The sequence below is a fragment of the Xanthomonas sp. AC360 genome (assembly GCF_979258225.1).
In genome coordinates, this window is sequence record NZ_OZ409846.1 from 1 (window position 1) to 230,686 (window position 230,686).

At 64.4% G+C, this 230,686-nt stretch carries 176 protein-coding genes, 1 tRNA gene, 13 other RNA genes and 1 pseudogene (1 of these 191 cut by a window edge); 84 read left to right on the forward strand and 107 right to left on the reverse strand.

The annotated features are described in order from the left end of the window. Positions 1–20: 20 nt before the first annotated feature. Positions 21–941, reverse strand: a complete 921-nt coding sequence (locus tag ACZZ0O_RS00005; RefSeq protein WP_463591885.1) for an IS110 family transposase — start codon at positions 939–941, stop codon at positions 21–23. 397 nt (positions 942–1,338) lie between these two features. Here ACZZ0O_RS00005 and otsB point away from each other — a divergent pair, with 397 nt between their 5' ends. The 5 genes from otsB (at position 1,339) to ACZZ0O_RS00030 (ending at position 11,068) form a co-directional block, all read left to right on the forward strand. Then, positions 1,339–2,103: a trehalose-phosphatase gene (gene otsB / locus ACZZ0O_RS00010; RefSeq protein WP_463591886.1), complete on the forward strand. Its 765-nt coding sequence runs from the start codon at positions 1,339–1,341 to the stop codon at positions 2,101–2,103. A 40-nt stretch (positions 2,104–2,143) separates the two neighbouring features. Then, complete coding sequence (locus ACZZ0O_RS00015) at positions 2,144–3,922, forward strand: glycoside hydrolase family 15 protein (protein WP_463591887.1); 1,779 nt, start codon at positions 2,144–2,146, stop codon at positions 3,920–3,922. Then, complete coding sequence (gene otsA, locus ACZZ0O_RS00020) at positions 3,919–5,286, forward strand: alpha,alpha-trehalose-phosphate synthase (UDP-forming) (RefSeq protein ID WP_055848926.1); 1,368 nt, start codon at positions 3,919–3,921, stop codon at positions 5,284–5,286. The genes ACZZ0O_RS00015 and otsA overlap by 4 nt, the downstream gene beginning before the upstream one ends. 730 nt (positions 5,287–6,016) lie before the next feature. Further along, positions 6,017–8,455: a membrane-bound PQQ-dependent dehydrogenase, glucose/quinate/shikimate family gene (locus ACZZ0O_RS00025; RefSeq protein WP_463592516.1), complete on the forward strand. Its 2,439-nt coding sequence runs from the start codon at positions 6,017–6,019 to the stop codon at positions 8,453–8,455. Positions 8,456–9,199: 744 nt separating this feature from the next. Further along, complete coding sequence (locus tag ACZZ0O_RS00030) at positions 9,200–11,068, forward strand: methyl-accepting chemotaxis protein (protein WP_463591888.1); 1,869 nt, start codon at positions 9,200–9,202, stop codon at positions 11,066–11,068. A 262-nt stretch (positions 11,069–11,330) separates the two neighbouring features. Here ACZZ0O_RS00030 and ACZZ0O_RS00035 read toward each other — a convergent pair whose 3' ends face one another. Genes ACZZ0O_RS00035 through rluD form a run of 4 tightly spaced genes read right to left on the reverse strand, consistent with a single transcriptional unit; the run spans position 11,331 to position 14,091 of the window. Beyond that, positions 11,331–11,765 (reverse strand): thiol-disulfide oxidoreductase DCC family protein, encoded by a 435-nt coding sequence (locus ACZZ0O_RS00035; RefSeq protein ID WP_463591889.1) that lies wholly within the window; start codon positions 11,763–11,765, stop codon positions 11,331–11,333. Beyond that, complete coding sequence (locus tag ACZZ0O_RS00040) at positions 11,752–12,282, reverse strand: DUF4166 domain-containing protein (RefSeq protein WP_463592517.1); 531 nt, start codon at positions 12,280–12,282, stop codon at positions 11,752–11,754. Before ACZZ0O_RS00040 ends, ACZZ0O_RS00035 begins: the two co-directional genes overlap by 14 nt. Then, a complete protein-coding gene (gene pgeF, locus ACZZ0O_RS00045; protein ID WP_463592518.1) occupies positions 12,279–13,094 on the reverse strand; it encodes a peptidoglycan editing factor PgeF in 816 nt (271 codons plus the stop codon). The genes ACZZ0O_RS00040 and pgeF overlap by 4 nt, the downstream gene beginning before the upstream one ends. Before the next feature lies 1 nt (position 13,095). Then, positions 13,096–14,091 carry a 23S rRNA pseudouridine(1911/1915/1917) synthase RluD gene (gene rluD / locus ACZZ0O_RS00050; protein ID WP_463591890.1) on the reverse strand — a complete coding sequence of 332 codons (996 nt, stop codon included), beginning with the start codon at positions 14,089–14,091 and terminating at the stop codon, positions 13,096–13,098. 120 nt (positions 14,092–14,211) lie between these two features. On the opposite strand from rluD, the gene ACZZ0O_RS00055 reads away from it, so the two are divergent. The 3 genes from ACZZ0O_RS00055 (at position 14,212) to ACZZ0O_RS00065 (ending at position 16,477) form a co-directional block, all read left to right on the forward strand. Then, a complete protein-coding gene (locus ACZZ0O_RS00055; protein WP_055848912.1) occupies positions 14,212–15,093 on the forward strand; it encodes an outer membrane protein assembly factor BamD in 882 nt (293 codons plus the stop codon). 282 nt (positions 15,094–15,375) lie between these two features. Next, a non-coding RNA gene (locus tag ACZZ0O_RS00060) (sX9 sRNA) lies at positions 15,376–15,451 on the forward strand. Between the two features lie 48 nt (positions 15,452–15,499). Further along, positions 15,500–16,477, forward strand: a complete 978-nt coding sequence (locus ACZZ0O_RS00065; protein WP_463591891.1) for a hypothetical protein — start codon at positions 15,500–15,502, stop codon at positions 16,475–16,477. Here the strand turns inward: ACZZ0O_RS00065 and ACZZ0O_RS00070 are convergent. The 4 genes from ACZZ0O_RS00070 to sucC form a co-directional block, all read right to left on the reverse strand. After that, positions 16,471–18,111, reverse strand: coding sequence for an NAD+ synthase (locus ACZZ0O_RS00070; RefSeq protein ID WP_463591892.1), 1,641 nt, complete (start codon positions 18,109–18,111; stop codon positions 16,471–16,473). The genes ACZZ0O_RS00065 and ACZZ0O_RS00070 overlap by 7 nt on opposite strands. Positions 18,112–18,132: 21 nt before the next feature. Continuing rightward, entirely contained in the window at positions 18,133–18,504 is a 372-nt protein-coding gene (locus ACZZ0O_RS00075) for an endonuclease domain-containing protein (RefSeq protein ID WP_115562715.1), read from the reverse strand. A gap of 419 nt (positions 18,505–18,923) precedes the next feature. Continuing rightward, a complete protein-coding gene (gene sucD, locus ACZZ0O_RS00080; protein ID WP_055848897.1) occupies positions 18,924–19,799 on the reverse strand; it encodes a succinate--CoA ligase subunit alpha in 876 nt (291 codons plus the stop codon). Between the two features lie 24 nt (positions 19,800–19,823). Beyond that, on the reverse strand, positions 19,824–20,993 hold the full coding sequence (gene sucC, locus ACZZ0O_RS00085; protein WP_055848894.1) for an ADP-forming succinate--CoA ligase subunit beta: 1,170 nt from the start codon (positions 20,991–20,993) through the stop codon (positions 19,824–19,826). Between the two features lie 232 nt (positions 20,994–21,225). Between sucC and ACZZ0O_RS00090 the strand changes: the two genes are divergently transcribed. The 3 genes from ACZZ0O_RS00090 (at position 21,226) to ACZZ0O_RS00100 (ending at position 24,735) form a co-directional block, all read left to right on the forward strand. After that, a complete protein-coding gene (locus ACZZ0O_RS00090) occupies positions 21,226–22,842 on the forward strand; it encodes a sensor histidine kinase (protein WP_055848891.1) in 1,617 nt (538 codons plus the stop codon). Between the two features lie 51 nt (positions 22,843–22,893). After that, positions 22,894–22,970: non-coding RNA, sX9 sRNA (locus ACZZ0O_RS00095), on the forward strand. Positions 22,971–23,340: 370 nt separating this feature from the next. Further along, positions 23,341–24,735: a sigma-54-dependent transcriptional regulator gene (locus ACZZ0O_RS00100; RefSeq protein WP_323514582.1), complete on the forward strand. Its 1,395-nt coding sequence runs from the start codon at positions 23,341–23,343 to the stop codon at positions 24,733–24,735. A 546-nt stretch (positions 24,736–25,281) separates the two neighbouring features. Here ACZZ0O_RS00100 and pilB read toward each other — a convergent pair. The 6 genes from pilB to ACZZ0O_RS00130 all read right to left on the reverse strand — a co-directional run bounded on the left by pilB (position 25,282) and on the right by ACZZ0O_RS00130 (position 32,598). Then, complete coding sequence (gene pilB, locus ACZZ0O_RS00105) at positions 25,282–27,015, reverse strand: type IV-A pilus assembly ATPase PilB (protein WP_463591893.1); 1,734 nt, start codon at positions 27,013–27,015, stop codon at positions 25,282–25,284. Between the two features lie 119 nt (positions 27,016–27,134). Next, complete coding sequence (gene galE / locus ACZZ0O_RS00110; protein ID WP_115513684.1) at positions 27,135–28,112, reverse strand: UDP-glucose 4-epimerase GalE; 978 nt, start codon at positions 28,110–28,112, stop codon at positions 27,135–27,137. A 96-nt stretch (positions 28,113–28,208) separates the two neighbouring features. Continuing rightward, the gene (locus ACZZ0O_RS00115) at positions 28,209–29,753 is read right to left on the reverse strand and encodes an NAD(P)/FAD-dependent oxidoreductase (RefSeq protein ID WP_463591894.1); all 1,545 of its coding nucleotides are present in this window, start codon (positions 29,751–29,753) and stop codon (positions 28,209–28,211) included. 5 nt (positions 29,754–29,758) lie between these two features. Continuing rightward, positions 29,759–30,217 (reverse strand): GtrA family protein, encoded by a 459-nt coding sequence (locus ACZZ0O_RS00120; RefSeq protein ID WP_323537601.1) that lies wholly within the window; start codon positions 30,215–30,217, stop codon positions 29,759–29,761. Beyond that, positions 30,214–32,115, reverse strand: coding sequence for a hypothetical protein (locus tag ACZZ0O_RS00125; protein WP_463591895.1), 1,902 nt, complete (start codon positions 32,113–32,115; stop codon positions 30,214–30,216). Before ACZZ0O_RS00125 ends, ACZZ0O_RS00120 begins: the two co-directional genes overlap by 4 nt. 78 nt (positions 32,116–32,193) lie before the next feature. Next, positions 32,194–32,598 (reverse strand): pilin, encoded by a 405-nt coding sequence (locus ACZZ0O_RS00130; protein WP_323537603.1) that lies wholly within the window; start codon positions 32,596–32,598, stop codon positions 32,194–32,196. Positions 32,599–32,952: 354 nt separating this feature from the next. On the opposite strand from ACZZ0O_RS00130, the gene ACZZ0O_RS00135 reads away from it, so the two are divergent. Genes ACZZ0O_RS00135 through coaE form a run of 3 tightly spaced genes read left to right on the forward strand, consistent with a single transcriptional unit; the run spans position 32,953 to position 35,710 of the window. After that, the gene (locus ACZZ0O_RS00135) at positions 32,953–34,212 is read left to right on the forward strand and encodes a type II secretion system F family protein (protein WP_463591896.1); all 1,260 of its coding nucleotides are present in this window, start codon (positions 32,953–32,955) and stop codon (positions 34,210–34,212) included. A gap of 6 nt (positions 34,213–34,218) precedes the next feature. Beyond that, on the forward strand, positions 34,219–35,082 hold the full coding sequence (locus ACZZ0O_RS00140) for a prepilin peptidase (RefSeq protein WP_104616296.1): 864 nt from the start codon (positions 34,219–34,221) through the stop codon (positions 35,080–35,082). Positions 35,083–35,095: 13 nt separating this feature from the next. After that, complete coding sequence (gene coaE / locus ACZZ0O_RS00145; RefSeq protein WP_463591897.1) at positions 35,096–35,710, forward strand: dephospho-CoA kinase; 615 nt, start codon at positions 35,096–35,098, stop codon at positions 35,708–35,710. Between the two features lie 419 nt (positions 35,711–36,129). On the opposite strand, the gene ACZZ0O_RS00150 is transcribed toward coaE, so the two are convergent. The 5 genes from ACZZ0O_RS00150 to rimK all read right to left on the reverse strand — a co-directional run bounded on the left by ACZZ0O_RS00150 (position 36,130) and on the right by rimK (position 40,052). Beyond that, positions 36,130–36,211: non-coding RNA, sX9 sRNA (locus ACZZ0O_RS00150), on the reverse strand. A 254-nt stretch (positions 36,212–36,465) separates the two neighbouring features. Continuing rightward, positions 36,466–37,800, reverse strand: a complete 1,335-nt coding sequence (locus ACZZ0O_RS00155) for a sensor histidine kinase (protein ID WP_463591898.1) — start codon at positions 37,798–37,800, stop codon at positions 36,466–36,468. Beyond that, positions 37,793–38,470, reverse strand: a complete 678-nt coding sequence (locus ACZZ0O_RS00160; RefSeq protein ID WP_003490678.1) for a response regulator transcription factor — start codon at positions 38,468–38,470, stop codon at positions 37,793–37,795. Before ACZZ0O_RS00160 ends, ACZZ0O_RS00155 begins: the two co-directional genes overlap by 8 nt. Positions 38,471–38,488: 18 nt before the next feature. Continuing rightward, complete coding sequence (locus ACZZ0O_RS00165; protein WP_323537605.1) at positions 38,489–39,073, reverse strand: hypothetical protein; 585 nt, start codon at positions 39,071–39,073, stop codon at positions 38,489–38,491. Between the two features lie 103 nt (positions 39,074–39,176). Next, positions 39,177–40,052: a 30S ribosomal protein S6--L-glutamate ligase gene (rimK, locus tag ACZZ0O_RS00170; RefSeq protein WP_055848862.1), complete on the reverse strand. Its 876-nt coding sequence runs from the start codon at positions 40,050–40,052 to the stop codon at positions 39,177–39,179. 498 nt (positions 40,053–40,550) lie between these two features. Here rimK and glgX point away from each other — a divergent pair, with 498 nt between their 5' ends. After that, positions 40,551–42,683: a glycogen debranching protein GlgX gene (gene glgX, locus ACZZ0O_RS00175; RefSeq protein ID WP_463591899.1), complete on the forward strand. Its 2,133-nt coding sequence runs from the start codon at positions 40,551–40,553 to the stop codon at positions 42,681–42,683. A gap of 558 nt (positions 42,684–43,241) precedes the next feature. Here the strand turns inward: glgX and ACZZ0O_RS00180 are convergent. The 4 genes from ACZZ0O_RS00180 to ACZZ0O_RS00195 all read right to left on the reverse strand — a co-directional run bounded on the left by ACZZ0O_RS00180 (position 43,242) and on the right by ACZZ0O_RS00195 (position 46,871). Then, positions 43,242–43,634, reverse strand: coding sequence for an H-NS histone family protein (locus ACZZ0O_RS00180; protein ID WP_055848856.1), 393 nt, complete (start codon positions 43,632–43,634; stop codon positions 43,242–43,244). A gap of 88 nt (positions 43,635–43,722) precedes the next feature. Continuing rightward, positions 43,723–44,115, reverse strand: a complete 393-nt coding sequence (locus tag ACZZ0O_RS00185; RefSeq protein ID WP_055848853.1) for a hypothetical protein — start codon at positions 44,113–44,115, stop codon at positions 43,723–43,725. A gap of 566 nt (positions 44,116–44,681) precedes the next feature. Next, positions 44,682–45,293: an STN domain-containing protein gene (locus tag ACZZ0O_RS00190; RefSeq protein WP_323539621.1), complete on the reverse strand. Its 612-nt coding sequence runs from the start codon at positions 45,291–45,293 to the stop codon at positions 44,682–44,684. A gap of 285 nt (positions 45,294–45,578) precedes the next feature. Then, positions 45,579–46,871 (reverse strand): acetamidase/formamidase family protein, encoded by a 1,293-nt coding sequence (locus ACZZ0O_RS00195; RefSeq protein WP_463591900.1) that lies wholly within the window; start codon positions 46,869–46,871, stop codon positions 45,579–45,581. Between the two features lie 293 nt (positions 46,872–47,164). Here ACZZ0O_RS00195 and ACZZ0O_RS00200 point away from each other — a divergent pair, with 293 nt between their 5' ends. Continuing rightward, on the forward strand, positions 47,165–47,569 hold the full coding sequence (locus tag ACZZ0O_RS00200) for a hypothetical protein (protein ID WP_463591901.1): 405 nt from the start codon (positions 47,165–47,167) through the stop codon (positions 47,567–47,569). 189 nt (positions 47,570–47,758) lie between these two features. Here ACZZ0O_RS00200 and ACZZ0O_RS00205 read toward each other — a convergent pair whose 3' ends face one another. Further along, positions 47,759–49,015, reverse strand: a complete 1,257-nt coding sequence (locus ACZZ0O_RS00205) for an MFS transporter (protein WP_463591902.1) — start codon at positions 49,013–49,015, stop codon at positions 47,759–47,761. 98 nt (positions 49,016–49,113) lie between these two features. Between ACZZ0O_RS00205 and ACZZ0O_RS00210 the strand changes: the two genes are divergently transcribed. After that, positions 49,114–49,560 carry a winged helix-turn-helix transcriptional regulator gene (locus tag ACZZ0O_RS00210; RefSeq protein ID WP_115562730.1) on the forward strand — a complete coding sequence of 149 codons (447 nt, stop codon included), beginning with the start codon at positions 49,114–49,116 and terminating at the stop codon, positions 49,558–49,560. Positions 49,561–49,946: 386 nt separating this feature from the next. Here the strand turns inward: ACZZ0O_RS00210 and ACZZ0O_RS00215 are convergent. Both ACZZ0O_RS00215 and ACZZ0O_RS00220 read right to left on the reverse strand, forming a co-directional pair. Further along, positions 49,947–50,020, reverse strand: a tRNA-Gly gene (locus tag ACZZ0O_RS00215). A 116-nt stretch (positions 50,021–50,136) separates the two neighbouring features. Next, on the reverse strand, positions 50,137–51,921 hold the full coding sequence (locus tag ACZZ0O_RS00220) for an autotransporter domain-containing esterase (RefSeq protein ID WP_055848836.1): 1,785 nt from the start codon (positions 51,919–51,921) through the stop codon (positions 50,137–50,139). Positions 51,922–52,109: 188 nt separating this feature from the next. On the opposite strand from ACZZ0O_RS00220, the gene thiS reads away from it, so the two are divergent. The 4 genes from thiS (at position 52,110) to ACZZ0O_RS00240 (ending at position 56,120) form a co-directional block, all read left to right on the forward strand. Beyond that, positions 52,110–52,310, forward strand: coding sequence for a sulfur carrier protein ThiS (thiS, locus tag ACZZ0O_RS00225; RefSeq protein WP_055848833.1), 201 nt, complete (start codon positions 52,110–52,112; stop codon positions 52,308–52,310). Positions 52,311–52,358: 48 nt separating this feature from the next. Next, complete coding sequence (locus ACZZ0O_RS00230) at positions 52,359–53,153, forward strand: thiazole synthase (RefSeq protein WP_055848831.1); 795 nt, start codon at positions 52,359–52,361, stop codon at positions 53,151–53,153. Between the two features lie 253 nt (positions 53,154–53,406). Then, positions 53,407–54,192 carry a tRNA (guanosine(46)-N7)-methyltransferase TrmB gene (trmB, locus tag ACZZ0O_RS00235; RefSeq protein ID WP_115513712.1) on the forward strand — a complete coding sequence of 262 codons (786 nt, stop codon included), beginning with the start codon at positions 53,407–53,409 and terminating at the stop codon, positions 54,190–54,192. A gap of 65 nt (positions 54,193–54,257) precedes the next feature. Further along, positions 54,258–56,120, forward strand: coding sequence for an SLC13 family permease (locus ACZZ0O_RS00240; protein ID WP_055848825.1), 1,863 nt, complete (start codon positions 54,258–54,260; stop codon positions 56,118–56,120). A 162-nt stretch (positions 56,121–56,282) separates the two neighbouring features. Here the strand turns inward: ACZZ0O_RS00240 and ACZZ0O_RS00245 are convergent, their stop codons facing one another. Continuing rightward, on the reverse strand, positions 56,283–56,624 hold the full coding sequence (locus ACZZ0O_RS00245) for a Rieske (2Fe-2S) protein (RefSeq protein ID WP_463591903.1): 342 nt from the start codon (positions 56,622–56,624) through the stop codon (positions 56,283–56,285). Positions 56,625–56,887: 263 nt separating this feature from the next. On the opposite strand from ACZZ0O_RS00245, the gene ACZZ0O_RS00250 reads away from it, so the two are divergent. From ACZZ0O_RS00250 to ACZZ0O_RS00265, 4 genes are all read left to right on the forward strand, one after another. Continuing rightward, a complete protein-coding gene (locus ACZZ0O_RS00250; RefSeq protein WP_055848822.1) occupies positions 56,888–57,163 on the forward strand; it encodes a hypothetical protein in 276 nt (91 codons plus the stop codon). A 226-nt stretch (positions 57,164–57,389) separates the two neighbouring features. Then, positions 57,390–58,103, forward strand: a complete 714-nt coding sequence (locus tag ACZZ0O_RS00255) for a fumarylacetoacetate hydrolase family protein (RefSeq protein ID WP_055848820.1) — start codon at positions 57,390–57,392, stop codon at positions 58,101–58,103. 61 nt (positions 58,104–58,164) lie between these two features. Next, positions 58,165–58,596, forward strand: coding sequence for a large-conductance mechanosensitive channel protein MscL (gene mscL / locus ACZZ0O_RS00260; RefSeq protein ID WP_055848817.1), 432 nt, complete (start codon positions 58,165–58,167; stop codon positions 58,594–58,596). A 109-nt stretch (positions 58,597–58,705) separates the two neighbouring features. Beyond that, positions 58,706–60,124, forward strand: a complete 1,419-nt coding sequence (locus ACZZ0O_RS00265; protein WP_115562734.1) for a M20/M25/M40 family metallo-hydrolase — start codon at positions 58,706–58,708, stop codon at positions 60,122–60,124. A gap of 37 nt (positions 60,125–60,161) precedes the next feature. Here ACZZ0O_RS00265 and ACZZ0O_RS00270 read toward each other — a convergent pair. Further along, positions 60,162–60,239: non-coding RNA, sX9 sRNA (locus tag ACZZ0O_RS00270), on the reverse strand. Between the two features lie 83 nt (positions 60,240–60,322). Here ACZZ0O_RS00270 and ACZZ0O_RS00275 point away from each other — a divergent pair. Then, positions 60,323–61,375, forward strand: a complete 1,053-nt coding sequence (locus ACZZ0O_RS00275; protein WP_115562735.1) for a LacI family DNA-binding transcriptional regulator — start codon at positions 60,323–60,325, stop codon at positions 61,373–61,375. Between the two features lie 144 nt (positions 61,376–61,519). Here the strand turns inward: ACZZ0O_RS00275 and ACZZ0O_RS00280 are convergent, their stop codons facing one another. The 5 genes from ACZZ0O_RS00280 to ACZZ0O_RS00300 all read right to left on the reverse strand — a co-directional run bounded on the left by ACZZ0O_RS00280 (position 61,520) and on the right by ACZZ0O_RS00300 (position 72,039). Then, positions 61,520–62,560, reverse strand: a complete 1,041-nt coding sequence (locus ACZZ0O_RS00280; RefSeq protein ID WP_463591904.1) for a cytochrome P450 — start codon at positions 62,558–62,560, stop codon at positions 61,520–61,522. 117 nt (positions 62,561–62,677) lie between these two features. Further along, positions 62,678–62,767 carry a tryptorubin family RiPP precursor gene (locus ACZZ0O_RS00285; RefSeq protein WP_064629343.1) on the reverse strand — a complete coding sequence of 30 codons (90 nt, stop codon included), beginning with the start codon at positions 62,765–62,767 and terminating at the stop codon, positions 62,678–62,680. A 331-nt stretch (positions 62,768–63,098) separates the two neighbouring features. Continuing rightward, entirely contained in the window at positions 63,099–64,742 is a 1,644-nt protein-coding gene (locus tag ACZZ0O_RS00290; protein ID WP_115560161.1) for a glycoside hydrolase family 6 protein, read from the reverse strand. Between the two features lie 748 nt (positions 64,743–65,490). After that, positions 65,491–68,427 carry a TonB-dependent receptor gene (locus ACZZ0O_RS00295; RefSeq protein WP_463591905.1) on the reverse strand — a complete coding sequence of 979 codons (2,937 nt, stop codon included), beginning with the start codon at positions 68,425–68,427 and terminating at the stop codon, positions 65,491–65,493. A 141-nt stretch (positions 68,428–68,568) separates the two neighbouring features. After that, on the reverse strand, positions 68,569–72,039 hold the full coding sequence (locus ACZZ0O_RS00300; RefSeq protein ID WP_463591906.1) for a glycosyl hydrolase 2 galactose-binding domain-containing protein: 3,471 nt from the start codon (positions 72,037–72,039) through the stop codon (positions 68,569–68,571). A gap of 217 nt (positions 72,040–72,256) precedes the next feature. Between ACZZ0O_RS00300 and ACZZ0O_RS00305 the strand changes: the two genes are divergently transcribed. After that, positions 72,257–74,221, forward strand: a complete 1,965-nt coding sequence (locus ACZZ0O_RS00305; RefSeq protein ID WP_463591907.1) for a glycoside hydrolase family 97 protein — start codon at positions 72,257–72,259, stop codon at positions 74,219–74,221. A 596-nt stretch (positions 74,222–74,817) separates the two neighbouring features. Further along, complete coding sequence (locus tag ACZZ0O_RS00310; RefSeq protein ID WP_463591908.1) at positions 74,818–76,164, forward strand: neprosin family prolyl endopeptidase; 1,347 nt, start codon at positions 74,818–74,820, stop codon at positions 76,162–76,164. 273 nt (positions 76,165–76,437) lie between these two features. On the opposite strand, the gene ACZZ0O_RS00315 is transcribed toward ACZZ0O_RS00310, so the two are convergent. The 9 genes from ACZZ0O_RS00315 to cysD all read right to left on the reverse strand — a co-directional run bounded on the left by ACZZ0O_RS00315 (position 76,438) and on the right by cysD (position 91,191). Continuing rightward, positions 76,438–77,949, reverse strand: coding sequence for a carboxylesterase/lipase family protein (locus tag ACZZ0O_RS00315; protein WP_463591909.1), 1,512 nt, complete (start codon positions 77,947–77,949; stop codon positions 76,438–76,440). Then, positions 77,949–78,854, reverse strand: coding sequence for a TrmH family RNA methyltransferase (locus ACZZ0O_RS00320; protein ID WP_463591910.1), 906 nt, complete (start codon positions 78,852–78,854; stop codon positions 77,949–77,951). Before ACZZ0O_RS00320 ends, ACZZ0O_RS00315 begins: the two co-directional genes overlap by 1 nt. After that, a complete protein-coding gene (locus ACZZ0O_RS00325) occupies positions 78,851–80,344 on the reverse strand; it encodes an alanine/glycine:cation symporter family protein (protein ID WP_115554452.1) in 1,494 nt (497 codons plus the stop codon). The genes ACZZ0O_RS00320 and ACZZ0O_RS00325 overlap by 4 nt, the downstream gene beginning before the upstream one ends. A 216-nt stretch (positions 80,345–80,560) precedes the next feature. After that, a non-coding RNA gene (locus ACZZ0O_RS00330) (sX9 sRNA) lies at positions 80,561–80,643 on the reverse strand. A gap of 68 nt (positions 80,644–80,711) precedes the next feature. Further along, complete coding sequence (locus ACZZ0O_RS00335) at positions 80,712–83,387, reverse strand: M1 family metallopeptidase (protein ID WP_463591911.1); 2,676 nt, start codon at positions 83,385–83,387, stop codon at positions 80,712–80,714. 474 nt (positions 83,388–83,861) lie between these two features. Next, on the reverse strand, positions 83,862–86,987 hold the full coding sequence (locus tag ACZZ0O_RS00340; protein ID WP_463602857.1) for an efflux RND transporter permease subunit: 3,126 nt from the start codon (positions 86,985–86,987) through the stop codon (positions 83,862–83,864). Then, entirely contained in the window at positions 86,984–88,054 is a 1,071-nt protein-coding gene (locus ACZZ0O_RS00345; protein WP_463591912.1) for an efflux RND transporter periplasmic adaptor subunit, read from the reverse strand. Before ACZZ0O_RS00345 ends, ACZZ0O_RS00340 begins: the two co-directional genes overlap by 4 nt. Positions 88,055–88,306: 252 nt before the next feature. After that, positions 88,307–90,220 (reverse strand): sulfate adenylyltransferase subunit CysN, encoded by a 1,914-nt coding sequence (cysN, locus tag ACZZ0O_RS00350; RefSeq protein ID WP_463592519.1) that lies wholly within the window; start codon positions 90,218–90,220, stop codon positions 88,307–88,309. A 62-nt stretch (positions 90,221–90,282) separates the two neighbouring features. Beyond that, entirely contained in the window at positions 90,283–91,191 is a 909-nt protein-coding gene (gene cysD, locus ACZZ0O_RS00355; protein ID WP_463591913.1) for a sulfate adenylyltransferase subunit CysD, read from the reverse strand. A 180-nt stretch (positions 91,192–91,371) separates the two neighbouring features. On the opposite strand from cysD, the gene ACZZ0O_RS00360 reads away from it, so the two are divergent. From ACZZ0O_RS00360 to ACZZ0O_RS00370, 3 genes are all read left to right on the forward strand, one after another. Further along, entirely contained in the window at positions 91,372–93,219 is a 1,848-nt protein-coding gene (locus ACZZ0O_RS00360; protein ID WP_463591914.1) for an assimilatory sulfite reductase (NADPH) flavoprotein subunit, read from the forward strand. 108 nt (positions 93,220–93,327) lie between these two features. Further along, a complete protein-coding gene (gene cysI / locus ACZZ0O_RS00365; protein WP_463591915.1) occupies positions 93,328–95,034 on the forward strand; it encodes an assimilatory sulfite reductase (NADPH) hemoprotein subunit in 1,707 nt (568 codons plus the stop codon). Further along, complete coding sequence (locus tag ACZZ0O_RS00370) at positions 95,031–95,756, forward strand: phosphoadenylyl-sulfate reductase (protein ID WP_055848769.1); 726 nt, start codon at positions 95,031–95,033, stop codon at positions 95,754–95,756. Before cysI ends, ACZZ0O_RS00370 begins: the two co-directional genes overlap by 4 nt. Positions 95,757–95,774: 18 nt before the next feature. Here the strand turns inward: ACZZ0O_RS00370 and ACZZ0O_RS00375 are convergent, their stop codons facing one another. The 3 genes from ACZZ0O_RS00375 to ACZZ0O_RS00385 form a co-directional block, all read right to left on the reverse strand. Beyond that, positions 95,775–97,586: a PepSY-associated TM helix domain-containing protein gene (locus tag ACZZ0O_RS00375; protein ID WP_463591916.1), complete on the reverse strand. Its 1,812-nt coding sequence runs from the start codon at positions 97,584–97,586 to the stop codon at positions 95,775–95,777. Then, positions 97,586–99,589 carry a TonB-dependent receptor gene (locus ACZZ0O_RS00380; RefSeq protein WP_463602890.1) on the reverse strand — a complete coding sequence of 668 codons (2,004 nt, stop codon included), beginning with the start codon at positions 99,587–99,589 and terminating at the stop codon, positions 97,586–97,588. The genes ACZZ0O_RS00375 and ACZZ0O_RS00380 overlap by 1 nt, the downstream gene beginning before the upstream one ends. A 193-nt stretch (positions 99,590–99,782) precedes the next feature. Then, positions 99,783–100,217 (reverse strand): DUF2946 family protein, encoded by a 435-nt coding sequence (locus tag ACZZ0O_RS00385; RefSeq protein WP_463592520.1) that lies wholly within the window; start codon positions 100,215–100,217, stop codon positions 99,783–99,785. A 304-nt stretch (positions 100,218–100,521) separates the two neighbouring features. On the opposite strand from ACZZ0O_RS00385, the gene ACZZ0O_RS00390 reads away from it, so the two are divergent. Further along, entirely contained in the window at positions 100,522–101,718 is a 1,197-nt protein-coding gene (locus ACZZ0O_RS00390) for a sensor histidine kinase (protein ID WP_463591917.1), read from the forward strand. 678 nt (positions 101,719–102,396) lie between these two features. Here the strand turns inward: ACZZ0O_RS00390 and ACZZ0O_RS00395 are convergent. After that, positions 102,397–102,681: a hypothetical protein gene (locus ACZZ0O_RS00395; protein ID WP_463591918.1), complete on the reverse strand. Its 285-nt coding sequence runs from the start codon at positions 102,679–102,681 to the stop codon at positions 102,397–102,399. A gap of 10 nt (positions 102,682–102,691) precedes the next feature. Then, complete coding sequence (locus ACZZ0O_RS00400; RefSeq protein ID WP_055848759.1) at positions 102,692–103,672, reverse strand: LysR family transcriptional regulator; 981 nt, start codon at positions 103,670–103,672, stop codon at positions 102,692–102,694. Positions 103,673–103,835: 163 nt separating this feature from the next. Here ACZZ0O_RS00400 and cobA point away from each other — a divergent pair, with 163 nt between their 5' ends. The 4 genes from cobA to ACZZ0O_RS00420 all read left to right on the forward strand — a co-directional run bounded on the left by cobA (position 103,836) and on the right by ACZZ0O_RS00420 (position 108,006). Continuing rightward, complete coding sequence (gene cobA, locus ACZZ0O_RS00405; RefSeq protein ID WP_463591919.1) at positions 103,836–105,038, forward strand: uroporphyrinogen-III C-methyltransferase; 1,203 nt, start codon at positions 103,836–103,838, stop codon at positions 105,036–105,038. A gap of 16 nt (positions 105,039–105,054) precedes the next feature. Continuing rightward, a complete protein-coding gene (gene cysK, locus ACZZ0O_RS00410) occupies positions 105,055–106,014 on the forward strand; it encodes a cysteine synthase A (RefSeq protein ID WP_055848757.1) in 960 nt (319 codons plus the stop codon). Between the two features lie 677 nt (positions 106,015–106,691). Beyond that, a complete protein-coding gene (locus ACZZ0O_RS00415; protein WP_055850303.1) occupies positions 106,692–107,198 on the forward strand; it encodes a methyltransferase family protein in 507 nt (168 codons plus the stop codon). A 268-nt stretch (positions 107,199–107,466) separates the two neighbouring features. Further along, the gene (locus ACZZ0O_RS00420) at positions 107,467–108,006 is read left to right on the forward strand and encodes an O-acetyl-ADP-ribose deacetylase (RefSeq protein ID WP_055848754.1); all 540 of its coding nucleotides are present in this window, start codon (positions 107,467–107,469) and stop codon (positions 108,004–108,006) included. A 442-nt stretch (positions 108,007–108,448) separates the two neighbouring features. Here the strand turns inward: ACZZ0O_RS00420 and ACZZ0O_RS00425 are convergent, their stop codons facing one another. From ACZZ0O_RS00425 to gap, 7 genes are all read right to left on the reverse strand, one after another. Next, positions 108,449–109,453: a class I fructose-bisphosphate aldolase gene (locus ACZZ0O_RS00425; RefSeq protein ID WP_055848751.1), complete on the reverse strand. Its 1,005-nt coding sequence runs from the start codon at positions 109,451–109,453 to the stop codon at positions 108,449–108,451. 698 nt (positions 109,454–110,151) lie between these two features. Continuing rightward, the gene (gene pyk, locus ACZZ0O_RS00430; RefSeq protein WP_055848745.1) at positions 110,152–111,618 is read right to left on the reverse strand and encodes a pyruvate kinase; all 1,467 of its coding nucleotides are present in this window, start codon (positions 111,616–111,618) and stop codon (positions 110,152–110,154) included. 256 nt (positions 111,619–111,874) lie between these two features. Continuing rightward, the gene (locus ACZZ0O_RS00435; RefSeq protein ID WP_323516436.1) at positions 111,875–112,522 is read right to left on the reverse strand and encodes an HAD family hydrolase; all 648 of its coding nucleotides are present in this window, start codon (positions 112,520–112,522) and stop codon (positions 111,875–111,877) included. Continuing rightward, positions 112,519–113,694 (reverse strand): phosphoglycerate kinase, encoded by a 1,176-nt coding sequence (locus ACZZ0O_RS00440; protein WP_463591920.1) that lies wholly within the window; start codon positions 113,692–113,694, stop codon positions 112,519–112,521. Before ACZZ0O_RS00440 ends, ACZZ0O_RS00435 begins: the two co-directional genes overlap by 4 nt. A 442-nt stretch (positions 113,695–114,136) precedes the next feature. Next, positions 114,137–115,483 carry a DUF3999 domain-containing protein gene (locus ACZZ0O_RS00445; protein ID WP_463591921.1) on the reverse strand — a complete coding sequence of 449 codons (1,347 nt, stop codon included), beginning with the start codon at positions 115,481–115,483 and terminating at the stop codon, positions 114,137–114,139. Beyond that, positions 115,480–118,278 (reverse strand): DUF2339 domain-containing protein, encoded by a 2,799-nt coding sequence (locus ACZZ0O_RS00450; protein WP_463591922.1) that lies wholly within the window; start codon positions 118,276–118,278, stop codon positions 115,480–115,482. The genes ACZZ0O_RS00445 and ACZZ0O_RS00450 overlap by 4 nt, the downstream gene beginning before the upstream one ends. Before the next feature lie 340 nt (positions 118,279–118,618). Continuing rightward, positions 118,619–119,620, reverse strand: coding sequence for a type I glyceraldehyde-3-phosphate dehydrogenase (gene gap / locus ACZZ0O_RS00455; protein ID WP_005988872.1), 1,002 nt, complete (start codon positions 119,618–119,620; stop codon positions 118,619–118,621). A gap of 451 nt (positions 119,621–120,071) precedes the next feature. Here gap and ACZZ0O_RS00460 point away from each other — a divergent pair, with 451 nt between their 5' ends. The 9 genes from ACZZ0O_RS00460 to ACZZ0O_RS00500 all read left to right on the forward strand — a co-directional run bounded on the left by ACZZ0O_RS00460 (position 120,072) and on the right by ACZZ0O_RS00500 (position 126,295). Beyond that, a complete protein-coding gene (locus ACZZ0O_RS00460) occupies positions 120,072–120,584 on the forward strand; it encodes a calcium/calmodulin-dependent protein kinase type II (protein WP_311260603.1) in 513 nt (170 codons plus the stop codon). Positions 120,585–120,886: 302 nt separating this feature from the next. Beyond that, the gene (locus ACZZ0O_RS00465; protein WP_055848732.1) at positions 120,887–121,510 is read left to right on the forward strand and encodes an OmpW/AlkL family protein; all 624 of its coding nucleotides are present in this window, start codon (positions 120,887–120,889) and stop codon (positions 121,508–121,510) included. A 61-nt stretch (positions 121,511–121,571) separates the two neighbouring features. Continuing rightward, positions 121,572–121,648, forward strand: a non-coding RNA gene (locus ACZZ0O_RS00470) — sX9 sRNA. A gap of 126 nt (positions 121,649–121,774) precedes the next feature. Continuing rightward, positions 121,775–122,389: an OmpW/AlkL family protein gene (locus ACZZ0O_RS00475; protein ID WP_463591923.1), complete on the forward strand. Its 615-nt coding sequence runs from the start codon at positions 121,775–121,777 to the stop codon at positions 122,387–122,389. Between the two features lie 22 nt (positions 122,390–122,411). Further along, a complete protein-coding gene (locus tag ACZZ0O_RS00480) occupies positions 122,412–123,290 on the forward strand; it encodes a S1/P1 nuclease (RefSeq protein WP_463591924.1) in 879 nt (292 codons plus the stop codon). Positions 123,291–123,303: 13 nt separating this feature from the next. Continuing rightward, on the forward strand, positions 123,304–124,128 hold the full coding sequence (locus ACZZ0O_RS00485; RefSeq protein WP_463591925.1) for an MBL fold metallo-hydrolase: 825 nt from the start codon (positions 123,304–123,306) through the stop codon (positions 124,126–124,128). Between the two features lie 73 nt (positions 124,129–124,201). Next, positions 124,202–124,978 carry a molybdate ABC transporter substrate-binding protein gene (gene modA, locus ACZZ0O_RS00490; RefSeq protein ID WP_463591926.1) on the forward strand — a complete coding sequence of 259 codons (777 nt, stop codon included), beginning with the start codon at positions 124,202–124,204 and terminating at the stop codon, positions 124,976–124,978. A gap of 16 nt (positions 124,979–124,994) precedes the next feature. After that, the gene (gene modB / locus ACZZ0O_RS00495) at positions 124,995–125,681 is read left to right on the forward strand and encodes a molybdate ABC transporter permease subunit (RefSeq protein ID WP_463591927.1); all 687 of its coding nucleotides are present in this window, start codon (positions 124,995–124,997) and stop codon (positions 125,679–125,681) included. Further along, positions 125,681–126,295: a molybdenum ABC transporter ATP-binding protein gene (locus ACZZ0O_RS00500; protein ID WP_463591928.1), complete on the forward strand. Its 615-nt coding sequence runs from the start codon at positions 125,681–125,683 to the stop codon at positions 126,293–126,295. Before modB ends, ACZZ0O_RS00500 begins: the two co-directional genes overlap by 1 nt. 134 nt (positions 126,296–126,429) lie before the next feature. Here ACZZ0O_RS00500 and ACZZ0O_RS00505 read toward each other — a convergent pair. The 11 genes and pseudogenes from ACZZ0O_RS00505 to ACZZ0O_RS00555 form a co-directional block, all read right to left on the reverse strand. Next, positions 126,430–126,505, reverse strand: a non-coding RNA gene (locus ACZZ0O_RS00505) — sX9 sRNA. A 158-nt stretch (positions 126,506–126,663) separates the two neighbouring features. Continuing rightward, positions 126,664–127,248, reverse strand: coding sequence for a hypothetical protein (locus ACZZ0O_RS00510; RefSeq protein ID WP_463592521.1), 585 nt, complete (start codon positions 127,246–127,248; stop codon positions 126,664–126,666). Further along, positions 127,245–128,534, reverse strand: a complete 1,290-nt coding sequence (locus ACZZ0O_RS00515) for a TonB family protein (RefSeq protein ID WP_463591929.1) — start codon at positions 128,532–128,534, stop codon at positions 127,245–127,247. Before ACZZ0O_RS00515 ends, ACZZ0O_RS00510 begins: the two co-directional genes overlap by 4 nt. Further along, positions 128,524–128,889 (reverse strand): BlaI/MecI/CopY family transcriptional regulator, encoded by a 366-nt coding sequence (locus tag ACZZ0O_RS00520; protein ID WP_463591930.1) that lies wholly within the window; start codon positions 128,887–128,889, stop codon positions 128,524–128,526. Before ACZZ0O_RS00520 ends, ACZZ0O_RS00515 begins: the two co-directional genes overlap by 11 nt. A gap of 273 nt (positions 128,890–129,162) precedes the next feature. Beyond that, positions 129,163–130,524 carry an ATP-binding protein gene (locus ACZZ0O_RS00525; RefSeq protein WP_463592522.1) on the reverse strand — a complete coding sequence of 454 codons (1,362 nt, stop codon included), beginning with the start codon at positions 130,522–130,524 and terminating at the stop codon, positions 129,163–129,165. Positions 130,525–130,541: 17 nt separating this feature from the next. After that, positions 130,542–131,231: a response regulator transcription factor gene (locus ACZZ0O_RS00530; RefSeq protein ID WP_323522269.1), complete on the reverse strand. Its 690-nt coding sequence runs from the start codon at positions 131,229–131,231 to the stop codon at positions 130,542–130,544. Positions 131,232–131,253: 22 nt separating this feature from the next. Continuing rightward, complete coding sequence (locus ACZZ0O_RS00535) at positions 131,254–131,916, reverse strand: hypothetical protein (protein ID WP_463591931.1); 663 nt, start codon at positions 131,914–131,916, stop codon at positions 131,254–131,256. After that, positions 131,903–132,736: an SDR family oxidoreductase gene (locus ACZZ0O_RS00540; protein WP_463592523.1), complete on the reverse strand. Its 834-nt coding sequence runs from the start codon at positions 132,734–132,736 to the stop codon at positions 131,903–131,905. The genes ACZZ0O_RS00535 and ACZZ0O_RS00540 overlap by 14 nt, the downstream gene beginning before the upstream one ends. Continuing rightward, entirely contained in the window at positions 132,736–133,410 is a 675-nt protein-coding gene (locus ACZZ0O_RS00545; RefSeq protein WP_463591932.1) for a TenA family transcriptional regulator, read from the reverse strand. Before ACZZ0O_RS00545 ends, ACZZ0O_RS00540 begins: the two co-directional genes overlap by 1 nt. Further along, entirely contained in the window at positions 133,407–134,903 is a 1,497-nt protein-coding gene (locus ACZZ0O_RS00550) for an AMP-binding protein (RefSeq protein WP_463591933.1), read from the reverse strand. Before ACZZ0O_RS00550 ends, ACZZ0O_RS00545 begins: the two co-directional genes overlap by 4 nt. Then, positions 134,900–135,582 (reverse strand): annotated as a pseudogene (locus tag ACZZ0O_RS00555) (thermostable hemolysin). Before ACZZ0O_RS00555 ends, ACZZ0O_RS00550 begins: the two are co-directional and overlap by 4 nt. A gap of 142 nt (positions 135,583–135,724) precedes the next feature. Between ACZZ0O_RS00555 and ACZZ0O_RS00560 the strand changes: the two are divergent. From ACZZ0O_RS00560 to ACZZ0O_RS00570, 3 genes are all read left to right on the forward strand, one after another. Then, the gene (locus ACZZ0O_RS00560) at positions 135,725–137,683 is read left to right on the forward strand and encodes an acetyl-CoA hydrolase/transferase C-terminal domain-containing protein (RefSeq protein WP_463591934.1); all 1,959 of its coding nucleotides are present in this window, start codon (positions 135,725–135,727) and stop codon (positions 137,681–137,683) included. An 80-nt stretch (positions 137,684–137,763) separates the two neighbouring features. Further along, positions 137,764–137,840, forward strand: a non-coding RNA gene (locus tag ACZZ0O_RS00565) — sX9 sRNA. A gap of 128 nt (positions 137,841–137,968) precedes the next feature. Beyond that, entirely contained in the window at positions 137,969–139,144 is a 1,176-nt protein-coding gene (locus ACZZ0O_RS00570) for a phosphatidylinositol-specific phospholipase C1-like protein (RefSeq protein WP_463591935.1), read from the forward strand. A 118-nt stretch (positions 139,145–139,262) separates the two neighbouring features. Here the strand turns inward: ACZZ0O_RS00570 and ACZZ0O_RS00575 are convergent. Further along, positions 139,263–139,338, reverse strand: a non-coding RNA gene (locus ACZZ0O_RS00575) — sX9 sRNA. Positions 139,339–139,415: 77 nt separating this feature from the next. Between ACZZ0O_RS00575 and ACZZ0O_RS00580 the strand changes: the two genes are divergently transcribed. From ACZZ0O_RS00580 to ACZZ0O_RS00590, 3 genes are all read left to right on the forward strand, one after another. Next, a complete protein-coding gene (locus tag ACZZ0O_RS00580; RefSeq protein WP_463591936.1) occupies positions 139,416–142,130 on the forward strand; it encodes a TonB-dependent receptor in 2,715 nt (904 codons plus the stop codon). A gap of 317 nt (positions 142,131–142,447) precedes the next feature. After that, on the forward strand, positions 142,448–143,434 hold the full coding sequence (locus ACZZ0O_RS00585; protein WP_463591937.1) for a L,D-transpeptidase family protein: 987 nt from the start codon (positions 142,448–142,450) through the stop codon (positions 143,432–143,434). A gap of 2 nt (positions 143,435–143,436) precedes the next feature. Further along, positions 143,437–144,147, forward strand: a complete 711-nt coding sequence (locus tag ACZZ0O_RS00590; RefSeq protein WP_463591938.1) for a M23 family metallopeptidase — start codon at positions 143,437–143,439, stop codon at positions 144,145–144,147. Between the two features lie 119 nt (positions 144,148–144,266). Here the strand turns inward: ACZZ0O_RS00590 and ACZZ0O_RS00595 are convergent, their stop codons facing one another. Next, positions 144,267–145,031, reverse strand: a complete 765-nt coding sequence (locus tag ACZZ0O_RS00595; RefSeq protein WP_463591939.1) for an SDR family NAD(P)-dependent oxidoreductase — start codon at positions 145,029–145,031, stop codon at positions 144,267–144,269. A 33-nt stretch (positions 145,032–145,064) separates the two neighbouring features. Here ACZZ0O_RS00595 and ACZZ0O_RS00600 point away from each other — a divergent pair, with 33 nt between their 5' ends. After that, positions 145,065–146,042, forward strand: a complete 978-nt coding sequence (locus tag ACZZ0O_RS00600; RefSeq protein WP_463592524.1) for a LysR family transcriptional regulator — start codon at positions 145,065–145,067, stop codon at positions 146,040–146,042. A 283-nt stretch (positions 146,043–146,325) separates the two neighbouring features. Here the strand turns inward: ACZZ0O_RS00600 and fhuE are convergent, their stop codons facing one another. Beyond that, the gene (fhuE, locus tag ACZZ0O_RS00605; RefSeq protein WP_463591940.1) at positions 146,326–148,509 is read right to left on the reverse strand and encodes a ferric-rhodotorulic acid/ferric-coprogen receptor FhuE; all 2,184 of its coding nucleotides are present in this window, start codon (positions 148,507–148,509) and stop codon (positions 146,326–146,328) included. Between the two features lie 737 nt (positions 148,510–149,246). Here fhuE and ACZZ0O_RS00610 point away from each other — a divergent pair. Further along, on the forward strand, positions 149,247–150,188 hold the full coding sequence (locus ACZZ0O_RS00610; RefSeq protein WP_463592525.1) for an alpha/beta fold hydrolase: 942 nt from the start codon (positions 149,247–149,249) through the stop codon (positions 150,186–150,188). A 278-nt stretch (positions 150,189–150,466) separates the two neighbouring features. Here ACZZ0O_RS00610 and tkt read toward each other — a convergent pair whose 3' ends face one another. From tkt to ACZZ0O_RS00675, 13 genes are all read right to left on the reverse strand, one after another. After that, positions 150,467–152,467 (reverse strand): transketolase, encoded by a 2,001-nt coding sequence (gene tkt, locus ACZZ0O_RS00615; RefSeq protein WP_055848685.1) that lies wholly within the window; start codon positions 152,465–152,467, stop codon positions 150,467–150,469. A gap of 236 nt (positions 152,468–152,703) precedes the next feature. Beyond that, positions 152,704–153,984: a dicarboxylate/amino acid:cation symporter gene (locus tag ACZZ0O_RS00620; RefSeq protein ID WP_323522257.1), complete on the reverse strand. Its 1,281-nt coding sequence runs from the start codon at positions 153,982–153,984 to the stop codon at positions 152,704–152,706. A gap of 1,322 nt (positions 153,985–155,306) precedes the next feature. Then, a complete protein-coding gene (locus ACZZ0O_RS00625; protein WP_463591941.1) occupies positions 155,307–157,073 on the reverse strand; it encodes a BatD family protein in 1,767 nt (588 codons plus the stop codon). Beyond that, a complete protein-coding gene (locus ACZZ0O_RS00630; RefSeq protein WP_463591942.1) occupies positions 157,070–158,899 on the reverse strand; it encodes a VWA domain-containing protein in 1,830 nt (609 codons plus the stop codon). Before ACZZ0O_RS00630 ends, ACZZ0O_RS00625 begins: the two co-directional genes overlap by 4 nt. Continuing rightward, positions 158,896–159,903 (reverse strand): vWA domain-containing protein, encoded by a 1,008-nt coding sequence (locus ACZZ0O_RS00635; RefSeq protein ID WP_115513757.1) that lies wholly within the window; start codon positions 159,901–159,903, stop codon positions 158,896–158,898. The genes ACZZ0O_RS00630 and ACZZ0O_RS00635 overlap by 4 nt, the downstream gene beginning before the upstream one ends. Beyond that, the gene (locus ACZZ0O_RS00640; RefSeq protein ID WP_463592526.1) at positions 159,900–160,361 is read right to left on the reverse strand and encodes a DUF4381 domain-containing protein; all 462 of its coding nucleotides are present in this window, start codon (positions 160,359–160,361) and stop codon (positions 159,900–159,902) included. The genes ACZZ0O_RS00635 and ACZZ0O_RS00640 overlap by 4 nt, the downstream gene beginning before the upstream one ends. 2 nt (positions 160,362–160,363) lie before the next feature. Further along, on the reverse strand, positions 160,364–161,326 hold the full coding sequence (locus ACZZ0O_RS00645; protein ID WP_463591943.1) for a DUF58 domain-containing protein: 963 nt from the start codon (positions 161,324–161,326) through the stop codon (positions 160,364–160,366). Positions 161,327–161,348: 22 nt separating this feature from the next. Further along, positions 161,349–162,368, reverse strand: coding sequence for an AAA family ATPase (locus ACZZ0O_RS00650; protein ID WP_463591944.1), 1,020 nt, complete (start codon positions 162,366–162,368; stop codon positions 161,349–161,351). 288 nt (positions 162,369–162,656) lie between these two features. After that, complete coding sequence (locus tag ACZZ0O_RS00655) at positions 162,657–164,624, reverse strand: type IV pilus secretin PilQ (RefSeq protein ID WP_463591945.1); 1,968 nt, start codon at positions 164,622–164,624, stop codon at positions 162,657–162,659. A 19-nt stretch (positions 164,625–164,643) separates the two neighbouring features. Next, the gene (locus ACZZ0O_RS00660; RefSeq protein ID WP_055848662.1) at positions 164,644–165,177 is read right to left on the reverse strand and encodes a pilus assembly protein PilP; all 534 of its coding nucleotides are present in this window, start codon (positions 165,175–165,177) and stop codon (positions 164,644–164,646) included. After that, a complete protein-coding gene (locus tag ACZZ0O_RS00665; protein WP_115528798.1) occupies positions 165,174–165,839 on the reverse strand; it encodes a type IV pilus inner membrane component PilO in 666 nt (221 codons plus the stop codon). Before ACZZ0O_RS00665 ends, ACZZ0O_RS00660 begins: the two co-directional genes overlap by 4 nt. Then, a complete protein-coding gene (locus ACZZ0O_RS00670; RefSeq protein WP_115528799.1) occupies positions 165,836–166,621 on the reverse strand; it encodes a PilN domain-containing protein in 786 nt (261 codons plus the stop codon). Before ACZZ0O_RS00670 ends, ACZZ0O_RS00665 begins: the two co-directional genes overlap by 4 nt. Next, positions 166,621–167,679 carry a pilus assembly protein PilM gene (locus tag ACZZ0O_RS00675; RefSeq protein WP_055848653.1) on the reverse strand — a complete coding sequence of 353 codons (1,059 nt, stop codon included), beginning with the start codon at positions 167,677–167,679 and terminating at the stop codon, positions 166,621–166,623. The genes ACZZ0O_RS00670 and ACZZ0O_RS00675 overlap by 1 nt, the downstream gene beginning before the upstream one ends. A gap of 215 nt (positions 167,680–167,894) precedes the next feature. Here ACZZ0O_RS00675 and ACZZ0O_RS00680 point away from each other — a divergent pair, with 215 nt between their 5' ends. Further along, positions 167,895–170,324: a penicillin-binding protein 1A gene (locus ACZZ0O_RS00680; RefSeq protein ID WP_055848650.1), complete on the forward strand. Its 2,430-nt coding sequence runs from the start codon at positions 167,895–167,897 to the stop codon at positions 170,322–170,324. Between the two features lie 516 nt (positions 170,325–170,840). Next, on the forward strand, positions 170,841–171,488 hold the full coding sequence (locus ACZZ0O_RS00685) for a hypothetical protein (RefSeq protein ID WP_463591946.1): 648 nt from the start codon (positions 170,841–170,843) through the stop codon (positions 171,486–171,488). Between the two features lie 171 nt (positions 171,489–171,659). Here the strand turns inward: ACZZ0O_RS00685 and ACZZ0O_RS00690 are convergent, their stop codons facing one another. The 11 genes from ACZZ0O_RS00690 to kdgD all read right to left on the reverse strand — a co-directional run bounded on the left by ACZZ0O_RS00690 (position 171,660) and on the right by kdgD (position 186,080). Beyond that, positions 171,660–172,949 (reverse strand): citrate synthase, encoded by a 1,290-nt coding sequence (locus ACZZ0O_RS00690; RefSeq protein ID WP_039409911.1) that lies wholly within the window; start codon positions 172,947–172,949, stop codon positions 171,660–171,662. A gap of 229 nt (positions 172,950–173,178) precedes the next feature. After that, positions 173,179–173,421: a type B 50S ribosomal protein L31 gene (locus ACZZ0O_RS00695; RefSeq protein ID WP_010364531.1), complete on the reverse strand. Its 243-nt coding sequence runs from the start codon at positions 173,419–173,421 to the stop codon at positions 173,179–173,181. 71 nt (positions 173,422–173,492) lie between these two features. Then, on the reverse strand, positions 173,493–174,431 hold the full coding sequence (locus tag ACZZ0O_RS00700) for a nucleoside hydrolase (RefSeq protein WP_463591947.1): 939 nt from the start codon (positions 174,429–174,431) through the stop codon (positions 173,493–173,495). A 139-nt stretch (positions 174,432–174,570) separates the two neighbouring features. Beyond that, positions 174,571–176,715 (reverse strand): ATP-dependent DNA helicase RecG, encoded by a 2,145-nt coding sequence (recG, locus tag ACZZ0O_RS00705; protein WP_463591948.1) that lies wholly within the window; start codon positions 176,713–176,715, stop codon positions 174,571–174,573. A 39-nt stretch (positions 176,716–176,754) separates the two neighbouring features. Next, entirely contained in the window at positions 176,755–177,135 is a 381-nt protein-coding gene (locus ACZZ0O_RS00710; RefSeq protein WP_022972872.1) for a RidA family protein, read from the reverse strand. 651 nt (positions 177,136–177,786) lie between these two features. Next, on the reverse strand, positions 177,787–179,328 hold the full coding sequence (gene garD, locus ACZZ0O_RS00715) for a galactarate dehydratase (RefSeq protein ID WP_463591949.1): 1,542 nt from the start codon (positions 179,326–179,328) through the stop codon (positions 177,787–177,789). A gap of 35 nt (positions 179,329–179,363) precedes the next feature. After that, positions 179,364–180,635, reverse strand: a complete 1,272-nt coding sequence (locus ACZZ0O_RS00720) for an OprD family porin (protein WP_463591950.1) — start codon at positions 180,633–180,635, stop codon at positions 179,364–179,366. A gap of 76 nt (positions 180,636–180,711) precedes the next feature. Next, positions 180,712–182,067, reverse strand: coding sequence for a glucarate dehydratase (gudD, locus tag ACZZ0O_RS00725; protein ID WP_463591951.1), 1,356 nt, complete (start codon positions 182,065–182,067; stop codon positions 180,712–180,714). A gap of 19 nt (positions 182,068–182,086) precedes the next feature. Further along, positions 182,087–183,466 carry an MFS transporter gene (locus ACZZ0O_RS00730; protein WP_115513770.1) on the reverse strand — a complete coding sequence of 460 codons (1,380 nt, stop codon included), beginning with the start codon at positions 183,464–183,466 and terminating at the stop codon, positions 182,087–182,089. A gap of 116 nt (positions 183,467–183,582) precedes the next feature. Beyond that, entirely contained in the window at positions 183,583–185,163 is a 1,581-nt protein-coding gene (locus tag ACZZ0O_RS00735; protein WP_463591952.1) for an aldehyde dehydrogenase (NADP(+)), read from the reverse strand. Continuing rightward, positions 185,163–186,080, reverse strand: a complete 918-nt coding sequence (kdgD, locus tag ACZZ0O_RS00740) for a 5-dehydro-4-deoxyglucarate dehydratase (protein ID WP_463591953.1) — start codon at positions 186,078–186,080, stop codon at positions 185,163–185,165. The genes ACZZ0O_RS00735 and kdgD overlap by 1 nt, the downstream gene beginning before the upstream one ends. A gap of 298 nt (positions 186,081–186,378) precedes the next feature. Here kdgD and ACZZ0O_RS00745 point away from each other — a divergent pair, with 298 nt between their 5' ends. Then, positions 186,379–187,248, forward strand: coding sequence for a LysR family transcriptional regulator (locus tag ACZZ0O_RS00745; RefSeq protein ID WP_055848622.1), 870 nt, complete (start codon positions 186,379–186,381; stop codon positions 187,246–187,248). Between the two features lie 84 nt (positions 187,249–187,332). On the opposite strand, the gene ACZZ0O_RS00750 is transcribed toward ACZZ0O_RS00745, so the two are convergent. Both ACZZ0O_RS00750 and ACZZ0O_RS00755 read right to left on the reverse strand, forming a co-directional pair. Further along, a non-coding RNA gene (locus tag ACZZ0O_RS00750) (sX9 sRNA) lies at positions 187,333–187,409 on the reverse strand. Positions 187,410–187,470: 61 nt separating this feature from the next. Continuing rightward, positions 187,471–189,642 (reverse strand): RelA/SpoT family protein, encoded by a 2,172-nt coding sequence (locus ACZZ0O_RS00755; RefSeq protein WP_055848620.1) that lies wholly within the window; start codon positions 189,640–189,642, stop codon positions 187,471–187,473. A 199-nt stretch (positions 189,643–189,841) separates the two neighbouring features. Between ACZZ0O_RS00755 and ACZZ0O_RS00760 the strand changes: the two genes are divergently transcribed. From ACZZ0O_RS00760 to ACZZ0O_RS00800, 9 genes are all read left to right on the forward strand, one after another. Continuing rightward, positions 189,842–190,540: an HAD family hydrolase gene (locus ACZZ0O_RS00760; protein WP_463591954.1), complete on the forward strand. Its 699-nt coding sequence runs from the start codon at positions 189,842–189,844 to the stop codon at positions 190,538–190,540. Positions 190,541–190,565: 25 nt separating this feature from the next. Continuing rightward, entirely contained in the window at positions 190,566–191,519 is a 954-nt protein-coding gene (locus tag ACZZ0O_RS00765; RefSeq protein ID WP_055848614.1) for a sugar-binding transcriptional regulator, read from the forward strand. Between the two features lie 185 nt (positions 191,520–191,704). After that, a complete protein-coding gene (locus tag ACZZ0O_RS00770; protein WP_082473468.1) occupies positions 191,705–193,048 on the forward strand; it encodes an ABC transporter substrate-binding protein in 1,344 nt (447 codons plus the stop codon). 130 nt (positions 193,049–193,178) lie between these two features. Beyond that, positions 193,179–194,474: a carbohydrate porin gene (locus tag ACZZ0O_RS00775; RefSeq protein ID WP_463591955.1), complete on the forward strand. Its 1,296-nt coding sequence runs from the start codon at positions 193,179–193,181 to the stop codon at positions 194,472–194,474. Positions 194,475–194,576: 102 nt separating this feature from the next. Beyond that, entirely contained in the window at positions 194,577–195,446 is an 870-nt protein-coding gene (locus ACZZ0O_RS00780; RefSeq protein WP_055848611.1) for a carbohydrate ABC transporter permease, read from the forward strand. A 1-nt stretch (position 195,447) separates the two neighbouring features. Further along, a complete protein-coding gene (locus tag ACZZ0O_RS00785) occupies positions 195,448–196,278 on the forward strand; it encodes a carbohydrate ABC transporter permease (RefSeq protein ID WP_228324605.1) in 831 nt (276 codons plus the stop codon). 25 nt (positions 196,279–196,303) lie between these two features. After that, positions 196,304–197,323, forward strand: a complete 1,020-nt coding sequence (locus ACZZ0O_RS00790; RefSeq protein WP_463591956.1) for an ABC transporter ATP-binding protein — start codon at positions 196,304–196,306, stop codon at positions 197,321–197,323. Between the two features lie 82 nt (positions 197,324–197,405). Next, positions 197,406–198,185 carry an SDR family NAD(P)-dependent oxidoreductase gene (locus tag ACZZ0O_RS00795; RefSeq protein WP_202974316.1) on the forward strand — a complete coding sequence of 260 codons (780 nt, stop codon included), beginning with the start codon at positions 197,406–197,408 and terminating at the stop codon, positions 198,183–198,185. 3 nt (positions 198,186–198,188) lie between these two features. After that, positions 198,189–199,850: an FGGY-family carbohydrate kinase gene (locus ACZZ0O_RS00800; protein WP_463591957.1), complete on the forward strand. Its 1,662-nt coding sequence runs from the start codon at positions 198,189–198,191 to the stop codon at positions 199,848–199,850. A 529-nt stretch (positions 199,851–200,379) separates the two neighbouring features. On the opposite strand, the gene rpoZ is transcribed toward ACZZ0O_RS00800, so the two are convergent. From rpoZ to ACZZ0O_RS00815, 3 genes are all read right to left on the reverse strand, one after another. Further along, positions 200,380–200,679, reverse strand: a complete 300-nt coding sequence (rpoZ, locus tag ACZZ0O_RS00805) for a DNA-directed RNA polymerase subunit omega (protein WP_002812428.1) — start codon at positions 200,677–200,679, stop codon at positions 200,380–200,382. 308 nt (positions 200,680–200,987) lie between these two features. Then, positions 200,988–201,599: a guanylate kinase gene (gene gmk, locus ACZZ0O_RS00810; protein WP_055848600.1), complete on the reverse strand. Its 612-nt coding sequence runs from the start codon at positions 201,597–201,599 to the stop codon at positions 200,988–200,990. A 111-nt stretch (positions 201,600–201,710) separates the two neighbouring features. After that, entirely contained in the window at positions 201,711–202,571 is an 861-nt protein-coding gene (locus tag ACZZ0O_RS00815) for a YicC/YloC family endoribonuclease (RefSeq protein WP_115513780.1), read from the reverse strand. 113 nt (positions 202,572–202,684) lie between these two features. Here ACZZ0O_RS00815 and rph point away from each other — a divergent pair, with 113 nt between their 5' ends. The 7 genes from rph (at position 202,685) to pepQ (ending at position 209,935) form a co-directional block, all read left to right on the forward strand. Then, a complete protein-coding gene (gene rph, locus ACZZ0O_RS00820) occupies positions 202,685–203,410 on the forward strand; it encodes a ribonuclease PH (RefSeq protein ID WP_055848595.1) in 726 nt (241 codons plus the stop codon). Next, positions 203,407–203,799 carry a VOC family protein gene (locus tag ACZZ0O_RS00825; RefSeq protein WP_055848592.1) on the forward strand — a complete coding sequence of 131 codons (393 nt, stop codon included), beginning with the start codon at positions 203,407–203,409 and terminating at the stop codon, positions 203,797–203,799. Before rph ends, ACZZ0O_RS00825 begins: the two co-directional genes overlap by 4 nt. Next, positions 203,796–204,395 carry an RdgB/HAM1 family non-canonical purine NTP pyrophosphatase gene (rdgB, locus tag ACZZ0O_RS00830; RefSeq protein WP_055848588.1) on the forward strand — a complete coding sequence of 200 codons (600 nt, stop codon included), beginning with the start codon at positions 203,796–203,798 and terminating at the stop codon, positions 204,393–204,395. Before ACZZ0O_RS00825 ends, rdgB begins: the two co-directional genes overlap by 4 nt. Before the next feature lie 16 nt (positions 204,396–204,411). Next, positions 204,412–205,569, forward strand: coding sequence for a radical SAM family heme chaperone HemW (gene hemW, locus ACZZ0O_RS00835; RefSeq protein ID WP_115513781.1), 1,158 nt, complete (start codon positions 204,412–204,414; stop codon positions 205,567–205,569). A gap of 285 nt (positions 205,570–205,854) precedes the next feature. After that, entirely contained in the window at positions 205,855–208,203 is a 2,349-nt protein-coding gene (locus tag ACZZ0O_RS00840; RefSeq protein ID WP_463592527.1) for a DUF1631 domain-containing protein, read from the forward strand. Further along, complete coding sequence (locus ACZZ0O_RS00845) at positions 208,200–208,547, forward strand: PilZ domain-containing protein (protein ID WP_055848580.1); 348 nt, start codon at positions 208,200–208,202, stop codon at positions 208,545–208,547. The genes ACZZ0O_RS00840 and ACZZ0O_RS00845 overlap by 4 nt, the downstream gene beginning before the upstream one ends. A gap of 59 nt (positions 208,548–208,606) precedes the next feature. Beyond that, positions 208,607–209,935, forward strand: coding sequence for a Xaa-Pro dipeptidase (gene pepQ, locus ACZZ0O_RS00850; protein ID WP_463591958.1), 1,329 nt, complete (start codon positions 208,607–208,609; stop codon positions 209,933–209,935). A 260-nt stretch (positions 209,936–210,195) separates the two neighbouring features. Here pepQ and ACZZ0O_RS00855 read toward each other — a convergent pair whose 3' ends face one another. The 3 genes from ACZZ0O_RS00855 to ACZZ0O_RS00865 form a co-directional block, all read right to left on the reverse strand. Next, positions 210,196–210,552: a hypothetical protein gene (locus tag ACZZ0O_RS00855; protein ID WP_463591959.1), complete on the reverse strand. Its 357-nt coding sequence runs from the start codon at positions 210,550–210,552 to the stop codon at positions 210,196–210,198. 433 nt (positions 210,553–210,985) lie between these two features. After that, complete coding sequence (locus ACZZ0O_RS00860; protein WP_463591960.1) at positions 210,986–212,329, reverse strand: aminopeptidase P N-terminal domain-containing protein; 1,344 nt, start codon at positions 212,327–212,329, stop codon at positions 210,986–210,988. A gap of 13 nt (positions 212,330–212,342) precedes the next feature. Then, the gene (locus ACZZ0O_RS00865; RefSeq protein ID WP_115513786.1) at positions 212,343–212,885 is read right to left on the reverse strand and encodes a YecA/YgfB family protein; all 543 of its coding nucleotides are present in this window, start codon (positions 212,883–212,885) and stop codon (positions 212,343–212,345) included. 237 nt (positions 212,886–213,122) lie between these two features. Here ACZZ0O_RS00865 and ACZZ0O_RS00870 point away from each other — a divergent pair, with 237 nt between their 5' ends. From ACZZ0O_RS00870 to ACZZ0O_RS00905, 8 genes are all read left to right on the forward strand, one after another. Next, positions 213,123–213,344 (forward strand): TIGR02449 family protein, encoded by a 222-nt coding sequence (locus ACZZ0O_RS00870; protein ID WP_055850286.1) that lies wholly within the window; start codon positions 213,123–213,125, stop codon positions 213,342–213,344. Further along, the gene (locus ACZZ0O_RS00875; RefSeq protein WP_055848567.1) at positions 213,341–213,640 is read left to right on the forward strand and encodes a cell division protein ZapA; all 300 of its coding nucleotides are present in this window, start codon (positions 213,341–213,343) and stop codon (positions 213,638–213,640) included. Before ACZZ0O_RS00870 ends, ACZZ0O_RS00875 begins: the two co-directional genes overlap by 4 nt. A gap of 96 nt (positions 213,641–213,736) precedes the next feature. Beyond that, positions 213,737–213,920: non-coding RNA, 6S RNA (ssrS, locus tag ACZZ0O_RS00880), on the forward strand. 840 nt (positions 213,921–214,760) lie between these two features. After that, positions 214,761–215,351: a 5-formyltetrahydrofolate cyclo-ligase gene (locus ACZZ0O_RS00885; protein WP_323514656.1), complete on the forward strand. Its 591-nt coding sequence runs from the start codon at positions 214,761–214,763 to the stop codon at positions 215,349–215,351. Continuing rightward, entirely contained in the window at positions 215,348–215,818 is a 471-nt protein-coding gene (locus ACZZ0O_RS00890; RefSeq protein WP_161961678.1) for an EVE domain-containing protein, read from the forward strand. The genes ACZZ0O_RS00885 and ACZZ0O_RS00890 overlap by 4 nt, the downstream gene beginning before the upstream one ends. Before the next feature lie 106 nt (positions 215,819–215,924). Next, a complete protein-coding gene (gene rpiA, locus ACZZ0O_RS00895) occupies positions 215,925–216,572 on the forward strand; it encodes a ribose-5-phosphate isomerase RpiA (protein WP_055848559.1) in 648 nt (215 codons plus the stop codon). A 240-nt stretch (positions 216,573–216,812) separates the two neighbouring features. After that, the gene (locus ACZZ0O_RS00900; protein WP_055848557.1) at positions 216,813–217,259 is read left to right on the forward strand and encodes a DUF192 domain-containing protein; all 447 of its coding nucleotides are present in this window, start codon (positions 216,813–216,815) and stop codon (positions 217,257–217,259) included. Positions 217,260–217,299: 40 nt separating this feature from the next. Further along, positions 217,300–218,181, forward strand: a complete 882-nt coding sequence (locus tag ACZZ0O_RS00905; protein WP_055848554.1) for a SirB1 family protein — start codon at positions 217,300–217,302, stop codon at positions 218,179–218,181. A 29-nt stretch (positions 218,182–218,210) separates the two neighbouring features. Here ACZZ0O_RS00905 and ACZZ0O_RS00910 read toward each other — a convergent pair whose 3' ends face one another. Continuing rightward, positions 218,211–218,666 carry a hypothetical protein gene (locus tag ACZZ0O_RS00910; protein WP_463591961.1) on the reverse strand — a complete coding sequence of 152 codons (456 nt, stop codon included), beginning with the start codon at positions 218,664–218,666 and terminating at the stop codon, positions 218,211–218,213. Between the two features lie 213 nt (positions 218,667–218,879). Beyond that, positions 218,880–219,092: a rubredoxin gene (locus ACZZ0O_RS00915; RefSeq protein ID WP_372365861.1), complete on the reverse strand. Its 213-nt coding sequence runs from the start codon at positions 219,090–219,092 to the stop codon at positions 218,880–218,882. 51 nt (positions 219,093–219,143) lie between these two features. Between ACZZ0O_RS00915 and thiE the strand changes: the two genes are divergently transcribed. Together thiE and ACZZ0O_RS00925 are read left to right on the forward strand one after the other, a co-directional pair. Continuing rightward, positions 219,144–219,767: a thiamine phosphate synthase gene (gene thiE, locus ACZZ0O_RS00920; RefSeq protein WP_463591962.1), complete on the forward strand. Its 624-nt coding sequence runs from the start codon at positions 219,144–219,146 to the stop codon at positions 219,765–219,767. Positions 219,768–221,069: 1,302 nt separating this feature from the next. After that, a non-coding RNA gene (locus ACZZ0O_RS00925) (sX9 sRNA) lies at positions 221,070–221,144 on the forward strand. A gap of 4 nt (positions 221,145–221,148) precedes the next feature. Here ACZZ0O_RS00925 and ACZZ0O_RS00930 read toward each other — a convergent pair. Then, positions 221,149–224,331, reverse strand: a complete 3,183-nt coding sequence (locus ACZZ0O_RS00930) for an outer membrane beta-barrel protein (protein WP_463591963.1) — start codon at positions 224,329–224,331, stop codon at positions 221,149–221,151. Positions 224,332–224,636: 305 nt separating this feature from the next. Here ACZZ0O_RS00930 and hemL point away from each other — a divergent pair, with 305 nt between their 5' ends. Further along, positions 224,637–225,926, forward strand: coding sequence for a glutamate-1-semialdehyde 2,1-aminomutase (gene hemL, locus ACZZ0O_RS00935; RefSeq protein WP_055848541.1), 1,290 nt, complete (start codon positions 224,637–224,639; stop codon positions 225,924–225,926). Between the two features lie 739 nt (positions 225,927–226,665). Then, complete coding sequence (locus ACZZ0O_RS00940) at positions 226,666–229,434, forward strand: LuxR C-terminal-related transcriptional regulator (RefSeq protein ID WP_463591964.1); 2,769 nt, start codon at positions 226,666–226,668, stop codon at positions 229,432–229,434. Positions 229,435–229,587: 153 nt separating this feature from the next. Here ACZZ0O_RS00940 and azu read toward each other — a convergent pair whose 3' ends face one another. From azu to ACZZ0O_RS00955, 3 genes are all read right to left on the reverse strand, one after another. Further along, positions 229,588–230,037, reverse strand: coding sequence for an azurin (azu, locus tag ACZZ0O_RS00945; protein WP_055848532.1), 450 nt, complete (start codon positions 230,035–230,037; stop codon positions 229,588–229,590). A gap of 158 nt (positions 230,038–230,195) precedes the next feature. Next, a non-coding RNA gene (locus ACZZ0O_RS00950) (sX9 sRNA) lies at positions 230,196–230,272 on the reverse strand. A 128-nt stretch (positions 230,273–230,400) separates the two neighbouring features. Beyond that, positions 230,401–230,686 carry the 3' end of a pyridoxal phosphate-dependent aminotransferase gene (locus ACZZ0O_RS00955; RefSeq protein WP_463591965.1) on the reverse strand. The gene runs 917 nt beyond the window's last position, so only the last 286 of its 1,203 coding nucleotides appear in the window; its start codon lies off the right edge, out of view — the gene reads right to left on this strand; the stop codon is at positions 230,401–230,403.

Genomic DNA, 230,686 nt, shown 5'->3' on the forward strand with positions numbered 1-230,686 from the left:
CGGGAGAGCAACTGTCTTGATCAATTGGCGGCGCCAGCCGCCAATTGATCTCGTAGCTTTGCGTTGAGGATCACCAGCAGTTTGCGCATGGCCGCCACCAGCGCCACCTTGCTCGCTTTGCCTTGCGCGCGTAGCCGCTGGTAAAACGCGCGCAGTGATTCGTTGAAACGCACTGCCGTCAGGGTCGCCATGTACAGCACCTGGCGCACGCAAGCCCGCCCGCCCCAGATGCAGCGGGCGCCGCGCATCGTGCCACTATCTCGGGCAAGCGGCGCCACCCCGACCAGCTTGGCGATCGCCTTGCCGGTGAGTTTGCCCAGTTCCGGTAGCTGCGCCGCCAGGCTCGCCAACAGCACCGGGCCGACGCCTTTGACCTGGCTCAGCACCGCCAGCTCGGCGCGCGCGCCCACTTGCTGCGCAATACGCTTGTCCAGCTCGGCAAGCTGCTGCTGCAAGTGCCGCAGGCTGCTCTGCGCCTGGCTGCACAGCCAAGCGTCGGTCAGGTGGGACTGGCGCTGCCGTTCCTGCTGCACCATCGCCACCACCTGCGTGCGGCGCTGCTGGTAGGCGCGCAGCTGCGCGCGCCAGCCTTCTACCGGCTGGTAGCGCGTCAGCGGCAACAGCGCGGCCATCTGCGCCAGCACGCGTGCATCCAGTCGATCGGTCTTGGCCAGCTGACCGGTGGCCTTGGCAAAGTCCCGTGCCTGCCGAGAATTGACACGCGCCACCGGCATCCCAGCCGCATACAAGCTCTCCAACGCCAGCTGCTCATAGCCGCCGGTCGCCTCCACCACCACTTGATGCAGGTCCGCCGGCCCCAGCCAGGTGCACATCTGCTGCAGGCCCGACACGCTGTTGGCAAACCGCCGACCGTCGCGTTGGCCGTGCATCTGCACATCCAGCCACCGCTTGCTGACATCGATTCCGACACTCTCGCTCATGGACAACTCCCGCTATGCTCGAAGGGTCGAGAGTTCTCCTGTGCGGCCCAGCCTTAGCATTACGAGCGCCTACTCGAGCAACTGTTCGGGCGTTTGCAAGGAGATTCCGGCGTGGCGACCTCGCTCTCCCGCGGTCGCTTAGACCCATGGGTTATCGGTCGACCACGCCGGCTCTCGACACCTAATCTGGCAGATGCCCAAGAACTAAGGGGTTGGGGTGAGGGTACGGGCCAAGCTCCCGTGTCCTTCCAACTGCACGAGGCTTCGCACGTAGCCTAAGCCGGCGCCACACGCCATTTTCTCCCGAGGGGAGAAGGATAGGCAGTTGCATGTATCTACCAGCACCCACTGCCGTTCCATAACCTGAATCTCACACCGGTTTGCGCACACTAGCGCAATGGCAGACGCGCATTCCCCCCTTCCGTCGCCGCCATTGCTGGACGATGCCTGCGCATTGTTTCTGGACGTGGACGGCACCCTGATCGACTTTGCCGACAGCCCCGAGGCCGTACGGCTATTGCCCGAGGTACGCGAGGCGATCGTCCTGCTGAGCGAGCGCCTCAACGGCGCCATCGCCTTGGTCAGCGGACGTCCGCTCGCACAGCTCGATGCCTTGTTCGCACCACTGCTACTGCCGGCCGCCGGCCTGCATGGGCATGAGTTGCGCAGCGATGTTGCCGCACGTGCCGCCATGCCGCAGGACACTTCTGCATTCCTGCATGGCCTGCATCAACGCGCTGCGGCGCTGACGCACAAGCACACAGGCGTGCTGGTCGAAGACAAAGGCGTCAGCGTTGCGCTGCATTGGCGCGCGCAACCGGATGCCGGCCCTGATGTGTTGGCCTTCGCGCAGGACGAAATCGCCCAGCTCTCCGGCTATCGCCTGCAGCCGGGCGACCACGTGGTCGAATTCGTGCCCGAAGGCAGCAACAAGGGCCTGGCCGTCGAACAGCTGATGCAGACCGCCGCATTTGCAGGCCGCACGCCGGTGTTCGTCGGCGACGACCTTACCGACGAATTCGGCTTCGACGCGGCCAATCGCTTAGGCGGCTGGAGCATTCTGGTCGGCGATCGCGCACAGACCAGCGCGCGTTTTCGTGTCGACGGCACTGCCGCTGTGCACGCGTGGCTGCAACACAACGCGCGCCACGCATCACCGTAGGCGCGCTTCCTTTCGCTACTTACAGGATCGTTTGCACCTCATGACCGAGCCAAACCTGGATCTGGGCGTCATCGGCAATTGCAGCTTTGGCGCTTTGGTCGATCGGCAGGCACGCGTGGTGTGGAGCTGTCTGCCCGCCTTCGACGGCGACCCGGCCTTTTGCAGCTTGCTGTCGCCCAAGACCGAAGGCGGCGATTTTGCGGTGGAGCTGGAAGACTTCGTCAGCAGTGAGCAGCACTACCTGCCCAACACTGCCGTGCTGCGCACCGTCTTGCGCGATAGCCACGGTGGCGAAGTGGAAGTCATCGACTTCGCACCGCGCTGGCGCAATAACGGCCGTTTTTACCGGCCTGTCAGCATCATCCGGCAGATTCGCCCGCTCGCTGGCAACCCGCGCATCGTGGTGCGCGCACGCCCGCTCGCCGACTGGGGTGGCCGCACGCCCGATACCACCTGGGGCAGCAACCATATCCGTTGGGTGTTGCCGGAATTCACCTTGCGCCTGACCACCGACGTGCCGGTGCGCTTCGTGCGCGACGGCTTGCCGTTCGTACTCAGCCACCCGGTGAGTCTGGTGCTGGGCGTGGACGAATCGCTGACCCGCTCCCTCACCGGTTACGTGCAGGAAGCGCAGGAACGCACCGAAGAATATTGGCGCGAATGGGTGCGCTATCTGTCCATTCCGCTGGACTGGCAGGAGGCGGTGATCCGTAGCGCGATCACGCTCAAGCTGTGCCAGTACGAAGATAGCGGCGCCATCATCGCCGCGATGACCACGTCTATTCCGGAAGCGCCGAATACGCCGCGCAACTGGGATTACCGGTATTGCTGGCTGCGCGACGCCGCGTTCGTGGTGCGCGCGCTCAACCGGCTGGGCGCCACGCGCACGATGGAGCAATTCATCGGCTACATCTTCAACATCGCCACTGCCGACGGCACCCTGCAGCCGCTGTACGGCATTGGCTTCGAATCGCAGCTGGAAGAGCACGAAGTCGACACGATGGACGGCTACCGCGGCATGGGCCCGGTGCGGCGCGGCAACCTGGCGTGGATCCAGCAGCAGCACGATGTCTATGGCAGCGTGGTGTTGGCCTCGACGCAATTGTTCTTCGATCTGCGCCTGAAGGATCAGGGCGACGCCGACACCTTCCGCCGGCTCGAACCACTGGGCGAGCGCGCCTATGCGCTGCACAACGTGCCTGACGCCGGCCTGTGGGAATTCCGCGGCCGTGCCGAAGTGCACACCTACACTGCCGCGATGTGCTGGGCCGCGTGCGATCGCTTGTCGAAGATCGCCGACCGCCTGGCGCTGCCCGAGCGCAGCGTGTACTGGCAGCAGCGCGCAGACAGCATTCGCGAGCGCGTGTTGGCCGAAGCCTGGAGCGAAGAATGCGGCCATTTCACCGACACGTTCGGTGGCCATCGTCTGGATGCGTCGCTGCTGTTGCTGGCCGACATCGGCATCGTGGATGCCGACGACAGCCGCTTCGTGCGCACGGTCGAAGCGGTCGGCCGGGTGCTCAAACATGGCGATGCGCTGTATCGCTACATCGCGCCCGACGACTTCGGCGAGCCGGAAACCAGCTTCACCATCTGCACGTTCTGGTACATCGATGCGCTGGCCTCCATCGGCCGCAAGGACGAGGCACGTGAATTGTTCGAGCGCATCCTGTCGCGCCGCAATCACCTCGGCTTGCTTTCGGAAGACCTATCGTTCGAAGACGGCGAAGCCTGGGGCAATTTCCCTCAGACCTATTCGCATGTCGGTTTGATCATCGCAGCGATGCGCTTGTCGCGGAGCTGGCAGGAGGCGTCATGAGTCGTTTGGTGGTGGTATCCAATCGTGTTGCAGTGCCCGGCGAAAACCGCGCGGGCGGCCTTGCAGTCGGGTTGTTGGCGGCGCTCAAGGAGCGCGGCGGCATGTGGTTCGGCTGGAGCGGCAAGACCGCGCGTGGCGACAGCGGCGGCATGCACGAGCAAACCGAAGGCGACATCACCTTCGTCACCATGGACCTCAACAAGCGCGACATCGACTCGTACTACAACGGCTTTGCCAATCGCACGTTGTGGCCGTTGCTGCACTTCCGTCTGGACCTGGTCGATTACGACCGCGCCAAGCGCGAAGGCTATCTGCGCGTCAATCGCCTGTTCGCGGAAAAACTCGCGCCACTGCTGAAAGATAGCGACACCTTGTGGATTCACGATTACCACATGATCCCGCTGGGCGCGATGCTGCGCGAGCTGGGGGTGGGCTGCAAGATGGGCTTCTTCCTGCATGTGCCGATGCCATCGGCCGATTTGATGCAGGCGATGCCCGATCACGCGCGCTTGTTCAGTACCTTTTATGCCTACGATCTGGTCGGCTTCCAGACCCAACGCGATGCCGAGCGCTTCAAGGCGTATGTACGCCTGTTCGGTGGCGGCCGCATTCTGGACGGCGATCTGGTCGAAGGCCCGGGTGGACGGCGCTTCACCGCCTCGTCGTTCCCGATCGGGATCGACACCGATCTGATTGCCAATCAGGCAAAAGCATCCGTCAGCAAGCAAGCCGTGCGCGATCTGCGCGAGAGTCTGCGCGGGCGGCAGCTGGCCATCGGTGTGGACCGGTTGGATTACTCCAAAGGTCTGCCGGAACGCTTCCAGGGCTTCGAGCGTTATCTGGAGCGCTACCCGGATCAATCCGGCAGCCTGACCTATCTGCAGATCGCACCGGTATCGCGCGGCGATGTCACCGAATATCGTCAATTACGCGGGCAGCTGGAACAGATCGCCGGCCACATCAATGGTGGACATGCGGGGCCGGACTGGACGCCGCTGCGCTACGTCAACCAGAACTTCAGCCATGCAACATTGACTGGTTTCTATCGGGCCGCATCGGTGGGCCTGGTAACGCCATTGCGCGATGGCATGAATCTGGTCGCCAAAGAATTTGTGGCCGCGCAGGACCCTGAAAATCCCGGTGTCCTGGTACTGTCGTTGCTGGCCGGCGCGGCGGACGAAATGAAGGAAGCGCTACTGGTCAATCCGCACGATCTGGACGGTGTGGCCGATGCTATTGCAACGGCAGCAAGCATGCCGTTGGCAACACGTATCGAGCGGTGGCGGGCGATGATGGATCATCTGCGCAAGAACAACATCAACCACTGGCGCCAGCGGTATCTGCAGGCGCTCGCAGATGCCTAAGCTTTCCTCGGTGAGGGGGAATGTACGCAGACTGCTGCGTGCATTGCCTTCTTCCTGCGGGAGGCTGGATAAATTCCCTTCTCCCTCCGGGAGAAGGTGCCCGAAGGGCGGATGAGGGTACGGTTACAAGGGATTTCCGGCAGATGCGCTTGTAGCCATTCGGGAATTTCAAGCACAGCTTTAAGCCACAGCGCTCTAGGGCACAGCGAAGTCAAAGGCTTCCACGCCCTTCAGGCGCGGGTGGCCTCTTCGGCCACGCATGACTGTGGTGCTCGGCTTGCTTTAAGGCGACTGGGTGAGTCAAAAGCAAAAACTGAGCTAAGCAACTGCAAGACCAATGCAGAGCAAGCCGAACAAAAAAAGCAATTCGCAAGCGACAGCGATTCTCGCGTGCATCACTCGTCAGGTATCACCGCGCATCAACCGAAAATGTCAGCGCCCTTCGCTGCACTGCTCAAATTCCACGCAAATTCGGTACATCCGAGCTGCAGGTTGGAACAATGGTTCCTATTCCGTCACGGACAGGCGGCGCTCAGAGGTCTAAAATATTCACATGAGTAGCGCTGAGGACCCTGGGAGGGGCTGCGCGTTCATATCCAAGGTCGCCGGCAGCCTTTGCCAACGGGTGACCTCTCTCCCTCCACGACTTGTCGCCGGTGCATGCCGCCCAAGTCCTTCCTGATATCTCAAAATGACTGATCAATCCTCAAAACGTGGGCTAGGCACCTGGTTGCTGGTGGCCTATGCAGTGGTGATCGCCGTGCTCGGTGCGGTGCTCGCCTACGAAGGCGGCCGCCTGGTCGCCGTCGGCGGTTCCTGGTACTACCTGCTCGCGGGCATTGCGCTGCTGCTGGCCGGCGTGTTGCTGGCGCTGGGCAAGCGTGCCGGCCTGTGGCTGTTTGGCGCCACGCTGGCCGCCACCATCGCGTGGGCGCTGTGGGAAGTGGGTATGGATGGCTGGGGCCTGGTCCCGCGTCTGGCCTGGATGTCGGTGCTGGGCCTGGTACTGCTGCCGTTCTGGGGCGTGGCGCGTCGGCGCATGCAGCCCTTGTCCGGCGCCGGCTATGTCGTGGTGACCGGTGTGCTGCCGATCCTGGGCGCAGCGCTGATCCTGTGGCCGCTGTTTATGCCGCGCAATGTGGAGCTGGCCGACGCATCCAAGCAGGCGGCCGACAACGCCACTGCCTTCAGTCGCGGCAGCGTGCCCAGCCCGGACGGCAATGTCGCGGCCAATCACGACGCCAGCAACTGGACCGCGTATGCCGGTTCCAACCTGTCCAATCACTACACCCCCGGCGCGCAGGTCACCCCGGACAACGTGAAGAACCTCAAGGTGGCCTGGGAATTCCATACCGGCGATCTGAAGCCGGCCGGCTCCAAGCTGGGCTACGCCTTCCAGAACACCCCGCTCAAGATCGGCGACCTGCTGTACATCTGCACCCCGACCCAGAAGGTGATCGCGGTGGAAGCGGCCAACGGCAAGGAGCGCTGGCGCTTCGACCCGCAGACCAACCCCAAGGCGATGGCCGGTGTGGCCGCCACCACCTGCCGTGGCGTGTCGTACTACCAGGCGCCGGAAGGCACTGCCGACTGCCCGACGCGAATCTTCTGGCCGATGGTCGATGGTCGCCTCGGCGCGCTGGACGCGCAGACCGGCAAGCTGTGCGCCAGCTTCGGCAACAACGGCTATGTGGACCTCAATGCCGGCACCGGCAATACCAAGCCTGGCTTCGTCGGCCCGACCTCGCCGCCGGTGGTGATGCGCGGCGTGGTGATCCAGCCGACCGGCCAGGTGCGTGACGGCCAGGAAGGCGATGCGCCGTCCGGCGTGGTGCGCGGCTTCGATGCCCTCACCGGCCAGCTGCGCTGGGCCTGGGATCTGGGCAACCCGGCGATCACCGCCGAACCGCCCGCTGGCCAGACCTACACGCGTTCGACCCCGAACGTGTGGTCGCTGATGGCGGCCGACGATGAGCTGGGCCTGGTGTATCTGCCCACCGGCAATGCGGCCGGCGACTTCTTCGGGAAGGGCCGTACCCCGCAGGATGAGGAATACACCGCCTCGTTGGTCGCCGTGGACGCGGCCACCGGCAAGGAGCGCTGGCATTTCCGTACCGTCAACCACGACCTGTGGGATTACGACATCGGCCCGCAGCCGAACCTGGTCGATTGGCCGGTCGCCGGCGGCGGCACCCGTCCTGCGGTGATCCAGGCTACCAAGTCCGGCCAGGTGTTCGTGCTGGATCGTGCCACCGGCGCGCCGTTGATGCCGGTCAAACAGATGGCCGTGCCGCAAGGCACCGACCATGGCGACTGGACCGCTGCCACCCAGCCGATCTCGCCGGGCATGCCCAACACCGTGGGCGCGCCCAGCCGCGAGGTCGAGACCATCATCGAATCCGATGCCTGGGGCATGACCCCGTTCGATCAGCTGGCCTGCCGTATCCAGTTCAAGCAGCTGCGCTACGAAGGCATGTTCACCCCGCCGACGCTGCAAGGCTCACTGGCGTTCACCGGCAACCACGGCGGCATCAACTGGGGCGGCGTCTCGGTCGATCTGCAGCGCGGCATCATGGTGATGAACAGCAATCGCCTGCCCTACACCTTGCAGGTCTATACCCGCGAGAAAATGAACGAACTCGGCGTCGTGTCGGTGTTCGACGGCAAGAGCAAGACCCCCGGCTACATGGCGCAGAAGGGCCTGGCCTATGGCGCGCGCAAGGAGCCGTGGATGTCGCCGCTCAACACCCCGTGCGTCGCCCCGCCGTGGGGCTACATCTCCGGTGTGGATCTGCGCACGCAGCAGGTGCTGTGGCGCCGTCCGCTGGGTACCGGCTACGACCAGGGTCCGATGGGCATCCCGTCCAAGACCAAGTTCGAGATCGGCACGCCCAACAACAGCGGCTCACTGGCCACCGCCGGTGGCGTGACCTTCATCGGCGCAACCCTGGACGACTTCATGCGCGGCTTCGACACCCGCACCGGCAAGCAGGTCTGGGAGACGCGCGTGCCGGCCGGCCCGCAGGCTGCCCCGTTGAGCTACACCATCGACGGCAAGCAGTACATCGTGGCAGCCGTGGGTGGGCACGACCGCATGGAAACCAAGTCCGGCGACAGCGTCATCGCCTGGGCCTTGCCGGACGCTGCACCAGCGGCGCCGGCGAAGTAATCGCCAGCCCTTTTGGGCAGTGACACAACAGACCGGCCGTCGCGAGACGGCCGGTTTTTTTATGGGCGCGGCCTGTCGATTGGGCGAATCGTCGTTGTCCGGATGCGGCGGAGCATGTGGTGTGCGGTCGGAATCCGTGGTTCCGGCAGCACGCCTGAATTGCACTGGGTTGCGTCCGCTCATGACAGGTGTGCCGGAACTGCGGTTTGACCGACGGGCCATCGGCGTCGCACCGAGCCGTGTCGGATGGAGGTCTTTCCGAAGTTCTTCGGGTCGCTGCTTTTCAAGTTCTCCTGCTGCGATTTCCCGACACCCGGTGCACTGCCATGGCGGTGGTTTGTGCCCGCTCTGATTTCAGAGCAAACCCGACACCGACACCGGCACCGGCACCGGCAACAGTGCAACGCGCGCTAGTAGCCGCTGCCAGATCAGGGGAAGCGAACCGCCCATCTGCATTCCATCGGAGCGTGGAATTGCCCGACCTCACGACAGCCCAATTTCACGCGGAATTTACAACCAGGAACACCGATTCCGGGCAGCCGAGAGCTGCTCAAAACATACGCACCGCAATTGAAAACGCTTCCAAATCAACCACATCAGCTTTTTGTGGGTTCGGCAGCACGCATTCCGACAAACGGTCCTTTCACACCATCATGATTCGGGCTCGGCCGCCGATACCCCATTGCAGCCCACTCCTGCCGCACACCGTTCCCCCTTTCCCAGAACACTAGTCGGACTCAGCCTATGTTGCCTTCACACGATGCCGCACCCGTTTCCCGCCCACCCGCGGACGCAAACGTTGCGCGTACCACCTGGACTGCATGGATGCCCGCTGCCGCAAACCTCGGGCTGCTGGCCTTGCTGACGCTCTATGCCGCAACGCTGGTGCCCGGCGGCGTCGGTAGCGCGTTCGCGAAGCTGTTCCCGGCCCTGCTGGTGCTCGGCGCGGCCAGCGTCGGCCTGTGGTGGTGGGCGCGTCGTCGCAGCAGTGCGCAGCTGCAGCAGGCAGTGAGTGCCGTCGCTGCGCTGGGCGAAGGCCGCTTTCAGCGCCTGGACGCGCGTACCGCCTCCGGTGAACTGGCACCGCTGCTGCGCACGTTGCAGGCGACCCAGGACAAGCTGGCCATCCGCATCGACGTGATGGAACAAGGCCTTCGCCATGGGCAGTTCGTGATCAAGGCACTCGACGATCTGGACACCATGATCCGCATCGCCGACGACGACGGCCAGGTGCTGTTCGCCAACCGCAAGCTGCTCGCGATGCTCAAGCTGATCGAGCCGGATGTGCAGAGCTTCCGCCCCAGCTTCCATGCCGAAGGATTCGTCGGCGGCAGCATCGGCGACATCTACCCGGACAGCCAGGCCGCCATCGACCGCATGCGCGCGTTGAATGCGTCCAAGGCCGTGCGCGCGCCGTTCTTCGGGCGCCAGATCGACTTTGTATACAGCCCGATCATCGCCGCCGACGGCACCAAGCTGGGCACCATCGCGCAGTGGATGGACGTCACCGCGCAGGTCAACGCCGAGCAGGCGCTGATCCAGATCATCGACGCGGCATCGGCCGGCGATTTCAGTCGCCGCATGCAGGTCGACGGCATGGATGGCGTGCTGCTGTCGCTGGCGCAAGGCATCAACCGCATCTACGACTCGGTGGAAACCCACCTGGCCGCGTTGGCACGCGTCATCAGCGCGATGGCCGAAGGCGACCTCACCCAGCGCGTGGACGGCGATGCGCACGGCATCTTTGCGCGTCTGCGCGACGACACCAACCAGACCGTCGCCCGTCTGACCGAAATCATCGGCGGCATCCAGACTGCATCGGACACCATCCGCCAGGCTGCGGTGGAAATCGCCGCTGGCAATACCGATCTGTCCGAACGCACCGAGCAGCAGGCGGCGAATCTGGAAGAAACCGCAAGCTCCATGGAAGAACTCACCTCGACCGTGAAGCAGAATGCCGACAGCGCGCTGCAGGCCAACCGCCTGGTGGTGGGCACCGGTGAAGTGGCGCAAAGCGGCGGCCAGGTGATGGATGATGTGGTCGCCACCATGAGCCAGATCAGTACCGCCTCGCGCAAGATCGGCGAGATCATCGGCGTCATCGACGGCATCGCGTTTCAGACCAATATCCTGGCGCTCAATGCCGCGGTGGAAGCAGCACGTGCCGGCGAACAGGGCCGCGGTTTTGCGGTCGTCGCCTCGGAAGTGCGCGCATTGGCGCGGCGCTCTGCCGATGCGGCAAAAGAGATCAAGACGCTGATCGCCGACTCCACCGACAAGGTGGAGCTGGGCTCGGGGCTGGTGCATCGTGCCGGCGCGACCATGCGCGAGATCGTCGGCTCGGTCAAACACGTCACCGACATCATGAGCGAGATCACCTCGGCCAGCGCCGAGCAGTCCAGCGGCATCGAACAGGTCAATCGCACCGTCGCACAACTGGATGAGGTCACCCAACGCAACGCCGCGTTGGTGGAAGAAGCCACGGCCGCCGCACGTAGCCTGGAAGAACAGGCGGTGGAACTGGCCGATGCGGTCTCGATCTTCCGCCTGCAGCCCGCGCACAGCGGCAACTCGAACGTCGTGCGCGCAAGTTTCGGAAACGCGGCGGCATAAACCGTAGGAGCGCACCCGGGCGCGACGAAGCATCACCGGTAATGCCCCATCGCGCCCAGGTTCGCCTACGCCAAGCAAGCGTGCGTGTCTGCCATCGTTGGTCCGGCACGCAAAGCCACAAACAACACGCCAAATCGAAGCGCCACCCCACAGATGAACCAATCTTCGTAGGAGCGCACCTGGGCGCGACGAAGCTTTATCGGTAACGCCCCATCGCGCCCATGTGCGCTCCTACGCCAAGCTGGTTTGGCGGCAGCGAGGGCTAATCCAGGAACCGCGCACGCTGCTCGGGTGTTGGCAGCATGCAGTGCTCGGTACGCCCGAACCAGCGATAGCGATTGCGCGCGATCAGGCGATAGCCGATGTCGCGCAAGCCACGTGGGACCACGCGCAACACTGCAAACAAGCGCCAAACGCCACCCAAACCGGCCAGCACGCGCACGATCGCATCGCTGTCGGTCCATGCACCGGTGCCGTCCACCAGCAAAAACGACAGCGGATCATCGGGATCCAGCCCGTGCTGCTGCAACAGCGCGCGCCCGGCGTGCCCCTGCATCGCGGCAAAGCGATAACGCCCACGTCGATCGTGGCGCAGCAGCAACGTGACCCAGCCATTGCACAGCAGACACACGCCATCGAACACGATGGTTGCCGGCGCACTGCGCGCATCAACCTGCGGCGATTCAACCTGGCGCAAGCCAACCCTCGTAGCGAATGAACGGCCCGACCAGCGGCAGGTGCACGTCGACGAAAAATCCATAGCGGCCAGCGTCGACATGTTCCCGGCAACGCACCTGCTCGAACCAGCGCGCAGGCAGCGGGATCCAGCCGAATGCCCACACGCGCGTGGCCTGCCAGTACAACGCGTCGGCATCGGCACGCAGCGCGAATTCGAAGCGCACCGCGCCCAGGTGCTCGCGCAGTGCATCGCCGTGGCGCCATAACCGTGAATACATCGGCAACCCGGCAAACCGCCGATGCCAACGCTCGCCGTGCGCATCGACCAGAAACTCCACTTCGACATCCACCTCGCCAGTGCGCGGCAAGCGGCTCAGCAACGCCAGCAATGGCACCAAGGCATGACGACCGCGCTGGATCTGCGCCCTTCCGCCAAAGGTCTGGCGCTGCTGCACCGAGTGCAGCGCGCGCACCGGCGCAGGCAGCTGCGCGAACGCATCCTGGCCGAGTACCTGCGCGAACAATGGCGTGTTCAGGGCGCGATCCAGGCCAGCGTGGCCATGCGTCCGCTGCGACGGTCGCGGCGGTGCGAGAAGAAGCGTTGCGGATCGGAAATGGTGCACAGCCCGCCGCCATGGATCGCGCTGGCCGGCACGCCGGCACGCTGCAAGCGCTGGCGCGCCAGTGCATACAGATCCACCCGCCAATGCCCCGGCCGCGTGGCGCTGAAGGCGTCCTGCGCCTGCGCATCGTCGGAGACGAAGGCATCGAAGACGTCCTGCCCGATTTCATATGCCTGCGGTCCCGCTGCCGGCCCCAGCCATGCGATCAACCGCGACGCAGGCGTACGCATGGCGGCCACGCTGCGCTCGAGCATGCCGTCGGCGAGCCCGCGCCAACCGGCATGCGCGGCCGCCACTTCGCTGCCATCGGCCGCCGCCAGCACCACGGGCAGGCAATCGGCAGTGAGGATCGCCAGCACCACGCCAGGCACAGCGGTCACAGCCGCATCGGCAATAGGTTCAGACGCAGCTGGCGCGAGATCGCCCGCGCCATCCGACCGCGCATCGGATGCAGGCAGCGGCGCCTCGACGCGCACGACCTCGACGCCGTGCACCTGCCGCAACCAATGCGGCGCGCTCGGCAACGCCAACGCCTCGACCAGCAGTGCCCGGTTGCGCTCCACCTGCTCGGGCGTATCGCCCTCGGGGCTGTTGCGGTTGCCCAGATTGAGTGTGTCGAACGGCGGCAGCGAGCCGCCCAGCCCGTAGCGCAATGTAGTCAGCGCCTGGATGCGTGGCGGCGCAGGCCAGTCGGCCGGCAGGATGCAAGGCGCGGCCACTGTCACTTCAGCGGCGTGCCAGCTCGGCGGCACGTGCGCTGTCTTCACGCAGCGCGGTCATCAGCCGCTGCAGGTCGGCCGGCACCGGTGCGGTGGCGCGCACCGGCTCGCCGCTGACCGGATGCAGGAATTCCAGCGTTTCGGCATGCAGCGCCTGGCGCTTGAAGGTGCGCAGCTCGTGCACCAGCTCGTCGGTGGCGCCCTTGGGCAGCTTGAGCGCGCCGCCGTACAGCGGGTCGCCAACGATCGGCGACTTCAGATGCGCCATATGCACGCGGATCTGATGGGTGCGCCCGGTTTCCAGGCGGCATTCCAGCGCGGTATGCGCACGGAAGCGTTCGCGCAGCCGGTAATGGGTGACCGCGTCGCGGCCGTCGTCGCGCACCGCCATCTTCAGGCGATCACGTGGATGGCGGTCGATCGGCGCATTGGCGGTGCCGCCGGACACCAGCGCACCGACCACCACCGCCAGATACTGGCGATGCACATCGCGCGCGGACAGCTGTTCCACCAGCGCCGTCTGCGCCTGCACGGTCCGCGCGACCACCATGACGCCGCTGGTTTCCTTGTCCAGACGATGCACCACGCCGGCGCGTGGCACCGCCGACAACGCGGGGTCGCGGAACAGCAGCGCATTGACCAGGGTGCCGTCCGGATTGCCCGCGCCTGGGTGTACGACCAGTCCGGCCGGCTTGTCGATTACCAGCACCTGGTCGTCTTCGTACAACACGTTCAGCGGGATGTCCTGCGGGGCGGCATGGGTCTGGGTTTCCAGCACCACTTGCAGCTGCACGCTCTCGCCGCCGCGCAAGGTGTCGCGCGGTCGCGCCATTTCGCCATCCAGCAGCGCATCGCCGGACTTGATCCATTCCGACAGCCGCGAGCGCGAGAATTCAGGGAACAGCTCGGCCAGCACCGCGTCGAAACGGCGCCCTGCGGCGTTATCGGGCACGATGGCCTGACGGATGGACGGGTGGATAGGGTCGGCAGATGGGTCGGACATGGACACTGGCACTCAGGCAAAAACGGGAATTTGGCGGTCCGGGCGGCAGGAGTCAGTCGCCGGACAGGCCACTAGGCTATCATCGCGCTTTCGTTTTCCTGACGCGTCCTTCCCAGACCCATGATCCGACGGTCCACGTTTTCCGCGCCTGCGCGCCTGATTGCCCTCATGCTGGTCATGGCGTTCGTCGTCACCGGCTGCCACCGCGGCGCCAAGGACAAGAATCCCGATGAGGGCATGCCGGTCGAGCAGCTCTATGGCAAAGGCCACGGCCTGATGGAGAAAGGCAACTGGGCTGGCGCCGAAGCCAGCTACAAGCGCCTGATTGCCCAGTACCCGTATGGTCCGTACACCGAGCAGGCGATGATCGAAAGCGCCTACGCCCAGTACAAGGCCGGCAAGCACGACGACACGGTGTCCAGCGTCGACCGCTTCATCCGGACCTATCCCACGCACCGCAACATCTCGTACCTGTACTACCTGCGCGGGCTGGCCAACAGTAACCGCGACACGGTGTTCCTGCGTCGGGTGTGGTCGCTGGACCCAAGCCGCCGCGATCTGTCGTCGCCGCAGCAGGCCTACAACGACTTCAATACGGTCACCGACCGCTATCCCAACAGCCGCTACGCGCCCGACGCGCGCAAGCGGATGATCGAGCTGCGCGACGTGTTCGCCCAGCACGAGCTGGATAACGCGCTGTACTACCTGCGCCGCAACGCCTGGGTGTCAGCAGCCGGCCGCGCCAACTATCTGCTGGAAACCTACCCGCAGAGCGCCTATCAGTACGACGCCGTTGCCGTGCTGGCGGAGGCCTACACACACCTGGGCAACAAGACCCTGGCCGCAGACGCACGCCGCGTGCTCGAACTCAACAGCCCGCAGCACCCGTGGCTGACCGGCAATTGGCCGAAGTACCCCTGGGCGATCCGCAAGCTCAACCCGTTTGCCGGCGAGAAGTCCGCCGCTACCGGTCAGCGCAATGCACAGATGAGCCGCGACTAAGACTGCAGTCGCTGCCGAATACACAAGGGGCCGAAAGGCCCCTTTTTCATGCCTGAGAGGTCGGTGCGGCAAGCCGCCGCCGCAGTGAGCGCTCCCCACTGCGGTCGCGTCTGTGCGCGCGTGCTCGCTCCCTGTGCCGGCTACCGCAAGCCTGCGCGCGTCCCGTAACCGGCGCCAGATCACCTAACCGGCGGGCTGGCCTGCCTATACTCAAACCTTAGAGCAGCTAACAAAACGACTGTGCTCATCGCCAGGCGGGCGCGGCCGGTTCTCGGAGTCGGCATCTACCACGCATACACTCCGGTTCCTCCGCGCCATCCACACCCACCTGACGATTGCTCGCGACGGTTTGTTAGCCGCTCTTAGGAAGATCCGACTCCCCGCCGGCGCCAGCCAAGGAGGCCGCATGTCTCGTCTCATCGCCCTATTTTTGCTCGCGGTGTCGCTGGCAACACTGAGCACGGTCTCAGTCGCGGCCCCGATCGTCTACGGCGTCAACGCCCACGACAATCGCCCCGGCTACCCCATGAACCAGGCCGAGGCACGCTTCAAACTGCTGGCCGCGCGCAATCTGCGCAGCTACCGCTTCGATGTGGATCCGCGCGATTACGCAACGCTGGATGCCCTGGTGCCACTGGCGCGTCAGTACGGCATCACGCTACGCCCGATGGTCTACCCGATGTCGCGCGAGATCGGTTACCAACTGGCACGTCGCTACGCGGCCGACATCAAGGTCTGGGAGATCGGCAACGAACAGGACCTGGTGCGCGCCGAAGCCGATGCCCGCATCGCCGCGATGACCACCATGTATCTGGGCATGCGCCAGGCCTCCAACGAACTAGGCGCGGGCCTGCGTTTCACCATCAACATCACCGCCTGCAACAGCGACGACCGCAGCGCCAACGCGCGTTGCCCAGGCGACCGCAATGGCTCGCTGTGGTTTCTTGCCAAGGCCAAGGCCGCCGGTTTCGACTTCGACCACATCAGCTTCCACTACTACGCCTTCCACCACGATGCCGGCTACTGGACGGACTTGTACCTGGGCCAGCTACGCTCCGCCGCGCAGACCTACAACACGCCGGTGTTCTTCAACGAGCTGAACTGCGCCGAGGTCTACACCGGCAACACCACCGGCGGCGCGGAAGGCGATCGGGGTTGCTTCGACAGCCTGGCGCAGCTGCTGCGCAACGTGCGCGCCAACTATGCCGACGTCGTGTCTGAGATCAATGTCTACGAGTTGCTGGACCAGACCACCATCCAGGGCGCAGAAGGCCACTTCGGCCTGATGTACGACCTGACGCGACCCAAGCCGACTCTTGATTTGCTCACCCGCTTCGCGCAACCGCCGGCCACCGCAGCGATGGCCGACGCGCCGGGTTACTGACCGGAATACCCGTTGGTGATCGGGTAACGCCGCTCGCGACCAAACGCGCGCCGCGAGATCTTCGGCCCGGGCGCGGCCTGATGGCGCTTCCATTCGTTGATCCGCACCAGGCGCAGCACGTGTTCGACGGTGTCGGCTGCATAACCGGCGGCGACGATCTCGTCGCGCGACTGCTCCTGGTCGACATAGCGATACAGGATGCCGTCGAGCACATCGTAGGGCGGCAGCGAATCCTGGTCGGTCTGGTTGTCGCGTAGCTCGGCCGATGGCGGGCGCGAGATCACCGCCGGTGGAATGACCGGCGCACCGCCGACGGTATTACGCCATTTCGCCAGGCCGAACACTTCGGTCTTGTAGAGATCCTTCAGCGGCGCGTAGCCACCGCACATGTCGCCGTAAATGGTGGCGTAGCCCACTGCGTATTCGCTCTTGTTGCCAGTGGTCAGCAGCAACCCGCCGAATTTGTTGGACAGCGCCATCAAGATCACGCCACGGCTGCGCGACTGCAGATTCTCTTCGGTGACATCCGGCTGGGTGCCTTCGAACATTGGACCCAACGCGGCGAGCAAGCCTTCGAAGGCCGGCTCGATCGCGATGGTTTCCAGCTTCACGCCCATCGCGCGGCATTGCTCCTCGGCCAGATCGTTGGACAGACCGGCGGTATAGCGCGACGGCAGCCGCACCGCGGTGACGTTATCGCCGCCCAGCGCATCGACCGCCATCGCCAGCACCAGCGCCGAATCGATGCCGCCGGACAGGCCCAGCCACACCTTGCTGAAGCCGTTCTTGCGGCAGTAATCCTGCAGGCCACGCACCACCGCGCGCCAGGCGAGCGCGTCCATGCTCTCGTCGCCATCGTCCACCCAGACCACCGGGGTGAAGCGGCGTTCGCCGGCGGCGTAGTTCACCACCAGCCATTGATCGACAAAGGCGGCGGCGGCCGGATGCACGGTGCCGTCGCCATCAGCCACCACCGACGCGCCGTCGAACACCAGCGCGTCCTGGCCGCCAACCACGTTGAGATACGCAATCGCCGCCCCGCTCTCGCGCGTGCGCTCTGCCAATAGCGCATCGCGCTGCGCGTGCTTGCCGCGCTCGTACGGCGAGGCATTGGGGACCAGCACCAGCTCGGCGCCGGCATGCACGGTTTTGGCCAGCGGCTCGGCGAACCACAGGTCTTCGCAGATCACCACGCCCACCTGCACGCCCTTGACCGTGACCACGCAATTGTCGCCATCCGGGTCCACATCGAAGTAACGACGCTCGTCGAACACCGCGTAGTTGGGCAGCTCGCGCTTGCGGTAGGTCGCTTCGATGCGGCCATCGCGCAACACGCTGGCGGCGTTGTAGACCACGCTACCGGCGCTTTGCGGCCAGCCGACCACGGCGACGATACCGCGCGTACTCGCCGCAATGCGCGTCAATGCTTGTTCGCAGTGCGCCAAGAACCCCGGACGCAGCAGCAGATCTTCCGGCGGGTAGCCGCTGATCGCCAGTTCGGGAAACAGCACGATGTCCGCCTCGAACTCATCGCGTGCCGTGGCAATGAACTCGATGATGCGATCGGTATTTTTTGCCACCGCCCCAACCGGGAAGTCGAACTGGGCCATGGCGATGCGGAGGATCTGGGACATATCGGCAGCCTTTTGCGGTTCCTACCGGATGCCGGAAGGAGGGGAAGAAGAACGGGCAACGCACAAACCTTGCGCAATCGCGTTGCACACATCGTCAGTGCGCGCCAGCACCGCATTATTCCAGAAGCGCAGCAGCTGGAAGCCCTCGCGCTGCAGGAAGGCGTCGCGTACTGCATCGGAGCAGGCGTTCAGATGCTGGCTGCCATCAAGTTCGATGATCAATGCGCAGTCAAGGCAGGCGAAATCGGCGATGTACGGCCCGACCGGACACTGCCTGCGAAACTTGAAGCCCAGCAAGCGCCGATCACGCAGCCGGTACCAAAGCGCGCGCTCGGCGTTGGTCATCTCGCGTCGCAAGATTTTCGCAAATCGAATTTTTTCGCCAGCGCGCATTGGATGCATCGGGTTTTTGTCAGATCACAGCGTGTTATGGAACTGCCGGTGCCAGCTATCGGTTGCGATCGATTTGGGGTGTAGGGGAAAGCTGCCCTCACCCCTACCCCTCTCCCGCAAGCGGGAGAGGGGAAATCCGACGCGCGAAGCTAAAGCAGTCCGCTTCTGCTGCAACTGCTGCTGCAACTGCAACTGCAACTGCTGCTCCTGCTCCTGCTCCCGCCCCTGCTACTGCACCTGCTCCCGCTCCCGCTCCCGCTCCCACCATCTATCAGCCACGCAACTGCCTGCGTCACTCCCTTCTCCCGCATGCGGGAGAAGGTGCCCGAAGGGCGGATGAGGGAAGCACTATCGAGCCATAAAAAAAGGCCACCCGAAGGTGGCCTCTCTCAACTCGCCGACTAGCGCGCAGCGCGTACTTACTTCACCAGCGCAGCAATCGCCGCACCCAGATCGCCCGGCGAACGGACGGTCTTGACGCCAGCGGCTTCCATCGCCGCGAACTTGCCTTCGGCGGTGCCCTTGCCACCCGATGCGATCGCACCGGCGTGGCCCATGCGCTTGCCGGCCGGAGCCGACGCACCGGCGATGAAGCCGACCACCGGCTTCTTCACGAACTGCTTGATGTACTCGGCACCTGCTTCTTCGGCGTCGCCGCCGATCTCGCCGACCATGATGATGCCTTCGGTCTGCGGGTCTTCGTTGAACAGCTTGAGGCAGTCGACGAAGTTCAGGCCGTTGATCGGGTCGCCGCCGATACCGATACAGGTGCTCTGGCCCAGGCCCACTTCGGTGGTCTGCTTGACCGCTTCATAGGTCAGGGTGCCCGAACGCGACACGATGCCGATCTTGCCCGGCTTGTGGATGTGGCCCGGCATGATGCCGATCTTGCACTCGCCCGGGGTGATCACGCCGGGGCAGTTCGGCCCGATCAGCACGGTGTCCGGATGCGAGCGGGTCAGCACGTTCTTGACGCGCAGCATGTCCAGCACCGGGATGCCTTCGGTGATGCAGACGATGACCTTGATGCCGGCCGCAGCCGCTTCCAGGATCGCGTCGGCCGCATACGGCGGCGGCACGTAGATCACCGACGCATCGGCGCCGGTGTTCTGCACGGCGTCGGCCACGGTGTTGAACACCGGCAGATCGATATGCGTGGTGCCGCCCTTGCCGGGGGTCACGCCGCCGACGACCTGGGTGCCGTACTCGATCATCTGAGTGGCGTGGAAGGTGCCCTGCTGGCCGGTGAAGCCCTGCACGATCACCTTGGTGTTCTTGTTAATCAAAACGGACATGGATAGTTCCTTCGGTGTCGTGAATCAGGCGGCGTTCTTGACAGCTTCAACGACCTTCTTGGCACCGTCGTTGATGTTGTCGGCCGGGATGATGGCCATGCCGCTGTCGCGCAGCAGCTGCTTGCCTTCTTCCACGTTGGTGCCTTCCAGGCGCACCACAACCGGAACCTTGACGCCCACTTCCTTGACCGCAGCGATGATGCCTTCGGCAATCATGTCGCAGCGGACGATGCCGCCGAAGATGTTGACGAAGATGCCTTCGACCTTGGCCGAGGACAGGATCAGCTTGAACGCCTCGATGACGCGCTGCTTGTTCGCACCGCCGCCCACGTCCAGGAAGTTCGCCGGCTCGCCGCCATTGAGCTTGATGACGTCCATGGTGGCCATGGCCAGGCCTGCGCCGTTGACCATGCAACCGATGTTGCCGTCCATGGTGACGTAGTTGATGTCCAGCTCCGAAGCGGTCACTTCGGTCTCGTCTTCCTGCGTCTTGTCGCGCATGGCGATCAGCTGCTTCTGACGGAATGCGGCGTTGTCGTCGCTGTCGAACTTGCCGTCCAGCGCGTACAGGTTGCCGTCGTCCAGGATCGCCAGCGGGTTGATTTCAACCAGCGCCAGGTCCTTTTCGTTGAACAGGCGGTACAGGTTCACCATGATGCTGGCGAACTGGCCGGCCTGCTTGGCGTTGAGGCCGAGCTTGAAGCCGAAATCGCGACCGTGGTAGCCCTGCACACCTTCGACGAAATCGACGTTGAGCGAGTGGATCAGCTCCGGCGTTTCGGCAGCGACCTGCTCGATCTCCACGCCGCCTTCGGACGAGGCGATGTAGGTGATGGTCTTGGTGCCGCGGTCGACCAGGATCGACAGATACAGCTCCTTGACGATCTCGCCGGCGGTGGTCACCAGCACCAGGTTGATCGGCAGCTCGACGCCGGCGGTCTGGTAGGTCGACATCTTGGTGCCGAGCATCTTGGCCGCTGCGGCCTTCACATCGTCGGTGGTCTTGCAGAACTTGACGCCGCCAGCCTTGCCGCGGCCGCCCGCGTGGATCTGCGCTTTCACCATCCAGGGGCCCTTGCCCAGGGAATTGGCGACTTCAACCGCTTCGTCCGGGGTCGCCGCGACCTTGCCGGCCGGAACGGGGATGCCGTACTCGGCAAGCAGCTGTTTTGACTGGTATTCGTGGAAATTCATGCGTCACCGTGGGAAAAGGAAACGACCGCTGCGTGTAACGCAGACCGCCGGGGCGGCACGTCGAAAGACGCGAACGGGCCGCCTATTGTGGCCGACCACGCCGTGCGGCGCAAAATTCGCCGGCATTGCCTGTCCGATCGCCGCGCTTGCGCGCCGCCCGACAATGTGCGCACGCGCTGTGCCCAGGACCGCACCTGCCTATACTCGCGGCTTGTTACGGCGGGGAATCGGCTTGACCTCCATTGCATCGCTCATCGCCCGGGTGCAGTCCGCGCCGCAGCGCGAGCTGTACTTCTTTTCGTTGTACCGGGTGCTGGTGGCCGGGCTGATCGCCGCATTGGTGTTCAGTCCCCTGTCCGACGCCATTCCCGAGCCGCGCTACCCGCGCCTGGCTGCCGGAGTGGCGATCGGCTACCTGTGCATGGCCATCCCGCTGTTGTTCTGGGGCCGCAGCGAACGCCGGCTGACCGCCACCGTGTTGTGCGCGGTGGTGGCCGACATCCTCGCCGCCACCCTGGCCACCCACGCCCTGCCCGGCGCCAGCGCCGGCATCGCGATGATGCTGCTATTCAATGTCGCCGCCGCCTCGATTCTGCTGCGGCTGCGGTACGGCATGAGCGTGGCGGTGCTCGCCAGCATCGCCATCGTGCTCGAATATCTATGGACGCTGCTCGAAGGCGGCGCCACCCGCCCGCTGGCCGAGCTGGCGATGTTTGCCACCAGCTACGTGGCGGTGGCCTACATCTGCCAGCAGATCGCCGCGCGCGCGCGCAGCAACCAAGTGCTGGCCGAAGAACGCGGCGCGCAGGTCGCCAATCTGTACGAGATCAACGAGCTGATCATCCGGCGCATGCGCACCGGCGTACTGGTGGTCGACACGCACAACCGCATCACCCTGGCCAACGAAGCGGCACTGGCACTGCTTGGCGATGGCGACCAACGCAATGCGCCGGCGGATCTGTCGCTGGCCGCGCTCACCCCGGAACTGGCGCGCAGACTGCAGCGCTGGCGCAGCGGCTGGCGACAGGAAGAAGCGCCGCTGCAACTCGGTGCCGACCGTCCGGAAGTGCAGCCGCGCTTTGTGCGCCTGCTCGCCGACAGCGACCTGGTGCTGGTGTTTCTGGACGATGCCACGGTGGTCTCGCGCCGCGCCGAATCGCTGACCTTGTCGGCCATGGGGCGGTTTTCGGCCAGCCTGGCCCACGAGATCCGCAACCCGCTGGCCGCGATCAGCTACGCCTCGCAATTGCTGGAAGAATCCCCCGACATCGGCGATGCCGACCGCCGCCTGCTGCAGATCATCCATCAGCAGTGCCAGCGCACCAATGGCATCGTCGAAAGCGTGCTCGGCCTGGCCCGCCGCGAACGCGCCAGCCCGGAAAACCTGGATCTGGCCGCGTTCGTGCGTCGCTTCGTGGTCGAATATCGGCAGACCCTGTCGATGGAAACCGACATCCTGGAGGCCAGCATCCAGGGCAGCTCGGTACACGCCCTGGTCGACCCTAAGCACCTGTATCAAATTCTCACCGCCCTGGTCCATAACGCGCTCAAGTACGGCCGCGTCATGGACGAACCGGCTCGGGTAAAACTGCGCGTGGAGCGGCAGGAGCGCATGGCGGTGATCGATGTCGTCGATCGTGGCCCCGGCATCCCGGAGACAGTGGCCGCGCAACTGTTCCGCCCGTTCTACACCACCTCCGAACACGGCACCGGGCTCGGCCTGTACATCGCCCAGGAGCTGTGCCGTGCCAACCAGGCGCAACTGGACTATGTCCCGGTTCCCGGTGGTGGGGCGTGTTTCCGGATTGCCTTGCAGGGGCCTAATAACTTGCAGGGTAAGAGCAACTAACAGAAGGACTGTGCACCCGCCAGGCAGACGCGGCCGGTGCTCGAAGTCGGCATGTATCACTACTCGTACGCGCCGTTTCCCCCGCGCCTTCCGCGCCCACCTGACGTGCTCGCTATGTTTTGTGAGCCGCTCTAAGTGAGTTTGCCGATTCGGGCGTTTCGCGATTGCGTGTGTGGGCAGCATTGGTTCACCGCTGCTGTATTGCGCGTGGGCATGCGTCCGATGTGCGGCGACGTCCACGCTGTAGTTGGTCTATGACCGATGCTTTCGAGAACAGCATGCCGATGATCAAACGCTTGAAAACGGCTGAAAAAGCAGCTGCCACTCGAACAAAGGGCCGCGTGTGAATCAGATCGCATGTGCCCGGGAAGCGCGCCGAGGCCTTGATGGCCGTCCGACACCTCTGGCCCGCGTCCCGCCCGATCCGTTGAGCCACCCTGCCACGCCATCGTTGCAGGCAATTGTCGATTGTCATCACGCTGGGCTATCGTGCGCACCATGAGCGAACCCAAAAGTGCCCTGGTTGTCGATGACGAGCGTGATATCCGCGAGTTGCTTGTTCTCACCCTGGGCCGCATGGGCCTGCGCATCAGCACCGCCGCCAATCTGGCCGAGGCGCGCGAGCTGCTGGCCAGCAATCCCTACGACCTGTGCCTGACCGATATGCGGCTGCCCGACGGCAACGGCATCGAACTGGTCACCGAAATCGCAAAGCACTATCCGCAAACCCCGGTCGCCATGATCACCGCGTTCGGCAGCATGGATCTGGCGGTGGAGGCGCTGAAGGCCGGCGCCTTCGACTTCGTCAGCAAGCCGGTGGACATCAGTGTGCTGCGCGGCCTGGTCAAGCACGCGCTGGAATTGAACAACCGCGACCGCCCTGCACCGCCCCCGCCGCCGCCCGAACAGGCCAGCCGCCTGCTTGGCGATTCGACCGCGATGGAGAGCCTGCGCGCCACCATCGGCAAGGTCGCGCGTAGCCAGGCGCCGGTGTATATCGTCGGCGAATCCGGCGTGGGCAAGGAGCTGGTGGCACGCACCATCCACGAGCAAGGCGCCCGCGCCGCCGGCCCCTTCGTTCCGGTGAACTGCGGCGCCATTCCCGCCGAACTGATGGAAAGCGAGTTCTTCGGCCACAAGAAGGGCAGCTTCACCGGCGCGCATGCCGACAAACCCGGCCTGTTCCAGGCCGCGCACGGTGGCACGCTGTTCCTGGACGAAGTGGCCGAGCTGCCGCTGCAGATGCAGGTCAAGTTGCTGCGCGCGATCCAGGAAAAATCGGTGCGCCCGGTCGGCGCCGCCGGCGAAACGCTGGTGGACGTGCGCATCCTCTCGGCCACACACAAGGACCTCGGCGACCTGGTCTCCGACGGCCGCTTCCGCCATGACCTGTATTACCGCATCAACGTGATCGAACTGCGTGTGCCGCCGCTGCGCGAGCGCAGCGGCGACCTGCCGCAACTGGCCGCCGCCATCATTGCGCGCCTGGCGCGCAGCCACGGCCGGCCAATTCCGCTACTGACCCAGTCGGCCCTGGACGCGCTGGACACGTACGGTTTTCCGGGCAACGTGCGCGAGCTGGAAAACATCCTCGAGCGCGCCCTGGCCCTGGCCGAAGACGACCAGATCAGTGCCACCGACCTGCGCCTACCCGCTCACGGCGGCCACCGTCTGGCCGCGACGCCGGGCAGCGCAGCGGTCGAACCACGCGAAGCCGTGGTCGATATCGACCCCGCCTCCTCCGCGCTGCCCTCCTACATCGAGCAACTCGAGCGCGCCGCGATCCAGAAGGCACTGGAAGAAAACCGCTGGAACAAGACCAAGACTGCCGCGCAGCTGGGCATCACGTTTCGTGCGTTGCGCTATAAGCTGAAAAAGTTAGGGATGGAGTAGCTGAAAGGCCGGGATTGGGGATTCGGCAGCGGGATTCGTAAAAGCGGGCAGCCGGCTTCGATCATGCTTGCCGGCGAGGTCGCGATGACTGAAGCGTCGAAAGCCCTGCATTCGAGCCTGATCGCTGCTAGTGATGGCTACGACAGAAAGCCTGGAACGTCTAGGCCCCATGCTGTTCCAGTTACCCAACCTGATTTTCGGTCCTTGACCATAAGGTTGATCTCGGCCTGGGTCGTTACCCAATGCGCGGGCTTCCTCACTGCCAGCAAGCACAAGCACCGGTACCAATCTAAGGCTCGCATCTAGCCTCCCATTGAGCGGTTAGCGGTAGCAGGTAGCGCTCGGCGCTTCTGCGAATTCCTGATGCTGACTCCCGAATTCCCGCTCAATCAGTCCTTGGTCACCAAACTAAAATCAACCAGGCTGGTCACATGACGCGAAGCCTTCAATGCCACCTGACTCAGGCAGAAGCAGCAGATCTGGGGCTATCCGCGAAGATCGGGGTTCTTGCGAATCCCCAATCACGACTCCCAAATCCCCACTCACTCAGTCCTTCGTCACGCGATTGATCTCGGCCAGGCTGGTCACGCCATGCGACGCCTTCATCAACGCCGACTGGCGCAGATCGCGGATGCCAACCCTCTGTGCGGCCTCAGCAATCTGCATCGCATTGCCGCCTTCCAGCACGATCGCGCCGATCTCGTCGGTCATCGGCATGACCTGATAGATACCGGTACGGCCCTTGTACCCCTCGGTACACTCATCGCAGCCGACCGCCTCATACAGCTCGATGTTCGCGATCTGCTCGGGCGTGAAGCCTTCCGCCAGCAGCGCATGCTCCGGCAGCGTCGACTTGCGCTTGCAGTTGTTGCACAGCCGCCGCGCCAGACGCTGCGCGATGACCAGCGTGACCGACGAGGTTATGTTGTACGGCGCGATGCCCATATTCATCAGACGCGCGATGGTCTGCGGCGCATCGTTGGTATGCAGCGTCGACAGCACCATATGGCCGGTCTGCGCCGCCTTGATCGCGATCTCGGCTGTCTCAAGGTCGCGGATTTCGCCGACCATGATGATGTCCGGATCCTGGCGAAGAAACGAGCGTAGCGCCGCCGCAAACGTCATGCCGCGCTTGACGTTCTGCTGCACCTGATTCACGCCGGGCAAGCGGATTTCTACCGGATCCTCGGCCGTGGAAATATTGCGTGTCTCGTCGTTGAGGATGCCTAGCGCGGTATACAACGACACCGTCTTGCCCGAACCGGTCGGCCCGGTCACCAGCACCATGCCGTAGGGCTTATGGATCGCATCCAGGAACAGCTTCTGCTGGTCCGCCTCGTAGCCCAGCTTCTCGATACCCAGCTTGGCTGCACTGGCGTCCAAAATACGCAGCACCACCTTCTCGCCGAACAGCGTCGGCAAGGTACTCACACGGAAGTCGATCTGCTTGGTCTTGGAAAGGTTGAGCTTGATGCGCCCATCCTGCGGCACCCGCTTCTCGGCAATGTCCAGCTGCGACATCACCTTCAGGCGCGCCGCAATGCGCTGACTCAACTTCACTGGTGCCTTGGCCACATTCTTCAACAAGCCGTCGATGCGCAAGCGCACTCGGTAGTCGTCTTCATACGGCTCGAAATGGATGTCGGACGCTCCCCGCCTGATCGCATCCACCAGCATTTTGTTGACGAACTTCACCACCGGCGTATCGTCCCCCTTGGCATCGACCCCAGAATCCCCGCCGGCGCCCATGTCTTCGTCACCGGCGGATACGTCGAGATCCCCCATCTCCTCGTCATCATCACCGAGCGAAGAACCAAAGGAAGCGTTTCCAGCCTGCCACTGCTCCAGAGTCCGACGGATCTGATCCTCATCGACCAAAATCGGCTCGACCACCAAATTCGTGTGGAACTTGATGTCATCCAGCGCGCGAGTCTGGGTCGGGTTGCTTACCCCCACGAACAACCGGTTGCCGCGCTTGAACAGCGGCAGTACCTGATGTTTCTGCAGCAACTCTTCACTGACCAATTTGACTGCGTTCTGGCTAGCGTCGAACACAGACACATCCATCAAAGGCATGCCGAACTCCACGGCATTTGCGGCCGCCAGCTGCGCAGCCGATACGAGCTTCTTTTCGGCAAACCACTGAGGAAGCGGAACCTTGGCCGCAGCAGCTTGGTCCATAGCGCCGCGAGCGGTGGATTCGTCAAGCGCACCATCTTGAACCAAGCGACGGGCCAAGCCGGTAATACCGATAAGGTTGGCAGTGGTAACGGCGTTCATGCGCTTCCTCTATTGAACCCGACGCTCCGCCGAAGGCGGACGCCATGTGGTAATTCGAACCAGGATACTAACCGTAGGACGCCCGTACGCGCATCGTTCTAGCATGACAACCAACGCATTCAGAATGACTGGGCACGGTGCCAGTGCCAAGCACTCTCGATAATTCCGAACATATCCTGCCAGCTACGCTCCCAACCAAGCACCTCACGCGCCTTGGCACTGGAGGCCACCAGTCGCGCAGGGTCGCCGGGGCGTCTACCAACCAACTCGAACGGTACCGGCCGACCAACCACCTTCTCAGCAGCCGCGACGATATCCATCACCGAGTAGCCCTGCTCACTGCCCAGGTTGAAATCGTGGGCACCCGGACTGGACTCAAGCAGAGAAACTGCCAGCGCATGGGCCCTGGCAATATCCTGCACGTGCACATAATCCCGAATACAGGTGCCGTCGACCGTGGGATAGTCTGCACCAAACACTTTCAGCGGTGGTGCTTGCCCAGCTGCCGCCCTGAGTGCGTTGGGAATCAAATGAGTCTCGAACGCATGCGCCTCACCGATGCCATGCTCGGCAAGGGCGCCGGCAGCATTGAAGTAGCGAAGCACAACTGAAGACAGTCCATAGGCTGCCCACGCGTCGGCGAGGATACGCTCGACCATCAACTTACTAGCACCATAGGGTGTAATCGGGTGCATCGGCTGATGCTCATCGATCAGCGCCACCGGCGACTGTCCGAACACAGCCGCAGTGGAAGAAAACACCAATTTATCCACTCCCCGGCGACGCATTTGCGCCAATAGGTTCAATGTACCGATGACGTTGTTCTGATAAGTGGGTAGCGGATCGCACACCGATGCAGCTACCAGCGAAGTCGCAGCAAAATGCATGACTACGTCGTAGCGGCGCATATTGAAGGCACGGGCTAGCGACGCCTCATCCAGCAGGTCGGCTTGGATAAGCTCACCCCACTTGACCGCTTGACGGTGTCCGGTCGACAGATTGTCCAATACAGTCACCGCATGACCCTGTTCGGCTAACCACTGTGCCATGTGACTGCCGATGTATCCCGCCCCTCCACAGACAAGGATGTTCCACATCTACTTGACTCCACGTCCGATCAAACATCATTACGATCCGGTGCTCCTTCACCCAAGCAACCCTTGGAAGGTAAAGAGCTTAGGGCTGGATAATGCTCAGGCCTTCGCCTCTTCGTGATATTCATCATCCACGTTGATCGACCACAGGCGACTCTTATCCACATTGCCGGTCAGGATCTGCTCGGCTGCTTCCTTAGCCGTTAGCATAGAATGGTCCTGGTTGTTGTAGCGATGCATGCCATTGCGGCCCACTAGAAACAGATTGGGCACCGCATCCAGCGCCGTGCGTAACTGATCGAATTTTGCATACGCATCGCCAAAATAGCCGGGGTAGGCCTTGGGGACACGAATCACCACCGCGTCCTGCGCGACAGCTGAGGAAACCAGACCGATCTTCAGCATTTCGCGCTGTGCTAGCTCCTGCAAATCGGTATCACGCATTTTCCAAAGATCGTCGGTTTCGCGACAGAAGAACTCTAGCCCCATCCACACCATGGACGCGTCCTTGACCATGTACGGGCTCCAGTTGTTGAAGATTTGTACGCGCCCCACGTTCACGCCCGGCTCCTGGATGTATATCCAGTTGTCGCCCAATACACGCGGCAACTCACTGGCTCGATACAGCAGTCCCACCGTAATGAAGTCTCGATACTGCAGCTTGTCAGCGATTGCAAGGATGTCCTCGCTCCAGCTCTGTCTCGACGCAGCGACCAAGTCACGTACAGGCATCGTCGATATAATGTGGCTGCAGTCAATAGTTACCGCCTCGCCCGCAGCATTCTGCACAGTCACACTCCGCACTTGCCCCTTATCTAGGTCAAGGCCCACAGCCTTGTGTTTCATCAGTAGCGTACCGCCGCGCGTCTGGAACACTTGCGCCGCGGTCTCCCACATCTCACCGGGGCCGTGTTTAGGGTAAAGAAAATTCTCGATCAGCGAGGTCTGCGTCACTTTGCCGTTTAGGCCCAGCATGCCACGCAATGCGTGGAGTACCGCCTTGGTGATCGACAGACTCTTGATGCGCTGCGCTCCCCATTCAGCACTGATCTGGTTGCAGGGAACTCCCCACACTTTCTCTGTGTATTCCTTGAAGAACTGGCCGTACAGGCGTCGACCGAAACGATTGATCAGGAAATCTTCCAGGCTAAGTTCCGGCTCAATCTTGCTGAGCTGCGCGCGCAGGTAGCTGAAACCGAACAACACGGACTTGCCAATCCCAAGATTACGAAAACTATCCAAGTTCAACTTCAACGGATACGAGAAAAAACGCCGATTGAAATAGATCCGTGACAGGCGATTACGAATCAGCATTGCGGCTGGTTCGGCTCCATTGGCCATGGCAACTCCGGCCGGCAGACCATCACGCGTCTGGCCCTGGTACCGTAGATTCAAAGGAACATCGCCTGCGTGTTCGATCGGCATCAAATTGGTCCACCACTGCATCACCCAATCCGACTTCGAGAAGAAACGGTGCCCACCAATATCGATGCGATTGCCATTGTGTTTGACCGTACGCGATATTCCACCGACGCAATCGTCTGCCTCCAATACCGTTACTTTCACTCCAGGCTGGCCAATCAATTCCAGCGCCGCCGTCAGCCCTGCCGGTCCGGCACCGATAATGACTACATGCTTACTCATGCAACTTACCCTTCCCCAATAACCCGCCCACGCGTGCGTGGCCGGAAAAGAATCAATTTGCGCAGTACAAAGTTCGAGGTGAATGAAAAACCTACCGCGACCAGCCTAGCAATGCCCCCCGGCATGCCAAGCAACTCGATACTCAACCACATTACTCCCTGCACTACTAGCAAGCCTAGGCATCCGATCAGCACGAAGGTTGTTATTTCCGCTAAGCGCGAATGAAAGCTGCGTGCGACGAACACCCAGCGCACGCTAATAATGTAGGCCACCAAGCTGCCAACCAAGAAGCCAGCGGTGGCAGCACCGTACCAGCCCCAGCCGCATCGGGCGAACCACCCAAAAACAAAAAGGTCAGCCAACAACGCAACAGCCGAAGCCAGAACATAACCGCCACCTTCGGCTGACCATCTACGCCCCGTGGCGATGGGCACAGCAACCTTCGCTGCAGGTTGCTTGCTCATGCCTTTCCGTCCTCGGACTTCACCCAGTCAGAGCACTTGTACAAGTACTCCGTGGCAATCACTTTGCCTGTGCGTGGGTGACGCACCTGCCAACTGCTGCGCACGTGCGTTTCCTGGTCGAACGGCAATACGAAGTAATCAGGCGGCACCAGATCACCATGGCGCGTACACATATATTCCAGACCAGGCTCGCTGATCTTGCAAGGCTCTGCGTCCACCTGCACGTTCGCCATCACCTCGCAAATCTCGGACTGCAGCGTCACCGGTTCTACTTGGGCGCTCAACTGCCTGCCCAGTAGCGCCGTCTGCCGGTTGAACATCTGCCCCGACAACTGCTGTGGGCTGTAGTAATTAGCACGCCGGAGTACCAGCCAGGCCGCACGCGGGGAGGCCTCGCTGGCAAACCAGAACACACTGGCATTACGCGGGATGTCTTCACTGAACACCGCAGTGCCATGGGCGGACTCTTGGACGCGGGTCCACGGGCTGCGCGAATCCCACGCGCTAAGCGCGCCCACCAAGGCAACTAAGGACAGCACACCCATCAACGCCTGCACCTTCGGCCCGCTGGTGCGGTAACCCCAGACGGCCAACGCGACCAACCCGCCGCAGATCAGCGGGTAGGCGAAGATCATTACGTCTTGGCGAACCACTTCCGGATTGCGCCCAGTCATCTCGTACACCGCCCACATCTGCAGCTGGTAGCGCACGGTGGCCACGACCATCGCTACGCTCAATCCTGCCAGCAGCAGGTAGCGAATGGGGGAGCTCACTCGATCAGCCACATGCGGCCAGACCATATGCAGCGGGATCAGTCCCAGCACCGCCCATGGCAAAGTGCTGCGTGGCACGCTGGCACCGATCACGGCAATGGTGACCACCAGCAAGGGAGCAATCCAGTGGCGCCCCCCTCGCTGCCACTGATCCCAGACCAGGAACGGGATCGACGCCGCCGCCAACCAATGCACTATCCACAGCACGCGCCATAGTTGCAGACCGATGGGCAGGATCAGCCTCAAGACATCAGCCAGCAGGAAGCTCAGGCCCAGGCCAAGCACAGTGGCGAGCAGTACTGCCTTGGCAAGCCGGCCCAACATCGCGTTGGGACCACTCCACTGGGCCAGCAGGCTCAGCAAATAGACATCCGCCAGCACGATGCACCAGTCGCGCGGCGTCCAGGCGCCCAGAAACACCTGGTCGCCCACATCATCGATCATGCTGCGCCATTGCGTGTCCATCACCAGCAACAGGCCAGCCAGGGGCCCGGCCTTCAATGCTGCCAGGACCAGCACAGGTACTACCAGCAGCAATGACCACAGCCAGCGGCGGTCGCCCAAAACGAGCCAACACCAAGCGACCAGCACAGCGACGATGGCCTGCAGGGGATGCAGCAACCCCGCAGCAGCGAACAAGGCAACTGCCCAAGCCATCCGATCGCGCACCAGCGCCGCAATGGCCAGCAGGCATAGGGCTTCGGCAACAGGTCGCGCGGTCAGGAAAGGCTCCGCATACGAAAACATGCTGAATGCGCCATAGCCGGCGGGCATGACGATCAACGCCAACAGTGCGGGCCAGCGCCAGCGTGCCGGGAACAGCACATGCACGCCCCAGGCGCTGGCAGCATAGAAGAGCAAGCGACTGACGAAGGTCAGCACCAAGAAGGCCTTGCCCGGCTCTACGTGAGCTAGTAGCAGCGCCAGCAGCTGGGGGAACAGCGTGAAGCTGGCTTGGCTGCCCGCGACGAAGAACAGGTCACGGTTGAAGATGTCCGGCGAAATCAGGCGCAAAGCTTGCGCCAGGTAGAGCGTCGCGTCGTGGCGAATGCCGGTGTAGGGCCTTAGATAGACGATCAACGCCAGCGCAAAGCACCAGGGCGCGATCCTGCGCAGCGTCAACATGTGCAAGGTTCACATCCAAAAAAGAACCCCGCAAAAGCGGGGTTCTTGTGTAGCATCTAAAGCGTCATTCTTGCGAGATTACTGGCAGGTAGCAGGACGGTACTTAGCCGGGATTGAGCCGCTGCATGTCCAGACGACCTGGCCATTTGCGCTCTTCGCACCAGTCAGGGTGATATTGCCCGTTGCTGTGCCGCCTAAAGCTTGCCCGGTCGCAGTAATCACGCCAGATGCATAGGTGACGCCAGAGACGTACTTGGAAGACTGGGTTTCAATAGAAACGGTCGCCGGCATTGCGGTAGCGGTATCCGAAGCAGCAGCTTCGGCGACAGTGGTACGGGCCGACGAAGCCGCCAGCATGACTTCAGAGACGCGCGCCTTGATCAGGTAGTCCTGGTAAGCCGGCAGAGCGATTGCAGCCAAGATGGCGATGATCGCGACAACGATCATCAATTCAATAAGTGTAAAGCCTTGCTGCTTCTTCATGAGTACATCCCCTAGAGGTTTATGGAACTGCCGAAATCTCCGGCCTGGACGCTCAGTGCGTTCAGGCAGGGCGTGTTGTGCGAATTGATACATGCAGGTTGTATGCCAACCATCAATGATCAGCTCGTTTCGCTCCCCGGAGCAGATGATGCCAGGCATTTCCGCAGATGGAAGCACACTTTTTTGCAACTGCGACGGCAAATACGATGTGACGCGTCAGGTCACATTCTGACCGCCATGTGGCCCCGAACAGGTCAATCGACTGGCGGCGACTCGCAGTGATGTCCTTCTCAATCAAACACGCTACCATCAACACAAATTCCGGCCTGGGGATGGCTGGATGGGGAGCTAAATATGTCAGTCGCGCGTAGCGCCATCAAGAAGCAACCGGTCGACCGGAACACCAGCCTGCTGCAGACCTTCATCTGGGAAGGGGCTGACAAACGTGGCGTGAAGATGAAGGGAGAGCAGACAGCCCGCAACGCCAATATGTTGCGAGCAGAGCTGCGCCGTCAGGGCATCGTGCCCAGCATGGTGAAGCAAAAGCCAAAGCCGCTGTTCGGAGCGGCAGGCAAGAAAATTACCGCAAAAGATATCGCGTTCTTCAGCCGTCAGATGGCGACGATGATGAAGTCAGGCGTGCCGATCGTGAGTTCGCTTGAGATCATCGGCGAGGGGCACAAGAACCCACGCATGAAGAAAATGGTGGGCCAAGTCCGGACTGACATTGAGGGCGGCTCGTCGCTCTATGAGTCAATCAGCAAGCATCCAGTTCAATTTGACGAGCTCTACCGCAACCTTGTCCGCGCGGGCGAAGGGGCCGGCGTATTGGAGACAGTCCTCGATACGGTCGCCACGTACAAAGAAAACATCGAAGCCCTCAAGGGAAAGATCAAAAAGGCAATGTTTTACCCTGCCATGGTGATTGCCGTGGCAATCATTGTGAGTGCGATTTTGCTTATTTTCGTGGTCCCTCAGTTCGAAGAGGTATTCAAGAATTTCGGCGCTGAACTACCGGCGTTCACTCAGCTCCTCGTCAATGCCTCGCGCTTCATGGTCAGCTATTGGTGGTTGATGCTGATAGTGACAGTTGGGTCCATCGTTGGCTTCATCTTTGCTTACAAGCGCTCTCCGGGCATGCAGCATAGACTTGATCGATTGATCCTCAAGGTTCCCGTGATCGGGCAGATCATGCACAACAGTGCGATTGCCCGTTTTGCGCGGACTACTGCTGTGACATTCAAGGCAGGTGTTCCACTCGTGGAGGCGCTGGGCATCGTTGCTGGCGCAACCGGCAACAAGGTCTATGAAGAGGCAGTAATGCGGATGCGCGATGACGTATCAGTCGGCTATCCGGTCAACATGGCGATGAAACAGGTGAATCTGTTTCCACACATGGTGGTGCAAATGACCGCAATCGGTGAGGAAGCTGGCGCCCTGGACACGATGCTGTTCAAAGTAGCCGACTACTTCGAACAAGAAGTCAACAACTCCGTGGACGCTCTTAGCAGCCTTCTCGAACCACTGATCATGGTGTTTATTGGCACGATCGTAGGCGGCATGGTCATCGGCATGTATCTTCCGATCTTCAAACTCGGCGCAGTGGTTGGATAAGACGTAATGGCATTTCTCGACCAGCATCCCGGTCTCGGCTTTCCCGCCGCGGCCGGACTGGGACTGCTGATCGGCAGCTTCCTGAACGTGGTGATCCTGCGCTTGCCCAAGCGCATGGAGTGGCAGTGGCGGCGCGATGCGCGCGAGATCCTGGAGCTGCCGGAGCTATACGAGCCGCCACCGCCGGGGATCGTGGTGGAGCCGTCCCATGATCCGGTCACCGGCGACAAGCTCAAGTGGTGGGAGAACGTTCCGCTCGTCAGCTGGTTGATGCTGCGCGGTAAGTCGCGTTACAGCGGCAAGCCGATTTCCATTCAGTACCCGCTGGTCGAGCTGCTCACCTCTATCCTTTGCGTGGCCAGCGTCTGGCGCTTCGGCTTCGGCTGGCAGGGCTTCGGTGCGATCGTGCTGAGCTGCTTCCTGGTGGCGATGTCCGGCATCGACCTGCGCCACAAACTGCTGCCGGACCAGCTGACCTTGCCGCTGATGTGGCTGGGCCTGGTCGGCTCGATGGACAACCTCTACATGCCGGCCAAGCCCGCCCTGCTGGGTGCGGCGGTCGGCTATGTGTCGCTGTGGACGGTGTGGTGGCTGTTCAAGCAGCTCACCGGCAAGGAAGGCATGGGCCACGGGGATTTCAAGCTGCTGGCCGCGCTAGGTGCCTGGTGCGGGTTGAAAGGCATCCTGCCGATCATCCTGATCTCCTCGCTGGTCGGCGCCATCCTGGGCTCGATCTGGCTGGCGGCCAAGGGTCGCGACCGCGCCACGCCGATCCCGTTCGGCCCCTACCTAGCCATCGCCGGCTGGGTGGTGTTCTTCTGGGGCAATGATCTAGTGGACGGCTACCTGCACTTCGCGGGCCTGCGTTGACCCGAGCACGACGATGAGCGACTTCATCGTCGGCCTCACCGGTGGCATTGCCTCTGGCAAGAGTGCGCTCGCGGCCGAGTTCGAGAAGCTGGGCGTGCCGGTGATCGATGCCGATGTCGTTGCGCGGCAGGTCGTTGCGCCCGGCCCGCTCCTCAATGCAATCGTCGACCGCTTTGGTCCAGGCGTTGTGCTGCCCAACGGCACGCTGGACCGGCTGGCCTTGCGCAACATCGTCTTCTCCGATCCAGCCCAACGCAAGGCGCTTGAGGCAATCACCCATCCCGCCATTCGTGCGGAGCTACAGCGCGCGGCACAGGCAGCGTACGGCGCTTATTCCATCGTTGCCATCCCTCTTTTGGCCGAAGCGGGCGGCCGGGCGGCCTATTCGTGGCTTGACCGCGTCCTCGTTGTCGATGCACCGGTCGAGCTGCAACACGCACGGCTGATGCAACGCGACGGCAGCACGCCGACATTGGCCGATCAAATGATTGCCGCACAAGCGTCTCGCACCCAACGTCTGGCGATTGCCGATGATGTCGTATGCAATAGCGATCAGCTGGAGCAACTTGCGGCGGCAGCGGCCAGGCTGGATGCGGACTATCGGGCGCTATGCTCGAGGTCACCTTAGTCAGCTTGATCTCTGCTAGCTGCAGTAGGTCGTTACGTTGGGCATGGCGGCAGTTACGCTCTGTCGTGTGCTGCAGCTAAAGCTGTCCGCGCACTGGCCGTGGCTGCCTTGGCGCTTTTGCTGGCTTATTCGCTATACAACTTCGCAGTAAACGCCAGCTCAGCTCATCAACACCACGATAAGCGGCGATGGAGCGACTACATCGATACGGAGCGCCACTGAGATCTCGACGGCCATCTGCAGATAACCAAATAAATCCGTCGACACGGAACAGAGCCACGACTAGCTTTGGCGTGCGGTTGCTTCGGAGAACTCGCGCCAGAGATCGCCGGCCACATGAGGTAAAGAACCCAACTCCGCCCAACACTGCAATTTATTAACCTGCGAATTGCCGGTTTTCAGAGCATGTGGCTAAGAGCGGCCAACAAATCGTAGCGAGCAGTCGTACGGTGGGTGTGGACGGCGCGGAGGAACCAGAGTGTACGTGTACGCGCGGGACATGCCGATTCCGAGCAACGGCCGTGCCAGTGTGGCGGCTGCGCAGTACTTTCGTTAGATGCCTTGAAGTAAATGCAAGCTTGTAAATTACCACGCGCGAGCGTAGTCCCACTGAAGAAAAAACTACATGTTCTGTCTAGCATTGATTGCTGGTGTAGGCATTACTGATGAGGCTCTGGGTAAAGCCCTCGCGCCCAGGTGCGCTCCTACACAAGATTTCACTTGACGGTATCGTTAGCGCGCTTTTAGCGGTGGACTTAGCGATGGAACGCCAGCGTTGCGATGACGCCGCGCTCCTGGCCTGGGCGTACGCTCACGCGCCAGCCGTACAGGTCGCACAGGCGGCTGACAATTGACAGGCCGATGCCGCCGCCTTGCGAGTGGCCGGCGTGAGTACCACGGTAGCCGCGCTGGAAGAGTTTGGCTGCGTCTTCTTCGCTCAGGCCGGGGCCAGAGTCGATGACTTCCACGCAGTCGCCGCGCACACGCACGCGCACCTGGCCGTCCTGGGTGTACTTGACGGCATTGCCGATGAGGTTGCCCAGCGCCACCGACAGGGCGGATTCCGGTGCTTCGATGACCAGGTCGCGCTCGCCTTCCAGTAGTAGCTCCAGCGGTTTGCCGCCGAGCTGGGCGCGATGCGAATCAATCAGTTGTTCGGCGACCTTGGCCACATTGCTGCTGCCCTGCCCGCGTTCGTTGCGCGAGAGCAGCAGCAGCGAGCCGATCAGATCGCTGCACTGCAGTTCGGCGCGCTGGATACGTTGCAGCCGCTGCAGCACCTTCTCATCCAGATTGGGCTTGGTCAGCAGTAGTTCGGTGGCACCGCGGATCACCGCCAGCGGAGTGCGTAGCTCATGGCTGACGTCGGCGTTAAATTCGCGGTCGCGCTGCACGACTTCGGTCAGGCGCGCCGAGTAGTCGTCCAATGCTTCGGCGAGCTGGCCGACCTCATCGTCCGGAAAGTGCGCTGCCAACGGTTTGGGCTCGCTGGTGCCGCCACGGTAGGCGCGCAGGCGGGCCGCCAGATCCGACACCGGGCGCATGACCTTGGACGCCGACCACCAGCCGATCACCAACGAAAACCCGCTGAAGACGAGCACCGACAACATCAAGGTGCGCTTGAGTTGAATCTCGCCGCGCAGCGTCTGCGTCATGTCGTAAGCGAGGAAGAACCACTCGCTGGGCGTCTTGCGCACCGCCAGTTTGTACGAGTACGCGTTGCCACTTTCGTCAACACCGGAGATGGTGTGGATGCCATCCGGAAACTGGTACCACTCCGGCTGCTCAAGGCGCAGCGCTTCGAACTTGTCGCTTTTGACCACACGCCCGCGCATCTGCTGCACGGGCAGATCGGGATTGCGCAGCGGGTCGGAATAGAACCGCTGCGCAAAGGCGTCGATGTTGCGATTCATCACGTCTTCGACCAACTGGTTTTCCACGCGCGCGCGTGCCCAGTTGGTGGCGAAGGCGAACAGTGTTGTCAGGCAAAAGCCCAACAACACGAACGACAGGATGATGCGGCTGCGCAGGCGCCGCCGGTAACGGCCACGCCTACGGGCGGGCCGCACGCTGCTGTTACTTTCAGGCATCAGGCGAAGCGATGCGATAACCGATGCCATGACGGGTCTGGATCATCGGCACGTCGAACGGCTTGTCGACCACTGCACGCAGGCCATGGATATGCACGCGCAGCGAGTCGGAATCGGGCAGTTCTTCGCCCCAGACACGGGTTTCCAGCTCTTGCCGCGTCACCACCGCCGGGGATGCTTCCATCAGCGCCTGCAGGATTTTCAGCGCCGTCGGATTGAGCTGCAGCAGCTTGCCGCGGCGACGCACTTCCAGGGTGTCCAGGTTGTATTCCAGATCGCCGGTTTCCAGTACGCGGGTGTGCACACCCTTGCCGCGACGCGACAACGCGTTGAGGCGCACTTCCACTTCCTGCAGCGCGAACGGCTTGATCAGGTAGTCGTCGGCACCGGAATCGAAGCCGGCCAGCTTGTTGTCCAGCGAGTCGCGGGCGGTCAGCATCAGCACCGGCGTCTGCTTGCGCGCTTCGTTGCGCAGCTTGCGACACACCTCGATGCCGTCCATGCCGGGCAGGTTGAGGTCGAGCACGATGGCGTCGAACTCGTGCACAACTGCCAAATGCAGCCCGGTCACACCATCGGCTGCGAAGTCCACGGTGTGACCCCGGTCTTCAAGATAGTCGCCCAGATTGGCGGCGATATCGCTGTTGTCTTCAATTACTAGAATTCGCACTGGAACCTCGTTGTTTGGTCACGTACCCGGCTGCCTCTGGACAGTTTGCCGTTGCATCCGCGTCAATTCGTCTTTGTTGTTTTCTCGAAGCCGGCGCCGTTCGGCCGCCGTCATGCATTGCGTCGTAGAGAGATTTGAGCCCACTGCACGCACACGCTGACAGATCATCCGGCTCTCTTCGCCTGCCTTACTCAACAGTGCGTTGACTAAAGCCTGGTCATTGAACACCGCCATCTTTGACTCAGGCGTGAGTTCCGCCGGGGCGGGCCGGGACTGCAGTGCAGTTTCTATACGCTGCAAGGCCGAAAGCACCCTGCTGCGATCGTCGGTGCCAAGCTCCGAATACTTCTCGCCGCTCCTCAGATCCAGACGCACCTGTTCTGCCTGCTCGGCAAAGGGAGGCTGAGCCTCAACGTCTACAGCCTTCTTGCCCGCGGCAAATGCAGGCAGCGCTGCGCACATCAATATCAGTAGTAGTCCTTTCATGACTTTGCAGGCCGTTCCATCGATGGTAGGTAGCTGAATGTAGACGTGAACCTCAAAAGCGGCAAGCCATCCATAAAAAGGCCCAAGTGCGACACCGCACTTGGGCCAAAAGTTCATCCCGATCACCGTCACTGCCGAGAGCGGAGCTACGGTCGACAGAGGCTAGCGAGCAAAGGATTAGAGTTCCGTTAATTTTTCGCTAAAAACAGTTGATCTCCGATCAACGGGCCGATTCCTCGAGATGCTGAATGATGCTGGCGGCCACATCCACGCCGCAAACGCCTTCCACACCCTCGAGTCCAGGGGTCGAATTGACCTCCAGGACCAGCGGCCCGCGCTTGGAGCGGATGAGGTCGACGCCGGCCACCGCCAGGCCCAGCGCGCGCGCCGAACGGACCGCCACCTGCTGCTCCTGCTCGGTGGCCTGGGCCACCGCAGCGGTGCCGCCAAGATGCAGGTTGGAACGGAAATCGCCTTCGGCCGCCTGGCGCCGCATCGCCGCGACGACGCGGTCGCCGACCACGAAGCAACGCAGATCTGCGCCTTCGGCTTCGCCAATGAATTCCTGCACGATGAAATTGGCATACAGCCCGCGCAGTGCCTCGACCACGCCGCGCGACGCGCTGGCCTTTTCGGTCAGGATCACCCCGGCGCCTTGCGCCCCCTCGTTCAACTTCACCACATGCGGTGGCGGGCCGAGCATGGAGAGCAGGTCCTGGGTGTCGTCCGGGTTATCGCCGAACACGGTGACCGGCATGTCGATGCCCTGCGCCGCCAGCAATTGATGCGCACGCAGTTTGTCGCGCGAACGCAGGATGGCGTCCGAGGGATTGGGCGTATAGGTGCCCATGAATTCGAGTTGGCGCAGCACGGCGGTGGCATAGCGGGTGACCGAAGCGCCGATGCGTGGAATCACCGCATCGAAGCCGGTGATCGGCTTGCCCTTGTAGTGCAGGCTGAAGCCATCGGCGGCGATGCGCATATAGCACCGCAGCGGATCGAGGATACGTACGGTGTGGCCACGCTTGCGACCGGCCTCGATAAGCCGTCGGGTCGAATACAGCTTGCTGTTGCGCGAAAGAATCGCGATTTTCATCGCAGCAGGGACACGGCGCGGCCTGGACATGGTCGGAGTCTGATGACGAGGTGACCCAAGCCCGTACGTTCTGCCGGCCGACCGCGCGGGCGCGTTGTGCGCTGCTCGCAACGGTTGAACTGGTGTGCGACGGCCCCGAGGATGGAGACGCGATAGCGCCTCGGCACGTGTTGCAATCACGCATGGATGCGCAGCTCCAACCGGATCGATGCTAGCAGGGCGCACGCGCAGCGCTCAAGCAGCGGGAAGCCGCGCTGCATCCACCACTGCACATTGTCATGCCGACGCGGCATCGCAGTACTCGTCCATGATCGATAGGACCGCGTTCGCCACAAGCGAACGCCGCCGGTGTGCCAGATCACAGCGCGCTGCATGGTGCGAAGCCTCGGCGGCGCGCCATCACGCCATACCCGTGTCGCCGTAACGCGTTTTGCACAGCAACAACCGCAATGCTTGCGTCCCCTCAATGCCGGCATGCCGGCGCACCCGAGACTCTCCATGCGACGTCCAGCAAGCGCGGCCTATGCCAACCCCTCCCGCATCCGCCAAGGACGCCCGTTTCCCCGCGGCGCCGTCTTCGATGGCAAAGGCATCAATTTCGCGCTGTTTTCCGCGCATGCCACACGGGTGGAACTGTGCCTGTTCGACGAACAGGGCAACGAAACCCGCGTCGACCTTCCCGAATACACCAACGAAATCTGGCACGGCTATCTGCCCGATGCCAAGCCGGGCCAGCGCTATGGTTACCGTGTGCACGGCCCTTACGCGCCGACCGAAGGTCACCGCTTCAATCACAACAAGCTGCTGCTGGACCCGTATGCCCGCGAGCTCGAAGGCGATCTGATCTGGGCCGACGAACTGTATGGCTACACCGTCGGTCATCCGGATGGCGACCTGAGCTTCGACGAGCGCGACAGTGCGCCGTTCATGCCCAAGTGCGTGGTGGTCGAAGACACCTACGACTGGGGCGACGATGCGCGCCTGCTCAAGCCGTGGAACGAGACAGTCATCTACGAAACCCACGTGCGCGGCTACACCATGCGCAACCCGCAGGTGCCTGAAGCGGTGCGCGGCACCTTCGCAGGTCTCGCCCAGCCGCAGGTACTGCAGTACATCAAGGACCTGGGCATCACTGCCGTCGAACTATTGCCGGTACATGCGTATCTGGATGATCAGCATCTGCTGGACAAGGGCCTGCGCAATTACTGGGGCTACAACACCATCGGCTTTTTTGCGTTGAAGTCGCGTTACCTGTCCAGCGGACACCGCGACGAGTTCCGCGACATGGTCAAGGCCATGCACAAGCAGGGTCTGGAAGTGATTCTGGATGTGGTCTACAACCACACCGCCGAAGGCAGCGAGCTGGGGCCGACCCTGTCGTTCAAGGGCATCGACAATGCCAGTTACTACCGGCTTGCCGAGGACAAGCGCTATTACATCAACGACACCGGCACCGGTAATACGCTCAATCTGAGCAATTCGCGGGTGATCCAGTTCGTCAACGATTCGCTGCGTTACTGGGCCGGCGAAATGCACGTGGACGGTTTCCGCTTCGATCTGGCCACCATCCTGGGACGTGAGCCGAGCGGTTTCGACCAGCGTGGCGGCTTCCTGGATGCCTGCAATCAGGATCCGCTGCTGTCGGAAGTCAAACTCATTGCCGAGCCGTGGGACTGCGGCCCGGGCGGCTATCAGGTGGGGCATTTCCCGCCGGGCTGGTCGGAATGGAACGACCAGTTCCGCGACAACGCGCGCGAGTTCTGGAAGGGTGAGGATGGCAAGCTTGCAGAGTTCGCAACCCGGTTCACCGGCTCTGCCGATCTGTTCGATCGCCGCGGCCGCCGTCCGTGGGCTTCGGTCAACTTCATCACCGCGCATGACGGTTTCACCCTGCGCGACTTGGTGAGCTACAACGAAAAGCACAACATCGACAACGGCGAAGACAACCGCGACGGATCGTCCAACGATGGCTCCTGCAATTACGGCGAAGAAGGCGAGACCGACAACGCCGACATCCTGCAACTTCGCGAGCGGCAAATGAAGAATCTGCTTGCGACGCTGCTGCTGTCGCAAGGCACGCCGATGATGCTCAGCGGCGACGAACGTGCGCAGTCCCAGGGCGGCAACAACAACACCTATTGTCAGGACAACGAGATCACCTGGCTGGATTGGGAAAACGATCCGACCGATGGCCGGCTCACCGATTTCGTCAAGGCATTGACCGCGCTGCGCAAGCGCTACCCGATTCTGTCGCGTGGCCGCTTTCTCAATGGGCAATACAACGAAGAGGCTGGCCTGCGCGATCTCACCTGGCTCAATCCAGGCGGCACCGAAATGGAAGACGCGCATTGGACCGATGCGGGCGCGCGCTCGGTTGGTCTGCTGCTCGAAGGTAAGGCGCAGACCTCCGGGGTCAAGGAGCTGGCCAACGACGACACCTTGCTGATCGTCATCAACGCCTACCACGAGGGTGTGACCTTCACCCTGCCGGCCGCTGATGAACCGGTGCATTGGAAGCTGGTGCTGTCGACCGATGAAGCGCTGGAGGTAGACATGATGCCGGCTGGCGCCAGCGAATTCCTGGCCCCGCCGCGCAGCGTGTCGGTCTTCGAGTGCAAAAGCGATCAGTAACGATTGAGCAGTAATCAGGCTCGCTGTCCGCCGGCATGGCAGGCGGCGAGCTTTTTGGTGTGCAGCGGTGTTTCATTCGCGAGGCAAGAGGAGGTGGGACGTGTCGGCGAGCAGCCGTGTCATGCCGGCCGTGATCGCGCTGGCACCAACTCGCGGGCGCGCTTGCAATCTTGCTGCGCGACATACGTCGACTCGGCGATGCCGTGTCTCGTCTGAATCCGGGTATTTCCTCGGACGCTTGCAGATCTCCGGCGATCAGCACAACGATCTACAGCGCATGACCTATATGCTGATTGGCGCTTAGCGATCAAGACATCGAACGCGCCGTCTCACTCCCGGCCAACGCCCGCACACATTCTGATTGCGTCATCAGCTCGCGCCCACAGCGACGCTTATCGCAAGCCGGTCAGCTCACACATTCAGTGCAACGGCTCAAACGAAAGGCCGAATCGGCAGCCGCGCCCAGCGCAACACTGCACGCATCGAGTAGGCGAGCGCGCGGCTAACCGACGCGGCTCGCATTGAGAACGCCTCAAGAACGCCAAATCCGTGAAAAACTCACCCCGGATAGAGCGGGAAACGCTTGTCCGGATGCTTGGACTTCCATTCCTTGTAGGAACTGGTGCCTTCCCAGGCCTTGAAGACACGTGGCGTGCGGCCACGGCCGGACCAGGTCTCACCAGAATGCGGAATCCAGTATTTGGCCACCACCTCGCCGGTGGACGACAGCGGTCCCTTGGACTTGCCGGTCATGGCGAGCGAGGCGATCTGGGATTTCTGCTTTGCGTTGAATCGGCCGCCGAACTGGGTCAGCACCTCGACGACCTGGTCAAAGGCTTCCAGGGTCTGGGCATATTTGAGCTGCGCCTCTTCCTGCTCAAGCTTGCGCAGCTCTTCCAGCAATTGGGCTTTGGCGGCGGCAGAGGGTGAAGCGGGCGGAACCTGGCGCATTGACGAAACTAAGGTTGGACGGGTCAGCGAGTATTGCCCCTACGCCGTCTAGCGTAAAGCGCCCAGCCCACACCGGGTCTGCTGGCGCTCAGCGATGACGCAGCAAGGCGTGCTCCCGGGCCATGGTCAGCACCGGTCCAATGCGGCCTGCCCGGATCAGCTCGCTGCAGTGTTTTCCGACAAATTCCACCCTGGGGGCGGTGAACCACTGCACCACCCGGTCTAGCTGCCCGGCGTTGATCGACCACGCGTGACAGACCGCCTCGCCCAGCTCCTCGACCCCAACCAATCCGATCTGGCGGACCTGGTCGGCATCGAGCTTGAACATCTCAATCACCTTGCTGGCATCGTCCGGCGTGCCACACACATGCGTCTGATCCGCCCCCCCGGTGCGATAGGCAATCGAGGCGACACGCGCAGATTCGGCGCGACGCATGCCTTTGATCAACGCACCAACCAGCTGGGAGTGAGTAGTCTTCATGGTGTCCGCTCAATGATGCAGTCACTATGGCCGTCATGGGACGCGTTCTCAATCAGGAGGTTCCTGACCCTTCGGAAGAAAAAGACGAAGCTGTGGCGTACTTTTCGTATCGATTGCAAGCCTGCAATCGATGTCATTGACACCACATATCGAAGCGATAGGAAAGAACTGCCTGGGATCACCCGCAGCGCGGCACGCCTACGACACGGGTTGAAAAGGTCCCATCAGGGTGCGCCGAACCGATCGCCACCCATCTTGAAATCAGGCTGGATCCGCCATCGTGCTGGCAGAGACTGCGCCTGCGCCTACGCCTGCACATGCACATGCACATGCAATAGATCTCACCCATCCCTGAATCAAATGCGGCAAATCGGCCCGACGAAAGCCGCCACATCACGTCTCATCGTTGCAATGAATCACCGCACCAAGGCACCTCTGAACAACTCTTCAATGCGCGTTCGACCAACAACCTAGGCCACCGTGACTAAGCGGAAGTGGTTGATTTTCAGCAGGGTGAGCGCCTGGATCCAGCAAAGTTTCATTTCACTCGCCACGCCGTAAGTTTTTCACACCTTCTCTAACGATTGCTCCACATCCTTCAGCATGCGCCCATACGAGGCCCGCTCTGCCGCACTGAGAAAGCCTTGCTCGCGTACAAGCTTGGGAACGTCCGCAGCAATCTTCGACAGGTACGCCGTCAGTTTTTTTGCGCGCACGGGCGTCATCGACTTGCTCTTGCGTGCATCCGCAATCGCGCTGCGCAAGGTCTCCACCCGCTCGGCAAAATACAGTTGCTGCGCCTGATTGACCCGCCAATGGTCATCGGCCGGCCCGGCTTCGAGGCCGCTGCCACGCACCGATTCAATGAAGGCCTGATCGGCGGTCAAGGACCCGGTCAGTCCAGCGGCACGCTTGCCTTGCAACAGTGACGGATCCACTTCCACCGCGCATCCGGTGACGTGGGCCAACTCCTGCAAACGCTCGTCGAGCCGCTGCGCAGGCAGCGAGACAGCAAACGGCCCGGGCTGGCAGGCCGCAAATACCGGCGCCGCACAAATGATGGCACCCAATGCAACGATGATCGAAGGCAAACGATTGCGTGCGACAGACATGACAGCATCCGGAATACACGGACATCCGTGCGCTACGAACGCTAGACCGCCGATCCCGAACGGCACTGAAATCGGCGTCGGGCGGCGCCCTTATCGCCAAGGCGTCCGCATCAAGGCATCGGAATAGTGCCGAGCACCTATCTGGTGCTCTCCATCAGCACATCCTGAAATGCAACGACGCCGTCGGCCAGCGCTGTCGCAACTAAACCGAACCACATGCATCGCCGCGGCCCGTGCGCGATGACGTTGCGAGGCCCCGATACACACAACACGCAGCGCAACCAACAGCGCAGCGCGGCCATCTCAGCTAAGTGTGTTCAATGGGGACGGAACTTCACCCTGCCCATCGGTTCATGGCTTGGCCGGCAACAGGGCCTTGTCGATCTTTGCCGCTACTCCCACGCTGCGGCCGGCCAGGTTGGGGATGCTGTAGTGCAGCGATGTGCCCAGCACCTGCGCGCTCTGCGAAAGCGTCAGCCCGTAATCCTGCTGGAGCCACTGGACCATGCCGGTACTAGCGGACTTCAACGCCTCGTCGAGCGATCCTGCCTGACCCAGCACCATAATCTGGGTTGGCGACTCGACCCGTGGCATCGACACGCTGCGCCCCTTGATAAGGTCGACCGTGACGGTCACGTCCATCGACGTTTCCAGCGCATATTGCGTCGTCTCGCCGTCCCCCTGAAGCGCATGGGCGTCGCCGAAATAGAGCAGCGCGCCGGGTTGCTGCACGGGCAGGTAGACGGTGTTGCCTTCCACCACTTCGTTGAAGTCCATATTCCCTCCGAAGCGTCCGGTGTCCCCGGTCGAGATTGCCGGCATCCCGAAGCCCGGCGCGACCGCCATGCCGCCGAGCATCGGCTTCACCGGCACCGAGTAGCCGGCGAGCGGACCGGTCGCGTTTTCAGGACGTGCACGCCCCGTCTCGCGATCGAGCCGCCACTTGATCGGCTTACCGAGGGCAGCGGCTTCCGGCACCAACGCTGCACCGAGCGCACGCCCAACGATCGAGTCGAGGCTGTCTGCCCAGTCGCGGTTGAGCTTCAGGCGGCGGATATGCACCGCCAGCGTATCGCCGGGCTGTGCGCCTGCGACGAAGAACGGGCCGGTCTGCGGATTTCCGAACAGCGCCCTGGTTTTGCCCTGCGCGTCGACTCCGCCGGAATCGACCGTCGTCGTGTGGATCGTATCCCCCGGCCAGACGATCAGCACCGGTCTCCGATCGGCATCCCACGTGTTGGAATAGTCGGTCGGGCTGAACTCCACCGTGCGCGGTCCGCCATCGCGATCGGGCACACGCCAGCCCGTCACCGCATGGGTGGCGCGCGCGGCGGGGTCGTTCGTGTCCGGCCCCTCCGTCGTGCCGGTCAGCTCCTTGCCCTTGAGGCGCAGGACGTAGCGCGAGGTGCGCTGCTGGCGATCGGTCGCAGTCAGCGTCAATCGATCGCCGCTAGCGCCACCGTCAATCGTGTCGCCATCCAGGTCGCCGCTGATCCGGTTTCCCGTTCGATCGATCGACAGGGTCGAAAACACGGGATTTCCCCACAGATCGGTGCGGACGATCCACGTCTCTGCGTGCGTCGTGCCCGCTATCGCAGCGGTCGATGCGGCGAGGAACACAGCGGTAAGACGGGAGATCGGCATGAGATGTTTTCAGTGGACGAGACATCGCGATACTAGCGGACACCGTGCCTGGTAACTCGATAACAACGTGTCCCTGAACTTGGGCACCCTGCAAAGCGACCAGACCCTTGAGGTCAACGCGCAGCTTGCAACATTGAACACGCCTGGCGGACGATGAGTTCAAGCACTCCACGCATGCAATGCCCCTCCTGATTCCGAGCGGCGCGCTAACTGGAGCTCTATTGCCCTACCCCGCAGATGACGATCCAGGGCAGGCGTCTGCGCCTCCAAGCCACGTGAGCAGGAACATCGCCATGAAACATAGTCGCCCCCTCCGCGCTTTGACGCTTGCACCACTGCTTGTCCTCTCACTTGCTGGGTGCATGGCGTCGGGCGCCGGTACTAATCACCCCATTGAAGGGCCTGTGCGACTGGGAGAGATTGCAGCCGTCGATGGTCCCAGGGTGCGCCCCGACCGCGTCATTGAGGACAGCCGTTGCCCTGCCAACGTTCAATGCATCCACGCTGGACGGATGATTGTCAGGGCGACCGTGTTTGGCGGCGGCTGGTCCACGCAAGTCGACCTTACGTTGGGTATTCCGGTCCCTGTGGCCGATGGCATGTTGACGCTGGTGGACGCAACACCTTTGCCCATCAGTGGGAAGGCCGTCCCAGCATCCGTTGCTCGTTTCACATTCAAGTTTCAGGGCGGCCGTTAGACAAGCACACTCAACTGCCAGCGCCGTGGACGTTTTCGCTTTTAGCTTGGTTCGTCAGTGCTGATGGGCCCGTGCCAAGCCAAGATCACGTCGAGACATCGTCCGGCGAACCCAGCATCTTTCGACATGCGTGCTCTCGATTCCATGCGCTGCGCCATGCCCGCGAACGTGCGCGAGAAATGGCCCCGATCAGGACTCGACGCCCGCAATGTTGGTATCGCCCCGCCTTGTCGCCCACCAGAACAGCAGTGCAAAAAGACTGACTGCCGCGCCTAGCACACACACACCCTGCCAACCTGCTCGGGCATAGGTGACCGTCGCGCCGATTGCACCCAGTCCGCTACCGACGGCATAGAACAGCATATAGAGGCCAACCAACCGACTGTGCGCCTCAGGCCTGGTGCGGAAGATCAAGCTTTGGTTCGTGACATGTAGCGCTTGCCCGCCCATGTCGAGCAGCACGATGCCAATGACCAGCGCCCACAATGACCACTCCATCAGCGATAGAGGCCACCAAGCCAGCAGCAGCACCGTGAGCGCTACTGCACTGGTGCGCTGCGCATGGCCCTGGTCCGCCCATTGTCCAGCGCGCGCAGCGACCAAGGCACCTGCCACACCGACCAGACCGAATGCACCGATGACCGTATGAGAGAAGCGGTAAGGCGGCATGCTCAACGGCAGCACCAGCGCGCTCCAGAAGATGTTGAATGCGGCGAACATCAACAGCGCCAGCATGCCGCGCACTTGCAAGATCCTTTCCCGGCGCAGCAGCGTCAGCATCGAAGCGATCAAACGCGGGTACGTCATCGTCTGGGACGTCGACGGCAAAGCTGGCAGCGACCGCCGCAACGGAAGTGCAATCGCAACCATCAGCAAAGCAGCGCAGAAATACACCCCGCGCCAGCCTGCCAAATCGCTTACACCACCGGCAAATACCCGCGCCAACAGCAGGCCGATGAACACACCGCCTTGCGCTGCGCCGACCACGCGGCCCCGCTCATGGGGCGCGGCGGCAGTGGCCGCATAGGCAATCAGTCCCTGCGTCATCGCTGTGCCCAATAAGCCTACGACGAGCATGCCTACCAGCAGTGCAGGCGCAGATCGCGCCATGCTCACAACGGCAAGTGCGATCACCAGCGCCAGGAGCTGCATCGACATCAGGCGACGACGATTGACCAAGTCGCCTAGCGGCACGAGCAGCAACAATGCCAGCGCACAACCGATTTGGGTGGCTGTAATGACCCCGCCAATCGCCGCATAGCTGATGCCAAAGTCTCTGGCCAGCGCGTCAAGCAGCGGCTGAGCGTAATAGACATTTGCCACGCTCAGTCCGCTTGCGACAGCAAACAGCCAAACCAAGTGGCGGGACATGTTCGCAGAAGGAACCGTCGAACAACCAAGTGACGGTAGCGGTGATGCAGAAGAAATCCCCGTGGTTTCGGCCACATTCAATCCAGTTGCAAATCAAGACTGCTTGAATGCTAGGCAATCCGGTTTTAAAGTGCAACTTGATTGATCCACTATTGACCGGCCGCGGAGACGCTATGCCCCCCCGAAAACGCTTTGGTGACGAGCACTGCCCGGTTGCGCGTTCGGTTGATCTCATCGGAGATCGATGGGCGCTACTGATCGTGCGCGACGCCTTCGATGGTGTTTGCCGCTTCGGCGATTTCCAGCGCAGCTTGGGTGCGGCCCGCAACATCCTGTCTGATCGGCTGCGCAAGCTGGTCGATGCGGGCATCCTTGAAATGCAAGATGCATCTGACGGCACGGCTTATCAGCAATACGTGCTAACAGCACAGGGAGAAAACCTGTTCCCCGTCGTGGTGGCATTGCGACAGTGGGGCGAAGACCACCTGTTTGAGCAAGGCGAACGTCATTCGGTGCTTATCGACAAGCGCACGGGCAAGAAGGTCCCACGCATGACGCTCCAGGCAAAAGACGGCTCTACGCTGCTGCCTGTTTCTACCCAGGTTCGTAAAATAATCTGAGGAAGAATTTTGATTGCCAAAAATTTCTTCGATGATGATGAAGTGTTCGTCCCATGTATCCGACGTTACAAAGCCCAGCTTTGCAGGGCTTTTTAAATGTCACGTTCAAGCGCCAATCATCGCGCCTGGAAGCACGATTACTTGTTCGGCAGTCATCTATCCGGGGCGCTTGCGCCCGCGATGGCTTCCCAACGGGCGGACAAGATAGCGCGAGCCAATCAGCGCTCGAAGATCGGTAGGAACGAAGAAGCGCGCATACAGGCCAGCCGAGCGCGAGATCATCAGAGGCTTGGGCAAGGTTGATGCCTCAAGGGGCATCGCCCGGAATCATCAATCGGCCGGAGCATCCAACCCAGTCAGGCACTTAGAGACTTGGCGGAAGCAGTTGGAGCGGGCGAAGGGAATCGAACCCTCGTCAGTAGCTTGGGAAGCTACAGCTCTACCATTGAGCTACGCCCGCTTGGCGTGGGGAGAGTTTAGGCGGGCGCAGGTGTCGGGCGCAATGCGCAGACGTGACGAAGGCCGGTTGCCCGGCCCTCGTCTCTTACCTCAGTGCTACCAAGCCAGTCGGCGCAATCAGAAATTGCCGCTGAAGTTCACGAACAAGGTGGCATCGCGGGCGCTGCGCTGAGCAGTGGTGGTGCTCAGGCCCACGTTGCTCTGCAAGCCCCACAGGCCGGTACGCGCGCCCAGTACCACGGTGGCGTAGTTGCGGTCGAAGTTCTGGCCCGGCACGGTGTACATGCCCACTTCCGGCATCGACTGCAGCCAGGCGCTGGCTTCGCCGCCGTCCTTGAACTCGTGGTCGTAGGTCGCCTGCACGTACGGCTTGACCGCCGCGCCATCCAGACGCACCTGGAAGCCGATGCGGCCGACCAGCGAGTCGATATCCTGGTCGGCATACCCCAGCGCGGTGGAGCTCTCGTTGCTTTCGGTGTAGCCGTCGAGCTTGAGCTTCTGCCAGGTCAGGCCGACCACCGGGCCGTACTTGACGTTGCCTTCGCCCAGCGAATAGCCGGCGTTGACGGCGGCGGTCAGGTTGCTGCCGTCCGGCGAGCCGCTGTGCACACGCGTGGCTGGCCCAAGCTGGACTTCGCGGTCGACGTCGTAGCTCAACCAGCTGTAGCTGACCTGCGCGTTGACCCACACCGGGCCGGTGTACCAGCCGAAGAAGCCGCCCAGGGTGGTGTCGTCCTGCTTGAAGCTGCCGTTACGGTTGCCGAAGTCGGCGTCCATGCGGCCAAAGCCGGCAAAGCCGCCGAACACCATGTCGCCAGCGCTCCAATCCACGCCGAACAGGCCGGCCGGCGCCATGCCGTCATACAGATCGGCGTGATCGTAGCGCTGCATGTCGCCGCGCACGCTACCCCACCAGCGCAGACCATCGGCGTCGGGCTTGCCGTCCAGATGCCAAGCCACCTGGTCGGCGCGCGCGCGGCCACCGGCCTGCGCCGAATGGGTCAGCACCTGCTGCAGACGCGGCGCTTCCAGCAGCGAGATCGCGTACTGGCCCAGGATCTGATGGACCGCGGTGGTCGGGTGGATGCCGTCGGCGAACACATAGGTGTTCTGCGCGTTGGCCGCGACCAGGCTGGTCGGGTTGCACGCAGGCAGCGGCACGGCCGGGTTGCAGGCGGTGTTGGTGACGTTGGTGAAGCCGAAGGTGCCCGGTGCGGCGACGATTTCCTGCAGCATGTGGAAGGTGTCGACCGGGATCACACGCAGGCCGGCCGACTGCAGGCCGTTGAACAGCGCGGTGTTGTACGTGGTCGCAGCGGCGGTGCCCTGGGCCATTGCGACGGCGCCGCCAGCGCGGAAGCGCGGGGTGATACCGACGTCCGGAATGGTCGGCACCATGACGTAACGCGCGCCGGCATTCTGCAAGGTCGCCACAGCGCCGACCTGAGCGGTCACTGCACTGCCGATGATGGCCTGCGCCTGTGCCGGCGCGGCGGCGGCGGCGAGCAGATCGTTGGCGCCGCCCCACACGGTGTAGAGCGCATTCGGGTTGGCGCGGCCGCCGTTGGCGGTGAGGTAGGTGTTGATCTGGCTGGTCACCGACGGCGCGGCGCCGAGCGCGCTGACCGAGCTGGCCTGGATGCGCGCGCCGCCGGCAGCGTAGTTGTCGCCGGTCTGGCCATTGCCGTTGGGCGCAGCGTTGGTGCCGAAGTGGTCGCCGACATACTCGGCCCACACCCAACCCGGGTTGGTGGTGAACTTGCCGGTGACTGCGCGCGAGGCAGCCGGCAGCAGCGGGTTGTAGTAGCCGCTGTCGGTGAGGCTGTCGCCGAAGAAGACGGTCTGGTCGAAGGCCGACTCGGCCATGGCCGGGGTGGCCGCGATAGCGATGGCAACGGCCATCAGGGAGCGGATCGGGCGAAGTGTTGAAGCCATGGGAGTGCCTGCTTGAAAGTGGATGGGACCGGACCGGGCTGCATACGTACGCCGGCGAATGGCAATGGTTTCACCCTCGCCGCCTGCGCTCACGCTGCACCGCCGCATAACGCAAAAACGCGCGTCCTGACGGCGCGCGATGCCACAATGATGACATGAACATTCAACTCAACGGCAGCCCGCGCACGCTTCCCGATCACCTGCCGCTCGCAGCCCTGCTGGACCAGGAGGGCTTGGCACAGCGACGTGTGGCAGTGGAGGTCAATGGCGAAATCGTGTCGCGCGGACGGCATGCCGAACATGCATTGCGCGAGGGCGATGTGGTGGAGATCGTGCACGCGTTGGGTGGCGGTTGATGCCCTGCGCGGCCGGCGCATCCGCGCCCGATCGGTGATAATTGCCGGATGACGAATCCCGCCCCCTCTGATGCGCTGGTCATCGCCGGCAAACGCTACCGTTCGCGCCTGTTGACAGGCACCGGCAAGTTCAAGGATCTGGACGAAACCCGCCTGGCTACCGAGGCCGCTGCCGCCGAAATCGTGACCGTGGCGATCCGCCGCGTGAACATCGGCCAGGACCCGAATGCGCCCAGCCTGCTCGACGTGCTGCCGCCGGATCGCTACACGCTGTTGCCCAACACCGCCGGCTGCTACACCGCCGAAGACGCGGTACGCACCTGCCGGCTGGCCCGCGAGCTGCTCGACGGCCACAACCTCACCAAGCTGGAAGTGCTTGGCGACGCGCGCACGCTGTACCCGGACGTGGTGCAGACGCTCAAGGCCGCCGAGCAATTGGTGGCCGATGGCTTCGAGGTGATGGTCTATACCTCCGACGACCCGATCCTGGCCAAGCGCCTGGAAGAGATCGGCTGCGTGGCGGTGATGCCGCTGGCCGCGCCGATCGGCTCGGGCCTGGGCATCCAGAACAAGTACAACCTGCTGGAAATCATCGAAAACGCCAAGGTGCCGATCATCGTCGATGCCGGCGTGGGCACGGCGTCGGACGCGGCGATTGCGATGGAGCTGGGCTGCGACGGCGTGTTGATGAATACCGCCATCGCCGGTGCACGCGATCCGATCCTGATGGCCAGCGCGATGCGCAAGGCGATCGAGGCCGGGCGCGAGGCGTTTCTGGCAGGGCGGATTCCGCGCAAGCGCTATGCCTCGGCGTCGAGCCCGGTCGATGGTGTGATCGGATGAGTGGGTGTGCTGCGTTGATATTGCAGTCGACGCGCAGTGATTGGCGGTGTGACGTCCGGATGTTGCCGTTGCTGGATCGCGCGTTACTGCGAGTGCCCTCGGCACGCCGTACCCTCACCCCAACCCCCGCTCCGCGCCTCGGCCCGCGCCTGCGTCGCGGGCGCTCCTATGCACGCGCGCCTACGGCGCGCAAGCTGTGCCTCCTCGCCCCGACGGGACAGGGGCTTTTGTTTTCCGATGTGACTGACATTTCATGACCGACCCGTTTACCAGCGACGGCGCCAAGATGCCGCCTAAGCCCTTCACCATCGAAGAAGGGCGCCGCCAGGTGCGTAGCTTCGTGTTGCGCCAGGGCCGCTTCACGCCCGCGCAGCAGCGCGCCTTCGACGAGTTGTGGCCGCGCTTCGGGCTGGATTACACCGGGGAGCGTCGCGACCTGGATGCCGCGTTCGGCCGTCCCGCGCCCAAGGTGCTGGAAATCGGCTTCGGCAACGGCGCCGCGTTGCGTTTTGCCGCGCAGCACGACCCCAGCCGCGACTACATCGGTATCGAAGTGCATGCGCCCGGCGTCGGCCGGCTGCTCAATGCGCTGCACGATGACGGCGGCACGCATGTGCGTCTGTATCACCACGATGCGGTGGAAGTGCTCGAGCACGAGATTGCCGATGGCGCGCTGGATGAAGTGCGCATCTACTTCCCCGATCCGTGGCACAAAAAACGCCACAACAAGCGTCGCCTGATCCAGCCGGCCTTCGCGCAGCTGCTAGTGCGCAAGCTACGCGAAGGCGGCCGTCTGCATGCCGCCACCGATTGGGCCGACTACGCCGAACAGATGTGGGACGTCCTCGATGCCACACCGGGTCTGGTCAACCGCGCCGGTCCGCGCGGCCACGTCGAACGCCCGGCCTGGCGCCCGCAAACCCACTTCGAAACCCGCGGCCAGAAACTCGGCCACGGCGTCTGGGATCTGCTCTACGACCGGGAATCGGGAATAGGGAATGGGGAATCGCCAGGGCACACGCCAGCGGCGCCCGGATAACTTGCCAGCGTCAGCGCCTCCGCTTTTTCCATTCCCCATTCCCGACTCCCCATTCCCGGCCCCCAATGGATACCGCGCTGACACTGACCAACGATATGAAGCTCGTCCTCGGGCTGGTCGGTTTCACGATGGCGATGTTTCTGTTCGAGCGCATCCGCGCCGATGTGGTGGCCTTGATCGTGCTGGTGGTGCTGGGCGTCACCGGGCTGGTGGCGCCGGAAGAATTGTTCGGCGGCTTTTCCGGTAATGCGGTGATGAGCATCATCGCCACCACCATTCTTGGCGCGGGGCTGGAACGCACCGGCGCCTTGAACCGGTTGGCCACCTGGCTGCTGCGGCGTTCGCACGGCAGCGAGCAGCGCTTGATGATGATGACGCTGGCCATCTCCGGCTTGAACTCATCGTTCATGCAGAATCCCTCGGTGATGGCCTTGTACCTGCCGGTGGCTTCGCGGCTGGCGGCGCGCACCGGGCTGACCCTGCAACGCATGTTGTTGCCCATCGCTGCTGCCATCGTGATGGGCGGCGCGCTCACCATGGTGGGCAATTCGCCGTTGATTCTGCTCAACGATCTGTTGGTCTCGGCTAACAATAACCTGCCCTCGGGCATGGCCAGCATCGAGCCGTTGACGATGTTCGCGCCCTTGCCGATCGGCCTGGCCTTGCTGATCGCCGCACTGCTGTACTTCCGCTTCTACGGCGATCGCAAGCTGATCGAAGAGGAACGCCTGATCAACGAAGGCGTCACGCCGTCGCGCACCGAAAGCTATTTCGCCAAGACCTACGGCATCGATGGCGACGTGTTCGAGCTCACCGTGACCGCTGAGAGCCCATTGGTCGGCATGACCCTGGGCGAAGCCGAAGCCATTCACGACGCACCGCTGCTGCTGGCCCTGAAGACCGGCAACGACACCCGCCTAGCGCCGCCGGCGGACATGCGTATCTGGGTCGGCAGCGTGCTGGGTGCGATGGGCCAACGGCAGGAGGTCGCCGATTTTGCGCAGAACCACTTCCTGCGCATGTCCTCGCGGCTGCGCAACCTGGGCGATCTGTTCAACCCCAGCCTTGCGGGTATTTCCGAAGCGGTGATTCCGCCCAATTCGCGCCTGATCGGCAAGAGCGCCGGCGAACTGCGCTTGCGCAAGCAGAGCGGCATCAGCCTGCTGGCGATCAACCGCGACAAACAGGTGATCCGCGAAGACGTGCGCAACGTGCCGCTGCGTGCCGGCGACATGCTGGTGTTCCACAGCATCTGGCAGGACCTGGCGCAAGCGGCGGAAAGCCGCGACTTCGTGCCGGTCACCGACTTTCCCAAGGGCGAGCAGCGTCCGCACAAGTTCAAGATCGCGATGGCGATCTTCGCCTTCACCATCCTGATCGCGCTGACCTCGCGCCTGCCGGTGGCGCTGACGCTGATGACCGGTGTGGCCTGCATGCTGGTCAGCGGCGTGCTGCGCATGGACGAGGCCTATGCGTCGATCAACTGGAAGACCATCTTCATGATGGCCGGCTTGATTCCGCTCGGCTGGGCGATGGACAGCAGCGGCACCGCGGCCTGGGTGGCCGGTCACACCATCGACCGTCTGCCCGAAGGTGTGCCGGTGTGGGCGCTGGAAATCAGCCTGGCGTTGTTGACCACGGCATTTTCGTTGGTGATCAGCCACGTCGGCGCGACCATCGTGATGGTGCCGATCGCGGTCAATCTGGCGCTGGCGGCCAACGGCAACCCCACTGCGTTCGCACTGATCGTGGCGTTGTCGGCATCCAACAATCTGATGACCGCCTCCAACCCGGTGATCTCGATGGTGGCCGGCCCGGCCAACTATCAACCGCGCGAGTTGTGGCGCGTGGGCGCACCGCTGTCGCTGATCTACATCGTGGTGATGGTGTCGATGATCAATCTGATGTTCTGGTGGGCGGCGCGCTAAGGGGCGGCGCGTTGCGGGTTAACGATCTAACCGCGTGTGCCGGCATCGACTGCCACGCTGCGCGCACACCAACCTGCCTGCAATGGCACGTCGTCGATCTGCATCGCAGCAGGCACCGGCCGCGCCCGCTATCGGGCTGCGGCGCGACCGCGCTGTCGGCGGTTATCCGAGCAGCACGTGCTCGCCGTCGGTGCGTACCGGCACTGCCACCAACGATTGACCACGACAGGGGCCGCTGATGCATTCGCCCGCGACGAGCTCGAACGCGGCGCCGTGCGCAGCGCAGACCAGATGGCCATCCTTGGTCTTGAGGAACTGACCCGGCGCCCAATCCAGCCTGCGTCCGGCATGCGGGCAGACGTTCAACCACGCACGCACCTGCGCACCTTCGCGATACAGCACCAGCGACTCCGGACCGTCTTCCCACGCGGCTTCCACTTCCAGAAATCCGGCATCGGGAATCTGCGCCAAGCTGGCGAGCGTGGTCGGTGAGGACGATGGCATGGGCAACGACTGCGCAAGAACGATCGCCGATTGTGGCATGCGCCCGCACCGCCGCTGCGCGAGGTGCAACGCCGTGTCGATGACCGCGCCACCTGCGAGCTGACCAGGTAACGACGGCAATCCGAGCACGACCGCAGACCCCGGCAAGCACATACAACGTGATGGATTTAACAAAACGCTCATCGAATTAACGAACTTTTCACTCAATGACATGAAACCGCAACGATACTGCGCGCTTGTTTCCTGCCCGGCAGCCCACCGCCATGCCTGCACGCTTCTTCCAATTCGGCAACCTCCATCACCTGTTTGCGCCACGCAAGCCGCGCCACCCGTTGGTGCGCGTTGCGGCGGGTCTCGCCGGACTGGTGATCCTTGCGGTGCTGATCTTCTTCAGTGTGTTCGTCGGCGCGGCGATGATTCTGGGCGGCGTCGCCTGGAAACTGTTGAGCAAGTCGAACCGACGCACGCCGCAGCAAGCGCGCGTGGTCGAGGCCGAATACCGCGTGGTGCGCAAACCCGCGTTGCCGATGTCGCACTGAGCGCGTCGCGCGCGTGCGGCACACCCGACGCACCTCGCAGCGGGTTCTACATCGTCGACACAATCAATCGGCATGTCTGCGGGCATGCCGATGTGCGTTTTGGGTTGCCGATCGGCCGACGATATTGAGCTGCGAACGGGCGCCCTGCCGCTCACTTCAGCACTGAAGGTTCCGTCGTACACGGCCAAGCGGCTAGACTCACGCGTCCCGTTCCGAGGATGCGTGCATGACTGACGATGTGATTCCCGCTGCCGATGTTCCGCGCATTCCGGTGGTGGGTGGCGGCAGCTTTCCGGTGCACCGCATCTACTGCGTGGGCCGTAACTTTGCCGATCATGCGCGCGAGATGGGCGCCACCGCGCCAGCGTCCAAGGCCGAGCGTGGCCAGCCGACCTTTTTCATGAAGCCTGCCGACGCCATCGTGGTTGGTCACGGCGACCAGATCCCCTACCCGCCCGGCACCAAGGAGCTGCACCACGAAGTGGAGCTGGTGGTGGCGCTGGGGAGCGATGCGCCAGCTGGTGAGTTGCCCGTGGATCAAGCAGAAGGCCTGATCTATGGCTATGGCGTGGGTCTGGATCTGACCCGTCGCGATCTGCAGGCCGCGGCCAAGGCCAAGGGCCTGCCGTGGGACACCGCCAAGGGCTTCGATCATTCCGCACCGATCAGCGAGTTAGTGCACGCCGGCGAAGTGGGCGCACTGGATGCGTTGAACCTGTCGCTGGAAGTCAACGGACAGGTACGTCAGCAATCGTTGCTGGATCAGATGATCTGGAACGTGCCGGAAATTCTGCATGAGCTATCCAAGCTGTATGCACTGCGCGCAGGCGATCTGATCTTCATGGGTACACCGGCCGGTGTCGGTCCGTTGCTGCCGGGCGATCAGTTCAGTGCGCGCCTGGAAAATGTGGCCGAACGCCACGGCATCATCGCGGGCTGACATCGGCCGGGCTAGGATCGGCGCAGCGGCAGTCGGTCCGCGTCCGCCTCTGGAGTGCGTTATGGGAATGGTCAGCGAATTCAAGCAATTCGCGATGCGCGGCAACGTCGTCGATCTTGCGGTCGGTGTGGTCATCGGCGCGGCGTTCGGCAAGATCGTCACCGCGCTGGTGGAAAAAATCATCATGCCGCCGATCGGCTGGGCCATCGGCAATGTGGATTTTTCGCGGTTGGCGTGGGTGCTCAAACCCGCCGGCGTCGATGCCACCGGCAAGGACATTCCAGCCGTGGCGATCGGCTATGGCGACTTCATCAACACCGTCGTGCAGTTCGTGATCATTGCCTTCGCGATCTTTCTGGTGGTCAAGCTGATCAATCGCCTCACCCAGCGCAAGCCGGACGCTCCCAAAGGCCCGAGCGAAGAAGTGCTGTTGCTACGCGAGATTCGCGACTCGCTGAAAAACGACACGCTCAAGCCGCCGAGCACGTTGTAAGCGGACACATCCAACGCGCGCTTCGCGCACAAGGATGACTTTTCGCACGCAGACGGGGGACCTGCCGCTGATAAGCTCGGGGTCCCCCTTGTCGTTGGAGCCGCCCTGCATGCGTCGCCTCGCTGTTGCCATCTCCGCCCTGCTCGCCTGTTCCCCCGCGCTTGCCGCACAGACCACCCTTGCCGACAGCGCGCTGCGCACCGCTGCGCAGTTGCGCGAGCAAGCCCTGGCCGACACCACCGGCTTTGCAGTGGTGGAATCGCTCACCACCGAAGTGGGTCCGCGCATTGCCGGTGGCGACGCCGATCCGCGCGCGGTCGCGTGGGCCAAAGCCAAATTCCAGTCGCTGGGCTTCGACAAGGTGTGGACCGAGCCGGTGACCTTTCCCAAGTGGGAACGTCGTAGCGAACACGCTGCGGTGCTGGGTGCACACGCGCAACCGTTGACCATCACCGCATTGGGCGGCAGCCCGGGTGGCAGCGTCGAAGGTGAGGTAGTGCGCTTCGACACCCTGGCCGCGTTGCAGGCAGCGCCTGCAGGATCGCTGACCGGCAAGATCGCGTTTGTCGATTACCAGATGGTCAAGGCGCGCGATGGCAAGGACTACGGCAATGGCGGCGCGGTGCGCAGCAAGGGTCCGTCCGAGGCGATTCGCAAGGGCGCGATCGGCTTTGTGATGCGCTCGGCCGGCACCGATTCGCATCGCGTGCCGCATACCGGCATCACCCGGTTCGACGACGGCCTGACGCCGGTACCCGCCGCCGCCTTGTCGGTACCTGATGCCAACCAGCTGGCACGTCTTGCCGCGTTGGGCACCACCCGTATCCGGCTGGCGCTGGATTGCGGTTGGGACGGCACCGCGACCTCGTACAACGTGATCGGCGAGATCACCGGACGCAGCAAGCCCAAAGAAGTGGTGGTGATCGGCGGGCATCTGGATTCGTGGGATCTGGGCACCGGTGCGATCGACGATGGCGCCGGCGTGGCCATCACCATGGCCGCCGGGCATTTGATCGGGCAGCTCAAGCAGGCACCCAAGCGCAGCATCCGCGTGGTGGCGTTCGCCAACGAAGAACAAGGGCTTTACGGCGGCAAGGCCTATGCGGCCGCGCACGGCAAGAATGCCAAGGACATGGCGCTGCATCAGATCGGCGCGGAGAGCGACTTCGGTGCCGGGCGCATCTATGCATTCAACACCGGCTCGGCTGCGCCGGAAGCGTCACGCGCAGCAACCAAGCAGATTGCCGAGGTGCTGGCACCGCTCGGCATCGCGTATGAGCCGAGCAAGGGCGGCCCCGGCCCCGATGTCGGCCCGATCTCTGCCAAGGGTGGCGCGTGGGCATGGCTGGCGCAGGACGGCACCGACTACTTCGACCTGCACCACACCGCTGACGACACGCTGGACAAGATCGACCCGAAGGCGCTCGCGCAGAATGTCGCCGCCTACACCGTGTTTGCGTATCTGGCGGCCGAAGCCGATGGCGATTTCGGCAGCCGCGCGAAAGTTGTGCAACCGCCGAACGAGTAGTCTGGCAACGCAGCGCTGCGAACGCGTTTTTTAAAGCGGCTAGCAAAAACGTAGCGAGCGGTCGTCAGATGGGGGTGGGCGGCGCGGAGGAACCGGTGTGTACAAGTTGGTACATGCCGTACCGAGCACCGGCCGCGCCCGCCTGGTGGCCGCGCAGTCCTTTTGTTAGCTGCTCTTACTCCAGGACGAGCACACACGATGGCGGTCAAGCGGCAACTTAGTGCGAACACCGCGGCGACGTTACTGGATGTCGCCAAACATGCCGGCGTCTCGCCGATGACTGCCTCACGCGTCATCAACCGGCACCCGCATGTCGGGCAGGACATGCGGGTGCGCGTGGAAGCTTCAGTGCAGGCCTTGGGCTACCGGCCCAATCTTGCCGGCCGCTCGCTGCGCACCAGCGGGCTATTGCGTATCGGCGTGTTGTACAGCAACCCCAGCGCCGCGTATCTCAATCAATTCATGCTCGGGCTGCTGGAGCAAAGCAGTCTCAACGGCAGCCAAGTGCTGGTGGAAAAATGCGGCGCCATCCGTAGCCAGCGCGCAGCCACCGAGCGTTTGCTCGCGGCCGGTGTTGACGGCGTGATCCTGCCGCCACCGTTGTGCGATTCGCGCCAGACCATCAGCGAACTGGATGCACGCGGCATTCCGGTGGTGGCGGTGGCCAGCGGCGCGCCGATGGCGCAAATCAGCTCGGTGCGCATCGATGACTATCAGGCCGCGCGCGCCATCGTCGCGCATCTGATCGAACTCGGGCACCGCCGCATTGCGCTGATCAAGGGCGACCCCAAACACACACCGAGCGCGCTGCGCGCCAACGGCTATCTCGACAGTTTGCAGGCTGCAGGATTGGAGATTACAGAGACCCTGATCGCCGACGGATTGTTTACCTATCACTCGGGCCTGCTCGCAGCGCGCAGCCTGCTGGCACACCCCAAACCACCGACGGCGATTTTCTGCAGCAACGACGACATGGCGGCTGCCGCGGTTGCGGTCGCGCACGGACTGGGCTTGCGTGTGCCCGAAGATGTTTCGGTGGCCGGTTTCGACGACACGCCGGTGGCAACCACCATCTGGCCAGAACTCACCACCGTACATCAACCGGTGACCGCGATGGGACGCGCGGCAGTGTCCTTGCTTGCAGATGCGATTCGTCAGCGGCGCAAGGGCGATGCCGCGCAGGGCGTACATCAAGTGATGAAGTACACCCTGGTCAAGCGCGGCTCGACGGCTGGGCCGCCCAAGGAATGACGCGCTGGCGCGCGTAATGTGGAGCGGTTGGGCTGACGCTGGATGCTGCGAGGGTGGCGTGTGCCTGTGCGCGCTATCGGCAGCACTGAGCCGTGCCACCGCAATGCGCTCGCTGCGGCGTGCACGCAGGCGAGTTGCATAACGCTAGCAACGCACGACATCCACCTCAGACACACTGAGCAGCCCCGCCAACGGCACCTGCGCCTGGCGCTGCCGTGGGCTGACAGCCAATCCCTGACGGCGCACGCTGTCCAACAGCTGCTCGGCCAGGGGCATCACCATGTGCCTGCCCCAACAGCGCTCCGACGCGTGCCCGAATGGGAGATAGCCGGGCAGCTGATCGGGATCCAGCTGATCCCAGCGCTCCGGACGAAATACATCGGGTGCATCCCACAGCGCAGGATCGCGGTGGCTTAGGAGTGGCAGTACCAACACATCGTCTTGCACACCGATGCGGGGATCGAGCAGCGGATATTCAGGCGATGCGTTGCGCAGGATGTTCCAGGATGGCGGCAACAGACGCAGCGATTCGTAGATGATGTTTCGGCTTGAACTGGCAGGATCGAATGGCGATCCCAGCCACAGTGCGTTGGCGACCAACGTGGAAATGGTGAAGCACACCGGCGCGGCGGTTCGTCGATACAAGCCCATGGCGAAGCGGCGCGCATCGTAGCCGTCTGCGGACGCAGTCACTATCGCAAGCGCCGACGCGTTGGCCTGTAGCGTGAGCGGCCTGATTGCGCTTGCAGCGATAAGCGCCCAGGTCAACTTGGGTGTCAGCTCCAGGGTGCGGTCCATTAACAGACGCAGGCGCAGCGGGTCGCCACCCAGCAGTAGATCGCGCAGATACACGTGCCCAATATGCGGCCATGGGCCGGACAGATCCACGTCTGCGTCGATGGGGCGCTTCAATGCCTCGCGCACATCACGCCCGATGGCCTGCATCAGTTTGGAGGCATGCGTGCGTGCGATCGATTGCCCTTGCAGCGGCTTGAAGGTCGGCCGCTCACCTTCGGTAGCCAGACGTGCAGCCAGCAATCGATGCGTCAACAGCGGCCCGGCAACACCGACGGTATCCCCATCCAGCCGAAACACCTCCTTGCCCATGTGCTCACGCAGCAGCGCCAGCAACCGCGGCGCGAACACGGTCGTCCTGTCCAAGCCTGCGTTACTGATTGAAGACATGACGATCGCCTTGTGCTCGTTGACGCCCGCGTCCGGCAAAACGCTTACCTCGCGCGGGCGAGCATGACCAACATCACACTGAGAACACGGCGGCTTTTACCGCGCTTGTCAGTGCGCTCAGTACCAGATGTACCAAGCGTAGGACTTCAGACTTTTCTTGGAAGCCAACAGGTTTTTGAGCGAGAACAGCATCTTCATGAGCGACATCCTGTTTGGGGAGTGGTTTGCCCTGCTGGGCGTTCGCACAATCGGTCAAGCGTGACGCGAGCGACCATGGTGACGCTCGCCACACCAAGCTACGCCCCGAGATCAGGGAAGAACATTGCGTGCGCGCACAGATTCCTCACCCTGCAGCAACGCATTGCCGCACTGCACGCTTTGACGTACATGACTTCGCATTTCGCACAAACGACCATGGCGGCCAGATGGCCGCCATGGGTTCAACACATCATCAGGTCACCGCAGCGATGGTGTCATCGCGGCCACGCGTGCCGCCCATGACGGGTGGACACCGGCGTACCGGTGTCCACCGCGCACATCACCTGGTCGGCTTGGCACGCACCACAGCCGATGGCGCACTGGTCCCGGCCGCGCTGTTTGCAGTGACCACGTAGTCGTAGTCCGCGCCATTGGCGACGGACTGATCGACATACGAGGCCGCTGCAACATTGGAACCGACCGTGGTGAACGCACCCGCGGCACCTGCGCGACGCAGCACCGTGTAGCTGGTTGCTCCCAGCACCGGCGACCAGCTCAGCTTGACCCGGCTGTCGCCGACGGTGGCGGTGAGGCCGCGCGTTGCGCTCGGTGCCGCAATCGGTGCAAAGGTAGCCACCGCGGTGCTGGCGGTTGCGATCACCGGGTAGGCGTTGTTCACCAGCTCGACGAACTGGTTATGGAACCACGCGCCGGAGATCGGCGCGCCGGCGAGTGAGCCGGTCAACACGCCATCGGCCGTGGTGTAGGTCGGGTCGCACATCCGATCGAAGCCCTTGCCCTCGTTATTCGAAATGAGGGTACTGGAGCCATCGGACTCACCCGGCGGCTTGACCCACGCATACGCATCCAGATGCGGCCCAGGCGCTGCGACGGGAAGCACCCCAATCCCTGCTCCGCTTTGATTGCACCAGTTGCCGCGATGGAGGCGACGATCGATGCGACCGGTATTGACGTACGTATTGATGTCGCTGCCGGACGCGCTGGCGGGACGATTCGGACCGCCCCAGCCATTCCGGCCGGTATCGACGATAAAACCGATCGTGCTGGGCCAACCCGCGCCGACAAAACCGTTGTACAGCGCCTGGGTAAAATCGGCCTCGTCGAAATACGGATTCCATTCGTAGTATTTCGACGACTTGATCGGCTGCCCATTCACGCTCAAATCCGGATTGGGTAAATTGGGTTCGTTCAATGGCGTGGTATTGGCGGTATTGGTGACAAAGCCGTCGACGCTTGCCAGCCCGGCGCTCGTTCCCTGGACCACACGGGTATATAGCGAAATCGATGGGCCGCGATTGCTATCCCAGCCCAACCAACCCGAGTGACCGATATCCAGGTAGTTGTAGGTATTGGGAACGGCATGCAGCTTATTGAGTGCGTACTTGATGCCTTCTTCGTAAATTCCCGTGGAATTGGCCAGCGCGCAACGCATGTCATTCAAATTGGTGACCAGATTGGGCAGGCTATCGGGCTCGATCACATTGACGATGCGGATATCCTTGTATTTCGGATCTGCGAAGATCGCCGCAATGACGTCGATATATTCTTTCTTGTAGCGTTCCAGCGCCGCCGGGGTCAGCGGCAATTCGCCGTTGGACGCCAATGCGTGACAATCGCGGCCTGGCAAATCGTAGATGACAAAGCTGGCAGTAATCGGCGTGTTGGCTTTTTTCTGTGCCAATGCGGCATCCAAATGCCCCCTCAAGCCAAGCCGCCCGGCATTCTGCGATCCGCCGGCAATCGCGGCAATGCGATCCAACCAGACTGCGGTGGGAACGGCTTTCACCACGCCCATCTTGGCTTTCAGCGGCGCGCCTTTCACCTTCGCAATCGATGCATCGACTTTCTTGGCGTAATCGGGATTCACATAACCGCTCGCGCCGACGAAGGGGTTGTCGACATGCACCTGCGCGCAGACGCTGGCGACAAACAACGGATTTAATGCCAACAGCGATAACGCCATCGAGCGCGTGAGGTTATGACGGATGCCCTGACTGGATTTCATGAGATTCACCTTGTTTTTATCGGATGGTGTTTATTCGAAAATCAATGAAGCACTGCCTTTTTTGGCCTGCTTTGTTCCTCTTCAGGGCACCCATCAGAGATGTCTGGAGCCAATCAAACACGCTCCGTCGGCGTCCCGCCGAAGAGCATTTGCATGGCATGACGTCAGTAATGTCCACACAAAGACACTCAAGCCAATGGCTCGCTTGTGTCCCGAGACATTACCTAAGACCTCGGATTCGTTGGAAGCTAACGCGCTCGCATCGATATTCTCGTTGCGACAGTTGCCTCCGTGATTTGCGGAGTATCTCCAGGGAGCGAATGAGCGATCAGCATGGGATGCTGTGCCTGCGAACGGGGTGGTGAGTTCGCCATGCGGAAACTACGCTGCATATCCGGTAGACGCAATCGCCAAACATTGCGTTTGGGCACAGATCCAGATAATGCCCGCACTCATGTTTCGACTGCAGGCATTACTACACAAATGTATGTGCCATCACGCACAAAAAAACGGCCGCATCGCTTCCCGACGATGCAGCCGAATGGGAGGGTGCTCGACGTTGCCGTCGGGCGTCTTACAGCACCGGCACGCCGGTGACGGGAAGAAAGCGAAATGACCGCTTGGAGAGGGACAACAGAAGATCATGTGCGACACGACGCGGGGGTGCGCCGTGTCGCACATCGGGACATCACATCAGGACATCACATCAAAAGCGCAGACGCAGACCTGCGTAGTAACGACGCTCGAAGATGTTTTGATCGTAGTAGTGGTTGGTCCACTGCGCGTAACGCCGCTCGCTTTCGCCGGTGAGGTTGGTGGCCTGGGCGTACAGCGTCAGATGATCGTTGACGTCGTAGCTGAGGGATGCATCCAGATAGCCGACATCGTCGTTCCAGATCGCCAGCTCGTCGCCCCACGCACCGCTGTTGACCTGACTGAAACGCTTGCTGCGCCAGTTGTAGGCCACGCGCGCCTGCAACTTGTCCTTCTGATACCACAGCACCGCGTTGGCCTGATGCTTGGAGTTGTCGCCGATCGGAAGCGTATTGCCTTCGATATCGGTGTTATCGGTATCGGCATCGGAGAAGGTGTAGTTGATGTTGGTACCGAAACCGCTCAACCAACCCGGCAGAAAATCGAAAGCCTGTTGATAGCCGATTTCGAAGCCCTTGATCTTGCCGCCACCGCCATTGACGATGCGCTCCACCGGGCCGCCAAGCCGCGCCACGCCATCGGCGTCGGGCAATAGTTCGATGTTGGTTACCGTGGTGGGGAACGACTTCACGTCGATCAGGAACGCGCCCACGCTGAGCAACGACGCATCGGAGAAATACCATTCCCACGACGCGTTGTAGTTGGTGGCGCGATACGGATCCAGGTCCGGATTACCCGAACGGCCATTGAGGAACAGCACCGCATCGGAAGGCAGCGACGGGTTACGCGGTGGCGTGCCATTGACGGCGTAGAAGCTCACCAGGCCGCGGCCAAGGTCGGGCAGATCCTGACGCGCCACCGCCTTGTTGTAGGCAAAGCGCAGCTTCTGCGCCTCGCTGATATCCAGCGACAGGTTGGCGGTGGGCAACACGTCGGTGTACTGACGATTCAGACGATTGGTACCGATCGCCGGGCTGACGCCATTCCATTCGACATTGCCGATAAACACATTGCCGCTGCTCAGATACTGATCGATGGCGAGTTTGGTCTGCACGATGCGTGCGCCGATATTGGCCGTCCACGGCACCGCACTGCCGGTACCGCCCTCCAGATTCGCCAGAAAATACGCCGCGGTGCTTTTTTCGGTGACCTTGTACGAATCGGCAGCCTGCTGATAGGCCACGTTGCCCGGATACAGGCTGTTGAGATAGGCCACCGGGTCTTTCATGACCTGTGGATTGATCGCCGGCAGGCCCTGACTGCCCAGGCCGGTGACCTTGAGCGGATCGAAGTCGTTGAAGTACGCCCAGTAGCCGGGAATCGAATTGAACGGCAGCAGGCGTGCTTCGGACACGCCACTGCAGGTGTCGACAATCAGCGGGTCCTTGAAGTAGTACAGCGAGCGGTTGGGGTCTGCACAGGTAGTCGACACCGGCGACAGGTAGCGATAGGTGTCCAGCTTGACCTCACGCTCGCCGTAGCGAATGCCGAACTGGAAGCCGCGCACCACGCCTTCGTCGAACTCGAAGGTGCCATCGGCGCGGAATGCATCCATCGTCGCTTCGATCTTGTTGCCCTGCGCCCAGGTGGACATCAGCTGCCAGTTGTCCGGGTTGGACACATCGGTGCCCAGGTTGACCGCCGGGTAGCTGCCGCGGAAATCCACCGAGGCATCGACCACCGGCAAGCCGTTCGCGTTCGCCCATTGGGTGACGCCGCCGGCACGCGTGATCTGATCGCCACGAGTCACCACCGCATCGGCGCGCGCTTCGTCGTAGGTGCGCTGCGCATCGCCATGCACCCAACGGAACGACGCACGGAACGGTCCGCCATCATCGAAGCGCAGCTCCAGGTTGGTGTTGAGCGAATCCGAATCGGCGACGCCCGCCATCGAGTGCGCCTGGAAGCGGTTGTAGCGGAACTGGCCGTACTCGAGCACGCCATTGGAATCGACCACCGACCCCGGCTGCAACTGATTGGTTGCCCAGCCGGTGTGCAGCTGCGCGGCAACCGAGGTGTCGTGGTCTTCGAGCTTGGTGTAGGCCGCATCGGCCAGCACCGTCCAGGAGTCGTTGATGTTGAACTGGAACGAGCCGTTGACGCCGGTGCGCTGACGATCGGTGCTGCGGTTATCCAGTTCGGTGGCGACCCAGTTGTAGAAGTAGTCGCGCGGCAGGTTGGACGGATCGGTATTGCTGCCGATACGGCCGTCGCCGTTGAAGTCGAAGCCTACGTTCTGCTCGGTCGATTTCTGCGCGCCGTTGGAATAGACGCTGGGGTGCTTGTTTTCCAGCGTGGCATCCGAGTACGACACCGCCAGCAACGCACCCCAGCGCTCGGTGCGGAAGCTGGCCAACCCCGAGTACAGCTCGTTGAGTTCCTGCACGCGATCGCCGTAGGACCCTTCGGCCTGGCCGCTGAAGGTCCAGCCTTCGGGCAGATCGAACGGGCGGCGTGTCTTGAGCGACACCGTGCCGCTGATGCCGCCATCCAGATCGGCGGCGGTGGGCGATTTGATTACGTCCACACCGCTGAACAACGTCGGTGGGATGTCGACAAAATCCGGTTGCGCGCGGCCGATATTCGGTTGACCGAACTGGTCGCCGCCGCCGGCGCTCAGATACAGTTCGCCGTTCATGGTGGTCTGCACCTGCGGCATGCCGCGGATGTTGAGCTGCGAACCCTCGCCGGCCGAGCGACGGATCTGCACGCCGGGCACACGCTGCAGCGAATCGGTGATGGTCACGTCAGGCAGCTTGCCGATATCTTCGGCCGAGATCGAGTCGATGATCTGCGCGGCGGTGCGCTTGTTTTCGATGGCTTCGGCCTGCGCGCCGCGCACGCCCTTGACCATGACCTTGTCCAACTCGGTGACGCCGGCGGTGCTGCCGGCTTCCTGCGCTGCGGCAGTTGCCGCGACCAACGTGAGTGCAGCCGCCAGCGCGGCGGCCAGCGGGGTGTGACGCGTACTGCGATGCAGCTTGTTCATGGTCCCCTCCCAGGGATGACGACAATCCACGAGCGTTTCGAATGGCAATGCCGGGGGGCACTGCAGTGTTGGATGACGCGCCGATCGGCGCGTCAGTGCAGACGCCGTGCACGTGCACGGCGTGGCAACGTGCTGGCGCTACTACGGAAGCCCGTTGGCAGCGCCGGTTGATGGTTCGACATTCCAGCCACGCATTTGCAGCGTGGCGTTGCGCAAGGTGTCCGCAGACGGGCCACGGATTTCCACCTCGCGCTGCTCGCCCGGCACCAGGCTCAGATAGTTGTCGCTGTAGTACGCCGGCAGGATGCGTTGGCCTTGCGCATCCACCAGGGTCAACTTGGTGTTGAGTGCCACCTGTTGCGATGCATTGCGCACGCTGGCGCGCAACACCGGCTCGGCCGCGTCGTGTACTTGCGTGGTCAGCTGCACCGGCACCTTGGCCAGCGCATCCAGCCCGCGCATGGCGGCAGCATCGCGCGCCACCCAATAGAAGTTGCGCGAGCGCACCACCGCGTCGCGGTCGAGCAATTGCAGGCGCACAAACCCCAGGCCATTGGTGTCCTTGAGCAACGGTGCCAATTGCAGCACCGGCGCAGAGACCGCAACTGCGGCCGCATCCAGCGCCTGTTCGCGCTGCTGCAGCAGTTTGCCGTCGCTGCCGTAGACCTCTGCACGCACGCGCAAGCCGCGCACCGGCTCGGCCGCGTTGTTGACCACCACCACCTCGTGACCAGGCAGATTCATCTGCACATGCAAGGTTTCCGCGGCGTTGCGCACGCCGTAGTACGCGGCATGGGTGTCGTAATCGTGGCTATAGATTTGCCACATGTTGCTGGGCCACGCCGGGTGACTCATCCACAACAGGCGCCCGCTGTTCTTGGTCCACAGCTGAGAATTAAAACCTTCGAAGATGGCGCGGTGGGTGTCGTAGTTGAGCAACTGCGCCTTGCGTTCGAAGTCCTCCAGGCTGGTCGGCGCGCCCAGCTTGTCGGTGAGCGACCGCATGAAACTGGCGGTGTCGCCATTCCCGGACTGATGCCAGTCGTGATACGCCCAGGCATCGCTGATCGGCCACTGATCGCCGACTGCAGGCACCGACGCCTTGAACGACTCCAGCGTGGAGAACGACGGCGTGCCCACTTCTACCGAAAAGCCCTGCGCCAACGCAGTGAAGTAGGCCACCGGCTCGCGATAGTTGTACGGCCCGCTGCCCTGCAGATTCACCTCGTTGGAGCTGCCGGTATACCAGCGCGTGCCATCGAGGTCGGCAACCAGTTTGTCCAAGCCTTCGTTGAGGATGGGCGCAGGCACGCCCTCATTGCGTCCGAACCACAACACGATCGACGGATGATTGCGGAAGCGTTTGATCACCTCTGCGGCGTTGTCCAGGAACAATGCCGCATCGGCCGGCTCCATGTTGTAGTTCTGGGTGGACTGCCAGAAGTCGTTGAGCACCAACATGCCGTATTCGTCGGCCAGATTGAAGAAGCTGGCTTCGGTGTTCTGCCCCACCCAATTGCGCACCACGTTGAAATGCGCGTCGCGTTGCAGGCGGAAGTACGGCTCCAGCCGCTCGCGCGAGACGCGCTTGCGCCAGTCGTCCATACCCCAGTTGCCGCCCTTGACTGCAATACGCACACCGTTGATGCGCAGCACCAGATGCGGCGCCAGCGTGGTGTCTTGCAGTTGCTGCACTGCCGGCGAAGCCAGTGCGCCCGGATACAACGATTGCGCCTTGCCGCCCGGTACCGCGCGGATGGCCTCATGCCGTACATCGACGATGCGCTCGCCACGTTGGCGTGCCTGGTTGAGATCGACCAGCACCCGGCGCAGCGCGCCGTCTTCGTCGAACAGGGACAGTTCGTAGGTCACCTCGCGAATGCCGAAGCGCAGCTGCTGTGCGTCCGATCGCGCACCGGCCGCATCGACGCCAACCTGCAGCGAATACAGCGCCGGCTCGCCATAACCGTTGGGCCACCACAAGCGCGGATTGGCGATGACCAGCTGCGGCGTGTCGGCCGCAGTGAACTTGAGCGTACTGCCGCCAGCGGGCACGTTGACCTGACGCTGGATGCGCACATCGCCGATGGCCAACTGCACATTGCTTTGCACGGCAGCGCCGCTCTCGTTGCGCAGCGGCACGGTGACTTCGAGTTCGGCACGACGATGATCCGGCGCCAGGCGCGCCGTCACCACCTGGGTGTCGCCGATGGTCACCGGCCCGCTGGCGTGCAGTTGCACGTCCTGCCACAGACCGGCATTGCGATCGCGCACGGCGGGGATCCAGTCCCAGCCCTCGCTGGCGATAAACGTGGGGCCGTCCAGCGCCTGCATACCGCCGTTTTCGCCAACGCCCGCCGTCATCGATTGTTCGTGTGCGATACCCGGATGCGGCGGCGGCGAGACACGCACCGCAATGACATTGCGGCCGGCTCTGAGCTGCTTGCTGACATCGAAGCGACCGCGTGCAAATGCACCGCGGGTGCGCCCGACCTGGGTGCCGTTGACCCAGATTTCGCCGGCATAGTTGATGCCGTTGAACAGCAACTCCAGCCGCTTGCCCTGCGCGGCTGCAGGCAGATCAAAACTGCTGCGGTACCACCAGTCGTGCCGGCTCAGCGATTCGGGAATGGCCATGTTATTGAGGCCGATATCCGGGTCCGGATACACGCCGCGATCGACCAACGTGGTGAGCACCGTGCCCGGCACTGTCGCCACACGCCAGGCGGCATTGCCGGCGTCCGTATCGCTGCGTGACAGCGTCGCGCCGGTGGCCTGCCCAAGCTGCGGCGCAGCGGCCAACTGCCACGCACCGACGCGCCAGGCTGCATCGTCCAGCGGCTGCAATGCCGGCGCGGCCTGCGCCGGCTTGGCAACCGGCGCAGAAAACGCAGCGGTGCTGCGCGGCAAGGTGGATGCGGCCTGCGGCGCCAACTGGCCGGCCATCTGCTTGACCTGCACCGGCCATGCCGGCGATGCATCTTCAAACCGTTGCAGCGCCGGGTCGGGCGCGTGCGCTGCAAGCTGCGCAATGGCCGCTGTCTCCAACGCGCCAGATCGCGCGACGAAGTCGGCAATCTCACCACCGAAGTGCTGCGTGTACGCCGCAGGTTGCTCGCGCGGGCCAAACATCAGCACCGGTGCAGCCGCCGCTTGACGCACTGCACCACTGGCGACCTGCCGCCCATTGGCATACAGCGTCAAACGGCCGCCTTGTGCCACCGCAGTCACCTGCGTCCACGTGCCGGAAGCCAGCGCCTGCTTGCTCCGCAGCACGGTGTTGGCGTCCTGCAAAAAGCCAAGCGTGCCGTTGTCGATCGCAAAGTAACGGCCCGCACCATGCGGATCGCCAATGCCGGCAATCAATGCTGCGCCGGTCGTTGCACGCGATGGGCGCACCCAGCCCGACATGCTCCAGTCCGCGTTGGCGGCGAGCAATGGCGTATCGGCGGCGAACTTCTTTGCCAACCCCATCCCGCCCGCAAGCACGCGGACATCGTAAGGACCTGGCGGGGCCATCTCGGCAGGGGCAGCCTCCACTGCGGTCCAACCAATGCACCCACACAACAGCCACAGCGCTCCACGGCGGAACGCCTTGCGAACCATCAGCATTAGAGGCCTCTCCCAAGCTCTACTGCCACACAACGGTGCACACCACATCTGTGCAACCGGCATACATCCAATCGACGTAGCGCAGTTGTATCCGGTGATGCCGCCCGTGGCTGCCGCCCCTGTTTCAGCGACCATGGTGCGAGGTAACGTTACCCCAAGGCGATATCGACGACAACACTTTCTGCGTTAGGGTTGGCGTTCCCAGGAGGAGGGACTTATGCGAAACCTGATCCAGTCCGCACTACCGGCGGCGTGCGCATTGCTGTGTGTGATCGCAACGCCAGCAACCGCGCAGAGCCTGCGTGTGCAATCGCCCGATGCACGTACCGAAGTGGAATTCACGCTACGCGACGGTGGCGTCCCCAGCTATCGTGTGCTGTACCGCAACACTTTGGTGCTCGACGACGCACCGCTCGGACTGGATCTTGGCAAGGCCGGCAAACTCGGCCGCAACATGACCGTGCAGGGCAGCAGCACCGACACGCACGACAGCACGTTTACGTTACCGGTTGGCAAGACCCAACAGGTGCGCGATCACTATCGTCAATTGCGCGTGCAGTTGACCGATCAACAACAACGCCGACTCACCGTGGAACTGCGCGCGTACGACGATGGCGTGGCGCTGCGCTACGTGTTGCCCGATGCCGGCGAGGTACGCATCCGCGACGAACTCACCAGCTTTGCGTTTCCACGCGACTACCCATGCTGGACCTTGAACCTGGGCCGGTTCGGAACCAGCCACGAGGGCGAGTACGACGCCATCGCCGCGTCCAAATTGCGCCCGCACAACTTGCTTGAGTTACCGCTGGTGTGCCAGACCGATGCACGCGGCACCACGCTGGCGATCGGCGAGGCGAATCTGCGCGACTACGCAGGCCTGTATCTCACCGGCCGCGCCGATGGCGGATTGGGCGTGTCGGCAAAGTTGTCGCCGCGCCTGGACGAACCGAAGCTGGCGGTTATGTTCGATGCGAAGGGACGCGATTTTGCAACGCCGTGGCGTGTGATCATGCTGAGCGACAGCCCGGCTGGCCTGATCGAATCCAACCTGATTTCTGCGCTCAACCCGCTACCGGCCTTCGATGCGCGCTGGGTGCGTGCGGGTAAATCGGCGTGGGACTGGTGGTCGGGCAACCTTGCCGGCGGGGTGGAACACCCTGGCATGAATACTGCCACGATCCAGCGTTACATCGATCACGCGCAGCAGTTGAAGCTGCAATACATGTTGATCGACGACGGCTGGTATTACGGTAGCACCGGCGACGGGCAATACAACAGCGATGCCGATATCCGTCGCCCCGTAGAGCAACTCGACCTGCAGGGTCTGGTGACCTATGCACGCAAGCGCGATGTGGGGTTGTGGTTATGGGCGCACTGGCGTGCACTCGATGCGCACATGGACGAAGCGCTGGCGTGGTACCAGCAACTCGGCATCAAGGGCATCAAGGTCGACTTCATGGACCGCGACGACCAGCAGATGGTGGACTTCTATCACCGCCTGCTGAGCAAGGCCGCCGAACACAAACTGCTGGTGGACCTGCATGGTGCGTATCACCCGACCGGCCTGACCCGCACCTATCCCAATTATTTGACTCAAGAAGGCGTGCTTGGCGCCGAATACAACAAGTGGACCACGCGCATCACCGCCACGCATAACCTCACGCTGCCGTTTACGCGCATGTTGCTCGGCCCGATGGATTACACGCCGGGTGGCTTTCGCAATGTGCGCCCGGCCGAGTTCAAGATGCAGCACATCGCACCGCAAGTGATGACCACACGTGCGCAGCAGCTGGCGATGTATGTGGTGTATGAGAGTCCGTTCGCAGTGGTGGCAGATAGCCCCGAGCAATACGAAAACGTGCCCGCAGCGCAGTTTCTGCGCGATGTCCCGGCAAGCTGGGACGAAACACGCGCACTGGAAGGTGCGATCGGCGAGCACATCGCGCTGGCACGACGCAGCGGCAAGGACTGGTACGTGGGCGCGATGACCAACGAGCACGCGCGCACGTTGCGTTTGCCGTTGTCGTTCCTGGGCAAGGGCAGCTGGACCGCAACGATCTACGCCGACGGCCAGGCGCCGACCGAGGTCCGCATCGAGACCCGCAAGCTCACCCGTGAGGACAGCCTGCAACTGGAATTGGCTGCAAACGGCGGCGCAGCGGTGCGGCTGCAGAGGAAATAAGCGCAGCGCTCGGGGCGCGATGCAACACCACCCCCTCTCTCATCTTGAGAGGGGGTGAGTGAGGATACGACGACGCTGTGCAGCGACGATTCCCGCTGGTGCGCTCGACCTGTGGGATGACAGATCGATAGCAGCCGGGCATTGCTGCAACACCACAGCTCCATACCCGTGACCGTGACCGTGGGCACTGTTGCGCAGCGGCACTGCGCCGCACATCGCCAAGCACACGTGTGTACCTGACATCCGCTTAGCGCATTGCGCTTGGCGTGTGCCTGGCGTCACGCAATCAATATCTTCGAATACTTTTGCAAAGCATACGTTTTAGGATGCGCGCACCTTCACCGCAGGTGTGCGCTGCCGGCTGTTTCCCGGCTCGCCCTGTGACGTGATGGCGCGGCCTGCATGGTTCGCCGCATGCGGGCCGTTTCATTCCGGCGCCAGGAAATACTCCTATGACGTTTCGTTCCAAGCGACCGATGTCGATCGGCCGCGCCGTTGTCGCGCTTGCCATTTGCACCGCAGCGCCCGCGAGCCTTGCAGGCACATTGCTATCGCCCTCCATCTCGGCTGCAGATGATCAACGTATCGATGCGCTGATGCCGCCGCTGCTGCGCACACCCGCCACCGCACGTGTTGCGCCCGAGCAGCGTGCCGGCATGCAGCACAGCACTGCTGCGGTATCGCGTGCATTTCCGTTGGTCACGCAGGAATTCAAGCAATTTTTGGATGCGCAGGCACAGCGCAGCTACGCCACACGCGAGGTCACTGCCAAGGTGCGCGACCCAGCGGCCTTCGCGCAGATGCAGCGTTATCTGTTCAACCGCTACAACGGCCTGACCGTGCTGCGCAGCGTGCATCAGCGCGGCAAGGTGTTCGACTGTATCCCGCTCGCTCAGCAGCCCGCGTTGCGCGATGGCGGCGCGCTTGCCATGCCGCCCAGCATTGCCGCCGGTGTCAGCAGCAGCGCTCCACTCGATGCGGCGCAACGCTGCGACGCTGGCAGTGTGCCGTTGCAGCGTATCGATCTGACTGACATGAGCCAATACGCAACGCTGCGGGCGTTCTTGCGCGGCACCACACCGCAGGCGACGGCACCCGACCGCCCCACTCTGCTACCCGCCGCGCAGGATGCCGCGTCGGTGGTGCATTACTACTCCACCATTTACCTGGACACCGCCGGCTCGCCAGTGACCGGCGCCGGTGCCGATCTCAACACCTGGGTGCCGGCCGTGCGCGCCAACGATGCGCAGTCGATCAGCCAGATCTGGCTGGCTGGGTACACGGCGCAACGGCAGATCCAGACCCTGGAAGCCGGTTGGCAAACCCAACCGGGCGCAGGCTGGGGCAACACGCCGATCCTGTTTATCTATTCCACGCAGGACGGCTATATCAACACCGGTTGCCATAATCTGGATTGCGCCGACTTCGTGCAGACCAGCACGGCGAATGTGCTCGGCGCAGCGCCAGCCGGCGGCTTCAGCACGGCGGGCGGCAAGCAGGCCATGTTGCATGTGGAATTCCAACGCAATGCCGACGGCTATTGGTGGTTCGGCTTGAATGGCGAATGGATCGGCTACTACAAGGCCGAGCTGTATTCCGGCGACATTGCCGAAGGCAGCGCCAACATCTTCATCTCGGCCGGTGGCGAAATTTCCACCTGGGATGGTCGCCCCAGCACACCAATGGGCAGCGGGCGGTTCGCATCGGCCGGCTACCGGCAGGCCGCGTTCCAGGCCAACCACTTTTATCGCGATGCGGCCATGGCCACCTGGCCTGCACAACGGTTGTCATCGATGAGTGTGGAGCAGCCGTCGTGCTACACGTTGGCGATTGCCGGCTACAGCTATCCGTACGCGTTGGGAGCCGGCGTCTCACGCACCAGCCTGTCGCCGGAGATGCAGAACGGCGGCATCTACTTCGGCGGGCCGGGCTGCGCCCGCTGAGTTGCTGCGAACGCGCGCACTGCTGCAGCGCGCGCGTTCGCTTGTTGGCCACGACACGAACCCACATGCAGTTGCGCCGTTGCGCGGTGCTTGCTGAAACGTCAGAACTGCCAGCACCACTGCAGCGTGTGGCCAAGTGGTGGTGATTTACCGGCGTGCCCAATGCAGGGTGCTCACCACGGCAGGCGTGCCCACGCTATCTGGTGATCCTTGCAAGCGACACACAGCCAGCAAGGACTCAACACGCCAATCGCCATGGCAATGGACGCCGGCTTACGGCAAATCCACGCCTGCGCACACGGCCGGGCGTGCATCCTTGATCTGCTGCACGCCACTGGCATCGAACTGCAGCGCCGCATATTTCGGCGCAAATGCCGGCCATGCAGGCAAGCCCTTGGCGTTTGGATTGCCGCGCTGCACGAATGCCGCCCAATAGCGTTGCAGGCTCACCGGCGGCTGGCCGATGGGCAGGTTCTTGAACAGGAACGGCAGCTCGGCGCTGTGGGTCACCTGCGCACCCGGCGCTGCGGTGTCGAACACGTAATGCCACACCGGCACGCCGAGCGCGGCCTGGCGCTGCGCCACAGTCACCGCCGGGCAGCGGAAAGTGAGATCGGTGGACAACTGCATCGCCGCATTACCCTGGCGCTCGGCACGTTGCGCTGCATGCTTACGTTGCGCCTGCAACACCGCCTCGGCACGGTCGGGATAATCGCGACGCAGACGCGCCTGTGCGCCCTGGTCGCCGCCGTAGGTAAGCTCCTGCACTACGTAGCCGATCAACAGCGGCACCTTGGCCTGTGCGCCACTGGCCAGCAGCTCGGCCGGGGCACGCGGCAGCACGCGGCCATCGACAACGGCTTGCAACCAGATGTAGCCATCGTCATCCAACGCTGGCACATCCACGCCCTGCCCTGCCTTAAGCAACTGCTCCACCGGTAACGCGCGTAATTGGCTAAGGCGCGTTGCGGCATCGTCGATACCTGCACGTTTGGCGATGGCAACGCCCAACGCGCGATTGTCTTCCAGGCTGCGCGCCGGCAGCCCGAAACCGGCGGTGCCGCTTTGTTCGATCGCCGCAGAAAACAGCCCGCGCGCGAGTGGGCTGAGCATCAGCAAGCCCACATCCTGGCCACCGGCCGACTGCCCGGCGATAGTGACCCGCGCAGGGTCGCCGCCGAAATGCGCGATGTTGTCGCGCACCCAGCGCAGCGCGGCGATTTGGTCGAGTAACGCGTAGTTGCCGGCCGCTTGGTTGTCGCCATCGCGCAGTTCCGGCAGCGACAGGAAGCCCAACGCGCCCAGCCGGTATTGCAGCGTCACCACCAGCATGTTCTGCGCGACAAGATTGGTGGGCAGATGCCCATCCGCACCGCCGGCCACATTGGCGCCGCCATGGATCCAGACAAATACCGGCAACAGAGTTGCCGGCTTCAGCGTGGGTGTCTGCACTTCGACGTAGAGGCAGTCTTCACTGCCGCGCCTGGCCATCGCATCGTTCCAGCCCAGCGCGGGCTGCACGCACGGTGTGGCCGCCTGCGTGGCGTCACGTACCTGCGTCCATGCGGCGGCCGGTTGCGGCGGGCGCCAGCGCAACGCGCCCAGCGGCGGCGCCGCGAAGGGGATGCCACGAAACACCGCACTGCCGTCGGCCTGCCATTGCCCACGCACCACACCGTGATCGGTGCGCGCTTCCGGCGGCGTCGCTGGAAGCGTGGACGCAGCAGCAAACGCGCTGCCGCTAAGCGTGCAGAGGGCAGCAAGCAACCAGGCCGATGGACGCATCACAGCGCTCCGGTGTCGACGCGGGCGCGCCAGGCCGCCTGAAACACGGCGGTGGCCGAGGCCACATTGAGGCTTTCGACCTTGCCGCTGCCGCGGATGGATAACTGCAGATCGCACTCGCGGGCGAACTGGCGATCCATGCCTGCGCTTTCTGCACCCATCACATACACCAGGCGCTGCGGTAACGCGGCGGCAAAGACATCGTGCCCACCGTCGACCAGCGTGGCGGCGATCGCGAAGCCGGCCTGGCGCAGCTGCGTCATCGCCACTGCGGTCTCGGGCAATTGCACCAGCGGCACCGCTTCGGCACCGCCTTCGGCAACGCGCGCGGCGGCGCCGGACAGGCCCAGCGTGGAGCCGGCCGACAGCAGCAAACCGGCAACGCCGAAATGCGCCGACGAGCGCAAGATCGCACCGAAGTTATGCGGGTTGCCCACGCCATCCAGCCACAGCGCCAGCACCGGGCCATGCGGCAATGCCGCCAGCCACTCCTGCAACGGCTGCGGCGATACCCGCAACACCTCGGCCACGATGCCTTCGTGATGCGTACTGGCCGCCAGCTTGGTGAGGTCGGCCTCCTCCACCACGCGGTAACCGATGCGCTGGGTGACGCACCAGGCCAGCAAGGCCTTGAACTGCGGAATGCGCGCCTCGGTCAGGTAGAGCTTACGCAGCGCCTGCGGACGCGCGTCGAACACCGCCTGGATGGCATTGATGCCGTACAGGCGCAGCTCGCGCGCGGTGTTGGCGTTGGCAGCGGCTGGTGCGGCGGCGGCGGTGCGTACCGCAGGCGCAGCCGGTGCGGGCGCACGTGGCGCCGCACGGCCCCAGGGGTTGAGCGGCGCAGCGCCGCTGCCGGTGTTGTCGCGTGGCGGCCGTGCGCCACGTCCATCATGCTGTTTCATCGTTGTGTCCAGAAATCCGCGTTCTTGATGCCGAGCGACACCGGATCGAAGACCGGATCCAGCCCCTGGCGTTTTTGCCGTTCGTAATCCTTCAAGGCCAGCATGGCCGGCTTGTGCAGGATCAGGATGGCGATGATGTTGAGCCAGGCCATGACGCCGACGCCGATGTCGCCCAGCGCCCAGGCCAGCTGCGCATTGTGGAACGCGCCGAAGATCACCATGCCCATGATGCCCAGGCGCAGCAGCAGCACGGTGAGCGGTCGGCGGCGGCTGCCATTGATGTAGCTCAGGTTGGTTTCGGCCATGTAGTAATAGGCCATGATGGTGGTGAAGGCGAAGAAGAACAGCGCCACCGCCACAAAGCCCGCACCCCAGCCCGGCAGCACCGATTCCACCGCCGCCTGCGCATAACCGGGGCCTTCTTCCACCCCGCTCAGGCCGGCGTACAGGCCTGGCTTGGCACCATCGGGCGCGTACACGTTGTACTTGCCGGTGGTAAGGATCAGGAACGCGGTGGCGGTGCACACCATCATGGTGTCGAAGTAGATCGCAAACGCCTGCACGTAGCCCTGCTTGGCCGGGTGCGACACCTCTGCCGCTGCCGCGGCATGCGGCCCGGTGCCCTGCCCGGCTTCGTTGGCGTAGATGCCGCGCTTGACGCCCCATTCCACCGCCAGCCCCAGCAAGGCGCCGAACGCGGCGTGGCTGCCGAAGGCACTGCTGAAGATGGTGACGAACATGTCCGGCACGCGCTCGGCGTTGAGCACCATGATGACCAGCGCCATCAGGATGTAGCCCATCGCCATGAACGGCACCACGATTTCGGCGAAGTTGGCGATGCGCTTGACGCCGCCGAAGATGATCACCGCCAGCATGCATGCCACCAGGATGCCGATGCCCAGCTTGGCCGCATCGCGCATCGGCAGGCCCATCCACTGCCCGTCCATCGCACCGCACAGGCTGGTGCCCCGACAGGCGTTGATGGCGCTGTCGGCAATCGCATTGGCCTGGACGCCCGGCATCAGAAAGCCGGTGGCGATGATGGTGGCCACCGCGAAGGTGAGCGCGTACCACTTCAGACCCATCGCCTTTTCGATGTAGTACGCCGGGCCGCCGCGATAGCGGCCATCGGCATCCTTGATCTTGTAGATCTGCGCCAGCGTCGATTCCACATACGACGTGGACGCGCCGAGAAAGCCCATCACCCACATCCAGAAGATCGCGCCCGGCCCACCGAAGGCGATGGCGGTGGCGACGCCGGCGATGTTGCCGATGCCGATACGCCCGGCCATCGACATCGCAAGCGCCTGGAATGAGGACACCCCGGCATCGGACTTTTGCCCGCCCACGGTGAGGCGAATCATTTCCACGAACCCGCGCACCTGCATGAAACGGGTGCGGATGGTGAAGTAAACGCCTGCGCCCAGACACATGAAAATCAGTGCCTTGCTCCAGACGATGCCGTTGATGCCATTGATGAGTGCTTCCACGCAATCTCCCCGAGTGCTGGATCGTGAACCCCAGCGCCGTGGGGAGTGGGTCGATTCTGGCCGAAAGCGCCGCTCGATGCGACGTGCATGCGAGCTGCGCCGTCAGCGCGTGACAACGTGCCGGCTGCGCATGTACAGATCGTGCGCACCATCGTGGGGCATCGGCGCTGCACGCCGCATGCTCTGTGCAACGACGCCAGTGGTATGCAGGAGCTTGGCCCAGACCGGATGCACGTCGCGAGCGGTCATCGGATCGCTGTGGACGGTGCGCTCAGAACCGGCGTGTGCGCAGGGCACATGCCGGTTCCGAGCAGCGACCGCAGCCGCCTGGCGGCCGCGCAGTCGCGTTGTTGGCCGCTTCTGCCGCTCAGCGCTTGGCGGTTTGCGCCTGCTTGAGCGCGGCGCACAGGCGGATGGTTTCGCCGGTCTGCGCCAGGCCACGGTCGGCGCCGCTGAGTTTGGCCAGGCGTGGCTGGAAGAAGGCATCCAGGCGATCGGCCTCTTCCACACTGCAGCCACCGGATGCGCCGAGCGCCGGCAGACCGCCGCCGTCGAACGACCCGCTGCGCTGCACGATGCGGTCGAAGTTGGCGGTGAACCACGGCCACATCGACGCATGCGAAGCCTCATAGCTGTTCCCACGCGTCAGCATGCTCTTCATCTCGCCGACCTTGATGGCATCGGTCAACGCAAAATCGCGCACCTGCTTGAGCAACGCCGGGTCCTGCACCGCGCCTAGTGCCGCGATCATGCCGTTGCGCTGTGCGGGGTCGGCGTGCGTGCGCAACGCCGCGATCAGGGTCTGCACCGCGGGGGCGCCGCGTTCCTGCGCGGTGACCGCCAGCACGGTGCCGAGTAGATCCGGGTTGGCCGCAGAAAAGTCCAGCGCCCCGTTGCCACCGGCCAGCACCGCATCGCCCTGGGCAAGCAGCGCCTTGCGCACTTCCGCGTTCTGCAGGCGTAACCCAAACAGTCCGGCCAGCGACGACCGCAGCGCGGTGTCGTCGACCGATTCGCCACTACGCCGTACGTAACCCAGCTGGCGCAGACGCGGCAAATACGCCTGTTCGGCGGCCTTGCGCAGCGCGCCGCGCTGCGCCTCGGTGCTGGCCTGGTAGCGCCAGATCCACCCGAAGCGATCCACCAGCGCGGTCGAGACATCGGCCGATGCGGACGGCGCCAGCTGCTTGAGCGCCATCAACACCGCATCGCTGTCGGCATCGCCGTGGCGGTAGGCCGCATCGATGGCATCGGCATAGGCCAACTGCTCGTTATCGTCGAGTTGGGCAACCTGCTTGCCGAGTGCGGCCAGCTGCTTCTTCGGCAGGCTGAAACGGTAATAACCGGCGCCATGCGCGTTCGGGAACACCCAGGTGTTCTTGCCGGCGCCGTCCAGCACGATGCTGCCGCTGCCGTCTTCCAGCAGCTGGCAGGCGGTACCGACCTGGTTCTTGCCCTTGCCGTACTTCACGCATACCGGCACGCCCCACTGCTGCGCGGTGGAGCCGGTCGAACCCAGCGGCAAATACCGCTGCTGCTGCAGCTTGACCACAGTCTTGCCGCCTTCGCGCGCCACCTGGGTCTGCAAGTACGGCACACCCGGCTGATTCAAGAAGCTGCGGAATGCCGCCTTGAAGTCTTCGCCCTTGCCGGCGGCTTCGGCGATCGCATCGACCAGATCGTCGGCGGTGGCGCTGCCGAACTGATGCTTGGCGATGTAGGCGCGCATGCCTTCGCGGAACACGTCCTCGCCAACGAAGGCTTCGAACATCGCCAGCACCGCCGCACCCTTCTGATAGGTGATGCCGTCGAAGGCGGTTTCGATATCGCCGTTACCGGTGATCGGCTGGCGGATCTTGCGTGCGCTGACCAGGCTGTCGTTATTCATCGCGTACTGCGCGCCACCGATGCGATCCAGGTTGGCGTGATATTCCGGGTGCAGCTGCATGGTGATTTTCTGCTGCATCCAGGTGGCGAAGGCCTCGTTGAGCCACAGGTCGTCCCACCATTCCATGGTCACGGTGTCGCCGGTCCACTGATGCGCCAGCTCGTGCGCGTTGGTGTTGAAGGAGCGCTGCACGTTTTCGGCAGGCGAATCCTTGTCCAGCAACAGCAACCAGTCGCGGAAGGTCACGAACCCGGGGTTTTCCATCGCGCCGGCGCTGAAATCCGGTGCGGCGACCAGATCGAGCTTGTCGAACGGATAACCGAAGGCGTAGTAGTCCTCCAGCGCGGCGATGATCGCCGGGGTCTGGTCCAGCGCCGGGGTGATGCGCGGGCCCTGACCCTGGGCGGCGATGCCGCGCAGCGGCGTGGCGTTGGGGCGCTGCGGAGTGGCCGGCATGGGCGGCACGTCCACCACATCCCACGGGCCGGCGGCGTAGGCGACAAGGTAGGTCGGCAACGGCACGGTCGGCGCAAAGGTCACCGTCTTCCAGCCCTTGCCGGCCGGCTTGGTGGAGGTGGCGATGGTGTTGGCCAGTGCCTGATCGTCGCTGGGTACGGTCAGGCTTAGATCGAACGGGGTTTTGAAGGCCGGCTCATCGAAGCCCGGGAACGCGTAGCGCGCACTGATCGGCTCCATCTGCGTCATCGCATACGCCTTGCCCTGGTACTTCACCTGATACAGGCCCTGCAGCTGCTGGTTGAGCGGCGCGCTGTAGGTGATGTCCACGGTAAGTGTCTGCGGCTTGAGCGTGCGCCCGAACTCCAGGCGAACCACACCGGTCTGCGCATCCGCATCCACATAGCGCGCGGTGAGCGCCTTGCCCTTGGCCGGCTTGACCGTGGCCTTGCTGACCTTCAGCTCCTTGCCGTGCAGCCACAGATGGTCGGAGGCCTGCTTGAGCTGCACGCGGATGGTGGTGCGGCCACTGAACTGCGCCTGCTCGGGGTCGACCTTGATCGCCAGGCTATAACGCTCGGGCACCGCCCAGGTCGGCAACCGGCCATTGGGTACCGGCTCGCCGGACGTCTGCGCGAGTGCGTTACCGCAGCACAGCGCAAGGAGGGAAGGAGCAAGCAGGCAGGCAAGACGACGCATGGGCAATTCCGGTCAGGGTAACCGCCGAAGTCGACCACAGCCGGGGATGACTGTCATGTGACCTTAGTCACTGCACCAGCGCAGCGAAGGCTGTCGATGCCGACGCTGGCGGCTGCGATAAACGCAGTGGCCATACCAGGCACAGTTGCGCTACAGGCGTGACCGTGCCTGGCACGCATGCGCCGCGTGCAGCCATCCGCACACGCGCAGAACGTAGCGGCGCCCAGCGTCCGGGTCCTGCAGCCAACATCGCCAACCAGCGGAACTGCGGGATACCCATCACTCGCGCAAGGCGCAATGCTGCGACCGCGCACGCGTGTCGAACAGCGCTTAGAGCGGCTAAAACGCCTGGCGCACAGTCGTCAGGTAGGCGTGGACGACGCGCTCAAACCCAGAGTGCATGAGTCACACATGCCGCGCCGGGCACCGACCACGCCCGCCAGGCGGCGAGCGTGGTCGTTTTGACGGCCGCGCTTACGCGTGCCCGCCCACCGATGGCGTGGCTGCCTCCAGGGTTTCCAGCTCGCGTGCGACTGCTTCCGGCGACTTGGTGTACGGGGCAATCAAACTGTAGAACGCCGGCACCACGTACAGCGACAGCAGCGTGGACAGCGACACACCGAAGATCACTACCACGCCGATAGTGGCGCGGCTGGCCGAGCCGGGCCCGCCGGCCACCACCAGCGGAATCGCGCCGACCACCGTGGCGATCGAAGTCATCAGGATGGGGCGCAACCGCACCGACGCCGATTCGACGATGGCCTGATGCACGCTGCGGCCTTCGTCGCGCAACTGATTGGCGAACTCCACGATCAAAATGCCGTTCTTCGCCGCCAGGCCCACCAGCATCACGATGCCGATCTGACTGAACAGGTTGAGCGTGCCACCGGTGAGCCACAAACCGACCAACGCACCCAGCACCGCCAGCGGCACGGTGAGCATGATCACCAGCGGATGCGCGAAACTTTCGAACTGCGCAGCCAGCACCAGATACACCACCAGCAAGGCCATGCCGAAGGTCAGCAACACCGCGCTACCGGATTGCTGGTATTCGCGCGATTCGCCCTTCCAGTCCAGCTGCGCGTACTCCGGCAGTTCTTCCTGCGCAGCCTGCTGCGCCCAGGCGATGGCATCGCCCAACGGGTAGCCCGGCGCCAGACCGGCGGTGATGGTGATCGCACGCAGGCGATTGAAGCGGTTCAAGGTGCCGGCTTCGGCCACTTCGCTCAAGCTCACCAGGTTCGACAGCGGAATCAGCTCGCCACGGGTAGAGCGCACGCGGATGGCGGTGAGATCTTCCGGCGACATGCGACCTTCGCGCCCGGCCTGCAACATCACGTCGTATTCCTCGCCGTTGTCGACGAAAGTGGTGACGCGACGCGAGCCCATCATCGCCTCCAGCGCGCCACCGATGGCGGTCACCGGCACGCCCAGGTCGGCTGCGCGCAGGCGATCGATGTTGACGCGCATCTGCGGGCGGGTTTCCTTGTAATCCGAGTCCGGGCCGACCAGGCCGGGGTTGGCTTCCATGCGCTGCAGGATGCGGTCGCGCCACTGCGCGATCTCGGCATAGTCCGGGCCACCGAGCACCAGTTGGAATGGTTGGCCGCGGCTGCGCACCAGGCCGCCACTGACCTGCGTGCGCGCACGCACGCCACTGAGCACGCTGAGCTTTTGTTGCAGCTCATCGGCCACCTCGGTGGTGGGGCGTGTGCGTTTTTCCCAGTCCTGCAAGAACACGCTGACGCGGCCGGTGTGCATTTCCTCGCTGCTGCCGAAGCCGCCGGGCACGCGCGGATTTGCGCGCACGATGGGTTTGTTCGGGCCCACGTACGGGCGCAGGATGTCTTCGACCTGATGCATCTGCCCGACGGTGTAATCGAAGCCGGCGCCTTCGGGGCCGTCGATCATGATCTGGAAATTGCCGCGATCTTCCGCCGGCGCCAGTTCGGATGGAATGCGGCTCATCAACCAGGCGCTGACACACAAGGCCAGCAGCATGAGCAGCGCGAAGATCCAGGTGCGGTGCACATGACGCTCCAGCGAGCGCCCGTACGCGCCGGACACCGCCTGCATGCGTCCATTGAACCAATGATGGAACCGATTGGGTTTGGCCACGCTGTGCGAGCGCAGCAGCTTGGACGACATCATCGGCGTCAGCGTCAGCGCCACGAATGCCGAGATCGCCACCGCCGCGGCCAGTGCCACCGCCAACTCGCGGAACAAGCGCCCGGTATTGCCTTCCAGAAATCCCACCGGCAGGAACACCGCCACCAACACAGCGGTGGTCGCGATCACCGCGAATGCCACCTGGCCGGTACCGCGCCTGGCGGCCACCAAGGGCGGCTCACCCAGATCGATGCGGCGCTGGATGTTTTCCACCACCACGATGGCATCGTCCACCACCAGGCCGATACACAGCACCAGCGCCAGCAAGGTGAGCAGGTTGATCGAAAAATCGAACGCGTACAGCGCAATGAACGCCGCGATCAGACACACCGGCACGGTGACCGCCGGAATCAGCGCCGCACGTGCGCTGCCCAGAAACACCCAGATCACCACCAGCACCAGCACCACCGCTTCGACCAGTGTGTGATAGACGCGTTCCACCGCTGCATCGATGAAGGTGGTGGTGTCGAAGGCAACAAAGATGTTGGTGCCCTGCGGCAGCGACTTCTGCACTTCTTCGGCCTGCGCGCGCGCTTCGCGCGCCACATCCAGCGCGTTGGCGGTGGAATTGCGCACGATGCCCAGGCCCACGTTGGGCACGCCATTGCTCTGGAAATAGGCGCGTCGTTCGGCCGAGGTCAACTCCACCTTGGCCACATCGCCCAAGCGCACCACATAGCCGCCCTCGCCCTTGCTCAACGGCAACTTGGCGAAGTCTTCCGGCTTGAGGTAGCTGCGCTCCACACGCAAGGTGAAGTCGCGCTGCGCCGATTCGATGCTGCCGGCCGGCAACTCCACGTTTTCGTTCTGCAGCGCCGTTTCGACATCGGCCACAGTGAGTGCGCGTGCGGCCAGTTGGTCGCGGTCCAGCCAGATGCGCATCGCATAGCGCTGGCGTCCGCCGATGCGCACCTGCGCCACGCCATCCAGGCTGGAGAAGCGGTCAACGACATAGCGCTCGGCGTAGTCGGACAGCTGCAGCGTATCCATCGTGCTGGAGCTCATGTTGAGCCACAGGATGGGATCGGCGTCGGCCTCGACCTTGGAGATTTCCGGCGGGCGCGCCTGGTCGGGCATGCGGTCGGAGACGCGGCTGACCGCATCGCGCACGTCGTTGGCGGCCGCTTCCACATCGCGCGATTGCACGAACTCGATACTGATATCCGACGAGCCATTGCGGCTGCGCGCCTCGATGGTGGCGATACCCTCGATACCAGCCAGCGCGTCTTCCAGCACCTGGGTGATGCGGCTTTCCACCACCGCTGCCGAGGCGCCGGTGTATTCCACATCGACCGAGACGATGGGCGGGTCGATCGCCGGCAGTTCTCGCAGCGTGAGGCGGGTGAACGACATGACTCCCAGCACGATCAGCAACAGGCTCATCACCACCGCCATCACCGGGCGGGTAATGGACAGGTCGGAGAGCTTCATTGTGCCGCTGCCTGCGGACGCGTCGACGCGGGCGCGGCCTGGTCGACCACCTTAAGGCCCGGACGCAGCTTGCCGGTGCCGTCCACCACGATGCGCTCACCAGCCTTGACGCCTTCCAGAATCTCCACTTTGCCATCGCGCCGCTCGCCCAGCCGCACATCGGCACGCTCCACGCTGCTGTCGGGTTTGACCCGGAACACGTACGACTCGCGCCCCACCTGCACCACCGCAATCTCCGGGATCACCACCGCCTGCCGCGCCGGCTGCAGTAGCCGCACATCCAGCAGCATGCCCGGGCGCAGGCGGCGATCGTCGTTGGGGAAGTCCGCACGCACGGTCACCGAGCGGGTGGTCTCGTCGATGCGCGAATCGATCGCGGCAACGATGCCGTCGAAGCGCGCACCCGGATACGCCGCCGCGGTGCCATTGACGGTATTGCCGAGCTGCACCAGGCCGAACTGCGATTCCGGCACCTGAAAATCCACGTACATGCGCGCCACATCGTCCAGCGTGGCGATCACGGTGCTCGAGGTGATCAGCGACCCGGGGCTGATCTGGCGGATGCCGAGTACGCCGGAGAACGGCGCGCGTACTTCGCGATCGGTGATTTCCGCGCGCATCTGCTGCACCCGAGCCTGCGCTGCATCGCGCAGGGCGCGCTGGGTGTCGACCGTGGACTTGGCGACCAATTGCTGCCCAACCAGGCTCAACTGGCGACGATAGAGCTGGTCGGTTTCCTCGAAGGTGGCTTGCGCGGCGGTCAACGCGGCCTGCTGCGAATTGCCGCGCAGCCGCAGCAGCAACTGCCCGGCCTTGACCTCATCGCCGCTGTCGAAATTGACCTGCTCGACCACATCGCTGACCGCTGCTGTGAGCGCGACCGATTCGCGCGCGCGTATGGTGGCGATCGATTGCACGGTGGAGTTCCAGGGCTGCACCGCAACCGGCTGCACGACCACCGGGATGGGCTTGGCAGCGGCCGGCGCGCTGGCCTGACGGGCACAACCGGACAGCCACACGGCCAACAAGAGCGCGGCGCAATTGCGCGCGCTGGGCAGAACAAGCATCAGAACATCCTGGCGGGGTACCGCGAAAGTTTACCGACCTCACCGCCAAGCGTTGACAGAAAGGGCGCGCTTTGCACCATGACCAAAGACCCTTGCCGTCGTCGTCATGATGCGCTGGCCGGCGCGGCCCTCGACACTGCAACCACTGCCCGGGCAAGCCCGATGGCGCAAACCCGCGCGGTCACTCCACGATAGGGTCTGCCGCCACGCGCACTACGCGGGAGACTGGGTGCCACGTCCTGATGCCTGCGCTCAGCGTTCCAGCCCCAGAAACTCGAGCACGTGGCGCGCCAGCGCCTCTACATTCTCACCATCGGCGTGAAGATGGATCTCCGGCGTCTCGGGCGCCTCGTACGGCGAGTCGATCCCGGTGAAATTGGGAATCTGCCCGGCCCGCGCCTTGCGGTACAACCCCTTCACGTCGCGCGCTTCCGCCACCGCCAGCGGCACGTCCACGAACACTTCGACAAACTCGCCCGTATCGAAACGCTCGCGCGCCAGTTGCCGCTCGGCGCGGAACGGCGAGATGAAACTGACCAGCACGATCAGGCCGGCATCGGCCATCAGGCGCGCCACTTCCGCCACGCGGCGGATGTTTTCCACGCGGTCTTCGTCGGTGAAGCCCAGATCGCGGTTGAGCCCATGGCGCACGTTGTCGCCATCCAGGATGAAGGTGTGATAGCCCAAGGCATGCAGGCGCTTGTCGACCAGGTTGGCGACGGTGGATTTGCCCGCGCCCGACAGGCCGGTAAACCACAGCACGCGCGGCGCCTGGCCCTTGATGCGCGCACGGGCACCGCGGTCCACGTCCAGATGCTGCCAATGCACGTTACCGGCGCGGCGCAACGCAAACTCCAGCGTGCCCGCGGCCACGGTGGCATTGCTTTGCCGGTCGATCAGGATGAACCCGCCGAGCACGCGGTTGCGGGCGTACGGCGCGAAGGCGATGGGTTCGTCCAAGGCGAGATTGCAGTAGCCCACTTCGTTGAGCTCCAGCCGCTTGGCCGCCAGCCGCTCTTGCGTATTCACATCGACCTTGTGCTTGATCTCGCTGACGCTCACGGTGACCGTGCGGGTGCCGATCTTGAGCCAGTACGGGCGGCCAGGCAGCAGCGCGGCATCGTCCATCCACAGCAGATGCGCGGCGAACTGGTCGGCCACTTCCGGCGGGTCGTCGATGGCGGCGATGATGTCGCCACGGCTGATATCGATCTCATCGCGTAGCGTCAGCGTCACCGCCTGTCCTGCGCGTGCGCTGGCCACCTCGCCGTTGGCATCCAGCACCGCAGCCACCTGCGAACGCCGGCCCGATGGCACCACCACCACGGCATCGCCCACGCGCACCTGCCCCGCCGCGATGGTGCCGGCATAGCCGCGGAACTGTGAGTTGGGGCGGTTAACCCACTGCACCGGCAGGCGCAGGCCGCTATCGGCGTCGGGCGGCTCCAGTTGCATAGTGTCCAGATGCTGCAGCAGATGCGGGCCGCTGTACCACGGCATGCGGGTAGAGGCGCTGGACAGGTTTTCGCCAGCCAGCGCCGACAACGGGATGCACTGCACATCGGCAATGCCCAACTGCGTCGCCAGCGCGCGATAGCTCTCGGCGATGGCGCTGAAGACGTCGGCGTCGTAGTCCACCAGATCCATCTTGTTGACCGCCAGCACCACGTGGCGGATGCCCAGCAACGACACGATGTAACTGTGCCGGCGCGTCTGCACGAGCAAGCCCTTGCGCGAATCCACCAGCACCACCGCCACATCGGCGCTGGACGCGCCGGTGGCCATGTTGCGCGTGTACTGCTCGTGGCCTGGGCAGTCGGCGACGATGAATTTGCGTTGGTCGGTATCGAAATAGCGATACGCCACATCGATGGTGATGCCCTGCTCGCGCTCGGCTGCCAGCCCATCCATCAACAACGCGTAATCGATACCCTCGCCCTGCGTGCCATGCCGCCGGCTATCGCTTTCCAGCGCCGCCAGTTGATCGTCGAACAAGCGCTTGCTGTCGTACAGCAACCGCCCGATCAAGGTGCTCTTGCCATCGTCCACACTGCCGCAGGTGATGAAGCGCAGCAGCGGCTTGGATTCGTGCTGCTGCAGGTAAGTGTCGATGGTGCCGGGAATCGGGAGTGGGGAATCGGGAATGGCACAAGCCGCATCCTCGATCGATGTAGACGCAGCGAACCGCTGTTGCGATTCCCCATTCCCGATTCCCCATTCATTACCCATCAGAAATACCCCTCAAGCTTTTTCTGTTCCATCGATGCGCCGGGTGCGTGATCGATCATGCGGCCCTGGCGTTCGGAGCTGGTGCTGACCAGCATTTCGGCTATCACCGCTTCCAGGGTGTCGGCGGTGGAGTCGATCGCGCCGGTCAGCGGGTAACAGCCCAGCGTGCGGAAGCGCACCGAGCGCAGCTGCGGGGTTTCGCCTGGCTGCAGCGGCAGGCGTTCGTCGTCGACCATGATCAACGCACCGTCGCGCTCCACCACCGGGCGCGCTGCGGCGAAATACAGCGGCGCCACCGGGATCTTTTCGCGGTAGATGTACAGCCAGATATCCAGCTCGGTCCAATTGGACAACGGAAACACGCGCACGCTCTCGCCGGGTTTGGTGCGGGCGTTGTAGAGGTTCCACAGTTCCGGACGCTGGTTTTTCGGGTCCCAGCGATGGCGTGCATTGCGGAACGAAAACACCCGCTCCTTGGCGCGCGACTTTTCTTCGTCGCGCCGTGCCCCGCCGATCGCCGCATCGAACGCGCCGTGCTCCAGCGCCTGCTTCAGGCCCTGGGTCTTCATGATGTCGGTGTGCACTGCGGCACCGTGGCTAATCGGGCCGATGTCCTGCGCGATGCCATCGGGATTGATGTGCACGCGTAGATCCACCCCGGTTTCGGCCGCGCGGCGGTCGCGGAAGGCGATCATCTCGCGGAATTTCCAGCGCGTGTCCACATGCAGCAGCGGGATCGGCGGGGGCGACGGCGCAAACGCCTTGAGCAGCAGATGCAGCAGCACCGAGCTGTCCTTGCCGACCGAATACAGCATTACCGGTGCCCGAAACTCGGCGGCGACCTCGCGCAGGATGTGGATGCTTTCGGCTTCAAGCCGGTCGAGATGGGACAGCGGTGGCAGGGTCATCAGGATGTCGGGAGCGGCGGCAGGCAAGACCAGCCGATGGTAGGCCAAGGCAGCGCAGTGTGTGGCGGGCAGATGTCTGCTTGAAATAAGCGGCCGGCATAACGCGATAACCGGTGATCCTTTCTGGACCAGCGAACGCTTCCCTAACATCGTTCATCCAATCCCCGCCCCAGGATCCGAATGACCGCCGCCAGTTCCGCGCTACCGCCCAGCCCCTTGCCCGACGAGCGCAAGGCGCTGCTGGAACGGTTGGTCGACGGCCTGGATACCGCCGCGCTGTGGTGGCTGTCCGGCTACACCGCCGGGCTGGCGCAGGGTCACCCGCCGCGCTCGTTGGCGGTGCTGCCGGGCGGGCAACCGCAGGCGGCCGCGCAGGACAGCCAGCGCTTGACCGTGGTGTACGGCAGCCAGACCGGCAATGCGCGCCGCCAGGCCGAGCAGCTGGCCGCCGATGCCGAGGCCGCCGGGCTGAGCGTGCGGTTGCTGCGCGCCGATGCCTACCCCACCCGCGAACTCGCCAGCGAACGCCTGTTGTACGTGGTGATCAGCACCCAGGGCGAAGGCGACCCGCCGGACGATGCGATCGGCCTGGTCGAATTCCTGACCGGCCGCCGCGCGCCCAAGCTGCCCGAACTCAAGTACGCGGTGCTGGGACTGGGCGATTCCAGTTATGCGGAGTTTTGCGGCATTGCGCGGCGCATCGACGACCGTCTGGCCGAGCTCGGCGCCAGCCGGGTGCAGACGCGTGGCGAAGCCGACCTGGACATCGACAGCATCGCCGACCCGTGGCGCGCGCAAGCGCTCAAGCATGCGCGCGAGCAGCTCAAGAGCGCCCCGCACTCGGCCACGGTCACGCCGCTGCGCAGCAACCCGGTGGCGCCGGTGTGGTCGCACCAGCATCCGTTTGCTGCAGAGTTGCTGGCCAACCAGATCATCAGCGGGCGCGACTTCAAGGGCCCAGCCTTTCGCGTCTATGCGCAGCCCGGCAAGCGCGTGCGGCATCTGGAATTTTCGCTGGAAGGCAGTGGCCTGAGTTACGAACCCGGCGACGCCCTGGGCATCCGTCATCGCAATCCGCCCGCGCTGGTGGATGCGGTACTGCAGACCTTGCAGCTGGATGGTCATGCCGCGGTCACCGTCGGCGAAGAGACTCTGGCCTTGAACGAGTGGCTGACCACCCGGCGCGAACTGACCAAGCTGTCGCGGCCGTTTCTCACCGCCCATGCCGAGCGCGCACGCGCAGACGATCTGCAGGCGCTGCTCACCCCCACCCAGACTGCCGGCCTGGCGTCGTTGCTCTCTGATCATCAAGTGATCGACGTGCTGCGACGCTGGCCGGCGGATTGGGACCACGCCAGCCTGCTGGACACGCTGCGCCCGCTCACTCCGCGGCTGTATTCCATCGCCTCCAGTCGCAAGCGCGTGGGCGATGAAGTGCATCTGGCGGTGGATGAACTCAATTATCAGGCGCACGGGCATGCGCACCTGGGGTCGGCCAGCGGCTTTCTCGCCGCGCTTGCCGAAGGCGATACCGCCCCGGTCTACATCGAACCCAACACCCGCTTCCGCGTGCCGGCCGACGCGGACCGCGACATCCTGATGATCGGCCCGGGCACCGGCGTGGCGCCGTTCCGCGGTTTCGTGCAGGAACGCGCCGAAACCGGCGCCAAAGGTCGTAACTGGCTGTTCTTCGGCGCCCAGCATTTCAATACCGATTTCCTGTATCAGGCTGAGTGGCAGCAGGCCTTGCAACGCGGCGAGTTGCACGCGCTGGACCTGGCGTTCTCGCGCGACCATCCCGAAAAAATCTACGTGCAACACCGCCTGCGCGAACGCGGCGCCGAGGTCTATGCCTGGCTGCAGGGCGGCGCGCATCTCTATGTCTGTGGCGCCATCGGCATGGGCAAGGATGTGCACGCCGCATTGCTGGACATCGTCACCACCCACGGCGCCCGCAGCGCCGAAGACGCCGCCGCATATCTCACTCAGCTGCAGGTGGAGGGACGGTATGCGCGCGATGTTTATTAGTGCAGGGAATCGGGAGTGGGGAATCGGGAATCGGTACAGCCCTCACCTGACTTTTCCTGGCAGACCAGGCCGCTTTTTACGATTCCCTATTCCCCATTTCCGATTCCCATGAGCCACTCTGTCGAAGACATCAAATCCGAAAGCCGCCGTCTGCGCGGGTCGCTGGAGCAGAGCCTGGCCGACCCGGTCACCGGGGCGTTGCGCGAGGAAGATCAGACGCTGATCAAGTACCACGGCAGCTACCAGCAGGACGATCGCGATATCCGCGATGAGCGGCGTCGGCAGAAGCTCGAGCCGGCGTATCAGTTCATGATCCGCACGCGCACGCCGGGCGGAGTGATTTCGCCCAGCCAATGGCTGGCGCTGGATGGCATCGCCACGCGGTACGCCAACCATTCGCTGCGTATCACCACGCGCCAGGCGTTCCAGTTCCATGGCGTGATCAAGCGCGAACTCAAGGCGACCATGCAGGCGATCAACGCCACCTTGGTCGATACGCTGGCGGCATGCGGCGACGTCAATCGCAATGTGCAGGTGGCGGCGAACCCCTTGTTGTCGCAGGCGCATGCCACGTTGTATGCCGATGCCGCGCGCGTGTCCGAGCATCTGCTGCCCAACACGCGTGCGTACTACGAAATCTGGCTGGACGAAGAGCGCGTATCCGGCTCCGGCAGCGAGGACGAGCCGATCTACGGCGACCGGTATCTGCCGCGCAAGTTCAAGATCGGCTTCGCCGCGCCGCCGCTCAACGACGTGGATGTGTTCGCCAACGACCTGGGCTTCATCGCCATCCTGCGCGACGGCGAGCTGCTCGGCTACAACGTCAGCATCGGCGGCGGCATGGGCGCCAGCCACAGCGATGCGGAAACCTGGCCGCGCGTGGCCAACGTCATCGGTTTTATCACCCGCGATCAATTGCTGGATCTCGCAACCGCCGTGGTCACCACGCAGCGCGACTTCGGCAATCGCGCAGTGCGTAAGCGCGCGCGCTTCAAGTACACCATCGACGATCACGGCCTGGACACCATCGTGGCCGAGATCCAACGCCGTGCCGGTTTTTCGTTGCAGCCTGCGCGGCAGTTTGCCTTCGACCACAACGGCGACCGCTATGGCTGGGTCGCAGGCGAAGACGGCCTGTGGCATCTGACCCTGTCGCTACCGGCCGGCCGCATTGCCGACACCGACACCGCCGCGCATTTGAGCGGGCTGCGCGCGATTGCGCAGTTGAACGTGGGCGAGTTCCGGATGACGCCCAATCAGAACCTGGTCATCGCCGGCGTACCTGCACAGCAGCGCGCGCAGATCGATGCGCTGGCTGCGCAGTACGCGCTGGATGCGGGCAACCATGCCGGCACCGCCTTGGCACGCGGCGCGATGGCCTGCGTGGCACTGCCGACCTGCGGTCTGGCGATGGCCGAAGCCGAGCGCTATCTGCCCGATTTCAGTACCGCGCTGCAGCCGTTGTTGCAGCAGCACGGCCTGGCCGACACGCCCATCGTGCTGCGCCTGTCTGGTTGCCCCAATGGATGTTCGCGACCGTACCTGGCGGAGATCGCACTGGTGGGCAAGGCGCCCGGTCGCTACAACCTGATGCTGGGCGGCGACCGTCGCGGCCAGAGGCTCAACACCTTGTATCGCGAAAACATCACTGAAGCAGAGATCCTCGCCGCGCTGGAGCCACTACTGGCTCGTTACGCCGCAGAACGCGACCAGGTAGGCGATGAAGGCTTTGGCGATTTCCTGCACCGCAGTGGCCTGATCGCCCTGCCGCCCTACCCCACGCACCGTCACCTCGACCTGGAATTGCTCGCATGACCGCGCTGCCTGTCGCATCGATCACCTCTTCCGCGTTGGACGATCTGGACGCGCTCAACGCACACCTGGAAACCCTGCGTGCCGACGAACGCGTGGCGTGGGCGCTAGAGCATGGCCCGCAGGACGTCGCGCTGTCGTCCAGTTTCGGCGCGCAATCGGCGGTGACGCTACATCTGCTCACCCGGCAGCGCCCGGACATTCCGGTGATCCTGATCGATACCGGGTATCTGTTTCCGGAAACCTATCGCTTTGCCGACGCGTTGACCGATCGGCTCAAACTCAATCTCAAGGTGTATCGCCCGCTGGTCAGCCGCGCCTGGATGGAAGCGCGCCATGGCCGCTTATGGGAACAGGGCATGGTCGGCATCGACCAGTACAACAACCTGCGCAAGGTCGAGCCGATGCGCCGCGCACTGGACGAGCTCGACGTCGGCACCTGGTTCACCGGCCTGCGCCGCAGCCAATCTGGCGGACGCGCACAGACGCCAATCGTGCAGAAGCGTGGCGACCGCTACAAGATCAGCCCGATCGCCGACTGGACCGACCGCGATGTGTGGCAATACCTGCAGGCGCACGACCTGCCCTATCACCCGCTGTGGGAGCAGGGCTACGTCTCGATCGGCGACTTCCACACCACCCGCCGCTGGGAACCGGGCATGCGCGAAGAAGACACCCGCTTCTTCGGCCTCAAGCGCGAGTGCGGGATTCACGAGGACATCTGAGCGGTGGCAGCCATCGCATCACGCCACGGCATTCGCTTGCGCGCGCTGCATCCAGTAACGATCAAACAACCACATCAGCAACAACGACAACCCGACCAGCGGAAAGAGCAATCCGCACAGCACTAGCAGCGCCAGCAGCCCGCGCAGGGTGCGTGGGTCGGCGGGCAACGGCGGCACGCCCAAGCCACCCAGCGGCCGCCGCTTCCACCACATCACCACGGCACTGACGCACAACAGCACGATCAACGCGCACGCCAGCAGCAGGATCAGCTGATTGGCGGTGCCGTATTGCTGCCCCAGGTGCACATTGATGCCCCATTCCAGCGTCTTGGCCACCGGCCCGTAATCGCGGTAGCCCATGTCCAGCAGCACCGCACCGCTGTACTGATCCAGATGGATCACCCGCTGCTGCTGCAGATCGGCCGGATACACCGTCGCGGTATAGACACCGCGCACACCACGCGGCGGCGACACGCTATAGCCCGACGCAATGCCGAGCGCATCGAACCGCGCCATCGCCGCATCCAGACCAATCGCGCCCATCCCCGGCGCAGCGACACTGCCGGCGCCACCGTGCGCTGCATGGACTGAATATTCTGACTGGCTTGAATGTTCTGAGTGAGCTGAATGTTCTGAGTGAGCTGAATGTTCTGCGTGATCCGAATGCTCTGAGTGATCCGAGTGAGCTGAATGCTGGGAATACTGCGAGTGCTCTGAGTGCTCTGAGTGCTCTGAGTGAGCTGAATGTTCTGAGTGATCCGAATGCTGCAAGTGCTCCGAATGTTCCGAATGCTGTGCATGAGCACGGTCGAAGTTAGCCACTCTCTCCTCGGGGCGAGAAGACACTGTTTGTGCGCCACTGGCGCGCGTGCCTTGGAGCTCCCACGCCGCTAGTGCGGGCCGGGGGTTGGGGTGCGAGTCGGCCGCGCGCACCGCAGCCGCGTGCAGCCCACCCGCTTGGCCGTCATGCAATCGCTCATCCAGCGCAGCAGGCACAGGCGCAGCAGATTCCGGCAACCGCGCCTGCCGCAGCGACCACGCAGGCTCGCCACTGTCGGTCAGGCGCTGCTCCGACATCGGCTGCTGCACACGCAGCCCGGCCGGATACCCAAAATCATGCCCGTTGGCCCAGCGATTGACCTGTGCGCCCCACAGCCACGACCACGGCATGCCGGTCAGCGCCAGAAACAACAGGATCGCACCCACACCGGCGCCGGTCACCGCGTGCAGGTCACGCCAGAACAGCCGCTGCGTCGGCGTGCCACGGACGTTGACCACGCCACCACGCCGCCCGCGCGGCCACCACAGGTACACACCCGTGAGCACCAGCACGATCGCCCACCCCGCTGCCATTTCGATCAGCCCCTGTGCAAACGGGCCGATCAACTCCAGGCTGTGCAGCCGGCGAATCGTCCAGGCCAGCGTGCCGTGCTCGGGCAAGCGACCCAGCACACGCACGCGATACGGGTCCACATACACCACCGTGCGCGTGCCATGCGCGTCCACCAGGCCGATCTCGGCACTGGCATCGGCACGTTTGGGTGTGGTGTAGCGGAACAACGTGCCGCCATCCTCGCGCTGCGCCACCTCCACCAGTTGCTGTGCGGATGCGCGCGCCGCACCCACCGGCACCACTTTCAAGCCGTGGTGCACGGTGCGATCGATAGCGTCCTGATACAGAAACGCCGCGCCGGTCAGCGCCAGCCAGATGATGAAAGGCAGTACCAGCAGCCCGGCATAGAAATGCCAGCGCCACACGGCCCGATAGAACCGCCAGCGGCCATCCCGCTGCGGTACGTCGACGCTGGTAGTGCTTGTGCGTGTCCGCATCAGAAACTCCAATCCCAGGACACCGACAGCGCGCGGCCATCGCCTGGCGAATAGCCGGAACTACCGCTGTCGTACCACGCGTACACATAGGCGCGATCGGTGACATTGCGCAATTGCACGCTGAGCGCGTTGCGCGCATCCACATTCCAGCGCGCGCCAAGATTGAGCAAGGCATAGCCACCGGTGCGGCCCAGGGTATTGCTGCGCTCCAGGTAGTAATCGCCCTGCGCATTGCCCCAGGCGCTGAGCTGCACGGCTGCACTCACCTGCCACTCCAGCCCGACGGTGGCCAACCAGTGCGGCACGTTCTCGATCTCCTTGCCGCGCGTGGCCGGCGCACTGGGATCGGGCGTGGCGATGCTGGCCTTCTGCCGCGAATACGACATCCACGCACGCCAATGCTCGGCAGGCTGCAGGTTCAGTTGCGCATCCCACCCGCGCCGCAGCGTCCGGCCGACGTTGGCCACATCGCCGATGCCGGCCACGCCATTGACACCAAGAATGGTGGCCACTTCGCCAGACGCGCGTTGTTCCCAATACGCCACCCGCCCATCCAGCAGTGCCGACGGGGCGAATTTGAAACCGGCTTCCCAGCCATCGTTGATCGATGGCCCGAGATTGCCCGGCTGGCGACGGTACGCACCATCGCCGCTGCCGATCTGGAAGGTGCGTCCCCAGTTGGCGTACACGCTGCTCTGTTCGCCCACACGGTAGCTGGCACTGAACTTGGGTTGCTTGATGGTGCCGTAGTCGTAGCTCGGCGCCCAGACACCGGCCAGCAGGTCGTGCAAGGTGCCATCGACGCGATCGATGCGATACCCCGGCACCAACTGCAAACGGTCGACCGGGCTCAGCACCGCCTGCACATAAGCACCTTGGGTGTGCAGATCGTAGTTCCAGTCGCGCAGTTGCGCGCCGCGCACGCGTGCGACGGTGCGGTAGCGCTGCGACCGGTTGTCCTGCCACTGCGCATCCGCACCGGCTTCCAGCGCCGCATTCCACACGCCCCAGTCGGGCTGCCAGTTGCCACGCAGCAGCACGCCGCGATGGGTTTCATCGGTATCGCGCTCCTGCTGCAGGCCGGCGGCGGAAAAACGGACCCAGCGTTGATTGCGGTAGTCGTTCTGGTAGGCCTTGGCGCTCCACTGCGCATCCGCGCCCAGCGTGCCATCTGCATGCAATGCGGTCTGACGCACACGGCGCTCGCTGCGGTCGTCCTGCGCATAGGCCGGCGAACTGCGCGGCGCCGCACGCGCACTGGCCGCATCCAGATACCCCGCCTCCAGCGCGTGATTATCGTAGTAGCGCGTGGTCAGCCCGGCACGGAAGGCGCCATCCGGGTCGGTGTAGAACCACTTGCCGGCGACGCTGCGTTTGCGCGCATCGGCGTGCGCGCGATAGCCATCGGAATCGCGCCAGGCCAGCACATAGTTCTGGCTCCACGGGCCGCGCTCGACGCCCTTGCCCAGCTGCACCTCGCGCGCGCCGAAGCTGCCCGCGGTGACGCTGAGGCGGCCATCGTTGCCACCGTTGCGGGTCAGCACATCCACGCTGCCGGCGATGGCGTTCAAGCCATACCGCGCATCGTTGGTGCCGCGCACGATTTCGATCGCACTGATGTCCTGCGGAAACACCGCATCCAGAAAGGGCATGCCACCGGCGTTGTCGTTGCTGGGGATGCCGTCGATCAGCAGCTTGACCGCGTTGATCCGCCCCTCGCCGTTGAAGCCACGGAACGAAAACCGCCCTGCATCGGTGCCCATACGGAATTGGGTCACCTGCACGCCGGGCGCGCGCATCAGCAGTTCCCAGCTGTAATCCACGTGCTGATCGTGCAGCAGCGCACCACCGATCACGTCCACCGAACTCAGCACGCGCGCGGTACTTGGCGTGCGCTGCACGTGCTCGCTCACCTGTACCTTGCCCAGCGTCAATGCAGCATCCTGCGCCTGCACCTGCCAGGGGTGGCCACACACCAGCGCCAACGACGGCGCGTACCACATCGTTTTCAACAACCGTAACCGCATGACCAACCCTTTGCCGCGACACCACGGCAATGCCGCCGCGCGCCGCCCCCACAGGGCAAGCACCGGCTTCATTCAAGGAATGCGTCGTCCATCGAGTGTGCGCAGACATGCCAACGCATCAGGCGCAGACAGCGCTGCAGCAGAACGGACGCCCGCAACGGGGCAAGGCTCAGGCGTACAACGGTGGCCCACGCGCTCCGAGGGCGGTCCAGCGCAAGGCCGACCATGCCCGCACCGCGGCGAGCAGCGGCATCGGCACCGGGCGTAGGTGCAGCAGACATAGCACCAGCAGTGCCAGCCAGGGCAGCAGGCGCGCGGCCAACATGCAGTAGTCGCAGGCTTCGCCATGCAGCGCGGCGTCATGGTCGCCGGCGCGTTGCGGGGCGCCGGGCATGCCGTGATCCCGAGGCACTGCGCTGTGCGCTTGCGCAGGCGCGTGGCTCGCATGCACTGCAGCGCCGGTGCTAAGCGCCGGGCCGCTCATGCACATCGGCTCGAGCATGCGCGCCGGACTCCAACGGCTGATCAACGGCGCCAACAGCATCAGCGCCACTGCCAGGCAGGCGAGCAGGTGCAACAGACGATGGCGATGAAGCGCGGGCATCGCCGCAGTGTAAGCCGCCATGTCGGCAGGAGCGATGGGAGCGGCCGATGCGCGACCGGATGTCGCACCCAAACCCGCGCAGGCGTCCGGGCGGACTGGCATCGCACGCTGACGCCTGTCGACCTGCGCCCCATCAGCCACCGCCACGGCCGAGTCGATGAAGCGCAGCCCATCACCTGAATATCACTGCCGCCCCATTGTCCAGGCCGGCAGTCACAGTTCTACCGGTGCGTATAAGACCGCGCGCATGCGAGGCGTCGCCATGCCCTATGCTTGGGCGTCATCCCATTCATCCAGCGCGCGCATGAGTACTGTCCTGTCCGATCCAGCGGCTGAGCCACTTCCCTGCGCGCCCAAACCGCCCAGCGAGGCGCTGCGCCTCCAGGCCCTGCGCAGCTACGGCATCCTCGATACGCCGCGCGAGGCGGCCTTCGAAGACATCACCCGGCTGGCGTCGATCATCTGCCAGACCCCGATCGCCCTGATCAGCCTGGTGGACGCCGACCGCCAGTGGTTCAAGAGCGAACTCGGCATGGGCGAGCGCGAGACGCCGCTGTTCAAGTCGATGTGCGCGCATGCGCTGCTCGACAGCGACGTGCTGGTGGTGCCCGACACGCGCGAAGACATCCGTTTTTCGCGCAACCCGCTGGTGACCGGCGAAGCGCCGCTGTACTTCTATGCCGGTGCGCTGTTGAAGACGCCGGACGGCCTGCCGTTAGGCACCGTCTGCGTCCTCGACCGGCAGCCGCGCAAGCTCACCGATGAACAGGTCGAGGCGCTGCGCGCGCTCGCGCGCCAGACCATGGCGCAGCTGGAATTGCGCCGTGCGCTGCTGATCGCAGAAGAATCCGATCGCTACCGCAGCCGGCTGATGGCCATTGCCGGGCACGATCTGAAGACCCCGCTGCGCACCGCTGCTTACGCCATCGACAAGATGCGTCGGCATGCCAACGTCGATTCCATCCCGACCTTGGTGACCGCGCGCGACGCGATCAGCCTGGTCGGTCGCAGCCTGGACGAACTGGCCACGCTGGCCGCCGCAAGCAAGTCCGCCATGCCGGATCTGCAGCCGCTGCAGCTGGAAGACGTGCTGCATGCGGTGCTCGGCGTCTGGCGCCAGCCGGCCATCGACAAATGCCTGTCGCTGCGGCACGTACCGACCTCGCTGCGCGTGCGCAGCCACCCGACCTTGTTGACCACCCTGATCGGCAATCTGGTCGGCAACGCGATCAAATACACCGAGCGTGGACGCGTGCTGGTCGGCACCCGCCGCCGGCCCGGCTATGCGGTGGTGGAAATCATCGACAGCGGCATCGGCCTGAATCTTGAGCAGCCCGAGCAGGTCTTCCAGGCGTTTCGCCAGGCCGACCCACGCAGCGACGGTCTGGGCATCGGGCTATGGATCGTGCACCGCACCGCCGAGACGCTAGGGTGCGAGGTGAAGGTACGGCCACGTTCGGAAGGCGGCACCTGTTTTTCGGTTCGCATTCCGTTGGCCTGACGCGCTCGCACGCAACTGCGTGGCGATGTGCGACCGCGCAGCTGTGCAGCTGTGCAGCAGACCTGGCGCACGTCGCTTCACAGGCGTTAATTCAAGTCTCTGGCGCTCGCCAAGAGCGGCCAACCCAGCTCGGCCGCCGGCGCGTGCTGCGATTGTTTCGGCGAAAAATCGGCAAAAAAAAGGCGGACCCGAGCTCCCGACCCGGATCCGCCGCCAAACACGCCAGGCCTCTCCCCAGGGACCCGGGTGCGCCAGCCGCGCTGTGTGCGCAGCCTCGCGCAACAGTGATGCGACAGCGCTAGCAACCTTTCGACGACACCACTGATCACACCGGTGAAGCGATACCTGCATCGCCGGTCCTGCGCCGTCCACCCCTAGACGTCCGAAGTGTCGCGTCATGGTTGCTATAAGGGTTTACGACAGCGCCGCGCCCAACTTGATGGGTGCCGACAACGCGGCTAAGGCGGCCCTGACACGTGTAGGGAGAATCACTGACAGCAACACGCGCAGCGCATCGACCAGCGCTTGCATGACATTGATTGCAAAGAGGATTTGCGGGCTACTCTACGCTGCAGTGCAACATGCGATTCGCACTAGCGGACACGACAACAACAGCACGCAACACACCCAGCGCACGACGACGATGGGGCAGAAACAGCTGTTTGGAATTCCAACTTCCTAATCTCCAATCCCGGCCTCATCCCCCTGCTGCGTAAACCACGCCGCCGAATGCACGTCCTCGGCCGCCACTTCCAGCAGCTGACGCAACACGGCCAGCGGAATCTGCACCGGCGTTGCGCCGGCCTGCAGCGCCACCCACAGCGATTCGTCGTGCGGGTCGGCCAGCACCGTCAGCATGGCGTGCTCGCGTCCGTCGATGTTTGCCGACAGTTGCAACGACATGCCGCCATCGGGTTCGGGCGACCAGAGTCTGCTGAGCGACGGGCGTACTGGCTCGGTCATCGCGTAGCGCTCAACTGGTGATGGTCTGGGTCAGCGATTCCCAGGTCGGCGGCAGCGGCCAGTTCGGCGCCTGGTTGCCGTCCAGTACGCGGCGCAGGTCGCGCTTGTCGATCTGGGGCGCCAGCACATGCACCAGATCCAGCGCGTAGTCGCGCAGCACCCGGTCGCGCGGCAGCACCGCCCAGGCGATGCACTCGGCGATCGGCGCCGGCGCCGGCCAGGAACGCAGGTCTTCGTCCTGAGCGTTGACCGCCATCTCGGCCACCAACCCCACACCGAGCCCGGCGCGCACATAGGTCTTGATCAGGTCCGCATCCAGCGCGGTTAGCGCGATGCTCGGCTCCAGTCCGACCTGCGCAAACGCCCGCTGCAGCGACGAGCCCGGCCGGGTGGACGATTCGTAGCTGATCAGCGGGTGCTCGGACAGCGCCTGCATGTCCGGTGCCACCCGCGTGTCCAGCGCATGCCCGCGCGGCACCACCACCAGCCGCCGCCAGCGATACAGCGGCACCGCAATGCCGGCGCTGGGCTCGCCGCCGGCGGTGCTGACCACGGCAATATCCGCATCGCCCTGGCTGAGCAGATCCAGCGCCGCACTTTCGGCGGCCTGCTGCAGATGCACGCTCACCTGCGGGTAGGCGTGCTTGATCTGCGCCACCGCCGGCGGCAGCACGAAGCGCGCCTGGGTGTGGGTGGTGGTCAGGGTCAGCTGGCCCTGACTTTCGCGGCGCTGGTTGGCGGCGTAGGTGCGGATGTTGTTGGCTTCCGACAGCACCGCGCGTGCCCGCTCGATCACTTCCACACCGGCCGGCGTCACCGCGTCCAGGCTGCGTCCTTTACGCACGAACAACAGAAAGCCCAGCTCGTCTTCCAGCTGCTTGAGCTGCTTGGACAGGCCGGGCTGGGTCGCGTGCACACGCGCTGCCGCCAGCGTGATGTTCAGCTCGGCATCGGCGATGGCCACCAGGTAGCGAAGTTGGGTCAGCGTCATGGGCTTATGTCCAAAAAAGCGCGAGGCGCTACAAGGACTTGGACTGTAGAGGAGTTCGACGGCTCAGCTTATAACCGAACGCTATTTTTAGGGCGCATGAAGTCATTTCCGACGGCTATAAGCCGGCGTTACGGTCTAGCCCTCCCTTTCGATGCCCCGGTCCGTGACTTCTGCGTTCCCGCTCCTTGCCGACCTGCGTGGCCGTGCCGTCCTGGTGGTCGGTGGCGGTGCCGATGCCGAACGCGCCACCGCCAACCTGCTGCAGGCCGGCGCGCTGCCGCTGGTTGGCGCCCCGCAACTGACCCCACAGTTGCAGCAGTGGGCGCGAGCTGGCCGGCTTCGATGGCTGCACGGTCACTTCGACCCCGCCTGGCTGGCGCAGCCCGATACCCCTGTCTGGCTCACCATCGCCGCCAGCGAGCAGCCGGAACACAACGATGCCCTGCGCGCCGCAGCGAGCAGCCAGCGCTTGTTGACCCACAGCGCGGCGCCGGCCGCCTCCATAACTGCTCCGGCGCCCTCCCCCGCGCCGCAGACAGGTATCGCACCGCTCTCCCCCGGCAGCGTGACCCTGGTCGGTGCCGGCCCCGGCGATCCCGGCCTGCTCACGCGCCACGCGGTGCGCGCACTCCGGCAGGCCGAGGTGGTGCTGTACGACCGCCTGGTCAGCCCGCAGATCCTGCAACTGGCCCGCCGCGACGCAGTGCGCGTGGAAGTCGGCAAGGCCGCGCAAGGCCATAGCACCCGCCAGGAACAGATCCACGAGCTGATGCTGGAACATGCCCGCGCCGGGCGCCGGGTGGTGCGACTGAAGGGCGGCGACCCGTTCGTGTTCGGCCGTGGCGGCGAAGAGCTGGAATTCCTGCGCGCACACGGCATCGGCTTTCAGGTTGTCCCCGGCATCACCGCCGCGGTCGCCTGCGCCGCTTATGCCGGCATCCCGCTCACCCATCGCGATCACGCGCAATCGCTGCGCCTGATCACCGCGCACTGCAAGGATTCGCTGGACACGCTGGACTGGCACGCGCTGGGCCAGGAGCGCCAGACGCTGGCCTTTTACATGGGCGTGGCGGGCCTGGACGGTATCCAGCAGCGCCTGCTGCAGGCCGGCCGCGCACCCACCACGCCATTCGCCCTGGTGGAAAACGGCTCGCGCCTGCAGCAGCGGGTGATCACCGGCACGCTCGCCACCCTGGCCAGCACCGCACGGCAGTTCAAGGTGCAGGCGCCCGCTCTGCTGATCCTGGGCGAAGTGACCGCACTGGCGCCGACGCTGCACTGGTTTGGCGCTGCACCGCTCAGCGCGCCGCTGCCACACTCACCCATCGCAACGCCCGACACGCCCACACTCGCCCACGCAGCCTGAATTCGACGGAGACCCCATGGCCCTGTACGACAACATCCTCGACACCATCGGCCGCACCCCGGTGGTCAAACTCCACCGCCTCGCCCCGGACAACGTCACCTTGTACGTCAAGGTCGAGGCGTTCAATCCGGGCGGCTCGGTCAAGGACCGCCTGGCGCTGGCGATCATCCTCGACGCCGAGCAGCGCGGCCTGCTCAAGCCCGGCGATACCATCGTCGAAGCCACCTCCGGCAACACCGGCGTGGCACTGGCGATGGTGGCGGCCGCGCGCGGCTACAAGTTCGTCGCCACCATGGTGGAAACCTTCTCCATCGAGCGCCGCAAGCTGATGCGCGCCTACGGCGCCAAGGTCATCCTGACCCCGGCCGCCGAGCGCGGCAGCGGCATGGTGCGCAAGGCCAAGGAACTGGCCGAGCAGCACGGCTGGTTCCTGGCCAGCCAGTTCGCCAATCCGGCCAACCCGGCCTATCACCGCAACACCACCGCCGCTGAAATCCTGCGCGACTTCGCCGGCCACCGGCTGGACCATTTCGTCACCGGCTGGGGCACCGGCGGCACGCTCACCGGCGTGGGCGAAGTGCTGCGTGTCGCCCGCCCGGAAGTGCGCATCACCGCCAGCGAGCCGGCCGGCGCCGCGCTGCTGCAGGGCCAGGACTGGAAGCCGCACAAGATCCAGGGCTGGACCCCGGACTTCATCCCCGAGGTGCTCAATCGCGAGGTAGCACACGAAGTCCTGAGCGTGGAAGACAGCGATGCGATCACCATCGCCCGCCGCCTGGCCGCCGAAGAAGGCATCTTCACCGGCATCTCCGGCGGTGCCACCGTCTCCACGGCGCTGCGCGTGGCCGAGTCTGCCGCACCCGGCGCGGTCATCCTGGCGATGCTGCCCGATACCGGCGAGCGCTACTTCTCCACCCCGCTGTTCGCCGACATCAACGAAGGCTCGGATGACGATTGGCTGGCTGGCCTGCCCTGAGCGGACGGTTGGTTGGCACGGGAGGGCCGCGCGTTTGGCGCGGCCTTTCTTGTTTTGGAACCGAGGACCTGGGAAGCGAAGTCGATCGACAGACCCTCGCAGCACCGCTTGTTTTATCGCGGCAGCGGACTGAGCACAGCCGGATCGCCATTGCGATCGAGCACCCAGCAGTGCACTGCGGAACCCATGCTGGGCGGCACGGTTGCCGAAGCAATCGCACCATGGCAACAGCGCCCAGCGCACCTGATTGCGTGCGCCTTTAGGCAAAGACAATCACAGCCGAACCGGGAACAACACACCAGGCAAGCACCGCAGTGCGTTCGCGTCGCCGCCAGCCACACGCAGCCCGCCGCATCGGCGGCCGTACCGCGAGTGCCCGCCGCCACACCCTGATGGCGGGCACGCAATCGAAAACGGTGACGCGCCCGCTGATAGATCGCCGCAACATGGCGTCGCGTGATTAAAGACGCCGCATTGCGCGTGCACGTCATACGAGCAGCGCTCCACGCCTTGTAAGGAGCGCACAACCGTACCGCGCCGCGACGGAAACGCGCTTTCCGGCTCCCTAAGTCTCCGGCCCTATCCCGTTCCCCCGCGACACATTGCATTGCGATGGATGCACTCCCCTCCTTGTCAAGGAAACGTTAGGATGTCCGCCGTTCTGCAGGGAGAGTGTGGTGAGCAAGCAATCGTATGGGCACGGCGGCACACGCAGCGCGCGCGCGCCGTGGCTGGTGAAGATCACGTCGCCCGTGCACTTCGCTGCGACGCTGGCTCTGGGCGCCTGGCTGCAACGGCGGTTCGATCTGCCCTTGCCGCCGCCCGACCTGTTGGCCTGGATCGAACTGCTTGGCGGCATCGTCGCCTGCCTGGGCTTGGCCCTGGCCATCAATTGCTTTGTGCTGTTCGCGCGCCGTCGCACCACCATCCTGCCCAGCGGCCATCCCTCGCAGCTGGTCCTGACCGGGCCGTACCGCTTCACCCGTAATCCGATGTATCTGGCCCTGATCCTGAGCTATCTGGGCCTGACCGTGCAGATGGGCTATCTATGGGGCGTGCTGTTGCTGCCGCTGCCGTGGCTGGCGCTGCAGTTCTACCTGATTCCGTTCGAAGAAGGCCGCCTGCGCGCCGAATTCGGCCGCGCCTACACCGCGTACTGCACGCGCGTCCGCCGCTGGCTCTGACGCGCAACGCGCGGGTCGCGCCGCGTCGCGCAATGCGGCGGCGGTTTGGCAGGTAGGGCGCCGGTAACTCCCTGGCGCCAGCGATAAATTCTTCCAATCGTTGCCGCGACTGTTTCGTCCGAAAACCCGATTCTGGCCGATCTTTTGCTGCGCCTCCGGCACCGTCGTGTGCTGTCGCAGCGTGTGAGATGAATGGGCCCTAGCGTGGGGCTCCGCAGCGCCTGACCCCATCACGCGTTCATCATTCAAATCCCATAACTATCGCGCTATGAGAATCGAAGTCTGGCAAGGCGACATCACCGAACTCGACGTTGACGTCATCGTCAACGCCGCAAACGAATCACTGCTGGGTGGCGGCGGCGTCGATGGCGCCATCCATCGTGCTGCCGGCCCACGTCTGCTGCACGCTTGTGAAGCGCTGCCGCAGGTGCGCCCGGGCGTACGCTGCCCCACCGGCGAAATCCGCATCACCGAAGGCTTCGATCTGAAGGCGCGCCATGTGTTTCATACCGTGGGCCCGGTGTGGCGCGACGGCAAGCACAACGAGCCGGAGCAGCTGGCCAACTGTTATTGGCAGTCGCTCAAACTTGCCGAGCAAATGATGCTGCATTCGATCGCGTTCCCGGCCATCAGCTGCGGCATCTACGGTTACCCGCTGTACCAGGCCGCACGGATTGCCGTGACCGAAACCCGTGACTGGCAGCGCTCGCACAAGGTGCCCAAGCACATTGTGCTGGTGGCCTATAACGAGGCGACCTACAAGGCGTATCAGCAGGCACTGGCAACGCAGGACACCGCGGCCGCCTGATCGCTACGCAATGCAGGTTGCACTGACGAGCGCCGCAAGGCGCTCGTTGCGTTTTGATCACTCGTTGCGTTTTGGTCAGTGGAATCCCGTCGTCGTCTTTCAACCGCGCCACTACTGTGCAGCATTCCTGATGCACGGCCTCAGCTCGCCCGATCGCACCAGGAGCGGCTGATAAGGGAGCGAGCGTCAGGCGAGTGCGCACAGCGCCGAGGAACTACGGTGCCCGCACCGGTGCATGCCGATCCAGGCACCGGCCGGCCATACCCGCCCGACGGCGGCGCAGTGCTTTTTGCGTTGCGGCTGCGTTGCGGCTGCGTTGCGCAGAGCTGGCCCGCACCTGGGCGTAGTCAACCCGCACGTCGACACTCAATAAAAAACGCCGGCATCGCTGCCGGCGCTCTGGTCTTACCCGCGATGCAGCCTTGCGGCCGCTATCACTCGATCAGCCCTTCCACTTGCCCAGTGCCGCCAGGCCGTTTTCCTTGGCGCGCTCATAGATGATCTGCTGCGCCTTGGCGAAGTTGCCGGTCATGTCCTTGGCCCACAGCTTCAGTGCGGCCTGCTGCATCGCGCGGCCGTAGGAGAAGCTCAGCGGCCACGGCAGGTTGCCGAGCTGGTGCATTTCGTTGAGGTGCGCGGTGGACTGCTCGTCGGTCTGGCCGCCGGACAGGAACACGATGCCCGGCAGGATCGCCGGCACGGTCGACTTCAGGCACATCACGGTGGACTCGGCCACTTCCTCGACGCTGGCCTGCTCTTCGCAGCCCTTGCCGGAGATGACCATCGAGGCCTTCAGGATGGTGCCTTCGAGCACGACGTTCTGCTCATACAGCGCGCCAAACAGCGAGCGCAGCGTGGCTTCGGTCACTTCGTAGCAGGTCTCGATGTCGTGGCTGCCGTCCATGATCACTTCCGGCTCCACCATCGGCACCAGGCCCTGCTCCTGGCACAGCGCGGCGTAACGCGCCAGCGCATGCGAGTTGGCCTCGATGCAGGTGCCGGACGGGATGTCTTCGCCGATGTTGATGACCGCACGCCACTTGGCGAAACGCGCGCCCAGCGTGTAGTACTCCTCCAGACGCGCACGCAGGCCGTCCAGACCTTCGGTGACCAGTTCGCCCGGCATGCCGGCCAGCGGCTGCGCGCCCTTGTCGACCTTGATGCCCGGGATGATGCCGTGCTCGGCCATGTACTTGGCGAACGGCACGCCGTCCTTGGTCTTCTGACGGATGGTCTCGTCGAACAGGATGGCGCCGGAGATGTAATCGCTCAGCTTGGGCGTGGTCAGCAGCAGTTCGCGGTAAGCGCGGCGGTTTTCTTCGATGTTCTCGATGCCGACGCTGGCAAAACGCTTTGCGATTGTGCTGGTCGACTCGTCGATGGCGATGATGCCCTTGCCCGGGGCGACCATGGCCTGGGCGGTTTCGGCAAGCTGTTCGATGCTCATGTAGTTCCTGTGGCAGCTGCGGGGGAGAACGAAAGTATAGCGACGAAAGTCGTACACATTCCTTCACGGAATGCCTGCAACCGATTACACCTTGCCTGCGTGACAGGATGTGTGGCGTCGCTCGCATCGCGTTGCACAAGGCGCCATCGCTGTGGTGTGTGGTTGCCAACGCTTGCACAAGCGCATGCGGACGCAATGTCTGCATGCAAGCGCGCGATGCTGCAAAAAGATCTGCACATGCGCTGCGATAACCCTAGCAGCGCGCGTGTAGCGGTAGATCTGCATGTCCTACTGTGTGCGGAGAACCTGCGGGCATCGCAGTTGCCGCGTCGATCGATCACGTCAACACGTGGACGGGCGCAGGTCGCGTCCCTACGAAGACGTGCCGCGCGACAGTCGTTTTGTCGGCAGCATCGCCGCATCTGGAGCTCGATGGCCGCCAAGCAGATGCCGCCGCCGATCCAGGCCTGTTGAATCACGCCATGCACGATGGAATGCGTGATGTGGTGAGCGACATGCAACGCACCAGCGGTGCGGACGCCAGACAGCGCGCGGCCGGTGCATGCCGAATGCCATGACGCCCGACGCACCGAACCGCACACAGCACAACGGCGACCCGAAGGCCGCCGCTGTGCAGGATGCGTGCTGCTCAACCCGCCGCGGACGTCAATCGACATCCGCGGCGGGTCGGCAGTGCGTTACAGCTCACCCAGACCGGTGGCGCGGCCGTCTTCGCCCACTTCCAGCAGGCGCAGCGTGTTGGTGGCGCCGTGCATTTCCATGTGCTCGCCGCTGGTGAACACCACGCGGTCGCCCGGGCCCATGCGCTCGTTTTCCACCAGCAGGCGGATGGCCGCACGTGCGGCTTCGCGCGGGGTCAGGCCGCGGCTGTCGAAGCTGATCGGGAACACGCCGCGCATCATCGCCATCTGGCGACGCGCGCCATCGTGACGGGTGAAGGCGTAGATCGGCATGTTGGAGCGAAAGCGCGACAGGAAGCGCGGCGTGCCGCCGGATTCGGTCAACGCCACCACGCCGCCCAGGCCGATGTGCTCGGACAGGAACATGGTCGCCATGGCGATCGCCTGATCGGCGCGCTGCAGGTTGCGTTGCGCCGCTTCGAAGTCGGTGTCGAATTCGAACTGGTGCTCGGCGCCCAGGCAGATGCGTGCCATCGCTTCCACCGCGCGCACCGGATAGGCGCCGGCGGCGGTTTCGGCCGACAACATCACCGCATCGGTGCCGTCGATGACCGCGTTGGCCACGTCCAGCACTTCGGCGCGGGTCGGGATCGGGCTTTCGACCATCGACTGCAGCATCTGCGTGGCGGTGATCACCACCTTGTTCTGCGCCAGCGACTCGCGAATGATCTTCTTCTGCAGACCCGGCAATTCGGCGTCGCCGATTTCCACGCCCAGATCGCCCCGCGCCACCATCACCACATCGGAGGCTTCGACGATTTCGACCAGATTTTCGATGGCTTCGGTGCGCTCGATCTTGGACACCAGCTGCGCATCGCAGCCGTGCTGCTGGGCGATCTGACGCGCGTCGTGCATGTCCTGCGCATTGCGGCAGAACGACACCGCAATGAAGTCCACGCCGATCTTGGCGACGATACCGATCAGCTCCTTGTCGCGCTCGGTGAGCGCGCCCAGCGACAGGCCGCCGCCCTGTTTGTTCAAGCCCTTGCGGTCGGACAGCACACCATCGTTGAGCACGGTGGTGACGATGCGCGCGCCTTGCACGTCGGTGACCTGCAACTGCACCAGGCCGTCGTCGAGCAGCAGCACGTCGCCGGCCACCACGTCCTGCGGCAGACCCAGGTAGCTCACGCCCACCTGATTCTGGTCGCCGGCCGGCGCATTGACATCGGCCACCAGGTCGAAGCGCGCGCCCATGGTCAGCTTGATCTTGCCTTCGGCAAAGCGTTCGATACGGATCTTCGGGCCCGGCAGGTCGGCCAGGATGCCCACTTCGGCACCGGCGCGCGCAGCGGCGGCACGCACTTCGGCGGCGCGCTTGGCCTGGCCCGACGGGTCGCCGTGGCTGAAGTTGAGGCGCACCACGTTGACGCCCGCCTTGAACAAAGCGTCCAGCACACCGGGCGCGTCCGTTGCCGGTCCGAGGGTGGCGAGGATCTTGGTGCGGCGTTGACGTTCTTTCATGATGGCCTCCCTGTAAAAGCCGCGAAACTTAACACACACGTCACGTACCGAGGATGGCATTGCGGCATAGCCACCCTGTTATTCCGGCATGTCTTACAGACAGTGCGGGACAGTACGTCCGTTTACGCACGCGTTGCACTGGGCAACGCGATGCGGTCGCCACCCTAACCCGGTGGCAGTGAAGAGCAATCTGTTGCATCACGTTGCGCAGCGCGCCGGCGGCGACCAAGCGAGCGCCACCGCCGATGCGCAGCGCTCACGCGTGGATCAACTGGGTCAGTTGCGCCGGGGTGTGTGCAATCGCGCCGGCACCTGCGGTGCGCAGTTCGGCCTCGTCGCCGAAGCCCCACAACACACCGATGCTGTGGATGCCGTGGTGATTGGCGCCATCGATATCCATGCGACGGTCGCCGATCATCACGCAGCCGGTCTTGTCGATCTCAAGGCGGCGCAGTGCTTCGGCGATCAGGTCCGGCTTGAAGCGGCGTTCGCCATCCTCGCTGGCACCGATCACATTCTCGAAGCACGCACCAAACGGCAGGTGCTCGACGATACGGCGTGCGTAACGCTCGTTCTTGGAGGTGACCACGGCCAGGCGATGGCCGGCGCGTTGCAGGCCGGTGACCACCTCGCCGATGCCATCGAACACGCTGAGTTCGGTCCAGCCCACCGCGTCGTAGCGCTCGCGGTAGAGGCCCAGCGCGCGCTGCACCAGCTCCGGATCCTGCGGAAAACACTCGGTAAAGCTGTCGCGCAACGGCGGGCCGATCCAGGCACGCAAGGTCTGCGGCGATGGACGCGGCTGGCCCACGGCATCGAAGGCATGCACGATGCTGGCGACGATGCCCGGTTCCGAATCCACCAGCGTGCCGTCCAGATCGAAGAACAGCGTGGCTGCACTCACTTGCCGCGGGCCTCGAGTGCGGCCACGGCTGGCAAGGTCTTGCCTTCCAAGAATTCCAGGAACGCGCCGCCACCGGTGGAGATGTAGGTGACGTCTTTGGCGATGTCGTACTTGTCCACCGCAGCCAGGGTATCGCCGCCACCGGCGATGGAAAACGCCTTGGATGCGGCGATCGCGCGTGCCAGGGTTTCGGTGCCGTGGCTGAAGGGCTCGAATTCGAACACACCGACCGGCCCGTTCCACACCACCGTGCCGGCATTGGCGATCATCTCGGCATAGTGCTGCGCGGTCTGCGGGCCGATGTCGAGAATCAGATCGTCCGCCTCCACGGCATCGAGCGACTTCACCGTGGCTTGCGCATCGGGCAGGAACTGCTTGGCGACGACCACGTCGGTGGGCAGCGGAATCTCGGCGCCGCGCGTTTTGGCATCGGCCACGATCTGGTTGGCGGTCGGAATCAGATCCGGCTCGTTCAAGGACTTGCCCACCGCATACCCGGCGGCGGCGATGAAGGTGTTGGCGATACCGCCACCGACGATCAGCTGGTCGACCTTGTTGACCAGGTTGGAGAGCAGCTCCAGCTTGGTCGAAACCTTGCTGCCGGCCACAATCGCAAGCAGCGGCTTGGCCGGGTTATCCAGCGCCTTGGCCAGCGCATCGAGTTCGGCCATCAGCAGCGGGCCACCGGCGGCCACCGGCGCGAAGCGGATCACACCATGCGTGGACGCCTGCGCGCGATGCGCGGTGCCAAAGGCATCCATGACGAACACATCGCACAGCGCGGCATATTTGCGTGCCAGGGTCTCGTCGTCCTTGCCCTCGCCGATATTCATGCGGCAGTTTTCCAACAGCACCACCTGGCCCGGCGCGACCTCCACACCGTCGACCCAGTTACGCACCAGGGTGACTTCGACACCCAGCAAGGTGGTCAGCCGCGCAGCGACCGGCGCCAGCGAATCTTCTTCGCTCCAGCTGCCTTCCTTCGGGCGGCCCAGGTGCGAGGTGACCATCACCGCCGCGCCTTTTTCCAGCGCCAGCTTGAGGGTGGGCACCGAGGCGGTGATGCGCTGCTCGGAGGTGATCTGGCCGTTGTCGATCGGCACGTTGAGATCCTGGCGGATCAGCACGCGCTTGCCGGAGAGATCGAGGTCGGTCATACGGACAATGGACATGGGCTTGGCTCGCTAAGTCTGGGGATTAGGGATTAAGGATTGGTACACGGCGCCGCGCCTGCGTTGGACGCGTGCGTGCACGCTCTGTGCGCGGAGGAAATCACGCTACTGCGCCGCCTTGACGGGGCAGCGCCTTGCAAAGATGCCGCCATTGCAACTGCGGCCGACACCAACGGCAGTCGATCGGAGACGACGCGCAATGCGACCGCCTTGGCGGCGGGGATTGGGCAATCAGGAGTCGGGATCGGCGCGCCGTACCGCAACAAGGCAGTGCGCTGGACGGGCACTGCCGCATATGCGGATGGCGCCAACTGTGATCGGTCGAACACGACGGCCAATGCGGCTGCCTCGGCGACGGGGGATACCCATTGTCCGGCCTTCGCAGCAAAGCGGCAAACCCGCATCGCCTGCACACCGCTGGCGACAGCGCGACAGCGCGGCGTTACAGCGGCCGCTCCGTGCCGGATTTGCGCAGCAGACTGACCGCAAAACCGCCAACCAGCAAGGCGCCACCGACCAGCAGCGCCCAGAGCAGCCATTGTTTCCAGTCGCGCGGCGTGGCGGCCGGCTGCAGTGCCGCATCGCCGGCAAGCGACTGTGCCTGCGCGGCCATGCTGGCCTGCACGGGCTGCCACTGCATCCCGCGCTGCTGCCGCAGCGCCTGCAGCATCGAGGCCAATGGCGCGTCGCCACGTTGCACGCGCGCGCTGCCAGCGACGAGCGCATACGGCGGCTGCCCCTGCGCAAGAAACATCAATCGCTCCGGTTGATACCCCGCGCGCAAGGTCGGCACCGCGGTGCTGCGGCCCTGGGCAGCCACCAATCGCCACTGACGATCGCGCACGGGCGCGGACAACAGCTGCGGTGGCGAGGCGCCATTGCCAAGCCGATACGCCAACCATGGCCCGGCGCGACGCGACCATGGCGCATCGTCGGCATCGCGGCTTTCCACGATCCATTCCACCGCCTCGGCCACACCGCCGCCCACATCCAGCTGCGTGATCGGAAAGCGACCTGGCACGACATAGGTCACGCCGGTGTCCTGGGCAGTGCCCTGCAAGTCCAGCCAGGACAGTTGGGTGGGCGCAACCGCGCCATCCACTTCCGCATCGACCGCGCGCAACGGCGGCAAGCTGCCCGATACCGGCACGATGCGCAGGTATTTTGCGCCGTCGTCCAGCGCAATGCGGCGTTGCTGCAGCCGCTGCGCCTGGTTGTCCAAGGCCATGACTGTTGCATCGGAAGCGAGCACACGCCAGTCGCGCAGATCGTCGCTGCCCTCCACACGCAGCTGCGCCTGCACCGGCGTATTGCCCTCCCAGTCCAGCAACAACGCACGCGGGCGATCGCGCAATGCGCTGGCGTCGATCAACCAGCTGCCACCGACGCCGGGCGCTGCTGGCGCACCGGTTGCAAAGCGCCCTTCCAGCCGCCGCACTGCCCCGCTGGCATCGCGCTCGGCGATCAACTGCAGATCGCCGTTGGCGGGCGCAGCGCCTTCAGGCAATGCGAACAACGGCAACCGCTGCCGACGCGATGCGGATGGCGCAGCGGCGACGGGCAGCGGCGCGGTGGGCATCTCTTCGCCACGCGCGTCGATCACCGTGACATCGCCTAATTCCGCATCGACTGCGCTGCGGTAGACCGCTTCGTTCAAGGTCAGCTGATACATACCGGCGTCGGAGCCGGCCACCTGCAGCGGCCACTGCTGCCGATAGTCCTGCCGCACATCGGCCGCCTGCGCCATCAGCGGCACCAGCAGCACCCATCCCCACTGTTTCGTACTCATGCCTGATCCTTTGCCGCGCCATCGTCGTCGACAGCGCGCTCTTCAATCGCCGGACGCGGCGGCGCCGGCGCCAGATACCCCACCACCGTACACAACAGGCCGTAGGCCATGAACGAGCCGATGCCAAGCAGATTGCCCAGATGCTGGCGATCGACCAGCACCAACTTGGCCAGCACCAGGCCCATCAGCAAAGCACCGCCCAGCCACAGTCCGCGCTGCCCGCGACGCGAGCCGACCACCCAACCCAGCACACCCAGCACGCTCCACACGATGGTCAGGCTGGTCTGCGACACCGTCGCGCCCACCAACGCGGCATTCCAAGGCACACCGCCCCAGTGATGCACGCTGTGCAAGGTGCTGCCGGTGATCAACACCCAGCCCAGCACACCGAGCGCAGTAACGCGCCGAGCTTGCAGGATCGCCGGCGCGTGCGTCGACCACGCCCAGCGCGCGACCAAGGCAAGCACCGCCAGCTGCGCCAGTTCGGCCGGGTTGAGCAAGGGCACCCAGGGCAGCGGCGCGGCGCTGACCGGATCCAGCAATGCGAGTAGCCAACCGATCCCCAACACCGCGAACACGCAGCTCAGCAACCCGCTGCGCGCAGGATCGAAGCGCGCCCCCTGCGGCCAGGTCAGCCACGGCCAGCGCAGCAAGCCCACGGTCGCCACGGCAAGCCACGGCACCGCCAGCAAGGCGCAGCGCCAGCCGTTGGCAAGCGCAAACGCATCGGCCAGCCAGGCCGCACCCAACGACACCACCGACGGCCACAACAGCCACCAGATGAACTGCGCGACCAAGGCGCCTGCGCCAGGCTGCATCCGCAGGCACCACAACGCCCGCGTGCCTGCCAGCGCAAACGCCAGCCAGGCCAGAGCACCCCAATGCGCGAAGGGCTGCGTATGCGCCTGGTTCTGCCACAGCGCCAACGGCGCGGCCAGCGCCAGACCCGCCATGACCGTCCACACCAATGCAGCGGCAGGGCGACGGCGGTGCACCTCGGCCGCCAGCCACACGCTGAACGCGACGAAGCCCAGCAACAGATCCGGCTCGCTGCGCAGATCACCGGCAAAGCGCAGGATTTCGTGCACCCCGCACATGGTCCACCAGCCCAGCCCCCACAGATACGCCACCAGCGCGCTCCGCCGATAACCCGCATCGCGCAGGAACCAGGCACTGGCCCAACCGGCAATGGCGATCAGCAAGCTGCTCATGCAGGTGGCATTGGCCACCGCCACGCTGTCGTAACGCCACGCATCCACACCGAAGGCCACGCCCACCGCTGCCAGCAGCTGCAAGGCCACACCGCTGATCTGCGGAATGCGTCGCTGCTGACGCAGGCCCAGCCACAACAACCCCACGCCTTCCAGCGCGAACACGCTGGCGGTGGCACGCGCCGACAACGCCAACGGCACTGCCAGCGTCGCAAATCCGACGGCCAGCATCGCGTGCGCCTGGCCCAGCAAACGTGTGGAGGCACGCCGCAGCAACCAGCTCGCAAGACCTGCATACAACGCCGCCACGGCGACGGCGCACAACGCCAACGGCAGGCGATCGCCTTCCAGCAAACGCGCCTGCAACGCAAAGGCGACCAACGGCGTGCCGAACAGCAGGCTGCCATCGATGAGCTTGCCCGCGCTGCCGTCGCCGCGCCGCGCATGCAGCACCGGAATCGCGACATACATGGCGAAGAACAGCAACAAGAACGGCTCGGTGCTGGCGAATTTTGCAGGGGTGTACTGCAGCGCGCCCCACAGCGTGCCGATGCCGAAGGTAAAGGCAAATCCAAGCAGGTTGAGCACCCGCCACGGCCGCGTCCACGCAATCGCCACAATGCCGGCGTTGAGCACGGCGTAATACGAAAACAGCCCGACATGATTGCCGCTGCCGGTGGACAGCCAGATTGGCGCAAGAAACCCGGCCAGCACGCCCAATACCGCCAACGTGCGCGAGTCCTGCACCACCGCCAGCACGCACATGCCGGCAATCAGCACCACGCTGATGCCCATCGCCAGCCCGGCGCCCAGCAAGCTGTACAACTTGAATGCCGCAAACACCGTCAGCAACAAGCCGCCGATCGCACCGCCCTGCAACGCCAACGCAAACCCGGGCCGCTGCAGCCGCTGCTTCCAGCCGAATACCAGACCGGCCAGCGCCAGCACGCTGATGCCGGCCAACCGCAGCTCGACCGGCATGCGCATCCAGCCCTGATCGCTGGCGTACTTCAACAACGACGCCACGCCGGCCAGCAACACCAGCATGCCCACCTTGACCGGCACATTGCCTTCGGTGAACCAGCGCTTCACCGCGCCGATGGCGCGCGTGATCGGGTCCGGTTGCGCTGGCAGCGCAGGCAATTCCTGCGCTTGCTGTGGCAGTCCTTGCGGCTCCGACGGCGACGATTGCGCTTGCCAGCCGGACGCAGGCGGCACTTCCGCTGTTGGACCGGTTACCGACGCTGCAGGCGCGTCTGCGGGCAGTGTTGGTGGCGTCTGCATCACAGACGCAGACGGCGAAATGCGACTCGACGCACTCGGCAAATCGAATGCGTCAGGTACTGCCGCGTCGGAAGTGGAGGTATTCAATGCGGACGTGTCGCCCGGCTGCGCCCATGCGTCTGTCGGCGCAGAGGCCTGCCTCTCGGCCGCACGCGCTGCTGCATCCGCAGGCACATTCCCCGCCTGCCAGTGCGCAAGCCGCTGTTCCAGCGCATCCACCCGCCGCCGCAGCCCGGCAATCCACACCAGCGCGATCACCACGCCCACCGGCACCGCGAGCAGCACAAGGGCCACCAGCACGATTATCGTTTCCAACGCCTATCCCCTAGCCGGCATCCGGCCGACTCTAGCGCCGCCATGCTACTCGGCGTGCGCACGAAAGTCGGCATCGCCGCGCATAAGCGCCCGACAAGACGCTGCGCCCAAGACGACCTGGACGGTAAGCAGGCGGCTCGCGTACCGGGTGCCTGCATCTTGCAGTAAAGCCAGCCGCGCAGCTTGCGCATGCCATGGGGCGGACAACACGTCTCGGGACACCTGCGGCTTTACATCCACGCCCCACCGGCCCTGCCACCGGAACGAGCGAAACGCCCATAAAAAAACCCCGGACTAGCCGGGGTTTTTTGCACGACTTCAGAACTTACTTCGCAACAACGCGCACCATTTCCAGACACTTGTTGGAGTAGCCCCACTCGTTGTCGTACCAGGACACCAGCTTGACGAACGTCGAGTCCAGCGCGATGCCGGCGTCGGCGTCGAACACCGAGGTGCAGGTCTCGCCGCGGAAATCGGTGGCCACGACCTTGTCTTCGGTATAGCCCAGGATGCCCTTCAGCGCGCCTTCGCTCTGTGCCTTCACTTCGGCGCAGATCTCGGCGTAGGTGGCCGGCTTTTCCAGTTCGACCGTGAGGTCGACCACCGAGACGTCCGAGGTCGGCACGCGAAAGCTCATGCCGGTGAGCTTCTTGTTGAGCTCGGGAATCACCACGCCCACGGCCTTGGCAGCGCCAGTGGAGGACGGAATGATGTTCTCCAGAATGCCGCGACCACCGCGCCAGTCTTTGTTCGATGGGCCGTCCACGGTCTTCTGCGTGGCCGTGGCCGCGTGCACGGTGGTCATCAGGCCGCGCTTGATGCCCCACTTGTCGTTGATGACCTTGGCCAACGGCGCCAGGCAGTTGGTGGTGCACGAGGCGTTGGAGACAATCGCCTCGCCCTTGTAGGTCTTGTCGTTGACGCCGTAAACGAACATCGGTGTGTCGTCCTTGGACGGGGCCGACAGGATCACCTTCTTGGCGCCTGCGTCGATATGCTTCTGCGCGGTTTCCTTGGTCAGGAACAGGCCGGTGGATTCGATCACCACGTCGGCGCCCACGGCATCCCATTTGAGGTTGGCCGGGTCGCGCTCCTGGGTCAGGCGGATCTTCTTGCCGTTGACGATCAGGGTGTTGCCGTCGACCGACACCTCGGCCTTGAAGCGGCCGTGCACCGAGTCGTACTGCAGCATGTAGGCCAGGTAGTCGGGCTCGAGCAGGTCATTGATGGCCACGATCTCGATGTCATTGGCGAAGTTCTGCACCGCAGAGCGCAGCACGTTGCGTCCGATGCGACCGAATCCGTTGATGCCAACCTTGATTGCCATGTTCACTAGCTCCTGCGGCCGCGACAGCGCGGCGGATGGAAAGGGGCTGACATTCTAACAGCGTCCTCTCTGGACGGCCGTGCTGTTGCGTGTGGGCGGGGGTTCGGGATCGGTCATTGCCTGACTTCAACCCGTCCGCGGTGCCCCTTGTCCAGTTCGGCAGACGCCGGCGCACGGCGTTCTGCGTTGCGCTTGATGTCGCGACTTGCTCGCCGACCTTGTCCACTGATCCCCCCTGCAGCGTCCCACGCGCAAATCGCGTCATCGGGGCCAAGCGTCATCCAACGCACCGAATCAACACATATGCTTTATTTTCCAAATACTTACAATTCAACTAAATACGCCGAGAAGCGTATTCATGCATATGCCGAACAGCAGCATTTCGGCGCTCCGTGGATTTCGATACTGGCTCTGCCTGCTGAGGCACCCAATCAACTACACGGAGATTCCCATGCGTCGCACCCTGTTCTCTCTGGCTTTGGCTCTGGCTGCCACCCCGGCGCTGGCCGCTGGCGTGATGCATTACACCGAAAAGGCAGCGCTGCCCGTCGACGGTGAAGCACGCGAAGTCGCCGCGCTGTTCGACACCTGGAACGCTGCACTGGCGACAGGCAACCCGCACAAGGTGGCCGATCTGTATGCACCGGACGGCGTGCTGCTGCCGACGGTCTCCAACGAAGTGCGCGCCTCGCGCGAGCAGATCGAAAACTACTTCGAAATGTTCCTGACCAAAAAGCCCAAGGGCGTGATCAATTACCGCACCGTGCGTGTGCTCGATGACGACAGCGCGGTGGATGCCGGCGTCTACACCTTCACGCTGACCGACAAGAGCGGCAAGAAGAGCGATGTGCAGGCGCGCTACACCTTCGTCTACGAGAAGCGCGACGGCAAGTGGCTGATCATCAACCACCACAGCTCGGCGATGCCGGAAGTGGATGCGCCGCAGGTCGCCAAGGCCAAGTAAATGCGGGCGCCTCGGAGTACGCCGCCCGCTGTCTGCGGCCTCCCGCGCGCCACCGTCGGCACTCCTCCCCCGCCGACGGTGGCGCGGCCCGCAGCGCATTGCACATCCGACCTGCGACCTGCATGCGATGACCGCCACGGCGCGCAGCGTTGCTGCCATTGCGCAGCGACGCTGCAGTCCACGCATGACCACCCGCATCGCGATGCCCCGGCGGGTCGCGGCCTTGGTTTGATCAGGATCAAGGCGGCAGCCGCGCAAACCTACAAGACTTCGTCCAACCCCTGCACACAACGAGAATCTCTATGCGTATGCGCTCTACCCTTCTGCTCGCCGGCCTGGCCGCCAGCCTTGCCAGCGTCCCCGCACTGGCTCAATCCAAAGGCGACTGGACCGTTGCCGTCGGCGCGCACCAGGTTGCTCCTAAATCCGACAATGGCCGCCTGGTCGGCGGCACGCTCGAAGCGGACGTGGGCAAGGACATCAAACCGACCTTTACCGCGGAGTACTTCATCGCCGACAACCTGGGCATCGAGGTACTGGCAGCGCTGCCGTTCGAGCACGACATCGCTCTGCGTGGGCTGGGCCGCGTCGGTAGCACCAAGCATCTGCCGCCGGTAGTGTCGCTGCAGTACCACTTCAACAGCCAGGGCAAGGTATCGCCGTTTGTCGGCGCCGGCATCAATTACACGCGGTTCTTCAGCACCGACACCCGCGGCGCGTTGGCCGGCAGCCAGCTGGAACTGGACGATTCGTGGGGCCTCGCTCTGCATGCCGGGTTGGACTTCAAGCTCAGCGAGCGCGGCGCGCTGCGCGTCAATGCACGCTGGATCGACATCGACAGCGAAGCACGCCTCAACGGCACCCGCATCGGCACGGTCAACATCGACCCGCTGGTCTACGGCGCGGCGTACGTCTACCGGTTCTAAGAGCAGCTAACAAAAGGACTGTGCTCACCGCCAGTCGGGCGCGGCCTGTGCTCGGTGCGGCATGTACCACGCGTAGATGCCGCTTCTGAGCGCGCCGTCCACACCCACCTGACGACTGCTCGCTAGGTTCTGTTAGCCACTCTAAGTCACAGCAGCAAGCGCGGTGCATCTCTGGCACACTTGACGTCCAGGGACGTGCATCCACCGCCGGAGTTGCGGACAGGTTAGTCACGTCGAACGCCTGTCCGACCTACCGGGGATTCCATGAGCATGTTCATCCGCACCGCCCTCGCCATCGCACTGGCCGCTTCGGCCACTCCCGTGCTTGCACAGTCGGCCGGCCACTGGACGACCGGCTACGGCGCGGGCTATGTCTCGCCCAAGTCCGACAGCGGCAACTTCGGCGGCGCTCGCGCCGAGATCAAGGGCGCGCCCGCGCTGTCGTTCACCTACGAATACTTCATCCGCAACAATCTCGGTATCGAGGTGCATGCCGCCGTGGCAGGCAAGCACGATCTCGAGCTGGAAGGCGTCGGCAAGGTGGGCAGCTATTGGTCGGTGCCGCCCAGCGTGTTGTTGCAGTACCACATCAATGGCTACGGCACGGTATCGCCGTTCGTGGGCGTGGGCATCAACTACACCACCTTCCTGGGCGAAGACACCGAGCAGACGTTCGGCAATAGCGAGCTGCGGTTTGGCGACTCGGTCGGCGCCACCGCGCATGTCGGTGTGGACTTCATCTTCAACGACCGCAGCGGGCTGCGCGTGGATGCACGCTGGACCGATTCGCGCAGCAATGTCGATTTCAACGGCGCGCGGCTTGGCAAGGCGCGGGTCGATCCGTTGACCTATGGTATCTCGTACCTGGTCTATTACTGATCGCGCTGCCGCCGTCGCGTTGATGCGCGGCGACGTGGCAACACCAGCCATCAAACCGTCCCGGACGGTTGCGTACAATCGGGGGATGAAGACGTTCTCCCCCTCTCTTGTTGTGCTTGCCGTGGCGCTGACCGCGGCCATCCAGCCCGTCACCGCATTCGCCTGGGGCCCGCAGGGCCACCGTCTGGTGGCGCGCGTTGCCGAAACCGAATTGAGCCCGCAGGCGCGCGCGCAAGTGGCGCAATTGCTTGCCGGCGAGCCAGACCCGACATTGCATGGGGTCGCGAGCTGGGCCGATGAATTGCGCGAACACGATCCTGATCTGGGCAAGCGCTCGGGGCCGTGGCATTACGTCAACCTCGCCGAACACGACTGCGGCTATGCGCCGGCGCGCGATTGCCCGGATGGCAACTGCGTGATCGCCGCACTCGACCGCCAGACCGCCGTGCTTGCCGACCGTCGCCAGTCGCTGGAGGCGCGTCGTCAGGCATTGAAGTTTGTGGTGCATTTTGTCGGCGATATCCATCAGCCGATGCACGCCGGTTATGCGCACGACAAGGGCGGCAACGATTTCCAGCTGCAGGTCGATGGCCAGGGCAGCAACCTGCATGCGCTGTGGGATAGCGGCATGCTCAACGATCGCCACCTCAGCGACGATGCCTACCTGCAACGCCTGCTGGCGCTGCCTGCGGCCACGGCGGTCTCTCCCGCGCTGCCGCCGCCGGCAGCGGCGTGGGCGCAGGCGTCGTGCAAGATTGCCATCACGCCGGGCGTGTACCCGGCAGCGCACGTGTTGCCGGCCAGCTACATCGCCACCTATCGTCCGATTGCCGAGACGCAGTTGCGGCTGGCAGGCGATCGACTGGCCGCCGTGCTCAATGCAGCGCTGGCCACACCCTGAGGCGGAGACAGTGATGCAGCCCGAGGTTCTTGCGTTCTTCCATGCCGACAGCAACACCTTCACCTACGTGGTCGCCGATGCGGCGTCCGGCGCGGCGGCGGTGATCGACCCGGCCCTGGACTACGCAGCGGACACCGGCACCATCGGGAGCCACGCCGCGCAGGCCATCGTCGATGCCATCCGGCAACGCGGCTGGCACGTGCACTGGTTGCTGGAAACCCACGCGCATGCCGATCATCTGTCGGCCGCGCAGTGGTTGAAGCAACAGTGGCCCCAGGCGCGGGTCGGGATCGGCGAGGGAATTTGCCAGGTGCAGCAGACGCTGGCGCCGCGCTATGCATTACCGCGGGGCTTTCGCGCCGATGGCTCGCAGTTCGACCATCTGTTTGCCGATGACGAACGCTTTCTGCTTGGCGGCATCGAGGTACGCGTCATCGCGGTGCCCGGGCACACCAGCGACAGCATTGCGTATCTGATCGGCGATGCGCTGTTTCCCGGCGATTCGTTGTTCATGCCCGACGCGGGTACGGCGCGCTGCGACTTTCCTGGCGGCGATGCGCGGCAACTGTACGCATCGATCCAGCGCCTGTACGCGCTTGCCGACGATACCCGCGTGTTCGTCTGCCATGACTATGGCCCCGGTGGCCGGGCAGTGGCGCATCAGACCACCATTGGTGAGCAGCGGCGCAGCAATGTCCATGTGCGCGATGGCGTCGATGTCGAAGCATTCGTTACCCAACGGCAGGCACGCGACGCCACCCTGCCCGAGCCGAAACTGATCCGGCCGGCATTGCAGGCAAACCTTCAGGCGGGCCGCTGCGAGGACGTGGCTCCGTAGCGCCCGTTGGCGTTCGCCACGCCGGTCGGGCGCAGCCGCTATGATCGGTGCCTTCCCTCGGTTGGACATTCCCATGCGAACGATCGGTTTCTGGCAGCGCGCCCTGTGTGCGTTGATGCTCGCTTTGCCCGTCCTGGCCGCTGCGCAGACGCCGCCGGTCACCGTATTCGCTGCCGCCAGCCTCAAGGAGTCGATGGACGAGGCCGCCGCCGCTTACGAAAAAGCCTCCGGCACGCCGGTGCGGGTGTCGTATGCGGCGAGTTCCGCATTGGCGCGGCAGATCGAACAAGGCGCACCGGCGGATGTGTTTTTCTCGGCCGACCTGGAATGGATGGACTACCTGCAGCAGCGCGGCCTGGTCGTGCCGGCGCAGCGCCGCAACCTGCTCGGCAATACGCTGGTGCTGATCGCACCGGCCACCAGTAAGGTGCGGGTGGATCCACGCACACCCGGCGCCATCGTCAAGGCGCTTGGCGAGAATGGACGCCTGGCAGTGGGCCAGACCAACAGCGTGCCGGCCGGCAAATACGCCGCCGCCTCGCTGCGCAAACTGGGCCAGTGGGATGGGCTGAGCAACCGCCTGGCCGAATCGGAGAGCGTGCGTGCCGCGCTGATGCTGGTCTCGCGCGGCGAAGCGCCGCTGGGCATCGTCTATGGCTCGGACGCACGCGCCGACCCCAAGGTGCGCGTGGTCGCCACCTTCCCCGCAGACAGCCACGACGCCATCGTGTATCCGGTGGCGGTCCTGAAAAACAGCAGCACGCCCGATGCCGCCAAATTCGTGCAGTGGCTGAGCAGCAAGCCGGCCAAGGCGATCTTCGTGCGTCGCGGCTTTTCGTTGACGGATTGAGGCACGCCGCCTGTCGATGTTCACCGCTGAAGAAGTCACCGCGATCGGCCTGAGCCTGAAGGTCGCGCTGGTTGCCGCCATTGCCAGCCTGCCGCCGGGCATCGCCTGCGGCTGGCTGCTGGCGCGGCGCCGGTTTCCGGGCAAGGCGCTGCTGGACGCATTGCTGCATCTGCCGCTGGTGATGCCGCCGGTGGTCACCGGGTATGCATTGCTGGTGATGCTGGGCACACAGGGGCCGATCGGCAGCTGGCTGCTGGAACACCTCGGTATGCAGTTTGCGTTTCGCTGGACCGGTGCAGCATTGGCCTGCGCGGTGATGGGATTCCCGTTGATGGTGCGCGCGATCCGGCTGTCGATCGAAGCCACCGACCGCCGCCTGGAAGCGGCCGCCGCAACCCTTGGCGCTGGCCCGTGGCGGGTGTTTTTCAGCATCACTCTGCCGCTGGCGTGGCCGGGTCTGGTGGCCGGCATGGTGCTGGCGTTCGCCAAGGCGCTTGGCGAATTCGGCGCCACAATCACCTTCGTGTCGAATATCCCCGGCGAGACGCAGACGCTGTCCTCAGCCATCTACGGCTTGATGCAGGTGCCGGGCATGGAATCGGGCGTATGGCGCCTGGCCGGCGTGGCGCTGGCGATCTCGCTGGCGGCGTTGTTGTTGTCCGAGTGGTTGGTGCGCAGACAGTACCGACGCGAGGACGATTGATGCTGGATCTCGATCTGCACCTGCAACGCGGCCATTTTCAGCGGCGTATCCGTATCCAGGACGACGCACGCGTGGTGGCATTGGTGGGCCCTTCCGGTGCTGGCAAGACCAGCGTGCTCAATGCGATTGCCGGCCTGGTGCGTCCGCACGCCGGGCATATCCGCATCGATGGGCGCTGTCTATTCGATCACGCGCTGGGCGTGGACGTGCCGACGCATCGACGCAGCATTGGCTATGTGTTTCAGGATGCGCGGCTGTTCCCGCATCTGGATGTGCGGCGCAACCTGCACTACGGTCGGCATGCACGCGGTGCGGCGCCGTTCGGATTCGACGACGTGGTGGCCTTGCTCGGCATCGGCCCGCTGCTGCATCGCCGCCCGCGCAACCTGTCCGGTGGTGAGGCGCAGCGTGTGGCCATCGGCCGCGCCTTGTTGTCGCAACCGGCCATCCTGTTGTTCGACGAACCGTTGTCCGCAATGGACCAGGCGCGCCGCGAAGAATTGATTCCTTACCTGCAGCGCGTGCGCGACGAGATCCGTCTGCCGATGCTGTACGTCAGCCACAATCCGGACGAAGTGCAGCGCATTGCCGACAGCGTGCATGTGTTGGAGTGAGACGTTGATGGGCGATACGGCGGCGGTGCGGACTGTCCGCTGTATGCGGCAAGCACTCGTGTTGAGCCGACACCCATCACGGTGATCCGCGAGTTATCGCCTGCACGTTGTGGATGATTGCCGCGCCATAGAGCGGCCGATAGAACGTAGCGAGCAGTCGTCAGGTGGGCGTGGACGGCGCGGAGGAACCGGAGTGTACGCGTGGCACATGCCGCACCGAGCACCGGACGCGCTCGCGGCGGTGAGCGCAGTCGTTTTGTTAGCGGCTCTTGGCCAAACCAGCGCCTATAGGATGACCGCTTGAACATCACTGCTGCGCGACAGCTGTCACCACGCACGCCGAAATCAAGCGTCGCAATCACGCCCCTTCATTGCGCAACCTTGCCGGTACGCACGCTCACCTTGCCCTGCCGCACTTCGAAGGTAAACGCGAACGACAACGTCACAGGTACGGGTTCTTCATGCGTCGCGCCGCTGCAATCATCCAGTGCCGCAGGCTGTGCGACACCCGGTGCATACGTGCACAGTGCGGCCGGCACGAATTGCCAGTGCTGCACGGTTGTGCGCACGGCCTGCAGCAGGTCGGCGTTCTCCGGCAGTCGCCCGGCCACGCACTCGTCGCGATCGGACAGGGGATCCACGCGCTGCACTGCACCGTCGTCGGCAAGAATCACGTGCGCGCAGACCGTGGTTGGCGGCAAGGTCTGACGTGGCGAATCGGCCGGCAACACCGGCGCCTCGCTGCGCAAGGCACGCGGCATGCGAAACCGCTGCGTTTCCGCCAGCGTGTACGAGGCTATCGTAGCAGCGCCACCACCACCTGATTGCGGCGGCAGCATGCGTTGATCTACCGAATCCTCACGCTGGCTACGCTCCTGCTCCGCCATGCGCTGCGTTGCACATCCGCACAGACTCAGAGCGACGACGCTGCACCATGCCAGACCGTACTTCATTGCGGTGTCACTTGTTTTGCGCATCCTGCGGATGCCACGCAGTCATCGGTGCGACTGGATTGCGACGCAAGGCGCTGGTCGCCGCCAACAGCGCTGGATGCACCCGCCTGTTCCGGCGGATCCAGCTCAAACCGGACCGGCACGCGTACCCGGGAAGCTACTGGCTTGCCGTCTGCAATCGCGGGCTTGAAGTGCCAGTGACGCGCTGCCTCTAGCACGGCCTGATCGAATACTCCGGCTGGCTGGCTGTGCACGATCACGACGTGGTCGGGTGCGCCGCTTGGGCTGACGTCGATCTGCAACTCGACAAGGCCTGCAAGGTTTGCAGCGATCGCTTCGGCTGGATAGCGGGGCGGCGGCATCGTGCTGAAATCCACTGCATTGCCTGGCGTCGGTGTCGCGCTCAGACGCGCAGGCTGGATGACCCAACAGGCAAGACTGGCGACGGTCACAAGCGAGACCACCATGCGCACGTTCCACCGTGCACGGCGCACCTCCAGCGCAGGCGCACGTAGCGCGGCAATGCGTTGCGTCAACGGATGCATCGCGGCCCAGTGGCACGCCAACGGCGACCATCTGTCGCCCAGTTGGCATTTGAGCATCGCCCCTGCATAGCTGCGACGCTTGTCCGGATGGCGCGCAAGCACGGCGGCATCGCACGCCAGCTCCTGATCCAGCCGGAATGCACGCCACGCCAGATGCAGGAGCGGATTGAACAAGCCGATGCACAGCAGCACGGTCGCCAGCAGGTTGGCATGCAGATCGCCACGGCGCAGATGCAAGCGCTCGTGGGCCAGGATCAACGCACGCTCGTCGGCGCTGTAGCGCGTGGTGAAATCCATCGGCAGCACAATCCGCGGACGCCAGAGTCCGAGCGAGGCCGGCAGACCGACATCATGCGTGGCCAGCCACAGCGTCTTGTCCAACGCATGCAGCGGGCCGAGACTGCGCATGAAGCGCCGCTGGCCACGCCACATGATGACCGCGCTCAGTACGGCGCCCGCCAGCCACACTGCGATCAGCCATTGCTGCACACCTGGCGCGCCAGTGCCGGCATCCGATGCGAACGGGATGGCAGCCAGCGCCGGCAGCTGCACTACCACCGCACCCACTGGCGGGCCAGGCAGCACCGCCGCCAGCAACGCGAGCGGCACGCTCGCCCAAAGTGCATAGGCTGCCGTGGCGCCCAGCCAGGTGCGCAGCGAACGGCGCAGCAGTAGACACGCCAGCAACGCAATCGTGGTGTATAGCGTGGCGCGCAGCCACATCAGCGCATCAGGGCTCATCGTCCAGTTCCTTGAGCAGACGCTTCAATTCGGCAATGTCGGAGGCGCTGAGCTTTCCGCGTTCGCTGAAGTGCGCCACCAGTGGCGCAACCCGCCCACCGAACAGACGTTGCAGCAGCCCTTCGCTTTGTTGCTGCACCCAGTGGTCGCGCTGCAACAGCGGCGTGTAGAGATATTTGCGCCCCTCTTTTTGCGCTGCGATGGCGCCCTTGTTGAGCAACCGGTTGAGCAAGGTCTTGACGGTTGGCTCGGCCCAATGGGTCTGCGCCAACGCAGCAACCACCTCGTCGGCCGTTCGCGGCGCCCGGTCCCAGAGCACCTGCATCACCACCGCTTCCGCATCGCTGATCGACATGCGATTACATCCGTAATTTTTATCGATTACAGCTGTGAACGAACGCCTTGTCAAGCGCGACTCGTAGGTTTTGCGGTATCCACCAGCGCCGGCTTTGCCTGCACTGCAATTTTTTGGCATGCCTGTGGGCAGGTGTCTGCGTATGCGCCTCGACGCTCCGCAACATGCCCACCACATGGCTGCGGCGAGCCGCTATTTCGGCACTCTCTGCGAAACGCACGGGGCACCGGCCGTGGATCCCAAGCCAGACGCACGGCGCAACACCCGGATACTTCAGTCGGCGGAAGTGTCCACAAATCGCACACTGACACGCAAGCCGCCTAGCGTTGGCGCGTCGTCCAGATGGACCTGTGCTGCGTGCGCCTGGGCAATGTCCTGCACGATCGAAAGACCCAGGCCGCTGCCTTCCACGCCGGTACCCAGCTCTCGATGGAAGCGGTCGAAGACACGTCCGCGCGCAGCTTCCGGGATACCCGGTCCGGAATCTTCCACGACCAACGTCGGCACCGGTTCGGCGTGTGTGCTGATCCGGATGCGGCCACCCGGCGGTGTGTAGCGCACCGCGTTTTCCAGCAGGTTGCGCAATAGCAGCGACAGTGCGAATTCGTCTGCGAGCACCAGCACCGGCTGCAGTGCCAATTCCACTTCTTGCTGTCGCTGCAACGCAACCGCCAACACGTCTTCGGATTCGCTGCGCACCAAGGTGTCCAGGCTCACGCTGCGACGTGGCAAGGCAGTCACTGCTTCGACCCGACTCAAGGCAAGCAATTGCGCCACCATGCGCTCGATGCGGAGCACATTGGCATCGAGTTGCTGTTGCGATTCGTCACGTTCCTGCGCGTCGGCGGCCAGGCGCAGATTGGCCGCATGTACTTTCAACGCCGCAATCGGTGTGCGCAGTTCGTGCGCAGCATCGGCGATAAAGCGACGTTCGCGCTCCAACCCTTCCTGCACGCGGTCCATCAACCCGTTGACCGCACGTACCAAGCCATGCACTTCGCGCGGCATGTGCTGCGGCTGCAGCGGCTGCAGGCGCTTCGGGTCGCGTTCGCCAATCTCGTCGGAGACCCGTACCAGCGAGCGCGTGGCCCAGTTCACCACGGCCCAGATCAACAGCGCCATCAACGGCAATGCCATCAGCAACGGCAATAACGTGCCCAGCGCAATATCTTCGGCAAGCTCTTCGCGGATGTCGGCGCGTTCGGCCGATTGAAACCAACGCCCACCCGCCGAGTGCAACGTAAACGTACGCCATTGCCCATCGGGCAGTTGCACATCTGCATAGCCGGGGTGCAGCGGCGCCATTGCCTGCGCGGGCGCACTGTCAGAGCGCAACAGCAACGCGCCGCCCGCATTGCGCACCTGAAACGCCAGTTTGGTTTCGTAGGCATGGCCATCCTTGAACGCCAGCGCTTCACCCACGCCTTGCGCCTGCCCGTGCCATCCACGGATCACGATCGGCTCGCCCTGCGGCAGATCGCCCAAGGGCTCATCGACCAATGACACCAGCACGCGCGCCGATTGCACCAGGCGTGCATCGAACATTTCGCCAGCTTCCTGCAAGCCGGCGCGATAGCTGAACCCGGCTGCAGCCAACATCAGCAACGACAAAACGCCGAGCAAGGCCAGCAACAGCACGCGACGGATCGAATTCATTGCGGCGGCACGGCGGCGGCCTGGGCGGCCTGTTCGTCGAGCGCGTAACCGATGCCGCGCACGGTACGGATCAGCGCTGGCGAGAGTTTTCGACGCAGCTGATGCACGTGCACGTCCACTGCATTGCTTGCGACGTCTTCGTCCCATCCATAGAGATGTTGCTGGATGCGTTCGCGTCCGATCGGCCGACCGTGCTGCTCCATCAGCAGCCAAAGCAGGGCGAATTCGCGTCGGGTCAGATCCAGATCGCGGCCGTGCCAGCGCACCGACATCGCGGCCGGATCCAGCCGCAGCGCGCCGGCCTGCAAGGTGGGTTGCGCACGCCCGGCTGCACGTCGCAGCAGTGCGCGCGTTCGCGCCAGCAGCTCGTTGATATCAAAGGGCTTGCCAAGGTAATCGTCGGCGCCCACATCCAGGCCCAGCGCACGATCGGCGGCGCGCTCGCGTGCGCTGAGCACCAGGATCGGCGTATCCAGCGCGCGGGCGCGGGCGGTGCGAATGACCTCGATCCCATCCATGCGCGGCAACCCCAGGTCCAGGATCACCAGGTCCAGGGTGTCTTCCTGCAAGGCCATCAACGCACTGACACCGTCATGTACCCAGTCCACCGCATAGGCGGCGCGCCGCAAGGCGGTGCGGATGCCTTCGCCCAGCGAAAGATCGTCTTCGACCAACAAGATGCGCATGTGAAGCAGTCTGTAAGGCGGCTCAGTGCTTGGCAAGCTGCGCGCGCACATCTGCCAACTTGGCGGCCAGCTCCTTGCGGCGGCCGGCATCGGCAATCTGCCGGCCTGGTCTGGGCGCCGCAGCAGCGGCTTTCTCGAAGGCCTTTGCGGCACCGGCCCAATCCTTTTGATCACGCAGAAAATCGCCGACAAAATAATTGCTATCGAGTCCGTCCGGATCGATCGCCAGACCCTGATACAACAAGGTGCGCGCCTTGGCGTCGTCGCCGAATCCGACCGGCCAACCAGGCACCTGGTAATACAGCGCACCCAGGCTGGTGTAGGCCGCGCCATCGAGCGCGCGCGGTGCGCGCTTGATCGCCTCCTCGAAATCCGTGCGTGCGAGTTTGACCTGCGCCAATGCGCCCAGACCGCCTTTTTCGCCTGCCAGACTGGAGCGCACGATGCCGTCCCAGATCAAGGCATCGGCATCGTCCGGCAAGGCATGACGGACCTGCTCGGCTTGCCGCGCAAGCGCTTCCAGCGCCGCAACCCGCTCTGGTTTGGGAGTTTGGTAGGCGATCACCGCCCAGCGGTCCTGTAGCTGCGCCACCTGCGGCGCCAGACCGGCCGCCCAACTGGCACCGGTCGTCACCCACATCGCCAGTGCGGCCAAGATGCGCAGCTGACAGTCATTGCGATTCATGCGAAAGCTCCTGTGTGGCCGCCACGCTGCCGGGCTGCGCATGGCGGCGGATGAGGGGAAGTTGTTTGCGCAACGCACGGTCCACCAATTCGGGCAGCACACCGTTGAGCCGGGCAAATAGTTTTTCCGGCCAGCCCAACTGCCGACGCGCATCGCCACGCACAATCGACTGCAACAGCGCTGCCGCAACATCCTCCGCCCGGTCCACGGCCGTACCCAACGCCACGTTGAGCGCATCGACAGCGGCAGGATTGAAGCTGGTAGCAGTGGCACGCGGCGCCAGATACTGAAAGCACACCTGCGTATCTGCATGTTCGCGGGCCAAGGCCTCGAACAGCCCGCGCAAACCGAATTTGCTCGCGCTATAGGCGGCGAAACCGGCAAAACCGATGCTGCCGAATGTGGAACCGACCGCCACCATCGCCGCTTCCGGCTGCCTCAGGAAGACTGGCAGCAGCGCCTGCACCAGCAGCATGGGCGCGGTGAGGTTCAAATGCACCAACGCCTCCAGGGCGGCCGGATCCTGCTCCTGCAACAGCCCGAAGTGGCTTTGCGCATGCGCAAGGACCAGCACCGAGGGTGCGGGCTGCAGCGCTTGTATCCGCGTCAGCAGCAACGCACGGCCCGCTGCGCTGGCGAGATCCGCCGCTACCGGCAGCACGCGACCAGCCGGCTGCATGTCGGCCAGGCGCTGCAAGGTCGCCGGCGTGCGCCCGACCGCCACCACCATCGCACCCGCCTCGACCAGCTGCGCGCACAACGCGCTGCCGATACCGCCACTGGCCCCGGTGAGGATCACGCACCTGCCCCGAAGATCCATCACGCAGCCTCCGCCAGACGCACGCCATCGGCGCGCAAGGTGCGAAACAGGTCGCCGTACAACACGTAGAAGCGCTTGGCCGCATACACGACTGCTTGCTGGTCGAGCGGGTCGTCGAGGCGATTCATCAGGCCTTCGAAGAAACCGGCGTGCTCGATATCCAGATCGCCATGCGAGAGCAGGTAGCTGAAGGCGTTGCGCGGCAATTCCAGCGACTGGGCGATCTGATTGGCCGCGCGCGTAGCCAATGCCACGCTGGTGCCTTCCAGCACCAGCACCATGCCGAAGAAACCGACCGGGTTACCGCGCTGGATGGTGTCGTAGGCGTAGCTGACCATCAGTTCGGTTGCCAGCGACGGCCCGGCGAGCACGGTCGCCTCACGCGCCTGGCCGCACGCCACCAGATCGTCCAGGATCCACTCCTGATGGCCCATCTCTTCTTCGATGTATTCGCCGATGGCTTCGCGTAGCCATTCCAGCCGCGCCGGCAACCGCGCGCCGCAGGCCATCAGCAGCGGCACGGTATGCCGCACGTGGTGGTAGGCCTGCGCGAGAAACGCCACGTAATCCTCGCGCGCAATCTGCCCGACGAGTGCGGCCTGGATGATCGGCACCTGCGTCATGCGTTCGCGCTCGGCCTGGGTCTGCGCCAGCAGGGATGTGTAGAAGGTCATGGTGAAACTCCGAGAGAAACAGTGGCCGGCCATCGATAGCTGCGATCGACGTCGGATTGGTAGCGCGCCAGGATTGCGTCGCGCCGGGGGCGGCCGTTGGCCGTGAGCAGGCCGTCATGTGCGCTGAAAGGAGCATCGGCGCGCACAAAACGCGCCACGCGTGCGTAGTCGGGCAAGCCGACGTTGACCTCGGCCAGCGCCCGGGCGAGCGCCGCATCATTGGTATCGGGACGACGCGGCCACAGCACCGCGACGTTGTCGGCCTGCGCTTCGCCCCAGACGACTGCCTGGGCGAGCAACGGATGCTGCAGCAATTCGCTTTCCACCCACTCTGGCGAGACGTTACGACCGAACGCGGTGATGAAGACATGTTTGCGCCGCCCCGTGATATGGACGAACCCATCGCTGTCCACCCGCCCGAGATCGCCCGTGCGCACCGGTCCCGACGGCATAGGCTGTTCGCCCAGATAGCCCAGCGCACGCACGCCGGCGATGTGAATCTCGCCATCGACGATCTGCACCTGGGCGTGCGCCAGCGGCTGCCCGACGCTGCCTGGACGCAGCGCGCCGGGACGGTTGAGACAGACCACCGAGCCGCATTCGGTCAGCCCATAGCCTTCGAACACCGGCAGGCCCAACGCAGCGGCGCGCGCCAGCAGACTCGGGCCGATGTGGCCGCCGCCAACGGCGATATAGCGCAACGATGCAGGCAGCGCCACGCCCTGCTCCGCCGCACTGACCAATGCCAACAACAACTGCGGAACCAGGATCACGCTCTCCGGTTGATAACGCTGCAGGCACCGCAGCAGCGTCGGCACATCCAGCCCGCTGGCGCCGCTGTAGCCGATTTCCGCCAGCGACGGCAGCGCGACCTGCGCCCCGGACAGCAAGGTTGCGTAGAGCCCGGCGACGTTTTCCAGCAAGGTGGACAACGGCATCAGGCACAGATGCCGACGCGGCGAGATCGCGGCCGATGCATCCACCAACGCGCCGGCCACCGTCAACAGGCTGTCGGCCGACAGACACACGCCCTTGGGACGGCCGGTGGTGCCTGAGGTGTAGGTGATGCAGGCGGTGTCGGCCGGCAGCACGATGGTCTGCGCGAACGCTTCCACCCGCCAGGCGCGCAGTGCATCGAACTGCAGCGCCGCCATCGCGCCATGGGTGCCTGGAGGCGCGGCGGCTGCCGCGTCGGTCACGACGCATTGCGCGCCGCTGGACATCAACGCGTGCACCACCTGCGCATCTGAGAAGAACGTCGGCAACGGTACGTGCACCGCATCGATCAGGCGCAGCGCAAGATCCAGGATCAACCAGCCCGGGCCGTTGTCCAGACGGCTGGCGACACATGTCAGCCCCGCTGTCTGCAGGCGTGCGGCCAGCCCCACCACGGCATCGGACAGGTCCTGCGCATCCAGGCTGCCTGCGGAGGTCAGCACCCGCGGCGTATGACCATGCAGGGCGCCGAGCAGCGCGGCGAACCGCGCGCTCATGCGCCTACTCCGGCCTGGCAAAGCGTCGTCTCGACACCCCAGCGCGCGGCCTGCGGATGCAGCGCCTGCCGCGCAAGCAGGAACGCGTGACCGGCGACGACATCGCCGCACAGGACCTGTGGATGGGTGGCGTAGTAACTGCCCCACTCGGTGCCGTCGTCTTTCACACGCGACTGCAACGCTGGCGCCAGGGCCACCGGCTGCAGCTGCAGCCGATCGAAGGTATTGCGCAAAGTCCGGGTTGCGGTGAACAACACCCAACGTACGCCCGCGTGATGCAGCGCATGGGTCATCTGCGGGATCAGCGCGCGCGCACTGCCGGAGCTGATCGCGGCGAAGTTGCCGACTTCGGCCAGACCCGAGCGCGCGACAGGCACCGCCATCCGCCCAGCCAGCGCCGACTCGGCCGGGCCATCCAGATATTGCTCCACAAACAGGCGACCGGCACTGCCAAGCCGCACGCCTACCGCCGCCAGCAGCACTCCATTGGTATCGCGATAGGCCAGCAGCTGCGGCAAGAAGCTGCGCAGCTGCGCGCCATAGCGACGCAGATAGACCCCAGAGATAAACGTTCCACCTCCTGGCGCTGTGCGTGCGTGGCCTCGACCAGGCTGGCACTGGCAAATCCATGGCGGGAGCAAAAACCAGCGGGGGTGGTTGAAGTGATCATGTTGCGCATCCTGGGCGCGCTCGATTACGTCACCATGAGCCAGTTGTTACCCAGTTGTAATTTCTGCAGAAGCGATTCGTTGCGCACTGTCGGGAGTCGCCCGACGACTGTCGGTGTCGCCACCACAGCGCTTTCGGCTACGCTCTCGCGCATGCCTACATACGTCACTGATCTGGACACTGCCGTCGCGCACATCCTGCAACGCATCGACGGCCCGTTGCGGGTGGGTGCACCGCTGGGCATTGGCAAGCCGCATCGGCTGTTGAATGCCTTGTACGCGCAGATCGAGAACACGCCCGCACGTCCACTGGCGTTGTATACCGCGTTGTCGCTCAATCCGCCCAGACCCGGCAAGGGGCTTGAGGCGCGCTTTGCGGCTGGGTTTATCGCACGTCACTTCGGCGAGGACTTCCCGCGGCTTGCATATGTCGATGCCATGTTGCGCGATGCCTTGCCGGCGCATGTGCAGGTGGAAGAGTTCTACATGCAGTCCGGCGGCCTGCTGCAGTCCACGCAGGCGCAGGCCGATTACACCAGCTTGAACTACACACATGCCGCGGCCGCAGTGGCGCAGCGCGCGCCGAATCTGATCGTGCAGAAAGTCGCGCGCGAACCCGGTGGTACGCGGCTGTCGCTGTCGTGCAACAACGACATCACCCAGGACACGCTGGACGCCGTGCAGGCATTGGGCCTGCCACGCCCGCTGCTGGTGGCCGAAGTGGACCCGCAGCTGCCGTGGATGGGTGGCGCTGCCGCGGTGGATGCAGCGTTCTTCGATCTGATCATCGACCTGCCCGGCCCTTCGCCGCGTCTGTTCGGCCTGCCGCGGCAACCGGTGACGACCGTCGATTACGCCATCGGCCTGTATGCAAGCACGCTGGTGCGCGATGGCGGCACCTTGCAGATCGGCATCGGTACGCTGGCCGACGCATTGAGTCATGCCTTGGTGCTGCGGCATACCGACAATGCGACCTATCGCCGCGTGCTGCAGGCGCTGGATCCAACCCTGGAGGCGCACCCCAGCGTGCGTGCCAGCGGCGGCCTTGAGCCGTTTGCGATTGGTTTGTATGGCTGCAGCGAAATGCTCAACGAAGGCTTCAAGCAATTGGTGGACAGCGGCGTGATCCGTCGCAAGGTGCACGACGATCTACCGCTGATGCAGCGCATCGCCGATGGCAGCGCTGATGCCGCCGACCAAGCGCGCCTGGCAAACGAAGGCGAGTTCCTGCACGGCGCGTTCTATCTCGGCTCGCCGGACTTCTATCAATGGCTGCGCGATCTGGATGCCGACACCCGCAATGCCATCGGCATGCGCCGCATCAGCGAGATCAATCAGCTGTATGGCGGCAATGAAGCACTGGAGCGGCTGCAGCGCCGCGATGCACGCTTCTTCAATTCCTGCATGATGGCCACCGCGCTCGGTGCGGCGGTCTCCGATGGCCTGGAAGATGGCCGCGTGGTCTCCGGCGTCGGCGGGCAATACAACTTTGTCGCAATGGCGCACGCCCTGCCGCAGGCACGCAGCACCTTGATGCTGCGCGCCACCCGCGATGCCGGCGCAGACGCCGCCAGCAATGTGCGCTGGAGTTACGGCCACACCACGATTCCCCGCCATCTGCGCGACATCTACATCACCGAGTACGGCATCGCCGATCTGCGCCACAAGACCGATCAGGAGTGCGTGCTGGAAATGGCCGGCATCTGCGATGCGCGCTTTCAGGACGCGCTGCTTGCGCAGGCCGCCCAGTCACGCAAGCTACGCACGGCACCCGTGTTACCTGCGCGCGCACAACGCAACACGCCTGACGCGCTTGAACAGGCGCTGGCGCCATTTCGACGCGATGGCAGCCTGCCCGATTATCCGCTTGGCAGCGATTTCACCGCGATCGAACAACGCTTGCTACGCGCACTGACATGGCTCAAACGCGCCACCGCCAGCAAGGGCGCGATGCTGGCAACGCTGGCGCGTGCAGTGACATCGCGCGCGACCGATACGGCCGACGACGCGGCCTGCCTGCAGCGCATAGCATTGGACACACCGCGCACGATTGGGGAGCGTCTCCAGGCACGATTGCTGGTCTATGCGCTGCGCCAAACAACACCACGATGAAACTAGTCATTTAGAGCAGCTAACAGAACTACTGTGCGGCCGCCAGGCGGGCGCGGTCGGTGCTAGGTGCTCGGTGCGGCATGTACCACTCGTACCCTGAGGCTCTGCGCGCGCCGTCCGCACCCACCTGATGATTGCTCGCTACGTTGCGTTAGCCACTCTAGTGATTCACTAGATTCACCTGCACGTCTCGAAGCGACTGACGCACGACGGCAACACTGCGGAAAGATGTGCGTCAAGCTACGCCCGGATGATGGCGACCACCTTGTTTCCTGGCGTCGCCGCATGGGTTTTGTTCCGGTTTTTCCCGCACGTTGTTCAGCCATCCACCGCAAAGCGAAGCAGTCGCGCATCGAACGAAGCAAGCTGCCGCACGCTGCACTGTTTGCCGCCTTGCTCATCAGCAATCTTGCGCTAGCTGCTGCGCCGCGCCTCACCGATCTGCAATACATCGGCAGCCACAACAGCTACCACGCCGGGTTTGCACCCAGCGAAGCCACGCTGCTGAAACAGCTCAATCCCGCGTTGTTTGCGGCACTGGATTACCGACATCCGCCGCTGACGCAACAACTGGACGATGGCGTCAGGCAACTGGAACTGGACGTGTTTGCCGATGCCCAGGGTGGTCGCTACGCACACCCGGCGATCGCCGCGCAGATGGCCAAGGCCGGGCTGCCGCCAGCACCGGCCAGCGCACCCGCCGGCGTGATGGACACACCCGGCTTCAAGGTCATGCACGTGCAGGACGTTGACCAGCGCAGCACGTGCCAGCCGCTGATCGCCTGCCTGCAGCAGGTGCGCGACTGGTCCAGGCAACACCCCGGGCACGTGCCGATCTTCATCCTGCTGGAAACCAAGCAGGCGCCTGTGCAGCTGGGCTTTCCCAGCGTGCAGCCTGAGCCGTTCGATGCAAAGGCCATGGATGCATTGGATGCAGAACTGCGCTCGGTCTTTCGACCGGGCGAATACGTCAGCCCCGACCAGGTGCGTGGCAGCGCGCGCACGCTCAACGCGGCGGTGCGTGCGCATGGCTGGCCCTCGTTGGCCGAGACGCGCGGCAAGGTGGTGTTTTTGCTCGACCAACGTACCGCCGGGGCTAGCTATCTGCCGGGGCATCCGTCGCTGCGTGGCCGGGTCTGTTTCACCAATGCCGTGCCTGGCGAAGACGATGCCGCATTCACCGAACTCAACGACGGACCTGCCGACACGATTACGCAACTGGTAAAGGCCGGCTACCTGGTGCGCACGCGAACCGATGCAGACCTCAAAGAAGCACAGCAACACGACACCACCCGCCGCGACAGCATGCTGGCCAGTGGTGCGCAGCTGCTGAGCACCGACTTTCCCGCGCACGAGCCGGCCAATACCGGTTACGAGGTGCGCCTGGATGGCGATGCGGTGGCGCGCTGCAATCCGCAGCGGCCGCCAACGCACTGCAAGGGCGTCGATCTGAGTCACTGATCGGCGCCACTGGCGTTGGCGCACATCGCATAGATGCACACAGACCCGCCGCAATGGAAGGCATCGGCACTGCACGCCTGCGCCCGCGTCACGGCCAGACGTTCCTTTCACTTGGAGCGGCTAAAAAAACGTAGCGAGCAGTCGTCAGATGGGTGTGGACGGCGCGGAGGAACCGGCGTGTACGCGTGGTACATGCCGCACCGAGCACCGGACGCGCCCGCCTGACGACTGCACAGCAGGTTTATTAGCTGCTCTTACACGAGCCCCCCGTATGTACACTCCCCGCACCATCCATCGCCTGAGCTGCGCCATCGCATTGGTGCTGTCTGCACCCGTATTGGCCGAGACGCCCGAGCTGGCCACCACCACGCTGGATTCGGTCAACGTGCAGGCCAAGCATGCCGCCACGCCCGGTTCGCTCAACGAGCAACGCCTATCCAGCAGCGTCAACAGCGTGATGAGCAAGCAGCAGATCGATGCCATCCCTTCGGGCGGCATCGCCGATGTCGTGGCGCATCTGCCGGGTCTGTCGTCGTACAGCGACATGCATCTGGGCCAGGCCACCACCGGCGAGAACGCCTACGTCAGCATCCGCGGCATGGACGCCAGCTACAACGCGTACACGCTCAACGGCTTCGGCATGCCGGAAACCGATGCGTCGACGCGCGCGATCTCCTTGAACATGCTGGCGCCGTTCGGTATCCAGTCGGTGCAGGTGTCCAAGTCGCCCACACCCGACATGCCCGGCGATGCGATTGGCGGTGCGATCGACATGCGCACGCCCAACGCGTTTGATTTCGGCCAGGACGTGTATGCCAAGAGCACCGCGCAAGGGCAGCTCAACACGCTGGCCTCGCACCTGGGCGGCAAGCATACCGGCGGCACATTCCAGCAGGAAATCGCCTGGAAATTCGGTAGCGACCATGCGTTTGGCGTCTACGCATCGGCCTATTACGGCAAGAACAACAACATGGCGCAGGCACCGGCACCCAACAGCAAATACGTGCCGGCCGATCCCGCACTGGCCAATGCAACCGATCTGCGCGCTGTCGGCCCGTTGATCAGCACGCGCTACAAATACAGCGTGTACACCAGCCAGATCGAACGCTATGGCGGCAACCTGTCGCTCGATTGGCAAGGCGACACCAGTGCGCTCTATGCGCGCGCCATCTACGGCAGCTACGGCGTCACCGGGCAGCAGGATCACTCCAGCGCACGCCTGGAAACCTATCTCAACCAACCCACGGCGGTGCGCGGCGGCTATTTCAATACCCACGACATCGACGAGAAGCTGGCGACCTTGCAGCTTGGCGGGCAGACCACGCTGGACCGTTTGCGCTTCGACTACGGCGCTTCGGCGGGGCGTGGCACGCGCAGCCGGCCGGATTATGTGTCGGCCAGTCTGTATGGCTTTACCCCGGGCAGCTTCGCCTTCGACCTCAGCGACCCGACCTACCCCAGCATCGGCCCCAGCGCGGCGACGTTGAAGGACTTCTTCTACAACCTGGATTCGTCGCTGCTGTGGAAAGTGCAAGGCCACGACGCCGGCAGTCACGACAACCGCATCAACGCGCATACCGATATCACCTACCAGGTCGATGGCGATGTGCTGGACAGCGTCAAGGTTGGCCTGTCTGCCGATCACTCCGACCGCGGCGCCTACGATCACCCGTTCTTCCACAAGGACGGCAACTTAGTCACCAACGGGCCGTACTTCGGCGGCCCCAATTACGCCTTACCCACCGCTGGCGGGCCGCCGCTGAGCGCCATTCCCGGCCGTCTTACCTACAACGCCTTCGATGGGCATTACGCAGGTCCGTTCAAACTGCTGGATCGCAACTGGATGCGCGCGCAAGCACTGCCCTACAAATACATCGACGACCCGAACGGCGCGGGCGTCTATACCGCCAACGACTACAACGCCAACACCACCTCCAGCACCGAAGCGATCTATTCGGGCTACGCGATGGCCGCGCTGCATATCGGTCAGGTCAGCATCCTGCCCGGCGTGCGCTATGAGTTGACCCGCTACTCAGCCGATTCCTGGCAATCCAGCGGCGACGGCAACAGCGGCAATTTCGTCGGCACCGGCAGCACCTATGGGCAAGTGTTGCCCGGCATCAGCATCAACTATCGGCCCGACGATCTCACCGTCTACCGCGCCTCGCTGCGCCGCAGTTTCAGCCGCCCGGCCTTTGGCCTGATTTCCGGCGAGACGGTGTACACCATCGATGACACCCAGCGCGTGGTCGGCATTTCCAAACCCAACCCCGAGCTGCAGCCGAGCAAGGCCGACAACGCCGACCTGTCGGCCGAGTTCTACGACCACAACGGCGGCGTGCTCAGCGCCTCGACCTACTACAAGCGCATCACCGGCTTCATCTATACCTCGCAGTCGGCCACCAGCAACGACAACACACTCGGCGGATTGGTGCCCACCGGCACCACCTTCGAAAACGGCGTGCCGGTGACCATGCCGCAGAACGGCGGCACCGCCACGCTGTACGGGCTGGAGCTGGCCGGCAGCAAGCGTTTGCAGAACTTGCCGGGCATCTGGAGCAACCTTGGCGTCACCGCCAACCTCACCCTGCAGCGCAGCGAAGCGGACAGCAAACGGGCCGATCAGCCGGAAAAAACCTGGTTACCGCGTGCGCCCGAGCGCATCTACAACCTGGATCTGTTCTACGGCGATGCGCACCTGCGCGCAGACCTGAGCTACCACTACACCGGCCTGCAATTGCTGGGGCTGACCAGCGACCGGCTCAATTACTACCTGCAGCCGGTCAAGTCACTGGACTTCAGCGCCACCTATCACCTGCCGCACCACGTCGACGTGGGCGTATCGGCCAAGAACCTGCTCAATGCCGCCACGTTCTACGAAACCCAGGGCAAGTCCGATCGCTACATGGCCTACGACCCCGGCGCCGATGGCGCTTATGTGCAGACCGGACGGGCGTACCTGTTGACAGTGGGCTATACCTACTGACGACAAAGCGTGTGCGGCACGCGGCCAAATGCGTGCGCTCGGACGTGGGCGCACAGGTCATCGGCCGATTGTCTGCGCATGAGGCAGGCGGTCGATTTCCGGCTGATGGTGCGGACTTGCACATGCACACCTGTCCGCGACACCGCGCGCAACATGGCGGTGTCGCGCAGGCGGTCGCGCAACGCAGCACCGTATCGTCGTGCTTGGCCACTGGCCGCAGCGATACCACGTCTCAAGTCAGTCAACGTGCAGCCATTTCACGCAGAAAGCGCAGCCCGGTCGGGCAAGGTGCGCGCATGCCTTTCCCGGATCTGCACATGCCATCACGCTCTTACGCTCGCGTTTGTTTGCTCGCTCTGTCGTTGAGCGCTTCGCTATCTGCGCTGGCACAGGCACAGCAACCCGCGCCTGCAGCCTCACCTGCGCCGACGGCTACGCCTGCCGCAAAGGCCGTGGCGACCGGCCCACGCTCGGATCTGCATGCACAGGTACTGCTGGACCGCGCGCATTTTTCGCCGGGCCAGATCGATGGCGAACGTGGCTCGAATCAAAAGCGCGCGGTGTCCGGGTTTCAGGCCGCGCACAACATCAAGGTGACCGGCGAACTGGACGACGCCACCTGGCAGGCACTGCAGGCCGACAGCACGCCGGCGCTGGTGCAATACACGCTCACCGATGCCGACGTTGCCGGCCCGTTCCAGCCAATTCCCAAGGGTCCCGCAGAGCAAGCCAAGCTACCTTCGCTCGGCTATACCTCGGTGGATGAGTCACTGGGCGAGCGCTTCCACGCCGACCCGGCGCTGCTACGCCAGCTCAACTCCGGCGTGGAGTTCAGCAAGGCCGGCGGCGTGATCCAGGTTCCCAACATCGACGGCGTTGCGCCGCTGGCCAAACCGGCCAAGCTGGTCGTGGACAAATCCGACTCGACGCTGCGTCTGTTCGATGCCGACGGTAAGGTCTATGCGCAGTTCCCGGTGTCGTCGGGCAGCAAGCACGATCCATTGCCGATCGGGCGCTGGAAGATCCTGGGCATCTCGCGCGAACCGGTGTTCAAGTACAACCCCAAGCTGTTCTGGGACGCGAAAAAAGGCGATCAAAAAGCCACCTTGCCGGCAGGCCCGAACAACCCGGTTGGCCGGGTGTGGATCGACCTGTCCAAACCGCATTACGGTCTGCACGGGACGCCGGAGCCCGGCCATGTCGGCAAGACCGAATCGCATGGTTGCGTGCGTCTGACCAATTGGGACGTGGTCAATCTGGCCAGCGTGGTCGGCCCGTCGGTCCCGGTCGTGATGCAGGAGTAAGCATGAAACTGCTGATGATCCTGGTTGCAGGCGTGGCAATCGGTGCAGGCGGCTATTGGTGGCTGGAACGCGGCGCTCCGGAGGCAACAGTCACGCCGTCGGCGAGTGCGCCGACTGTGGTTGCGCAGCCCACCGACACTGCAGTGGTTGCTGCACCTGCTGCGCAACCCGCACCGACATCGCTGCCATCGGATGCTGTGCCTGCACAGCCAAGTCCGGCCGCGCCCGCACCGCCTGCTTCTACTCCGGCAGCCAGTACGACATCAGCGGGCACCGGCCTGCTGATCCCGGTACAGGGCATCGACCGCAGCACATTGCAGGACACCTTCACCGACGCACGCAGCGAAGGCCGCGTGCATGACGCCATCGATATCCTGGCGCCGGCCGGCACGCCGGTACTTGCGGTGGCAGATGGCACGGTCGAAAAACTGTTCGACAGCGAACGCGGTGGGCTGACCGTGTACCAGTTCGAGCCCGGCGGCACGTACTGCTACTACTACGCGCATCTGGAACGCTACGCCGATGGTTTGGCGGAAAAGCAATCCATCAAACGTGGCCAGGTGATCGGCTATGTCGGCAGCACCGGCAATGCCAATCCGGCAGCACCGCATCTGCACTTCGAGATTCATCGCCTGGGACCGGAAAAGCAGTGGTGGAAGGGAGAGGCGTTGAACCCCTATCCCGTATTGCATGGCGATCAGCCCCTGCAGTGAGGCAACGACGCAACGCCTGGCATACATCGCCGCGCATCGTCATCGCGCTCCCCGCAATGCGCTGGCTTGCAAGCGGTGATGTCGTCGAACGGCATCGCCGCACTGTCTGACTCATCAAATCAGATCAACATCCCGCCCGAGACCTCGATGCGTTGTGCATTGATCCATCCGGTGCCGGGTGCGAGCAACGCTGCCACCACCGGCCCGATGTCGTCCGGCAGACCGGGCCGGCCCAGTGCCGTGACCGAGGACACCATCGCATTGACCTGCGCGTTGTCGCGCACGCTACCGCCATTGAAGTCGGTTTCGATAGCGCCCGGCGCCAGCGTATTTGCGCGAATGCCACGCGCGCCCAACTCTTTTGCAAGATAACGGGTGAACACTTCCACCCCGCCCTTCATCATCGCGTAGGCCGACGCACCCGGCAGCGCGAAGCGCGCGAGGCCGCTCGACACGTTGAGGATGCGCCCGCCATCGGCGATCAGCGGCAGCAGCGCCTGGGTGAGGAAGTACGGCCCCTTGAGATGGATATCCACCAGCGCATCGAACTGCGCGCGCGTGGTATCGGCAATGGCCGCATGCAATCCGGTACCGGCATTGTTGACCAGCGCATCGAACTGCGTGCGCCCCCAATCGGCGAGCACATCCTTGAGCTGCGCGGCGAATGCGCTGAAGGTCTCGGCCTGTGCAACATCCAGCAGCAACGCATGCGCGCGCCGGCCCAGTGCCTGGATCTCTGCCACCACTGCGGCGGCTTCGTCGGCCTGGCTGCGGTAGGTCAGCACGATATCGTTGCCCTCGGAAGCGAGCGCAAGCGCGGCATTGCGACCCAGGCCGCGGCTGCCGCCGGTGATCACGGTGATAGGTGGGGTGGTGGTCGACATCGGCACGCTCCGTAGTGGGTGTGGCCCAGGCTATTGCGCTTGCTGCGCTACATAAATCGGCTCACGCTGATTGCACCGTTCAAGATAATCGACCAATCGATGGACACCCTGGAATCCTTGCGCGCCTTTTTGCGCGTTGCCGAGCTGGGCAGTTTCACCCGCGCCGCCGACACCCTTGGCTTACCCAAGGCCAGCGTGTCGACCGCCGTGCAGCGGCTGGAGGCATCTCTCGGCACACAGCTTTTGCATCGCACCACACGCCGTGTGCAACTCACCGGCGACGGCACGGCGTTCTATCAGCGCAGCCGCGACCTGCTCGACGACATGGACGAGTTGCACAGCATGTTTCAGCGCGAGCATGGGCAGCTGCGCGGTCGCCTTCGCGTGGATATGTCGGCGGGCATCGCGCGTCATTTCGTGATCCCCGCGTTGCCCGCGTTTCTGGCACGGCATCCACAGCTGGAAATAGAAATCAGCGGCACCGACCGCCGCGTGGATGTGGTGCGCGAGGGGTTCGACTGCGTGCTGCGTGTGGGCACGCTGGAAGACACCAGCCTGGTCGCACGCCCGCTGGGCGCGTTCCGCATCGTCAGCTGCGCCAGCACCGAGTATCTTGCGCGCCGCGGCATGCCAACGTGCCTGGACGATCTGGCGCAGCACGATCTGGTGCATTACGTGCCGACGCTCGGGCAGCGCTCGCCCGGCTTCGAATATCACGATGGGCAGCGCTACCAACTGCTGCCCATGCGCGGCCCGGTGACGGTCAACAATGGCGATGCGTATCTGGCTGCTGCGTTGGCGGGGCTGGGCATCATCCAGGCACCAGCCAGCCCGTTACGCCCGCATCTGGACAGCGGCGTACTGATCGAAGTGCTGGCCGATCTGGCACCCGAGCCGATGCCGGTCACCTTGCTCTACGCACAACGCCGCCATCTGCCGCAGCGCGTACGCGCCTTCATGGACTGGGTAGCCGAAGTGATGGCACCGCAGTTGCAGCCGTTGTTGCCTTGAGAGAGTGCGATTGCAGTTGCGATCGCGATCGCGTGGAGAAGATGCTGCGTTTCGATCGAACGATGAAACTCGCGCATCACTCCTGCAGCGCTGTCACTGCATTCCTGGCAACAGCTGTAAACAGCCTTTGCGACATGCCGCGCGAATTTGTTCCACCGCCACCGCAAGCTCCGCGATACGTCGGCACAGAGCGACCCGACACACAAAAAAACACAGGCACCCTTGCAGGTGCCTGTGTCACTTCAGCAGGATCGAACGTCAAACCAGCTGACGTCGCCCTCGATCAGAAGTTGTAGTTGAAGGTCAGCATACCGTTGCGCGATGCGCCCCATGCGCCGTAGCCGCCATTGAATTGCGCGTAGTAGCGCTTGTCGAGCAGGTTGTCGACGTTGAGCTGCACCGAGAACTGAGGCGACAGACGGTAACGTGCGAATGCGCTGACCAAGGTGTAGGCACTCTGCTGGAACGTGCCGTATACCGGGTCCACGTAGTACGAACGGTTCTGCCAATTGATACCGCCGCCCACGGTCAGGTCGCTCCACGCACCTTGCGGGGTGTAGCTGTTGAACAACTTGATGGTGGTGCGCGGCAGGTGCGTATTGATCGACGTGCCGCTGTCATCGCGGGCGGTGTAGTGCGAGGCACCGAAGGTCGCATTCCAGCCAGTGGCCAGACGGCCGGACAGCTCGAAGTCGAAGCCTTCGCTGACCACGCCATTGGCCGCCTCATAAGCAGACTCGCTGCTGCCCGGCACAAAGCCGCCGGTGGCCACGCCCAGGTTGTCCTGCTCGATGCGGAACAGCGCCAGCGAGGCGTTGAGCTGGTCGTCGAACCAGGCGGCTTTGACGCCGGCTTCGTAGCCCTTGCCGCTCAGCGGATCGAGGTAGCTGCCGTTGGCATCGCGCAAGGTCTGCGGGTTGAAGATCTCCGTGTAGCTGACGTAGGTCGACCATACGTCGTTGATGTCGTAGACCAGACCGGCGTACGGGGTGACTTCGGTCTGGCTATCGGAGAACGGCACCAGCCCCTGCGCCGCATCGGCGTTGCCGCCATCGATTTGCCAATCGGTATAGCGCGCGCCCACCAGCAGCGTCAGCGGCTCGGCCAGCGAAAAACGTGCGGCCACATAGGCGGCCTTCTGCTTGATGGTGCCTTCGCTCTGCACTGTGCGCGGGCTCCAGTTGGGTTCCGGATACGCGCCGTTCCAGCCGAGGTAGCTGTCCAGCGGCGCCGGGAAATCGAAGGTGCCGTTGTTGACGTACTCGCGGCGGTTGTAGCTGGCGCCGGCCACCAGATGATGCTCGCGGCCAAACAACTGGAACGGACCTTCCGCGTAGACGTCGGCGCCATCGGCCTTGCGCTCGGTCTGGTAGTTGCCCGAATACGGCACCACGCCACCGCCGGTGGCGCGGTCGAAGCCGAAGATCGTATAGAACGGATAGAACAGGTGATTGGATGCTTCGGTCTTCTCGTGGCTCACATTGGCCTTGAGGGTCCAACCGTTGTTGAAGCTCTGTTGCAGGCTGGCGAAGGTACGCTGCAGACGCGTGTCCCAGAACGTCCAGTCGGCGGCGGGATTGAACGAGCGGTCGTAGTTGGTGCGGGTACCATCGCTGTAGAACAGCGGAAAACCGCCCCAGGTGACGTCGTCGGATTCCTTCTTCTGGTATTCGTAACCCACGCTCAGCAAGGTGCTGTCGGTGAGGTCGGCATCGATGATCGCCGAGCCGATCTTCTTGCGCAGGTTATAGCGATCCATATCGGATTCGCCGTCCTGATACACGCCGACCACGCGTGCGCGCACGGTGCCTTCGGGGCTCAACGGCACGGTGACATCGGCCACGCTGCGGGTCTTGTTGAAGTCGCCACCGCCCACCGACACGCTACCGGTGAAGTCGCGGCTCACTGCATGCTTGCGTACCAGATTGATCGACGCCGACGGGTTGCCCGAGCCGGTCAGCAGGCCGGTGGCGCCACGCACCACTTCCACCCGGTCGTACAACGCCACGTCCAACGCCGAATCGCCATAGCTCCAGGCCTGCTCCATGTACGCCGGAATGCCATCGAACTGGTAGTTGTCGATGTAGAAACCGCGCGCATAGAACTCCAGCCGTTCGCTATCGCTCTGGGCCACCGAGATACCGGAGACGTTGTTGAGCACATCGGTGATGCTCTGCAGGTTCTGGTCGTCCATGCGGTCGCGCGTGATCACGCTGACCGACTGCGGAATCTCGCGCAGCGACAGGTTCATGCGTGTACCGGCGGTGGTCTTTTCCACCGTATAGCCCTTGACCAGCTCGCCCTGCACGTTGAGCCGGTCCAGCGTGGTGACCTCGGCATCGCCGGCCGGCGTTTCGGCCATGGCCTGACCTGCCGACAATGTGCACAGCGCGGCGAACACCGCATGCGACAGCGCGCGCGGGCGCGCCCCAATGAGAAGAAGACGCATTACGGTAAGACGATTCATTACAGCTCCGGCGCAGACAGTCGAGGGCAAGCCGCCACGCGAAGGCGGCGGTATACAGGGGGAGGACGCACCGCGAAATCGCGGCAGTGCAACATTTTAATGGGAATGATTCACATTTTAAATAGGCGACGTCAGGGTCGGCCGGCAGGAAGGCCGGCTCAAGCGAACGCCACAGCAAGGTTTTGCGCCTGCCAGCGGCCTCGACCAGTACACGCTCGTCGGCCAAGCGGACAGCACATCGAGGCGTCGCTCGCATGCAGCACGGACACATCGGCGCACTGCACCGGCTGCAGCGCTAGTGCGCGAAAGCGGTGCCCACTGGCGAGAACATAGGGAGCGCGATCACAACGGCCTGGTCAGCACGACCATCGCCACCGCTGACACCTGCGCCTGCATCGCCCGGCCATCGCAGATCCCAGCCCCACGCGACTCGCAAACTGATCAGCGTAGTGGCGTGTAGGTACAAGCGAGGACCAGCGATCAACCGATAGATCGCGCACTGCTGCGATCTGCATTGCAGCCGGACTCACGCTGCGGTGATACTCGGCTGAGCGCCGCAGGACTGGCTTTGCGTAGCGCAAACACGCAGCACCACGAGGGATCGCATGAAGAAGACTTGGAAGAGTGGCGCGCTGTTGCTGCTTTGCGTCTCTGCTGTCGTCGACGCACACGCGGAAGAAGTCGCAGTGAGCGCTGCCTGCCAGCAGCCGGGCACCAGTGTTACGGAATCCGGCCTTGTGCAGATCGGCGGCATCGCGCAATGGGTCACCATCGACGGGCAGGATTGCCGCAACCCGGTCGTGCTGATCGTGCACGGCGGGCCGGGCAACCCCAATACGCCCTTTGCGCAACAGTTGTTCGGCAGCTGGACGCAGCACTTCACCATCGTGCAATGGGATCAGCGCGGCGCAGGCAAGACCTACGCTGCCAGCACGCCGGCCGATGGCGACACGTTGACCGTGCAGCGGCTGACCGACGATGGCGTGGCGATCGCCCGCTATGCCACGCAACGGCTAGGCAAGCGCACCTTGATCCTCATGGGTGGCTCGTGGGGGTCGGCGCTGGCGGTCAATATCGCCATGGCGCAACCGGACCTGTTTCAGGCCTATGTCGGCACCGCGCAACTGGCCAACTACCAGGACGACATGGCGGCGAGTTACGCAAAGACATTGCAGCTGGCGCGCGCGGCCAGCGATACCGAGGCCATCGGCAAACTGGAAAAGATAGGCCCTCCGCCGTGGACCAACCCACGCAACTTCGGCATCCTGCGGCGCCTGACCCGCACCTACGAAGCGCTGCAGACCGAGCCTGCGCCCGCGGGCTGGTTCACCTTCGCGCCGGACTACGACACGCCGGAATACCGCGCCGCGTACGAGGCAGGAGAGGATTATTCGTTCCTGCAGTTTGTCGGTCTGCACGGCGACGGCATGGGCCCCGGCATCGATCTGCGCACACTGGGCACCCGCTTCGCCATGCCGGTCTATCTGTTGCAGGGCGACCAGGACCTGGTCACGCCAGCAGAGGTCAGCAAGGCCTATTTCGATGCGATTTCTGCCCCGAGCAAGGCGTTTTTGCCGCTACCGCGCACCGGGCACGACCCCAACCCGACCATGATGGACGCGCAGTTGGAGGTACTGGAACGGATTCGTGCAGAGACGCTGGCGAAGCACGCGCGCTAGGAGCGGCGGACGCCACTACTGCACAGCCATCCGGCGGCCTGGTGCTGCGTGGTGCAGCACTCTTGCATCACCGGCATGCCGCGACTGCTTGCCCCACGCGCAGACGCGCTCTGCAACGCAGACCCGCCACCTGGGCACTGCGCCCTCTCACCATCACGAAGGCCGAGACCCGCAACCGATTCTGCAGCAATGTGCGCATCCAACGATGACGTCACTGGCAGCCACAACAAAAAACGCCGGCAGTGGCCGGCGTTTTTCTTATCCGCAAGGCTGCGCGCTTACAGCGCCTTCGCCGCCTGCACCACATGCTCGGCAGTGATCTTGAAGTACGCGTACAGCTGATCGGCCGGGGCCGAGGCGCCGAAGGTGTCGATACCAACCACATCGCCATCCAGGCCGACGTACTTGCGCCAGAAGCCGGTCACGCCCGCTTCCACCGCCACGCGCTTGCGCACTGCATTGGGCAACACCGATTCGCGATACGCCGCATCCTGGCGATCGAACACATCGGTGGACGGCATCGACACCACGCGTGTCTTCAAACCGGCCGCATCCAGCGTCTTCTTGGCTTCCACCGCCAGGCCCACTTCCGAACCGGTGCCGATCAGGATCACGTCCGGCGTGCCGCCTTCCGCGTCGGCCAGCACGTAGCCACCGCGTTCGATCAGCTTGATCTGCTCGGCGCTGCGCGGCTGGTGCTGCAGATTCTGGCGGCTGAAGATCAGGCAGCTCGGGCCGTCCTTACGGGTGATTGCGGCCTTCCAGCTCACCGCCGATTCCACCGCATCGCCCGGGCGCCATACATCGTTGTTGGGGATGTAGCGCAGCGACGCCAGGTGCTCCACGGGCTGATGGGTCGGGCCGTCTTCGCCCAGGCCGATCGAGTCGTGCGTGTACACGTGGATGGCATGCGCCGGATTCAACGCGCTCATGCGCACGCCATTACGCGCGTAGTCGCTGAACACCAGGAAGGTGGCGTCGAACGGAATGAAGCCGCCATGCAGCGCCAAACCATTGGCAATGGCGGTCATGCCGAACTCGCGCACGCCGTAATACACGTAGTTGGCATCCGGGTCGTCGGTGGCCACCGACTTGCTGGCCTTCCACAGGGTCAGATTGGAGTGCGCCAGATCGGCCGAGCCGCCGATCAACTCGGGCAGCAACGGCGCAAACGCTTCGATCGCCAGCTGCGAGGCCTTGCGCGAGGCGATGGTCTGGCCGTCTTCCTGCGCCTTGGCGATGTAGGCATCGGCCTGGGCGATGAAGTCGGCCGGCAGCTCGGCGTGCGAGCGACGGGTCAGTTCGGCAGCTTCGGCCGCGTACTGCTTGCCGTACTTGTCGAACAACTGCTCCCACTCGGCCTGACGCAGCGTGCCGGTGCCACCTGCGCGCCAGCCGGCGTAGATTTCTTCGGGAATTTCGAACGGACCATACGGCCATTCCAGCGCCTTGCGGGCACCTTCCAGCTCTTCCTTGCCCAGCGGCGCGCCGTGCGAGGATTCCTTGCCGGCCTTGGTGGGCGCACCGAAGCCAATCTTGGTGCGGCAGCAAATCAGGGTCGGCTTGTCGCTGTTTTCCAGCGCCGCTTCAATCGCCGCCTTGATCTTGTCGGCATCGTGCCCGTCCACATCGCGGATCACGTGCCAGCCGTACGCTTCGAAACGTGCCGGTGTGTTGTCGTTGAACCAGCCATCGGTGTTGCCGTCGATGGAGATATGGTTGTTGTCCCAGAACGCGACCAGCTTGCCCAGGCCCCAGGTACCGGCCAGCGAGGCGGCTTCGTGCGAGATGCCTTCCATCAGGCAACCGTCGCCCATGAACACCCAGGTCCGGTGGTCGACGATCTGCAGTTCCGGGCGGTTGTAGCGCTGCGCCAGCAACTTCTCGGCCAGCGCAAAGCCCACTGCATTGGCGAACCCCTGCCCCAGCGGACCGGTGGTGGTTTCCACGCCGGGGGTTTCGCTGCGCTCGGGGTGGCCGGCGGTCTTGCTGTGCAACTGGCGGAACTGCTTGAGCTGCTCGATCGGCAAGTCGTAACCGGTCAGGTGCAGCAACGCGTACTGCAGCATCGAGCCGTGGCCGTTGGACAGCACGAAGCGGTCGCGGTTGAACCACTGCGGGTTGTTCGGGTTGTGCCGGAAATAATCGTTCCACAGCACTTCGGCGATATCGGCCATGCCCATGGGCATGCCCGGATGGCCGGATTTGGCGGCTTCGACCGCATCTGCGGCGAGAAAACGGATGGCGTTGGCCAGCTGGCGGCGGGTGGGCTGGGTCATGGGCGTCTATGGAAGCGGAGGGGAACACCGCTGGAAGCGGAGACGCCTATTCTCCCACAGAGCGTGTTAGCGGGGCCGGGATTGGGGGGTGCGGGAATGGAGAATTGAGAATGGGGAATCGGATGCAGTGTTGCAGCTTGGCGGCTAACGCCGCTCGCACCACAGCCACCGCTGCGACGGAACCTCACATCACCCGTACCGATCGCACCAGCCCGCTCTTACCCATTCTCGATTCCCTATTCCTCGCCCTTGGCCACCAGGGTCGTCAACGCCAGATCGCCGGTGACATTGAGTGCGGTGCGGCACATATCCAGGAAGTGATTCACGCCCAGGATCATGCCGATACCGACCGGATTGACCCCGACCATCGCGCAGATCAGCGCCACCACCGGCAGCGAGCCCGACGGCACGCCGGCGGTGCCGATCCCGCCCAGGATGCAGACCAGCATCACCATGAACTGCTGGCCGATGCTCAGGTCGACATTGAAGAACTGCGCCAGGAAGATCACCGTGACGCCCTCGAACAGCGCGGTGCCGTTCTGGTTTGCGGTGGCGCCGACGGTGAGCACAAAGCGCGATACGCGCGGCGGCAGGCCCATTTCATCGGCCACGCGCAGGGCGGTGGGCAGGGTTGCGTTACTGGAGGCGGTGGAGAACGCCATCATCGTGGCCTCCTGGGTCTGCTTGAAGAAGCCCAGCGGCGAGCGCCCGGCAAACTTCACCGCCAGCCCGTAGCTGACCACCATGTGCAGGCCCAACGCCAACACCACCACGCCCACGTAGGCGCCCAGGCGGATCAGCAGATCGAACCCGAACAGCGCGGCCAGGTTGAACATGAAGCAGGCCACCGCATACGGGGCCAGACGGATCACCAACCCGATCAAGGTCATCGAAATTTCGAAGATGCCTTCGATGCAGCGCTTGAGCGTGGCGACCTTTTCGTCGGCGGTCAGCACCATGCCGACGCCGAACATCACTGCAAAGAACATCAGCGACAGGATCGCGCCATTGCTCGAGGCGGCCGCGACCACGTTGTTGGGCACGATCGACAACAGCATGTCCATGCCCTGCGGCTGGGTGCCGGAGCTGGAGATGATCTCGCGGGTGCGTTCGGCGTTTTCCTGGATCAGCTGATTGGCCAGCTGCGGGTCCACGCCCGCACCGGGCTTGAGCACATTGACCAGCACCAGGCCGAGCAGCACCGCGATGCCGGACAGCACGACGGTGTAGCCCAACGTGCGCCAACCCACGCGGCCTAGCGCGCGGATGTCGCCCATCTCGGAGATGCCCATCACCAGTGCCGAAAACAACAGCGGCACGATCAGCATGAAGATCAAATTGAGGAAGATCTGCGAGAACGGCGTGGTCACGTACTTGGTCGCCAGGCGCACCCACTCGGCATCGCTGCCGGCCAGATAGTAGACGGCCAGACCCAGCAATAGGCCGACGGCGAACCCAATGCCCATCTTCCAATGCAGGGGCAGGCCCGGGCGGCGTGCGGCTGGGGATGCAGTCATCTGGTGGGCCTTGATCTGGACACAAAGGCCGGAGCTTAACAAACGCCATCGAGGCAGCCACGCCGCGCTGCACCTGCCCGAGGGTAGGTGTACCTCTCAAGGGCAGTTGCTGCGAGCGTTGCGACGGCAACACACGCATCGCGCGCAAGGCCTCGCAGGTCCGGCAAGTGACCGGCTCGGCTTGAATCAGGAAGCGATTCCCTTACTGCAGCACGCGCTTGTACTGCAGCACGCGCTCGTGGGTTGCTTTGTCGAATGCTCGCGCTTGGATGCTCGTGTCGATGCAGGCTGCCATTGCGCTTGGCGCTTGGCGCTTGGCGGTTGGCGCCGGGGCCTGGGACTTTGGACTTGGTATCAACTCATTTCACTGCGGCTGAGGCTTTGAGCTTTGACACCGGATGACTCTTCTAAAGCCAAGCCGGTCGAGGGCGCGGTGCCCTCACCACTTCCGGGACACGCCGTAAATCCGTCCTTGGAGGCTCGGTGGCGGCATCCATGCCGCCACACGGTCCCGCAAGCGGCGAGGACACCGCACCATGACGTTGATCGGTGTTTGCCTGAAAAAGCTGATCGCAGCGCGTGGCACGCTAGTTTGCCGATGCAAGTGACTGCGTTATCGACTTCAGCAAACGTAGGCGCAAAAAGGTAGCGCTAGCGAACACCATCGATCGCAGAGCGAACTTACGCATTACTCGCCCATGCACACCGACCATCGTGACCGGCCCTTGCCCGCTTACCGTCGCGGGACCTTTGGCGGCATGGATGCCGCCAAAGAGCCTAAACGGACGTACTTGCGGCGTGTCCCGCGATGGTGGGTGGGCAAGGGCCCTGCAGCGAAGTGGCCGTTGATCTGCTTGAGTTGGAAGGATGACAAAACGCGCCGTTATCCGAACGCAGGCGTCATGCCTTGCTTGCACCATGCACACCGACACTATTGATTGGTCCTTGCCCGCTCACCGTCGCGGGACCTTACGCGGCATGGATGCCGCGTAAGAGCTTACAAGGACGTACTTGCAGCGTGTCCCGCGATGGTGGGCGGGCAAGGGCCTCGCAGCCAAATCGCAGCCGCAATACCGTGTTTTCGGCAACGCAGCTGATCTCCGGAACTAGAAGCTACGAACACAACCTAGAAAACAATATTCAGGCGCATGAGTCGACGACGCGCTTAGAACCGAAGTGTCCGAATGAGACCTGAGTTCAGAGCGCCAGCCGCGCCGACTGGCGACTACACACGCGTTGTTAGCTGCTCTGAGAACCACAGCGATGCACAACTAAGCCGCCGCTTCATGACCTGTCGACCGCCGCCGATGCCGCGCAGGCGATCAAGTCGCTGGCGGATACAACGGCGCCAGCACCTCAGGTTCTGCAGCGCTCGCGTGCCGCCAGCGTGGTCCTTTGGCAAAGGCCTCACGCAATGCCGCACGCGCGCCAGCCACATCGCCATCGCCGCCCCAGCGGGCGCGCTGCATGCGTGCCACCGCAGCGCGTTGGGCCGGATCCGCCAGCGCCGCCAGCACGCTGTCGATATCGGCCACGCCAGCCATGCCGCACAGCACGGTAGCCACATCGTCCATGCCACCGCTATCCAGCGCGCGGCGCAACTCGGCCACGCCATGTGTCACACGCCGACCAGGCACGGGCGCATCGCTGCCGTTGGCACTGGGAGCACTGTGCAAGCCACCGCGCTTACGCAACAACGCCCACACCAGCGTAATGACCCATAACAACGCAAAACCCACCGACGCGGCGATCCAGCCCCATGGCCGTTGCGCTGGCGTTGGCGGCTGCAGACTCAGCGTGCCAGCCGTGGGCGCAGGCGCTGCAGCAGTGCTCGACGGGCTTGCGGCGGGTGCAGGCGCAGGCGCCGCGAAAGCGCCACTCCCCGCGGCCACATCCAAGGTCAGATCCGGCACCGAAGCCGTCTTTGCCGCGCCCGCGCCGACGTCCCACCACGCCACCTGCAGACCGGGCACGACCAACGGGCCGGCGCGGTTGGGCACGATCGAATAGCGACGGGTCAGCCGCAGCTGCGGCGAGCCATCCACAAAACGTTCTTCGTATTGCGGCGGCTCGGCGAACACCTGCGCATCGGGCACGCTCGGCGTGGGCAACTCGGGGAACTGTGCCTGGGTGGCGCCACGCGCGCTCGCTTCCACCACGAACTGCGTCGCTTCCCCGGCGGTTGCGCGTTGCGGCGTGGCCGTATAACGCAACTGCAGGCTACGCAGCGGCAGCCACGGCTGCGGCGCAGTGGCCGGCTGCGCACGCACCTGCAGCGGAATGCTGGCGCTGCGCGCACTCAGTTCGCCATTGCCACGACCGAAATAATCATCGAAGAAACCGCCCGCCGAGCGCCCATTGAAGCGCGCCGACGGCAACAGCAAGCGGCCGCTGCGCTCGGGCACTAGCAGATAGCGCCGCTCCACCACGTTGTACTGGCGTCCGTTGACCAGCTTGACCGAACTGACGTCATCGCCGATGCGTTGCAGCGATGCGCCATCGGGCGCTTCCAGATCGAGCTCGCCGGAGGCCAGCTGATTGGCGAAGTACAACCGCACCACCACGCCCACACTTTGCTGCACGTAGGGCTGCGGGTCGTCCACCTGCGTCTGGACGAAGACCTCTTCATTGCCCTGCGCTGCGCTTGACCCGCTGGCAGCGGCGCTGCCACCACCACTGCGATTTCCAGTGCTATTGCTCGCCGGATCGTTTGCCGAGGCCACCACCTGCAGTCGCAGTGGCTCGGTGCGTTCGTTGCCGACCCGGATCGCGGGCACGATCAACTCGCCGCTCTTGCGCGGCGTCAACACCACGCCGAATAACGCGCGCACCGTCACCGACCCATTGGTCACCTGCATCTGCTGATTGGCGCTCTTGGCGCCCAGCGCAAAATCGTTGCGCAACGGCATGTAATCCGGATCGACGCCGCGTTGGTCGGTTTCGATATTCAACATGACCACGTCGCCGGCATTGGCGCTGTCGCGGTCCAGCCAGGCGCGCGTGACCGCACCCACCGGTGTGCAAACGAACAACATCATGCTCGCCAGCATGCCGATCGCACCGCGGCGCAAGTGGTGTGTGCCGATCATCGTCCGTCCCGTTGTCTGCGTTCGTATTCCAGCCTGAATTTGGTGCGCAGCAGGCTGCCCGGATCGTCCGGCACCCGCCGTAACCACGCATCCACTGCCTGACGTTGCTCGCGCTGCTCCGGCGTCTCGCTTGCCATCGCGGCCTCCGGCTTGCCCTTCGCATCGGCGCCCTTGTCGCCGGCCTGCGCCATGGCTTGCTGCATCTTGCGACGCTGCGCCTCGTCGGCCTGCTGCTGCGCCTTTGCATCGGCCGATTGCGGTGGCGTGTCTTGCTTGCTCTGCTCGCCCTTGCCGTCCTTGGAGGGTTGCTGCTGCGACTTGCCGTCCTGCGGTGTCTGCGCGTCGGACGGTGGATCCTTGCCGTCCTGCTTGCCTTGCTCACCTGGGGTGTTCTGCCCATCTTTGCCGGCGTTTTTAGCGTTCTGCTGGTCTTGCCCGGACGACTCCTGACCGGGCTTGTTCTTGCCCGACTGGTTCTGATCCTTGGACTGGCCTTTGCCATCCTTGTCGTTCTGCTGCTGGCGCTTGCGCGCTGCATCGACCGCCGCGCGATTGGCGATCGCATCGGCCTGCTTGGGATGCTGCTTGAGCGCACGATCGTAGGCTGCAATCGCCTCGTCGTACTGGCCTTGTCGCGCCAGCGCATTGCCCAGATTGTACCGGCCCTCGTCGGTCGGCACGCCTTCGAATGCCTTTTGCGCAGCGGCAAAGTCGCCCTTGCGATACGCCTGCACGCCGGCATCCAGGCGCTGCTGCTGCACCTGATCAGCGCGCTGCCACAAAGTGCCGTCGGCCGCCTGTGCAGGCTGCGCCAGCGGCAACACGCACATCAACGCGACCATCGCCACGACTGCGCGGCGTCGAAACGCCAACAGCGAAAACAGCATCACCGGCAGCACGAGCCAGTAGCCTTCGTCGAGCCAGGTCTTGCCACCGTTGGCTTCTGAGGTTTCATCGGCCAGCGGCTGTTGCGCGGGATCGAGCACCCCCAGTGCTTGCAGATCGGCGTCGTCCGGCGCGATGCGCGCGTAGCGCCCGCCGCCCTGCCCGGCCAGGTCGCGCAGGCTTGCCTCGTCCAGTTTTGCCTGCGCGATCTCGCCGCTGCCGGTGCGGTAGGCGGCGCCACGTGGGCTGCCTACGCCGAGTGCGGAAACATGGAACCCACCTGCGCGTGCGGTGCGTGCGGCGCTTTCCGCCGAGCCGTCGGCGCTATCGCTGACCAGCAGGATATCGCCCTGTTTGAAGCCCGCCTGCTGCAATAGCCGGGCGGCCGCATCGATGGCCCTGTCGGCACGTTTGCCGTCCACCGGCATCACCGATGGCGACAGCGCATCCAGAAACAGCGCCACGTTGGCCGCGTCTTCGGTCAATGGCGCAACGGTAAAGCTTTCGCCGGCGTAGACCAGCAGCGCCACGTCGCCGCCGGCGCGCTTGCGCAGCAACGTGGTCAGTTTGGCGCGGGCCTGCAGCAGGCGCGATGGCGGCAGATCGGTCGCATTGCTACTGGACGACAGATCCAGCACCACCACCAACGGCATACTCGATTGAAACACCGGGCGCTCGATCTGCCGCCAGCTCGGCCCGCTCATCGCCACCACCGCAAGCGCATAGGTCAGCGCGGCCAGCACGAAGCCCCACCAGCCCCGCCGGCCACCGGCAACCAACAAGGCCGGCAACAAATGCGCGTCCACGCTGTGGCGCCACACATTGGCGCTGCGTCGACGCAGGTGCCACAGCAGCGCTGCCGGCACGATCGGCAACAGCGCCCACAGCCAATCCGGGCGCAGCAAATGCAATGCGGCCAGTCCTTCAGACAGCGCGTTCATCGCCATCTCCGCGGCAGTACGTAAGCAAGCAAGGCAATCAGCAAGGCTGCGCCCAACGGCCAGTGATAGCGCTCCACACGCGGCTGCACCGATGGGCCGACCGCCTTGACCGGCTCCAGTCGATCCAGCTCGGCATAGATGCCAGCCAGCTCTTCGGTATCGCGGGCGCGGAAGAAGCGCCCGCCGGTCTGCTCGGCAATCTTGCGCAAGCCCGCCTCATCGATATCGTCGTTGCCGCCGGCCGGAATCGGCACGCCGAACAACGAGTAACCGCCGCGACCGCCGAAGGCGATCGTGTGCACACGCACGCCCTCTGCCTTGGCGAGTTCGGCCGCCTTCAACGGATTGAGCACACCGGCGGTATTGACGCCATCGGTGAGCAACACCACCACGCGCTGGCCCTGTTTCTGTTCGCGCAGCCGTTTGACCGACAACGCGATCGCATCGCCAATGGCGGTCTCGCGCCCGGCCAGCCCCACCACGCTGTCGGCCAGCTGGTCGCGTACGGAGGTCAGGTCAGCAGTGAGCGGTGTCAGCGCATAGGCGCGCTGGCCGAAAACTAGCAGGCCGACGCGGTCGCCGTCGCGCCGATCCAGAAAGTCCGACAACACCGCCTTGGCGGCGGTGAGGCGGTCGACCACATTGCCGCCGAGCACCATGTCCGGCTCGCTCATGCTGCCGGACAGATCCACCGCCAGCATCATCTGCCGCGCCTCGCGCGGCGGCTGGATCACCTCACCCAATTGCTGCGGACGCGCCAGCGCGGCGCACAACAGAAACCAGCCCAGCCATGCCAGCCAGCGCGGCATGCGCAAGGCGGGCACGCGCCGTGCCTGGGCGACTGCATGCAATTGATCGGCATACGGCACACGTAGCGCGGCCGTGTCGGCACGGCGCTGCGGCCAGAACCACATCAGCAGCGGCAGCGGCATCAACCACCACGCCCATGGCCACGCGCAATGCGCCAACGCGTCCTGCCATTGCGACCACTGCAGCCAGTTCATCGCTGGCCCCGCATCAACCGCAAGAAACGTTGCCGCGCCAACGCCTGCACGGCATCCAGATCGGTTACCGCCGGTGCGCGTTGAAACCCACCTTCGAGCAAGGCCCGCCCTGATCCCTGCGAGAACGCCTGCGTCTTGCTCTTGCGCCCGTCCAGAAACTGCAACCATGCCTCGCCCTGCAAGCGGTCGGCCTGCGTATCCACCGTGCGCGCCGCGCGGCGCAACAGCATCGACAAGGTGGCCAAGCGCTGCGCAGGCGTCGTCGCATGCTGCAGTTCGGCATCGAAGGCAGCCAACCAGCTGCGTTGCTGCCGACGACGGCGCCACCACCAGAACCACGCACCAACCAGCATCAGCACGACCACAGCGATCACCAGCCACCACCCCGGCGCCAACGGCCACCACGATGGCGACGGCGGCAGATGGACATCGCGCAGCGGCAGCGACTGCGGTGCCATCGTCATGCGCCCCGCATCAGCGTGCTGCTGCTCAACCACGCATCGCTGGCATCGTCGGTGGATAGGCGATGCAAGCGCACACCGCGCGATTGCAACAGCGTAGCCAGCTGTTGCAGCGGGGCGACGAACTCGGCCTGCCAACGCGCACGCGCGGCCTGGCTTCCGAGGTCCACCGCAATGCGCTCGCCTCGCACATCAAAGCTCAGCGCCCGCGCCGGCGGCGACAGTTCCAAGGGATCGACCAACACGATCACCACCACCTCGTGATGCAACGCCAGACCAGACCAGCGCGTCGCAGAAATCTTGCTGGCACTTCGCGCATCGGCCAGCACCGTCAGGCGCGCACCGGGACGCAGCAGGCGCGCCGCATGGTCCAACGCAACCTCCAGCCCGGCATCGCCAGACGGCGGCTGCGCATACCAGCGCGCCAATGCATCCAGCACCGGCAGCACACCGCGCTGACCCGACCGCGGTGCAATCGGCGCTTCGCTGGCGGTACCCCGCAACGCAGCAATCCGGTCGCCCTGCCGCTGCGCCAGCCATGCTGCCACCGCGCCAGCGCGCGCCGCCTGCACCGACTTGTAGCGCACCCGCGTCCCGAAAAAGAGCGCAGGCGAGGTATCGGCAACGATCAGACTCAAGCGTTCGCGCTCGGCCTGAAACAATTTGGTATGCGCACGCCCGGTCCGTGCGGTGACGCGCCAATCGATATGCCGCGCATCGTCGCCGGCGACATATTCGCGCGACTCGGCGTACTCCATGCCACGCCCGCGGGTGGCGGCCGGCACTGGCCCCACTAGCCCGTGTCGGCCACGCCCCGGCTGCCCGCGATGCAACGCAGTGCCGCGCAATGCGATCAACTCGGCAAGGCTCGGGCGCAAGCCATCGCCGGCAACGGACGAGGCAGGATTGGCGGGGGAGGAAGACGGCATCGAAGACATCGGAGTCGGGCGAGAGGGCGGCATCCCTCGGCAACCCGCTGCCCGATCAGGGCAGCGGAATCTTGTCCAGCAACGCAGCGACCAGGCGTTCGCCATCCCAGCCTTCTGCGGTGGCCTCGTAACTGGGCAACACGCGGTGGCGCAGCACGTCCGGCGCAATGGCGCGAATGTCGTCCGGGGTCACGTAGTCGCGCCCGGCCAGCCACGCACGCGCACGCGCGCAGCGCTCCAGTGCAATCGAGCCACGCGGGCTCGCGCCCCAGGCAATTCGCCGCGCCAACGCAGGGTCGTAACGTTGCGGATCACGCGAGGCCAGCACGATTTCGATCAGATAGCGCTCGAGCTGTGGCGCCAGATGCACATCCAGCACCACACGTCGTGCGGCGAAGACGTCTTCCAGCGGAATCTTGTCCGGCACGGTCTCGTGCTTTTCCAGCGTGTCGCGCGCCGCTTCGCGTGCCAGACGCAGGATTTCCGCCTCCGCGTCGGCATGTGGATAACCGATGCGCACATGCATCAGGAACCGATCCAGCTGCGCCTCGGGCAACGGGAACGTGCCTTCCTGCTCGATCGGGTTCTGCGTCGCCATCACCAGGAACAGCTGCGGCAGCGCATAGGTGTGGCGACCGACCGTCACCTGTCGCTCCCCCATCGCTTCCAGCAACGCCGACTGCACCTTGGCGGGCGCGCGATTGATTTCGTCGGCCAGCAGGATGGGATGGAAGATCGGCCCTGGCATGAACTCGAAACGGCTGTCCTGCGGACGCCAGATCTCGGTACCGGTCAGATCGGAGGGCAGCAGGTCCGGAGTGAACTGCACCCGCGCGAAGTCGGCTTCCAGTCGCGAGGCCAGCGCACGGATCGCGGTGGTTTTGGCCAGCCCGGGCGCGCCCTCGACCAGCAAATGGCCATCGGCCAGCAAGGCGATCAGCAGCCGCTCGACCAGCGCCGACTGACCGACGATGCGCTGCGCCAATGACTCGCGCAGAGAAGTGAATTGACGATGCAGCCGGTCCTCGGCGGGCGCGGCAGCGGCTTCGGGGGGCAATAGCGGCGGTGCGTTCATAGGACCAGTGTGACCGATTCGAACGCGATTGGTTCACTTGCCGATGGCGAGAGGTTCAGTGAGTGACCGGGGTCATGCTCCTACCCAAGCCATAGCGAGCGTGACCATTTACCGGTTAACAGCACAGGGCAAACCTGAGAAGCAGAGATCTGGATAGATGATCAGACGAGCATCAGACTATGCATACACCGCGCTCGGATGCGCGCTTTGCAGCACTCAAGCAGTCTCTAGAAAGTAGACCCTGAAAAAGAAGAAGGCCGCTTTCGCGGCCTCCTTCATGCATTGCGTTCAGCGCGCTGCGCTTGCCACTCGCAATACCTTTGGGGTGACAAAGACCAACAACTCGGCCTTTTCCTTGCTGCGCCCACGCTTCTTGAACAGATTGCCCAGGAATGGGATATCGCCCAGAAACGGCACCTTCGACACGCTTTCACGATCTGTGAATTCGTATACACCACCGATCACTACCGTCTCGCCATCACCCACCAACACTGCCGTATTGACTTCCCGACGGTTAATTTCCGGCACGGTACCGTACTGCGGCAAGGTGATGAAGCGAGCCACTTCGTCCTTTTTGACATTCATGTTGAGGAAAACGCGATTGTCGTTCGTGATCGTCGGCGTGACTTTCAGTTCGAGCAAGACTTCCTTGAACTGCACATTGGCCTGCGAACCACCACCTGCAACGCCCGCGCCGCTGATCGTCACATAGCCGATCTCACGTCCCTGCTTGATCACACCCTCGCGCTGGTTGGCGGTCACGATGCGCGGATTGGAAACGACTTCGCCGCGACCTTCTTCCTGCATCGCAGATAATTCAATATCCAGATTGAAGTTCGACCCTAGCAGAGTATAAGCAAGGCCGGCTGCGCCACTGTTCGTGAATCCGCCAGCTCCAAGATCAATATTCAACCCCGACGGAAACAAGAAAGTTGGCAGCGTGGCGCTCGTACCATTTGGTGTGGCGGGCGTTCGAGTGTTATTAAGCTCATTGTTGCGTTGATTCAACGTATTGCTGTAATTGACATTACTCTCAAGCGAACCACTCAAAATCCCGCGACTAGTGGCTCCAGAGACTCCAAAACGCGCACCCAAGTCACGCGCAAACGTGTCGGTTGCAATGACGATACGGCTCTCGATCAACACCTGGTCTACTGGACGATCAATATGCGAGATCAACTCGCGCATCTGCGCGACCTTCTTCGGAATATCGCTAATCATCAGCGTATTGGTGCGCTCATCGGCCACCAAACGGCCGCGTGGCGAGAGGAAACCGTTGTCCTGCTGACCTGTACCGCCTTGTCCGCCCTGACCGCCACCACCACCACCGCCACCAATCCCCTTCGCCTCAGTCAGCGCTTTAAAGATCACAGCAGCATTATGGTAATTGATCTGCACGTAGTCGGTGATCAAATCCTCGCGGTTTTCGATCGCGATGCGGGCGTCTTCCTTGTCCTGCTCGAACTTGGCCAGCTCCGGCTGCGGGGCGACCCACACCACGCCACCGTCGCGGCGTTTGTCCAGGCCCTTGGCCCGCAGCACGATGTCCAGCGCCTGATCCCACGGCACGTTCATCAAGCGCAGCGTGACATTGCCCTGCACGGTGTCGGAGGCGACGATGTTGAGGTTGGATTCCTCGGCGATCAGCTGCAGCACGGTGCGCACCGGCACGTCCTGGAAATTGAACGTCACCGGGCGACCGCTGTAGCCGCGCGCTGCAATCTGCGCGGCGGCCTGGGTCACCGCTGCCGAGCTCACGCCGCCGACGGCCGGCTGGCCCTTGCGCGGTGTGATCTCGACCACGTACTCGTTACCGGTCTGATAGGCCAGCGAGTCGAATGCACCCTTGGTCGACAGCACCAGTTGCGAACCCGAGCCAGACGGCTTGACCTCCACCCGCTGCACCGGCGTTGCAAAATCGGTGACGTTGAGGGGGCGCTGCAGTTCCGGCGGAAGCTTGGCGTTGCTGATATCCACCAGCACGCTGTCGCCCTGGGTGCGCAGGTCCGGGCTGGCGCCCTGACCGTCGAACTTCAGGATCAGACGGCCAGCGCCATCTTCGCCGCGTTTGAAATCGATCTTGGACACCGTCAGGCTCGCCGGAGCGGCCTTGGCCGGGTCCTGCGCAGGCTGGGTCAGCGCGGCGGCTGCGAACGAGCTGCCACTGGCCAGCGCCAGCGCTAATCCCAACGCGCAAGCCTGGAGCATCGCGTGGCGTCGAACCGGACGCAGCCGCTGTGCATTGGAAAACGTCATCGTGCTATCCCCTATCACTTTATTGATCATCCAATGCGAGTGCGGCCGGCCGTTCAAGCCATCCACCCGCACCGTCCGGCACAAGTTCAATCAGCTCGATGCGGTCTTCGTAGACCCCGGTTACCCGGCCATCGCTCTGTCCCAGATACACACCCGGCCGCACCCGGTACGTCACCTTGTCCGGTGCCATCACCAGCGCGATCAGACCCGAGCCGCCTCCAATGGTCCCCACCATGTCGAGGGCGTCGAGCGGGAAGGCTTCCAACGGTTCCTTGCGCCGGTTCGGATCGGGCCGCGTGCCATTGCTGCCTTCCGCAGTCACCCACGCATCGCTGAACGGGTCGCGCATCACTTGTGCTGCGTATTCGAATGTCTCGAACTGCTGCATCACCGGCAGCGGCTCCAGCGGTGGCGCAGGACGCGCACGCACTTCGGCCACCCAGGCATCTAGATTCGGCGCATCGCCGGGCGTGCTGGTCACGCCACGCGTACACGCCGGCAATACTGCAATTAGCGCCACGCAGGACAATATCTTGAGCAATTTCATGGTCATTGGCCGCCCTTCTTCGCAGCGTCGGCCGCAGCCTTCTCCTGCACGGCCATTTCCTCATCGTCCAGATAACGATAGGTCTTGACCGTGCCGGACAGCTCCAGTGCACCGCGCGGCGTGATGCCGGCCTTGGCATCCCTGGGCTTGAGGTTGATGTCGTGCATGGTCAGGATCACCACGCGCGGCAGCGAGGCCACGCCGCTGACGAAGGCACCGAACTGGTGGTAGCTGCCCACCATGCGCAGAGCGATCGGCTTCTCGGCGTAGAACTCCTTCGGCGATTCCGGACCAGGCTGGAACAACTCGTTCGACAAGCCGCTGGATAGCGCGGTCTGCGAAATGTCGATGATCAGATCCGGCATTTCGGTCTTGCTGGGCAGCTGACGCAGCATCTGCTGCAGCACCTGTTCCATCTGCGCGAGCTGCTGCTTGAGCGGCTCCAGATTCACCGCACGCCCCTGCTGGGTCTCGAACTCCGTACGCAGCGCGGATTCGGTGCCTTCCAGTCCTTCCAGTTCGTCGCGTTTGCTGCTGATCAACAGGAACCAAGCCAACACCATGATGAACAGGCCGACCAGCACACAGAACACGATGCGTGCCTGCTGCGGCCAACCGCCGATGTTGTTGAAGTCCAGATCGCTGAGCTTGAATGATTTCTTACTCATGACGCCGCCCCCTCCTGCGGCCGATTGGCAGGTGCCGGCGCTGCCTGCGGTGCAGCTGCAGGTGCACTCGGCGGCGTTGCTGGCGCCGGCGCCGCTGCCGGAGCAGCAGGCGTCGTACCGGCCGGCGTTGCACCTGGTGCGGCAGTCCCCGGCGCAGCCGGATCCACCACCGCGGGCGCGGCGCCGTTCTTGTCAGTCTCGTTCGGATTGGCCAGCTTGACCTTCAGCGTAAACACGTATGGCAACGCCTTGGTGTCCATCGACGAAGCCGCAGGCTGCCCGGCAGCCTTGTCCTGGCTCTTGGCCTCGATGATCGACAGGTCCGGATTGGTCATCCAGCCCGAGCCTTCCAGGTTGCGCATGTAGGCACTGACGCGCGCATTGGACTGCGAGCGACCTTCCAGGGTCAGGATGTCGCCGTCCTGCTTGATGTTGGTCAGCGCCACGCCATCGGGAATGGTGCGGACCAGCGAATCAAACAGATGCACCATCTGAGAGCGATTGGCCTGCAGTTCTTCGATAACTTTCTTGCGGGCGAGCAGACGGTCCTTTTTCTTGTCGAGCTCCTTGATCTCTTCGTTCTGCGCCTTGACCTTGTCGATCTCGGCGGTCAGGAACGCATTGCGCTCGGTCTGCCCACTGATCTGCCCGTCGTAGTAGAACCAGATGAGTAGCGACAGCAGCACGCCACCGAGCGCGGCAAAGCCGAGCATCGAATAGAACTCACGCTCGCGCGCCTTCCGGCGCTCGGCGCGCCAGGGCAATAGATTGATTCTTGCCATCAGTCAAAGCTCCTCAGGGCCAGGCCGGTGGCGATCATCAATGCAGGCGCATCCAGCGCCAGCGCGTGGGCCTGAACCTTCGGACCCAGCGTCATCTGCGCAAGCGGGTTGGCGACCACGGTGGTCACGCCCAGCTGCTCTTCCACCATCTCCGGCAGGCGCGACAGCGCGGCGCAACCGCCGGCCAGCACGATGCAGTCGACGCGATTGAACTCGCTGCCCGCATAGAAGAACTGCAGCAAACGGCTGATCTGCTGCACCGTCGCTTCCTTGAACGGCTCCAGCACTTCGACCTCGTAGCTCTCCGGCAACCCGCCCTGACGCTTGGCCAGGCCGGCTTCTTCGTAGGTCAGGCCATAGCGGCGCATCACTTCGTCGGTGAGCTGCTTGCCGCCGAACACCTGTTCGCGGCTATACAGGCTACGACCGGAGCGCAGCACGCTCAGCGTGGTCATGGTGGCGCCGATATCGACCAGGGCGACCACCGCATCGGCGGCCACCGGCAGTTCGCTGGCGACCAGGGCAAAGGCGTTTTCGACCGCGAAGGCCTCCACGTCCATCACCTTGGCGGTCAGACCACCGAGTTCCAGCGCCGATTGGCGCAGCTCCACATTCTCCGAGCGCGAGGCGGCCAGCAGCACCTGGACCATGTCCGGGCTGTTGGGCATCGGGCCGAGCACCTCGAAGTCGAGATTCACTTCCTCGATCGGGTACGGAATGTAATTGGTGGCTTCCAGTTCGACCTGGGCCTCCAGATCGCTGTCGTCCAGATCGGCCGGCATCGGGATCAGCTTGGTGATCACCGCCGACCCGGCCACGGCCGCAGCGGCATTCTTGGCCTTGCTGCCGGAGCGGTTGATGGCGCGGCGAATGGCTTCGCCCACCGCCTCCACTTCGACGATGTTCTTTTCCACCACCGCATTCGGCGGCAATGGTTCCACCGCGTAATGTTCCACGCGATAACGGTTCCCGCTGCGCGACAGCTGCAAGAGCTTCACGGCAGTAGAACTAATGTCGACACCAATGAGTGGCGACTGACTCTTGGGTAAAAGCCCCACGGTAACTCCCCTGCCGACGGGCACTTGGACGCATGTCTGCGCCCTCGTATTAATAATCAAATTTTAACAGTTGACAAGCCCTTCACGCGCCAGGCAATGACCTCGCGAACGTGACCCCAGTGCTGTCTTCTGCGATCCCCAGAGTTCGGCCCCAGCCAAACTCGGCGTCATCTATACTCTGTGGCCAAGAAATCTGCAATCGGAATCTCTCTTACATGCCCCGTATTCGCCGTTGGCTGGGCTGGATCCTGGCCACGCTCGTTGTGCTCGCACTGCTCGGCGCTATTGCTGCCGGCGGCCTGTATTACGCCATTTCCTCGAAGTTGCCGGACGTGCAGTCGCTCAAGCAGGTCGAGCTGCAGGAGCCGATGTACGTCTATTCCAGCGATGGCCGGCTGATGGCCGTCTATGGCGAGACCCGGCGCTACCCGATACAGATGAAGGACGTGCCGCTGCGCTTGAAGCAGGCCTTCCTGGCGACCGAGGATGCGCGCTTCTACGAACACGGAGGCGTGGACTACAAGGGCATCGCCCGCGCGGTATGGCTACTCGCCAGCACCGACGCCAAGCGCGTGCCGGGCGGCTCGACCATCACCCAGCAGGTGGCGCGGCAGTTCTTCCTCAGCTCCGAATACAGCTACACCCGCAAGCTGGCGGAGATCCTGTTGGCGCGCAAGATCGAGAGCGAGCTGAGCAAGGACGAGATCTTCGAGCTGTATCTCAATAAGAGCTTCTTCGGCAACCGCGCCTACGGCGTCGGTGCCGCTGCCGAGTACTACTACGGCAAGAAGATGAGCGAGTTGAGCCTGGACGAGATGGCCTCGCTGGCCGGCATCCCCAAGTTCCCGTCCAGCGGCAACCCGATCAGCAACCCCGAGCGCGCGCGCGAACGCCGCGACTACTACGTGCTGCAGCGCATGGCCGACCTGGGCTTCGTGACCCAGGCCGAATCCGATGCCGCCAAGGCGGTGCCGATGCATGCCAAGCCGCACGAGCCGCCTGTCGAGGTGTACGCCCCGTATGTGGCCGAGCTGGTGCGCCAGGAGATGATCGCCAAATACGGCGGCGATGTGCTCAACAAGGGTTACCACGTCACCACCACCATCGATTCCACCTTGCAGACCGGTGCCGATGCTGCGATCAGCGAAGGCCTGCGTCTGTACGACCACCGCCACGGCTGGCACGGTGTGGAGCAGCATTTCGATGTTGCCGCCGATGCGGATGCGCCGGCATTGGCCAAGCATCTGTCGGGCGTGTTTACTCAGGGCGGCCTGCGCGCAGTGATCGTGGCGCGCACCAATGCCGACGGTGGCGTCACCGTCGTGCAGAGCGACAAGACCGAGCTGACCCTGCCGGCCAGCGCCAGCCGCTGGACCAACAAGACACCGGCCAAGTTGCTGACGCGTGGCGACCTGACCCGCATCCGTGCCGGCGAGAAGGACGGCGAATGGATCATCGACCAGCTGCCGCGCGGCCAGGCGGCGCTGGTTTCGCTGGATGCCAACAGCGGCGCACTGCGCGCGCTGGTCGGCGGCTTCAGCTTTGCCGGCAACAAGTTCAATCGCGCCACCCAGGCACGCCGCCAGCCAGGTTCCAGCTTCAAGCCGTTCGTGTATGCCTCGGCGTTCGAGAAGGGCTTCAACCCGGCCTCGATCGTACTGGATGCGCCGGTGGTGTTCCGCGATCGTCGCGGCAAGACCTGGTCGCCGCAGAACGACGGCGGCGGCTTCCGCGGCCCGATGCGGCTGCGCGAGGCGCTGGTGCAATCGCGCAATCTGGTGTCGGTGCGCCTGCTGGATGCGATCGGCGTCGATTTTGCACGTAAATACATCAGCCAGTTCGGTTTCCAGGAAGCCGAGTTGCCTCCCAACCTGTCGATGTCGCTGGGCACCGCGTCGCTGACGCCGCTGTCGGTGGCGCGCGGCTACGCGGTGTTCGCCAATGGCGGCTCGCGCGTGGACACCTGGATCGTGGACGAGGTGAAAGATCGCGACGGCAATGTGGTGTTCAAGGAAGTGCCCGCGGTGGCCTGCCGCACCTGCGCGTTGCAGGGCGGCACCGCCGCGCCGGTGAGCCAGGTAGTGGACGGGTTCAACTTCGGCGCCCAGGCGCCGGCCACGCCGCCCGCGGCTCCGGCTGCCGATGCAGCGCCGACGCCAGCAGAAACCGCGCCTGCGGCGATTGCCGAAACCAAGATCGCACCGCGCGCCATCGATGCGCGTACCGCTTACCAGCTGGTGTCGATGATGCGCGACGTAGTCCAGCGCGGCACCGGCACGGCGGCCAAGGTGCTGGGACGCGAAGACGTAGGCGGCAAGACCGGCTCGACCAACGACCACCGCGACGCCTGGTTCTCCGGCTTCGGCGGCCCTTACGCCACCACCGTGTGGGTCGGCCGCGACGACTTCCGTTCGTTGGGCTATCGCGAGTACGGCGGCAAGGCCGCACTGCCGATCTGGATCGACTACATGCGCGTGGCACTGAAGGACAAGCCAATCGCCGCCAACGACCCGCCCGAAGGCATGACCCAGGCCACCATCAATGGTGCGGTCGAATGGGTGAAGAACGAGGATCTGGATCGTCTGCAGGATTACGACTACGGCCTGCAGGAACAGCAGGACGAGAAGGCTTTCGATATCTTCTGACGGCGGGGATCGGGAATCGTGAGCGGGGAATCGTGACGGCGTGGCTGTCCGGTTCCCCATTTTTTTGGGCGCGTTTTTGGGTAAGTAGCTCAAGCTGCACGAGTCACCCGTGAGTGGCGCTGGAGCCGGGCGCGACGCGCTGCTTACTGACCAGCCCTGGCTGGGCGGACATAGCCGGCGACGCTACGCGCTGTCCCTTGCTACGCACCAGCCCGGTCGCCAACGCACTGCCCGGACCGATCTTTTGCGCGAGCCGGCAAGCCCGGCAGCTGTTCGACCACGCACTATCGCGGCTCGTTGCTGACCTGTCGCTGCTGACCTGGTTGCCGGCGCGGCAGCGCCTGCATCTCACCGGTTGATGCGCTCCTCCCGAAGCCGCGGCCGTGCCCTCCGACACGCAAGGTATCGGCATTGCGCTGCTACGCGATCGCTTCCTCGGAGTGGCCGGGAAGCATTCGCCACGTTTTCATGCGGCTGTTGTAGAGTCGAGCTCAGGTTCATCAGGGGAGCCCGGTCATGCATCACGCACGCCAACACGCCGATACGCGCACCCGAGAACGCCGTCATCGGCTCGCCCACGAGGCTGCCAGATTGATGGCAGAAGGCGGTATCCGCGATTTCCACCAGGCCAAGCTCAAGGCCGCCAGCCGGCTCGGCATCCATGACGACGCATCGCTGCCGCGCAATCGCGAGATCGAAGAGGCACTGCGCGAATACCAGCGTCTGTTCGCCAGGCCCGACCACGCAGCGCGGTTGCGTCAACGCCGCGAAGCCGCCTTGCGTGCGCTGGATTTTCTCCGCTCATTCCAGCCGCGGCTGACCGGCCCGGTCCTGGATGGCACCGCCGATGCAAACGCCCCGGTACAACTGCAGCTGCACAGCGACGACCCGGACGCGGTGCAGCGGTTTCTGGAAGAACACCGCATCCCTGCCGAGGCGCGCACGCGCCGTTTGCGACTGGACCGCGAGCGCAACGGCGACTTCCCGGTCTGGCTGTTCAGTGCCGAGGAACTGACCTTCGACCTGACCGTGCTGCCTTACGACGCCCTGCGCCAGGCGCCGCTGTCGCAGCTGGACGAAAAACCGATGCCACGCGCCTCGGCTGCACAGCTGCGGCAGTTGCTTGCCGAACAGGAGAGTGCCGCCTACCAGCAGCGGGACTGAGCGCACGCACTCCATTGCTGAGCGCGCCATCAGCACTCACCCGAAAGATTGCGCGCTACGTTTTGCCAGCCACTCTTGGCAAGCGCGCCCTGTTCCACTAAACGCACCAGGCCACAACGAAAACGCCCCGCAAGTGCGGGGCGTTCGTTTACGCAGACGACTTTGAGCCGATTAACGCTTGGCGCTGTCGGTGTAATCGCGCTTGTCGTAGCCGGTGTAGATCTGGCGCGGACGGCCGATCTTCATTTCCGGGTCGACCTGCTGCTCCAGCCAATGCGACACCCAACCGGCGGTGCGCGCGATGGCAAACATCACGGTGAACATTTCCACCGGGATATTGAGCGCCTTGTAGATCAGGCCCGAATAGAAGTCGACGTTCGGATACAGCTTGCGCTGCACGAAGTAGTCGTCCTTCAACGCGGCTTCTTCCAGCTTCAACGCCACTTCCAGCAGCGGATCGTTGACGCCCAGCTCGCCCAGCACCTTGTGGGTCATCTCGCGGATGATCTTGGCGCGCGGGTCGAAGTTCTTGTAGACGCGGTGACCGAAGCCCATCAGACGGAACGAGGAGTTCTTGTCCTTGGCCTTGGCCACGGCCGACTCGACGTTATCGGCAGTGCCGATCTCTTCGAGCATCTTCAGCACCGCTTCGTTGGCGCCGCCGTGTGCCGGGCCCCACAGTGCGGTGATGCCGGCAGCGACCGACGCATACGGATTGGCACCGGTCGAACCGACCAGACGCACGGTCGAGGTCGAGGCATTCTGCTCGTGATCGGCGTGCAGAATGAACAACAGGTCCAGCGCCTTGGCGACAACCGGGTTGATCTCCAGCGGCTCGCTCGGCACTTCGAACATCATGTGCAGGAAGCGGTCGACGTAGTTCAGATTGTTGCGCGGATAGCGGATCGGCCAGCCGATCGAGTAACGATAGGCCGCAGCCGCCAGGGTCGGTACCTTGGCGATCAGACGGATGGCGGCCTGACGGCGCTGCTCCGGATCGTTGAGGTCCAGGGTGTCGTGGTAGAACGCCGACAGCGAGGCGACCGAACCGGCCAGCATGGCCATCGGGTGCGCATCGTGGCGGAAACCGCCGAGGAAGTTCTTCAGCGACTCATGCATCATCGTGTGATGCGTCACTTCGTGGTCGAACTTCTTGAATTCGTCCGCCGTGGGCAGTTCGCCGTTCATCAGCAGGTACGAAACTTCCAGGAAGCTGGACTTCTCGGCGAGCTGTTCGATCGGATAGCCGCGGTACAACAACACGCCGTTGTCGCCATCGATATAGGTGATGGCCGACTTGCAACTGGCGGTGGCGGTAAAGCCCGAGTCGTAGGTGAACAGACCGGTTTCTTTGGTCAGCTTGGAAATATCGACGCAATCATTGCCCAACGTGGGCTTGAGAACCGGCAGAACAACCGACTTGTCGCCGGCGTTGAGCGTGACCTGATCAAGATCGGACACTGTGTACGCTCCTTCAGTGGAAGGCGCCTGATCCCACATGGGCAGGCACGTGATGGAAGTCCAAGGCATCGCCTCGGATCACGTCATTATCGCACAGCAGCATTTTGGCCGTCGCTTGGACAGAAGTCGTAGACGCACCTGTCGGGACCACGCAAACGAAGCGCCCACACCCCAAAAAACAACGGCCGCGCAATGCGCGGCCGTTGTCGGTACAGCCCGTCCTGCAAGTTCAGCGCGCGTAGCGCTTCTGGAACTTGTCGATACGGCCGCCGGTGTCGATCACCTTGTGCTTGCCGGTATAGAACGGGTGCGACGCGGAGGAAATTTCCACCTTGATCAGCGGATATTCCTGGCCGTCCTCCCACTTCACGGTCTCTTTCGAGCCCATGGTGGAACGGGTCAGAATCTTGAAATCGGACGTCACGTCGTGAAAGACGACGTCTTTGTAGTTGGGATGCACGTTATCTTTCATGGACTTGGCGCCGGGCTGCCTGGATAAGCCGGTCATTATAGCGGCCTCCACTCGCCCGGCGCAAGTTGGCCCTAGCCGGCCGCCAATGCCGCCCCGACCAGGCCGTAGAACCGCTGGCGGTCGTACTCCATCAGCAGATTGGCATTGTCGGGCGCGCCGCCCTGCCGGTTCCAGTCCACCAGGGTCATGCCGCGGGTGTGCGTGCCGGACAATTCGATATGCACCGGGCGCTGCTCCAGACGCTGGGCACCTTCCGGGTGCAGGGCGAACGCCATCGCCAGTGCGTCGGCGGCGTACCAGTACTCGCCACGGCTGTCTTCGGACCACAGGCGGGTCTTGCGCGAGATTTCTTCGTAGAAGCGGGCGCGGCCGCTGTCGGCGGCCAGCCATTGCTCGACATCGCGATGCAGCAGGCCGTGCGCGATGGTGGCTTCCCAGTCGGCCACGTCGAAGTGCGGGAAGCCACGGAATACGATGTGCGCGGCCTCCGGGTCGAAGCCGATGTTGAATTCAGCGGCTGGCGTGATGTTGCCGTGCCCGGTCAATGCTCCGCCCATCACCACCAACCGGCCGACGCGCTGCGGCAGGGTCGGGTCCAGGGTCAGCGCCAGGGCCAGATTGGTCAGCGGGCCCAGGGCGACCAGCAACAGCTCGCCCGCGTAGTCGTGCGACAGGCGCAGGATGGCGAGCGCGGCATGCTCGGCCTCGGCGCTGCGCTTGGCCGCCGGCAGGCCGACATCGCCGAAGCCATCGATGCCGTGCACGTGCGCCGCATCGACCGAGGGGTGCAACAGCGGCTGCGGGCAGCCGGCGTACACCGGCACATCCGCGCGGCCGGCGACCTCGCAGACCTTCAAGGCGTTGCGCACGGTGTGCTCCAGCCCCACGTTGCCGGCCGCGATGGTCAGGCCGACCACCTCGTGACGGGTGTCGTTGAAGGCCATCAGCAGCGCCAGCGCGTCATCCACGCCCGGGTCGGTGTCGATCAGCAGCGGTATCTTTTTTGTCATGGAAGTCGGGATTGGGCATTCGGGATTCGTTGCAGCATCTTCGCAAGGATCGGCCGGTCACGCGAACGCCCAGGATGTACAGGCGGCGGCAGCCCTTGCTTTTACGATTCCCGATTCCCGATTCCCCACTCCCCGCCACTCAAGCGGCGGCATACCGCACTGCGCTGCCGATCCAGCGTGCGACGACACGGTCGGCGATCTCCGGCGCTTCGGCCAGCAACCGCTCGGCCAGCACCTGCACGCGCGGCAGCAACCCTGCATCGCGTGCCAGGTCGGCGATGCGGAAGCTGGCCAGACCAGTCTGCCGGGTACCAAGCAATTCGCCGGGACCGCGCAATTCCAGATCCTTTTCTGCAATCACAAACCCATCGTTGGTCTGGCGCATGGTTTCCAGGCGTTGGCGCGCCATCATCGACAGCGGCGCCTGATACAACAGCACGCAACTGGACGCTGCGGCGCCGCGGCCGACGCGACCACGCAGCTGATGCAGCTGCGCCAAGCCAAGACGCTCGGCGTTTTCGATGATCATCAGCGAGGCGTTGGGCACGTCCACGCCGACTTCGATCACCGTGGTGGCGACCAGCAGATCGCTGCGGCGCTGCTTGAAATCGAGCATGGCCTTCTGTTTTTCGGCGGGCTTCATGCGGCCATGCACGAGCGCGACGCGCACACCGGGCAACTGCGCCGATAGGGCCTCGAAGGTGACTTCGGCAGCCTGCGCTTCGATGCGCGGCGGGCCAGCCGGTGCGGCCTTGCCGGGCTCCTCGCTTTCTTCGATGAGCGTGCACACCCAATACGCCTGCCGCCCTTCGGCGCAGGCGGCGCGGATGCGTTCGACCAGATCGGGGCGCCGTTCTGCGCTCAGGACAATGGTCTGCACCGGCGTACGGCCGGGTGGCAGTTCGTCGATGGCCGACACGTCCAGATCCGCGTAGGTCGACATTGCCAGGGTGCGCGGGATCGGCGTGGCAGTCATCACCAGCTGATGCGGCACGCTGCCGGCGCCCGCCCCCTTGTCGCGCAGTGCCAGACGCTGATGCACACCGAAGCGGTGCTGCTCGTCGATGATGGCCAGCGCCAGGTCGTGGAAGACCACCGCTTCCTGCATCAAGGCATGCGTGCCGACCACCACCTGGGCCTGGCCGGAGGCGACCTCGGCCATCGCCGCAGCGCGCGCCTTGCCGGTGACCTTGCCAGCCAGCCAGACGATGCGCACACCTAGCGGCTCGAGCCAGCCGCGCAGGTTGGTGAGATGTTGCTCGGCCAGCAGTTCGGTGGGCGCGGCCAGTGCGACCTGCTTGCCCTGCTCCACCGCCAGCATCGCTGCCAGGGCCGCAACCACGGTCTTGCCGCTGCCGACATCGCCCTGTACCAGCCGCAGCATCGGCGAGGGCTGCGCCAGGTCGTGCGCGATCTGTTCGAACACGCGTTGCTGCGCACCGGTGAGCTGGAACGGCAATGCGGCGCGCAGCCGCTGCACCAGCGTGCCGTTGCCGGGCAACACGGGCGCATGAAACCGCTGCAGGGCGATGCGTTGGCGACGCAGGCTGAGTTGGTGCGCAAGCAGTTCTTCGAGCGCCAACCGCTGTTGTGCCGGGTGCCCGCCGGCGAGCAGCTGCTGCGGGTCGGTGTTCACCGGTGGGCGGTGCATGGTCAGTAATGCAGTGCGCAGCGAAGGCAGGTGTTCGTCCTGCAGCCAATGCGGCGGCAGCAATTCCAGTGCGGCTTCTGGCGGCAACCGCTCGAGCGCCTGGCCGATGAATTTGCGCAGCGTGGCCGGGCCGACGCCTTCGAGCACCGGATAGACCGGGTCCAGGCTGTCGCCCAGTTGCGCGTCTTCATCCGCCGCCAGCACGCGGTAACTGGGATGGACAATTTCCCAACCGTTCTGGCCGGGCTTGGGCGTGCCGAACACGCGCACGCGCGTGCCGACCGCAAACTGCGCGACCTGCGCGGCGCGAAAATGAAAGAAACGCAGCACCACGCTGCCGTGCGAGGCGTCCGAGATCGCCACGCGCAGCACCGGACGGAAGCGGAAGCCGCGCTCCACCGCCTCCACGCGCCCCTCGATCTGCGCCGGCACGCCGCTTTGCAACTGCGCGATCGTGGTCAGCCGGGTACGGTCTTCGTACCGCAGCGGCAGATGCAGCCACAGGTCCTGCACGCTCAGGATGCCGCGCGCGGCGAACTTGTCGGCCACTTTCGGGCCGACGCCGGGCAGGCTGGACAGCGGAGCCTGGCCGGCGACGGCCAGGCTCGGCGTGGCGACGCGCGCTCGCGGCACGGCGGGTCGGATCAGTCGCGCCGGATCACTCGAGCACCATCACTCGAGCACCATCACCGCATCGACTTCGAAACCGGCGCCCTTGGGCAGGCCGGAGACTTCGATGGTGGAACGCGCCGGGAACGGGGCCTGGAAGTAGTCCTGCATCACCGCATTGACGGCGGCGAACTGGCCCAGGTCGGTGAGATACAGACCCAGACGCACGATCTTGTCGAGCGAGCCACCGGCGGCTTCGGCCACGGCCTTGAGGTTGTCGAACGCGCGGCGCGCCTGCGCACCGATGTCGCCCGGTACGATCTCGCCGGTGGCCGGATCCAGCGGGATCTGCCCGGAGAAATACACGGTGTTGCCGGCGCGCACTGCCTGCGAGTAAGGGCCGATGGCGGCAGGCGCCTGGTCGGTATGGATGATCTGGGACATGGCGACTCCGTCAACACTGAAAACGAACGCGCATTGTATCGGCGCATGCCGTTGACGGGCGAATGGGAGGATCTGCGGTGACGGCGCGAGGGCGTTGGCTGGTGGCGTAGCGGCGGGTTGCGTGGTGGCTTGGGTATCTTGCGATGGTGGTAATGGTGATGGTGGCCGTGGCTGTTTGTTTTCGCCTACGCGAGATGGTTTCGGTGCGGCTGTACGTGTGCGTTGTTGGCGGCTGCGTGAGAGAGCACGAGGCTGCGCACGTACCCTCATCCGCCCCTGCGGGGCACCTTCTCCCGGCGGGAGAAGGGAAGTGGCGAGCCCCTTTGTTGCTGGGAACGGCTAGGCCCTCTTCTGCGGGAGGGGGTTGGGGTGAGGGTCCGGGCGAAGCCACGTCACGTGACTGGCGCCATGGCGCGGCAAGCGCTGCGTCGCCGCGATGCTGCAGGGATGCGAGAGATGGCGCGCAGTCGTCGCGACGCGCGGATGCGCTCACGACACCGAGGACGCGCAGCCCCACACCGTCCACACCGACTCTGCACAGTCCACACCGACTCTGAAAAACCGACCACGCCTGCGCGGCAGCGGAACAGTCGCGCCAAGCGTTGTGTCGTGCCGCCGCCCGGGAACGCAGAGACGCGCAAACCAGCAGGATTAGGTAATCGGCGCCGGATTGAACAAGGCCAGATCGTTATGCAGGCGGTGATGCTCAGTCCAGGTGCGCTGGCCGCTGGCTACGTCCAGATAGCGTTGGAACAACTCCCAGCCCAATTGCTCCAGCGTCTTGGCGCCGGTCGCCACGCCGCCGGCGTCGATGTCCATCAGGTCGGACCAGCGCTGCGCCAGTTCGCTGCGGGTGGCGACCTTGATCACCGGCACCATGCCCAGGCCGTACGGCGTGCCGCGCCCGGTGGTGAAGACATGCAGGTTCATGCCGGCCGCCACCTGCAACGTGCCGCAAACGAAATCGCTGGCCGGGGTGGCGCAGTACTGCAGCCCGCGTCCTTTGACGCGCTCGCCGGGCGGCACCACGCCATTGATCGGCGAGGCGCCGGATTTGGCGATCGAGCCCATTGCCTTTTCGACGATATTGGCCAGCCCGCCCTTCTTGTTGCCGGGCGTGGTGTTGGCGCTGCGGTCGGCCTGGCCGCGCGCCAGGTAGGCGTCGTACCAGGCCATTTCGCGCACCAGCGCCTTGGCCACCTCGGCAGTGGCGGCGCGCGGCACCAGCAGGTGGATGCCGTCGCGCACTTCGGTATTTTCCGAGAACATCACCGTGGCACCGGCGCGCACCAGCAGGTCGGCGGCGACGCCCAGGCCCGGGTTGGCGGTGACGCCGGAAAATGCATCGCTGCCGCCGCATTGCATGCCCACCACCAGTTCGCTGGCCGGCACGGTTTCGCGGCGACGCAGGTCCAGATGGCGCAAACGCTCTTCGGCCATGGCCATGATCGAGCCCACCATGTCGGCAAACCCCAGACTGGCTTCCTGCAGGCGGTAAACGGCGCTGTCGTCGGCACTGGCATCGTCCGGCAGCAGGCGCTCGGGTGCGAGTTTTTCGCAGCCCAGGCCCACGATCAGCGCCTGCCCGCCGAAGTTGGGGCTGCGCGCGATGTTGCGCAACGTGCGGATGGGGATGATGGCTTCGGGCGCGGTGATTGCCACGCCGCAACCGTAGACGTGATTGACCGCCACCACGTCGTCGACATTGGGATACTTGGGCAGCAGCTCGGCACGAATACGCTCCACTGCATGACCGAGCACACCCACCACGCACTGCACGCTGGTCATGATGCCCAGGATGTTGCGCGTGCCGACGCTGCCATCGCGGTTGCGATAACCCTGGAAGGTGTAGCCCTCCAAGGGCTCGGGTGCGGGCGCCGCTTGCAGCGACAGATCCAGCGCAGTCAGATCGGGCGCTTCGGGCATGTCCAGCAGGTGTTCGCTCACCCAGGCGCCGCGCGCGATGTCGGCATTGGCGGTGCCGATCACTGCGCCCAGGCGGATCACCGGCGCGCCGGCGGGCAGGTCGAGCAGCGCCATCTTGTGGCCCTGCGGAATGTGCTCGATGGCGGTGAGCCCGTCCGGAAAAGTGGCACCGGCCGGCGCGCCGTCATCGTTGACGACAATGGCGACGTTGTCGCGCGCATGGGCGCGAATGCTGAGCCAACGGGCGGGTTGCTGGGTTGCGGACATCGTAAGGCTACCTTGCAAGCGTGGGGTGGAGTGCATTACCGGTCGGGGCTGTCGAACTGACGGCGGTACTGCAGGATCAAGCGGTTTTCATCGACATTGCGCTGGTAATTGGAGCGGAAGGTGCCGTTGAACCAGATGACGCTCACATGCTTGAAGCGCTCGCTCTGGAATTGATAGGTGGTCAAGACATCGCGGGCCCATTCGCGGCCTTCGCCGGCATAGGTTGCCGGCTGTGCATGGTCGCCGCTGATGTAGCGCGCCATGACGCTGAGCCCGGGGATGCCGATGCTCTTGCCATCGATGCTGTAACGCAGCTGCCAGCTGCGCTCGCCGCGTTCGAGAAAGTCGTTGATGAAGGTCCAATTGAAGACATTGCCGTCGGTGCCGCCCGGCCAGGGCATGGCGCTGGGGCCGGACAGGCGTTGATAGCCGGCGCCGAATTCCTGCCCACCCGTGCGCCAGGACAGCATGCTGCTGAACATGCGGTTGTCGATCGGCCCGGCACGCGATTGGCCGATGTCATCGGTGCGGAAATAGCGCAGGTCCACACGCAACTGATCCTTGCCGAATTTATGCGTCTGGATCAGGTTGTAGAGCTGCTGCCGGTAGATGTCTTCCATCACCGCGCCCTGATAGCGCAGCTGCGTGCCGGGTGCAGCGCTGTAGGTAGCCGAGACCAGATTCAACGCATCCGAATCCGGCGTGCCCAGAAAGCGACGGTTCTTGTTGGTCAAGGTGATCGGCACACGCGAATCGCCGTCGCGGTACCAGGCGCTGGTGAAGCGGGCCAGCAGCAGATCGAGCTTGGGCACGTCCTTGGATTCCAGCGTCACGCCTTGAAACGTCTCCGGCATGATGCGGGTGATGCTGGCGCGCACCAGCGGCTCGTTGGGGATGAAGCTGCCCCACTTCAATTCGGTTTGCGAGGCGCGCAGTTTGAGCGTGGGTGCCACTCGCGTCAGTGCATGTTGCGCGGTGCCGTCGTCGTTATTGGGCAGCAGGCCGGTGCCGCCTTCGGCGCGCACGCCATCGAGCTTCAAATCGCCGATGCCGAGCAGATCCAGCCCTACCCCGATCGGGCCGTGCGTGTAGCCGCTCTTGGCATCGACCACGACGCCCTGCGCCCATTCGGCACGCTTGCCCTGCCCTTCGCCGCTGCGGAAATCGCGGTTGTAATAGAAGTTGAGCGCGGTGACCTCGGCCGTTGCGCCATTCCAGAATCCTGCGTCCGGTTCCTGCGCACGCGCACGTCCGCCCGCACCGACCGCCAGCAGCGCCGCGCTGCCGAGTGCCATTACATGTTTCATCGACCAGCTCTCCACCTGCCAGACCTCTTGGACGCAGCCGCTGCATGCCGTGCATTCGGCTGCAGCCACCGCACGGTTAGCGCACCAGGCACGGCTGCTTGTTGTCGAAGGTCCAGTTGGGAATCAAGGCCTGCATCGCGGCAGCATCATCGCGCGCGCCCAGGCTCAGACGTTGGTAAGTGCGATGCGCCGCTTCCAGCGCATCCATATCGAGTTCGACACCCAAGCCGGGCTTTGCCGGCACCTGGATCTGGCCACCGACGATCTGCAACGGGTGATGGGTCAGGCGTTGGCCGTCCTGCCAGATCCAGTGCGTGTCGATCGCCGTCACCTGCCCCGGCGCTGCGGCGGCCACGTGGGTGAACATCGCCAGCGAAATATCGAAATGATTGTTGGAATGCGAGCCCCAGGTCAGGCCCCAGTCGCGGCACAGTTGCGCCACCCGCACCGAGCCTTGCAACGTCCAGAAATGCGGGTCGGCCAGCGGGATATCCACCGACTGCAACTGGATGGCGTGGCCCATCTGCCGCCAGTCGGTGGCGATCATGTTGGTGGCGGTCGGCAAGCCGGTGGCGCGACGGAACTCGGCCATGATCTCGCGGCCGGAATACCCCTCCTGCGCACCGCACGGGTCTTCGGCATAGGCCATCACGCCGTGCATGTCGCGGCACAGGGAAATGGCTTGATCCAGCGACCACGCGCCATTGGGGTCCAGCGTGATGCGCGCCTGCGGAAAACGTTCGTGCAACGCGACAATGGCCTCGATTTCGTCTTCGCCACGCAATACACCGCCTTTGAGCTTGAAGTCGCGAAAGCCGTATTTTTCGTAGGCCGCTTCGGCCAGGCGCACGACCGATGCCGGCGTCAAGGCTTCCTGGTCGCGCACCGCCTCCCAGTCATCGCGGGCACCGCTGCCGTCGCGATAGTCGAACCCGGTCTTGCGTCGGTCGCCAATGAAAAAGAGGTAGCCCAGCACGTCCACCGCGTCGCGTTGCTGGCCTTCGCCGAGCAGGGCAGCGACCGGTTGATCGAGGAATTGCCCCAGCAGATCCAGCAACGCCGATTCGATGGCGGTCACCACGTGGATGGTGATGCGCAGATCGAAGGTCTGCAGACCACGTCCGGCGCTGTCGCGGTCGGCAAACGCGGTGCGCACCTGATTGAGGATGCGTTGATACTCGGCGATGGAGCGGTCGCGAATGAGCGGCGCTGCCTCGTGCAGCAAGCCGGCGATGGCCGCGCCGCCAGGCACTTCGCCCACGCCGGTGCGGCCGGACGAATCGCGCAGCACCAGCACATTGCGGGTGAAATACGGGGCGTGCGCGCCACTGAGGTTCAGCAGCATGCTGTCCTGGCCGGCAACCGGCACCACGCGGATGTCGGTGATGCGCGGCGTGGCGCCGATGCTTGCAGGTGCGGTGTGGATATTCATCGAAAGTCTCCGAAGACGGTCACAGCGGTGCGGGCACGGGCATGGACGGGCCGCCGGGCGGCGCCTTGAGTTCCACGCGCTTGATTTCGCCCACCACCACCAGATAGGACACCACCGCCAGCAAGGCATTGAGCCCGACGAACACCAGCGCCCATTCGAAGGTGCCGGTGGTGGACACGATGTAGCCGATCACGATCGGCGTGGTGATGCCGGCGATGTTGCCGAAGGTATTGAACAGGCCACCGGACAGGCCGGCGATTTCCTTGGGCGAGGTGTCGGCCACCACCGCCCAGCCGAGTGCGCCGATGCCCTTGCCGAAGAAGGCCAGCGCCATCAGCCCCACCACCATCCATTCGGCCTGCACGTAGTTGCAGCCGATCATCGTCACCGACATCAACATGCCGACCACGATCGGCGTCTTGCGCGAAACGGTGAGCGAATAGCCACGCCGTACCATGCGGTCGGACACATAGCCGCCCAGCACGCCGCCGATAAAGCCGCACACTGCCGGCAACGAGGCCACAAAGCCGGCTTCCAGGATCGACATGCCGCGCTCCTTGACCAGATACACCGGAAACCAGGTCAGAAAGAAGTACGTCAGCGTGGTGATGCAGTATTGGCCGATGTACACACCCAGCAACATGCGGTTGCACAACAGCTGTTTGGCGTAATGCCACTGCGTGCCCTTGGGCTGGCTACCGGGCTTGTTGCCCTGCTCCATGTCCACCAGCGCGCCGTTGCGCTGGATATAGTCCAGCTCCTGCGCGCTCAAACGCGGATGTTCGCGCGGGGCATAGATGGTCTTGCGCCACACCAGCGCCAGCAACACGCCCGCCGCACCCATCACCAGAAACACGTGTTCCCAGCCCCAGGCGTGCACCAGCCAGCCCATCAGCGGCGCGAAGGCCACGGTGGCGAAGTACTGCGCGGAATTGAAGATCGACGCGGCCAGGCCACGCTCGGCGGTAGGGAACCACGCCGCCACGATGCGGCTATTGCCCGGAAAGGACGGCGCTTCGGCAATGCCGACCAGAAAGCGCAGCACGAACAAGGTGGTGACCGCCCAGGTCACAGGCACCCAGTCGATAAAGCCCTGCAAGGCGGTGAACAGCGACCAGATCAGCAGCGACAGGCCGTACACGCGCCGCGAGCCGAAGCGATCGAGCAACCAGCCGCCGGGAATCTGCCCGGCCACATACGCCCAACCGAACGCAGAAAAAATGAAGCCCATCTGCAGCGCGTCGATGCCCAGCGCATCCTGGACCGCGGAACCGGCGATGGACAAGGTGGCGCGATCTGCATAGTTGATCGTGGTCACCACGAACAACATCAGCAAGATCAGGTAGCGCCTGCGCGGAACCGTCGTTGAACCGACTGTCTTTGAATCGATAGCCATCATCGTTCCTCACCTATGACGATGGAAGCGCACTGCGCTCCGGTACTCCAAGTGGCGCCTGCAGATGGCGCACCGGACCCTCCTCCGGCACGCCTCAGGCATCGTTGCCGCCGCCGCTGTCAGTCGTGCCCCAGCGCGCCATCGACGCGTCGCCACAGCCCGAGCGGGTTGCCGTGTGCCAACGCGGCAGGCAACAGCGCGGCAGGCAGATCCTGGTAGCAGACCGGGCGCAGGAAGCGATCGATCGCCAGCGTGCCCACCGAGGTGCTGCGGCTGTCGGAGGTGGCCGGGAACGGGCCGCCATGCACCATCGCGTGGCAGACCTCCACACCGGTGGGCCAGTCGTTGACCAGGATGCGCCCGGCCTTGCGTTCCAGCACCGGCAGCAACGCGGCGGCCAGGTCGGTATCGCCCGCATCCATGTGCAAGGTGGCGGTGAGCTGGCCTTCCAGATGCTCGCTCAACGCGCGCAGCTGAGCGATGTCCTTGCAACGCACCAGCAGCGAGGAGGCACCGAAGACTTCGGCCTGCAGCGCTTCGTCGGCGAGAAATGCATCGGCGTCGGTGCCGAACAATGCGGCCGGGCAGCGCCCCGCTTCCGGTGCGGCGCCACGTGCCAGCGTGCTGACCTGCGGATGCGCGGCCAGACGCTGCACACCCTGCGCATAGGCCTGGCCAATGCCTGCGGTGAGCATTGCTGCCGGCGACACCGCTTGCAGCGTTTGCGTGGCCGACGCGATAAACGCATCCAGCGCCGGCGAATCGATCGCCAGCAGCAAACCGGGGTTGGTGCAGAACTGCCCCGCGCCCAAGGTCAGCGAGCCGACGAACGCTTTGCCCAGATCGGATGCCCGCGCCTGTAGCGCCTGCGGCAGCAGATACACCGGATTGATCGCACTCATCTCCGCATACACCGGAATCGGCTCGCGGCGTGCGGAAGCGATCTTGACCAACGCCATGCCGCCAGCGCGCGAGCCGGTGAAACCCACCGCCTTGATGCGCGCGTCGGCCACCAGGTGCGCACCGATCTCGATGCCGGCGTCGAACAGCAGCGAGAACACGCCTTCGGGCAGCCCGCACTGCGCCACCGCCGCCTGGATCGCACGGCCCACCAATTCCGACGTGCCCGGATGCGCGCTGTGCGCCTTGACCACCACCGGGCAACCGGCCGCCAATGCCGACGCGGTGTCGCCACCGGCCACCGAGAATGCGAGCGGGAAATTACTGGCGCCGAACACCGCCACCGGCCCCAGTGCGATATGCCGCTGGCGCAGATCCGCGCGCGGCAATGGCGTGCGTTGCGGCAGTGCGGGGTCGATGCGGGCCTGCAGCCAGCTGCCTTCGCGCACCACGTTGGCGAACAGACGCAGCTGGCCAACGGTGCGTCCGCGCTCGCCTTCCAGACGCTGGCGCGGCAGGCCGCTTTCGCACATGGCGCGTTCGATCAATGCATCGCCCAACGCCAGAATTTGCTCGGCGATGGTTTCCAGAAAGACCGCGCGCGCTTCCAGCGGCGTTTCGCGATAGGTGTCGAACGCCGCCTGCGCCAGCGCGCAGGCCTGCTGCAGATCCTGTGCGCCCACCGAACCGAACGCCGGCTGCAATGCCGCGCCGCTGGCCGCATCCACCGCATGGAATTCCGCCCCGGCGCCGCGCACGCCGCGCTGCCCGATCAGCGATTCGCCCTTGATGGTGTGCATCAGCGGCGGCCTCCGATCAGTTGTTTGAGCTGCGCGAATTCGTCTTCATTGAGATCAGCCAATGGCGTACGTACCGGACCGGCCGGGCGGCCGACCGCGCGCATGCCGGCCTTGACGATAGACACCGCATAACCGGCGCGACGATTGCGCAGCACCGTGTACGGCAACACGAAGTCGTTGAGCTCGCGGTAGATGGTGGCGTGGTCGCGCGCGCGCACCGCCGCATAGAACGCCAGCGCCCACTCGGGCAGGAAATTGAAGATGGCCGACGAATACGTGGTCACGCCCATTTCCAGATACGGCAGCGCGAAGGTTTCGGCGGTGGGCAGGCCGCCCACGTACAACAGCCGGTCGCCCAGTCGCGCATAGATGCGGGTCATGCGATCCACATCGCCGATGCCGTCCTTGTAGCCCACCAGGTTGGGGCAACGCTCGGCCACGCGCGCCAGCGTTACATCGTCGAGCTTGGCATTGGCGCGGCCGTAGACGATCACGCCCAGCCTGGTCGCCTTGCAGACGCGCTCGACATGGTCGGCCACGCCGTCGGCATCGCACTCGGTGAGGTACGGCGGAAACAGCAGGATGCCGTCGGCATCGTTGCGCTCGGCGGCCTGCGCCATCTCGATCGCAATCGCAGTGCCATAGCCGGCCGGGGCGATCACCGGCATGCGGCCAGCAGTCTCGGCGACGGCTGCGCGCACGGCGCGGTTCACTTCGTCCAGCGTCAGCGAAAACAGCTCGCCGGTGCCGCCCGCCGCAAACAGGCCGGCGGCCGGATGCGAGGACAGCCAGTCCAGGTTGCTGCGGTAGGCGGGTTCGTCGAAGGCCAGGTCGGCATCGAAATGGGTCACCGGAAACGACAACAGCCCGGCGCCAAGCGCTTGGGCCATTTCGGACGGGGTGTATCTGCTGCTCATCGGACAAACGCTCCTGGGCGGGGGATGCGGTTGATCCTAGAAACGCAGATCGTTGCTGGTCCAAACCAAAGGACGTATTGTTTGATACACAAGTTGAATCAATTGCATCACAAACTGACGTAGTGCGCCGCAAATGGCTGCTTTGCAACGCTTTTTCGACGCGACGTAATTATGGGTGGTTGCGTCCGCCAGCGTCCTTTCTGGCCGAGCGTCGCCTATTCATTCGTGCTGGCCGCGCCGGGATGTTGCGGGTGCAGCATCCGATTCGTGTGTTTTTGCAATGCGAGGCCCGCCCGCCATGTTCGATCTGCAACAACTACGTTGCTTTGTCGCCGTCGCCGACGAACTGCACTTCCGGCGCGCAGCCGAGCGCCTGAACATGACCCAGCCGCCGCTCAGCCGGCAGATTCAGCTGCTGGAACACAGCGTCGGCACTGCGTTGCTGGAGCGCAATAGCCGGCATGTGCGGCTGACCCAGGCTGGCCGCAGCCTGCTGGCCGAAGCGCGCGCAATCTTGCGCATGGCCGAGAATGCCGGGCTGCGTGCGCGCCGGATCGGCACCGGCGATGCCGGCAGCGTGTCGGTGGGTTTCACCGCCGGTGCCAGTTACCGCTTCCTGCCCGAGGCGATTGCGCGGTGGCGCAGGCAAGCACCGGATGTGGATCTACAGCTCAAGGAGATGGTCAGCCTGGCGCAACTGGACGCGCTGGACGCCGGCCGGCTGGATATCGGCCTGCTGCGCCCACCGATCCAGCGCCAGGGTCTGCACAGCCGCTGCGTGGCACGCGAACCGCTGATCGCCGCGCTACCGGAAGACTCCCCACTGGCGCAACACGACAGCCTGCGCCTGCAGGATTTCGACGGGCAGCCGCTGGTCAATTACGCACCCGATGAAGCGCGCTATTTCTACGATCTGCTGGCGCAGTTGTTCGGTGCGCGCGGCATCGCGCCGCGCTCGGTGCAGTACGTCAGCCAGATCCACTCTGTGTTGGCGCTGGTGCGCGGCGGCATGGGCATGGCACTGGTGCCCGAAGGCGCCAGCGGCCTGCGTTACGCCGGCATCGTGTACCTGCCACTACGCGATGAAACCCCTGCCACGCCGGTGGAATTGCATCTGGTGTGGAAGCAGGACAACGACAACCCTGCGCTGCGTCGCCTGATCGCCTGATCGCCTGAGCCAGACAACGCGTTTGAGCTGTCACACGGCCGCTGCAGCGCAGCCACTGCCCAACGCAACGATCCGATCTAGAGCGGCTAACACCACGTAACGAGCAGTCGTCACGTGGTTGTGGACGGCGCGCTCAGAACCGGAACAGACCCGTGGTACATGCCGCACCGAGTACCGCCCGCGCCCGCCTGGCGGTGAGCGCTGGCCTTTTGTTAGATGCTCTTACTGGCGACCCACGCTCTGCACCACATGCAGGCGCCGCAGCCGGCGCATCACTTCGGCCAGATGGCGGCGGTCGCGCACCTGGATATTGAAGCGCAGCACCGCCGCATTGAAGTCGCGGTCCAGGTAGTCCACACGTTCGATATTGGATTTGCTTTGCGCGATCGCTGCGGCCAACTGCGCCAGCACGCCGGTGCGGTTTTCCACTTCCACCACCAGCGCGGTGTCGTAGTCGCCGGTGACGTTGGAATCCCAATCGATCGGCACCCAGCGCTCGGGCGATTTGCGCAGCTCGGCCAGGTTGGGGCAATCCAGACGGTGCACCACGATGCCCTTGCCGGCGGTGTGGTAGCCCATGATTTCGTCGCCGGGGATCGGCTGACAACAGTTGGCGAAACTGATCACGCCGCGCTCGCTGCCGTCGATCAGAATCTTTTCGTGCGAGTGCTTGGAGTGCCCGCCGCCGCGCAATTCCGCGTACGCCATCAAGGCCTGTGCGGCCTGGGTGGGCATCCAGTTGCCCAATGCGACGTCGGCGAGCAGCGCTTCCAGGCGCGGGTAACGGTGTTCGTTGAGGAAGGCATCCAGCCGGCCCTTGGGCAGGCGTTCCAGCGAAGAGTCCATCGCTTCGAGCGCGCGATCGAGCATGCGATGGCCCAGCTGCACGGCATCTTCGTGTTCGAGCTGCTTGAGCTGGTGGCGGATCGCGGTACGCGCCTTGCTGCTGACCACAAATTCCAGCCACTGCGGCTTGGGCGTGGCCGAACGCGCGGTGATGATTTCCACGGCCTGCCCGCTGACCAGCTTGGTGCGCAAGGGCACCAGCTTCTTGTCAACGCGCGAGGCCACCGCGCGGTTGCCCACGTCGGTATGCACTGCGTAGGCGAAGTCCAGCGCGGTGGAATTGCGCGGCAGCGCCAGGATCTTGCCCTTGGGCGTGAACAGATAGACCTCGTCCGGGAACAGGTCCACCTTGACGTTGTCCAGGAACTCCAGCGACGAGCCGGCAGCGCGCTGCGAGTCGATCAGCTCCACAATCCAGTCGTGCGCGCGGCTCTGCGCACTATTGGGCGAGGCCGAGCCCACCTTGTAGGTCCAGTGCGCAGCCACGCCGCGCTCGGCGATCAGGTCCATTTCTTCGGTCCGGATCTGCACCTCGATCGGCGAGCCGTAGGGACCGAACAGCACCGTGTGCAGTGACTGATAGCCGTTGGCCTTGGGAATCGCGATGAAATCGCGGAAGCGCCCGTCCAGCGGCTTGAAGGTGGCATGCACCGCGCCGAGCGCGTGATAGCAATCGGCCACGGTGCGTACCACCAGCCGGAAGCCGAACACGTCCATCACCTGGTCGAAGGATTTGTTCTCTTCGTGCATCTTGGAATAGATGCTCCAGGGCGTCTTGATGCGGCTGACCAGCCGGTGTTCCAGCCCTTCCTTGGCCAACCGCTGTGACAGCTGCACTTCCACCTGCGCCATCGATTCGCGCCGCACCACCGGCTGGCTGCGGATATGTTTTTCGATGATGGCGTGACGCCACGGATACAGCGCGCGGAAGCCCAGGTTCTGCAACTCGGACTTGATCAGGCTCATGCCCAGGCGCTGGGCGATGGGTGCGTAGATTTCCAGGGTTTCGCGCGCGATGCGGCCGCGTGCCTCGGTGCTCTGCGCGCCGAGCGTACGCATGTTGTGCAGGCGGTCGGCCAGCTTGATCATGATCACGCGCAGATCGCGCGACATCGCCAGCAACATCTTGCGGAAGCTTTCCGCCGCCGCTTCCTGGCGGTCGCGGAACTTGAGCTTGTCCAGCTTGGTGACGCCATCGACCAGCTCGGCCACCGCTTCGCCGAATTCGGACGCCAGTTCTTCGCGCGTCAGCGGCGTGTCTTCGATGGTGTCGTGCAGGATCGCGGCGATCAGCGATTCCATGTCCAGGCCCAGCTCGGCAAGCACGCCGGCCACCGCCACCGGATGGGTGATGTAGGGCTCGCCGGACTTGCGGGTCTGGCCGGCATGCGCCATGGCGCCGACTTCCCAGGCACGGCGCAGGATCGGCAGCTGCTCCTTGGGAAGGTAGCTGGCAGCGCGTTCGAGGTGCAGGACGTAGTCGGGGATAGCCGGGTCGGAAGACGGGGACGTCGCCACGGTCGCCTGGGCAGTGGGGCCTGGGTTCATGCGCGAAGACTATGCCAGTGGCCGGTTTGCGGCAACGCGGCATGCGTGCCGCACGCGCCGGCGGCCGGCGATCGGTCGCTGTGCGGCCGCTTCACGCCAGCCGCGGCGGCCACAGATGCGCTATCTGCAACTTTGCCCAGCGAGGTGATATTTGCCCGACTGCTACACTCGGGCCCGCGTTAGTCCAGGGACCTTACTCATGCACGCTCCGCCCGACCTGCTGATCTTCGACTGCGACGGCGTGCTGGTCGACAGCGAGCCGTTGGCGTGCGCGGTATTGGCCCAGGCACTGCAACAACACGGCGTGGACATCGACATCGACGGGGTCCAGCAGCACTTCCTCGGGCGCAGCCTGGGCAGCGTGCGCGCGCATGTGCAGACGCTGGGGCGCACGCTGCCGGACACCTTCGAGCGCGACCTCAATACCGCGTTGCTGGCCCGCTTTGGCACCGAATTGCAGCCGATCCCGGGCGTGGCCGCTCTGCTGGATGCAGTGCAGACACCGCGGTGCGTGGCCTCGTCCAGCCATCTGCAGCGAGTGCGCCTGTGCCTGCAGGTCACCGGCCTGGCGGAACATGTCGGTGCGCACATCTACACCGCCGAGCTGGTCGCCCGCGGCAAGCCTGCGCCGGACCTGTTCCTGCTCGCCGCCGACCGCATGCAGGTGGCACCCGCGGCCTGCCTGGTGCTCGAAGACAGTCCCAGCGGCGTGCAAGCCGCATGCGCGGCCGGGATGCAGGTGTGGGGGTTCACCGGCGGCGGCCATCACCGCGCAAGCGCTGCGGCGGCCGCGCGGCTCGCTGCCGCAGGCGCATCACAGGTGTTTGCAGACATGCCGGCCATCGCCACCGCACTGGGCGCCATCGGCACCAAGCGCCTGGGCACTACGTTAGGCTGAGACTTCCACGCAGACAGATGTGACGATGGCCAACCCCGATAACGACACCAGCCGACTCGATGCCGCAGCCAGAGCGGGCTGGCTGTACTACATCGCCGGCAACACCCAGGACGAGATCGCGCGCAAGCTCAAGGTCTCGCGCGCCACCGCGCAGCGTCTGGTGTCGTTGTGCCTGAGCCAGCGGTTGATCACCTTCCGGCTGGAACATCCGATCGCCGCCTGCATGGATCTGGCCGCGCAGTTGCAGGACCGCTTTGGCATGCGCTATTGCGAGGTCGCGCCCACCGATCCGGCCGACCCGCACCTGGTCACCGGCGTCGCCGAACGCGCTGCTGCGCTGCTGGAATCCACCTTGCGCAGCGATAGCCCGAGCATCATCGGCATCGGCACCGGCCGTGCCATGCGCGCGGCGGTGGAGCGCATTCCTGCGATGCAGACGCGCAATCATCAGCTGGTTTCGCTGGTCGGCAACATTTCCCCGGATGGCTCGGCCAGTCCGTTCGATGCAGTGGCCCGCCTGGCCGATCTGACCGGCGCGCAGCACTACCCGATGCCGCTGCCGGTGTTTCTGTCCTCGCAAGAAGAACGCGAAACGCTGCTGGGGATCGAAGCGGTGCGCCGGGTCCGCGCGATCGCCGCAAAGGCCGATCTGCGCCTGGTCGGTGTTGGTCAGCTCGATCAGACCGCGCCGCTGCATGTGGACGGCTTCATCAGCCGCAACGAACTGCTGGACCTGATCCGGCTGGGCGCGGTGGGCGAAGTGATCGGCTGGGCGCTCACCGCAGCCGGCGACATCATCGATGCAGGCACCAACCTGCGCTTGACCAGCGTGCCGCATCCGGTGCCGGCCACCAGCCTGTCGATCGGCGTGGCCGTGGGCAACGCCAAGGTGGGCCCGATCAAGGCCGCGCTGAAGGGCCGCATCCTCAACGGTCTGATCACCGACGAGCACACCGCCAAGGCCTTGCTCGCCAGCTGAGCGGAGCGCATCGCAGCGGGCGTAATGGCAGTTCATTGCTGAAATTTCCCGGCATGCGCGGGCGCCTTGGCGTGCGCCGCGATGCTGCGCTGCAAGATCGAAAGTGCTTTACAGCGTGGCGACGTCGTGGGCATATGCGCATCACACGGGCATTTGCTCAACCAACCTCAAGCTGAGGCACCGGTATGAACACTTCGATCAAGACCCTGATCTGCGCGGCACTGAGCGCATCACTGGCGGCATGCGGCGGAGGCGCGAACAACAGCGACGCTGCGTCCAAGCAGGACACCCTGGTCATCGCCACCGTCAACAACGGCGACATGATCCGCATGCAGAAGCTGACCTCGGATTTCACCGCCACCCATCCGCAGATCAAGCTCGAGTGGGTCACCCTGGAAGAGAACGTGCTGCGCCAGCGCGTCACCACAGACATCGCGACCAAGGGCGGCCAGTTCGATGTGCTGACCATCGGCACCTACGAGGTGCCGATCTGGGCCGAGCGCGGCTGGCTCAAGCCGCTGACGTTCGATGCCGACTATCAGGTGGACGATCTGATCCCGCAGATCCGCGATGCGGTCAGTCACAAGGGGCAGCTGTATGCAGCGCCGTTCTACGCCGAAGGCTCGATGCTGATGTACCGCACCGACCTGCTGCAAAAGGCCGGCCTGAGCATGCCGGCGCAGCCTTCGTGGAGCTTCGTGGCCGAGGCCGCCCGCAAGATGACCGACAAGCAGGCCGGCATCTACGGCATCTGCCTGCGCGGCAAGGCCGGCTGGGGCGAGAACATGGCCTTGATCAGTTCGATGGGCAATGCCTTCGGTGCGCGCTGGTTCGACGAACAATGGAAACCGCAGTTCGACCAGCCGGAATGGAAGGCCGCACTGCAGACCTATGTAGATGTCATGAAAGACGCCGGCCCGCCGGGTGCCGCGTCCAATGGCTTCAATGAGAACCTTGCGCTGTTCACTGCAGGCAAGTGCGCGATGTGGGTCGATGCCACGGTGGCCGCATCGTTCATCAGCAACCCGAGCGAATCCAAGGTGTCGGACAAGGTCGGTTTTGCCGCGGCGCCGGATGCCGGCAAGGGCAAGACCACCGGCTGGCTATGGGCCTGGAATCTGGCTATCCCGGCAAGTTCGAAAAAGGCCGACAAGGCGCAGGCATTCATCGCCTGGGCCACTAGCAAGCACTACACCGAACTGGTGGCCGGCAAGGAAGGCTGGGGCAATGTCCCGCCGGGCACGCGCCAGTCGCTGTACGCCACGGCCGAGTATCTCAAGGCCGCCCCCTTCGCCAAGCAGACGCTGGCCGCCATCCAGGGCGCCGATACCCATCACCCCACGGTCAAGCCGGTGCCTTACGTCGGCGTGCAGTACGCGGCCATCCCCGAGTTCCAGTCGATCGGCACCACGGTGGGCCAACAGTTTTCCGCGGCGCTCACCGGCTCGATCAGCGTGGATGAGGCATTGAAGAACGCGCAAGCCGCCACCGAGCGAGAGATGCAGCGGGCCGGCTACCCCAAGCGCTAAGCGCAGCGCTCGCTACGTTTTATCAGCTGCTCCAAGTACAGGTCCGTTGGGCCGGGCACCCTGCCCGGCCCGCCCCTGGCCACAGCCATGCTCCGGCGTTACGGCGCCGCACCTTCCCACGAGGCAATCGATGAAGATCAGGCACACCACACCTGCGCTGACGATGTTGCTCGCTAGCCTGGCCTGCACACAGGCCAGCGCCCAGGCATTCGATCCGGACAAACACATCGGCGGCGACTGGGGCGGCCTGCGCAGCAAGCTGGCCGATGACGGTATCCAGTTCAAACTGGCGCACTTCAGCCAGACCGCCCACAACACCTCCGGCGGACTCCGCGAGCGCACCGCCTATGCCGACCAATTCTTCCTGGGCGGGTACTTCGATCTGGAACGGCTGTGGGGCTGGTCCGGCGCCGATTTCAAACTGGAGATCACCAATCGCAACGGCGAGTTGATCAACAACACCGCCGGCATCCCCACTCTGTTGCAATCACAGCAGATTTTTGGACGCGGCGATGTGACGCGCCTGACCCAGTTCTCGCTGACCCAGCGCCTGCTCGACGACAAACTGACGCTGAAAGCCGGCCGCCTGTATCCCAGCGCCGATTTCTTCGCGCTCAACTGCAACTACCAGCACCTGACCTTCTGCAGCGGCGGCTCGTCCAACTACATCAGCAACAACTGGTATGGCGACCCGCTCAGCGCCTGGGGCGGCGTGGTCACTTTCAGCCCGGACAAACGCTGGTTTTTCCGCGTGGGCGGCTACGATGCCAACCCGCAAAACCGATCCACCGACCAAGGCTTGAAGCTCGGCACCTCCGGCGACGACCACGGCACCATGCTGGTGGCCGAAGTGGAGTACAAGCCCGACTACGGCAATGGCATCGATGGCGACTACCGCATCGGTGCGACCCGCAACAGCAACGATCAACTGCGCGTCTACACCCGCTCGGGCGTGCCGACCAGCCTCGGCACCGATCTGGCCGCGCTGCAGGACACTGATCGCGCGTTCTACGCCAATTTCGAACAACAGGTCACCAGCAATGGCGCCGGGGGCGGCTTGCGGCTGTTCGCAAGCGTCATCGACGCCGACGACGAGGTCAGCACCGTGGGCCAGGTGCTGGCGATCGGCGGATTCTGGAAAGGACTTTCCGCTGCGCGACCGAACGACCGCATCGGCGTGGCCGTCGGCCGCAATGCGCTCAGCGACCGTTTGCGTGCGGCGCAAACCCGCTACAACCAGCGCTTGCCTGCGGGCACAGCGGCCATTGGTGTGCAGCGCTACGAATACCCCATCGAGCTCAATTACAACATCGCCGTCAGCCGCGGGATCGAAGTCATGCCCAGCGTGCAGTACATCCGTCATCCGGGTGGACTGGATGGCGACAACGCCACCATTGTCGGCCTGCAGGTCAGCCTGAATTTCTAACGCCCACCCGGCCGTGCGTTCGACGCCTATCCCGGCGTCGACGCATCCGGCCGCTGCCATGCACTGCAGGCGCGCTGCCTGCCTCCACCCTGGACCTTGCCGATGGCCACCCATCAAACGCAAAAACTCGCACGGTTCCTGATCGCCCCGTCGATCGTGCTGTTGCTGGCCTGGATGATCGTGCCGCTGGCGATGACGGTGTGGTTTTCCACGTTGAACTACAACCTGCTCAACCCGGAACAGACCTTTGTCGGGCTGGGCAATTACCGCTACTTCCTGAGCAACCCGGCGTTTCTCTCTTCGCTGGGCAATACCTTGTTGCTGGTCGGCTCGGTACTGGCGATCACGGCCGTCTTCGGCGTGCTGATCGCGCTGCTGCTGGACCAGGTGTTCGTGGGACGCCGCATCGTGCGCTTGATGCTGATCGCGCCGTTTTTCGTGATGCCGACGGTGAGCGCGCTGATCTGGAAGAACCTGCTGATGCATCCGGTGTCCGGGTTGCTGGCATGGCTATGGCAAAGCGTTGGCCTGACCCCGATCGACTGGTTCACCCAGTACCCGATGTTCTCCATCATTGTCATCGTGGCCTGGCAATGGTTGCCGTTTGCGGTGCTGATCCTGCTGACAGCACTGCAGTCGCTGGATGAAGAACAACAGGAAGCCGCGCTGATGGATGGCGCCGGTGCGTTCGACCGCTTCTTCCATCTGACCCTGCCGCATCTGGCACGCCCGCTGACCATCGTGGTGCTGATCGAAACCATCTTCCTGCTCACCGTGTTCGTGGAGATCTACGTCACCACCGGCGGCGGGCCCGGACTGCAAACCACCAATCTGGCGTACCTGATCTATTCGCAGGCACTGCTGCAGTACGACGTGGGCGCCGCATCGGCAGGCGGATTGATCGCCGTGGTGCTGGCCAATATCGCGGCCATCTTCCTGGTGCGCATCGTCGGCAAGAACCTGGAGACCTGAGATGGCACGTCGTACCTCAACGCTGCAAATCCTCGTCACCACGGTTGCCGCATGGGTGGTCGGCGGCGTGATCTTCTTCCCGATCCTGTGGATGCTGCTGACCAGCTTCAAGACCGAGGTCGATGCGTTTTCCAGCCCGCCCAGCTTCGTGTTCTTCCATTGGACGCTGGAAAACTACGTCGCCGTGCAGGGACGCAGCGACTACTTCGCGCATGCCTGGAATTCGGTGGCGGTCTCGCTGGGATCCACCCTGATCGCGCTGGTCATCGCCATCCCTGCCGCGTGGTCGATGGCGTTCTCGCCCACCAAGCGCACACGCGGGATTCTGCTGTGGATGCTATCCACCAAGATGCTGCCGCCGGTGGGCGTGCTGGTGCCGATCTATCTGCTGTACCGCGATTCCGGGCTGCTGGATACGCAACTGGGCCTGATCATCGTGCTGTGCCTGAGCAACCTGCCGATCATGGTCTGGATGCTGTTCAACTACTTCAAGGACATCCCCAAGGACATCCTGGAAGCGGCGCGCATGGATGGCGCCACCATCGGCAAGGAAATCCTCTACATCCTGGCGCCGATGGCGGTTCCCGGCATTGCGTCTTCGCTGCTGCTCAACGTGATCCTGGCCTGGAACGAGGCGTTCTGGTCCTTGAATCTGTCCTCCTCGCAGGCCTCGCCGTTGACCGCGTTCATTGCCTCGTATTCGAGCCCGGAAGGCCTGTTCTGGGCCAAGTTGTCGGCCGCCTCGACGATGGCCATCGCGCCGATTCTGGTGCTGGGCTGGTTCTGCCAGAAGCAGCTCGTGCGCGGGCTCACCTTCGGCGCAGTGAAGTAGCTCACTCAACTTTGATAGGTGGTTCATGGGACGCATCACACTGCAAGGTGTCAGCAAATCCTTCGACGACACACAGGTCATCCACGGTGCGGATCTGGAGATCGACGACGGCAAGTTCGTGGTGTTCGTCGGCCCCTCCGGCTGCGGCAAGACCACGCTATTGCGCTTGATCGCCGGGCTGGAAGATGTGAGCGGCGGGCGCATCCTCATCGACGGCCAGGACGTGACCGGCCTGGCGCCGGCCAAGCGTGGCTTGTCGATGGTGTTTCAGTCGTATGCGCTGTATCCGCACATGAGCGTGCGCAAGAACATCGCCTTCGGCCTGAAGATGGCGCGCGTGCCCAGTGCCGAGATCGAGCGGCGCGTGGCGCAGGCCGCCACGGTGCTCAACCTCACCGATTATCTCGACCGCAAGCCCGGGCAGTTGTCCGGCGGCCAGCGCCAGCGCGTGGCGATCGGCCGCGCCATCGTGCGCGAGCCAAAGGGCTTTCTGTTCGACGAGCCGCTCTCCAATCTGGACGCGGCCTTGCGCGTGCAGATGCGCCTGGAAGTCACCCGCCTGCAGAAGCAGCTCAAGACCACCGCGGTGTATGTCACCCACGACCAGGTCGAAGCGATGACCATGGCCGACGAGATCGTGGTGCTGCAGGCCGGACGTATCGAACAGGTCGGCACGCCGCTGGAGTTGTACGAGCGCCCTGCCAATGTATTCGTGGCCGGCTTCATCGGCTCGCCGCGCATGAATCTGCTGCAGGGCGAGGTAGCCGCGCGCCATGGTGCGGTCACGCTCGGGGTGCGCCCGGAGCACATCGCCGTGCAGCGCGGCAGCCCCGCAACTGGCACCGGCGATGCCTGGCAAGGCAGCGTGATCCAGGCCGAGCATCTGGGCAGCGACACCTTCGTGTACGTGGAGATCCCCGGCGTAGGCACGGTCGATGCGCGTTGCACCGGCGATCTGCGTGTGCACGTCGGTGAAACGGTGACCCTGATTCCGGACCCAGAGCACCTGCACCGCTTCGACGCGCAGCAACAAGCGATGCGCTGAGCGCGCGCTCCCTCCCAAACCTCACTCCCCCTCGTTCCTCCCCGTTTTCGTTCCTCCCCCACGATCAAGACCAGCAGGAGACATGCCGATGTATCTGGACAAGTTCAAACTCGATGGCCGCGTGGCGGTCGTCACCGGCGGCGGCCGCGCGATCGGCCTGGCGATTTGCGAAGCGCTGGCCGAAGCCGGCGCCAAGGTGGTCATTGCCGATCACGATGGCGCTGTGGCCGAGCAAGGCCTGGCCACCCTGCGCAGCAAGGGCCTGGATGCAGAGTTCGTGCAGATGGACGTCACCGATTCGGCACGCGTCACCAGCGTTGCCGATACATTGAACGCGCAGTTCGGCAAGGTCGACATCCTGGTCAACAACGCCGGTATCGCCCGTAGCCAGACCCCGGCCGAAACGGTCACCGACGAGCACTGGCTCAACGTCATCGACGTCAACCTCAATGGCACGTTCTGGTGCTGCCGCGCGTTCGGCAAGCACATGCTGCAAAGTGGCGATGGCGTGATCGTCAACGTCGGCTCGATGTCCGGCTTCATCGTCAACAAACCGCAGGCGCAGGCCTACTACAACGCCTCCAAGGCGGCGGTGCATCACCTGACCAAATCGCTGGCCGCCGAATGGGGCGCACGCGGCGTGCGCGTCAATGCCGTCGCGCCGACCTATATCGCCACGCCACTCAATGCCTTCGTCAAGGAAGACCCGGCGATGTACGACGCCTGGATCGGCGGCACGCCGATGGGACGGCTGGGCGAAGTGGAAGAAATCGCCTCGGTGGCGCTGTTTTTGGCCTCCCCCGCCGCCAGCCTGATGACCGGCAGTATCGTGCTGGCCGACGGCGGCTATACCTGCTGGTAAGCCATGCAACCGACCAACGAGGCGATCTATATCGGCGTGGACGTGGGCACCGGCAGCGCCCGCGCCGGGCTGTTCGACGCGCGCGGCCAGTTGCTCGGCACTGCGCGCCATGCCATCCAGACCTGGTACCTGCCCGGCGAGATGGTCGAGCAATCTTCCGCAGACATCTGGCAGGCCTGCGTGCAGGCGATCCGCGCCGCGCTGGCACACACCGGCGTGGACGTCGCGCGGGTGGCGGGCATCGGCTTCGATGCCACCTGCTCGCTGGTGGCGGTGGCCGCCGATGGCAGGCCGGTGTGCATCAGCCCCAGCGGCCAGGCCGACCGCGATGTGATCGTGTGGATGGACCACCGCGCCATCGCCCAGGCCGCGCACATCAACGCCACCGACGAGCCGGTGCTGCGCTATGTCGGCGGGCAGATCTCGCCGGAAATGCAGACCCCCAAGCTGCTATGGCTCAAGCAGCACCTGCCCGACAGCTACGCACGCGCGGCGCATTTCTTCGACCTGGCCGACTGGCTGAGCTGGCGTGCCACCGGTAGCACCGCACGCTCGCTCTGCACGGTGACCTGCAAGTGGACCTACGTGCAGCACGAAGGCGGCTGGAGCCGACGTTACTTCGAACGCATCGGCCTGGCCGACCTGCTGGACGATGCGGCCGCGCGGATCGGCAGCGAGGTGGTGCCGCCCGGCACGGCGCTGGGCGAGGGGCTTTCGGCGCAGGCTGCCGACGAATTGGGCTTGCGTGCCGGCATCGCGGTAGGCGCGGCGTTGATCGACGCGCATGCCGGTGCCATCGGTACGCTTGCCAGCCCGTCCGCAGATGGCCAGCCAATGCCGCTCACCGCGCGGCTGGCCTATATCTTCGGCACCTCGGCCTGCGTGCTGGCCAGCACCCAGACGCCCTGCTTCACGCCGGGCGTCTGGGGGCCTTACGGCTCCGCACTGGTCCCGGGGCTATGGCTCAACGAGGGCGGCCAATCTGCGGCGGGCGTGGCAATCGACACCCTGGTGCGCTCGCATCCGGACTATGCCGACGCCAACGCACAGGCCACCGCGGCAGGCCAGGATGTGCTGCAGTGGCTGGAAGAACGCGTGCTGGCGCGCGTCGGCAGCGCGTCCCAGGCCGCCGTACTGGCGCGCGGGCTGCATGTGCTGCCGGACTATCTGGGCAACCGCTCGCCCGATGCCGACCCCAACGCTCGCGCCATGATCGCCGGGCTGACCATCGACCACGATCTGCAAGGTCTGGAAGCGCTGTACGTGGCCGGCGTCTGCGGCCTGGGCTACGGGCTGGCCGACATCATCGATGCGCTGCGCGCGCAGGGGGTGAGGTTCGACAGCGTGATCATGAGTGGCGGCGCCAGCCACAGCCGCCTGGTCCGCCAGTTGATGGCCGATGCCTGCGGCGTGCCGGTGCAGATCGCGGCCACCGCCGAACCGGTGCTGCTGGGCAGCGCAATGCTGGCCGCGGTGGCCAGCGGCGGCTTTACCGATCTGCCGGCAGCGATGTCGGCGATGAGCGGCCTGGGCGCGAGCACCACAGCGACGCCGGTGCATATCGCGCACCTGCATGCCGCAAAGCGACGCGGGTACCAGGCCATGCAGGCGCTGGACCGAAGCCTGCGCCATGAGATGGCGCAGCTGCCGGCGGACGACGACTGATACCTGCGACGCGCGATCCACCAGCGCCTGCCGGCAGTTGATGCAGGCATGCCCACCGGCGCGCCGACCGGGGGCGCTGCACCATCGCCCGCGACGCGAGATAGCGCAGGTGTTGGCAGACAACTCCTGACGCGTGCGTCGCGTGATCGGCGAAGCGTGCAGCGGTGGGCGAAGGCATGACGACCAGCGCGCCGATTGAGCGCACTGGACCGATAGCTGCGCTGCTGGGATGGCGCCGCTGCCGGACGACGACGCCTGAAGCACGCGTCACGCAATCAGTAAGCGTATGCAGCGCATCGACGTCGATGAAAACTGCCGACGCACTGCGGCGAGCAGCCGTCGGGCAGCGCATGCGATGCGCGGGAACCGGAGGGCATGCATGGCACACGGCGATGCAGCGCATGACGGCCAGACACGCGTCATCGAAGCGCCGTGATTCTGCTGATCGCGCTACAGGCCTCAAAACGCAAACAGCCCGCACAAGGCGGGCTGTCTGGACATCATCGGCCACCGCAGTGGCGGGTGACGATCAGTCGTCGTTCTTCGACATGTCTTCGTCGGCGACCACTTCGGCGGCGGCCCATTCCAGCGCTTCGCGCTCGGCACGCTCGCGTTCGGCCTTCTCGACTTCATCGATCAGGGCGTTGTCGATCCGGCGGGCAGCGATCTCGCGCAGCGCCATCACGGTGGGCTTGTCGCTGGCGTCTGCGTTTTCGATCAACGGCTGCACGCCGTTGGCGAGCTGACGGGCGCGCTTGGAGGCCATCATGACCAGCTCGAAACGGTTGTTCACGACTTCCAGGCAATCTTCTACGGTAATGCGGGCCATGCGGGCTCCCGGCGACCAGCAACGGCCGCGCATCGAATGAGGGAAAGGGGGCGGAGTGTACGCCGGCGTCGCTGGGCGGGCAACCGGCGGCCATTCAGTTTGCTTTGGAATCAGCCACTTGGACCACATCGACCAAACCGCACCGGAGCCCCGGTGCGCAGAACACCCCTGCAGGTCCGGCCGCTCAGCCGCCATCCCAGGTCATTCACACCTGCACGCATGCCGGTCGTCGACCTGCCGCGCTTGGCGTCGGAGCAACTGCTGCGGGCAGCGTGCATCACGCGCGTGCAAGCGCCCACCCGGCGGGCTCAGTCCAGCAATGCCTGGATGAGGCCGGCATGCCGCTGCTGCTGCGCCTGCCGACGCAGCCGGCTGGCGGTGAAGATGGCGCACATCTCCGAGACCGCGGTGTCGAAGGTCTCGTTGATTATTACGTAATCGAACTCTTCGAAATGCAGCATTTCTTCGCGTGCGGCGGCCAACCGCTGCGCCATCACGTCTTCGCTGTCCTGCCCGCGCTTGCGCATGCGCTCGTCCAGCGCCTGGCGCGACGGCGGCAGGATGAACACGCTCACCGCATCGGGCACTTTCTGGCGGACCTGGCGTGCGCCCTGCCAATCGATCTCCAGCAGCACATCGTGGCCGGCGGCCAACTGCGGCTCCACCGACTGCCGTGCGGTGCCCTTCCAGTCGCCATGCACCCGCGCATATTCGAAAAAGTCGCCCGCTTCGATCATGCCCTGGAACTCGTCTGCCGACACAAAATGGTAGTGCTCGGCATGCCGCTCGCCCGGCCGCGGCGCGCGCGAGGTGAACGAGATCGACAACGCGATCTTCGGGTCGCGCGCCAAGGTGGCGTTGACGATGCTGCTCTTGCCGGCGCCCGAGGGGGCCGCAACGATATAGAGGGTGCCGCGCATTTTAGGGAATAGGGAGTCGAGAATAGGGAATGGGGCACCGCGCGGAGCAAGCAGGCCGTGGGGAATCGTACCTGCTTTGACGATTCCCCATTCCCGATTGCCTATTCACGGCTATTCGATGTTCTGCACCTGCTCGCGGATCTGGTCGATCAGCACCTTCAGATCCACCGCGGCGTTGGAGGTGCGGCTGTCCACCGACTTGGAGCCCAGCGTATTGGCTTCGCGGTTGAACTCCTGCAGCAGAAAGTCCAGCCGGCGGCCGACCGGTTCGCGCTGCTTGAGCACGCGGCGGATTTCGGAAATGTGGCTGGACAGACGGTCCAGTTCCTCGTCCACATCGAGCTTCTGCAGCCACAGCACCAGTTCCTGCTCGGCGCGGCCCGGGTCCACCGGATGCGGCAGATCGGCCAGGCGTGCAGCCAGCTTGGCGCGCTGACCCTCGCGGATTGCCGGGATCAAGATGCGCACCTCGGCGGCGATGCGTTCGATCGCATCCACACGCTCGCTGATCGCCTCGGCCAGCTTGCCGCCTTCGCGCTCGCGCGCAACCACAAAACTGTCGACCACTTCGTCGAGCAAGGCCAGCGCCTGGGCCTGCAGCGCGGGCGCATCCACGTCCTGCACCTGCAACACGCCGGGCAGCTGCAGCAGATCGGTAAAGCCCACCTGCAACTTGGGAAACAGCCCGTCCAGCCGCGTGGCCAGCGCACCCAGTTCCTGCAGCAGCGATTCGTTGACCGCCAGCGTCTGTGCGTTATCCGGCGCGCGCAAGCGCAGCGTCAGGTCCAGCTTGCCGCGGCTGTTCTTGGCTGCCACGCGTTCGCGCAGCAGCGGCTCCAGTGCACGCAATTCTTCGGGCAGGCGCACGCCCACTTCCAGAAAGCGGTGGTTGACCGAGCGCAGCTCGCAACCAAGCGTGCCCCAGGGCGTGATGCGTTCGCCGCCAGCAAACGCGGTCATGCTTCGGATCATCGTGAATCCCGTGCCGTCAAAGCGCGAATGGTACCCTAGCCGCCCACACCGGCCGGCTGCTGCCCGCCGTGCATTGGCGCCAAGACCCACCTCCCGACTTCCGGACTCATCGCATGACCTTTTCCCGTCCCAGTGGCCGCATGGCCGATCAGCTGCGCCCGGTGCGCATCGAACGCTCCTTCACCCGCCATGCCGAAGGTTCGGTGCTGGTGAGCTTCGGCGACACCCGCGTGCTGTGCACCGCCAGCGTGGAAAACCGCGTGCCGAACTTCCTGCGCGGCAAGGGCGAAGGCTGGGTCACCGCCGAATACGGCATGTTGCCGCGCTCCACCCACACCCGCTCCGACCGCGAAGCCGCACGCGGCAAGCAGGGCGGGCGCACGCTGGAAATTCAGCGACTGATCGGCCGCGCCTTGCGCGCCTGCGTGGATCGCAACGCACTGGGCGAGCGCACCATCACCCTGGACTGCGATGTACTGCAGGCCGACGGCGGCACCCGCACCGCGGCGATCACCGGCGCCTACGTGGCGCTGGCCGATGCGGTGAACCTGCTGCTCAAGCGCGGCGACATCAAGAAGCATCCGTTGATCGGCGCCGTCGCTGCGGTGTCGGTGGGCATCTATCGCGGCGAGCCGGTGCTGGATCTGGATTACCCGGAAGACAGCGACTGCGACACCGACATGAATGTGGTGATGAACGATGGCGGCGGCTTCATCGAGCTGCAGGGCACCGCTGAAGGCCACGCGTTCCGCCGCGAAGAACTCAATGCGCTGCTCGCCCTGGCCGAAAAGGGCATGGGCGAACTGTTCGCACTGCAACGCGCTGCACTGGCCGGATGAGCCGGCGCATTGCCCTGACCACGCTGCTGGTCGCCGATTACGATGCGGCCATTGCCTGGTACACCGGCGCGCTGGGCTTCCAGGTGCTGGAAGATCGCGCGTTGGGCGACGGCAAACGCTGGGTGGTGATCGGCCCGGGCAGCGCGCAGGACGCCGGCTTGCTGCTTGCGCAGCCGGCCGACGCCGCGCAGCAGGCGCGCATCGGCGACCAGACCGGTGGGCGGGTGGATCATTTTCTCTACACCGACGACTTCTGGCGCGACCACGCGGCGATGCAGGCGTTTGGCGTGGAATTTCTGGAAACCCCGCGCGAAGAACCGTACGGCACGGTCGTGGTGTTCCGCGATCTGTACGGCACCAAGTGGGATTTGCTGGAGCCCAAGCAATGAAACAACTGGTCCTGGCCAGCGGCAACGCCGGCAAGCTGGAAGAACTGCGCGCGATGCTGGCCGCATTGCCGCTGCGCATCGTCGCGCAAGGCGAACTCGGAGTGGAGGACGTGCCGGAAACCGGCCTGACCTTCGTCGAGAACGCGCTGATCAAGGCACGCCATGCCAGCGCCGTCACCGGCCTGCCCGCGCTGGCCGATGACTCCGGCCTGATCGTCGATGCGCTTGGCGGTGCGCCCGGTTTGTACAGCGCGCGCTATGCCGGCAGCCCGACCAATGCGCAGGCCAACAACGCCAAGTTGCTCGATGCCATGCGCGATGTGCCCGCCGAACGCCGCAGCGCGCGTTTTTACGCGGTGATCGTGCTGCTGCGTCACCCGGAAGATCCGCAACCGTTGATCGCCGAAGGCAGCTGGGAAGGCGTGATCACCACGCAACCGCGCGGCGATGGCGGCTTTGGTTACAACCCGGTGTTCCTGGACCCGGTGTACGGCCTGACCGCAGCGGAAATGGACAGCGAGCTGAAGAACCGCCTGAGCCACCGCGCAGTGGCGCTGGCCACGCTGCAGCACAAATTGCACGCGCTCGCGCTGTAACGGACGATCTGACGCAGTGCCCGACCTGATCCCGCCCCCGCTCTCGCTCTACGTGCACCTGCCCTGGTGCGTACGCAAATGCCCGTATTGCGACTTCAATTCGCATGCGGCCAAGGGCGTATTGCCGTTCGAGGACTATGTGGATGCATTGATCCGCGACCTGGATGCGGATCTGCCGCTGGTATGGGGACGCGTGGTGCATTCGGTGTTCTTCGGTGGCGGTACGCCCAGCCTGTTTCCGGCCGAGGCGATCGACCGCTTTTTGCAGGCCGCAGCGGCGCGGCTGCGGTTTGCGCCGAACCTTGAAATCACCCTGGAAACCAACCCGGGCACGGCCGAACACGGCCGCTTCGAGCACTACCGCGCGGCCGGCGTGAACCGGCTGAGCTTCGGGGTGCAGACCTTCGATGATGTGGCATTGCAGCGGCTGGGTCGCATCCATGACAGCGCCGACGCCGAGCGCGCGATCAAGCTGGCGCAGGATGCCGGCTACGACAATTTCAACATCGACTTGATGTATGCGTTGCCCGAGCAGACGCTGCTGCAGGCCGAGCACGATCTTGAGCGCGCCTTTGCGCTGCAGCCCACCCACATGTCGCACTACCAGCTCACGCTGGAACCGAACACGGTATTCTTCGCACGGCCGCCCAAGGGCATTCCCGACGACGATGCGGCCTGGGATATCCAGGAACATTGCCAAGCGTTGCTCGCCGACGCCGGCTACGCGCAGTACGAAGTCAGCGCCTACGCCAAACCCGGGCGGCAGTGCGCGCATAACCTCAATTACTGGCGCTTTGGCGATTACCTGGGCATCGGTGCCGGCGCGCACGGCAAGATCAGTTCCGGCGCCGAGCAGCACGTGCTGCGTCGCTGGAAGCACAAGCACCCGCAAACCTATCTGGCCAGTGCCGGCACCGCAGCGTCGATCGGCGGCGATGAAGTCGTGCCGCGCGAGCGCTTGCCGTTCGAATACATGCTCAATCTGTTGCGGCTGCACGAAGGGTTTCGCCTGAGCGATTTCGAGGCATCGACTGGTCTGGCTGCCGCGGCCATCGCTGCGCCGGTGGCGCGTGCGGTGGCACAGGGGTGGTTGATCGAGCAGCACGGACGTGTGGTGCCCACCGAACTGGGCCGCCGCTTTACCAACGATGTGGTCGAACTGTTCCTGAGCTGACCGCGCACGCCGCCCTGCAGGCGTTGTCGGCAACACGCTGATACGACGGCTGGCAACGCTGCAGCTGTCAGCGCACGCTCCTGCCGACGCACACGCACAGACAGCGACGCATCGACTGCCAGCGCCCACAGTGTCGCAGGGCAGTGGGAAAACATGCTACATAGCTCACGCTTCGCATCGAGCCCACCCTCCCGGATGTCCACGCCCGTTTCTTCCCTGCAGACCACACTCAGCGGCCCGATCGCCGAGGCTCCCGTGTCCGCGCGCGGCCGTCGCCTGCTGGGCATGCTGCATGCGCACTGCGTGCAGGCGCTCAACGGCTCACTGCGCTTGACCATCGTCGAGCTGGAGCGCGAACTGCTGCACCGGGCCGAACATGCGCGCAACAGCCAGATTCAGGCCGATACCTACGCGCAGATGCGTGGGCTACGCGATCACATCGACCAATTCCCGCAGCTGTTCCTGCAGCACCTCGCGCAGGATCTGGCCCTGCTGCGCGAACGCCCCACGCTGGTGCCGCCCGCCGAGACAACGGCCCAGCCGCAGATGCTGACCCTGGTGGAAGACACCGATATCGACCGCGATATCGTGCTCAACGAGATCGCCCGCCGCGAAACGGCACGCCGTGCCGATGCGCTGCAATTGCTGGCGCAGCGGCTGGCGGTGATCGGCGCGGTGCCGGAGTTCGAGCTGGATGCCTTGCCGCTTGGCCCCTACGCGCTCTGCCGGATCCTGCGCGAGTGCGGCCAGCTGCTGGGCCTCAACCTGGATGGTCAACTGGCGCTGTACAAGGTGTTCGAGCACCAGGTGATGGACCGCTTGGGCGACCTGTACGAGAGCGCCAACGCCACGCTGGCGCAGGAAGGCATTCTGCCGGGGCTGATCTACCACCCGTATCTGGTCAGACCCACGCAGGTGCAGACACGTCGCACCTTGCCGGACAGCGCAGGCGCGCCCAGGAACGCTGCAACCTCCGGCACGCCCGGCGCCGCGCAACCCGGCGCGCGCCCGGCCACCGCATGGGCCGGCCAATCCGCGCCAACCGCATGGCAGAGCGCGCTGCTGGATCCGCACGGTACGTCCGCGAGTGCGCCCCCCGCAGCAACAACCGCGCAAGCGACCTCACCCGCGCTGGACGACGCCGCACACGCGCTGGACAGCCTGATGTCCTCGGCCCGCCAGTCGCAGGCAGCAGCCAGCGCTGGCATGCATCAGCGCGGCGCGCCGGGCAGCCTGGTGCAGGCCGCCGCTGCACAACCGTCTGTACAGCCCTCTGCACAGCCCGCTGCGCAGCCCTCCGGTCCTGCCCCGGTCAGCGTGCCCAAGGCCGCGCTCGGCGAGGCGCTGGCCAGCCTGCAAGGCGCGCTGGGCGCGCAGCCGGCTGCAGCGTCGCAGGCGTCCGGCATCGATGCGGTGCAGCGTCAGGTGCTGGCACTGTTACGCGCCGAGCACGGCGCGGATGCCGCACTGTCGCCGCAGGACAACGACACCTTCGATCTGCTCGGTCTGCTCTACGCGCAGATGCAACGCGAAGTGCGCGAGCACACGCCCGCGCAGGCCCTGCTCGCCAAGCTGCAGGTGCCGGTGGTGCGCGCCGCGTTGGCCGACACGCATTTCTTCGTGCGCGATCAGCACCCGGTGCGCGAGTTGCTCAATACCGTGGCCGAGTCCGGTGCGGTGTGGTTAGGGGACGACGACGTCGACCCGCAGCTGTTGCACAAGCTGGGCAGCGCAGTCGACACAATCGTCAACAACTACCAGGGCGACGAGGCGGTGTTTGCAACCGCCAACGACGATATCCAGACGCATCTGCGCAACCTGGCGCGCAAAGCCGAAGTGGCCGAACGCCGGCATGTAGATGCCGCACGCGGCAAGGAACGGCTTGAATCGGCCAAGCAGCAGGCGCAGGCGCGCATCGAGCAACTCTGCGAAGACAGCGCGCCGCCGCGCTTCGTGCAATCGCTGCTGCGCCAGGCGTGGTCGGACGTCCTCACGCTCACCCTGCTGCGGCAAGGCGAGCAATCGCCCGAATGGGACGAGCGCCAGGCCCTGACCGCGCGCATCGCCGAAGTCACCTGCCGCAGCAAGGGCTTGCCGACCGACATTGCGCTGGGCACCGACGTCGAAACCGCGTTGCTGCAGGTCGGCTATCACCACGACGAAGCGGCTGCGATCGCGCGGCGCCTGTCCACGCCCGGTGGCGACGATGCGCTCACCTCGCGCACCGAGCTCACCGCCAAACTCAAGGCGCGCGCGCGGCTGGGCGACCAGGGCGACACCTCCGCGCGCAAGCCGGCCATCACGCCGCGAACGCCGGACGAGGAAGCCTGCTACGTGCAGCTGGGCAGCCTGCCTTTCGGCACCTGGTTCGAATTTGTGATCAATCAACAAGGCGACCTGCGTCGGCAGCGCCTGTCCTGGTACAGCCCGATGACCGGCAACGCGCTGTTCGTCAATCAGCGCGGGCAAAAGCTCGGCGAGCAATCGCTGGATGGTCTGGCGCGGCTGATGGCCAGCGGCCAGGCACGCTTGCTGGTGGAAGAAAAATCGCGGCTGATCGATCGCGCCTGGCATGCCACCGTGCGCACGCTACGCAGTCTGGCTGGCCACTCCCCCACCGAGGCCTCCGCATGATCCAGGACACCCGCCGCGCCCCGCGCCGCCAGCCCAGCGACATGGTGCCGGTCGTCGACATGCTCAGCGACGCGCAGATCGGCCGGGTCGGCAATGTCTCCGAAACCGGCATGCTGCTGCTGGCCTCGGTTCCATTGCACGACGACGCGCTGTATCAGCTGCGTTTCAGCCTGCCCGAGCGCATCGGCCGCGCCACCGAAATCGATGTCGGCGTGCATCTGCTCTGGTCCGAAGCCGCACATGCCCCCGGTCAGGCCTGGGCCGGCTTTCGTTTTTTGAGCATGTCCGAGCCGCATCGCCTGCGTCTGCGCGCCTGGATCGCCGAAGAACACATGGTCGGCTGACCGATTCACAGGCTTTGCGGCAAACTTGCGCCCTGCCTTGCATCGCGACCGAGTTCCGCATGACCCAGCCTTCCATGAGCCGCCTGTATTCCGACCACCTACGCACGCTCAGCGCGCGCGCGGATGAAGCGCTGCAGCGCGGCGGCTTTGATCACCTGGTGGTGCCCAGCGGCACCACGCACTACCAGCTGTTCGACGACCGCGATTACCCGTTCGCGGTGAACCCGCAGTTCAAGACCTGGGTGCCGCTGACGCGCATCCCCAACAGCTGGCTGATCTACACCCCGGGCCAGCGCCCGACGGTGCTTTTCTATCAGCCGTTCGACTACTGGCACGTGGTGCCCGACGCCCCCAGCGGCTGGTGGGTGGAGCATTGCGACATCCACATCATCCGCACCCCGGACGAGGCCTTGAAGCTGCTGCCCGCGCGCAGCGCACGCTGCGCCATCCTCGGTGAAGCGCAGAGCGCATTGGGCGCCTATGTGCCGAACAACCCGCAGCCGGTCATCGATTACCTGGACTATCAGCGCGCCTTCAAGACGCCGTACGAACTGGCGCTGATGCGCATCGCCCAGCAACTGGCGGTGCGTGGGCATCGCGCGGCCGAAGCGGCGTTTCGCGCTGGCCAGAGCGAATTCGGCATCCACATGGCCTACTGCGCAGCAGTGGGCCAGGACGCCAACACACTGCCGTACGGCAACATCATCGCGCTCAACGAACATGGCGCAGTGCTGCATTACACCGAGCTGGGCCAACACGCGCCGCAACCGCTGCGCAGCTTTCTGATCGACGCCGGTGCCTCCGCAGACGGTTACGCAAGCGACATCACCCGTACCTACGCTGCCGACCCCGGCAGCGAGTTTCAGGCGCTGATCGACGCCGTCGATGCCGCACAGGTGCGCATGGGCCAGAGCGTGCGTGCCGGGGTGGATTACAAGCAACTGCATGTGGACGCGCATCTGGCCCTGATGGGCATCCTCAAGGATTTCGGCATCCTCACCGTGTCGGCCGAAGCCGCACTGGCCACCGGCGTCAGCGCCGCGTTCTTCCCGCACGGCCTGGGCCATCTGATCGGCCTGCAGGTGCACGATGTGGCCGGCTTCGCCGCCAGCGACCGCGGCGGCCGCATCGAACGCCCGGCAGGCCATCCGGCTCTGCGTCTGACCCGCGTCCTGGAACCCGGCATGGTGGTGACCATCGAACCCGGCGTGTACTTCATCGACATGCTGCTGGACGAAGTGAAAAAGAACGGCCACGCCGCCAGCGTCGACTGGCAGCGCGTGGAGCAGTTCAAGTCCTACGGCGGCATTCGCATCGAAGACGAAGTGGTGTGCACTGACAGCGAGCCGGAGAATCTGACCCGTCCGGTCTTCGCCGTCTCCACCTGAGTGCCCCTGCACACGCGATGTGACTGTGGGCCACCGCCAGGCATACATCGAGCGTATCGGTGCAAAGCGCTGGCGCACCGCGAGTGCGCCTATCGTGCTGGCCGGATCTTCGCGCAACGTCGAGGAGTTGTCTCCAGTAGCGTGGCGCACGCACGCCTGGCCGCTTCCAGCTGAGCACACGCGCTTGCGTGCTCAGCTGACCGCAGCGCCTTTAACCGCGACACCCTCTCTGCCGACAAGGTGTCGCAGTTGGATGTTCATTAACGGCAAGCCCAAGTGCTTTTCACATTACTGCGGCTACCCATATTAGGCCCCAGTGTTGAGGGGGATGACTCTACGGCGTTGACCAGTTTCACCGTCCGGACGAAACCATAGGTGTTCCGACATTCAGCAAGGGCCGCTTTATAATAGGCCTTCGCAAAATATGGCTGGAAACTAAAATTATCGGAACGTACTGATCTATCGGGTACGATCGCATCAGTCAAATCCAGGCGAACTCTGTTTGGGTGGATATCCACCGCCATTGCGGGGGCTACACCTAATACGGTGGACGCTGCCATTGCAGCGATGCAAAGCACATGGCGCTGCACCAGCGACGCGAAAAAAGCAGATTTCATGGTCAGGACCTTTGATAATAGGTTAATCGGTCGTGGCGTCGATGCGCAGAAGACCCCGACGCTGCGTTGAAGACTTTCGTTTTTTCGTCCTCGGGAGAAACATAGCCAGACGCATGCAGGTTGCCTACCAAAACGCTTCGCTTGCCGCGTCACCGAATCGGCAGTCCATGACAAGGAAGCACTCCGGTCATACCTCAGCGCAGGCATCTGCGGCACAGCCACGACCGTACCGTCCGGATACGCAGATCAGTACGACAATCTGGTCATCCATCGGTCCAGGTGCAGTGCAACACCCTGTAGCACGCTTAGACGGCAGACACAGCGCATCCCGCGCGCAGGTTCACAGGTGGCTCATCGCATCCGGTCATCCGTTCCGTGGCTGTCCAGCACACGCGCTCACTGCCGCGATGTCGTGGTGCGCTGGCACGTTCGCTCAGCCCGGCCCGCAAGCGACGCCCGCAGCCATCTCCGCTTCGATCTCATCGGCGCTGCGCGCCAGCGCATCGGTAAGCACGCGATGGCCATCGGCGGTGATCAGCACATTGTCTTCGGTGCGGATGCCGATGCCGCGCCACTTGGCATCCACGCTGGTATCGTCGGCCGAGACGTACAGCCCCGGCTCGATGGTGAACACCATGCCGGGCTCCAGCAGGCGCGAGTCGCCGGCCAAGCGGTAATCGCCGACGTCGTGCACATCCAAGCCCAGCCAATGCCCGGTCTTGTGCCGATAGAACCGTTTGTACTGCTCCTCGGCAATGTTGCGCTCCAACTTGCCCTTGAGCAGGCCCAGGCGCAGCAGCCCCTCGGTCAACGTCTCCACCGCAGCCAGATGGCCGGCCTCGTACGCCACGCCGGGACGCGCCTGTGCGAGCGCAGCCGCCTGCGCCGCGCCGACCAACGCGTGCAGCGCGCGCTGCGCGGGCGTGAAGCGGCCGTTGACCGGAAAGGTCCGGGTGATATCGGCTGCATAACCGCGGTATTCGGCACCGGCATCGATCAGCACCAGCTCGCCTTCGCGGCTGCGCGCATTGTTGGCGCGGTAATGCAGCACACACGCGTTGCTGCCGGTGCCGACGATGCTGCCGTACGCCGGCCATGCATCGGCAGCGCGGAATTCGCGCTCCACCTCGGCCTGCAGTTCGTACTCGTGCACACCCGGGCGCGCCAGCCGCATCGCCGCACGGTGTGCACGCACGCTGATGTCGGCCGCCTGCTGCATCAAGGCGATTTCGTCGCGCGATTTGAACAGGCGCTGCTCGTGCAGCAGATGGCCAAGCTCCAGAAATTCGTGCGGCGGCTGCGCGCCATGACGCACCTGCTCGCGCACCCGCTTGAGCCAGCCGATCAACTTGAGATCGAAATCGACATCGCGCCCGAAGTGATAATAGACCCGGGTGCGGCCCTCGAGCAGACCCGGCAGGATCTCGTCCACGTCGTCGATGGGGTACGCATCGTCCATGCCGTAGCGTTCCACCGCTCCTTCCTGACCCTCGCGTGGGCCATCCCAGGCTTCGCGCTCGGCATCGCGTTCGCGGCAGAACAGGATCGCTTCGCCATGCTTGCGCCCGGGTACCAGCACCAGCACTGCTTCCGGCTCGGGAAACCCGCTCAGATACAAGAAGTCCGAATCCTGCCGGTACGGATAATGGGTGTCGTGGCTGCGGATGCGCTCGGGCGCAGCCGGCAGGATCAGGATGGCCTGCTCGCCGGCCATCTGCATGAGCTGCTTGCGCCGGCGCGCGTATTCGGCCGCGCCGATCCCGGTGAGCTTTTTCATATCGGTGCGGCGATCAGTTCAAGCGTTGACGGAAACGCGGCCCCATCACGCAGTCGCCATGCAGCAACAGCACTGCCACGCGCACGAACTCTTCGATCTCGGCCAGCGCGGTGTCGTCTTCTTCGCCGGCATCGAAGTCGTCGCTGGAGGCCTGCGCCAGACGCGCCAGATCCTGCAACGCTTCCTCGCCCTCTTCGCTCAGCGCCGGGCGCTGCTGCGCGGCCAGCCCGAAACCACCCAGAAACGCGCGGCACCAGTCGAACAAGGCATCGGTACGCGCCGGCAGCGGGGCGCCGTCTTCGACCAGCAGCAGCTCGAACGCGAAATCGCGATCTTCCAGCTGCGCCACCGTGACCTGGCGCATCTGATCCAGCGCGCCACCCTGTTTGGGCGACACCTGCGCGGTGTCGGCCAGGATGCGCGCCAGCCAGTCGCCGCTGTCGGCACCACCGCCGGACAGCCATCCACATAGCCCGCCATGCAACTCCGCCGCAGAGGACGCCAGCGCGAGCTGACGACTTTCAGTTTGCACAGCGGTTACGTCAGGCAGATCCATCGACTCATCCAGGCTAAAGGCAGAAGGCGCCCACGCATGCGCGGGCGATCAGACTTCCCAGTGTATCAAGGCACCCCGTATCGGCTGCTACCGCGACGTTCCATGCAGCGTTCCACGCGCGCTACGCCGAACTGGCGCGATCTGGCCCAAGGCCTTGGCGGGCTTGGCCTGACGGCACGTAAGCCACCGGTCGTCCGGCGCTTGACCGCCGCGCGCACGCGCCCCTATCGTGAGCGCATGGATAACGCTGCCGCCCTCGCTCAACTCCGCGCACTTGCCGCCCGCGTGGAGGCGCTGGTCGAGCGAACTCAACGGCTGACCGACGAAAACCGCAGCCTGCGGCACCAACAGGAACAGCTGATCGGCGAGCGCTCGCAGCTGCTGACCAAGAACGAGCAGGCCCGTTCACGGGTGGAAGCCATGATCGTACGGTTGAAGTCATTGGAGCAGCACACGTGAGTACCACCGAGCCGGTCAGCGTGCGTATTCTGGATCGTGAATACACGGTTGGCGTGACCGCAGAAGAGCGCGAGAGTCTCACCGCCGCAGCGCGGCTGCTGGATCTGCGCATGCGCGAGATTCGCGGTAGCAACCGTATGGCGGCGGTGGATCGCGTCGCGGTGCTGGCCGCACTCAATCTTGCGCACGAACTGCAGCAGGTGCGCGATCAGCAGGCGCTCTACGATCGCGAACTGGCCAACACGCTCGACACCTTGAATCGTCGTCTGGACAGTGTTGCCGACACGCCGCGTTGAGGCCTGCGTCGCAGTGTCGTCGCAAAGATGAACTTTGCAGGGCGCGCGCCGACGAATGGGCTAGCCATCGCGCAACAGAGGTCTATAATTCGTTTGCGTTCTCTGCTGTAAACGACAGCGTGCAAAACATTCGCCTTGTCCCTTAATTACGACCATGGGGGCGCGACGAAGCCGGGTGTGCAAGTCCGCCTTGTAGCGGGAAGCCCGATGGCCTCACAACGTCCCCACTTGAACCCCGGGTTCAAGGTCGTTTCGCCCGCATCGTCACGGCGGAGAATGCAAATCTGAAACGGCGCCTTCGGGCGTCGTTTCTTTTTGTGCGTTCGACGCCTGTCTGTTTGTGCATCCATTTGTGCATCCACCGCTTGCAGCTGAGGCGTGAGCATGACCTTGCGGCAGTGCTGCGATGTGCGTTCGCACGCTATCTGCGCTCGCGCAGGTATGCCTTGGCGCGTTTACGCCGATTGACACCGCACTGGTGCGACGCGTCGCCGGGTTGCCGCGACCATGCCACTGCCCACCGACTCCGTGCTGGGATCGTCGATGCGCGAATCCACACCCAACACCACCGAATCGGCACCGTACGCCGATTGACACCGCACTGGTGCGACGCATCGCCGGATGCCGCGACCATGCCACTGCCCACTGACTCCGTGCTGGGATCGCAGGTACGCGAACCCGAACCCAACACCACCGAATCGGCACCGCATGCGATGTGTGCGCCTTGCACCGCTGCACTTAGGCCTGGCCGCGCCTGAACTCATCTCCTTTCGTCGGTTCAATTTCCAATAAAGCCCAGTTGGTGGATCCGCAGCGCCTGCTCTTCCAGTGACGAAGCCAGATCCTTGCCGCGCGCAGCCGTCCCACCTCTCGCGGCACGCGCTCCTGCGAGCACGCCACGTGCCGATGGCGCGACCGCGTGTATGACCACCCGCGCATGATGTCGCGCACGCGATGCAATCAGGTGGCATGGCATGAGAGTGATCCGCACGACGACACCGCCAAAGAGATCGGCTTGCGTGAAACCCGACGGACTGCCAGCACGCCCTTTCGGACACACCGCTAGGCAGGTGGACGCCTGCCACCGACAATGTGCCTCCCTCACCGCCGCGAGACCCCAATGACCGAGGACCGAGAGGCGTTGCGCCAGCAGCTACGCGCGCAGCGGCGCAGCCTGCCGGCCACGCAGCGCTTGGCCGCTGCCGATGCACTGGCCGAGCAATTGCTGGCACTGCCGTTTGCGCCGCAGACCGGCGCGGTGGCCGGGTATTGGGCGATGGATGGCGAGATCGCCTTGCATCGCTGGCAACTGAGCTTGCCGGCGCAGGTGCGCTATTGCCTGCCGGTGCTGGACGGCCGCGTGCTGCGCTTTGCGCCGTGGCGGCCGGGCCAGGGCCTGGTCAGCAATCGCTACGGCATTCCCGAGCCGGACGTGGAGCGCACCGAGCTGCTTGCACCTGAAGAGATGGCGCTGGTAGTGACCCCGCTCACCGGTTTCGACGCCGCGTGTCGGCGGCTGGGCATGGGAGGTGGCTGGTATGATCGCAGCTTCGCGTTCCGGCATCGCCAGGCGCCACCGCCCTGGCTGGTCGGCGTCGGCTTCGCTGCGCAACAGGTACCTGCGTTGCCGACCGAATCCTGGGACGTGGCGATGGATGCCATCTGTACCGAACACGCCACTTTCCTGAAAGACGACACCCTCTCTGTATGACTGCCCGCAAGCGCTATTGGTTGATGAAGTCCGAGCCGGACACGTTTTCCATCGATGATCTGGAGCGCGTCGGTACCGAGCCGTGGAACGGCGTACGCAATTACCAGGCGCGCAATTTCATGCGCGACGGCATGCAGGTCGGCGATGGCGTGTTTTTTTATCACTCCAACTGCAAGGTGCCCGGCATCGTCGGCATCGCCAAGGTGGCGAGCGCGGCGTACCCGGACGACACCCAGTTCGACCCCACGTCCGATTACCACGACCCCAAGGCCAGCCGCGAAGACCCGCGCTGGATGCTGGTGGACGTGGCGTTCGAGCGCAAACTCAAACGCACGATTTCGCTGGACGAGATCAAGCAGCACGCAGATGCGCTGGGCGAAGGCTTCCCGCTGATTGCGCGCGGCAACCGCCTATCGATCCTGCCGGTGACCGCCGCGCAATGGAAATTGTTGCTGGCGATGGAGTAGCCGGGAGTAGGGATTCGGGATTTGCGAGTTGCAAATCCCGGCCCAGCCCAGCCGCTCTTGCGATTCCCGATTCCCGATTCCCGATTTCCCAATCCCGAGCCCAAACATGTCCGAAGCAAAACGCCTGGCCGCCGAGAAGGCAATCGATTACGTGGAAGACGGCATGATCGTCGGTGTCGGCACCGGTTCGACGGTGGCCTACTTCATCGATGCGCTGGGGCGTATCGGCCATCGCATCAAGGGGGCAGTGTCCAGCTCCGAACAAAGCACCGCGCGCCTGCGCCAGCACGGCATCGAGGTGCTGGATCTCAACCACACCGGCACGCTGTCGCTGTATGTGGACGGCGCCGACGAGTGCGACCCGAACCGCTGCCTGATCAAGGGCGGCGGTGCGGCGCTGACGCGCGAGAAGATCATTGCCGAAGCCAGCGAACGCTTCATCTGCATCGTGGACCCGAGCAAGCAGGTGCCGGTGCTGGGTACGTTTCCACTGCCGGTGGAAGTGATTCCGATGGCGCGCAGCCTGGTCGCCCGCCAGATCCTGGCAATGACCGGCGGCCAGCCGGTGTGGCGCGATGGCGTGGTCACCGACAACGGCAACGTGGTGCTGGACGTGCATAACCTGCAGATCACCGACCCGGTGGCGCTGGAGCGCAGCTTGAACCAGATTCCCGGTGTGGTCTGCGTGGGTTTGTTCGCGCGCCGCCCGGCCGATGTGGTGATCGTCGGCGGCGAGCCGCCGCGCGTGCTCTAACGCGACTGGCCGTTGCCCACCCACCGTCGCGGGACCCTCTCCGCCTACGCGCCTTCCTGGATGGATTCACCGCGTGTCCCGTGACGGTAGGCGGGCAGCGGCGCAGCAGCCAAGCCGCAGATCAACCGCCAAATCGATCTCGACGCGTGCGCGACCAACACACACATACCCATGCACCGGCTTGACGCACGCCGGTGCATGGCAGAAGGTGCGCCATCCCTCGCCCCGTCGGTATGCCGCATGCGCCCTGTCCGCTTCCTCGTTCTTGCGTGTCTGATCCTGCTCGGCGGCTGCGCCAGCAGCGGTCCCTGGGTGGAACTGGCCGGCACGCGCTATCAGGTGGAGCTGGCGCAGAACGATGCCGACCGCACCAAGGGGCTGATGTTCCGCGATGCCATGGATGAAGATCGCGGCATGCTGTTCATCCACGACCGCCAGGAGCCGATGGCGTACTGGATGAAGAACACCAAGATCGCGCTGGACATCCTGTATTTCGACGACCAGCGCCGGCTGGTGTCGCAGCAGCGCAATGTGCCGCCCTGTTCGGCCGGCGATGCCTGCCCGCCTTATCCCAGCAAGGCGCCGGCCCGCTATGTGCTGGAGCTCAATGCCGGCCAGGCGGCCAAGCTCAACCTGCAGGACGGGGCGGAACTTGGTTTCAGTGCGGATATTCCCAAGCTGAAGTGATTCACAGCGATGCGGTGTCTCCTGTCAGGAAGTACCGGACTTGAACCCCGCGCCGCTTGCCGACACTCTTGTCGGCATGGTCGACATGCTCCCACTTCCCCATTGGACCGCGCTCGCCAGCCTGGACGACGATGCGGTGCCGTTGATGTCCACCGCGCTGCTGATCGCGCGCGACGAGTATCCGCAGCTGGACGCCGAGCTATACGACACGCTGGTGCAGAGCCACGTCGAGCATCTGCGCCGCGAAGTGGATGCGATCGATCTGTGGCCGTTGAAGATGGCCGCGGTCAATCGCTACCTGTTCGATGAGCTGGGCTACTCGGGCAATCACGACGAGTACTACGACCCGCGCAACAGCTATCTGAACCAGGTATTCGAGCGCCGGCTGGGCAATCCGATCTCGCTGGCGATGGTGCAGATCGAAGTGGCCCGGCGTCTGGGCATCCCGTTGGCGGGCGTGTCGTTCCCGGGACATTTCCTGGTGCGGCTGCCGGTGGACGACGGCGTACTGGTGATGGACCCGTTCAATGGCGGTCGCCCGTTGGGCGTGGACGAGCTACGCGAACGCGCGCGCCCGCACCTGGGTGGCGAAATTCCCGACGACCGCGCACTGGCGCAGATTCTCGACCCCGCCCCGCACCGGGCGATCCTGATCCGCATCCTGCGCAATCTGCACGGCGTCTACGCCGATGCCGAACATTGGGACCGCGCCGCACGCAGCGCCGACCGCATCCTGAAGCTGGTGCCCGACCAACCCGAAGCGCTGCGCGACCGCGGCATGGCCTACCTGCACCTGGGCCACCGCAACGGCGCGCGGCATGACCTGACGCGTTATCTGCTGCTCAACCCCAGCGCGCAGGATGCTGCAAACTTGCACGAGCATCTGGTGGAATTGAACAGCCAGCGCGCTCGCTCGCACTGACTGTTGCCGTCGGGAAACAGCCCCACCCACTAGTCGGGCTTGCCCTGAGCCGACCGTGGCAGCTGATACGCGGTTATATACTCGCCATTCGCGCCATATATAACGATATTATTATAATTGGCATCACTGTAAACCATGTGCGCATGGCAAGGACAGTTTGCCTGGGCTGTCAGCGTTCCATTCGATTGCAGAGTGGCGTCTTGCGCACTCGTTGCTATGGGCAGTCGGGATGCTGCGCCTGGCACAAGCGATAGCACCGCCAGCACATCGTCATTCAGCGCGTTGATCTGAAGAAATTTAAGCCCAGCCTTTTCGAAAACATAGGCTTTGAAGCGCGGTGACAGGCTCAGATTCGCCTTACCCGCCGGCAACCGCTCACCCAAGCCCTGAATCAGGGACGGTTGGTCGGCCGTGGACGCAATCGCCCCGAATGGAGCTGCAAGGGCCAAGGCCAAGAACATCGTCCGCGGCGATATCTTCAACATAAAAATCCTTTTTAGTATTGAAGCGATTTCGGAACCTTGCCCAGCACAGGTACCAGCCGAAAAGCAACGGAGGTTATTGCAGCGACTGCTGGCTACCCAGCGAGGCTACTCTTGTGAAATTCGGATTTCCAATTCCGCACAGCTCTTATCCAGCGAGATCCTTCCATTAGTCTCCAAAGATAAGATCAATAAGATTTCTCTGTCAGCGTCTCTTCAATCGATCTCCACCATCTCGAAGTCGTCCTTGGTCACGCCGCAGTCCGGGCAGGTCCAGGTGTCTGGCACGTCTTGCCAGGCGGTGCCGGGGGCGATGCCTTCTTCCGGGATGCCGTCGGCCTCGTGATAGAGAAATCCGCAGACGACGCACATCCAGGTGCGGTAGGTGGTGGTGGATGTGTCGCTCATTGGATAATCGCGGTCACGCAACGGTGGGACCTGCATTGTCCCATCCCACCTACCGCTTTCGGAAGCGCTGCCATGCCCCAGCTGCAAGACGCCCGCGGCGTCTACCTGATCACCCCCGATGACGCCGATACGCAGCGCCTGCTTGCGCGTACCGCACCGCTGTTGTCGGGCATCACCTGGCTGCAGTACCGCAACAAGCAGGCGGACGCGGCGCTACGGCTGCAGCAGGCCAGCGCCCTGCGCGAGGCCTGCGCCGCCCAAGGTGTGCCGCTGATCATCAACGACGATGCGCAGCTGGCAGCGCAAGTCGGCGCAAACGGCGTGCACCTGGGCGAAGACGATGGCGATGTGGCGGCGGCACGCGTGCTGCTGGGAGCGCGGGCAATCATCGGGGTGTCGTGCTACGACGAGATCGATCGCGCGCGTGTCGCGGCCGCCGCAGGCGCCAGCTACGTCGCGTTCGGCGCGTTTTTCCCCACCACCACCAAACAGACGACCCGTCGCGCCACGCCCGCGCTGCTGCAACAGGCGGCCAACCTCGGCGTGCCGCGGGTGGCCATCGGCGGGATCGCGCCGCCGCAGGTCGGTGAGCTGGTCGCTGCAGGCGCCGAGTTGATTGCCGTGGTCAGCGGCATCTATGCCGCACCCGACCCAGTTGCTGCATTGCAGGCGTATCGGGCCGGGTTTGCGCAATAGCGTCGCTGGCGGATGACAGCGTTACGGGCGGCCCGCGCCACTCCAGACAGAAGAACGTCTGGAACACGCGGGCGACGGCGCTTGCGAAGCGTTGCTTTGTCTGGAGGCGATCGAATGACAGCGCAACACCGCAGTGTCGAGGGCACGCTGCCCTCGCCATTCCAGACAGAAGCTAAGGTCTGGAATATGCGTAAGACCGCGATGCCCAAGCGTCGCTTTGTCTGGAGGCGATCGAATGCCAGCACAACACCGCAGTGTCGAGGGCACGCTGCCCTCGCCATTCCAGACCGAAGCTAAGTTCTGGAATATGCGTAAGACCGCAATGCCGGAGCGTGGCTTTGTCTCGGTGCCATCGAATGCCAGCGCAACAGCGTAGTGTCGAGGGCACGGCGCCCTCGCCATTCCAGACAGAAGCTAGGGTCGGGAATATGCGTAAGACCGCGATGTCCAAGCGTCGCTTTGTCTGGATGCGATCGAATGTCGGGGTAATACCGCAGGATCGAGGACACGGTGCCCTCGCCAGGACGAAGGTCGGTGCCTGGATAAAAAGCTGATTGCAAAACGTCGCGCCGGCTGCCCCCTGTGGGTCACATCGTCATCGCATTCAACAGACGCTGGCGCAGAGAGGCCTGAAGCTGGCACCCATCGCATACGCATAGCAACGCAGTGCACCGCTCGCACCACGCACACCGACCCTCTCGGCAGGTCCTTGCCCGCCCGCCCTCGCGGGACCTTTGGCGGCATGGATGCCGCCAAAGAGCCTACAAGGACGTACTTGCGGCGTGTCCCGCGAGGGCGGGCGGGCAAGGACCCTGCAGCCAAGCCGCAGATGTATCGCTCTACCATTGATCTCTCTGCGCAACCAAACCACGCACTGCCAAGACAATCGCACTTCGCATCGTGCGTCATTCAGATGCAATCCATCGCCGAATCAACAATGCAGCAAGTCGAGCGCGCGGCGCCTCGCCGCTTACTGGACACGCAGTGCTGCATCCATGGAGTCTCCGTAGCCGCATCCATACCGCCACAGGGTTCCGCAAGCGCCGAATACACCACACCGTGCAGTTGATCGGTGACGGGTTGGAAAGCTAATTGTTGTGCAGACCGTGTCGAGCTGCTGCGGCGAGTCGCTAGTCAGCCCGGAAGATCGAACCCACTGAACTCCCTATCGCCCCAACGAAAAACAGCGACGCGTACAAACCGCGTCGCTGCCAGAACACAGTTCTTCGAAGCTATCGCTACGAGCCGCTAACAACGCTACTGCGTCGCTACCAGGCGGGTGCAGCCGGTACTCGGAGCGGTATGTACTGCGCGTACACCCGCTTCTGAGTGCGCCGTCCACACCCGCCTGGCAACTGCTCGCTACGTTTTCTAGCTGCGCTTAGAAGTCGTAGCTCAATGTCACCCGGCCCGAGCGCGGTGCCTGGTAAGCCACCACCTGGTTCCACAGCGGGTTGGTGGTGTTGTCGGGCAATTGCGAGAACGGGTAGATGTTGGTTGCGGTCTGCTCGTTGGTGATGTTGAACACATCGAAGCGCAGCGCCAGCTTGCCGTCGGCGAACGCCGGCTTGTAGGTCACGCCCATGTCGAGCTGGGCGATCCAGCCCAGGCGGCCCTGCGAACCGGGGGGCGATGCACTGCCGGTACCGGTTTCCGGGTTGTAGCAGTAGTGGTACGGCCCGCCCGTGATCGCACTGCCGCCGTAGCCGGCCGGATCGCGGCCGCTGTACTCGGTGCCGTAGTAGTTGCCCAGGCAGTTATGCGGCGCGCCGGAGATCAGGCTGAAATTAGCCGAAGCGCCCCACTGCGGATTGAACTGATAGAAGCCGAACAACTTGAGCTGATGACGGTGATCGTTGGATTGATCGCCGTTGAAGTGCTCCATCAACGCCGCATGGTCCCAGCTCTGCGTGGTCGACACCGAGGCCTGGCCCTGGTAACTGCCCAACGCGCCGCCGGTGCGCCACAGGTCCGAACGCACCTGGCCTTCGGTGGTGCCGTAGCTATGCGACCACACGTAGTTGACCTTCGCGTACCACTGACCGTCGAACGGACGCTCCAAGTTGAATTCCACCGCCGAATAGTTGCGCTTGAACTTCGGGAAGCCCGCCGCCTCGCGGCTCACCGATACTTCGTGGAACTGGCCGTCGGTGCCGATCACGCCCCAGGTATTGGTCTGGCCCGGATTGATCAGCGATGCACCGGCAACTTGCGAGAAGTCGATGGTGACGCCTTGCGCCGCCGCCGCGTTGATCAGCGCCGTGTTGGAGACGTCGTAGTTCTGGTCGTCGATGCCGGCATTGAGACGACGATGCGTGCCGCGCACGCCCAGCACCCAGCCACTTTCGAGTTGCTTGGTAAAACCGAGGATGACCTCGTCCTGATTCTCGCCTTCGATGTCCTTGGCCACCGCAGTGCGCACATCGGCAATGCGGCCGAAACGCGAGTTGGCCGACACCGCAGAACCCAGTTGCTGCGCCAGCACCGGCGTGCCATCGGCATTGATGCCGCTGTAGGTGAAGTAAGTGTCGGTGGTGGTGGCCGGGGTGAACAGGCTCACCGCCGACAGCGGCAGACCGAGGTAATAACGGCCGAGGTTACCGAACACCTTCAGGCTGGAATCGCCGTTGACGTCCCAGCTGAAGCCCAATCGCGGCGCCCAGGCATTGTCCACTTCGATATAGGGGTCGCCGAACGGGGTGTAGTTGGTGAACTCGTCCTTGCGCAGGCCGATGCTCAACAGCAGGTTGTCGGTGACCTGCCACTTGTCTTCGATGTAATACGCGCGTTGCTTGGCCTCGTACGAGTACAGGCTGGTGTTGATGTTGCGCACCGCGTAATAGCCGCTGGAGCCGTTGACCGGGTCGACCAGGCCGGGGCTTGGTGCGCCGATGCCGCCGGCTTCGTTGGCCGACTGGCTGACCAATCCGCCGGTGGCCAGTCCGTTGGGATCGTTGGTCTGGCCGTAGGTCCACGCAAAGCCGGGGCCGGACAGCACCGAGCCGACATCGATGCCTTCGGACTTCTGGTTGTCGATACCGAAGTTGAGCGTGTGGTGGCCGAGACGCCATTCCAGATTCAGGCGCTGATTGTCTTTTTTGTACTCGCGGTCGGGCGAACTGACCGAGGTCACCAGCTGATTGCCGATGCGCGGGGTGCCGCCGGTATACGCCGGATTCTGCAGTGCGGCGCTGTTGATGACAGGGCCACCAGCCGCGTCGTAGTTGAACGGGGTCAGTTCGTCGGGCGTTGTCATCTTGCCGTACAGCGCGGTCACGGTGAGGTTGTCGCCGAGGTAGCCGGTGTACTTGCCGGTGAACAGCGTGGGGCCGGTTTTCCAGGTGGATTCGTCGGTGAAATAGCTGCCGCGCTGGCGGTCGACATAGTTGTAGCGATAGATCGAGCCGTTGGTCTCTGCCTTGTCGCTGGCACCGGTCACCTCGATCAGGTGGTTGTCGGTGATGTTCCAGTCCACCTTGGCGTACCAGCGCTTTTGCTTGTAATCGTAGTCGGTGAGGCCGCCGGTGCGGCCGTTGTCGGTGTCACGATTGGTGCCCACGCGCACGCCGTCCGAATCCACCTGCTCGGCGGCCAGGAAGAAGAACAATTTGTCCTGGATGATCGGCCCGCCGACGTAGGCGCTGTAGGTGGTCTGGTTGGCTTCGGCCTCGCTGGCCGGCTGGTACAGGCCGTTGGCTGCTCGCGCGTAGCGGTAAGCGGCGTTGTTGACGGTGCTGCCCTGGCTGTCCGGGCGCCAGTAGATATCGCGCTGATTGGCGCGCAAGCCGTTCGGCTCCCAGATGACCGCTGCGCCGAACTTCCATTCGTTGGTGCCGCGCTTGCCGATCTGGTTGATCACGCCACCATTGGCGCGGCCGTATTGCGCGCCGTAGCCGCCGGTGAAGATTTCCTGCTGGTCGATGGCGCCATACGGCAGGGTCAGACCACCCAGGTTGTTGCTGATGGTGGTGGTGTTGAAGCCGTTGAGGTAATACGCGTTTTCGCTGGCGGCCGAGCCGCCGAAGCTGGGCAGCGAACCACCGAGCGGGCCGTTGTCGAAGCCACCGCTGTTGACCACCACCCCCGGTGCCAGCAGCGCGATCGCTTCGGCAGTGCGGCCCAGCGGCAGTTGCTGCAGCTGTTCGGCGGTGATCACGGTGCGCGTGTCTACGCTGCTGACGTCGATGGTGGTCAGGCCGGCGGCGGTGACGGTGACACTGTCCATGGTCTGCACGCCGCTCCCCGCGGCGTTGGCGGCGGCAAACGACACATCGGTGTTGGCGCCGACGGTGATGCTGACGTTCTCGCGGGTTTCCACCACCGCGCCCTCGCGCTTGACCGTCACCTTGTAGGTACCCAGCGGCAGGTTGCCGGCGGTGTAGCGGCCGCGCGCATCCACCGGCACTTCGCGACTGAGGCCGCTGTTGTTTTCCACCACCACACTGGTGCCATTGCCCTGCCCCACGCTGCCGACGATGCTGCCGGTGGTCGACTGCGCGTGTGCACTGCCGATGGCCACAACCAGCGCCAACGCCAAAGCACGCTTCTGGATACTACGGTTCATGCGTTCTCCCCAAGATGGAAACTGCCGGCAACGCGGCTAAATGAACGGGGCCAACGGCCACCGCAATCACACTTTCTGAACATCGGCAGCGGGGCGCCAATGACCGCACGCCATCAGCTCATACCCAAACTGTCGATACCGTCGCGTTCGATCATAGGCAGCCAAGTTCCCCTACCCGGCGGCTCCGACGGGTAGGCGGGCCTCTGCCGGGTAGGCGCGCGAGGCCGCAGGCCTGACAATGGCGGACGCGATGCCCGTTGCCGGGCGTCGATGCCCCCATCGGTATTCCTCAAGGATCTGCGCGCATGAATCACACCCGCTCCCACGCCCTGTTCGCCCAGGCGCAGACCCTGTTGCCCGGGGGCGTCAATTCACCCGTGCGGGCGTTCAAGTCGGTCGGCGGCGAGCCGTTCTTCGTGGCGCGCGCCGATGGCCCGTATCTCTATGACGTCGACGACAATCGCTACATCGATTACGTGGGCTCGTGGGGCCCGATGATCGCCGGCCACAACCACCCTGCCGTGCGCGACGCGGTGGAACGGGCGATCCGCGATGGGCTGTCGTTCGGTGCGCCGTGCGCGGCCGAGGTGACCATGGCCGAAACCATCACCCGGCTAGTGCCGTCGTGCGAGATGGTGCGCATGGTCAACTCCGGCACCGAAGCCACGCTGTCGGCGGTGCGGCTGGCGCGCGGCGCCACCGGGCGCAATCGCATCATCAAGTTCGAAGGCTGCTATCACGGCCACGGCGACTCGTTCCTGGTCAAGGCCGGCAGCGGCATGCTGACCTTGGGCGTGCCCACCTCGCCAGGCGTGCCGGCGGGCTTGAGCGAGCTGACCGCCACGCTCAGCTTCAACGACTTCGAAGGCGCCACCGCGCTGTTCGACGAGATCGGCGCCGACGTGGCAGCAGTGATCATCGAACCGGTGGTGGGCAACGCCAACTGCATTCCGCCGCTGGCCGGCTACCTGCAGCATCTGCGCACGCTGTGCACGCGGCATGGCGCGCTGCTGATCTTCGACGAAGTGATGACCGGCTTCCGCGTCGCACTGGGGGGCGCGCAGGCGCTGTACGGGGTGACGCCGGACCTGACCACCTTCGGCAAGATCATCGGCGGCGGCATGCCGGTGGGTGCGTATGGCGGCCGTCGCGACCTGATGGAGCAGATCGCGCCGGCCGGGCCGATCTATCAGGCCGGCACCTTGTCGGGCAACCCGGTTGCGATGGCGGCGGGCCTGGCGATGCTGGAGCTGGTGCAGGAGCCGGGCTTCCACGCTCGTCTGAGCGAGGCCACCAGCGCGCTGTGCGAAGGCCTGGAAGATGCCGCCCACGCCGCCGGAATCGCAGTCACCACCAATCAGGTCGGCGGCATGTTCGGGCTGTTCTTCACCGACGAAATCGTGGACAGCTACGCGCAGGCCATTGCGTGCGACACCACCAGCTTCAATCGCTTCTTCCACGCGATGCTGCAGCGGGGCGTGTATCTGGCGCCGTCGGCGTACGAAGCGGGCTTCATGTCCAGCGCGCACGATGCGGCGGTGATCGACGCCACGCTTGCGGCGGCACGCGAGGCGTTTGCGGACGTTGCGCGCTAAGCGCGCCTTCGCCGAGACGCGTTGCCAGCGTGATCGCCGGCCGTGGCAAGCCCACGCCGGCGACCGACCAGGGCATCGACGCCGCACGGGCAGTTGCAAGCATCGATGAGCCGCTGCAGGCCCGGCAGTGCCTGCGCGGTAAGCGATGCATCTACACGCGGTGAGTCTGTACTGCCCGTTCGCTTCTCAGTTGCAAGCGTTGAGGCGCCGCTGCAGGCCCGGCAGCGCGCCTGGGCGGTAAGCGATGCATCTGCACGCGGTGCGCCTGTACTGCCCGTTCGCTTCAGCCGTTTTATGCGGACTTGCCTGGTTGCCTATTGGCACCGGAGGCAACTGACAAGCCTCCACAGCGCCTGCGCGGCGATGCGAATCGGAGTGACCGGCCGGCGCTCGCGGAGCCGCCAACGCACGTCGGCTGCGATGAATAGGCGCTGCCACTCTCCCGCCCCTCCGCACTGAACAGCCCAACGGGGCGAACAGTGCTTGACCCGGCGCACAGCCTGCAGGGTCGCCTGCGACGGCGACCGCAGTTAGCCCCAGCACACTTTGCTTTTGTCTTACGGCTGTCATACCTTTCTGAAAGGTGCTCACGGACGGGCATGGGTGGGGACCCTCGAAGCAGCCGATCTGTCGTTGTCGCCGTTGTGGTGACAGGCTGGCCGTCGCCGCTGTTTCACTCTGGTTGTGCAGCGTGTCGAGCCGGCGCGCTGCTGACGCTTGTCAGGGCCGCCCTCGCCTCATGTTCAAGCCTGTTGCGTTGCTCACCCCGCGCCCGTCGCCATCGCGCGACCATGCGCTTCCCGATTGGCTGCTTGCCAGCAAGCTGGAACCGCCATTGCCGCGCCCGGGTGCGGTAGTACGCGAGGTCTTGCTGACGGCACTGGATCAGGCGCAGCTGCGGCCACTCACGCTGCTGCTGGCCCCGCCGGGGTTTGGCAAGACCACCTTGCTTGCGCAATGGCATGCACGCAGACGCGCGCACGACGATGCGGTGGCGTGGCTGTCGCTGGATGAAGAAGATGCAGATGCGGCGCGTTTTCTCGGCCATCTCGCGTTGGCGCTGCAGGGCGCGGGTGCAGATCCAGCGCTGTGTGCCGGCGTGATGCATAACCGCGACCAGGACCCGCGCGATGCGGCCACCGTGTTGATCCGCGCGCTGCGCAGCGCACCGCGACGGATCAACGTGATCCTCGATGACTACGACCGGCTCGGGAATGGCCCGGTCGATGAGCTGGTGTTGCGCCTGGTCGAACACAGTGGCGGGCGCCTGCATCTGTTGCTCGCAACGCGTCGCGTGCCGGCGTTGCCACTGGCGCGGCTGGATCTGCAGGCGCACCTCAGCCGCCTTGGCAGCGCGCAATTGGCGCTGGACAACGACGAAGCGCGCTCACTGCTGGGACCGCACATCCCGGCACCGGTGGTCGACGAACTGTTGCGCTACACCGAGGGCTGGCCGGTCGCCTTGCATCTGGCGCGACTGTGGCTGGAAGGCAATGCGCAACGTCAGCAGGAAGTCGCCGCACGTTTTTCCGGGCGCAGCACGCAGATTGCCGCGTATCTGGCCGAACAGGTCGTCAACGATCTCGATGCCGACACGCGCGATCTGCTGTTGCGCACCAGCCTGCTCGATCGCGTCAACGCCGCGCTCGCCGATGCCGTGCGCCAACGCGACGACAGCGGCCGGCTGTTGGCGCGACTGGACCATTTCCATGGCCTGCTGGTGCCGCTGGATGGCGAGCGCGAATGGTTCCGCTATCACCCGTTGTTTGCCGACTTCCTGCAGCAGTTACTCGATCGCGACCATCCCGGCCAGGCCGTGCAACTGCATCAGCGCGCGGCGCGCTGGTTCGGCGAGCACCAGCATCTGGCCGACGCCGTGCGCCATGCCGCACGTGGCGAGTGCGGCGACCTGGCTGCCAGTTACATCGCGCGCGCCGGCACCTGGCAATTACTGCTGACCCACGGCATGCATGAAGTACGCGCGTTGCTGCGCCATTTCGAGCACCGCAGCATCCGCGACACGCCTGCACTGAATCTCACCCAGGCGTATCTGCATCTGAAACTGGGCGAGTTCAGTCATGCGCGCCTGTTGCTGGAGCGCTTCCGCGATTTCCCGGCCGCCGTGCGCGAGCCGCTGCAGCGCGACTACACCGTGGTGGTGGCATTACTGCGCGACCGCCTGGACGAGATCTGCGGCAATCCGCATGGCCTGACCCAGATTGCCGCGCAGGCGAGCGCATTGGACGAAGACGACCATCTGGGCCGCGGCACCTTGCTGTGCATCTGTGCCACGACCGCGCTGGCACAGGGCGGGTTTGCCGTGGCCGAGCGCTATGCCCTGGCCGCGCGCGATGCGATGCACCGCGGCGGCAGCGATCTGGGCGCCAGTCAGGCGTTGCTCTCGCTCGGCCAGAGCTTTTTCTACCGCGGGCGGCTCGGCGACGCCGAAGCCTGTTATCGGCAAGCGCTGAGCTGGTGCGCACGCACGCCGCAACTGGACCGCGTGCTGGAAGCGGCCGGCAACTGTCTGCTCGCGCAAGTGCACTACGAGCGCGGCCACCACGACGATGCCGCCGACCTGCTGCATCCGGCGCTGGAACTGCTGGAGCAGCACGACGGCGGCGTGGACGTGCTGGCGGCCGCGTACGACACCGCGCTGGGTCTGGAACGCGTGCGTGATCACAGCGGGCGCAGTGCGCTGGTGCTGCTTGAGCATGTCGAGCAGATCGCGCATGGGCGCAAGCTGGCGCGACTGTCCGAGCTGGCGTCGGCATGGCGCTTGATGTTGCTGCTGGAGCACCCCGGCAACGCTGCAATCGATGTGGTGATCGCGCGCACTGGCGGCGAATCCGGGCTGGCGCATACCCTGCGCTCGGCGCATCGCTGGCGTGATCGTGCGGCGATGGGCTTTGCGTTGGCACGTTGGCATCGCCTGGCCGGGCGTAGCCATGCGGCGCTGACCATTCTCGGCCAGATCGAGCAGGCCTGTCTGAGCAGCGATAACGCCTGCCATCTCGCGCGCACCCGCGCCCGCATCGCACTGGTGCTGCAGCAGCGCGGCGAACTGCTCGCTGCCCTGCCGCATTTGTACAGTGCGCTGGACCACGTGGCGCTGACGCAGAGCTGGCAGGCGATCATGGAGCTTGGATTGCCGGCAAAGGCAATGTTGCGCTCGCTGCGACAACACGACCCGCAAACGGTTGGCGGCACCACGCGTGCATTGACCATCCAGGCGCTGCTCGAACGCCTCAGTGGTGACGAGGATCCCGCCAGCGATGTGTTCAGCGAACGCGAACTGGAAGTGCTGGCGCAACTGGCGCGCGGTTACTCCAACAAGCAGATCGCCCGCCACCTGCACTTGTCGGAAAACACGGTCAAATTCCACCTGAAGAATCTGTACCGCAAGCTCGACGCGCGCAGCCGCGAAAGTGCATTGGCGCAGGCGCTGCAGCGCGGAGTGTTGCGCGGCGAAGACACGCAGCAGGCATCGGATACGCCGCCGCGCTGAGCGGCGTACACATCATCATGCATCGCGCATGCGCACGCCTGTGATCGCGAAGAACAATTGCGCATGCGTGGCGATGCGGTGGCTGTCGCCTGATCGATGCGGATGCGTCAACGCGGCGGAGGGCGCTGGAGACAGGCTCCAAGCGCCCCAGCATCACCCAAACTTCAACGTGCCTTTCATCATCGCCCAGTGCCCGGGGAACGAGCAGAAGAACGTGTAGGCGCCGCCCTTGGTGAGTTTGCTGGTTGCAAAGCTGACCGTGGTGCTTTCGCCGCCACCGACCACCTTGGTATGCGCGATCACACGCGCATCGGCCTTGGGCAAGTAACTGTCGGCAATGGTCGAGCGCATGCCGTCATTGGCCACCGCCTGGAAATCGGCGGACTTGGTCAGCACCCAGTTGTGCCCCATCACCGTGGCGGCCATCTTGCCGGCGTGCTTGAGCGTTACATCCACTTGGGTGCAATCGGGTGCAATCGTGATGGCGCTTTGATCGAACTTCATCTGGTCGTTGCCGGTGATGGTCACCGCGCAGGTCCGCGCCCAGGCCGAGGGCGCCATCGCTATCAAGCCAAGCACAGCAATCGTCGAAAACAGCTTCAAGGCAGTCCTCCTGCAATAAGAAAGCGCGGTATGTGCAAGCGACCGACGCTCGCGCCTGCGCCAGTGCGGTCAGAGTAGCGCCTTGCCGTTGCCAATGCAGTGCTGCGCCGCCGCACAATCCACTGCGGCGGCGATCGAGATGCGCCGACGCTAAGAGCGGCTAACAAAACGTAGCGAGCAGTCGTCAGGTGGGTGTGGACGGTGCGCTCAGGACCGGAGTGTACGGGTGGTACATGCCGCACCGAGCACCGGCCGCGCCCGCCTGGCGGCTGCACAGTCGTTTCGTTAGCTGCTCTAAATATCCAGCGCATCAGGCTGCCGCCGCGCCGGCAGGATCACCATGCGGCAGTCGCACAGACAACGCTACACGTAGCGGAAAAAGTCCCGCATTGGGTCGTTCACATCGGCTGTGGCCTGCGGCAGCGGCAGCGGGCCGCGCTTGCCGGCCATCACCTGCACGAACGCCTGCTTGAAGCGTGCCATCTCTTCGGGAGTGCCCACGGTGATCCGCGACCAGGTGGGCCACACCGGCCAACTGCGGCCGATGAACACGCCATAGGTCGCCATGTCGTCCTTGAAACCGGCTGCGGGGCGCTTCACATCGACCATGAAGCAGTTACTCTCCGACGCCGTGCACGCGTAGCCCTGC

Bases quoted from the DNA above. Each gene is read 5' to 3' on its own strand.
- ACZZ0O_RS00885 (WP_323514656.1), top strand. From the start codon at position 214,761: ATGACCGAGGACCGAGAGGCGTTGCGCCAGCAGCTACGCGCGCAGCGG.
- otsA (WP_055848926.1), top strand. From the start codon at position 3,919: ATGAGTCGTTTGGTGGTGGTATCCAATCGTGTTGCAGTGCCCGGCGAA.
- ACZZ0O_RS00480 (WP_463591924.1), top strand. From the start codon at position 122,412: ATGCGCGGCGACGTGGCAACACCAGCCATCAAACCGTCCCGGACGGTT.
- ACZZ0O_RS00620 (WP_323522257.1), bottom strand. From the start codon at position 153,984: ATGACTGCATCCCCAGCCGCACGCCGCCCGGGCCTGCCCCTGCATTGG.
- gudD (WP_463591951.1), bottom strand. From the start codon at position 182,067: ATGAATATCCACACCGCACCTGCAAGCATCGGCGCCACGCCGCGCATC.
- ACZZ0O_RS00015 (WP_463591887.1), top strand. From the start codon at position 2,144: ATGACCGAGCCAAACCTGGATCTGGGCGTCATCGGCAATTGCAGCTTT.
- ACZZ0O_RS00500 (WP_463591928.1), top strand. From the start codon at position 125,681: ATGCTGGATCTCGATCTGCACCTGCAACGCGGCCATTTTCAGCGGCGT.
- ACZZ0O_RS00185 (WP_055848853.1), bottom strand. From the start codon at position 44,115: ATGAAGACTACTCACTCCCAGCTGGTTGGTGCGTTGATCAAAGGCATG.
- ACZZ0O_RS00900 (WP_055848557.1), top strand. From the start codon at position 216,813: ATGCGCCCTGTCCGCTTCCTCGTTCTTGCGTGTCTGATCCTGCTCGGC.
- rdgB (WP_055848588.1), top strand. From the start codon at position 203,796: ATGAAACAACTGGTCCTGGCCAGCGGCAACGCCGGCAAGCTGGAAGAA.
- ACZZ0O_RS00730 (WP_115513770.1), bottom strand. From the start codon at position 183,466: ATGATGGCTATCGATTCAAAGACAGTCGGTTCAACGACGGTTCCGCGC.
- ACZZ0O_RS00115 (WP_463591894.1), bottom strand. From the start codon at position 29,753: ATGAGTAAGCATGTAGTCATTATCGGTGCCGGACCGGCAGGGCTGACG.
- ACZZ0O_RS00560 (WP_463591934.1), top strand. From the start codon at position 135,725: ATGCCTACATACGTCACTGATCTGGACACTGCCGTCGCGCACATCCTG.
- ACZZ0O_RS00795 (WP_202974316.1), top strand. From the start codon at position 197,406: ATGCCGATGTATCTGGACAAGTTCAAACTCGATGGCCGCGTGGCGGTC.
- ACZZ0O_RS00125 (WP_463591895.1), bottom strand. From the start codon at position 32,115: ATGTTGACGCTGCGCAGGATCGCGCCCTGGTGCTTTGCGCTGGCGTTG.
- ACZZ0O_RS00815 (WP_115513780.1), bottom strand. From the start codon at position 202,571: ATGATCCGAAGCATGACCGCGTTTGCTGGCGGCGAACGCATCACGCCC.
- ACZZ0O_RS00640 (WP_463592526.1), bottom strand. From the start codon at position 160,361: ATGGCACCGCAGTCGCTGCCGCTGCGCGATGTCCATCTGCCGCCGTCG.
- ACZZ0O_RS00910 (WP_463591961.1), bottom strand. From the start codon at position 218,666: ATGTTGAAGATATCGCCGCGGACGATGTTCTTGGCCTTGGCCCTTGCA.
- ACZZ0O_RS00390 (WP_463591917.1), top strand. From the start codon at position 100,522: ATGAGTACTGTCCTGTCCGATCCAGCGGCTGAGCCACTTCCCTGCGCG.
- glgX (WP_463591899.1), top strand. From the start codon at position 40,551: ATGCGACGTCCAGCAAGCGCGGCCTATGCCAACCCCTCCCGCATCCGC.
- ACZZ0O_RS00465 (WP_055848732.1), top strand. From the start codon at position 120,887: ATGCGTATGCGCTCTACCCTTCTGCTCGCCGGCCTGGCCGCCAGCCTT.
- pilB (WP_463591893.1), bottom strand. From the start codon at position 27,015: ATGAACGCCGTTACCACTGCCAACCTTATCGGTATTACCGGCTTGGCC.
- ACZZ0O_RS00275 (WP_115562735.1), top strand. From the start codon at position 60,323: ATGGCGGTCAAGCGGCAACTTAGTGCGAACACCGCGGCGACGTTACTG.
- ACZZ0O_RS00870 (WP_055850286.1), top strand. From the start codon at position 213,123: ATGGATAACGCTGCCGCCCTCGCTCAACTCCGCGCACTTGCCGCCCGC.
- ACZZ0O_RS00055 (WP_055848912.1), top strand. From the start codon at position 14,212: ATGATCCGACGGTCCACGTTTTCCGCGCCTGCGCGCCTGATTGCCCTC.
- modB (WP_463591927.1), top strand. From the start codon at position 124,995: ATGTTCACCGCTGAAGAAGTCACCGCGATCGGCCTGAGCCTGAAGGTC.
- ACZZ0O_RS00120 (WP_323537601.1), bottom strand. From the start codon at position 30,217: ATGAGCAAGCAACCTGCAGCGAAGGTTGCTGTGCCCATCGCCACGGGG.
- ACZZ0O_RS00425 (WP_055848751.1), bottom strand. From the start codon at position 109,453: ATGAGCATCGAACAGCTTGCCGAAACCGCCCAGGCCATGGTCGCCCCG.
- ACZZ0O_RS00760 (WP_463591954.1), top strand. From the start codon at position 189,842: ATGCACGCTCCGCCCGACCTGCTGATCTTCGACTGCGACGGCGTGCTG.
- cysD (WP_463591913.1), bottom strand. From the start codon at position 91,191: ATGACCCTGCCACCGCTGTCCCATCTCGACCGGCTTGAAGCCGAAAGC.
- ACZZ0O_RS00265 (WP_115562734.1), top strand. From the start codon at position 58,706: ATGCGTCGCCTCGCTGTTGCCATCTCCGCCCTGCTCGCCTGTTCCCCC.
- ACZZ0O_RS00230 (WP_055848831.1), top strand. From the start codon at position 52,359: ATGACGAATCCCGCCCCCTCTGATGCGCTGGTCATCGCCGGCAAACGC.
- ACZZ0O_RS00295 (WP_463591905.1), bottom strand. From the start codon at position 68,427: ATGAACAAGCTGCATCGCAGTACGCGTCACACCCCGCTGGCCGCCGCG.
- ACZZ0O_RS00290 (WP_115560161.1), bottom strand. From the start codon at position 64,742: ATGGCGTTATCGCTGTTGGCATTAAATCCGTTGTTTGTCGCCAGCGTC.
- ACZZ0O_RS00770 (WP_082473468.1), top strand. From the start codon at position 191,705: ATGAACACTTCGATCAAGACCCTGATCTGCGCGGCACTGAGCGCATCA.
- ACZZ0O_RS00780 (WP_055848611.1), top strand. From the start codon at position 194,577: ATGGCCACCCATCAAACGCAAAAACTCGCACGGTTCCTGATCGCCCCG.
- gap (WP_005988872.1), bottom strand. From the start codon at position 119,620: ATGGCAATCAAGGTTGGCATCAACGGATTCGGTCGCATCGGACGCAAC.
- ACZZ0O_RS00940 (WP_463591964.1), top strand. From the start codon at position 226,666: ATGTTCAAGCCTGTTGCGTTGCTCACCCCGCGCCCGTCGCCATCGCGC.
- ACZZ0O_RS00570 (WP_463591935.1), top strand. From the start codon at position 137,969: ATGGGTTTTGTTCCGGTTTTTCCCGCACGTTGTTCAGCCATCCACCGC.
- ACZZ0O_RS00310 (WP_463591908.1), top strand. From the start codon at position 74,818: ATGCCGCCGCTGCTGCGCACACCCGCCACCGCACGTGTTGCGCCCGAG.
- ACZZ0O_RS00100 (WP_323514582.1), top strand. From the start codon at position 23,341: ATGAGCGAACCCAAAAGTGCCCTGGTTGTCGATGACGAGCGTGATATC.
- pyk (WP_055848745.1), bottom strand. From the start codon at position 111,618: ATGAAAGAACGTCAACGCCGCACCAAGATCCTCGCCACCCTCGGACCG.
- ACZZ0O_RS00930 (WP_463591963.1), bottom strand. From the start codon at position 224,331: ATGAACCGTAGTATCCAGAAGCGTGCTTTGGCGTTGGCGCTGGTTGTG.
- ACZZ0O_RS00720 (WP_463591950.1), bottom strand. From the start codon at position 180,635: ATGAAACATGTAATGGCACTCGGCAGCGCGGCGCTGCTGGCGGTCGGT.
- ACZZ0O_RS00665 (WP_115528798.1), bottom strand. From the start codon at position 165,839: ATGAGTAAGAAATCATTCAAGCTCAGCGATCTGGACTTCAACAACATC.
- ACZZ0O_RS00320 (WP_463591910.1), bottom strand. From the start codon at position 78,854: ATGAAACAGCATGATGGACGTGGCGCACGGCCGCCACGCGACAACACC.
- ACZZ0O_RS00655 (WP_463591945.1), bottom strand. From the start codon at position 164,624: ATGACGTTTTCCAATGCACAGCGGCTGCGTCCGGTTCGACGCCACGCG.
- ACZZ0O_RS00695 (WP_010364531.1), bottom strand. From the start codon at position 173,421: ATGAAAGATAACGTGCATCCCAACTACAAAGACGTCGTCTTTCACGAC.
- ACZZ0O_RS00510 (WP_463592521.1), bottom strand. From the start codon at position 127,248: ATGAAGTACGGTCTGGCATGGTGCAGCGTCGTCGCTCTGAGTCTGTGC.
- ACZZ0O_RS00800 (WP_463591957.1), top strand. From the start codon at position 198,189: ATGCAACCGACCAACGAGGCGATCTATATCGGCGTGGACGTGGGCACC.
- ACZZ0O_RS00855 (WP_463591959.1), bottom strand. From the start codon at position 210,552: ATGAAATCTGCTTTTTTCGCGTCGCTGGTGCAGCGCCATGTGCTTTGC.
- coaE (WP_463591897.1), top strand. From the start codon at position 35,096: ATGAGCGACTTCATCGTCGGCCTCACCGGTGGCATTGCCTCTGGCAAG.
- sucC (WP_055848894.1), bottom strand. From the start codon at position 20,993: ATGAATTTCCACGAATACCAGTCAAAACAGCTGCTTGCCGAGTACGGC.
- cysI (WP_463591915.1), top strand. From the start codon at position 93,328: ATGAGCCACTCTGTCGAAGACATCAAATCCGAAAGCCGCCGTCTGCGC.
- ACZZ0O_RS00475 (WP_463591923.1), top strand. From the start codon at position 121,775: ATGAGCATGTTCATCCGCACCGCCCTCGCCATCGCACTGGCCGCTTCG.
- ACZZ0O_RS00400 (WP_055848759.1), bottom strand. From the start codon at position 103,672: ATGACGCTGACCCAACTTCGCTACCTGGTGGCCATCGCCGATGCCGAG.
- ACZZ0O_RS00300 (WP_463591906.1), bottom strand. From the start codon at position 72,039: ATGCTGATGGTTCGCAAGGCGTTCCGCCGTGGAGCGCTGTGGCTGTTG.
- kdgD (WP_463591953.1), bottom strand. From the start codon at position 186,080: ATGAGCAGCAGATACACCCCGTCCGAAATGGCCCAAGCGCTTGGCGCC.
- ACZZ0O_RS00840 (WP_463592527.1), top strand. From the start codon at position 205,855: ATGCTGCATGCGCACTGCGTGCAGGCGCTCAACGGCTCACTGCGCTTG.
- ACZZ0O_RS00775 (WP_463591955.1), top strand. From the start codon at position 193,179: ATGAAGATCAGGCACACCACACCTGCGCTGACGATGTTGCTCGCTAGC.
- ACZZ0O_RS00195 (WP_463591900.1), bottom strand. From the start codon at position 46,871: ATGCCGATCTCCCGTCTTACCGCTGTGTTCCTCGCCGCATCGACCGCT.
- rpoZ (WP_002812428.1), bottom strand. From the start codon at position 200,679: ATGGCCCGCATTACCGTAGAAGATTGCCTGGAAGTCGTGAACAACCGT.
- ACZZ0O_RS00065 (WP_463591891.1), top strand. From the start codon at position 15,500: ATGTCTCGTCTCATCGCCCTATTTTTGCTCGCGGTGTCGCTGGCAACA.
- ACZZ0O_RS00550 (WP_463591933.1), bottom strand. From the start codon at position 134,903: ATGAGCGCGCGGTTCGCCGCGCTGCTCGGCGCCCTGCATGGTCATACG.
- ACZZ0O_RS00845 (WP_055848580.1), top strand. From the start codon at position 208,200: ATGATCCAGGACACCCGCCGCGCCCCGCGCCGCCAGCCCAGCGACATG.
- ACZZ0O_RS00280 (WP_463591904.1), bottom strand. From the start codon at position 62,560: ATGTCTTCAATCAGTAACGCAGGCTTGGACAGGACGACCGTGTTCGCG.
- ACZZ0O_RS00255 (WP_055848820.1), top strand. From the start codon at position 57,390: ATGACTGACGATGTGATTCCCGCTGCCGATGTTCCGCGCATTCCGGTG.
- hemL (WP_055848541.1), top strand. From the start codon at position 224,637: ATGAATCACACCCGCTCCCACGCCCTGTTCGCCCAGGCGCAGACCCTG.
- ACZZ0O_RS00375 (WP_463591916.1), bottom strand. From the start codon at position 97,586: ATGCGGACACGCACAAGCACTACCAGCGTCGACGTACCGCAGCGGGAT.
- modA (WP_463591926.1), top strand. From the start codon at position 124,202: ATGCGAACGATCGGTTTCTGGCAGCGCGCCCTGTGTGCGTTGATGCTC.
- otsB (WP_463591886.1), top strand. From the start codon at position 1,339: ATGGCAGACGCGCATTCCCCCCTTCCGTCGCCGCCATTGCTGGACGAT.
- ACZZ0O_RS00140 (WP_104616296.1), top strand. From the start codon at position 34,219: ATGGCATTTCTCGACCAGCATCCCGGTCTCGGCTTTCCCGCCGCGGCC.
- ACZZ0O_RS00650 (WP_463591944.1), bottom strand. From the start codon at position 162,368: ATGAACGCACCGCCGCTATTGCCCCCCGAAGCCGCTGCCGCGCCCGCC.
- ACZZ0O_RS00135 (WP_463591896.1), top strand. From the start codon at position 32,953: ATGTCAGTCGCGCGTAGCGCCATCAAGAAGCAACCGGTCGACCGGAAC.
- ACZZ0O_RS00180 (WP_055848856.1), bottom strand. From the start codon at position 43,634: ATGCGCCAGGTTCCGCCCGCTTCACCCTCTGCCGCCGCCAAAGCCCAA.
- pepQ (WP_463591958.1), top strand. From the start codon at position 208,607: ATGACCCAGCCTTCCATGAGCCGCCTGTATTCCGACCACCTACGCACG.
- rpiA (WP_055848559.1), top strand. From the start codon at position 215,925: ATGTCCGAAGCAAAACGCCTGGCCGCCGAGAAGGCAATCGATTACGTG.
- rph (WP_055848595.1), top strand. From the start codon at position 202,685: ATGACCTTTTCCCGTCCCAGTGGCCGCATGGCCGATCAGCTGCGCCCG.
- ACZZ0O_RS00745 (WP_055848622.1), top strand. From the start codon at position 186,379: ATGTTCGATCTGCAACAACTACGTTGCTTTGTCGCCGTCGCCGACGAA.
- ACZZ0O_RS00245 (WP_463591903.1), bottom strand. From the start codon at position 56,624: ATGCCATCGTCCTCACCGACCACGCTCGCCAGCTTGGCGCAGATTCCC.
- gmk (WP_055848600.1), bottom strand. From the start codon at position 201,599: ATGCGCGGCACCCTCTATATCGTTGCGGCCCCCTCGGGCGCCGGCAAG.
- ACZZ0O_RS00210 (WP_115562730.1), top strand. From the start codon at position 49,114: ATGCCCCCCCGAAAACGCTTTGGTGACGAGCACTGCCCGGTTGCGCGT.
- ACZZ0O_RS00030 (WP_463591888.1), top strand. From the start codon at position 9,200: ATGTTGCCTTCACACGATGCCGCACCCGTTTCCCGCCCACCCGCGGAC.
- ACZZ0O_RS00755 (WP_055848620.1), bottom strand. From the start codon at position 189,642: ATGAACCCAGGCCCCACTGCCCAGGCGACCGTGGCGACGTCCCCGTCT.
- ACZZ0O_RS00700 (WP_463591947.1), bottom strand. From the start codon at position 174,431: ATGACAAAAAAGATACCGCTGCTGATCGACACCGACCCGGGCGTGGAT.
- ACZZ0O_RS00635 (WP_115513757.1), bottom strand. From the start codon at position 159,903: ATGAACTGGCTGCAGTGGTCGCAATGGCAGGACGCGTTGGCGCATTGC.
- ACZZ0O_RS00520 (WP_463591930.1), bottom strand. From the start codon at position 128,889: ATGTCGATCAGCGATGCGGAAGCGGTGGTGATGCAGGTGCTCTGGGAC.
- ACZZ0O_RS00595 (WP_463591939.1), bottom strand. From the start codon at position 145,031: ATGTCGACCACCACCCCACCTATCACCGTGATCACCGGCGGCAGCCGC.
- ACZZ0O_RS00580 (WP_463591936.1), top strand. From the start codon at position 139,416: ATGTACACTCCCCGCACCATCCATCGCCTGAGCTGCGCCATCGCATTG.
- ACZZ0O_RS00735 (WP_463591952.1), bottom strand. From the start codon at position 185,163: ATGCACACCATCAAGGGCGAATCGCTGATCGGGCAGCGCGGCGTGCGC.
- mscL (WP_055848817.1), top strand. From the start codon at position 58,165: ATGGGAATGGTCAGCGAATTCAAGCAATTCGCGATGCGCGGCAACGTC.
- ACZZ0O_RS00315 (WP_463591909.1), bottom strand. From the start codon at position 77,949: ATGCGTCCATCGGCCTGGTTGCTTGCTGCCCTCTGCACGCTTAGCGGC.
- ACZZ0O_RS00790 (WP_463591956.1), top strand. From the start codon at position 196,304: ATGGGACGCATCACACTGCAAGGTGTCAGCAAATCCTTCGACGACACA.
- thiE (WP_463591962.1), top strand. From the start codon at position 219,144: ATGCCCCAGCTGCAAGACGCCCGCGGCGTCTACCTGATCACCCCCGAT.
- ACZZ0O_RS00380 (WP_463602890.1), bottom strand. From the start codon at position 99,589: ATGTGGTACGCGCCGTCGTTGGCGCTGGTGTGTGGCCACCCCTGGCAG.
- ACZZ0O_RS00670 (WP_115528799.1), bottom strand. From the start codon at position 166,621: ATGGCAAGAATCAATCTATTGCCCTGGCGCGCCGAGCGCCGGAAGGCG.
- ACZZ0O_RS00460 (WP_311260603.1), top strand. From the start codon at position 120,072: ATGCGTCGCACCCTGTTCTCTCTGGCTTTGGCTCTGGCTGCCACCCCG.
- ACZZ0O_RS00765 (WP_055848614.1), top strand. From the start codon at position 190,566: ATGGCCAACCCCGATAACGACACCAGCCGACTCGATGCCGCAGCCAGA.
- trmB (WP_115513712.1), top strand. From the start codon at position 53,407: ATGACCGACCCGTTTACCAGCGACGGCGCCAAGATGCCGCCTAAGCCC.
- ACZZ0O_RS00305 (WP_463591907.1), top strand. From the start codon at position 72,257: ATGCGAAACCTGATCCAGTCCGCACTACCGGCGGCGTGCGCATTGCTG.
- ACZZ0O_RS00540 (WP_463592523.1), bottom strand. From the start codon at position 132,736: ATGGATCTTCGGGGCAGGTGCGTGATCCTCACCGGGGCCAGTGGCGGT.
- ACZZ0O_RS00545 (WP_463591932.1), bottom strand. From the start codon at position 133,410: ATGACCTTCTACACATCCCTGCTGGCGCAGACCCAGGCCGAGCGCGAA.
- ACZZ0O_RS00515 (WP_463591929.1), bottom strand. From the start codon at position 128,534: ATGAGCCCTGATGCGCTGATGTGGCTGCGCGCCACGCTATACACCACG.
- ACZZ0O_RS00865 (WP_115513786.1), bottom strand. From the start codon at position 212,885: ATGGATCTGCCTGACGTAACCGCTGTGCAAACTGAAAGTCGTCAGCTC.
- ACZZ0O_RS00660 (WP_055848662.1), bottom strand. From the start codon at position 165,177: ATGACCATGAAATTGCTCAAGATATTGTCCTGCGTGGCGCTAATTGCA.
- ACZZ0O_RS00165 (WP_323537605.1), bottom strand. From the start codon at position 39,073: ATGAACTTTTGGCCCAAGTGCGGTGTCGCACTTGGGCCTTTTTATGGA.
- ACZZ0O_RS00585 (WP_463591937.1), top strand. From the start codon at position 142,448: ATGCCATCACGCTCTTACGCTCGCGTTTGTTTGCTCGCTCTGTCGTTG.
- ACZZ0O_RS00710 (WP_022972872.1), bottom strand. From the start codon at position 177,135: ATGTCCCAGATCATCCATACCGACCAGGCGCCTGCCGCCATCGGCCCT.
- ACZZ0O_RS00680 (WP_055848650.1), top strand. From the start codon at position 167,895: ATGCCCCGTATTCGCCGTTGGCTGGGCTGGATCCTGGCCACGCTCGTT.
- ACZZ0O_RS00785 (WP_228324605.1), top strand. From the start codon at position 195,448: ATGGCACGTCGTACCTCAACGCTGCAAATCCTCGTCACCACGGTTGCC.
- ACZZ0O_RS00395 (WP_463591918.1), bottom strand. From the start codon at position 102,681: ATGACCGAGCCAGTACGCCCGTCGCTCAGCAGACTCTGGTCGCCCGAA.
- ACZZ0O_RS00590 (WP_463591938.1), top strand. From the start codon at position 143,437: ATGAAACTGCTGATGATCCTGGTTGCAGGCGTGGCAATCGGTGCAGGC.
- ACZZ0O_RS00685 (WP_463591946.1), top strand. From the start codon at position 170,841: ATGCATCACGCACGCCAACACGCCGATACGCGCACCCGAGAACGCCGT.
- ACZZ0O_RS00360 (WP_463591914.1), top strand. From the start codon at position 91,372: ATGACCGCCGCCAGTTCCGCGCTACCGCCCAGCCCCTTGCCCGACGAG.
- ACZZ0O_RS00240 (WP_055848825.1), top strand. From the start codon at position 54,258: ATGGATACCGCGCTGACACTGACCAACGATATGAAGCTCGTCCTCGGG.
- rimK (WP_055848862.1), bottom strand. From the start codon at position 40,052: ATGAAAATCGCGATTCTTTCGCGCAACAGCAAGCTGTATTCGACCCGA.
- fhuE (WP_463591940.1), bottom strand. From the start codon at position 148,509: ATGAATCGTCTTACCGTAATGCGTCTTCTTCTCATTGGGGCGCGCCCG.
- ACZZ0O_RS00075 (WP_115562715.1), bottom strand. From the start codon at position 18,504: ATGCGCGCTGGCGAAAAAATTCGATTTGCGAAAATCTTGCGACGCGAG.
- ACZZ0O_RS00250 (WP_055848822.1), top strand. From the start codon at position 56,888: ATGCCTGCACGCTTCTTCCAATTCGGCAACCTCCATCACCTGTTTGCG.
- ACZZ0O_RS00860 (WP_463591960.1), bottom strand. From the start codon at position 212,329: ATGAAAAAGCTCACCGGGATCGGCGCGGCCGAATACGCGCGCCGGCGC.
- ACZZ0O_RS00345 (WP_463591912.1), bottom strand. From the start codon at position 88,054: ATGCTTGTTCTGCCCAGCGCGCGCAATTGCGCCGCGCTCTTGTTGGCC.
- cysK (WP_055848757.1), top strand. From the start codon at position 105,055: ATGGCCCTGTACGACAACATCCTCGACACCATCGGCCGCACCCCGGTG.
- rluD (WP_463591890.1), bottom strand. From the start codon at position 14,091: ATGTCCGACCCATCTGCCGACCCTATCCACCCGTCCATCCGTCAGGCC.
- ACZZ0O_RS00645 (WP_463591943.1), bottom strand. From the start codon at position 161,326: ATGCCGCCCTCTCGCCCGACTCCGATGTCTTCGATGCCGTCTTCCTCC.
- ACZZ0O_RS00485 (WP_463591925.1), top strand. From the start codon at position 123,304: ATGCAGCCCGAGGTTCTTGCGTTCTTCCATGCCGACAGCAACACCTTC.
- ACZZ0O_RS00630 (WP_463591942.1), bottom strand. From the start codon at position 158,899: ATGAACGCGCTGTCTGAAGGACTGGCCGCATTGCATTTGCTGCGCCCG.
- ACZZ0O_RS00005 (WP_463591885.1), bottom strand. From the start codon at position 941: ATGAGCGAGAGTGTCGGAATCGATGTCAGCAAGCGGTGGCTGGATGTG.
- ACZZ0O_RS00070 (WP_463591892.1), bottom strand. From the start codon at position 18,111: ATGTCCCAGATCCTCCGCATCGCCATGGCCCAGTTCGACTTCCCGGTT.
- sucD (WP_055848897.1), bottom strand. From the start codon at position 19,799: ATGTCCGTTTTGATTAACAAGAACACCAAGGTGATCGTGCAGGGCTTC.
- ACZZ0O_RS00385 (WP_463592520.1), bottom strand. From the start codon at position 100,217: ATGCCCGCGCTTCATCGCCATCGTCTGTTGCACCTGCTCGCCTGCCTG.
- ACZZ0O_RS00535 (WP_463591931.1), bottom strand. From the start codon at position 131,916: ATGAATCGCAATGACTGTCAGCTGCGCATCTTGGCCGCACTGGCGATG.
- ACZZ0O_RS00130 (WP_323537603.1), bottom strand. From the start codon at position 32,598: ATGAAGAAGCAGCAAGGCTTTACACTTATTGAATTGATGATCGTTGTC.
- ACZZ0O_RS00420 (WP_055848754.1), top strand. From the start codon at position 107,467: ATGAGAATCGAAGTCTGGCAAGGCGACATCACCGAACTCGACGTTGAC.
- ACZZ0O_RS00200 (WP_463591901.1), top strand. From the start codon at position 47,165: ATGAAACATAGTCGCCCCCTCCGCGCTTTGACGCTTGCACCACTGCTT.
- ACZZ0O_RS00625 (WP_463591941.1), bottom strand. From the start codon at position 157,073: ATGATCGGCACACACCACTTGCGCCGCGGTGCGATCGGCATGCTGGCG.
- ACZZ0O_RS00440 (WP_463591920.1), bottom strand. From the start codon at position 113,694: ATGTCCATTGTCCGTATGACCGACCTCGATCTCTCCGGCAAGCGCGTG.
- ACZZ0O_RS00530 (WP_323522269.1), bottom strand. From the start codon at position 131,231: ATGCGCATCTTGTTGGTCGAAGACGATCTTTCGCTGGGCGAAGGCATC.
- ACZZ0O_RS00890 (WP_161961678.1), top strand. From the start codon at position 215,348: ATGACTGCCCGCAAGCGCTATTGGTTGATGAAGTCCGAGCCGGACACG.
- ACZZ0O_RS00445 (WP_463591921.1), bottom strand. From the start codon at position 115,483: ATGAGTACGAAACAGTGGGGATGGGTGCTGCTGGTGCCGCTGATGGCG.
- ACZZ0O_RS00340 (WP_463602857.1), bottom strand. From the start codon at position 86,987: ATGAAGCTCTCCGACCTGTCCATTACCCGCCCGGTGATGGCGGTGGTG.
- ACZZ0O_RS00335 (WP_463591911.1), bottom strand. From the start codon at position 83,387: ATGCGTCGTCTTGCCTGCCTGCTTGCTCCTTCCCTCCTTGCGCTGTGC.
- ACZZ0O_RS00285 (WP_064629343.1), bottom strand. From the start codon at position 62,767: ATGTCGCTCATGAAGATGCTGTTCTCGCTCAAAAACCTGTTGGCTTCC.
- garD (WP_463591949.1), bottom strand. From the start codon at position 179,328: ATGTCCGCAACCCAGCAACCCGCCCGTTGGCTCAGCATTCGCGCCCAT.
- galE (WP_115513684.1), bottom strand. From the start codon at position 28,112: ATGTGGAACATCCTTGTCTGTGGAGGGGCGGGATACATCGGCAGTCAC.
- thiS (WP_055848833.1), top strand. From the start codon at position 52,110: ATGAACATTCAACTCAACGGCAGCCCGCGCACGCTTCCCGATCACCTG.
- tkt (WP_055848685.1), bottom strand. From the start codon at position 152,467: ATGACCCAGCCCACCCGCCGCCAGCTGGCCAACGCCATCCGTTTTCTC.
- ACZZ0O_RS00220 (WP_055848836.1), bottom strand. From the start codon at position 51,921: ATGGCCGTTGCCATCGCTATCGCGGCCACCCCGGCCATGGCCGAGTCG.
- ACZZ0O_RS00825 (WP_055848592.1), top strand. From the start codon at position 203,407: ATGAGCCGGCGCATTGCCCTGACCACGCTGCTGGTCGCCGATTACGAT.
- ACZZ0O_RS00370 (WP_055848769.1), top strand. From the start codon at position 95,031: ATGACCGCGCTGCCTGTCGCATCGATCACCTCTTCCGCGTTGGACGAT.
- ACZZ0O_RS00155 (WP_463591898.1), bottom strand. From the start codon at position 37,800: ATGCCTGAAAGTAACAGCAGCGTGCGGCCCGCCCGTAGGCGTGGCCGT.